The following is a 229,077-nucleotide window of genomic DNA, read 5'->3' on the forward strand; positions in this document are numbered from 1 at the left end:
GGAAAGTTAGGCGCCATGCTGTTGCCATCCGGGCCATGACAGGCGCCACATACTGCGGCTTTCGCCTGACCAGCTGTTGCATCACCTGCAGCATGGGCTACGCCGGAGATCCCCACGGTCAACAGCAGACTCACGATCAATTTGTTCATCAGCTAATCCAACTACGGCTAAGGGTTAAAGAGTTATGGACCGGGATTACTCGCTCATCCACTGGATGATGGCCTGGTAATCCTCGGCACTGCAGTCCATGCACAAACCACGCGGCGGCATCGCCTTGAAACCCTGGGTCACGTGTTGCACCAGCGTCTCCATACCTTTCGCCAACCTCGGCGTCCAAGCTTCCTGATCGCCCTTTCTGGGCGCCATGGGTAGTTGGCCGGAATGACAGGCACCACAAACACGGTTGTACACAGCTTCCGGATCCTGTGTAGCCTGAGCGCTGTAAAGCGGCATCAAGACACCGGCAGCTAGCAGCCATTTCGTCATAAAACGACCTTTTCAGGGTTGAGAGCGTTCTGCGTTCTAATGCGCAATCAAGGTCAATCGCTCTCGTGAACTTCATCCTACGCTGGGACAAAGCGCACACAAAATCTGCGGCATTATATACTGGCGTCACTGAAACGGAAACGACACCGCTTGCCGCGTCCATTCCCGGCGCCGCCCACATCGGAAATCCCATGCAACTCAAGAACCCCATCCTCGGCCTGTGCCAACAGTCCACCTTCATGCTCAGCGCTGCCAAAGTCGACCAATGCCCCGACGACGAAGGCTTTGAAGTGGCTTTTGCCGGGCGTTCCAACGCCGGTAAATCCAGTGCGCTGAACACTTTGACGCACGCCAGCCTGGCGCGGACCTCGAAAACTCCGGGTCGCACGCAGCTCTTGAACTTCTTCAAGCTAGACGATGATCGTCGTCTGGTCGACCTCCCGGGTTACGGTTACGCGAAAGTACCTATCCCGTTGAAGCTGCACTGGCAGCGTCACCTGGAAGCTTATCTGGGTGGTCGCGAGAGCCTGAAAGGTCTGATTTTGATGATGGACATCCGTCATCCAATGACCGATTTCGATCTGTTGATGCTCGATTGGGCTGTCGCCAGCGGCATGCCAATGCACATTTTGCTGACCAAAGCCGACAAGCTGACCTACGGCGCGGCGAAAAACGTCCTGCTCAAGGTTCAGACTGACATCCGCAAAGGATGGGGCGATGCGATCAGCATCCAGTTGTTCTCGGCGCCAAAACGCATGGGCCTGGAAGACGCCTACACTGTACTGGCAGGCTGGATGGAACTGGCGGACAAGGGCTCCGAGGTTGCCCAGCAATAAATCGCAGGCAAAAAAAACCCCGGACTTCTTATGGGGAGGGGGAAGTTCCGGGGTTCAAGTTCCGGACCGCTAGGGCGGGGTCCAGATATCTGCCAACACTTAACACAACATAGGAGCATCGAAGGGCTTCACCAGCCATTCAGTAACTCTGAGTGGCAGTTCACAGGTTTAGTTCCGGAGTTTCAGAAACCATTCGAAATAAGTTTGATTTCTTTCCGAGATAAGGGCCCTTCAGCCTTCTCCTGCGGCGTTATGCCGCAGCAGAAATCGCCTTTTCAGACGGCTCAGTGAGCCTCATCCCAATTGTTTCCTACGCCAACCTCGACCAGCAGCGGCACATCCAGTTTCACGGCGTCGCTCATGTGTGCGCGAATTTCATCGCGGACCTGATCGACCAGGTCTTCACGTACCTCAAGCACCAATTCATCGTGCACCTGCAGGATGACTTTTGCGTCGAGGCCCGAGGAAGTCAGCCAGTTATCCACCGCCACCATGGCTTTCTTGATGATGTCTGCCGCCGTGCCTTGCATCGGCGCGTTGATCGCCGTGCGTTCGGCACCTTTGCGCAGCGCCGGGTTTTTCGCGTTGATTTCCGGCAGGTACAGGCGACGTCCGAAGATCGTCTCGACAAAACCTTGCTCGGCCGCCTGGGTGCGGGTGCGTTCCATGTATTCCAGAACACCCGGGTAGCGGGCGAAATAACGATCGATGTAAGCCTGGGATTGCTTGCGATCAACGCCGATCTGCTTGGCCAGCCCAAACGCGCTCATGCCGTAGATCAAACCGAAGTTGATCGCCTTGGCGCTGCGCCGCTGATCGGTGGTGACGTCGGCCAGTTCCACGCCGAACACTTCGGCGGCGGTGGCTTTGTGCACGTCCAGGTCATTGCGGAATGCGTGCAGCAACCCTTCATCCTTGGCCAGGTGCGCCATGATCCGCAGTTCGATTTGCGAATAGTCCGCGGCCAGCAGTTTGTAGCCTTTAGGCGCGACGAACGCCTGACGAATCCGACGCCCTTCGGCAGTGCGGATCGGAATGTTCTGCAAGTTCGGATCGCTGGACGACAAACGCCCGGTCGCCGCGACCGCCTGATGATAAGACGTGTGAATCCGCCCGGTACGCGGGTTGATCTGCTCCGGCAGGCGATCGGTGTAAGTGCTTTTCAGCTTGCTCATCGAGCGGTACTGCATCAGCACCTTGGGCAGCGGGTAATCCTGCTCGGCCAGTTCCGCGAGGACGGCTTCGGCGGTGGACGCCTGGCCCTTGGCGGTTTTGCTGAGGATCGGCAGACCGAGTTTTTCGTACAGGATCACGCCCAATTGCTTCGGCGAGCCGAGGTTGAATTCCTCACCGGCGATCGCGAATGCCTCACGCTCCAGCGCGACCATTTTGTCGCCCAGCTCAACGCTTTGAATGCCCAGCAAGTTGGCATCGACCAACGCGCCCTGGCGTTCGATGCGGGCGAGTACCGGCACCAGCGGCATTTCGATTTCGCTCAGGACTTTGCTCAGGCTCGGGATGGCATTGAGCTTTTCTTGCAAGGTTTGGTGCAGGCGCAGCGTTACGTCGGCGTCTTCGGCGGCGTAAGGCCCGGCCAGTTCCAGCGAGATCTGGTCAAAGGTCAGCTGCTTGGCGCCCTTGCCGGCGATGTCCTGGAAGCTGGTGGTGGTGTGATTCAGGTACTTGAGCGCCAGGCTGTCCATGTCGTGGCGGGTCGCGGTGGAATCCAGCACGTAGGATTCGAGCATGGTGTCGAACGCGATGCCTTGCACGGTGATGCCGCAGCTTTGGTCGCCACCGATGGCGCAGTTGGCCAGGATGTTCATGTCGAATTTGGCGTGCTGGCCGACCTTGAGTTTGTTCGGGTCTTCCAGAATCGGTTTCAGCGCGCGCAGCACGGTGTCGCGATCGAGCTGATCCGGCACGCCCATGTAGGAATGGGTCAGCGGGATGTAGGCCGCTTCGTTGGCTTGTACAGCAAACGACAGACCGACCAATTGCGCCTGCTGCGCGTCGATACCGGTCGTCTCGGTATCGAAGGCAATCAGCTTGGCGTCGTTGAGCTTCTTCAGCCACAGGTCGAAATCGGCCTGGGTCAGGATCGTGGTGTACTTGAGTTCGGTCTCGACAGCGGCTTCTTCAGCCACCGGCGCTGTGACTTCCTGGCCGGAACGCTTGGCATCGCGCTGGTTCTCGTCGAACCAGCTCTTGAATTCCAGCAGGGTGTAGAGCTCGGCGAGTTTGTCGTGATCCGGCCGGCCCATTTGCAGGTCGTCGAGCCCGATGTCCAGCGGCACGTCGATCTTGATGGTCGCCAACTGATAGGAGAGGAACGCCATCTCCTTGTGCTCTTCGAGCTTGGCCGGCAGGGTCTTGGCGCCACGAATCGGCAAGGTCGGGACGATGTCGAGCTGTGCATACAGCTCGGTCAGGCCACCGTTCACGCCGACCAGCAGACCGGAAGCGGTCTTCGGACCAATACCCGGAACGCCCGGAATGTTGTCGGAAGAATCGCCCATCAGTGCCAGGTAATCGATGATCTGCTCGGGAGCGACGCCGAATTTCTCCTTCACGCCGTCCACGTCCAGCGCGCTACCGGTCATGGTATTGACCAAGGTAATGTGGCCGTCGACCAGTTGCGCCATGTCTTTGTCGCCGGTGGAGATCACCACCGGGCGGTCAGCCGCGGCGCTGCTGCGGGCCAAAGTGCCGATCACGTCATCGGCCTCGACGCCTTCGACGCACAGCAGCGGGAAGCCGAGGGCGATCACGCTCTGGTGCAGGGGTTCGATCTGCACGCGCATGTCATCCGGCATGCTCGGACGGTTGGCCTTGTATTCGGCGTACATGTCATCGCGAAAAGTCCCACCCTTGGCGTCGAACACCACGGCGAACGGACTGTCCGGGTACTGCTTGCGCAGACTCTTGAGCATGTTCAGCACGCCTTTGACCGCTCCGGTCGGCAGACCCTTGGAAGTGGTCAGCGGCGGCAGGGCGTGAAAGGCGCGGTACAGGTAAGAAGAACCGTCCACCAGGACGAGGGGGGCTTGGCTCATGAGCAGGATCAACCTTTTCGGCGGGTCCGGCGCTAGAATAGCGGGACCGTTGACGACAAAGGGACAAGGTTATCATGCGCACACTAAATCGCCTGTTGCTGGCTGGCTTGTTTGCAACCGTTCCACTGTCCGTCATGGCGGCGGATGATGCGCCGACACCGGAGCCGGAAGTCACGATTCGCACGGAAGGCGATAAAACCATCCAGGAATACCGCCAAAACGGTTTCCTGTATGCGATCAAGGTCACACCGAAAGGCGCACCGCCTTATTTTCTGGTGCGCGCGGACGGGACCGATGCAAACTTCATCCGCTCGGATCAGCCGGATATGCTGATTCCGTCGTGGAAGATCTTTGAGTGGAAGTAGTTTCTTAATTTCAATCGGCGCTGGCTCAAGCAGCGGCGCCCGTACTGGCAGTTCAAACATGTCTGTGTTCACCCCGCTGGCTCGGCCCGAGCTGGAAACCTTTCTCGCCCCATACGGGCTCGGCCGCCTGCTTGATTTCCAGGGGATTGCCGCCGGAAGTGAAAACACCAATTTCTTCATCAGCCTGGAGCAGGGCGAATTTGTCCTGACACTGGTTGAGCGCGGTCCGGTTCAAGAGATGCCGTTCTTCATCGAACTGCTCGACGTGCTGCATGACGCCGACCTGCCAGTGCCGTACGCGCTGCGCACCACCGACGGCGTTGCCTTACGTGAGCTGGCCGGCAAACCGGCGCTGTTGCAACCACGCCTGGCCGGCAAGCACATCAAGGAAGCCAACGCGCAGCATTGCGCCCAGGTCGGCGAGTTGCTGGGCCATCTGCACCTGGCGACCCAGGCCAATATGATCAAGCGCAAAACTGATCGCGGCCTGGACTGGATGCTGGAGGAGGGCACGCAGTTGTTGTCGCACCTGAATGCCGAGCAAAGCGATCTGCTGCAACGGGCACTGGACGAAATCACGCAGCAGAAGACAAAAATTCTGGCGTTGCCACGGGCCAACATCCACGCGGATCTGTTCCGCGACAACGCGATGTTCGAAGGCACGCACCTGACCGGGTTGATCGATTTCTACAACGCGTGCTCGGGGCCGATGCTCTATGACGTGGCGATTGCCCTGAATGACTGGTGTTCGGATGACGACGGACTGATCGACGGACCGCGAGCACGAGCGTTGCTTGGGGCTTATGCGGCGTTGCGGCCGTTCACGGCAGCCGAAGCCGAGTTGTGGCCGACCATGCTGCGCGTGGCGTGTGTGCGATTCTGGTTGTCACGGTTGATCGCCGCGGAGTCGTTCGCCGGGCAGGACGTGTTGATTCACGATCCGATGGAATTCCAGCAGCGGTTGGCGCAGCGGCAGAAGGTCAACACTCCGCTACCGTTCGCCCTTTAAATTGTGGTGAGGGGGGCAAGCCCCCTCGCCACAAGTGTTGTGTCGGTTACAACGACTCCAGACACCCCGCCAAATCATTTCCCAATTTCTCCAGCACCTGCTCATACCCCTGGGCAGTCGCCGGTGTGTACCCGCCCAACGCATCCAGTTCCGCCAATTTCACCGGCAAACCCGCCACCAGCGTTTCCGCCAGGCGTGGACGCAACGGCGGCTCACTGAACACACAGGTCTTGCCGACTTCCTGCAAGCGCGTGCGCATCGCTGCGACATGTTGAGCACCGGGCTGGACTTCGGCGGCGACGCTGAATACGCCGGCGTGTTTCAGGCCGTAGGCATCTTCGAAGTAGTCGAAAGCCTCGTGGAACACGAAGTAAGGTTTGCCCGCGATGCCGGCCAATCGCGCTTTCAAGCGCAGATCCAATGCATCCAGGCGCTCATCAAAGGCTTTGAGATTGCTCTGATAACGCGCCGCATTGGCTGGATCGGCGGCACTCAGATCAGAAGCCATTTTGCTGGCAATTACACGGGCGTTCACCGGCGTTAACCACAAATGCGCGTCAAGACTGCCCGGGCGATGATCGTGATCATGTTCATCGGCTTCTTCCGCGTGAGAATGGCTGTCTTCGGCAAACCGGCGCAGTTTCAGCCCCGGCAGATCCTGAATCGCGACGCTCGGCAGCGTACGACCGTTCAGCACGCGAGGCAGGAAACCTTCCATGCCCGGACCGATCCAGTAAACCAGGTCCACCGATTGCACCTTCCGTACGTCGGAAGGGCGCAAGGCATAGTTATGCGGCGAAGCACCCGGTGGCAGCAGCACTTCCGGAATCGCCACGCCGTCCTGCACCGCAGCGGCTATCAGCTGAAGCGGCTTGATGCTGGTAAGGACTTTGACGTCGGCTTGAGCTGAGCCAATGAACAGAAAACTTGCGGCAAATGCGACAAAGATAGAAAAAAGTCGGGACACGATGACCACTCGAAGAGGCGAGAACGGGTAACATAATAACGTCTCTCACAAAACTCGTCGCCGCTCATGCCTAAAACACCGATTGCCAGCCGTCCCCACGACCACTCTCATTGCGTGCACAGCGCTCTGTCGGAGGCCGATGCCTTGTGCGCACGTCAAGGCCTGCGCCTGACCGCCTTGCGTCGGCGGGTGCTGGAACTGGTGTGGCAAAGTCACAAGCCGCTGGGTGCCTACGACATTCTCGCGGTACTCAGCGAGCAGGACGGCCGCCGCGCCGCGCCGCCAACCGTGTACCGCGCACTGGATTTCCTGCTGGAAAACGGCCTCGTCCACCGCATCTCCTCGCTGAACGCCTTCGTCGGCTGTAATCACCCGGAGCATGCCCACCAGGGCCAGTTCCTGATTTGCCGCGAATGCCACGCCGCCATCGAACTCGAACAGAAGTCCATCAGCGACGCGATCATCAGCAGCGCCAAGGAAGTCGGTTTCGTCGTCGAAAGCCAGACGGTTGAAGTGGTCGGCATCTGTTCGGGTTGCCAGGGGGCTTGATGAGCAATGCGCTGATCCGCCTCGAGCAGGTTGCCGTCACCTTTGCCGGGCAAAACGTGCTGGATAACATCGAGCTGAGTGTCGAGCCGGGGCAGATCGTCACCCTGATCGGCCCGAACGGCGCGGGCAAAACCACGCTGGTGCGCGCCGTGCTCGGTCTGTTGAAGCCGGACAGCGGCAGCGTCTGGCGCAAGCCGAAACTGCGGGTCGGCTACATGCCGCAGAAACTTCACGTCGATCCGACGCTGCCGCTTTCAGTGCTGCGCTTCTTGCGCCTGGTTCCGGGTGTGGACCGCGCCAGGGCCTTGGCGGCACTCAAGGAAGTCGGCGCCGAACAGGTGATCGACAGCCCGGTGCAAAGTGTTTCCGGTGGCGAAATGCAGCGCGTGCTGCTGGCTCGGGCCTTGTTGCGCGAGCCGGAACTGCTGGTGCTCGACGAACCGGTGCAAGGCGTCGATGTGGCCGGCCAGGCCGAGCTCTACAGTCTGATCACGCGACTGCGCGACCGTCACGGCTGCGGCGTATTGATGGTTTCCCACGATTTGCATCTGGTCATGAGCACCACCGACCAGGTGGTTTGCCTGAATCGTCATGTCTGCTGCTCCGGGCACCCGGAACAGGTCAGCGGCGATCCGGCTTTCGTCGAGCTGTTCGGAAAGAACGCACAAAGCCTGGCGATTTATCACCACCACCACGACCACGCCCATGACCTGCATGGTTCGGTGGTCAGCGCGGCCCCGACGGCCCAACCCCATGTCCATGGAGATAGCTGCAAGCATGGCTGATTTTCTGCTCTACGCCCTGCTTGCAGGTCTGGCTTTGGCACTGGTCGCAGGACCGCTGGGTTCGTTTGTGGTCTGGCGGCGCATGGCTTATTTCGGCGACACCTTGTCCCACGCGGCCTTGCTTGGCGTCGCGTTGGGCTTTCTGCTGGATGTCAGCCCGACCGTGGCCGTCACCGTCGGCTGCTTGCTGTTGGCAGTACTGCTGGTGACCTTGCAACAGCGTCAGCCGCTGGCGTCCGACACGCTTTTGGGAATTCTCGCACCGAGCACGCTCTCTCTGGGCCTGGTCGTACTAAGCTTCATGCACGAAGTACGGATCGACCTGATGGCGTATCTGTTCGGCGACTTGCTGGCGATCAGCCCGACCGACCTGGCCTGGATCCTCGGCGGCAGCGCTGCCGTTCTGGCCTTGCTGGTGACGTTGTGGCGGCCATTGCTGGCGATCACGGTGCATGAAGAACTGGCCAGGGTGGAAGGTTTGCCCGTGCCGGCACTGCGCCTGACCCTGATGTTGCTGATCGCTGTGGTGATCGCTGTGGCGATGAAAATCGTCGGTGTGTTGCTGATTACTTCGCTGTTGATCATTCCGGCGGCTGCGGCACAACGTCACGCCCGCTCGCCGGAGCAGATGGCGCTGGGCGCGAGCCTGCTGGGCATGCTCGCGGTCTGTGGCGGGCTGGCGCTTTCATGGTTCAAGGACACCCCGGCGGGACCCTCGATTGTTGTGACGGCCGCCGCACTGTTTCTGCTGAGTTTTGTCCTGCCCCGTCGAGGGGTGTAGACTTGCTCGTTTTTTGCGCAAATAGAGAGTCGCAGGAATGAAGCTGTCAGCCTCCCGTTATCTGCTCCTTGTCGCATTTTCGCTGCTACTGGGCGCTTGCCAAAGCACGCCATCGGCCACCACTGAGGCGACCGATGCACGGGCCACGGCCATCGCGCAGCTGGAACAAAACCTGGCCAGCAGCGAGCTGGCCACCGCCGAGGATCAATTGGCAACCTTGCAGGCCCAGTCGCCCGACGATCCATCCCTTGTGCAATATCAGCGGCAATTGGCCGAAGCCTATCTGCGCCGCAGCCAGATCGTGCTGCAAAAGGGCGATGTGAATGCGGCCGCCACGGCGCTGGCCCGGGCTCGGGCGTTGATGCCAAAGGCCCCGGCGCTGACGGGTGGGCTCAACAACGCTATCGTCGATGCCCGCAAAGCCGAGCTGGACAGGGCCGAAGCGGCGCTCTTGGCTGCCGAGGCCAAACCGCAGGCGAAAGTGATCGATCCAACCGCCGAAAGCACCACGGTTGCGTTGAACCTCACCGATATGACCAAGCTTCGCCGTCAACTGGATGCGATCGCCGCTGATGTGGTGAATTATCAATGTGACGTGAGCATTCAGGCGCCACGCACGCAGGATTACCCTTGGTTGGCCACATTGCTGACCAAGCGGGTGAAGAAGCTGGATTCGGATTTTGATCTGAATCTGCAGAAGCAGATCCTGCGCAATGTTCCGGCGCAGATCGTCTTGAGTCCTCGCAAACCCTAAAAGCTTCGCGGGCAAGCCCGCTCCCACAGGTCCTGTGTCGTTCACATAACGAGCGAACGACACAAATCCTGTGGGAGCGGGCTTGCCCGCGAAGGCGTCCTCCCTATCGATACAAAGCTTTAAGCGGGAATCGCCTTGGCCTTCGGCTCCCGATCCCAAACCCGATGCTGCCCGATCGCCGCAAAGAACGGTTTGATCAACTTGGCATCTGCTCCGATGATCAACCCCGCATCCACCTCAAGCTTCAACACATCCAGCAACTGCTTCGCCTCGCCATGCAGCGCAATCGCCTTCAAGTGCTTGTATGCCTCCAACAGGTAATGCAGCGCCACGCCATCGCCGCTCAACGCCTTGATCGATGCCGCGCCACCGGGCACAAACACCGCATCGAATGCCACCGAAGGCAAGCCTTCCATCGAAGCGTCCACCGGCAGAGTTTTGCCATCGGCGGTGGTCACAGGCGCGGAAGTCGGGCCGAGCAACTTGGCGTGCGCGCCCTCGGCCTTCAGCGCCTTCTTCATTGCATCAATCGCAGCACCATCGACTCCGTTGGCCGCCAGAATCGCCACTTTCCGGGTTTTGATATCCGCCGGAAGCAGGTTGGCCTGGCTCAATGCCGGCGAGCGGTCCAGGGAAGTTTTACGCACGTCGACGGTGCCAGCCTTCGGCGCCGGCAAGCCGAGGTTCTGCGCTACGCGTTTGGCCAGTTCCAGGTCGATATTGGCCAGGATCTCATTCACCTGACGCGCACGGATGAACTCACGCTCAACCTTGCCCAGCTCAAAGCTGTAGGCTGAGATGATGTGTTCCTGCTCGTGCTTGCTCATGCTGTGGAAAAACAGCCGTGCCTGGGAGAAATGATCGCTGAACGACTCGCTGCGCTGGCGAATTTTGTTGGCGTCGATACGCTCAGGGTAGCTCTCGAATCCACCGTCCTGCGCAGCGGGCGGCGTTTCTTTCGGCCAGCCGCCATCGATGGAATTCGGTTCGTAGGACGCGCGCCCCTTGTCGATGGTGGTGCGATGCAACGCATCCCGTTGGCCGTTATGGAACGGTGCTACGGGACGGTTGATCGGGATCTCGTGAAAGTTCGGCCCGCCCAGTCGGCTGATCTGCGTATCGGTGTAGGAAAACAGTCGACCCTGCAGCAAAGGATCGTTGGAGAAGTCGATGCCCGGCACGATATGGCCCGGGCAGAACGCTACCTGCTCGGTTTCGGCGAAGAAGTTGTCGGGGTTGCGGTTGAGGGTCATTTTGCCCAACGGGGTGATCGGTACCAGCTCTTCCGGGATCAGTTTGGTCGGGTCGAGGATATCGAAGTCGAAATTATGTTCGTTTTCTTCCTCGATGACCTGTACGCCCAACTCCCATTCCGGGTAGTCGCCCATCTCGATCGACTCCCAAAGATCGCGACGGTGAAAGTCGGTATCTTTGCCAGCGAGCTTCTGCGCTTCATCCCACACCAGCGAGCACGTGCCGGCAGTAGGGCGCCAATGGAATTTGACGAAGCGCGACTTACCTTCGGCGTTGATTAAGCGAAAGGTGTGCACGCCGAAGCCTTGCATGCTGCGCAGGCTTTTCGGGATCGCCCGGTCGGACATGGCCCAGATCACCATGTGCGCGGATTCCGGCACCAACGAAACGAAGTCCCAAAAGGTGTCGTGAGCCGAGCCGCCGGTAGGGATTTCGTTATGTGGCTCCGGTTTTACCGCATGCACAAAGTCAGGGAACTTGATCGCGTCTTGAATGAAAAACACCGGCATGTTGTTGCCCACCAGGTCGAAGTTGCCTTCGTCGGTGAAGAACTTCACAGCGAAACCGCGTACGTCCCGCACGGTATCGCCCGACCCACGCGGGCCCTGTACCGTGGAAAATCGCACGAACACCGGGGTTTTCTTGCCCGGATCCTGTAGGAAACCGGCCTTGGTCAGTACCGAATGATTCTCGTAGGCCTGGAAGAATCCATGGGCGCCGGTACCGCGGGCGTGAACGATGCGCTCCGGGATTCGCTCATGGTCAAAGTGCGTGATTTTTTCACGCATGATGAAGTCTTCCAGCAGCGACGGCCCGCGAGCGCCCACCTTCAAGGTGTTCTGGTTGTCCGAAACCTTCACGCCCTGATTGGTGCGCAGGGCTTGCTCGGTGGCGTCGGAGCGGAATTTTTCCAGGCTTTCCAGCTTGGTATTGGTGTTGCCGCGGTCCAGGGTATCGGTCCCGGCCAGTGCGCTTTTGGGTGCGGCAGGCTTTTTAGTGCTCATCAGTCGTAAACTCCTCGTTGCGATCCCGTAGCCAGGACTTATATGCATTCCCCAGGCACGGCACCGGGGGCGTTTTCGAGTTGCCTTATTAGTGACTGGCGAGCTTTTTAGCCGTTCCTTTTTTCTAACCTTCTATCGCGTTATTGCCAAATGGAAGGTTGAATGCGGAATAAATGCTAATAACCTCTATACGGACAGGCTAAAATGCGCGCCCGGCTAACCGCTGATCCTTTTCCAACGCGCCCCACAAGGTTCGCTACGTGATCGAGTTTCAAAACGTCCACAAAACCTACCGCGTCGCCGGTAAGGATATCCCCGCCCTGCACCCGACCAGTCTGACGATTGAGAACGGTCAGGTCTTCGGCCTGATCGGCCATTCCGGTGCGGGAAAAAGTACCCTGTTGCGTCTGATCAATCGCCTGGAAGAGTCCAGCGGCGGCAAGATCATCGTCGACGGCGAAGAAGTCACCGCGCTCGACGCCAACAGCCTGCGACGCTTCCGCCAACAGGTCGGGATGATTTTCCAGCACTTCAACCTGCTGGCGTCCAAGACCGTGGCCGACAACGTCGCGCTGCCGCTGACCCTGGCCGGTGAGCTGTCGCGCAGTGAAATCGACCAGCGTGTCGCCGAGTTGTTGGCGCGGGTCGGCCTGTCCGACCACGCCAAAAAGTACCCGGCGCAGTTGTCCGGCGGCCAGAAGCAACGCGTCGGCATTGCCCGCGCCCTGGCGACCAAGCCGAAAATCCTTCTGTGCGACGAAGCCACCAGCGCCCTCGACCCGCAGACCACGGCGTCGGTCCTGCAATTGCTGGCCGAGATCAACCGCGAGCTGAAACTGACCATCGTCCTGATTACCCACGAGATGGACGTGATCCGCCGGGTTTGCGACCAGGTGGCAGTGATGGACGCGGGTGTGATCGTCGAGCAAGGTTCGGTGGCCGAGGTGTTTCTGCATCCCAAGCACCCGACCACCAAACGTTTCGTACAAGAAGACGAACAGATCGACGAAAGCGAACAGCGTGACGACTTCTCTCACGTGCCGGGCCGCATCGTGCGTCTGACGTTTCAGGGCGAAGCGACCTACGCGCCGTTGTTGGGTACCGTCGCTCGGGAAACGGGTGTGGACTACAGCATCCTGGCCGGTCGTATCGACCGCATCAAAGACATCCCTTACGGGCAACTGACCCTTGCCGTCACCGGTGGCGACATGGAGGCGGCGTTTGCTCACTTCACCGCGGCTGACGTCCACATGGAGGTCCTGCGCTGATGGAAATCCTGACAAGTTTCTTCGTCAACATCGACTGGTACGAAATCTGGCTGGCCACCGGCGATACCTTGCTGATGCTTTTCGGTTCGTTGCTGTTCACCGTGTTGCTTGGCCTGCCGTTGGGCGTGCTGTTGTTCCTGTGCAGCCCGCGTCAGTTGCTGGAAGCCAAAGGCGTCTACGCGATGCTGTCGCTGATGGTGAACATCCTGCGTTCGCTGCCGTTCATCATCCTGCTGATCGTGATGATCCCGTTCACCGTGCTGATCACCGGCACGTCCCTTGGGGTTGCCGGTGCGATTCCGCCGCTGGTGATTGGCGCTACGCCTTTCTTCGCGCGACTGGTGGAAACCGCCTTGCGTGAAGTGGATCGCGGCATCATCGAGGCCACCCAGGCCATGGGCGCCACGACCCGGCAGATCATCACCAATGCCTTGCTGCCGGAAGCCCGCCCGGGCATCTTCGCGGCGATTACGGTGACAGCCATTACACTGGTGTCCTACACGGCAATGGCCGGTGTGGTTGGCGCGGGTGGTCTGGGCGACCTGGCGATCCGTTTCGGTTATCAGCGTTTCCAGCCTGACGTGATGGTCGTGACCGTGATGTTGCTGCTGGTGCTGGTGCAAGTGCTGCAAACCGTCGGCGACAAGCTGGTCGTACACTTCTCACGTAAATGATCAATGAGCCGGCCATTCGCTGGCAGGCGCCGCAGACAGGCGCCTCACATGGAGTTAGCTGAATGAAAAAACTACTCGTCGCGTTCGCAGCCGTTGCAGCGTTTTCCGCTCACGCGGACACCCTGACCGTTGCAGCCACCCCGGTCCCGCACGCAGAAATCCTCGAATTCGTGAAACCGGCCCTCGCCAAAGAAGGCGTGGACCTGAAGGTCAAAGTCTTCACCGACTACATCCAGCCGAATGTGCAGGTTGCCGAAAAACGCCTGGACGCCAACTTCTTCCAGCACCAGCCGTACCTTGATGAGTTCAACAAGGCGAAGGGCACCAACCTGGTCGCCGTTGCCGGCGTACACCTGGAACCGCTGGGCGCTTACTCCAGCAAGTACAAAGCACTGACCGAGCTGCCAGGCGGCGCCAACGTGGTGATCCCGAACGACGCCACCAACGGCGGCCGTGCGCTGTTGCTGCTGGCCAAGGCGGGTCTGATCAAGTTGAAGGATTCGAACAACATCCTCTCGACGGTCAAGGACATCACCGAGAACACCAAGGACCTGAAGTTCCGCGAACTGGAAGCCGCGACCATCCCGCGTGTGCTGACCCAGGTCGACCTGGCGCTGATCAACACCAACTACGCGCTGGAAGCCAAGCTTGATCCGTCCAAGGACGCGCTGGTCATCGAAGGCAACGACTCGCCTTACGTGAACATCCTCGTTGCCCGCCCGGACGACAAGGACAGCGAAGACATGAAGAAACTGATTGCTGCCCTGCACAGCCCGGAAGTGAAAGCTTTCATTCTCGAGAAGTACAAAGGCGCGGTATTGCCGGCGTTCTGATTTAACGCATTAACAAAAATGGGGCGCATTGAATGCGCCCCATTTTTTTATGCCCGAAACACCGCCCCTGTGGGAGCGAGCCTGCTCGCGATAGCGGTATAAGCCTTGACACAAATGTTGAATGTACCGGCCCCATCGCGAGCAGGCTCGCTCCCACAGGGTTTGTGGTGTTTATTTGCGGCTGAGCATCACCGGCAATTGTGCCACCAGTTTCTGGTTGTTCAACGGCGCGCGAATGAACCCGCGCTGTGTCCCGTCAGGCCCGATCACCGCGAGGTTGCCGCTGTGATCAACTGTGTAATTCGGCTTGCTGGTGTCCGCCGGAATGAACGGAATACTCACCGCGTTGGCCAGTTTCTGAATGTCTTCAACCGACGCCGCCGTCAGGCCTTGGAACTGCGGATCGAAGTAGCCCAGGTATTGCTTGAGCTGCTGGGGCGTATCGCGATTCGGGTCGACGCTGACCAGAATGATCTGCAACTTGGCCACAGCCTCTGGCGGCAGTTCGCTCTTGATCTGACGCAGTTGGGCGAGGGTGGTCGGGCAAATGTCCGGGCAGAAGGTGTAGCCGAAGAACAGCAGCGACCACTTGTCTTTCAGCTCGTTGACCGCCACTGGTTTGCCGTCCTGATCGGTCATCGTCACGTTTGGCAGGTTGCGGCTTTGCGGCAGCAAAATGATCCCGGCGTCGATCAACGCCGTCGGATCGCCCTCGCCTTTGCCCGACAGCACTTTGTTGATGGTCAGGCCCATAACCAGCGCGATCAGGGCGACGAGGATGAAGACGGTTTTCTGAGTTCGAGTCATAGGTTCAACAATAAGTAGTGGTCAACGAGCAGCGCGATAAACAGCAGGAACAAGTAGTAAATAGAGTACTTGAAGGTGTTGATCGCCGCGTGCGGCCGAGTGCCACGGTACAGCACCACGGCCCATTGTAGAAACCTTGCGCCCAGTCCCAGGGCGCAAATCAGGTAGAGCATGCCGCTCATGTGAATCACGTACGGCATCAGGCTCACGGCCAGCAGCGCAAAGGTATAAAGCAGGATGTGGACCTTGGTGTAGTGCTCGCCATGGGTCACCGGCAGCATCGGAATGTCGGCCTTGGCGTATTCCTCTTTGCGGTGAATGGCCAGCGCCCAGAAGTGCGGCGGGGTCCAGGCGAAGATGATCAGCACCAGCAGCAAGGGCTCGGCGCTGATATGACCGGTGGCAGCGGTCCAGCCGAGCAGCGGCGGAGCAGCACCGGCGAGGCCACCGATGACAATGTTCTGCGGCGTCGCACGTTTCAGGAAACCGGTATAGACCACCGCATAACCGAGCAAGGACGCGAGGGTCAGCCAGGCCGTCAGCGCGTTGGTGAAGGCCAGCAGCACGGCTTGCCCCAGCACCGCCAGGACCAGGGCAAACGTCAGCGCCGCCGCCGGAGACACCCGGCCTTCGGCCAAGGGACGTTTGTGGGTTCGGGCCATCACCGCATCGATGCGCCGGTCCACCACATGATTCACCGCCGCCGCACCCCCGGCACACAACGCAATCCCCAGGTTGCCGAACACCAGCACCGTCCACGGCACTCCGGCGCGGGTCGCGAGGAACATGCCGACCAGCGAAGTGATGAGCATCAGCACCACCACTTTTGGCTTGGTCAGCTCCAGATAGTCGCGCCAGATTGCCTGACTGTGACGTTCGCCGATCAGAGTCGCCATGGCATCTCTCCTTTTATTGTTATGGGCCCGGCTGAGTGTTTGCGCGGGCTGAACCGCCAGCGCGCAGGGGATTGCTGTTTGACCCGAACCAGGCTGGTTCGCGCGTGATAATTGACCAGTACCATCGTCAGCAACAGTGCTGCGCCGCCGGCGTTGTGAGCGACGGCGACGGGCAGCGGCAGGTGAAAAATCACGTTGCTGATGCCCAGGGTGATCTGAGCCGCGAGGGCGATCAGCACCAGCCCCGCCAGACGCGTCATACCGACTACTTTCAATTGCCAGGCCAGCCCCAGCAACGCCAGCGTCACCAGCATCGCGCCGATACGGTGAGTCAGATGAATCGCCGTGCGTGCATCACTGTCCAGTTGCCCGCCGAGGTAATTGGGGCCGATGTGTTGAGTCAGGTGAAAACCGTTGGCGAAATCAGCCGGCGGCAGCCATTGCCCGTGGCAGGTCGGAAAGTCGATGCAAGCCACCGCCGCATAGTTGGAACTGACCCAGCCACCGAGGGCAATTTGCAGGATCACCAGCAGCAACCCGGCCGTCGCCCAGTGCTGCAAACGTCGGGGCACGGTCAGCGCCGGCAGTACGCCGGACAGGCGCAACGTCAGCAAAAACAGCAGGCTCAAGGTCGCAAAACCGCCGAGCAGATGCCCGGTCACCACTTGCGGCCAGAGCTTGAGCGTCACCGTCCACATGCCGAACGCCGCTTGGGCGATCACCACCGCCAGCAGAAACAACGGCAACTTCACCGGTTGCCCCGGATGACGGCGATGCACCCAGGCACGACCGGCCAGCACCGAGATCAAAAGGCCGAGCGTGCCGGCGAAATAGCGGTGGACCATCTCGTTCCAGCCTTTGTGGGCTTCAACGGGCGCATCGGGAAAATGCAATTCGGCATGGGCCAATTGGGCTTCGCTTTTCGGCACGCTGATAAAGCCGTAGCAACCGGGCCAGTCCGGGCAACCGAGGCCGGCGTGGGTCAGGCGGGTATAGGCGCCGAGCAACACCACAATCAGTGCCAGCAAGGTGGCAAACAGCGCGAGGCGAAATCCAGGTTTGGCCATGACGATGCCCTTATCCGATGTTCGACAGTTTCAGCAGATGCCGAAGGTCGTTGAGCAAGTCCTTACCCTTCACCGTCGGGTCATAACGCAGCACCAGATTGCCGTGCGGGTCGATGATCCACAGTTGCGGCGCGGTCTTGTCTCCCGCTGTTTTGGTGAACGTGGTCAGGTCCATTGGGTAGCGTTGCAGTTGCGGGTATTCGCGGGTCAGCTTGGCGTCGTAATCACTGCTTAGCGGTTGCGCCGCAGCCAACGCGTGACTGGCGCGCCCGGCATCGCGGCCGAGGCCGATCTGGATCTGCCGAGCCAGATAAACCAGTTGCTGACAGTCCACCGAACACTCCTTGGGCGCCGTGACCAGCAATTGCCAACGCTCCTCCTGCGCCTGCACGCCAAGGTCGGCGCGGGTCTGGCCGTTGCCGATCAGCTCGCCGTGATAACTGCGGCCCTCCGGCACCCAGAACTGCAATTTGTACATGCCGGTGGCGAGGATCATCGGACCGATCACCCCAAGCAGGATCAGCAGCAACTGCAAGCGACCCTTGCGCCGACTCGCCGGCGTTTTCGCCTCAGACATGCTGGGTGGATTCATGGCCGCTCCCATGGTGTTTCTCCTTTGCGTTGTGCCAGCCGAGATAGAGATAAAGGCCGAACAGGGCGATCGACATGGCGAACCACTGCACGGCATAAGCGATATGTTTTTCCGGCCCCATGGCCACCACCGGCCAATCGGCCTGGTAGGACGCGGGGCCGGTTTCTGCGCGTAATTCGTAGGCAAAACCGTCACGATCGAGCGCTGTCCACAGCTTGGCCGGTTCGACGGCGGTGATCAGTTGTGGCCAGGTGGTGGTGCTCGGATCGGCGTGCAATTGGAAAGTGGCGCCGGGGGAGACGTAGACCCAGGCATCCAGGCTCAAGGCCTGAGTCGGGGTGGTGAATTGGGGCGGGGTGCGCCGGTCCGGCCACGGCAGCCAGCCGCGATTGACCAGCAGCCAGAGCCCGGTCGCCTGATCCTGAAACGGTTGCAGCAGTTCGACGCCAACCTTGCCGTCGCGCTGGCGGTTATCCAGCAGCAGGCTGTGCGCGGCATCGAACTGGCCGTGAATTCGAACCCGGCGAAAGGTTGGATCCTCGGTGTGTTGCAGCTCGGTACTGGCCATCGGATCCGCCGCGCGGCGCTCGGTGTAGCTTTGCAGCAGCGCGCTTTTCTCCGCGCCCCGGCTCAATTGCCAGAACCCCAGTGACACCAGCATGGGCAGCAGTAACGCGACCACGAGGGTCGGCACGATGCCCGGCCGGAAGCGCTTCATGGCGCCGCCAGAAAGTCGCTGGTTGCGATAGCTATACTCAAGTGCATCGCCTTTCCCCCGGAGTCTCACCATGCTCAAAGCAGCCATCGTCCTGATGCTGATTGCCACGGTTGTCAGCCTGTTCAGCGGCCTGTTTTTTCTGGTCAAGGACGACAGCAGCTCGAACCGCCTCGTCATTGCCTTGAGTGTTCGTGTTGCCCTGGCCGCTATAACCGTCGGCTTGATTGCCTGGGGTTTTTTCAGCGGCCAGCTGGTTTCTACTGCGCCTTGGTAAAGCCTCAGAGCACGTAGACGAAAACGAACAGCCCGATCCACACCACGTCCACGAAGTGCCAATACCAACTCGCCGCCTCGAAGCCGAACTGGTGCTCGTTATCGAAGTGCCCGCGCAGGACCCGCATCAGCATCACAAACAGAATGATGGTGCCCATGGTCACGTGGGCGCCGTGGAACCCGGTGAGCATGAAGAATGTTGCGCCGTAGATGCCGGAACCCAGGGTCAGGCCCAGTTCCTGATAGGCGTGGATGTATTCTTCGGCCTGAAAACCGAGGAATGCACAGCCGAGCAAGACAGTAATCGCCAGCCAGATTTTCAGTGCACCGCGATGGCCCTTTTTCAAGGCGTGGTGGGCGATGGTAATGGTGACGCTGGAACTCACCAGCAATACGGTATTGAGCAGCGGCAGGCCCCAGGGACTGATGACGTCCTTGGGTGCCGGGAAGAGTTTCGGGTCCGGGTTGTTCAGCAGCGGCCAGACGAACTCGAAGTTCGGCCACAGCATGTGGGCGAGGCCTTTGGCACCGTCACCGCCCAGCGATGGGCCAGTGATGTTGCGCACATAAAACAATGCACCGAAGAAGGCGATGAAGAACATCACCTCCGAGAAGATGAACCAGCTCATGCCCCAGCGGAACGAGCGATCCATCTGCGCGCTGTACAACCCCTGACGACTTTCCTTGATCACCGTCCCGAACCAGCCGAACAGCATGTAGGCCAGCAGCAGGCCGCCGACGAAAAAGATCAGCGGGCCGTGGGATTCGGGGCGCGCAGCTTTCAGGTCGTTGAACCAGGTAGCCAGGCCGAACACGGTGACGAACATACCGACGGTGGCGATGATCGGCCATTTGCTCTGGGCCGGTACGTAATAGTGTTCATGAGTTGCCATTTATTGTTCTCCTTATCGGGCACGCTCAGCCGCCAGTGTTTACAGCCACCGGGGGATGTCGGGCGGTGATATCGAACAGCGTGTAGGACAGCGTCAGGTGCTTCACTTCCTTGGGCATGTCTCGGTCAACGATGAAACGTACCGGCATCTCGATCCGTTGACCGGGCTGCAGCACTTGCTGGGTAAAGCAGAAACATTCGGTCTTGTGGAAGTACGCCGCAGCATTGCTCGGCGCGATGCTCGGCACCGCCTGGGCGCTCATCGGGCGATCGGTCGGGTTGTGCGCGATGAAAATCATCTCGTTCACCGCCCCCGGGTTGGCCGTCAGCTCGTCACTCTTGGGATAGAAATCCCAGGACATGTCGGCGGCATTGGTCGACAGGAACTGCACGCGCACCTGCCGCGACGTGTCGACCGTCTGCTCGCCTTCGTACTGCCCGGAGGTCTTGCCATTGATGCCGAACGCCTTGCACATCACGTCGTAGATCGGCACCAGGGCAAAACCGAAGACAAACATCGCCACCACCACCAACAGCAGGCGGGTGACCAGCTTCTTCATCGAAATCGAGTCAGCCATGATTTCCAGCCTCTACGCATAACCCGATAGGAGCGGGCCTTTGTGGCGAGGGAGCTTGCTCCCGCTGGGTCGCGAAGCGGCCCCAAAAGCTTGGCGTCTGCTTCGCAGCCGAGCGGGAGCAAGCTCCCTCGCCACACAAGCTCGCTTCCACAAAGGCAAGGCTGTTCATTTCACTTCCGGCGGTGTGGTGAAGGTGTGATACGGCGCCGGTGACGGGACGCTCCATTCCAGGCCTTCCGCGCCATCCCATGGTTTGGCCGGTGCTGGCTCGCCGCCGCGAATGGTCTTGATCACGATGAACAGGAAGAAGATCTGCGTGGCGCCGAACATGAATGCGCCGATCGACGACACCATGTTGAAGTCGGCGAATTGCAGGTTGTAGTCGGGAATCCGCCGCGGCATGCCCGCCAGCCCCACGAAGTGCATCGGGAAGAACGCCATGTTCATGCCGATGAACGAGAGCCAGAAGTGCAGCTTGCCGAGGGTTTCGTCGTACATGTGGCCGGTCCATTTCGGCAGCCAGTAGTAGGCCGAGGCGAAGATCCCGAAGATCGCCCCCGGCACCAGTACGTAGTGGAAGTGCGCTACCACAAAATACGTGTCCTGGTACTGGAAGTCCGCCGGTGCGATGGCCAGCATCAGTCCGGAGAAGCCGCCGATGGAGAACAGGATCACGAACGCCACCGCGAACAGCATCGGCGTCTCGAAGGTCAGCGAGCCCTGCCACATGGTGCTGGCCCAGTTGAACACCTTCACGCCCGTTGGCACCGCGATCAGCAGCGTGGCGTACATGAAGAACAGCTCGCCCACCAGCGGAATGCCGACCACGAACATGTGGTGCGCCCAGACGATGAATGACAGGAAGGCAATACTGGCCGTGGCATAGACCATCGAGGTGTAGCCAAACAGCGGCTTGCGCGAAAAGGCTGGAATGATCGAGCTGACGGCACCGAAGGCCGGCAGGATCATGATGTACACCTCGGGGTGACCGAAGAACCAGAACACGTGCTGGAACAACACCGGGTCACCGCCACCGGCGGCACTGAAGAAACTGGTGCCGAAGTGGATGTCCATCAGCATCATCGTCACGCAGCCGGCCAGTACCGGCATCACTGCGATCAGCAGGAACGCGGTAATCAGCCAGGTCCAGACGAACAGCGGCATTTTCATCAGCGTCATGCCGGGGGCACGCAGGTTGAGAATGGTGGCGATCACGTTGATCGCGCCCATGATCGAACTGATCCCCATCAAGTGGATGGCAAAGATGAAGAACGTCACGCTTTCCGGCGCGTAGGTCGTCGACAGCGGGGCGTAGAACGTCCAGCCGAAGTTCGGTCCGCCCCCGGGGGTGAACAGGGTCGACACTAGCAGGATGAACGCCGCCGGCAGCAGCCAGAAGCTGAAGTTGTTCATCCGTGGCAGTGCCATGTCCGGCGCGCCGATCATCAACGGGATCATCCAGTTGGCGAGGCCGACGAAAGCCGGCATCACCGCACCGAAGACCATGACCAGACCGTGCATGGTGGTCATCTGGTTGAAGAATTCCGGCTGGACGATCTGCAGGCCCGGCTGGAACAGTTCGGCGCGAATCACCATCGCGAACGAACCGCCGAGCAAGAACATGGAGAACGCAAACCACAGGTACAGCGTGCCGATGTCCTTGTGGTTGGTGGTCAGCACCCACCGCATCAGGCCTTTGGCGGGACCGTGGGCGTGGTCGGCATGACCATGGTCATCGATGACGGCGCTCATGGCTTGTCTCCTGCAAACAGATGGGCTGGGCAGGCCGGGGCGCGCTGCCCCGACCGGTTCCTTGGTTGCGCAATAGACCGGGTCATTTGCTTTCCGCCTGTTTCAGCTCCAGCACTTCTTTAGGAGTGACCATGTCGCCTTTGTTGTTGCCCCAGGCGTTACGTTCGTAGGTCACGACCGCTGCGATATCGACTTCCGAGAGCTGCTTGCCGAACGCCGCCATAGAGGTGCCAGGCTTGCCGTGGAAGACAATGCTCAGGTGATCCTTGATCGGGCCGGTAGCGATTTTCGAGCCCTTGAGTGCCGGGAACATCGGCGGCAAGCCTTGACCTTCGGCCTGGTGACAGGCTACGCACGTGGTGTGATAGACCTTGTCGCCGCGCTCCTTGAGCTCCTCGAGGGTCCATTCCTTGCTGGTCAGCTCTTTAAGCTGCAGGGCTTCGGCTTTGCGCTCGGCCAGCCATTTTTCGTAATCGGCCTTTTCCTTGACCTCGACCACGATTGGCATGAAGCCGTGGTCCTTGCCGCACAATTCGGCGCACTGGCCACGGTAGATGCCGGGCTTGTCGACGCGGGTCCAGGCTTCGTTGACGAACCCGGGAATCGCATCGCGCTTGACCGCAAAGGCCGGCACCCACCAGGAGTGGATAACGTCGGCGGACGTGACGAGGAAACGCACCTTGGCGCCAATCGGCAGCACTAAAGGCTTGTCGACCTCGAGCAAGTAATGCTCGCCCTTGGTTTCCTTGTTGTGGATCTGATCGGCGGGGGTCGTCAGGTTGCTGAAGAACTCGACGTCCTGGCCCAGGTATTTGTAGTGCCACTTCCACTGATAACCGGTGACCTGGATATCGATATCCGGCTCACTGGCGTCGTACATCTTGATCAGGGTTGCCGTCGCAGGAACCGCCATGGCCACCAGGATCAGGAAGGGCACGATGGTCCAGAGGATTTCAACGGTGGTGCTTTCATGAAATTTTGCGGCCACCTGCCCTGTGGAGCGGCGGTGGACCATCATCGACCAGAACATGGCGCCGAAGACGATGATGCCGATCACTACACAGATCCAGAAAATGGTCATGTGCAGGTCAAATACTGCGTGACTGATTTCAGTCGCTCCCGGCGCCATATTCACAGTCCAGGCGGCTTGCGCCTGACTGAAAATCGACCACAACAGGAGGCCCATCCAGACATGTGGATGTCGCATCATTGCGGGTTCCCCTTATCGTTCTTGTTATCCCGCCGGCTTTCACCTGCGGCAAGGGAGCGGCTTTTTCAGACTACGAAACTTGAATCGCCGAGCCTTGCTGCGTGTGCAGTCGGGCGTCATCAGCTAACTCCATTCCCACCCGAGTATAGACAGCGACTGCTACCTCGCAATGTGATGGCGTAAATGATCTGAAACAGCTGGGGCTTGTGTTCAAGGTCACGAATGGAGAAGGATGCAGACGAGTGGTGGCAAATCGATATAACGGAGGCGTCTCAAGGATGAAACAATTATGACAAATGCGTCTTAGCATTTTTCATAAGCCAGCTAAGTTATGTCTTCCCTATTTCATTGCCTTTGTTTCCTGGAGTTTTCATGAACACCGCCGCATTGCGCGAGCAGATCCAAAAAGCCCAACAACATGAGGCCGAGACCGGCCTGCTGACTCGTCAGCTTGAAACCCAATTGCCACACCTTCACTCCGCCATCCAATTGCCGGATGTCGACGCCAATGGCGTGATGACGCGTTTTGTGGCCGCGTATATAGAGCAAGTGCCAGACCTGCTGGACGCAGCCAATGAAGTCGCCAGGGAAGCGGGCATCGAATCACAGATCAAGCCGGTGCTGAACATCGCCGAGCAGTTCTTCCTCCAGCCGCCGGCAATCATGGCCGGTCATGTCGGCCTGGACAGCCTGCTGGACGAAGCCTATCTGGCGCATCGGTTGGTGGAAGAGGTCAATGACCTGTACATCAAGCATTTTGGCCAGCCACTGATCCCCTTGGACATGACTGTTGCCAACCTGATAGCCCACCAACTGATCGGCGAGGAATTTGCCAATCAACTGGATGAGGCGGTGCATCACGCGGTGGACGAGATGCTTAATGAAGACAGTTTCGCGCTGGAGTCCGTGGAGGCCTACCGCGAAAAACTCAACAGCCCGGACACCGGCGCTGCGTGGAAACGCTGGCCGTGCCTGTCGCGCCAGTTGGGTGTAGGGCTGGAGCTGGATCAGCCGGCTGCCTGATTCTTTGGAATCGACACCATCCCTGTGGGAGCGAGCCTGCTCGCGATAGCGGTGCATCAGTCGACATTAATGTTGAATGACACACCGCTATCGCGAGCAGGCTCGCTCCCACACTGTTTTCTACGCGGCTGAACCTACTCCGGTGGTCGTGCGCAACCGCCCTTCCAACCTGCGCTTCAACCCCCGCGCCTCAATCAGCAGCTTCGAACCCTTGGCTGCATTGGCCCGGCCCCATTCCTCGAACAATTCCAGACACGAATGATCGATGTAGCTCAGATTGTTGAGCGGCACATGCACCGTCGCGCCTGCGGGAATGGTCCCCAGCACCTGGGTCAGCGCCGGCACCTTGAGAAAGGTCGCGGCCCCCGTCAGTCGCAACTCCATCTCTCCTTCAGCTGGCAGGTCGATCAGGCTGATTTTCAGCCGTGAAGCCTTCCAGGCCAGTTTGGCCAACGTCAGTCCGAAGCCAATCAGCACGCCGGTCAGCAGATCGGTGAAGATGATAGCCAGCGCTGTCGCCGCGTAAGTGAACATCGGCATCCGGCCATAACGGCCCAGACCGCGGAAGGCCTTGAGGTCGACCAGTTTGAAACCGGTGTACACCAGCACGCCCGCCAGGCTCGCCACCGGAATGCTTTGCAGTACGCTGGACAGCAGCAACACGAACGCCAGCAGCCACAGACCGTGGAAGATCGCCGACATGCGCGTGGTGGCGCCAGCCTGGACGTTGGCCGAACTGCGCACGATCACGCCGGTCATGGGCAGCGCACCCAGCAGACCGCAGAGCATGTTGCCGACACCTTGGGCCGACAATTCCCGATCAAAGTCGGAACGCTGGCCACTGTGCATGCGGTCCACCGCTGCTGCCGAAAGCAAGGTTTCAGCGCTGGCGATGAAGGCTACGGCGAAAGCGGCGATCAATAACGTCGGGTCGGCCAGATTGAGCAAGTCGGCAGGCTTCAGCCAGTCGATGGCCTCCGCCAGGTTGGCTGGAACTTCCACGCGTTTGACCTGCAAGGCGAGCATCAGGCTCGCGACCGTCGCCAGGCCTACGCCAAGCAACGCGCCGGGAATGAAGCGCAGGGAATGGGGACGGAATTTCTCCCACAGCCACATCACCGCAATCGTCGACAGCCCCAGTAAACCGGCTTGCCAGCCAAGGGAAGGCAGGGCCTGGATGACGGCAGCCGGGAAGGCCGCCAGGTTATCCAGCCCGGAAGGCTTGGGCACGGCGTCGAGCATCACATGCACCTGTGAGAGCACGATCAACACGCCAATCCCGGCGAGCATGCCGTACACCACCGCTGGCGCCGTCACCCGAAACCAGCAACCCAGCTTGAAGCGCCCAGCCATCAGTTGCAGAAAACCCGCCAGCAGCAGGATGGGCCCGAGCATGGCGATGCCATGCTGGCGCACCAGTTCGAACACCAGAACCGCCAGGCCCGCCGCCGGGCCACTGACTTGCAGCGGTGACCCGGCAAGCCAGCCCACCACCAGACCACCGATGATCCCCGTGATCAAACCTTTGGCCGGTGGCAGACCCGAGGCGATGGCGATGCCCATGCACAAGGGCAGGGCGACCAGAAACACAACCACGGAAGCCAGCAGCTCCCGTGGCAGAACAGCTTTAAGTTGAGCAGCACGCATGGTGACTCTCCCGACGTTTTCTTCAGGCGTGGCAAAGCCAGGCTGCTTGATCAGCAGCCCCGGCTAAAACACACAAGGATTTAGGAGGATTTAGAAGCGCGCTTTAGGCGTCGCCACCGGAATCGGATGGCTGCCATCAAGCGGCAGGAAACACCCTTTGTCGGCGTCGTAAGCTCTGATTTCGCTGGTTTCGATGTTGTAGATCCAACCATGAATAAACAGCTGACCGTTGGCCATGCGCGAGGCCACGGAAGGGTGCGTGCGCAGATGCTGCAGCTGAGCGATCACATTCTCTTCGGTGAGGACGTGCATGCTTTCGCTTTCGTCAGCGCAATGGCAGTTTTCCTGGACCATGGTTTTTGCCACTTCCGCATGACGCAGCCAGGCTTTGACCGTGGGCATTTTTTCCAGGCTTTGCGGGTTGAGCACGGCGCGCATCGCGCCACAGTCGGAATGTCCGCAAATGATGATGTGCTGTACGCCGAGGGCCAGGACCGCGTATTCGATGGCCGTGGAAACACCGCCGTTCATCTGCCCATAAGGCGGCACAACGTTGCCGACGTTACGGGTCACGAACAGGTCGCCGGGGGCGCTTTGGGTAATCAGCTCAGGAACAATGCGCGAGTCGGCGCAGGCGATAAACATCGCTCGCGGGCTTTGGGCCGTGGCGAGTTTTTTGAAGAGTTCTTCCTGCTGGGGAAAAACCTCGTGATGAAAATGCAAAAAGCCGTCAACGATGTGCTTCAGCGCTGCATCGGCGGTTTCCGCCTCGGGTTGGGCTGAAGCCGACGCAGCCAACGGCTGTTTATCCTTGTCACTCATGATTCATCCTCTTTGGCGGAGTCAGGGAATTTTCCCGTTTTGTCCGGTGTGAAGCCAGTGGCTGTTTAAAAAACATCCAGGTCGATAATCTCGACCCGTCAGTCACTCGATGAACAAGGTATCTGCCGAAACTTAACTCAAACTGAATCAAGCGCTCTAGAACGTGTGTTCCAGGTCACAAAAAACGTGACCAGCCTAATGGCCAAGTGCTTTTCCCACTACTCAACCATAGGCCAATTGTCCTCAAATCAATGACATCTGGCGACCCGGCGGACAGAAGGCGTCGCAATCCAGATTAAAGCCTTCGCGATGATTGAGCCCCAAACGTTTGATGGTTTTGGCAAAGCGTTGCGCCAACAGATCGGCAAACGGCCCTTCACCACGCATCCGGGCGCCAAACCGACTGTCGTAGAGCTCTCCGCCACGGCTCTGGCGGATCAGGCTCAACACATGCGCGGCACGTTGCGGATAGTGGGCGGCCAGCCATTCTTCGAACAGCGGCGCCACTTCCAGCGGCAGACGCAACATCATATAGGCCGCGCTCTGGGCGCCGGCGGCATGCGCCTCGGCGAGCAGGCTTTCGAGTTCGCTGTCGTTGATCATCGGAATCATCGGCGAACACAGCACCCCCACCGGGATCCCGGCTTCACGCATCACCCGGATCGCCCGCAGCCGGGCCTTGGGCGCCGCCGCGCGCGGTTCGAGGATGCGTTTGAGTTCATCGTCCAAAGTGGTGAGGCTGATCATCACGGCCACGAGCCTCTGCTCGGCGAGTTCGGCCAGCAGGTCCAGATCCCGAAGAATGAGTGAGCCCTTGGTAATGATGGTCACCGGATGGCGATAACGCAGCAGCACTTCAAGGGTCTTGCGGGTGATTTTGTGTTCGCGCTCGATCGGCTGATAAGGATCGGTGTTGGAACCCAGGTTGATCGGCGCACATTGGTAACCGTGCTTGGACAGCTGTTCTTCCAGCACATCGGCGGCGTTGGTCTTCGCGATCAGTTTGGTTTCGAAGTCGAGCCCCGGTGACATGTCCCAATATGCATGGCTGGGTCGCGCATAGCAGTAGATGCAACCGTGCTCGCAGCCTCGGTAGGGATTGATTGAGCGATCGAAGGGCAAGTCCGGCGAGTTGTTGCGGGTGATGATGGTTTTCGCCGTTTCGATGCGCACTTCCGTGCCCTGGGTGATCGGCGCTTCCTGATACCAGCCGTCATCCTCGGCCACCGAGCGATTCGGTGCGAAGCGGTTGTGCGGGTTGGTTGCGGTGCCGCGGCCGCGAGGTGGCAGAGGAGTAGCCATCGACATGATCCTTTAGCTGTATGTTCATACAGTATAGGGCCTCAATCGAATAGGCCAGTGCCGTTCGGCGCCTGAAATTTTTCAAGTATTGACTATTTGTCTCTTACTAGTGAGTTCCTTGTAATTATGAGAAACAGATAGAAAGTAGATTAGTTATAAGCAATCGGTATTATTGCGCTTCGCACGAAGTTGTCGTGTTATCACTATTAAAAGGATTTAGTTTAATGTCGAATTACAATCAGCGTGGTGTTTTTCTTCAACTGTTAACCCCGTCCATTTCTAGTCCGAAAGAAGTTCGGGTGTCTATGCAGTTTGCTTTGAAAGAAGAAGGTTACGACCCGGAAAACCGTAGCGCCACATACTCCCTGCTGGATTCGACCTCCCGCGAGGCTGTGTCGAATGATGGCGGCGTGACCTTCACCATGGGAAACACACCTGATGTGGACGATGATGGTGATATCGACGCGCAGGACAAGGCTGTTCTGATTGCGCTGGCGAAAGCGTATTCGAAAATCATCAATCCTTGAATACTATCGGGTACCTGCAACTTATAAGTTGGGGTGTGAGTGTACGTTAATCAGCGTTGAATAAAGCGATACGGAAATCCGTATCGCTTTTTTGTTGCTCGTTACTTACCCTGACGAAGCCAGGTGCGAACGGTTAAATTCACGATTCTTTGACAACTGACTCACAGGACTTTGACTGCTCAGTGTTGAAACTATGTGGCATCTAACCACCTTTCCCCACACGGTCGTCCGATCATGTCCCGATTGCGCCTTTTACCTGTGACGTTCCTGTTGTCGCTGGCTTCCCTTTTCAATCTGACAGTGGCCTGCGCAGATGAAACCGCGCCACCCCGCCCGGCGGAATGGGCTCAATCGGTCGAGGTGCAATACAACCTCTATCAGATGTCCCCGACACTGTACCGCAGTGCGTTGCCCGACAGCGGTGCCGTACCGTTGTTGAAGAAACTCAACGTCGCGACCGTCATCACTTTTCTGCCCGAGACAGATTCAAGCTGGTTGTCCACACCGGGCATTGCTCAGGTGCAGCTGCCCTATCGCACCAATCACGTGGATGACGCGCAGGTGCTCAAAGCCCTTCGTGCCATCCAGACCGCCGAATCCAGGGGGCTGGTGCTCATGCACTGCAAACACGGTTCGGACCGCACCGGCCTGATGGCGGCGATGTATCGCGTGGTGGTGCAAGGCTGGAGCAAGGAAGACGCTCTGAACGAAATGACCGAGGGCGGCTTTGGTGACAGCCACCATTTCAAGGACAGTGTGCGTTACATGATGCAGGCCGATGCCGAGAAGCTTCGGACCGCTCTGGCCAACGGCGATTGCAGCACCAGCCCGTTTGCTGCCTGCTCGATGAAGAACTGGTTCCAATCGGCCCACGTCGAATGAGCCTCGGTTCAACGGCCAGCGGCAACTGGCGCAGGCGCGAAGAAATTCTCGGCAATCGGCCGTCCGAGAAATTCTTCCAGTGCTACCAGCAGTGAGCGCGAATCACCCGGTTAAAAAAAGGCTTCGCGAAAGGCCCTGCCGGTTCGAGGGTTGAACACCCAGTCCTGTTGAAACCGTTTGAACGCTTCGGTCGCCAGTACACCCGACCATTTATAGGCGTAAACCGACGCCGCGTATCCGGTCACCATGTAATCGAAGCTGTTGGCGAATCGACTGTGGGGCGGCAGTTGCAGATGAGGAATTTCGCGCTGCACATCGTCGAAAATTTGCTCAACGCTACGGCTGTCACCTTGGCTGCGGTGCAATTCGAAGTCGAACAATGCGGCCATTAGCAACTCTGCGGTTTGCCGACTGGTCTGGGCGTGAATGGCTGCCAGCGCTGCGTCGACGCGGGCTTCGGTCAGGCGCTCGCCGGTCTGGTAATGAGCGGCCAGCCACAGCAGGAACTCCCGAGACAGGCACCATTGTTCGAACAGTTGTCCCGAAAACTCCGCCGTATCGCGTCCCAGTTGGGTAATACCGGACAGGCGATGGTGAGGCGAGCGGGTCAGAACATGCTGCAGGCAATGGCCGAACTCATGGAACAAAACGCGCAGGTCCTGATGGGAGAGGAGGCAGGGATGCTCGGCATTGCCGGGCGTGAAGTTGCCATGAAGCACAGCGATCGGCAGCGTCAATTGACCTTCGGCATCCACCCGTCGATTACGTCGCGTGGCGGTCCAGGCATAGTCCGGCGCTTCATCCCGATGAAAAGGGTCGATGTAAATATGCCCGATCACCAGGCCATGCTCGCTGATTTCAAACAGGCGCACGCTGTCATGCCAGCGGTTGATTACCTGCTGTTCGACGATCTGGATGCCAAACATTCGCTCGCTGAACAGGCAGAGCCGCTGCAATGTCCCGTCCAGCGGAAAGTACGCTCTCAGGTCTTTCAACGCCCCTCCGAGACGTTGCTGGCGTAATTGTTCGGCGAGAAACTCGTGGTCCCAAGGGTGGACTTCAGTCATGCCGCGCTCAAGCGCAAACGCCTTCAGTTCCTGCGCATCCTTCTCGAAGCTCGGTGTCGCCTGGATGATTTGCTGGCGCAGGAAACCGGTGACTTGCTCGGTGGACTCCGCCATTTCCGTGACCAGGCTCAGTTGCGCGAAGTTCTCATACCCAAGCAATTTGGCTTTCTGGTGGCGCAGTGACAACAGCAGCTCCAGCACCGGACCATTATCGAATTGCCCGTCGTGCGGGCCTTGATCCGACGCTCGGGTGGAGTAGGCGACAAAGTATTCTTCGCGCAGGGAGCGGTCTTCGGCATAGGCCATGACGCGAGTGAAGGTGTCTTGGTCCAGACGCATCAGCCAGCCTTCATGCCCCGCCTGTTGAGCGTTGCGCGCCAGACGCTCCAGCGTCGCCGCGGACAAACCGTTCAATTGCGTGACGTCGTCGATGCGTTTGCTCCAGGCCGCGCTGCTGCGTTCCAGGTTGGTCAGGAACAAGCTTCGCAGCACACCGATGTCGCGATTCAGCCGGGCCAGCGTCTGCTGTTGTTCGATGGGCAAGTCGATGCCGGACAAGCGAAACCTGCGCAGAATTTTGTTCAAGACGGCCTGTCGCGGCTCGTCGTAATTCACTGCGGCCGGACTCTGCGCCAGCCGCTGAAACGCGCGGAACAGCGCCTGATTACTCATCATTTCGGACTTGTACTGCGCAATGGCCTCGCTGCACTTGGCGCTCGCCTTGTCCCAGGTCTTGCCCTCATGTTTCACCGTTGAAAGGGTTTCGATAATGCCCATGACCTCTTCGAGGCGCGCATCGGTTTCATCAACGGCCAGTACCAGATCGTCCCAGGTCGGGATCGCGGATTGGCTCGCGACAATCCCGGCAATGGCCAGGCGGTTGTCAGCAATGACGGTGTCGATGGCGGGGACCAGATGTTCGGCGCGGATGTCCGGCCAGGGTGGCAGGTTCCAGCGCTGTAACAGTGGATTGGTATCAGGCATGGCGTCTTCCTTGAATAGGACTGAAGGATTCAGCCTAAGGAGGAAGCGCGGGAGAAGGGCGGTAAATAGATACCACCTGCCACCCCGTCAAAGGGTGGAAGGTGGTGCTGACTCAGTGTTGCTCGTCAGGCTTTTTCTTCAGCTTCGGGTTCGGGAAGAACTGCACGGCCTGAACCTTGGCGTCCGGCACCTTCAGCGCCGAAGTATTGACCCGTGTGCCCAATTCCTTGGGCACCGACAGGCCTTGTTCATTGAGCGTGTCCGAATAACCGCAGGCCACGCATTCGCGATGCGGGACTTCGTCTTCGTTCCACATCATCAACTTGTCCGGCTCGCTGCATGCCGGACAGACCGCCCCGGCGATAAAGCGCTTTTTCGTGATCACAGGCCCCTCACTCATGCTGCTGCGTCCTCACTCAGGCCGCTATGGCGCAAGAGTGCGTCAATCGATGGCGCACGGCCACGGAAGTCGACGAACAGCACCATGGGTTCCTGAGAACCGCCGCGCGCCAGGATCGCTTCGCGGAACGCCCGACCTGTTTCGGCATTGAGTACGCCGTCTTCTTCAAACTTCGAGAAGGCGTCGGCCGACAGCACTTCAGCCCACTTGTAGCTGTAGTAACCCGCCGCGTAACCGCCGGCGAAGATGTGGGCGAAGCTGTTCGGGAAACGGTTGTAGGCCGGTGGACGCATCACGGACACCTCGTCGCGTACGCCTTCGAGCACTTGCAGCACGCTGCGGCCATCGCCGTGGGTGGCGTGCAATTCGAAGTCGAACAGCGAGAACTCCAGCTGACGCACCATCATCAGGCCGGACTGGAAGTTCTTCGCCGCGAGCATCTTTTCCAGCAGGTCTTGTGGCAGCGGCTCACCGGTTTCGTAGTGACCGGAGATCAGCGCCAGGCCTTCCGGCTCCCAGCACCAGTTTTCCATGAACTGGCTTGGCAGTTCGACCGCATCCCAGGCCACGCCGTTGATACCGGACACGCCAGCGTGTTCGACGCGAGTCAGCAGGTGATGCAAGCCGTGACCGAATTCGTGGAACAGGGTGGTGACTTCATCGTGGGTCAGCAGGGCGGGTTTGCCGCTGTCGGCCGGGGTGAAATTGCACACCAGATTGGCCACCGGGCTTTGCAGCACGCCGCTGATGGTGCGGCGACGGTCACGGGCGCCGTCCATCCAGGCACCGCCACGCTTGTTGGCGCGAGCATAGAGGTCAAAGAAGAAGCGACCGACGTGCTGACCGTTTTCCTTGATTTCGAACAGGCGAACATCCGGGTGCCAGGCGTCGAAGCCTTTCAGCTCTGCGATCTCGATGCCGTACAGGCGCTGGACGATAGCGAACAGGCCGCCCAGCACTTTGTCGATCGGGAAGTAAGCGCGCAGCGCTTCTTGAGCCACGCTGTAACGTTGTTCGCGAAGTTTTTCACCGTAGAAACCGCTGTCCCAGCTTTGTAGGTCCGGGCAGCCCTGTTCTGCGGCGTAAGCCTTGAGTTGTTCCAGATCCTGAGCGGCGAACGGTTTGCTGCGCTTGGCGAGGTCGCGCAGGAAACCCAGCACCTGATCGCTGGATTCAGCCATTTTGGTGGCCAGGCTCAGTTCCGAGAAACTGGCGAAGCCAAGCAGCTTGGCCAGTTCCTGACGCAGGTCGAGGATTTCTTCCATGACCGGGCCGTTATCGTTCTGGCCGGCGTTCGGGCCTTGGTCCGACGCACGGGTGCAGTAGGCGGCGTAGACTTCTTCGCGCAAGGCGCGGTCCTGGGCGTAGGTCATCACCGCGTAATAACTCGGGAATTCCAGGGTGATCAGGAAGCCGTCGAGGCCTTTGGCCTGGGCTGCGGCAGCCATTTGCGCCTTGGCTGAATCGGTGAGGCCGGCGAGGGCAGCTTCATCAGTAACGTGTTTGGTCCAGGCCTGCGTCGCGTCGAGCAGTTGGTTGGAGAAGCGGCTGCCCAGCTCCGACAATTTGCTCTGCACTTCGGCGTAGCGCTTCTGTTCGGCTTCTGGCAGGTCAATACCCGACAGACGGAAGTCTCGCAGGGCGTGTTCCAGGATGGTTTTCTGCGCGACGTCGAAACCGGCGGCTTCCGGGCTGTTCGCCAAGGCTTCGAAGGCCTCGAACAATTCGCGGTTCTGACCCAGCTCGGTGGAGTAGGCGCTCAAGGCCGGCAAGCAGGACTCGTAGGCTTCGCGCAATTCAGCGCTGTTGCACACGGCATTCAGGTGGCTGACCGGGCTCCAGGCTGCGCCCAGACGATCGTTCAGTTCGTCCATCGCCAGCACCAGGCCGGCCCAGGTTGGTTGTTTGCCCTGGCTGTCGAGGATCTCGATAATGGCGGCACGGTTGTCAGCCAGGATCTGTTCAATGGCCGGTTGCACGTGTTCGGCACGGATCGCCGAGAACGGCGGCAGGTCGTAGGACTGCAAAAGAGGGTTGTTCACGCTCACGGTTGGCACCTTGGCTGGAAGAAACATGCGGCCATCTTAATTACAATCGACGCTCACCGCAGCTATCAGCAAAAGAGAGAGAGCCTATCGTGACCCTTCGCAAGTATCAGAACCACACGCCGCTACTGGGCAAAGGCGCCTTTGTCGACGGCTCAGCGGTGGTGATCGGCGACGTCGAAATCGGCGAAGACAGCTCCGTCTGGCCGCTGACGGTGATTCGTGGCGACATGCACCGCATCCGTATCGGTGCGCGCACCAGTGTCCAGGATGGCTGCGTGCTGCACATCACCCACGCCGGACCGTTCAATCCCGATGGCTTTCCCTGCTTGATCGGGGACGACGTGACCATTGCGCATAAGGTCATGCTGCATGGCTGCAGTGTCGGCAACCGGATTCTGATCGGCATGGGCAGCATCGTCATGGACGGTGCAGTGATCGAGGACGATGTGATTGTCGGCGCCGGCAGCCTGGTGCCGCCCGGCAAGCGTCTGGAAAGCGGCTTCCTTTATGTCGGTAGCCCGGTGAAACAAATTCGTCCGCTGACGGACAAGGAAAATGCCTTTTTCACCTACAGCGCGGCGAATTACGTGAAGCTCAAGAATTTGCATCTGGCTGAAGGCTACGACCAGCTCTGAGCCTTCGCCCTTATTCAGGATTCAACATGCATTACCAAACCGTACTGTTCGACCTCGATGGCACCCTGACCGACCCGCGCGAGGGCATCACTCGTTCGATCCAGTTCGCCCTGAGCAAATTGGGGATCGATGAGCCCGACCTCACCAAACTCGAACACTTCATCGGCCCGCCGTTGTTGCAGGCGTTCATGCAGTTCTACGACTTCGACGAGCCCAAGGCCTGGGAAGCCGTGAACTTCTACCGCGAACGATTCAAGGTCACCGGCCTTTACGAAAACCGTGTGTTCGACGGCGTCGCACCGCTGCTGGAAACCCTCAGCGGGCAAGGACGACAGTTGTACATCGCAACCTCCAAGCCATGGGTATTCGCCCGGGAAATCGCCCGGCACTTCGACTTCGCCAGGCACTTCAAGGTGATCTACGGCAGCGAACTGGACGGGACACGCACCAATAAGGTCGAGTTGATTGCCCACCTGATGGCCGAAGAAGGCCTTGACCCGGCCAACACCCTGATGATCGGCGACCGCAAACACGACCTGATCGGCGCGCGTAGCAATGGGCTTGATGCGGCGGCGGTGGGTTATGGGTTTGGCAGCCGGGACGAATTGAGCGCAGAAGCGCCGGCCTATCACTTCGAAACGCTGGATGAGATGCATCAGGCGTTTTTGCAGCGTTAGTTGAATCGCCTTCGCTGGCAAGCCTCGCTCCTACAAATGCAACTTAGATCCCGTAGGAGCGAGGCTTGCCCGCGAAGAGGCTCGCCCAGACATATCCTGAGTAACAGTTAGCACCTAAGTCCCTTCTAATCGTCCTAGGCTCAAAGTCTGTGGCCACGATCAAGGAGGATCATCAATGTCAGAGCTAAAACATGCTCATCGATTGCGCACTGGACGATATTCGGAGTCCGGACAGATTTACTTGCTGACCTCGGTCGTTCTGAACCGAGAACCGTTATTCTGTGACTTCAAGAGTGGGCGATTGGTAGTAGATGCCCTGAGAACTGCTGAGCAAGAAGGTTTCGCAACGTCACTGGCCTGGGTCGTCATGCCCGATCATTTCCATTGGCTGATCGAATTACAGAATATTCAGCTACCCAAGTTGATGGCTCGAACCAAATCACGCATCACCGTAACGCTTAATCGCTCGGCAGGCCGCCAAGGTCCGGTTTGGCAACATGGCTATCACGATCGCGCCATTCGCAAGGAAGAGGATCTACAGGCGGTTGCTCGCTACATCGTCGCCAATCCATTGCGAGCTGGCTTGGTCGAGAGGGTCGGAGATTATCCGCTGTGGGATGCGATCTGGTTGTGAGGTTGAAAACGCCTTCGCGGGCAAGCCTCGCTCCTACAAAAGCTACATAGACCCTGTAGGAGCGAGGCTTGCCCGCGAAGAGGCCCGCTCAGCCACCGGCCCTTTATGATCCAGCCAGCGCTTTCAGCGCCGCCTTGCGTTCCCCGACCGGTAACGCACCAAGCTGCTCGACGGCCACATAAAACCTGTCCCAATCCCCCCCCACCTGCCTGAACAGCGCCGAAAACGCCGGCACCCATTGGTCGTACAACCCAAACGGCAACAACCGCGCATTGTTCATCGGCGCATTGATCCACGCGTCGTAGCGTTTGTCCCCAGCCCACCGGCTGTCTCGCAGTTGTCGATATTCACTTCGCAAGCGTTCGAACTCCGCGGCTTTACGTTGGCGCATCGGGTCGGCGGGCAGTGGCAGGGCGTAGAGCTTTTCAAGTCGCGTGCGAGTCTCCAGAACCAACTGAATGAATTGGTCGCGCCGCTGCGCCTGGGCCCCGTTTTCCGGCGCCAGACCGCGCGATGCGCGCCATTGCCGGGTGCCTTCCTGCTCGACGAAGGTGGCGAAAGACTCGTTGAACTCGGTGTCGTCCTTCACATAAAAGCGCTGATGGGCGAGCTCGTGGAAGATCAATGTCGCCAGCCGCTCGTCGCCCCAACCCATCATTGAACTGAGAATCGGATCGTTGAACCAGCCGAGCGTCGAATAGGCCTCGACGCCGCCAATGGACACGTCCATACCTTGCAAACGCTGCAAGGCCGCTTCGCCGCGAGCGGCACTCTGGCTGTAATAACCGCGGTAGGCGACGCAGCCAGCGATGGGGAAACAATGGTTTTGCGGTGTAAGGGAAAACTCCGGTGTGGCAAAAACGTTCCAGACCACGAACGGCCGGCCAATGTCGGCGTATAGACGGTAGCTCTGGTTATCCGGCAGATGCAGCTGTTGGCTGGCGAATGTCCGGGCCTTTTGCGACTGGGTCAGGTGCGCACGCAGCATCGGGTCGCGAGACGGATCGGCAAGCACGTCGGCCACTGGCTCCCTGGCCCGCAGCAATTGCAGCTGACCACTGGCCAATTGGCTGTAATAGCTGACACCCGCGCAACCACTGAGTAATAAAAGCAACACACCCGGAAACAAAATCCGTAAAACGCGATCAAGTAACCCAAGGCTTGGAAGCGGCCTGATCAAAATAAAATCATCCCTGGAGAGTCTGCCCGCAAGACTATCCCGCCTGACTGGAGCTCCGCTATGCGCAAATTGATGCTGACGGGAGGCTTGCTGATGCTGACCGGCTGTGCTGGTTTCGGATTACCTCACCATGATCCTTCGCAAGCGTGGATCGAGCTGGAGTCACAGCAAGAAGACACCGCCCTGCAAGCGCTGGAAGTCGATGACAAGGCTTCTACCGATAAGCGTTATTTCGAGGTGCATCCGGGCAGTCATGAGCTGACGGTTCGCTACCAATTCCCGGTTGCGCCCACCAACATCGGGCCCGATGCCGAACCGCTCTGGCGTGACTGCCAGTTGAATGTGAAATTCAACGACTTCAACGCCGGTCAGCGGTATCAGCTGCAAGCGGGAAATATCGGCTTCCGGCCGTGGGCAAAGCTCTATGACCAGCAACGAAAAGTGATCGGCCAAGGCACACCCGCGGGCTGTCAACGCAGCTAATCAGCGTTATGCTGAATAACCATCCTTTGGGACATTCATCATGCGCAGGTTGATGCTGTTGCTCGCTGCAAGTGTGGTTGCTGGCTGCCAGAGCCCGTTACCGGCGGTAAATCCACAGATGGCTTGGATCGATTTCTCGACGCCATTCCCCAACGATAAATTGCTGATGGCGGAGCGACTGGACAAGCAGCGAATGCGCGACGGGCGTTTTTTTCAGGTCACCCCCGGCAGCCATGAGCTGGTCGTCAGGTTTGACTTTGAAGTGCCCGGTGGTGGAGGCATAGGGATGATGAGCGCCCCCGTGGAACGGCTGTGCTACCTGACCATCAACTACGATCATTTCGAAGCCGGCCAGCGCTATGTGCTGGAGGGCCGTTCGATAGCGTTCACCCCTGGCGCCCGATTGTTCAACGCCAAGCGCGAGATCGTCGCTGAAGATCGGGAGGCCAATTGCGTCCCGTGAGGCGAATCAGCGGTCGTTTTTCTGGTAGATGATTTTCTTGGTGCCGTTTTCGCAGCTGCCGACGACCATGTTCTGGTCGTGAACTTCGTCATTGGTGACGATTTCGAGGGTGTAGGACGAGACGTTATTGGCCTGGATCTTGGCCTCGATCTCGGCCTTGAGTTCTTCGCAGGATTTCGGTGCTGCCAGGGCCGAAGTGGCCAGCGCACAACAGATAATCGCCAAGGCAAAACGTTTCATGGTTGAAGCTCCATTGAGGCAGCGCGCAAGAGGCTGCGTTTCAGCTGCTGTCATTTATTCGACCACAGTTTGGCAAAGCGAGTTCTGACATCGCTCACAAAGCTCAGGTTTAGCCGTTGGGAGGGTGTCGCTTACAAGATCGCTTCGCGAGCAGGGCCGCTCCCACATTTGGTACGCGTTTCAAAAGTGGGAGCGAGCCTGCTCGCGAAGGCGTCAGTACATTCAGCGCCTGATCATCAGCTGACCAGGGTCGCATCCAGGCTGATCTTCGCATTCAGCACTTTGGACACCGGGCAGCCTTCTTTGGCCTTGTTGCTCAGTTCTTCGAACTGCGCTTGAGTGGCCCCGGGGATTTTCGCCTTGAGGATCAATTTCACCGCAGTGATCGCAAAACCACCTTCGACTTGATCCAGGGTGACTTCAGCATTGGTATCGATGCTGTCGGCCTTGAGCCCGGCATCGCCCAGAATCATCGAAAACGCCATGGAGAAACAGCCCGCGTGGGCCGCGCCGATCAGCTCTTCCGGATTGGTGCCTTTGCCGCCTTCGAAACGCGCCTTGAAGCCGTAGGGCGCTTCTCTGAGCACACCGGTTTCAGTGGAGATCGAGCCGATGCCGGTTTTCAGATCACCTTCCCAATGAGCCGATGCTTTCTTCGTAATAGCCATGTCTGCCTCCTCAAGATCCGGCGCGAATGTCGCACCTTCGTGGTTTTCGGTTGCTAGGGTTCTGAGGATAGACGGTGGTGCAAAGTTCACCTGATCTCATAATTCCTACCGTTTTCGTAGGTTTTTTTCGCCTGGCTATTGAAACTCGGGTATATGCCCTCATTGCATGAAACACGCTTATAGATTCGGCAGGTTTTCGTTCGCAAGAAAAACCTGCGCTCACCATTGGAGAAGCAGGCTTATGAAACGACTGTCCGATATCAAGTTCTCGACCCTTGATCTGGTGCCCGTACGAGAGAACGGCAGCGCGGCCCAGTCGCTGCGTAATTCCCTGGACCTGGCGCAGCATGTCGAGAAATTCGGCTATAACCGCTTCTGGGTCGCCGAACACCACAACATGGACGGCATCGCTAGCTCCGCCACCTCGGTACTACTCGGCTACCTGGCGGGTGGCACGTCGACCATTCGTGTCGGTTCCGGCGGTGTGATGCTGCCCAACCACGCGCCGCTAGTTATCGCGGAGCAATTCGGCACCCTCGAAAGCCTGTATCCAGGCCGGATTGATCTGGGCCTGGGGCGCGCACCCGGTTCTGATCAAATGACTGCCCGCGCCTTGCGTCGCGAACGCTCCGGTAGCGCCGACGAGTTTCCGGAAGACGTCGCGGAGTTGATGCGTTACCTCGGCCCACGCACGCCAGATCAGCGGATTATCGCAATGCCCGGCACCGGCACCAACGTCCCGGTGTGGTTGCTGGGTTCCAGCCTGTTCAGTGCACAACTGGCCGGTGAGCGCGGTTTGCCCTACGCCTTCGCCTCGCATTTCGCACCGCGCTTCATGCACGAGGCAATTCGCGTCTATCGCAATCACTTCAAGCCTTCGGCGGTGCTGGATAAGCCGTATGTGATGCTCGGCGTGCCGCTGGTTGCCGCTGACACTGACGAACAGGCAGATTTCCTGGCGACATCGGTCTATCAACGCATCCTGGCGTTGATGCGTGGCCAAAGCCTGGTGCAGCGTCCACCGGTGAAAACCATGGATGGCCTGTGGTTGCCCCATGAGAAAGAAGCCGTGGGCGATTTCCTCGGTCTGGCGATGGTCGGCAGCCCGCAGAAAATCCGCGCCAAGCTTGAGGTGCTGATCGAGCAGACTCAGGCTGACGAGCTGATTTTCACCTGCGACCTGTACGAACATGCCGATCGCGTGCACTCCTATGAGCTGCTGGCGCAAGTCATGAAAGGCTGAGGCACAGGCGCCGCCACACAAAAAAAGCCGACGCTATTGCGTCGGCTTTTTCATTTGTAAGGGACGTCAGCCTTGCTTATATATGATTTTCTTGGCGCCCTTTTCACAGGTACCCACGACTTTCCCGCCGGCCTCAGTGCCCTTATCGACGATTTCCAGTGAATAGCCGGCAACGCCCTTGGCATCAAGTTTCGCTGCGATTTCGGCTTTCAGCTCTTCGCACGATTTGCCATCAGCAAAGGCTGTTCCCGCAAGGCTTAATAAACCTACCGCTAAAATAAAATGCTTCATCTGTCGCATTCCCTCGTCGGATCAAAGGGAGCATCCAGCCATCAGCCGGAGGCACTCATGTAACGCTTGCCATTTCCCTATGGCACTCGGCCGGCGCGCAAGTTCAGGAGACTAGCTCAAACTCAGCTGCTGGCAATCCGGAACCCGACTTTGAGCGTCACCTGAAAGTGGGCGGCCTTGCCGTCCTTGATGTGCCCGCGAGTTTCGGTCACTTCAAACCATTCCAGGTGCTTGATGCTTTTATTGGCTTCGGCCAGCGCGTTGTTGATCGCGTCTTCAATGCTGCTGGTGGACGAGCCGACAAGCTCGACTTTCTTGTAGGTGTGGTGATCAGTCATGGCGTTCTCCTCAGGGTGTGAAATACAGCCTAGCAGTGATTTTTCCTATTACTTCTGTCGGCTAATGCAACGCAGAAGTTCAGATTTACTGCACTTTCTCGAACCCCTGAAGTCCCAACCAACACACGCTACTCATCATCAATGAAGGAGAGCCACCATGGCCAACACCTCTTTACGTAAAGCCTCATTGCAAAGCATGGAAGCCGAGATCGAGAGTCTGCTGAAATCTTTGGAAAATCTGAAAGACGACGCCTCGGACGAGTCGCGTAAAACACTCAAAGTGTTGAAAGGCAACGCCGAGAACGCGCTGAAACATTCGCGCCATCTGCTCAGCGATGCGTATGAAGAAGTCAAAGTCAAAACCCGCGAAACCGGGATTGCCACTCGGGACTACGCCCAGGAACACCCTTGGACTACCGCGGGCGTCGCTGTGGGCGCACTGGGTCTGCTTGCGGCTTACCTGCTGTTCAAACGCGGCGAATAATCGGTCTGGCGCAGCTCGGCCTTTAGCCACTGCGCCAACTGCCGAGCGCGCCCGTCTGCGGCGCGCTTGGGTAGCCACAAGGCCAGTTGCGCCGGGGTTTCACTGAATCCCCAAGGTGCAACCAGACGACCGGCCTTCAAATCCTCGGCTACCAGCGGCTCCGGTGCAATCGCCACCCCGAGCCCCGCCACTGCGGCCTCCAGCAAATAATACAAATGCTCGAAACCCTGACCGTACTTCAACGCCTTGGCGTCGAGGCCGCTTTGCTGTGCCCAACTCGGCCAGGCTTGTGGGCGCGAGGTGGTGTGCAGCAAGGGTTCGTTCAATAACGCTGTGGCCGGCGCGCCTTGCAGCCTTTCATAACCCGCGAAGCGTGGGCTCAGCACCGGGCCGATTCGTTCGCTGGCCAGCTCATAGACCTGCATGTCCGCCGGCCATGGCGGCTCGGCAAACACCAGCAAGGCATCCAGCCCCGGTCGACGCGGATCGAGATCGCCTTCTCCGGCCGACAAGTGCAGGCGCAGGTCCGGCAAGTCCGCATTCAATCGTCCCAGGCGTGGAATAAACCAACGCGCCAACAAGCTGCCCGAGCAACCCAGTACGAACGGCGCGTCGGCGGTGCTTTGGGTCAGCTCCGCGCAAACCGTTCGCAGACGCTCAAAGGCTTCTCCGCTGGCATCACGCAGACGAACGCCGGCATCTGTGAGTTTCAGGCCGCGCCCCTCCTTGATGAACAAGCTCACGCCCAAGTGTTCTTCAAGCACCTTGAGTTGCCGGCTGACCGCGCCGTGAGTGACGTGCAGCTGTTCGGCTGCCTGACTGACGCTGTTCAGCCGTGCCGTGGCTTCGAAGGCGCGAAGGGCGTTCAGCGGGGGAAGGTCGTGGCTCATGGGATCTGTGAGTTTTCCTGACAGGTTGTGGCGATCTTATCGGTTTTCAGGCTGGGGCGTCAGGGGTAGAGTGACCGTCATTGTCATCTCACGAATCCCACTGGAGCGACCCATGACCCAGACTAATCTGCGCAACGGCCCCGACGCCAACGGCCTGTTTGGCTCGTTCGGCGGCCGTTACGTCGCCGAAACCCTGATGCCGTTGATCCTCGACCTGGCCCGTGAATACGAATTGGCCAAGGAAGATCCGGCGTTCAAAGAAGAATTGGCCTACTTCCAGCGCGACTACGTCGGACGTCCAAGCCCGCTGTATTACGCCGAACGCCTGACCGAATTCTGCGGTGGCGCAAAGATTTACCTGAAGCGCGAAGAGCTGAACCACACCGGCGCGCACAAGATCAACAACTGCATCGGCCAGATTCTGCTGGCGCGGCGCATGGGCAAGAAACGCATCATCGCTGAAACCGGCGCCGGCATGCACGGTGTGGCGACGGCGACCGTGGCTGCACGTTTCGGCCTGGACTGCGTGATCTATATGGGCACCACTGACATCGAACGTCAGCAAGCCAACGTATTCCGCATGAAATTGCTGGGCGCCGAAGTGATCCCGGTTGTCGCCGGCACCGGCACCTTGAAAGACGCGATGAACGAAGCGCTGCGTGACTGGGTGACCAATGTCGACAGCACCTTCTATCTGATTGGCACCGTGGCCGGCCCGCACCCTTATCCCGCCATGGTCCGCGACTTCCAGTCCGTGATCGGCAAGGAAACCCGTGATCAACTGCAAGCCCAGGAAGGTCGTCTGCCGGACAGCCTGGTGGCATGCATCGGTGGCGGTTCCAACGCCATGGGACTGTTCCACCCGTTCCTCGATGACAAAAGCGTCGAGATCATTGGTGTGGAAGCGGCCGGTTACGGCATCGAAACCGGCAAGCATGCTGCCAGCCTGAATGGAGGCGTTCCGGGCGTGCTGCACGGTAACCGTACTTTCTTGCTGCAGGACGACGATGGCCAGATCATCGACGCTCACTCGATTTCCGCCGGCCTCGATTATCCAGGCATCGGCCCTGAACACGCCTGGTTGCATGACATCGGCCGTGTCCAGTACACCTCGGTGACCGACGACGAAGCCCTCGATGCATTCCACAAATGCTGCCGTCTGGAAGGGATTATTCCGGCACTGGAAAGCGCCCATGCCCTGGCCGAAGTGTTCAAACGCGCACCGACCCTGCCGAAAGATCACCTGATGGTGGTCAACCTGTCCGGCCGCGGCGACAAAGACATGCAGACCGTGATGCACCATATGGAACAGTCCCAGCAGGAGAAACACTGATGAGCCGCCTGCAAACCCGTTTTGCCCAACTCAAGGAACAGAATCGCGCCGCCCTGGTGACCTTCGTCACCGCTGGCGACCCGAGCTATGACACTTCCCTGGCTATCCTCAAAGGCTTGCCCGGTGCTGGCGCCGATGTGATCGAGCTGGGCATGCCCTTCACCGATCCGATGGCGGACGGCCCGGCCATCCAGCTGGCGAACATCCGCGCCTTGGGCGCCAAGCAGAACCTGGCGAAAACCCTGCAAATGGTTCGCGAGTTCCGTGAAGGCAATGCCGAGACGCCGCTGGTGCTGATGGGGTATTTCAACCCGATCCACATGTACGGCGTGCCACGTTTCATCACCGACGCTAAAGAGGCCGGGGTTGATGGTTTGATCGTGGTCGACCTGCCGCCGGAACATAACGGTGAGCTGTGCGACCCGGCTCAGGCTGCGGGCCTGGACTTTATCCGTCTGACCACGCCGACCACCGATGATGTGCGCCTGCCGACTGTTCTGAATGGCAGCTCCGGTTTCGTCTACTACGTCTCTGTTGCCGGTGTGACCGGCGCTGGCGCGGCGACCCTGGAGCATGTTGAAGAGGCCGTTGCCCGTTTGCGTCGCCACACCGATCTGCCGATCAGCATCGGTTTCGGCATTCGTACACCGGAGCAAGCGGCGTCCATCGCGCGTCTGGCCGATGGTGTGGTCGTGGGTTCGGCATTGATCGATCACATCGCCAATGCCACCACGGCGGAACAGGCGGTTGATGACGTGCTGAGCCTTTGCTCGGCACTGGCTGACGGCGTGCGTAAGGCCCGCGTCAGCTGAAGGTAAAGTTCCTGATACAGAGGAATTAGAGCCTCACGGCACAGACTAAACAGCAAGACCGAGGGCTTCAGGACTACGTTCTGAAGCCCTTTTTGCTGTATGTGCAGTGAGGAAAGACCTGATGAAAATGCCGAAACGTCTGATTGCCAGCCTGGGCGTGCTGATGCTCAGTGCCACCCCGCTGCTGCACGCGAGCGCCGATCAGCGCGACGATCACGACCACGGCGGCCCGCAGCAGGGCCATTATGATAACCGTGGTGACAATCATGGAGATGACCACCGAGGCCCACAGGACAATCGTCGCGGCGGCCCACCGCCACGGGACTTCGGTCCGGTGCGTCAGACTATCCACGATAACCACGGCTATTTCGTACGCGGCGCACCGCCACCGCCTGGCATTCATCTGGTGCGTGGCCGGCCGTTGCCTCACGGTTATTACGGTGAGCGCCTGGACAATCGTGCCTTGGGACGGCTGCCGTATTACCCGGGATACGAATGGCGCCGTGCCGGGGGCGACATTGTGCTGATCGCCGTGGGCACCGGGATCGTCTATGAGATTCTGGAAGGCGTGCTTTGATTTAACGTGCGGGCAAAAAGAAGGCTTCGTGGGTGATCCACGAAGCCTTCTTTTTTATGGCAACTCCAGTCCGCCCGCGGCTTTATGCAATTTGCGCAAATGCTCGCCCACCTGTTTCAGGTTGGCTTCGTTGGCGGCCATCTCGGCTGCACGGCCCGGTTCGAGCAGCGCTCTGACTTCCTTGTCCAGATCGCCGGTCAGCACTTGAAGCTGCTTCTGCCGCAGGTTGCTTTCCGATTCCAGGCGCTGCCATTCATTCGGTTGGGGCAATCCATATCCGCCGGTGCCGAGCAGCTCCGCCGGACGACTCAGGAAGCCGCTATTGGCGAGAATCTGCTGCAAGGTCGCGTTCGCCTTGTCCATGCCGCCGTTCTTCAGTTCCCGAGCGCCCAGATAACGCTGTTTCACTTCATCCTGGGCCAACACCAACTGTTGACGGAAGCTTGCCTGCTCCAGCAACAGCAACGCTGCGCTGGTGCGTAGGTCAGCCTGCTCAAACCATTGCCGGCGCTCTTCTGCTTTCAGTGCCAGCCAGTCTTCGACTTTTTCCTGCTTGATCGGCAAGTGCTTCTTCAGCACTTCGAACATCGCCTGATAGCGGTCACGGAAGGAGTCGAAGCGATAGCCCAGGCGCAGCGCTTCGCGAGGGTCATCCAGCACGCTGGTATTCGCCAGTCCGCGGCCCTTCATCACTTCCAGCAAACCGTTTGGCATGATGCTGTCGAGCCCGACCAGTTTCGCGTTGTTGCTGCCGCTGCGCAGTAATTTCAGGCCTTCCACCGCGCAATTGTTGGAGAGGAAATAATAGTTGCCGTCGTAACTCCAATGCATCTCGGCGGCGTGTTCCACGACGTCTTCAATTTCTTTGCGCGACAGGTTCAGCGGGACCGAGGCCAGGCTGCGCAGTTCAGTCTTGGTGTATTCGTCGATCACTTGGGCTAGCGGCAGTACAAACAGTCGCGACGGGTATTTACCCACCAGTCCATCCCAGCTCGAGAGCTGTACGTCGCCGACGAAGGCGCGGTAGGACAACACCAGATGCTGGTCGAGATCGAGGCGGCAGTCCGGTCCCCGTGGCCGGCCCGGCGCGCAGATCACCAGACGCAACATGCTGTGGCCCCAGCGGCTGACCCAGTTCTGGTTGGCTTCGGCCAGCAGATAGTCGACGGCGTACACCCGTTCCGGATCGACCTGGCCCAGCGGTTGTTTAGCGAAGTCGTTGCCGGCATTGAGGAACGCGAAGGATTTGCCGCAAGCGTCTTTGGCGGCGGGAGCCCAGCCGAAATGTTCTTGGTAGTAGCGATATAGCGCGGGGCGACGGCAGGCGTAGCTCGGGTCGAGGAGGAAATACTCCATGTTGACCGCGACAAACTCTTTGGGGCTGCTCGTTTCGTAGATGTCCGGGCTGCGGGCGATTTGCCGGTTGTGCTGTTCGCGCTCGCCGCGGCGACCAACGTATTGCGGCCAGCCGGCCAGGTCGAGCAGGCGCGGGTCATCGCTCAAGGTAAAGCGGCGGTCGGATTGACCACGGCATTCATCCGGGATGCCAATCAGGCCTGAACTGCTGTTGCGCCGGGTGCAGCGCTGGATCAGCGTGCGCTCCGCATCTGGCCATAGGCGCGAGCGGTCGTAAATGTGGGTGAGTTCATGCAACACCGTGGCGAGCATCTCGCGGCGGACGGTGCCGTGGGGGCGATAGGTTTTCTTGGTGGCGGCACTGCCGTTCGTGAGGTTGACGAGCAAGTTGCGGTTCAGATCGAGCTCGGACACCAGCGACGCCTGGCCATAGGCATTGCTCGGCATGTCGTCGGTCCAGCCGACGTCAATGCGCCGGTCCAGTTGTTCGATGAAGCGTGGCGGCAAGGCCTGCATGGCTTCATCGAGCAACGCCTGACTGGCTTGCTGTTGTTCAGGACTCAGACCTTCGGTCTTGAGCCGTAATTGCAGACCAGCCTGGGCCGTGTTGCAGAGTAGCAACATCAGCCCGGCTAGCAGCCAGGCGCTTGTCGACCTCACAGTGCGAGGATGGCTTCGGCGAGCACCTGATCACTGGCGTCTCGTGCTTCCGGCACACGGGTGCGCAAGGTGTTGATGGCCGCTTCAAGGTGCGCGCCGCGTATGTCGCCATCGCTGGCAACGAAGCTGGCCGCATCGTCGTGGGCTTCACGGATGATCTTCGAATCCCGGATCGACGTGGTGGTATCGGACGTGAAATCAAGGGTGCGCTGGGTGGCATTGATGATGATGTTACTGGTGGCGACCAGGGTGTGCGCCTGGGTCACATCGGCCAATAAAAGCAGGCCAAGGGCAACAGCAATCAGAGGGCTACGCATGGAACGACTCCGCAAGGACAAAGGATAACTATTGGACGAGAATTGCCTGCGCCAGTTCAAGGTCGCTTGCATGAAGTTTTGGCTGGCTGCGGCGCAGGTAATCCAGCGCGGATTCCAGTTGTGCTCCGCGTAGTTGGCCGTCGCTGGCAATGAACGCCGCAGCGTCATCGTGTGCCGCGATCAGTAGCTTACGGTCGAAGGGGGCGGCGGTCACCATGCTGGTGGCGTAACCCGTGACGACGATGCCTTGGGTCGACAGGTTGAACGCGTCGTAGGCACAGGCCGAGGCCGACCAACAGGCCGCGAGAAATACCGAAGTAGAAAACCGCTTTGAAAGAAAACGCATGGGACTCGATTGCTGAAAGCGAGTCCAAAGGCTAGCGCAATGCCCAGGCTAGAGCCAGCGCCGAAACATTGGGACACGACAAGCGTGTCCCACGTAACTGTGTTGCTTAGATTGTCAGGATGGCTTGGGCCAGCTGTGCATCGGTAGCGTTCAGCTGAGGCGCCTGGTGACGGATGTGGTCGAGTGCGCTTTCCAGTTTCACACCACGAATGGCGCCTTCGCTGGCGACGAAGCTGGCGGCATCATCACGGGCAGCGCGCACAATCTTGTCATCGCGAAAGGAAGAAGTGACGTCGGAGGTTGCATCGGAACTGGACTTCAGCGCGCCGACGACGGCATCCGTGGTCACGATAAAGCTGGTCGCGTGGGAATTGGCAGCCACGGCAAGCAGGGCTGCAGCGCTGAGCAGACGAAGACGGGACATGGTGTAACTCCTTTGGATAACCGATTGAGAGGTGTTGAGGTAGCTGTTGGATCAGACGCCTGTCGTACAGCACTCGCCACGTTCTGCCTTGATATTAGGCCTGCTTTTATCGGTTCGAATAGTCCCTTCTTTTTAAAGCAGGACCCTAGCGCCAGAACGGCTTATCCAATTCATTGAGCCGATCGGCGTGGCTGATGCCCAGGTCCGAGAGTTGCCGATCATTGAACTGGCCCAGCAAACGCCGGGTGCGAGCTCTCTCAAGGGCGGCGGCAAGCGACTTCAGCAATCGTTTAAGTCTGTGGAGTAGAGGCTTCTTTAGAAGGGCGGGGCAGAAACATTCAGTAAGTTATCCATGGCGCGAAGTCCTTTTGCCGGAGAGTCAGGACTTCATGTTGAGCGTTGCGAGTCTGGAGCTACAGATACACTGCCGTGAAATTGTACTGGTTCAATATGATAAATATCTAAACTGTACTTGTTGTTGGCTATTCCTTTTGTTCAGCCGCCGATCAAGGCTGAAAACGACAAAGCCCGTCGTGGTTTCCCACGACGGGCTTTGTTTTTTCAATTTGGAGTGCTGGCGGTGGACCCGGTGGGTCAGAGCCAGCGACGCTAACTTAGCGCCAGAACGGCTTGCTCAGCTCTTCGTAGCGTTGTGCTTCGCTAATACCGGCATCAGCCAGCAGACGCGAATCCAGACGAGCCAGTTGATGGCGGCTGGAGATGCGGCGCTGCCACAGCATCAGGTTGGCAATAACGCGAAGAGGCATGGAAGCCTGGGTTTTTGCAGCGGTATCTTCGAAGAACAGTTCGGAACTGAGTGTACGTTCCATGGTTGACATCCTTCCGCTTGTGGCGGGATTAGGTAGTGGTTTAACTGATGCCAATGATCCTCTCGTTTGGCTAGTCTCTGTAGATACAGTTCACTTGTATTGTGAGGGACCAGTTAACTGTTAATAGGGGGTGTACTGGTCGAAATTGAGGCAACTGTACCTGTCGGCACTATGTTGGTGCAATTTTGACGTTTTGACTTGATTGTGTAGGCAAATACGGTAGGAAATGACCAGTACAGCAGTACAGTTTTAAATAGAATCTAAAGCGGTAAGCGCCAGCTGACGCAACTGTGTTTGCGTCAGCTGTTTTTTCTCTGAATCAGACCGCCAGCATTCGCCCGGTTTCTTCCAGGTTCATGTGCCAGCTCAGTGCGTCACGCAGGATATGCGGGGTGTGTCCGCCCAATGCACAAGCAGCCGTAAAGTAGTCATCCAGTGCCTGGCGGTAATCCGGGTGCACACAGTTGTCGATGATGACCCGAGCCCGCTCCCGTGGCGCCAGGCCGCGCAGGTCGGCCAGACCGATCTCCGTCACAAGGATGTCGACGTCATGTTCGGTATGGTCGACGTGGCTGACCATCGGCACCACGCTGGAGATCGCGCCACCCTTGGCAATCGATTTGGTCACGAAGATTGCCAGGTGCGCGTTGCGCGCAAAGTCCCCGGAACCGCCGATGCCGTTCATCATCCGTGTGCCGCAGACATGGGTGGAGTTGACGTTGCCGTACAGGTCGAATTCCAGCGCGGTGTTGATGCCAATGATGCCCAGGCGACGCACCACTTCCGGATGGTTCGAGATCTCCTGCGGCCGCAGAACCAGTTTGTCCTTATAGCGCTCCAGATTGCCGAAAACGTCGGCATTGCGCCGGCTCGACAGGGTGATCGAACTGCCCGAGGCAAAACTCAGCTTGCCGGCGTCGATCAGGTCGAAGGTCGAGTCCTGAAGCACTTCGGAGTACATGGTCAAGTCTTCGAACGGCGAATCGATCAAGCCGCACATCACCGAGTTGGCGATGGTGCCGATACCGGCCTGCAAGGGGCCGAGCTTGTTGGTCATGCGCCCTGCGGCCACCTCTTCCTTGAAGAAGTCGATCAGGTGATCGGCAATGGCCTGAGTGTCGACATCCGGCGGCAATACCGTGGAGGGCGAGTCGGGCTGATTGGTGATCACGATCGCGACGATCTTTTCCGGCGGAATCGGAATGGCGGTGCTGCCAATGCGGTCATCGACCTTGACCAGCGGAATAGGCGTACGGGTCGGACGGTAAGTCGGGATATAGATGTCGTGCAAACCCTCGAGGTTCGGGTTGTGCGCCAGGTTGATCTCGACGATCACGTGTTTGGCGAAAATCGCAAAGCTGGCCGAGTTGCCTACCGAAGTGGTCGGCACGATATGGCCCTGCTCGGTGATCGCCACGGCCTCGATCACGGCGATGTCCGGCAGTTTGAGCTGCTGGTTGCGCAGTTGCTCCACGGTTTCCGAGAGATGCTGGTCAATGAACATCACTTCGCCAGCGTTAATCGCCTTGCGCAGGGTGCTGTCGACCTGGAATGGCATGCGTCGTGACAATACGCCGGCTTCGGTGAGCTGTTTATCAAGGTCGTTGCCCAGACTGGCACCGGTCATCAAGGTGATTTTCAGCGGGGTGATTTTGGCGCGCTCGGCCAACGCGTGGGGCACGGCTTTGGCTTCGCCGGCGCGAGTGAAACCACTCATGCCGACGGTCATGCCGTCCTGAATCAGAGCGGCAGCGTCAGCGGCGCTCATCACCTTATCCAACAACGAAGGCAAGCGAATACGATCACGGTACATGGATGGTTATCTCGGGCAACGGAAGCAAGGTATGCAGTCTAGTGATTTGAAAAAAATCCGTCCCGCTACCATGGTCGAATGCAGAGGCTTGATTTAGAGCCTTTGGTCGGGTTTCACGGGGAATAAAAAAACCCCAGCCTACTAAAGGCTGAGGTTTTGGGTATTGCGTTGGAGCAGGTTTTACTCGACAGCTTTGACCATGTCTTCGATGACTTTCTTGGCGTCGCCGAAGACCATCATGGTTTTGTCGAGGTAGAACAGTTCGTTGTCCAGGCCTGCATAGCCGCTGGCCATCGAGCGCTTGTTGACGATGATGGTCTTGGCTTTGAACGCTTCGAGAATCGGCATGCCGGCAATCGGCGATTTCGGGTCGTTCTTCGCGGCCGGGTTGACCACGTCGTTGGCGCCGAGCACCAGCACCACGTCGGCCTGGCCGAACTCGGAGTTGATGTCTTCCATCTCGAACACCTGATCGTAAGGCACTTCGGCCTCGGCCAGCAGCACGTTCATGTGGCCAGGCATACGACCGGCAACCGGGTGGATCGCGTACTTCACGGTCACGCCGCGATGGGTCAGTTTCTCGGTCAGCTCTTTCAGCGCGTGTTGCGCCCGTGCGACCGCCAGGCCGTAGCCTGGAACGATGATCACGGTGTCGGCGTTGGTCAGCAGGAAGGTCGCGTCATCAGCTGAACCGGATTTCACCGGGCGAGCTTCTTTCGAACCCGCCGGGCCTGCCGCGTCCGCCGTGTTGCCGAAACCACCGAGCAGCACATTAAAGAAGGAGCGGTTCATCGCCTTGCACATGATGTACGAGAGGATCGCACCGGACGAACCCACCAGCGAACCGGCGATGATCAGCATCGAGTTGTTCAGCGAGAAGCCGATACCGGCCGCTGCCCAGCCGGAGTAGCTGTTGAGCATCGACACAACTACCGGCATGTCGGCGCCGCCAATCGGGATGATGATCAGCACGCCCAGCACGAAGGCCAGGGCCAGCATCAGTGCGAAGGCGCTGAGATTGCCGGTCAGCATGAAGGTGATGCCCAGCGCCAGTGTCGCCAGACCCAGCACCAGGTTCAGCTTGTGTTGGCCACTGAACTGTACCGGTGCACCCTGGAACAGGCGGAACTTGTACTTGCCCGACAGCTTGCCGAACGCGATCACCGAACCGGAGAAGGTGATTGCACCGATGGCAGCGCCGAGGAACAGCTCAAGACGGTTACCGGCAGGAATCGCATCGCCCAGCTGTTTAACGATACCCAGCGATTGCGGTTCAACAACGGCCGCGATCGCAATGAACACCGCGGCCATACCGATCATGCTGTGCATGAAGGCGACCAGTTCCGGCATCTTGGTCATTTCAACGCGCTTGGCCATGATGGAGCCAGCAGTGCCGCCGACCAGCAGACCGACGATAACGTAACCGATGCCGGCGGTGGCCAGCTCAGCGCCCAGCTTATAGATGAGGCCCACGGTGGTGAGGATCGCCAACGCCATGCCGAGCATGCCGTACACGTTGCCGCGTCGAGAGGTTGTCGGGTGCGACAGGCCTTTGAGGGCCTGGATGAAGCAGATCGACGCGATCAAGTAGAGCGTCGTGACAAGATTCATGCTCATTACTTAGGCGCCTCTTCTTTTACGGCTTTCGGGGCTTTTTTCTTGAACATCTCAAGCATCCTGCGGGTCACCAGGAACCCACCAAACACGTTCACGGCCGCCAGGGCTACCGCGAGGGTGCCCATGGTCTTGCCCAGTGGCGTCACGGTCAAAGCCGCGGCGAGCATGGCGCCGACGATGACGATCGCCGAGATCGCGTTGGTCACCGCCATCAAAGGCGTGTGCAGTGCAGGCGTAACGTTCCAGACCACGTGATAACCGACATAAATCGCCAGCACGAAGATGATCAGGTTGTAGATACCGGGGGAGATAAGCTCTTCCATCGTCTGAATCCCTGCTTAGGCGTTTTTGCGGATGACTTGGCCGTCGCGGCACATCAGGCACGCGGCGACGATGTCGTCTTCGAGGTTGATCTCGAACTGGCCTTCTTTGTTGAAGACCAGCTTCAGGAAGTCCAGCAGGTTGCGTGCGTACAGGGCCGAAGCATCTGCCGCGACCGCGCCGGCCAGGTTGGTCGGACCGCAAATGGTAACTCCATTCTCGACCACAACCTGATCGGCCACGGTCAGCGGGCAGTTGCCGCCCTGAGCCGCCGCGAGGTCGATGACCACCGAGCCTGGCTTCATCTGCGCCACGGTTTCCGCGCTCAACAGTGTCGGCGCCTTGCGGCCCGGGATCAGTGCGGTGGTGATGACGATGTCAGCCTGCTTGGCGCGTTCGTGCACGGCCAGGGCCTGACGTTGCATCCAGCTGGCAGGCATTGGCCGGGCGTAACCGCCGACACCGACAGCGCATTCACGCTCTTCATCGGTTTCGTACGGCACGTCGACGAACTTGGCGCCGAGGGATTCGATCTGCTCCTTCACCGCAGGACGCACGTCAGATGCTTCGATCACTGCACCCAGGCGTTTCGCCGTGGCGATCGCCTGCAACCCCGCAACGCCGGCGCCGAGAATCAGCACACGTGCCGCTTTCACGGTGCCCGCAGCCGTCATCAGCATTGGCATGAAGCGAGGGTAGTGGTGAGCGGCCAGCAACACGGCTTTATAGCCGGCGATGTTCGCTTGCGAAGACAGCACATCCAGGCTTTGAGCGCGGGAAGTACGCGGCGCAGCTTCCAGCGCAAACGCGGTAATGCCGCACTCAGCCAGCTTGGCAATGGTTTCATTGCTGAACGGGTTGAGCATTCCGACCACAACGGTGCCGCTTTTAATCAGCGTCAGCTCGCTGTCGCTGGGGGCGACCACCTTGAGAATCAGCTCGGCACCAAACGCATCGTTGGCGCTGCCAATGATTGCGCCTGCCGCTTCATAGGCACTGTCGACAACGCTGGCGTTAATGCCGGCGCCGCTTTGCACAGTGACCTTATGACCCTGGCCGATCAGCTTCTTGATGGTTTCCGGGGTTGCAGCAACCCGTGTTTCACCCGTCTGGGTTTCGAGAGGAACACCAATGTGCACGTCAAATCTCCTGCGTGATCTTATTGAGTAAACCCAGGCACTTCGGATGGTGCGGCTGGGGCGGCCGATCAGCACGATCCCGCCAAATCAGGGCGGGGCGCGGCATTTTGCAGGCGAACTTTGTGCCCTTCAAGGGATTATGACGGGTGACGGAAAATTAACTACAAGTCACCCCGTGACCGAATGTCGCAACCAGCTGACTCAACCCCTTGCAGGCCGTGCCTTTCAAGGATTCTGGCCGAATTTCAAGAATTTACACATCCGCACGGTGAATGAGGCGTCATTGCTGGTGAATAGAGGCTCAAAGCCATGTAGACAGGCACTTGTGGGACGTTTGTACTGCTTGTCGGTACAGTCTGCGAATATGCGACAAATACGTATATCTGTAGGGCTTTTTGTTTGCTGACTACGGGGTCAGTTAATTCGTGAAAGCCTTTATCCTTCTAGGCTGTAGCTTTGTGCCTGGGTGACTAGCCAATCGCGAAATGCCCGTAAAGAGGCCGATTCGACCTTTCGCTCCGGAATCATCAGGTAATAAGCCTTGATGCTCGACAGCGCTTGAGCGTTGGCTATTACCAAGCGTTTCTCCGTCAGTTCGCGTTGAATCAGGAATGGCGGAATCAGCGCGATCCCCATGTCGTGCATCGCCGCTTGGGCAAGCATGGAGAATAGCTCGTAGCGCGGGCCTGTCATGTCACGCGGGACATTTAGGTGCTGGGAGTTGAACCACTGGCGCCAGGCATAAGGGCGCGTGGTCTGTTGCAGCAAGGGCAATTCAGCGATTTCATCGGGCGTCAGATCGGTTTTTTTGCCCAGTAGCGTGGGGCTGCACACCGGCATCGGATTTTCGCCCATCAGCCTGTGGGATTCGGTACCCGACCAATCCGCATCGCCGAAATAGATCGCGGCATCGAAGTCGGTGTCGGCAAACAGGAAGGGGCGTGTGCGGTTGGTGAGGTTGACCGTCACTTCCGGGTGTTTGTGCTGGAAGTCCTTGAGCCGTGGCAGCAACCACTGAGTACCGAAGGTCGGGACCACGGCCAGTTCGATCACGTTGGCGCCTTGTTGACCCATCACTGACAAGGTGTCCCGTTCAACCGCATCGAGTTGGGTGGCGACGCGGCGGCTGTAGGAAAGCCCGGCTTCTGTCAGCTTCACTCCGCGTCGCGAGCGTCGGAAGAGTTCGACGCTGAGGAACTCCTCCAGGCTGGCGATCTGTCGGCAAATGGCGCCTTGGGTGAGCGAAAGCTCCTGCGCCGCTTTGGTAAAGCTCTCGTGTCGCGCTGCCGCTTCAAAGCTGATCAGGGCGGTGGTGCTAGGGATTTTCCGACGCATGTACTCCAACCTCACTAATACATCGCATAAAGGCTATCTCGCGACGTTACGGAGTGAGAAATTAGCACAACAGTATGCAAAATCCTCGTTTGCCGTAATGCCGAACCGGGCCTAGGATCAGTCCACGTTATTTGACCCGATTCGAGAGGACACACTCATGGGCGGTAAAGCTAGCTTCAACTGGATCGATCCCCTGCTGCTGGATCAACAGCTCACCGAAGAAGAACGCATGATCCGCGACACTGCCGAGCAATTCGCTCAGCAGAAGCTGGCGCCGCGTGTTCTTGAAGCTTTCCGCCATGAAAAGACCGATCCGGCGATCTTCCGCGAGATGGGCGAAGTGGGCCTGCTGGGCGCGACTATTCCTGAGCAGTACGGTGGCAGCGGCCTGAACTACGTCAGCTATGGTTTGATCGCTCGTGAAGTCGAGCGTGTCGACTCCGGCTACCGTTCGATGATGAGTGTGCAGTCCTCGCTGGTCATGGTGCCGATCAATGAATTCGGTACTGAGGCCCAGAAGCAGAAGTACCTGCCGAAACTGGCCTCGGGCGAGTGGATCGGCTGCTTCGGTCTGACCGAGCCTAATCACGGTTCCGACCCGGGCGCGATGATTACTCGTGCACGCAAAGTGGAAGGCGGTTACAGCCTGACCGGCAGCAAGATGTGGATCACCAACAGCCCGATCGCTGATGTGTTCGTGGTCTGGGGCAAGGATGATGCGGGTGACATCCGTGGCTTCGTTCTGGAGAAAGGCTGGAAAGGCCTGAGCGCTCCGGCGATTCACGGCAAGGTGGGCCTGCGTGCATCCATTACCGGTGAGATCGTCATGGACAACGTGTTTGTCCCTGAAGAGAACATCTTCCCTGACGTCCGTGGTTTGAAAGGCCCTTTTACTTGCCTCAACTCCGCACGCTACGGCATTTCCTGGGGCGCACTGGGTGCAGCAGAATTCTGCTGGCACACCGCTCGCCAATACACCCTGGATCGTCAGCAGTTCGGTCGCCCATTGGCTGCCACTCAACTGATTCAGAAGAAACTGGCTGACATGCAGACCGAAATCACCTTGGCTCTGCAAGGCTGCCTGCGTCTGGGTCGCATGAAAGATGAAGGCACTGCGGCAGTCGAGATCACCTCGATGATGAAGCGCAACTCCTGCGGCAAGTCCCTGGACATCGCGCGCATGGCGCGCGACATGTTGGGCGGTAACGGCATTTCCGATGAGTTCGGTGTTGCCCGCCACCTAGTCAACCTGGAAGTGGTGAATACCTATGAAGGTACGCATGACGTCCACGCACTGATCCTCGGTCGCGCGCAGACCGGCATCCAGGCGTTCTATTAATAGGAGAACGTCATGGGCGCGCTTTCGCATCTACGGGTACTGGATTTATCGCGGGTGCTGGCCGGACCTTGGGCCGGGCAGATCCTTGCGGACCTTGGCGCCGAAGTGATCAAGGTCGAGCGTCCGGGCAATGGCGACGATACACGCGCCTGGGGACCTCCCTTCCTGAAAGACACCTATGGCGAGAACACCAGCGAGGCCGCCTATTACTTGTCGGCCAATCGCAACAAGCAATCGGTGACCATCGACTTCACGCGTCCAGAGGGTCAAAAGCTGGTGCGTGATCTGGCGGCCAAGTCGGACATCCTGATCGAGAACTTCAAGGTTGGTGGCTTGGCGGCTTATGGGTTGGACTATGACTCGCTTAAGGCCATCAATCCGAATCTGATTTATTGCTCGATTACCGGGTTTGGTCAGACTGGGCCTTACGCCAAGCGTGCGGGTTATGACTTCATGATCCAGGGCTTGGGTGGGCTGATGAGCCTGACAGGTCGACCTGAGGGAGATGAGGGTGCAGGTCCGGTGAAAGTCGGTGTGGCGCTGACCGACATCCTGACCGGGCTCTATTCGACGGTGGCGATCCTTGCTGCGTTGGCTCATCGGAATCATGACGGTGGCGGTCAGCATATCGACATGGCGTTGCTGGATGTCCAGGTCGCGTGCCTGGCCAACCAGGCGATGAATTATCTGACGACGGGCAATGCGCCCAAGCGTCTGGGTAATGCTCATCCGAACATCGTGCCTTACCAGGATTTTCCTACGGCGGACGGTGACTTCATTCTCACCGTGGGTAACGACGGGCAGTTCCGCAAGTTTGCGGAAGTGGCTGGGCAGCCACAGTGGGCGGATGATCCACGCTTCGCGACCAACAAGTTGCGGGTGGCGAATCGCGCGGTGTTGATTCCGCTGATTCGTCAGGCGACGGTTTTCAAGACCACGGCTGAATGGGTGCTGCAGCTGGAGCAGGCGGGTGTACCGTGCGGTCCTATCAACGACTTGGCGCAGATGTTTGCTGATCCTCAGGTCAAGGCGCGTGGGTTGGCGATTGAGCTGCCCCATGTGCTGGCAGGGATGGTGCCCCAGGTCGCAAGCCCTATTCGTCTGTCGGAGACGCCGGTGGAATATCGCAATGCGCCACCCTTGTTAGGCGAGCACACGCTGGAGGTTCTGCAGCGGGTGTTGGGTCTGGACGCTGATGCGGTCGCCGCTTTCAAGGTGGCTGGGGTGCTCTGAAGATCTCTTCTATATAGAGGGAGTGGTTTTGCTCTTCTATATAGAAGGAAAATCAGCCTGTTTCCCGGCTTTCTCCAAGTTATTGATAGAAAAGCCAAATCAGGGGTTGACGGCAGATTCTGGAAGTCTATAATTCGCCCCACTTCCGGCGCAGTCGAAACGGAAAACTCCTTGGTAAACAAAGAGTTACGCAGTTTTCGACAGCGGGTTGCTTCAGGTCATCGAAGCCCAGAAGGAGTTGATCAAGCGGGTTTGTGTGGCTTGATTGACGGTTCGATCTTCTCGGTCGAAAGCGGAGAAAAAGAGGTGTTGACAGCAGCGAGTAACGCTGTAGAATTCGCCTCCCGCTAACGAGAGATCGGAAGCGCAAGTGGTTGAAGTTGCAAAGGAAACTTTGAAACTTCTGAAAATAACCGCTTGACAGCAACAGAGGCTGCTGTAGAATGCGCGCCTCGGTTGAGACGAAAGATCTTAACCAACCGCTCTTTAACAACTGAATCAAGCAATTCGTGTGGGTGCTTGTGGAGTCAGACTGATAGTCAACAAGATTATCAGCATCACAAGTTACTCCGCGAGAAATCAAAGATGTAACCAACGATTGCTGAGCCAAGTTTAGGGTTTCTTAAAAACCCAAAGATGTTTGAACTGAAGAGTTTGATCATGGCTCAGATTGAACGCTGGCGGCAGGCCTAACACATGCAAGTCGAGCGGCAGCACGGGTACTTGTACCTGGTGGCGAGCGGCGGACGGGTGAGTAATGCCTAGGAATCTGCCTGGTAGTGGGGGATAACGCTCGGAAACGGACGCTAATACCGCATACGTCCTACGGGAGAAAGCAGGGGACCTTCGGGCCTTGCGCTATCAGATGAGCCTAGGTCGGATTAGCTAGTTGGTGAGGTAATGGCTCACCAAGGCGACGATCCGTAACTGGTCTGAGAGGATGATCAGTCACACTGGAACTGAGACACGGTCCAGACTCCTACGGGAGGCAGCAGTGGGGAATATTGGACAATGGGCGAAAGCCTGATCCAGCCATGCCGCGTGTGTGAAGAAGGTCTTCGGATTGTAAAGCACTTTAAGTTGGGAGGAAGGGCATTTACCTAATACGTAAGTGTTTTGACGTTACCGACAGAATAAGCACCGGCTAACTCTGTGCCAGCAGCCGCGGTAATACAGAGGGTGCAAGCGTTAATCGGAATTACTGGGCGTAAAGCGCGCGTAGGTGGTTTGTTAAGTTGGATGTGAAATCCCCGGGCTCAACCTGGGAACTGCATTCAAAACTGACAAGCTAGAGTATGGTAGAGGGTGGTGGAATTTCCTGTGTAGCGGTGAAATGCGTAGATATAGGAAGGAACACCAGTGGCGAAGGCGACCACCTGGACTGATACTGACACTGAGGTGCGAAAGCGTGGGGAGCAAACAGGATTAGATACCCTGGTAGTCCACGCCGTAAACGATGTCAACTAGCCGTTGGGAGCCTTGAGCTCTTAGTGGCGCAGCTAACGCATTAAGTTGACCGCCTGGGGAGTACGGCCGCAAGGTTAAAACTCAAATGAATTGACGGGGGCCCGCACAAGCGGTGGAGCATGTGGTTTAATTCGAAGCAACGCGAAGAACCTTACCAGGCCTTGACATCCAATGAACTTTCCAGAGATGGATTGGTGCCTTCGGGAACATTGAGACAGGTGCTGCATGGCTGTCGTCAGCTCGTGTCGTGAGATGTTGGGTTAAGTCCCGTAACGAGCGCAACCCTTGTCCTTAGTTACCAGCACGTAATGGTGGGCACTCTAAGGAGACTGCCGGTGACAAACCGGAGGAAGGTGGGGATGACGTCAAGTCATCATGGCCCTTACGGCCTGGGCTACACACGTGCTACAATGGTCGGTACAGAGGGTTGCCAAGCCGCGAGGTGGAGCTAATCCCAGAAAACCGATCGTAGTCCGGATCGCAGTCTGCAACTCGACTGCGTGAAGTCGGAATCGCTAGTAATCGCGAATCAGAATGTCGCGGTGAATACGTTCCCGGGCCTTGTACACACCGCCCGTCACACCATGGGAGTGGGTTGCACCAGAAGTAGCTAGTCTAACCTTCGGGAGGACGGTTACCACGGTGTGATTCATGACTGGGGTGAAGTCGTAACAAGGTAGCCGTAGGGGAACCTGCGGCTGGATCACCTCCTTAATCGACGACATCAGCTGCTCCATAAGTTCCCACACGAATTGCTTGATTCATTGAAGAAGACGATAAAGAAGCAGCCCGAAATTGGGTCTGTAGCTCAGTTGGTTAGAGCGCACCCCTGATAAGGGTGAGGTCGGCAGTTCGAATCTGCCCAGACCCACCAATTTTGTGTGGGAACCTGTAGAAATACGGGGCCATAGCTCAGCTGGGAGAGCGCCTGCCTTGCACGCAGGAGGTCAACGGTTCGATCCCGTTTGGCTCCACCACTACTGCTTCTGTTTGTTGAAAGCTTAGAAATGAGCATTCCATTGTGATGATGGTGAATGTTGATTTCTAGTCTTTGGATTAGATCGTTCTTTAAAAATTTGGGTATGTGATAGAAAGATAGACTGAACGTTACTTTCACTGGTAACGGATCAGGCTAAGGTAAAATTTGTGAGTTGCTCTTAATTGAGTATTATCGAATTTTCGGCGAATGTCGTCTTCACAGTATAACCAGATTGCTTGGGGTTATATGGTCAAGTGAAGAAGCGCATACGGTGGATGCCTTGGCAGTCAGAGGCGATGAAAGACGTGGTAGCCTGCGAAAAGCTTCGGGGAGTCGGCAAACAGACTTTGATCCGGAGATGTCTGAATGGGGGAACCCAGCCATCATAAGATGGTTATCTTAAGCTGAATACATAGGCTTAAGAGGCGAACCAGGGGAACTGAAACATCTAAGTACCCTGAGGAAAAGAAATCAACCGAGATTCCCTTAGTAGTGGCGAGCGAACGGGGACTAGCCCTTAAGTGGCTTTGAGATTAGCGGAACGCTCTGGAAAGTGCGGCCATAGTGGGTGATAGCCCTGTACGCGAAAATCTCTTAGTCATGAAATCGAGTAGGACGGAGCACGAGAAACTTTGTCTGAATATGGGGGGACCATCCTCCAAGGCTAAATACTACTGACTGACCGATAGTGAACTAGTACCGTGAGGGAAAGGCGAAAAGAACCCCGGAGAGGGGAGTGAAATAGATCCTGAAACCGTATGCGTACAAGCAGTGGGAGCCCACTTTGTTGGGTGACTGCGTACCTTTTGTATAATGGGTCAGCGACTTATTTTCAGTGGCGAGCTTAACCGAATAGGGGAGGCGTAGCGAAAGCGAGTCTTAATAGGGCGTCTAGTCGCTGGGAATAGACCCGAAACCGGGCGATCTATCCATGGGCAGGTTGAAGGTTGGGTAACACTAACTGGAGGACCGAACCGACTACCGTTGAAAAGTTAGCGGATGACCTGTGGATCGGAGTGAAAGGCTAATCAAGCTCGGAGATAGCTGGTTCTCCTCGAAAGCTATTTAGGTAGCGCCTCATGTATCACTGTAGGGGGTAGAGCACTGTTTCGGCTAGGGGGTCATCCCGACTTACCAAACCGATGCAAACTCCGAATACCTACAAGTGCCGAGCATGGGAGACACACGGCGGGTGCTAACGTCCGTCGTGAAAAGGGAAACAACCCAGACCGTCAGCTAAGGTCCCAAAGTTATGGTTAAGTGGGAAACGATGTGGGAAGGCTTAGACAGCTAGGAGGTTGGCTTAGAAGCAGCCACCCTTTAAAGAAAGCGTAATAGCTCACTAGTCGAGTCGGCCTGCGCGGAAGATGTAACGGGGCTCAAACCATACACCGAAGCTACGGGTATCACTTAGGTGATGCGGTAGAGGAGCGTTCTGTAAGCCTGTGAAGGTGAGTTGAGAAGCTTGCTGGAGGTATCAGAAGTGCGAATGCTGACATGAGTAACGACAATGGGTGTGAAAAACACCCACGCCGAAAGACCAAGGTTTCCTGCGCAACGTTAATCGACGCAGGGTTAGTCGGTCCCTAAGGCGAGGCTGAAAAGCGTAGTCGATGGAAAACAGGTTAATATTCCTGTACTTCTGGTTATTGCGATGGAGGGACGGAGAAGGCTAGGCCAGCTTGGCGTTGGTTGTCCAAGTTTAAGGTGGTAGGCTGGAATCTTAGGTAAATCCGGGATTCTAAGGCCGAGAGCTGATGACGAGTGTTCTTTTAGAACACGAAGTGGTTGATGCCATGCTTCCAAGAAAAGCTTCTAAGCTTCAGGTAACCAGGAACCGTACCCCAAACCGACACAGGTGGTTGGGTAGAGAATACCAAGGCGCTTGAGAGAACTCGGGTGAAGGAACTAGGCAAAATGGCACCGTAACTTCGGGAGAAGGTGCGCCGGTGAGGGTGAAGCATTTACTGCGTAAGCCCATGCCGGTCGAAGATACCAGGCCGCTGCGACTGTTTATTAAAAACACAGCACTCTGCAAACACGAAAGTGGACGTATAGGGTGTGACGCCTGCCCGGTGCCGGAAGGTTAATTGATGGGGTTAGCTAACGCGAAGCTCTTGATCGAAGCCCCGGTAAACGGCGGCCGTAACTATAACGGTCCTAAGGTAGCGAAATTCCTTGTCGGGTAAGTTCCGACCTGCACGAATGGCGTAACGATGGCGGCGCTGTCTCCACCCGAGACTCAGTGAAATTGAAATCGCTGTGAAGATGCAGTGTATCCGCGGCTAGACGGAAAGACCCCGTGAACCTTTACTATAGCTTTGCACTGGACTTTGAATTTGCTTGTGTAGGATAGGTGGGAGGCTTTGAAGCGTGGACGCCAGTTCGCGTGGAGCCAACCTTGAAATACCACCCTGGCAACTTTGAGGTTCTAACTCAGGTCCGTTATCCGGATCGAGGACAGTGTATGGTGGGTAGTTTGACTGGGGCGGTCTCCTCCTAAAGAGTAACGGAGGAGTACGAAGGTGCGCTCAGACCGGTCGGAAATCGGTCGTAGAGTATAAAGGCAAAAGCGCGCTTGACTGCGAGACAGACACGTCGAGCAGGTACGAAAGTAGGTCTTAGTGATCCGGTGGTTCTGTATGGAAGGGCCATCGCTCAACGGATAAAAGGTACTCCGGGGATAACAGGCTGATACCGCCCAAGAGTTCATATCGACGGCGGTGTTTGGCACCTCGATGTCGGCTCATCACATCCTGGGGCTGAAGCCGGTCCCAAGGGTATGGCTGTTCGCCATTTAAAGTGGTACGCGAGCTGGGTTTAGAACGTCGTGAGACAGTTCGGTCCCTATCTGCCGTGGACGTTTGAGATTTGAGAGGGGCTGCTCCTAGTACGAGAGGACCGGAGTGGACGAACCTCTGGTGTTCCGGTTGTCACGCCAGTGGCATTGCCGGGTAGCTATGTTCGGAATAGATAACCGCTGAAAGCATCTAAGCGGGAAACTAGCCTCAAGATGAGATCTCACTGGGACCTTGAGTCCCCTGAAGGGCCGTCGAAGACTACGACGTTGATAGGTTGGGTGTGTAAGCGCTGTGAGGCGTTGAGCTAACCAATACTAATTGCCCGTGAGGCTTGACCATATAACACCCAAGCAATTTGCTTGCTTCGAGCCCAAAGGCGAAAGAGCACCAGATTGCGGTGTGTGAAGACGAAACGAACCGAAAGTTCGAGATACTCACAAAACACCAAGCTGTCACATACCCATTCGCTGGAGCGTGAACCCGCAAGGGCCCATGACCTGGCTACCGAATTTCTTGACGACCATAGAGCATTGGAACCACCTGATCCCATCCCGAACTCAGCAGTGAAACGATGCATCGCCGATGGTAGTGTGGGGTTTCCCCATGTGAGAGTAGGTCATCGTCAAGATTAAATTCCGAAACCCCTATCTGCGTATGCAGGTAGGGGTTTTGTTTTAGTAGAAGTCACCAATTTTGCTGGCACGTTACGACTGTAATGGGCTGGTCACAGAATTTCTTGACGACCATAGAGCATTGGAACCACCTGATCCCATCCCGAACTCAGCAGTGAAACGATGCATCGCCGATGGTAGTGTGGGGTTTCCCCATGTGAGAGTAGGTCATCGTCAAGATTGAATTCCGAAACCCCTGTCTGCTAACGCAGACAGGGGTTTTGTCTTTCTGGGAGCCCCAAAAGCTTTACCCCAGACTGGCTCACGGCCTCCAGGCCCGAAGCACTGAGCAAATGATTCAGCGCCTGATCGACCGAACAGTCGCCCTGCACACCCGGTGACTGACACCCGCTAGTTTGCGCCGGTTGGCAACAAGTCGACACCCAGCGTGGTAGAGAACAGCGCCGCGCGAACGGCGTGGCGTGAAATGCAGGTGTCCGGAGTGAGACAAGGAAGATTCTTACCGATGGCGCGCATATTGACTAAGCCGGGCTTGTACGAAAAACCCGCCACAAATAATTCAGACTTGCCGCTCCAGCGTCACCCACCAGCGAGTGCGATAGCGCAACTGCACGGGCAGGGTTTGCGGCAGAATGGCCATCTGCTTATCGGTGCTATCCAGGCGGAAGACTCCGGACAGTCGCAAGTCGGCAATGTCCGATGAGCACGTCAGATAACCGTGCCGGTAGCGTGCGACCTCATTGAGGAATTCCCTCAGGCGCATGTTGCGAGTGACGATCAAGCCATCGACCCACGCGCCGGCATCCATATCCAGCGGCGCCGCCACTTTCGCCTGGTGGTGGTCGGTTAAATAACTCTGCCCGGCCTGCCTCCGAATCGGCTCACCCTCAGCGACCCGTGGCGAATGAATCGCGACGATGCCGCTGGTGACACTGAGCCGTGTGCAGTCATCGTTCTGACGCAGGATGAACCGCGCGCCCACGCCTTCATACACCGCGTGACCACTTTACACACGCAACGGTGGATCAAATGGAGACGCTTCGTCGATCCCGCCGCAGGTCACGATGATTTTGCCGCGCGTCAGTTTGATTAGCCGTTGCTGCGCGGCGTAATCGAGATCCACCGCGCAGACGGTGTCGAGCTCCAGTCGGGTGCCGTCGGGCAATTGGAACCCCGTCGCTCCCCCTTGGCGGTGACTAGTCGGCGGTCCGCTGTTGCCAACCCACCGCATCCTTTCCCAGCCATGCCGCCGAACCTACCAGCAACGCACCTGACAACAGCTTCAGAGCCTGTCGTCGTCCCAATCCCTGGGCGCTGTTTTCCAGGGTGTTGAAGGGGATTTGAGCACCGGGTACGACGCGCGGATTGCTGCTCAGCTCGGCTTGCAGGGACTGCACGCGCTGCCACCCCAGTTCGTGTTCCAAATGCTACGCGCGCAAGACGGCACGCCGTTCGGCGGGAATGTCGGGCATTTCATACAAACCCCTAAGATTTCTCCGACTGGTGCCGACAGACTGGGGAGACATGCGTGCACCAAAGTAGCGCGGCCGAAGAATACCGCCTGCGCTGTTACATGGAATGTTGCACCTGGAACGCATCCCCACTTTTTGCATAAGAAGTCCCATGAAATGAATCTCAAATTCAGCCATAAAATCCTTCTGGCCGCCTCCGGCGTCGTGGTGCTGGCTTTTGCGTTGTTCACTTTGTACAACGACTATCTGCAGCGAAACACCATCCGGCAAAACCTCGAGTCCTCCGTCCAGCAGGCCGGCGACCTGACCGCCAGCAGCGTGCAGAACTGGATGAGCGGTCGTGTGCTGGTCCTGGAAAACCTCGCACAGAACGTCGCTCACCAAGGCGCCAACGCGGACCTTCCAGGCCTGGTTGATCAGCCGGCCTTCACCTCGAACTTCCAGTTCACCTACGTTGGCCAAGCCAATGGCGTGTTCACCCAACGCCCCGACGCGAAGATGCCGGACGGTTACGATCCGCGTCAGCGTCCCTGGTACAAACAAGCCGTGGCTGCCGACAAAACCATGCTGACGCCGCCGTACATGGCAGCGGTCGGTGGCTTGGTGGTGACTATCGCCATGCCGGTGAAAAAGAACGGTGAATTGCTCGGCGTAGTCGGCGGTGACCTGAGCCTGGAAACCCTGGTGAAGATCATCAACTCGGTGGACTTCGGTGGCATCGGCCACGCGTTCCTGGTCAGCGCCGACGGTCAGGTGATCGTCAGCCCGGACAAAGACCAGGTGATGAAAAACCTGAAAGACATTTACCCGAACGCTGGCGTGCGCATCGAGAAGGGCAATCAGGACGTCACCCTGAACAATCAGGACCGCATCCTCTCGTTCACCCCGGTGAGCGGTTTGCCAAATGCCGAGTGGTACATCGGTCTGTCAATCGATAAGGACAAGGCCTACGCACCACTGAGCCAATTCCGCACCTCCGCGCTGATCGCAATGTTCATCGCCGTGAGCGTTATTGCCGTGCTGCTGAGCCTGCTGATCAACGTGCTGATGCGTCCCCTGACCACCATGGGCCGCGCGATGCAGGACATCGCCCAAGGTGAAGGCGACCTGACCCGTCGTCTGGCCGTGGAAAGCAAAGACGAGTTCGGTGAGTTGGGCGGTTCGTTCAACCAGTTCGTGGAGCGGATTCACGCCTCCATTTCCGAAGTGTCCTCGGCGACCCGTCAGGTCCACGATTTGTCGCAACGAGTGATGGCATCGTCCAACGCCTCGATCGTCGGTTCCGACGAACAAAGCGCACGCACCAACAGCGTGGCGGCGGCGATCAACCAACTGGGTGCCGCCACTCAGGAAATCGCGCGCAATGCTGCCGATGCTTCGCAGCATGCCAGCGGCGCGAGCGAGCAGGCGGACGATGGTCGTCAGGTGGTGGAGAAAACTATCCTGGCCATGACCGAGCTGTCGCAGAAAATCAGCCTGTCCTGCACCCAGATCGAAACCCTGAACGCCAGCACTGACAACATCGGGCACATTCTTGATGTGATCAAAGGCATCTCCCAGCAGACCAACTTGCTCGCGCTCAACGCCGCCATCGAAGCGGCACGTGCCGGTGAAGCCGGCCGTGGTTTTGCGGTGGTGGCGGATGAGGTGCGCAATCTGGCGCATCGCACGCAAGAGTCGGCGGAAGAGATCCACAAGATGATCACCTCGCTGCAGATCGGTTCTCGCGAAGCGGTGACCACCATGAACGCGAGTCAGGTTTCCAGCGAAGAGAGCGTCGAAGTGGCGAACCAGGCTGGCCTGCGACTGGTCAGCGTGACCCAGCGCATCGGCGAAATCGACGGCATGAACCAGTCGGTGGCTGCGGCGACCGAAGAGCAGACGGCGGTGGTGGAAACCCTCAACGTCGACGTCAACCAAATCAACTTGCTGAACCAGCAGAGCGTGGCGAACCTCAATGAAACGTTGAAGGATTGCGATGCGTTGTCGTTGCAGGCGAACCGGTTGAAGCAGTTGGTGGATAGCTTCAAGATCTGATCAAGGCCCGTTCTACCACGTTATCGTTCTTCGCGAGCAAGCCCGCTCCCACATTCGACCGCATTCCTTCAGAAGGAAATCGGTCAACCTGTGGGAGCGGGCTTGCTCGCGAAAGCGGTACAACAATCACCGCTTAACCAAAGCCCTACACAAACAGCTTCAATACATTGTTCATCGCATCATCCGCAAACCCCTGCACAAAATCCTTGAACCCCGGCAGCGCCTCATCACCCCCCTGTGCCGGTTCGGCAATAATGGTCCAGGTCGCTCGCGACTTGCTCGCACCCAACGGTTCAACACTCATCGCCGCCCACAGATTGGCCACGCCCAGCGTGTTGTAAATCGTGGTCCACGTCATGTTCAATGCCTGGTCATCCCGCGAGTTGAGTTGCTCGACCACCAGGTTGCCATCCTTGAAGAATTTCTTGCGCAGCGACGACTCGCCTTCGCCTGTCATCTCGATGTGCGACAGCGCCGGAATGAATTGATCGAATCCGGCAAAGTTGCCGACCACCGCCCAGACCTGCATGGCATCCGCCGGCACTTCCACCGAAGACACGACGTGGCAGCCTTCAGGGTTTTTGATCAGGGTATCGGGTTGCAGGGTTTTCATGGTTTTGCTCCGGTTGAGTGAATCAGATGAAATTGATTTCTTTGAGGTAGTCGCAGCCGCGACGCAGCAGCGCCGGGGATTTTTCCGGGTAGTGCGCGCCCATCTGCCGCACGCCGGCCTGGGCGTTGGCGTGGCCGATCATCGAGATGTCGCCGATGTCTTCCTCGAAGCCGTTCAGGTAGAAACCGAGCACGCCGAACAGCGCGTTGTCGCTGTCGACCCGGCCCAGTTGTTGCTGCCAGTCGGCGACGCTGACCATTGAAAATTCCCGGCCGGCCTCACGGAATGACGCGACGTAATCGTCCCAACTCAGGGGCTCGGGGTTGTGCAGGTTGAACACCGCTTTTTCAGGCGAATAACGGCTGGCATGGAAGGCGATAAAGCGGGCGAGAAAGTCCACCGGCATCAAGTCGAAATTCAGCGCGAACTCCGGCACCTGGCCGAGCTGGATCGAGCCTTTGAGCATCAACATCAAACGATTTTTGTGCGGCTGACAAACGCCAGTCAGGCTGTTGAAACTGATGTTGCCGGGGCGATAGAGATTGACCCGCACCCCACGCTCGCGCGCCCGTTCAAGGATCCGTTCGCCGACCCATTTCGACAGGTTGTAGCCGTTCTTGATGTAGATCGGCGGCGTCTGCGCGGCGGGTAATTCCAGCACCCGGCCATCGTCTGCAATCGTGCTGGACGCCGAGAGCGTGGAGACGAAATTGAAGATCTTCTTGCTGCGCCCTTCGCACAGCCGAAGGCATTCGAAAATCGGCTCGACGTTGTCCCGCGCCAGCGACTCGTAATCGAGCACGTGATTGACGTTGGCGGCGTTGTGCACCAACGCGCCGAACTCTCGATCGAGGCGCTCGTAAACGTGCGCATCGAGCCCCAACGCCGGGCGCGTAATGTCCGCCGCGTAAACCTGCACCCGGCTCAAGTCCAGATGCTCCAGACGATTCTCGCGCAAGGCGTGGGCGAAGCGCTCGGCCGCCGATTGCCCGCCTCCATCGCGCACCAGGCAGGCGACTTCAGTGACGCCCCATGCCAGCAACGCCTCGACGATGTGCACACCGACAAAACTGTTGGCACCGGTGACAATCACCTTGTGCACATCGCCCATGCGGCTGATGGGCAGCGGCTGAATATCCAGTTCACGGAAGGCATCCGCCAGCGCCTGCACACTCAGGACTTCCTCGGTGCCAGAGCCACGCACCAACGTCGCCAGCTTCGCAATGGTCGGCAATTCAATGAAGCGGTTGATCGAGATGCTGCGACCGAATTCCTCCCGCAATCGCAGCAGCATCCGCGACAACAGAATCGAATGGCCGCCCAGATTGAAGAAGCTTTCATCGGTCGAAATATCGCTGGCCGGCAGCTCCAGCAGCTCGGCCCAGATCTCCAGCAACAACGCTTCGTCGGCGCTGGCGGGCAAGCGCCGCGCGGTGTTTTCGGCCACATTCACCGGCATCGCCAGCAGCGCTTGGCGGTCGACCTTGCCGTTGCTGGAGAACGGCATGCTCGGCAGTTCTGTCCAGGCAATGGGTTGCATGTAGTCCGGTAAAAACTGCAGCGCATGAGCCTTCAAGCTTTCGCGAGCGGCACTTGGTTGTTCCTCCTGAGGTTGCGCGAGGAAAGCCAGAATTCGTCGCTGACTGTCGATGACCACCGCCACTTGGCGGTACAACTGGCTGTCGCGCAGGCAGCGTTCGATCTCTTCCGGCTCGACACGAAAGCCGCGGATCTTCACCTGATTGTCCCGTCGTCCGCACAGCTCGACTCCGCCGCGGGTCCACTTCGCCATGTCGCCGGTACGGTAGGCACGCAGGCGCTGGCCGTCCGGCAAGTGCAAATCCAGGTAACGCTCGGCCGTCTGCTGCGGATTGTTCAGATAACCCAGGCACACGCCCGGCCCGACGATGTACAACTCACCGACGGTCTGCTCGGCCACCGGTTGAAACGCCTCGTCGAGAATCAGCACCTGGCTGTTGGCGATCGGCGTCCCGAGTGTGCGGTTGTTGTCGCTGGCGCGCAGTTGACGCGCGGTGATCAGCACCGTGGCTTCGGTCGGGCCATAGAGGTTGTAGAGGTTGCCCTGACGGGTGAGCTGTTCGATGACGTAGGGCTCGCAGACATCGCCGCCGGTCATCACATGGTCCAGGACCTGCAGCTGATCCAGCGGCAGAATGCTCAACAATGCCGGCGGCAAAAAGGCGTGGCTGAGGCGTTGATGGCGGATCAGCTCGACCAGTTGCAATGGATCACGGCGCTGGTCATCGCTGGGCACGATCAGTTCGGCGCCCTGAAGCAGGGTTGGGAAGATGTCGATCAGCGACGAGTCGAAACTCAACGACGAAAACTGCAAGGCTCGACTGTGCTCGGTGAGTTGCACATAGTCGGCGTACCACGCGGTGAAGTGCGCGAGGTTGGCCTGGCTGAGCAACACGCCTTTGGGATGCCCGGTGGTGCCCGAGGTGTAGAGCGCCATGCACGGCGCGTCGAGGTCGGGGCGCTGGCGCATCAGGGGTTGGCTGCGGTCCGCGTCATCAACGTCGATGCAACTGATGTCCAGCGCCGGCATTTCATCGGCGAGTGGATGTTGGCCGTCATGCAGCAACAACACCGCCCCGGCATTCGAAAGGATGTACTGCTGACGTTGCAGCGGATGGCTCGGCTCCAGCGGCAAATACACCGCGCCGCTGCCCAGAATCGCCAGGATCCCCGCATACAGCGCGCTGCATTTCGGCAGGCAAATCCCGACCACCAACGGTCCTTGATGCTGAGCGAGCAACGGCAGCAATCGCTGCTGGATCGCGCGGCTGTGAGCATGCATCTGCCGATAGCTCAGCGAGGTGCCGTCGATGTTCAGCGCGGGGCGTTCGGCGGACTTGATGAAACGCTGTTCGAGGCGCTCGATCATCGGGATCCGGGCGAGTTCTTGCAGCCACGGTTGAGCCGTGTTGTTGAGTTGATGGATGAACGCCAGGCGTTCTAAAAACAGCAGATTTTCCACTTGGTCAAAATGGGCTGTCGATGCCGGCTCGGCGTGAAGAAAGTACTCGGCATCCCGTGAGAATCGACTGACCAGCAGCGAGACATGGTCCACCAGTTCCGCCATCACTCGCAGGCGCAACGCCTGGCCGTTGCCAGAGGGCTCACCGGCAATCGGCACGCGCGTGAACAGCGTCGATCCAAGCATGCACAGCAGGTCCATCGACGGCAACCCAGTAATGTCTGGCGCGCCAACACCCAGTTGCAGCGTCAGATGCGGCGCATCACCCGGGACTGAAAACGCCTGGCTGGCGTCATCAATCAGCAGGTCGAACGACGGCGCCTCCTCGAACGCCTCGAGCCGCACCAGCGAATGACCTTGTTGTTCAAGTTCCAGCGCCAGGTCGGTCAAGGCCTGGCTTTGCCCAATGAGCAGAATGTCGAGACGTCTCATGATGTTCTCCTCGTTAAACCAGGTAGTCGCTGAGGGCGTCTTGCACGCACGGCGAATCCAGCAGCGAACTGCTGTGGAAAAACCGTACGATGTTGGCGACCAGCGGGTGATGACGATTGATCGGGAAGGCCATGCCCGAGATTTCGTTCTTGAGTGCCTGGCGTGTCGCGTCGCTGATCTGCAAGGATTCGATCAAGCGAAAGTCGAAGGACTTCTGGATGTCGTTGGTCAGGTAATGGCCGATGAACACCGGCAGGATTTTCGCGATGAGCTGGCGGTCGTCTTCGCTCGCGGTGTGCCAATAGATGCGCACCATGCGTGACCAGAACCCGGAGTGGCGGCCTTCGTCGAGCAAGTGGTCGGCCATCAGGCCCTTGATCGATTGTTTGACCGTGTCGTCCTTGGCAAACGCTGCTACATCGCCGGTTACAGTGTTCTCGGCGATGGCCACGCAGATCAGTTCCACGGCGCTGCGCAAATGCTCCGGTGCGAGGGCCACGGCCGCCGGAATCGCCCGGCTCAGCTCGATTTCATCCGGCAGCCGGATTGGGGTGATGCCGGTCATGGCGACGGTCTGCTGCATGAAATCCATGGCCACCAGCGCGTGGTAATCCTCGTCGACCACCACGGTCATCGCGTCATAGCGACAGGCGAACGGGAACGCCACGGCGAAGCGATTCTTGGCGATGCTGCGTGCGGTCTTGTCGACGATTTCGGTTTCAAAAATCACCACGTCGTTGATGAATTTGTAGAGCGTCTGCACCAGTGCGAAGTCCCGCTGTTCCGGGCATTCGCGCAGGAAGGTTTCACTCAGCACCAGTGGCTGGCGGCTCAACGGATAGATCAACTTGTCATCGTTCTCCAGCACCCGCCGGGGCCGTGTGCGGATGGTCGCTCGGCTTTCCCAGGCGTCGGCGAAGGATTGGTAGTCGGCGGCGTTCATGCGTTCACCTCTGCAACCGGTTCGCTCATGCTCAGGCGCAGGCCATCCCACAGGGCGATGCGGCTTTCCACGGCGGCGATGGCGCTGGCGTAGACGTCTTCTTCGCGTTGCGAATCGCCATTGACCAGCCGTGCCAGGAGCTTTTCTGCCGCCGGGCCGTGGTCCTCGGAATCGACTTCGATGTGCCGCTCCAGGTAGTAGCGGAAGGTAGGCGCTTGCTCGATGCCGATGCCCCAGTCGTCGAGAATCCGCTGGAACATCTGCGGAATGACACTCTCACGACCATGCAGAAACGCCGCGGCGACGCTGTGTCCTGGTGCATGCAGCGCGGTGTGCAAGGTGTGCCGCACGAATTGCGCGGCCGCCGGATCGACGTCAACGCTTTGCAACGCCACGTCATAACTCACGCCTTCTTGTTGCAATGCCACGAAGCGTTCCACGGCGACCGTGCTGGCCCCGACTTCGCGCATTGCATCGAGGTACAACTCGAAGTGACTGTAATGACCCTGGGCCGGACGATCATCAGACTCTTCACCCAGTACGATCTCATTGATAAGACGCGCGGCCTGCGGATCTCGCGGTGGCAGCCAAGGCAGTTGAACGCACGTCAGTTCCTGTTGCAGGCGTTTGGTTAGCGACATGAAATCCCAGACTGCAAAGACATGGGTTTCCATGAACCGTTGAAGTACCGAGAGTGAATGTATTTCAGAGAAAATCGGGTGCGCACTAAGTTCTGCTTTCTTCTGGTTGAGGCGGTCTTTATTCGTTTTCATGAGCGGGCCTATAAGTGATCTGAAGTGCCGTTAAGAATGTTGTGATCAATAAGTGACGGTCGTTTAACGTTTTTTATTGGCGAGCAAATGCCTCAATTAAATTGATCTCATTAAGTGCGATGCAGTCGTTTTGGTGCCGTGTTTACTGGTGGCGAAGAAAAACTAATACACGAATAAAGTGTCGGGCAAGTTATTTTTATATTATTTGCAAGTTCAGCTTTCTCGCGCGCGACAAGTTCCAATAAAACTATAACTGTCGGTTTTATTTGGGCGTAGTTGCTCCTTTCGGCGAAGTATCGTCAAAATTCAAATGAAGAGTGAATGCCTCACTCAAAGCAACTTTCAAAGTTGTTCCGTTGAATGCTTCAAGGGGGTGGAAGTTGGCTGGGATTGACGCCGGTGCTTCCTTTCCCGTGACAAGACTCCTTCCGTAGGTTCTTGGTGCGAGGACTGCACCGCCAATGCGGTGCGCCGCCCGTTCATTATTCGTTGGCAGCCCAAGAGTGAGCGTAAATCACGGCCGCCGCTATCGCCCGGACGTCATCTTTGCTGGCGTATTGATGGAGCTTGAGGAAGGTCAATCGATGGCAAGACGTTGGAGAGGGAAGTGCGGTCGCTGAATGCTTGGTGTGAACCGAGGGGATGGGTAAGGAGATTATCCACGGCAAGCGCGGCGCGCAGTTCGAACTGCGCGCCCAGGCTTGGCGCCGGGATTTACCGGGAAGTTTTCTTGCTCTGTGCTTCAGGGCTGTTGAGGTAGCGCGTGATGACCTCAACACCGCGATTGAGGTGGTGTTCGAGCATTTTCACCGCGCTTTCGATGTCGCGGTCTTCGGCGGCCAGTAACAGCGCCCGGTGATCATCCTGGGACAGTTTGCCCAGGCCCATGGCTTCCAGGTTGAAGCGCAGGAAGCGCTCCTCTTCGTTCAAGCCGTCTTCAATCAGTCTCAAGAGCCGACGGTTAGGTGCCTTGCTGTAAAGCGACATGTGGAAGAGGCGATTGAGCCGTCCGATCTCGGCGTAGTCTTGTTCTGTCTCCAGGCTATCGATATAGCGGGCTGCGTCTTCGAGATCCTTTGCATCAAGCAAGGGAATCGACAGGCGCAACGCCTCTGACTCCAACAGAATCCGTAACGCATAGGTTTCAACGGCATCGCCCTGTACCAGCGGTGCAACCACCGCGCCTTTATGGGCGATGACGTTCAACAGCGACTGAGCTTCAAGTTGGCGCAAGGCTTCTCGCACCGGCATGCGGCTGACACCGAACAGGTCGGCCAGATCTTGCTGGCGCAAAGCGGTGCCGCAGGGAATGCGTCCATCGAGAATGGCCGAACGCAGGGTTTCTTCGATCACCGAGCGTGCCAGGTGAGCAGGAATCGGGCCGTTGACCTTGATGCTGCTGAGGGGATTGGGCTTCTGTGTCACGACTACGCACCCTGTTTGGCTGAAATATTTGGATCCAAATGGACACTAGTGACTGCCATGCAGCTTGTCAAACGGACAAAAGACCGCAGCCTTCGACTCTTCATGTCATTCACCATTCAAAGTCTAGCGCGTCGCCGGTGATTGCACCGTGCCATTGTCTTTTAACGGGCTAACCTGCACCATCAACCGAATTCCACCTGCCTGACCTGGATGCCTCGCATTGGCGGTACGTTTCGCGATCCCTCGGACTTTGCGCTGGTTGTGCTGCGCGTTGCTGCTGGCTGGCGCCATGCTGGGCGGGCTGCATGCCGACTGGGATTTTTCGCTTATCAGCCGCAAGGCGCAGGCCTTGTACGGACCATTGGGCGACGGGAAGCCGCGCATCGACGCCTGGCAACAGTTGCTGGCCACGCAAAAACAGGTCAGCGAGCTTGAACAGCTCAATGTGGTCAACCGGTTTTTCAACAAGCAGGTGCGTTACGTTGAAGACATCGACCTGTGGCACGAGGTCGATTATTGGGAAACACCCATCGAAGCCCTGTGGAAGGGTGCCGGCGATTGCGAAGACTACGCGATCGCCAAATACTTCAGCCTGCGCCATCTCGGCGTTTCCAGTGACAAGCTGCGCATCACTTACGTCAAGGCTCTGCGGCTGAACCGGGCGCACATGGTGCTGACTTACTACTCGAGCCCCGAGGCTATGCCGCTGGTGCTCGACAGCCTGATCGATGCAATAAAGCCGGCCAGCCAACGAACCGATCTGCTACCGGTCTACTCTTTCAATGCCGAAGGGTTGTGGTTGCCGGGCGCCAAGGGCAACAAGAAGGTCGGTGATACCAAACGCCTGTCTCGCTGGCAGGACGTGTTGAAGAAAATGCAGGCCGAAGGTTTCCCGGTCGAGACGACTAATTAGGAGCACGCGCTCAGATGTCTTTGTTCAAACAGCTGTTGATCGCTATCTGTCTGTTCCTGGTGGTCGCCTTCACCGGCAGCTTCATGGTCAGCCTGGAAAGCTCGCGCACCCAGTACGTCAACCAGTTGCGCTCCCACGCCCAGGACGCCGCGACGGCATTGGCGCTGTCCCTGACACCGAATATCGACGATCCGGCGATGGTCGAGTTGCTAGTCAGTTCGATCTTCGACAGCGGGTATTACGCGAGCATCCGCGTGGTCGATCTCAAGACCGACCAGACCATCGTCGAGCGCAACGGCATTCCGGCGGTGAACAACGTGCCGGACTGGTTCATCAAAATGATCGGCCTGGAACCGGCCGGCGGCGATGCGCTGGTCAGCCGAGGCTGGGAGCAGGCGGCGCGGGTCGAGGTGGTCAGCCACCCGATGTTCGCCTTGGCCAAACTGTGGCAGAGCGCGCTCGGCAGCCTCGGCTGGTTGTTGATCTGCGGCGCAGTGAGCGCGGTGTTGGGTGCGCTGTTGTTGCGTCGACAACTGAAGCCGCTGGACTACATGGTCAAGCAATCCCACGCCATCGCTCGCCGCGAGTTCCTCAGCCTGCCGGAACTGCCCCGCACGCCTGAACTGCGCCGCGTGGTGCAGGCGATGAATCAGATGGTCGAGAAGCTCAAGGCGCTGTTTCAGGAACAGGCCGAGCGCAGTGAAAAACTGCGGGTCGAGTCCTACCAGGACAACCTGACGGGTCTGGCGAATCGTCGCTATTTCGAGATGCAACTGAATGCCCGGGTGAGCAATCCGGAGCAGGCGAGTTCGGGTTATCTGCTGTTGTTGCGGGTCAAGGACCTGGCCGGTTTGAACCAGCGTCTGGGTGGTCAGCGCACCGACCAATTGTTGCAAGCCGTGGGCGAGCAACTGTCCCGCGAGTGCGCCAAGTACCCGGAAACTCAGAACCTCGTCACGAGGATCCGTGGCGGTGAGTTTGCCGTGCTGGCGCCGGGGCTGGTGCGCGAAGAAGCGCTGCAACTGGCGCAGAACCTCGACAGTGCCTTGGCGAGCCTGCATGCGACCGGCGCCACTGACGTGGCCTCGGTCGCGTCAATCGGGCTGGCACCGTTTGTTCATGGCGATTCACCGCAAGCCGTACTCGGGCTGGGCGACCAGGCACTCGCCCAGGCTGAAGGGCAGGGAGAACAGAGCTGGGCGTGCCTCGATCACAGCGCTTCGGCCAGCGTCGGGGATGACCATCACGCCTGGAACAACTTGCTGGATCAGGCGCTGAATCAGCGGCGGTTCCAGTTGTATTTCCAACCGGTGGTGGCCACTCAGGACACGCAACTGGTGCTGCATTACAAGGTACTGTCGCGGTTGATCGACGACCAGGGCCAGACCATTCCCGCCGGACGCTTCCTGCCGTGGCTCGAGCGCTTTGGCTGGACCGCGCGCCTGGATCGGCTGATGTTGGAGCTGGTGCTTGAGCAGATGGCCGAGCATGAAGAGTCGCTGGCGCTGAACCTGTCTTCGGCAACGCTGGCCGATCCGCAGGCGCTGAATAAAGTCTTCGAGATTTTGCGTGCCCACTCCGACCTCGGGCCGCGGCTGACCCTGGAAATCGGCGAGGAGCAACTGCCCGAGCAAGCGATGCTGGAAGAACTGACGCGGCGTTTGCGTGAGCTTGGGTTCTCGTTGAGCCTGCAACGGTTTGGCGGGCGCTTCAGCATGATCGGCAACCTGGCGCGGCTGGGGTTGGCGTATCTGAAGATCGACGGCAGTTACATCCGCGCGATTGATCAGGAAAGCGACAAGCGCCTGTTTATCGAGGCGATCCAGCGGGCGGCACACAGCATTGATCTGCCGTTGATTGCCGAGCGGGTGGAAACCGAAGGGGAGTTGCTGGTGATTCGGGAGATGGGCTTGTATGGAGTTCAGGGGCAGTTGTTTGGTGAGCCGAAGCCCTGGCAATAAGGCGTTATAGCTGCATCGCCAATGAGTCCGCCTTCGCGAGCAAGCCCGCTCCCACAGTGGAGCTGTGTTGACCACTAAATCCGGGTCACCCCAAAACCCTGTGGGAGCGGGCTTGCCCGCGAAGGCGTCAGTGCAGACACCAATGAACTCGGGGCCTTAGATCAACCCCGTCTCATCATCATCGATCAAATGACTCAACCCACCCAACGCCTCACGGGCCTGGGTCCGGTCCATCAGCTTGGCCTGGGCGGCAGCCGGCAGGTCGGTGACGCGGATCACGCCTTTGCTGGTCAGGACCTGGATCAAGTCGTCGAGTACCCGGATCATTTCCAGGTCGCTCTGCTTGAGCTGCTTGAGGCTGGTTTCCATCACTTCATTGGCATACCAGGCCTGGATTTCATGGTGGTCGGCTGGCAGCGTTTCCGTGGCCTCGGCGTAGGCCGCGGCTTCCACGCGCACTAACTGACCTTGCGCATCGCGTTGCACGTAGAACATTGAGCATCCCTCAGAATTGAACCAGCGTCATGCTGTCAGCAGCATAGGCCAACTGGACGCGAGTATGCGGTGCGGCGACGAAATCGTCACCGGGGGATGGGCACAAATGCAACGGCCGCCCCATAAGGGCGGCCGTTTTTTGTTGGATCAGCTGTTGTTGTGATCGACTTTGATGGTCGGGTCACTGCCGGCAATCAACGTGTGAATGTTGGCGCTGGACCAGTTGTTGCCTTCCAGTTTGATCGTCACATCCGGCGTTGCGGCGGCCGCGTCGCCCGAGTTGAACTTGCCGCCGGAACTGACTTGCAACGACGACACGCCATCCACGGTGCTGATTTTCAGGAAGTTGTCGATGGTGCTGCCGGTTTCGCCTTGCAGCAGATCGCGCAGGTCGATGCGATCACCTTCGCTGGCCTTGAAGTCCTTGATCACGTCGCTGCCGGTGTCGCCAGCCTTCCAGACGAAGGTGTCGGCACCCGAGCCGCCAATCAGGATGTCGTTGCCCTGACCGCCCATCAGCGAGTCGTTACCCGAGCCGCCGAGCAGAATGTCATTGCCCTTGCCGCCGTCGAGCAGGTCATTGCCGCCCTGGCCGAAGATTATGTCATTGCCCGCAACGCCCAACAGCGTGTCGTTGCCGTCATGGGCACCGGACACGTCGAATGCGCTGTAGTGCTCGGTGATGAACTGGTGCACGTTGCTGGTCGTGACTTTGCTGACGTCCACGCCGGTTTCTTTGGCGACGAACGCCTGCATCGCCTGATAACCCTCGCCGGCGATACCGTTGAAGCTCACCAGGTCGCCGAACAGGATGTCGTTGCCGTTGCCGCCATTGACTGTGTCGGCACCCGGCAGGGTCGCTTCGGTGTGACCGATGATCGAGTTGGCCAGGTCTTTCGGATCGATGTTGGTTTGCGGCGTCTTGTCCGAGTCGTACGGCTTGAGGTCGCTGAGGGTGACGTCTTTGTTCAGGCCGATGGCTTCAACCGTCGACACCTTGTCCAGCAGCGCGAAACCGCTGGTGGAGTTGTCGATGGCGCTGGAGCCGGTGCTGCTGCCGTTGCCGTCGCGATAGGACAGCTCATACGTGCCGTTACCCTCAGCGCGAATGGTGCCCAGTTCGGAACTGCTCCAGTAACCGCCCCACGAGCTCTTATACGTCTGCAGCGTGACGGTGCCGGAGTTATCGATGGTCAGGTAGTGAGTGCTGTCCAGGTAGCCCGAGTAGGTCTGCCCCAACTTGTAATTGGTGGTGGTGATGACGTCATCGAGCTTCACGTTGCCGAACAGGGTCGGGTTGGTCTGCTCACCGCTCTGGTAGTAGGTCGGCTTGCCGTCGGTGATGAAGTACGTGAGGTTCTTCGCCCCGGTGTTGGCCATGGCGTCGGCGCTCTGGAACCAGTTCGCCGTGGTTTTGAACACGTCCTCATAGTTGGTGCCGCCGCCGGACGCCATGGAATCCAGTACTGCTTTGAGCAGGATCAGCGCATTCGGATCGTTCAGGTTCACCGAGACAGACTTGTTGACCTGATTATCGAAGTCCGCGAGGAAGATGTTCACGGTGCCGGAGTTGCCGCCCATGCTCTGCTTGAGCGTGTTGAACACGGCGGTCAGCGAGTCCTTGGCGGCGCTGATCGACGACGCACTCATGCTGCCCGAGCTGTCGACCATGAACGCGATGTTGTAGTTGGTGCCTGGCACCACGGTCAGCCCGCCAATGTCGGCGACCATGATGTCGTTGCCGTCGGTGCCAGTGATGGTGTCATCGGCCGCCGTGGCGGTAACGGCGTTGTAGACCGCCGGGTAAACCGTGACCGGGATTGTCGCGGTGCTGACCGCCGAGCCGCCGAGAACCTCGGTGGAGGTTGAGGTCACGGTCAGGTTGAACTGGCCGTTGTAGTACGGCGGCGGGGTCACGGTCAGGGAGCCGAGGTTCCAGCCGGTGACGTTGGCTTCACCCGACGAGGTGCTGGCGGTGAAGGTGTGGCCGGTGCCGTCGGTGAGCACGGAGCCCGCCGGGATGCCGCTGATCTTCACGACCAGGCTTTCGGAGCCGTCGGTGTCCGTGAGCGCAGTCTTGATCGCAGACAGGTGAACGCTGGTGCCTTCGGCCGCTTCGTTGAGCTTGTAGCCGTCGTAGTAGCCTTCGCCGTTGGTGCCGTGCAGGTCGGACACCGTCACGCCGGAAGCGGCCAGGTCTGCAATGCCGGTGTACAGCGGCACACCAGCGCTGCTCAGGTCGACCGCTGCAGCGCCGTTGACCGACAGGTTGACGTCATAGCTGCCCGGGCCGCTCTGGTTGTGGTGGTAGATGTCCAGGGTGTAGTAGCCGCTGGCGGTCGGGGTGAACGAACCGCTCAGGCTGCCGCCCGCGCCCCAGAGCGCGCTGGCCACGTTTTTGCCGCCGATGGTCACGAGCAGGCTGTCATCGCCGGTGCCGCTGAAGCTGTAAGTCTTGCCAGCTTCGAGGTAGATCAGGCCCGAGGTTTTCGACGCGGTGCCCGCGGTCACGCTGCCGTCGGACTGCACGTTGGTCACGGTAGTGCTGCTGTTCGGTTTCCCGGCTGCATCGATCACTGACTTAAGCGTGTTCGACGCCGCGCCGCTGCCGTCGGTGCCGAGGCCCGACAGGCCGGTCCAGACTTCCTTGATCAGCCCGGTGGATTTGACGCTGTTGTTCGCAACGCTCAGGGACGGCGCGTCGGCAACCGGCGTGATGTCGATTTTGATCGTGCCGGTGTTGCCCAGCAGCGAACCGTCGGTTGGCTGGAACTTGATCTGTGCGTAGTCCGCCAGATTGTTGCCCACGCCGGTGCCGCCGTAGCCGTTGGTGCCGGACTCGTTGGCATCTGGCAGGAAGCGCACTTTACCCGCGTCGATGTCAGCCTTGGACAGGGTCTGATTGGTCGCCACGTCGGTCCAGGTCGAACCGTTCAGGTACTGCAATTTGCCTTCGCCCGGCAGGCCGGTGATTTTTACGCCGAGGCTGGCGGCCGGACTGTCGACATCGCTGACGCCGAAGGTCGACCAGCCGAGGATCAGCGGGGTGTCTTCGGTGCCGGTGACATTAACCGGCGCGGCGGTCGGTGCATCGTTCACGGCCACGACGTTGACGGTGGTGGTCGCGGTGTTGGAGTAGTTGCTGCCATCGGTCACCGTCACGGTGATGATCCGCGGCACGGTGCTCGGGTCTTCACTGCTGTTGGTGAAGCTGATGTTCTTGATCTGTTGCATGTAGTCGGCCAGCGTCGCGTTGCCGGACAACGTCAGCGTGACGGTGCCGTCCTTGCTGTTGGCATTGATGGAGATGCCGTTGACGCTGTTGCCCAGGTTCAGCGCATCGCCCGGCTGACGGTTGGTCAGCACAATGGTCGCGCCGGTCAGCATCGTGCTGTCCGGGTCGGTGATTTTCAGGTCGGTGTCGCCGATCGATACGCCCTGGCCCGTGGTGCCTTCGGTGAAGGTCACGTTGTAGTTGGCACCGCTGGCGCCGCTGGAGTTGTTGGCATCCAGGTCGAGCACGGGCGGCGCGTCGTTGTCGACGATCGCGGTGCTGATGCTGCCGTTGGTCGCGCTGATCGCCAGGTTCTCGAAGTTGCCGCCGGTGGCCGAGTCGATCTTGACCACGAAGTTTTCAGTGCCTTCGGTGATCCGGTCGTCGAGGGTCGCGACGTTGAAATTCGCCGTGCTGGCGCCCGCCGGAATTTTCACGGTGTACACACCGGTGAAGTCCGAACCGTCGGCGGCGGTGCCGCTGTAGGTGATCTTCAGGGTGACTTCGGTCTGCGCCGGGCTCGTGAGGCTGACGGTGTAGCTGGCGGTCTGGCCTTCGGTCACCGAAGTACTGCCGGTGATGCTGACCTCAGTTCTGTCTTGAGTGTCGGTGACGCTGGTGACGGCTGCGGCCGGGCTCTTGACCAGGTTCTCGAAGTTGCCACCGGTGGCGTTGCTGATGGTCGCCTGGACCGTGCCCGCGTCTTTGTAAACGTCGTCTTTCGGCGCATCAACGCTCACGGTGCCGGTGGTTTTGCCGGCATCGATGGTGATGGTCGCGCCGTTGCTCAGGGTCACGGTCACCGGTGTGCCGGCGGCGTTGGTCAGGGTGGCGGTGTAGATGATCTGGCCACCTTCGGCCACCAAGTTGCTCGCACTCAGCGACAGCGTGGTCGTGTCGGTGGTGTCGGTCACGGTAGTGCTGACCGGGGTTTTATCGGCCACCAGATTTTCGTAGTTGCCGCCGCTGACGTTGGTGATCGAGTTGGTCAGTGGTGTATGGCCGGTCAACGCATCGTTGGGAGCGAGGGTGGTCACGAAGCCGGTGGTTTTGCCGATGTCGATGGTGATCGTCTGGCCGTTGGCCAACGACACAGTCACTGGCGAACCGGTGACTGGCGCACCGACGGTGGCGGTGTAAGTGACGGTGCCACCTTCAGCCGCGGTGCCGGTAGCGCTGAGTTTGACCGTCGACGTGTCAATGGTGTCGGTGACATTGGTCACGGCTGGAACCGTGCTCGGCACCAGGTTTTCGAAGTTGCCACCGGTCGCGGTGGTGATCGTGGTGCTGACCTTGCCAGCGTCAATGTAGACGTCGTCTTTTGGCGCATCAACGGTCACGGTGCCGGTGGTTTTACCGGCGTCGATGGTGATGGTCGCACCGTTGCTCAGGGTCACGGTCACAGGAGTGCCGGCCGCATGGGTCAGATTCGCGGTGTAGACGATCGAGCCGCCTTCAGCGACCGAGTTGGTAGCGCTCAGGCTGACGGTGGTGGTGTCTGCGGTATCCGTAACCGAGGTGTTTGCCGACTTGCCATCGACATCGAGCTTCTCGTAATTGCCGCCCTTGGCTTCGTCGATTTTGACGCTCAGGGAGCTGCCACCGGCCAGGGCATCGTTCGGTGCAACGAAGTTCACGCTGCCGCTGCTCGAACCGACCGGAATGGTGATGGTCTGGCCGTTGGACAAGCTCACGACAACCGGCGAGCCGGTGACTGGAGCGGTGACGGACGCGGTGTACACCACGGTGCCGCCTTCGGCCACGCTGCTATTGGCCGTCAAACTGACGGTCGAAGTGTCGACGGTGTCGGTCACATCGGTAACCGCAGCCGCCGGGTCTTTGACCAGGCTTTCGAAGTTGCCGCCAGTAGCATCCTTGATGGTCGCTTCGACTTTGCCTGCGTCTTTGTAGACGTCATCGGCTGGTGCTTTGACAGTCACGGAGCCGGCAGTCGCGCCAGCAGCGATGGTGATCACCGCGCCGTTGCTCAGAGTGACTGTGACCGGCGTGCCGGCTGCGTTGGTCAGGTTCGCGGTGTAGACAATCGAGCCGCCTTCAGCCACGGAATCCGTCGCAGTCAGGCTAATAGTCGTGGTGTCAGCCGAGTCGGTGACCGAGGTGTCCGCCGACTTGCCATCAACATCGAGCTTCTCGTAGTTACCACCCTTCGCATCATCAATCTTGACGCTCAGGGAACCGCCGCCGGCGAGGGCATCGTTCGGCGCAACGTAGTTCACGCTGGCGCTGCTCGAGCCGACCGGAATGGTGATGGTCTGGCCGTTCGAGAGGCTCACAACCACTGGCGAACCCGTAACCGGTGCGGTCACGGACGCGGTGTAAACCACGGTGCCGCCTTCGGCCACGCTGCTATTGGCCGTCAAACTGACGGTCGAAGTGTCGACGGTGTCGGTCACATCGGTAACCGCAGCCGCCGGGTCTTTCACCAGGTTCTCGAAATTGCCGCCAGTCGCGTCCTTGATGGTCGCTTCGACTTTGCCAGCATCTTTGTAGACGTCGTCGGCAGGTGCCTTGACGGTCACGGAGCCGCTGGTGGCGCCAGCCGCGATGGTGATCACCGCGCCGTTCGACAGGTTTACGGTGACCGGCGTGCTGGCAGCGTTGCTCAGGTTCGCCGTGTAAACAATCGACCCACCTTCAGCCACCGAATCAGTCGCGCTCAAGCTCAGCGTCGTGGTATCCGCACTGTCGGTCACTTTGGTGACGACAGCCGAGCGGTCGGTGTCGAGTTTTTCGAAGTTGCCGCCAGCGCTCTCTGCAATCGCTGCCCGGACGGGCGATGCGCCGGTGTAGACGTCATTCGGCACGGTGTACGGCGCCGAGCCGCTGGACTCGCCGGCCTTGATGTTGATCACCAGGCTGTTGTTCAGGGTCACGGTCATGGCTGTGTCGGCCGGGTGGCTCAGCGTGGCGGTGTAGGTGATCTGGCCACCTTCGCCGACGGAGCTCACATCAGCACTGAGTTTCAGTGTGGTGGTGTCGATGGTGTCGTTGACGGTGGTGGTGTGCGTGGTTTTGCTGACGTCGAGTTTTTCGAAGTTGCCGCCTTCGGTGCTGGCGATACCAACGGTGATCTTGCTGCCGTCCTTGTAGACGTCATCGGCCGGCGCCGGGATGGTGATGAAACCCGACTTGTCGCCGGCCTTGATCACGACGCTCTCGCCGTTGCTCAGTTTGACCGTCATGTCAGTGCCGGCGGCGTTGCTGAGGTTGACGGTGTAAGTGATGGTGCCGCCCTCGACCACGTAGTCGCTGGCGGTCATGGTCACTTTGGTGGTGTCCAGGGTGTCACTGATGGCGGTCGAGGTCGGAGTCTTGTCGGCGACCAGGTTCTCGTAATTGCCGCCTGTGACTTCCTTGATGGCATTGGTCAGCGGTTCGTGGCCGACCAAGGCATCGTTCGGTGCTTTGACGGTGATCGAGGCGTTGCTTTCGCCGACCGCGATGGTGATTTTTTCACCATTGGACAATGTCACGACGACCGGCGAACCCGTGACCGGCGCGGTGACGGAAGCGGTGTACACCACGTTGCCGCCTTCGGCCACGGACGAAGTCGCTGTGAGGCTGACGGTCGACGTGTCGATGGTGTCGGTGACGCTGGTCACGGCTGCTGCCGGGTCTTTGACCAGGTTCTCGAAGTTACCGCCAGTGGCGTCCTTGATGGTCGCTTCGATTGTACCTGCATCTTTGTAGACGTCATCGGCAGGTGCCTTGACGGTGACGGATCCGCTGGTGGCGCCGGCGGCGATGGTGATTACCGCGCCATTGCTCAGCGTCACGGTCACCGGAGTACCGGCCGCGTTGGTCAGGCTCGCCGTGTAAACAATCGAGCCACCTTCAGCCACGGAATCCGTCGCTGTCAGGCTAAGAGTGGTGGTGTCAGCCGAGTCGGTAACGGAGGTGTCCGCTGATTTTCCATCGACATCCAGCTTCTCGTAATTGCCACCCTTGGCGTCGTCGATTTTGACGCTCAAGGAGCCGCCGCCGGCGAGGGCATCGTTCGGCGCAACGAAGTTCACGCTGGCGCTGCTGGCGCCAACCGGAATGGTGATGGTCTGGCCGTTGGACAGCGTCACGACGACCGGCGAGCCGGTCACCGGAGCGGTAACGGACGCGGTGTAAACCACGGTGCCGCCTTCAGCCACGGACGAAGTCGCGGTCAGGCTGACGGTCGAGGTATCGAGAGTGTCGGTAACGTCAGTCACTGCCGGAACAGTGCTTGGCACCAGGTTTTCGAAGTTGCCGCCAGTCGCGTCCTTGATGGTCGCTTCGACCTTGCCGGCATCTTTATAGACGTCATCGGCCGGTGCCTTGACGGTCACGGAGCCAACCGTCGCGCCAGCCGCGATGGTGATCACCGCGCCGTTCGACAGGTTCACGGTGACCGGCGTTCCGGCAGCGTTGGTCAGGGTCGCGGTGTAGACAATCGAACCGCCTTCAGCCACCGAATCCGAAGCGCTCAGGCTCAGGGTGGTGGTGTCTTTGACGTCGGTCACCGAAGTGACCGCCGGGGTTTGATTCGCCACCAGGTTTTCGTAGTTGCCGCCGGTGGTGCCGTCGATTTTCACACTCAGCGAACCGCCGCCGGCCAAGGCATCGTTCGGTGCAACGAAGTTCACGCTGCCCGAACTCGCGCCGACCGGGATGGTGATGAACTGGCCGTTGGACAACGCCACCACCACTGGCGAACCGGTCACTGGCGCATTGACCGAAGCGGTGTAAACCACCGTGCCGCCTTCGACCGTGCTGGCCGTGGCAGTCAGGGACACGGTGCTGTTGTTGATGGTGTCAGTCACATCCGTGACCGCTGGCGTCTTGTCGGCCACCAGGTTTTCGAAGTTGCCACCCGTGGTTTTGGTGATGCTGGCGTCGACTTTGCCGGCGTCTTTGTAGACGTCATCCTTGGGCGCGGCGAAGTTCACCGAACCGGTGGTGGCGCCCTTGGCGATGTTGATCACCGCACCGTTGCTCAGCGTCACGGTCATGGCGGTGCCGGCGGCATTGGTCAGGGTCGCGGTGTAGACGATCGAACCGCCCTCGGCGACCGAGCCGGTGGCGCTCAGGTTCAGACCGGTGGTGTCGGCGGTATCGGTGACAGTGGTGACCGCCGGCGAATGGTCGGCGACGACTTTTTCGAAGTTGCCGCCGCTTTGGCTGGCGATCGTCGCCTGGACTTTGCCGCCGTCAATGTACGGCGTGTTGGCCGGTGCAGCGAAGTTGACCGAACCGCTGCTGGCGCCGGCGGCGATGTTGATCACTGCGCCGTTGCTCAACTTCACGGTCATCGCCGTGTCCGTCGGGTTGCTCAGAGTGGCGGTGTAGGTGATCTGGCCACCTTCGCTCACGGTATGGCTGGCCGACAGGGACAGGGACGTCGTGTCCACCGTGTCTTTGACGGTGGTGCTCACGGACGCCTTGCTGATGTCGAGTTTTTCGAAGTTGCCACCGCTGGCGTCAGTCATCTTGACGGTGAGCTTGCCGGCATCCTTATAGACGTCGTCGCTTGGTGCCGCGATGGTGACCGAACCGCTGGTCTTGCCGGCCGCGATGGTGATGGTCTCGCCGTTGCTCAGCTTGACGGTCACCGGGGTTTGCGCGGCGTTGCTCAGGGTCGCGGTGTAGGTGATGTTCGAACCTTCGAGTACAGACTTGTCAGCGCTGAGGGTCAGTTGAGTGGTGTTTGTGGTGTCGGCAACGTTGGTCACGGCCGGATTCGGGCTGGTGACCAGGCTTTCAAAGTTGCCGCCAGCGGCGTCCTTGATGGTGACTTCGACTTTGCCGGCGTCCTTGTAGACGTCGTCTTTCGGTGCGTCGACGGTCACGGTGCCGGTGGTTTTGCCGGCCGCAATGGTGATCACGGCACCGTTGCTCAGGGTCACAGTGACCGGCGTGCCGGCCGGGTTGGTCAGGGTCGCGGTATAAACGATCGAGCCACCCTCGTTGACGTTGCCAGTGGCGGTCAGCGACAGAGTGGTGGTGTCGACGGTGTCGGTCACGCTGGTGCTGACCGGGGTTTTATCGGCGACCAGGTTTTCGTAGTTGCCGCCGCTGACGTTGGTGATCGAATTGGTCACCGGCGCATGGCCGCTCAGCACATCGTTGGAGACCACGGCGTTGACGGTACCGCTGCTGGCGCCAACCGCGATGGTGATGGTCTGACCGTTGGCCAGCGTCACGATCACTGGCGAACCGGTGACAGGTGCGCCGACGGAGGCGGTGTAAACCACGGTGCCGCCTTCAGCCACAGTGCTTGTGGCGGTCAGCGTGACGGTCGACGTATCGAGGGTGTCGGTGACGCTGGTCACGGCGGCTGCCGGGTCTTTGACCAGGTTCTCGAAGTTGCCGCCCGTAGCGTCCTTGATGGTCGCTTCTACTTTGCCGGCGTCTTTGTAGACGTCGTCGGCTGGCGCCTTGACGGTGACGGAGCCGCTGGTGGCGCCGGCGGCGATGGTGATTACGGCGCCGTTGCTCAGTGTGACGGTGACCGGCGTACCGGCCGCGTTGGTCAGGGTCGCGGTATAAACGATCGAGCCACCCTCGTTGACGTTGCCAGTGGCGGTCAGCGACAGAGTGGTGGTGTCGACGGTGTCGGTCACGCTGGTGCTGACCGGGGTTTTATCGGCGACCAGGTTTTCGTAGTTGCCGCCGCTGACGTTGGTGATCGAATTGGTCACCGGCGCATGGCCGCTCAGCACATCGTTGGAGACCACGGCGTTGACGGTACCGCTGCTGGCGCCAACCGCGATGGTGATGGTCTGACCGTTGGCCAGCGTCACGATTACTGGCGAACCGGTGACAGGTGCGCCGACGGAGGCGGTGTAAACCACGGTGCCGCCTTCAGCCACAGTGCTTGTGGCGGTCAGCGTGACGGTCGACGTATCGAGGGTGTCGGTGACGCTGGTCACGGCGGCTGCCGGGTCTTTGACCAGGTTCTCGAAGTTGCCGCCCGTAGCGTCCTTGATGGTCGCTTCGACTTTACCGGCGTCTTTGTAGACGTCATCGGCAGGCGCCTTGACGGTCACGGAGCCGCTGGTGGCACCGGCGGCGATGGTGATTACGGCGCCGTTGCTCAATGTCACGGTGACCGGAGTGCCGGCCGCGTTGGTCAGGTTAGCGGTGTAGACGATGGAGCCGCCTTCAGCCACGGAATCCGTCGCACTCAGGCTCAGAGTGGTGGTGTCTGCGGAGTCGGTGACCGAGGTGTCAGCCGACTTGCCATCGACGTCCAGCTTCTCGTAGTTGCCGCCCTTGGCGTCGTCGATCTTGACGCTTAGGGAACCGCCGCCGGCCTGGGCATCGTTCGGCGCGACGAAGTTGACGCTGGCGCTGCTCGAACCGACCGGAATGGTGATGGTCTGGCCGTTGGACAAGGTCACAACGACTGGCGAACCGGTGACCGGAGCAGTGACGGACGCGGTGTACACCACGGTCCCACCTTCAGCCACGGACGAAGTCGCGGTCAGGCTGACCGTCGACGTGTCGACGGTGTCGGTCACGTCAGTTACAGCCGCTGCCGGGTCTTTCACCAGGTTTTCGAAGTTGCCGCCGGTAGCGTCCTTGATGGTCGCTTCGACTTTGCCGGCGTCTTTGTAGACGTCATCGGCAGGCGCCTTGACGGTCACGGAGCCGCTGGTGGCACCGGCGGCGATGGTGATTACGGCGCCGTTGCTCAATGTCACGGTGACCGGAGTGCCGGCCGCGTTGGTCAGGTTAGCGGTGTAGACGATGGAGCCGCCTTCAGCCACGGAATCCGTCGCGGCCAGGCTCAGAGTGGTGGTGTCTGCAGAATCAGTGACCGAGGTATCCGCCGACTTGCCGTCAACATCCAGCTTCTCGTAGTTACCGCCCTTCGCATCATCAATCTTGACGCTCAGCGAGCCGCCGCCAGCGAGGGTATCGTTCGGTGCGACGAAGTTCACGCTGGCGCTGCTGGCGCCAACAGGAATGGTGATGGTCTGGCCATTCGAGAGGCTCACAACCACTGGCGAACCGGTGACCGGAGCAGTCACGGACGCGGTGTACACCACGGTGCCACCTTCAACCACGGACGAAGTAGCGGTCAGGCTGACCGTCGACGTGTCGACGGTGTCGGTCACGTCAGTCACAGCCGCTGCCGGGTCTTTGACCAGGTTTTCGAAATTGCCGCCAGTCGCATCCTTGATGGTCGCTTCTACTTTGCCGGCGTCTTTGTAGACGTCATCGGCTGGTGCCTTGACGGTCACGGAGCCGCTGGTGGCGCCGGCTGCAATGGTGATCACCGCGCCGTTCGACAGGTTTACGGTGACTGGTGTGCCGGCCGCGTTGGTCAAGTTCGCGGTGTAGACGATCGAACCGCCTTCGGCGACCGAATCGGTTGCTGTCAGGCTAAGCGTGGTGGTGTCCGCCGAGTCGGTGACCGAGGTGTCGGCCGACTTGCCGTCGACGTCCAGCTTCTCGTAGTTGCCGCCCTTCGCATCATCAATCTTGACGCTCAGCGAGCCGCCGCCAGCGAGGGTATCGTTCGGTGCGACGAAGTTCACGCTGGCGCTGCTGGCGCCGACCGGAATGGTGATGGTCTGGCCGTTGGACAAGCTCACGACAACCGGCGCGCCGGTCACTGGCGCGGTCACGGACGCGGTGTAAACAACGGTCCCACCTTCAGCCACGGATGAAGTCGCGGTCAGGCTGACGGTCGAAGTGTCGACGGTGTCGGTCACGTCAGTCACAGCCGCAGTCGGGTCTTTGACCAGGTTTTCGAAGTTGCCGCCGGTAGCGTCCTTGATGGTCGCTTCGACTTTTCCGGCGTCTTTGTAGACGTCATCGGCAGGCGCCTTGACGGTGACGGAGCCGCTGGTGGCGCCGGCGGCGATGGTGATTACGGCGCCGTTGCTCAGGGTGACGGTGACCGGCGTACCGGCCGCGTTGGTCAGGCTAGCGGTGTAGACGATCGAACCGCCTTCAGCGACCGAATCAGTCGCGGCCAGGCTCAGAGTGGTGGTGTCTGCAGAATCAGTGACCGAGGTGTCCGCCGACTTGCCGTCAACATCCAGCTTCTCGTAGTTACCGCCCTTTGCATCATCAATCTTGACGCTCAGGGAACCACCGCCCGCGAGGGCATCGTTCGGTGCAACAAAATTCACGCTACCCGAACTGGCGCCGACCGGAATGGTGATGGTCTGGCCATTCGAAAGGGTCACCACAACTGGCGAGCCGGTCACCGGAGCGGTCACAGACGCGGTGTAAACCACGGTCCCACCTTCAGCCACAGACGAAGCCGCGGTCAGGCTGACGGTCGAGGTATCGAGGGTATCGGTAATGTCGGTGACTGCCGGAACAGTGCTCGGCACCAGGTTCTCGAAGTTACCGCCGCTGGCGTCCTTGATGGTCGCTTCGACTTTACCGGCATCTTTATAGACGTCATCGGCCGGAGCCGGGACGCTCACGCTGCCAGTGGTCGCCCCCGCCGCGATGGTGATCACCGCGCCGTTCGAAAGGGTGACGGTGACCGGCGTGCCAGCCGCATTGGTCAGGGTCGCGGTGTACAGAATCTGACCCCCCTCGGCCACTTCGGTGGACGCTGACAGGCTCAGGCCGGTGTCGTCCTTTGAGTCGGTAATGGTGGTCAGCGCCGGTTCGGTGCTCGGGGTCAGCTGCTCGAAATTGCCGCCGGTGGTCCCGGTGATGGTGGTGCTGACGGTGCTGCCGTTGTTGTAGACATCATTCGCCGCCGTATCGACGGTCACACTGCCGGTGGTTTTGCCCGCTTCGATGGTGATGACCGAGCCATTGCTCAAGGTCACGGTCATCGGCGTGCCGGCCGGGTTGGTCAACGTGGCGGTGTAGGTGATCTGGCCGCCTTCGACGACGGTGCCGGTGGCGCTGAGGCTCAGGCCGGTGTTGTCGACCGAGTCGGTAATGGTGGTGACCGCAGGCGTGGTGCTCGGGGTCAGTTGCTCGAAATTGCCGCCGGTGGTCCCGGTGATGGTGGTGCTGACGGTGCTGCCGTTGTTGTAGACGTCATTTGCCGCCGTCTCAACGGTCACGCTGCCGGTGGTCTTGCCCGCCTCGATGGTGATGACCGAGCCATTGCTCAAGGTCACGGTCATCGGCGTGCCGGCCGGGTTGGTCAACGTGGCGGTGTAGGTGATCTGGCCGCCTTCGACGACGGTGCCGGTGGCGCTGAGGCTCAGGTCGGTGTTGTCGACCGAGTCGGTAATGGTGGTGACCGCGGGCGTAGTACTCGGCACCAGGTTCTCGAAGTTGCCGCCGGTGGCACCAGTGATCGTTGTGCTGACGGTGCTGCCGTTCTGATAAACGTCGTTGGCCGCGGTGTCGACGTTCACGGAGCCGGTGGTTTGGCCGGCTCCGATGGTGATGGTCGAGCCGTTGGACAGGGTGACAGTGACCGGCGTTTGAGCCGGATTGGTCAGGGTGGCGGTGTAAGTGATCTGCCCGCCTTCGGTGACTGTCGAACCCGCCGTCAGTGTGAGGGTGGTGGTGTCCGGCGAGTCGGTAATGGTGGTCACGGCCGGAGCCGGGTTAGGCACCAGGTTCTCGAAATTGCCGCCGGTGGCACCGGTGATGGTGGTGGTGACCGTGCTGCCGTTGTTATAGACGTCGTTGGTCGGTGTTGACACGTCAACAGTGCCGGTGGTTTTGCCAGCCTCGATGGTGATGGTCGAACCGTTGGACAGGGTGACGGTGACCGGTGTCTGCGCCGGGTTGGTCAATGTTGCGGTGTAAGTAATCTGGCCGCCTTCGGTGACGTTGGCGCCGGCGGTCAGGGTGACCGTGGTGGTGTCGACGGTGTCGGTGATCTGGGTTACGGCCGGGGTCGTCGGCGGGGTGACGGTGATGCCGTTGCCACCCGTGGTGCCGGTGACGGTCACGTTGATCTGGGTCGAGTCGTTATAAACGGTGTCGTTTGGTGCGAGCGGGACGTTGACGGTGCCGGTCAACTGGCCGGCCTGGATCACGATCACCGAGCCGTTGGACAAGGTGATGGTCAGGTCGGTCAGCGGTGCCTGGGTCAGGGTCGCCGTGTAAACGAGTACGCCGCCTGCTTCGGTAATCGTCGGCGTAGCGCTGAGGCTCAGGTTCGATTCGCGCTGCACATTGGCACTGGTGTCAGCCGTCTGGCCGCCAGTGGTGAGTTGTGCAGCCTGTGCCGCAGAACTGAGGCCCGCGGTTGGGAAACCAATGGTCGGATCGACGCGGCCAGCGGTTGCGTCCAGCATCACGAAGCTGTGGCCGCCACCCGCCGCACCGCCCGTGCCCGCAGCAGTAGGGCCGGCTGCGGTGGCTTCGAGTTCAGTGGTCGGGTCGGCACCGGCAACGATGGCTTGTTGCAGTTCTTCAACCGATGGCGCGGCTTGTGCAGTGGCTTCTGACAGGTCAGCGCTGGAATCCGGGTCGCTGGCGCTCCATTGAGTGTCGCGGCCCAGGTCCAGGGTCCGGCCGTCAGCCAGTTCCAGCGTAACGGCGCCCGCCGCGCCCGTGTCTACCTGATCGCCGACAAACAACCGGTCGCCTTCAACGAGTACGCGGCGAATGCCCTCTGGGGACACCGCGAAAACCTGACCAACAATGCTTTTGACGATGGCAACAACACTGCTCATTGAAGACTCTCCGGGTGTCACGTTCAGTTGACTTCCATGAACCTGATGGCGTTTTCGCCAAATCAGTCTGGACGTACTTTCAAGATATAATCGGCACAACTTTGACGCGGTTAATCGTCAACAAATTGGCTATATTTTTTCGCTATAAACTATATGCCAAACTATTGACCTTAGTGCTGTCATCCTAAACACTCGCCTCCGTAATGTCACATTGATATTTAGGTAACTACCCGCCCCACAGAGTGTGACTCAGCTACAAATTCAAACTTTCCGACACACGGTCATTCCGATGGTCATCATCCGATGCAGCGGCACGTTCTGCAGTGATTCAAGACAAGTAATTCCGGGAAATTCCAACATGCGTTTGCACCTGTTCAAGGCTTTACCCTTCGCCCTTGCCGCCAGTTTTGTTCAGGCGCAGTCACTTCCGGAGGCCATGCAGCAGGCGTTGGATGTCCATCCGGAAATCCAGGCAGGGGTTAATAGTCGATTGGCCGCGGATTATCAGTTAAAGGCGGCAAAAGGTGGATACCTTCCACGGGTCGATCTGCTGGGCGGTTATGGTCGCGAGGGCACTGACAGCGTCACCACGCGGGCTGCCGGCAACGACAATCACTGGGAAACCCTGAACCGCAGCGAGTCGAGTTTGCGTCTGTCGCAAATGGTTTTTGACGGTTTCGCGACGTCCAGTGAAGTGGGGCGTCAACAAGCCACCGTTAATTCCCGCGCCTATTCCTTGCTGGGCACGTCCGAACGCACCGCGCTGACCGTGGCCCAGGTTTATCTGGAAGTGCTGACCCGCCGTGAATTCGTGCGCCTGGCCACAGACAACCTGAAGAGCCACGAAAGGATCTATGACCAGATCAAATTGCGCACCCAGCGCGGCGTCGGCAGCGGTGCCGACCTCGATCAGGCCGAAGCGCGTATGGCCCAGGCCCGCAACAACCTGATCACCGAACAGACCAACCTGGCAGACGCCGAGACCAACTTTCTCAGCGCCGTGGGCCAGATGCCCGATCAACTGGAGCGGCCTGCCGATTTCCTCGCGCTGTTGCCGGCCAACCTGAACGAAGCCCGCGCGCAGATGCTGGAGAACAGCCCGATCCTGCGTTCCGCCGAGTCCGACATCGCCGCGGCCGAGAAACAGTACGACGCGGCCAAATCGTCCTTCTACCCGCGCTTCGATGCCGAACTGGGTCGCTCCGCCGACAACGATCTCGACGGTCAGAACGGCCACAGCAACGAATGGCAGGCCATGCTGCGCATGCGCTTCAATCTGTATGCCGGCGGCAGCAACAAGGCTGATCTGGAATCCAAGTCCTACCTGTCGAGCCAGGCGCTGGATATCCGTAACAACGCCCTGCGCGTATTGAATGAAGAGTTGGGTCTGGCCTGGAATGCTTTGAACAACGCCAACGCCCAAGTGCCGATCGCCCAGCAATATGTCGATCACAGCACCAGCGTGCGCACCGCGTACCAGAAGCAGTTCAGCCTTGGCGAGCGCACTTTGCTCGACCTGCTCGACAGTGAAAACGAACTGTTCAGCGCTTCCCGTCGCCTGGCGGAGATCAAGAACATTCAGTTATTTACTCAATACCGAATCAAGGCGACCATGGGCGAGTTGCTCAAGAGCCAGGGAGTGGTCGCACCGTTGGCATCCGTTGTGCAGAACGACGTGAAGCCCAGGGTCCAGCTACCCGGGATGAATTGAGTCTTCCCTTTTTTACTGTTAGCCAAGAGTGCCGAGCGTGGAATCAGAAGTCAGTCGAGTTCAACTCATTCATGATCCACGCGCGCTGCACGACGATCCGTTACTGGATGGTCTGCTAGCCCTGTGCACCCTGCACCAGAAGCCGGCCAGCGCCGCGATGCTGACCACCGGCCTGCCATTGCCCAAGCAGCGACTGAGCGTTGAACTGCTGCCCCGCGCCGCTGCTCGCGCCGGCCTGCAAGGGCGAGTGCTGGTGCGCAAGCTGGAGCAGATTCCGGCGATTGCGATGCCAGCGCTGTTGCTGCTCAAGGACGGTCGCAGTGCCGTCCTCCTCGGCTGGCACGGTGAAGACCAGGCCCGCCTGCTGATCAGCGAAAGCGACGGTGGCGAAAGCCTTGTCAGTCGCGAACTGCTGGCCGACGACTACATCGGCAAAGTGTTCTTCGCTCAACCCCAGCACAAATTCGACGTCAATCACGGCACGCTGATCCCGCGCGCGCGCTCGTGGTTCCGCGACACCCTCAAGCGTTCGCGCTGGCTGTACGCCGATGCCATCGCCGCCAGTTTCCTGATCAACATCATCGCCATGGCGGCGCCGCTGTTCGTGATGAACGTCTATGACCGCGTGGTGCCGAACCAGGCTGAATCGACGTTGTGGGTGCTGGCTATCGGCATCACCGGCGCTTACTTGTTCGACCTGATTCTCAAAAGCCTGCGCAGTCTCTGCCTGGACTTGGCCGGGAAGAAAACCGACCTGATCATCTCGGCGACGCTGTTTGAACGCATCGTCGGCATGGCCATGAAATACCGCCCGGCCCGGGTCGGCAGCTTCGCCCAGAACATCCATGAGTTTCAGAGCCTGCGCGATTTCCTCGCGTCGCTGACCCTGACCAGCCTGATCGACCTGCCGTTTACGCTGCTGATCTTCATGGTCATCGCGATTCTCGGCGGGCATCTGGTGTGGATTCCGGTGCTGGCGTTCCCGATAGCGCTACTGATCGGCTATGCGCTGCAGAAGCCGTTGGTGGCGACCATGGAACGGACCATGGCCCTGGGCGCCGAGCGTCAGTCGAGCCTGATCGAAACCCTCGCCGGCCTCGATGCGGTGAAGGTCAACAACGCCGAAAGCGAACGCCAGTATCAGTGGGAACAGACCATCGGCACCCTCAGCCGCCTCGAGTTGCGGGTAAAAATGCTTTCCGGCCTGGCGATGAACATCACCTTGCTGATCCAGCAACTGGCCGGGGTGATCATGATCGTCTTCGGCGTGTACCAGATCATCGCCGGCAACCTGAGCATGGGCGGTCTGATTGCCTGCTACATGCTCAGTGGCCGCGCGCTCAGCCCGCTGGCTTCGTTGTCCGGCTTGCTGACCCGCTACCAGCAAGCGCGGGTGACCATGGTGTCGGTGGACCAGATGATGGAGCTGCCGCAAGAACGCAACTTCGAAGAGCGCCCGCTGAGCCGCAAAGTGCTGCAAGGCGCCATCGAATGCCGGCAGATGAACTTCACCTACCCGAACCAGCAGAACGCGGCGCTGAACAACATCAACCTGGTGATCAAACCGGGCGAGAAGATCGGCATCATCGGTCGCAGCGGCTCGGGCAAAAGCTCCCTGGCCAAACTGCTGGTCGGTCTCTATCAACCGGATGACGGCGCGCTGTTGGTGGACGGCGTCGACATCCGTCAGATCGATGTCAGCGAATTGCGCCACAACATCGGCTACGTCGCGCAGGACATCCAGCTGCTGGCCGGCACCCTGCGCGACAACCTGGTCTCGGGCGCGCGCTATGTAGAGGACGAAATGGTGCTGCAAGCTGCCGAACTGGCCGGCGTGCACGAGTTCGCTCGCCTGCACCCGCAAGGCTATGAACTGCAAGTCGGTGAGCGCGGGCAGAACCTGTCCGGCGGTCAGCGCCAGAACGTTGCCCTGGCCCGTGCGTTGCTGCTCAACCCGCCGATCCTGCTGCTCGACGAACCGACCAGCGCCATGGACAACACCGGCGAAGAACGCCTCAAGCAACGCCTCGCCGCAGTAGTCGAAAACAAGACCGTGGTGCTGGTGACGCACCGGGCATCGCTGTTGTCGCTGGTCGATCGCCTGATCGTCATCGATCGTGGACAAATTCTCGCTGATGGCCCGAAAGCCACCGTGATGGAAGCGTTGAAAAAGGGGCAGATCAGTGTTGCTTAAGTCGGGTTTCAAGGATTCGATCCGCCGTTACTTCAAAGGCTCCGAGTCGCTGCATGGCCAGCCACTTCCGGAGGTCAATAAAGCGCTCATCGAAGACGCCCCGCGTGTAGTGCGGCTGACGATCTGGGCGATCATCGGCTTCTTCGTGTTCCTGATGCTCTGGGCCAATTACGCGGTGATCGACGAAGTCACCAAGGGCGACGGCAAGGCGATTCCGTCGTCGAAGATCCAGAAAATCCAGAACCTTGAGGGCGGTATCGTCTCCGAGTTGTTCGTCACCGAAGGGCAGATCGTCGAAGCCGGTGCGCCGCTGATTCGCCTCGACGACACGCGGTTTGCCTCCAACGTCGGCGAAACCGAAGCCGATCGGCTGTCGATGTTGCTACGCGTGGAGCGCTTGAGCGCCGAGGTCGATGACCGTCCGCTGAATTTTCCCGCCGATGTGCTGAAGGCTGTTCCCGGCCAGGCGGCCAGCGAAGAGTCGCTGTACATCAGCCGCCGTCAGCAGCTGCACGATGAGATCGGCGGGTTGCAGGAGCAGTTGATCCAGCGTCAACAAGAGCTGCGCGAGTTCACCTCCAAACAGTCGCAGTACCGCAATGGCCTGTCGTTGCAGCGTCAGGAAATCAACATGTCCGAGCCGCTGGTGGCCCAGGGCGCGGTGTCGCCGGTCGAGGTGTTGCGACTCAAGCGTGCCGAGGTTGAAACCCGTGGACAACTCGATGCCACGACGCTGGCGATCCCGCGCGCCGAATCGGCGATCAAGGAAGTGCAGCGCAAGATCGACGAGACGCGCGGCAAGTTCCGCAGCGAAGCCCTGACCCAACTCAACGAAGCCCGCACCGACCTGAACAAGGCCCAGGCCACCGGCAAAGCGCTGGAAGACCGGGTCAGCCGGACGCTGGTGACATCGCCGGTACGCGGCATCGTTAACAAGTTGCTGGTGAACACCATCGGCGGCGTGATCCAACCGGGCAGCGACCTGGTGGAAATCGTGCCACTGGACGACACCTTGCTGGTGGAAGCAAAGATTCGCCCGCAAGACATTGCGTTCCTGCATCCCGGACAGGAAGCGACGGTGAAGTTCACCGCGTATGACTACACGATTTATGGTGGGCTGAAGGCCAGGCTTGAACAGATCGGTGCTGACACCATCACCGATGAAGACAAGAAGACCACGTACTACATCATCAAACTGCGCACGGATCGCAGTCACCTGGGGACGGATGAAAAGCCGTTGCTGATCATCCCGGGGATGGTGGCTTCGGTGGATATCATTACCGGCAAGAAGACTGTTCTCAGTTATCTGCTGAAACCGATTATCCGGGCTCGGGCAGAGGCGTTGCACGAGCGGTAGTTCTCCGCCGGGCCTTATCCTCATCGCGGGCAAGCCCGCTCCCACAGGGTTTTGTGATCGTCATAGAACCTGTGGGAGCGGGCTTGCCCGCGATGGCGGCCTCAAGAGCGATAAAAATCAAAAGCCATATCGTTATTCAATAACGATATTTAAATTTCAATTCTTATATCTATAAAGTCATCCTCCTGCGTACCTGCCGACCAATCGGCGCGCCGCACGACACGAACCAACACGGGACTTCCGTGAGTTTCTTGATCGACGCGCGCGCCCTTGAGCGTGCCGTGCGTGGGAGTGATTTTTATGTCAGCCGTCTCTGCGTCAACCGCAATCGCGCCACAAACCTTCGACATTCGCCCGTTCAGCGGCGCTGTCGGTGCCGAAATCATCGGCCTGGACCTGTCCCGCCCGATCAATGATCAGGATTTCGCCCGTATCCACCGCGCGCATCTGGATCATCACGTCGTGGTGTTCCGTGACCAGCGCATCACTCCCGAGCAGCACATCGCCTTCAGCCGTCGCTTCGGCGTGTTGCAGATCCATGTGCTCAAGCAATTCCTGCTGGCCGGTCACCCGGAAATCCTCATCGTTTCGAACATCATCGAAAACGGCCAATCCATCGGCCTCGGTGACGCCGGCAAGTTCTGGCATTCCGATCTGTCTTATAAAGAACTGCCCAGCCTGGGCTCGATGCTGCACGCCCAGGAACTGCCTTCCGAAGGTGGCGACACCTTGTTCGCCGACATGCACAAAGCTTGGGACAACCTGCCCGAAGCACTGCGCAAAGCCGTCGAAGGTCGTTCGGCCGCGCACTCCTACACGGCGCGCTACAGCGAGACCAAATTCGAAGGCAACTGGCGCCCGACCCTGACCCCGGAGCAACTGGCTCAAGTCGTCGAAGTGGTCCACCCGATCGTGCGCACGCACCCGGAAAACGGGCGCAAGGCGTTGTTCGTCAGTGAAGGCTTCAGCACGCGCATCGTCGGTTTGCCGGAAGACGAGAGCAAGCAACTGCTCGACGAGCTCTATGCCCACAGCGTCTTGCCGCAAAACATCTACCGCCATCAATGGCAGGCCCATGACCTGGTGTTCTGGGACAACCGTTCGCTGATCCACCTTGCCGCCGGATGCCCAAGCCATCTGCGCCGCAAGCTGTATCGCACCACCATCCAGGGCGACGCGCCTTTCTGATCTGTCGGAGAACTTCCATGTCCAAACGTCTTCCATTCGCGCCGCTGGCCGCTGCCATCGGTTTGGGATTCAGCCTGATCGCCGGCAGTCTGGTGGCGCCGACCGTGGCCCACGCCGAAGGTGAAATCCGCATCGCCGAGCAGTTCGGCATCGTCTACTTGTTGCTCAACGTGGTGCGCGATCAGAACCTGATCGAGAAGTACGGCAAGCAGGAAGGCATCGACATCAAAGTCGACTGGACCCAGTTGTCCGGTGGCGCGGCGGTCAACGATGCGCTGCTCTCGGGTTCGATTGATATCGCCGGGGCGGGCGTCGGTCCATTGCTGACCATCTGGGACCGCACCCACGGCAAGCAGAACGTCAAGGCCGTGGCCTCCCTCGGCAACTTCCCGTACTACCTGGTGAGCAACAACCCCAAGGTCAAAACCATCGCCGACTTCACCGAAAAAGACCGCATCGCGGTGCCGGCGGTCGGCGTTTCGGTGCAGTCGCGTTTCCTGCAATACGCGGCCGCCAAGCAGTGGGGTGACAAGGAATTCAATCGCCTCGACAAGTACACCATTGCCGTACCGCATCCGGATGCCACGGCTGCGCTTATCGCCGGAGGTACCGAGTTGAGCGGGCACTTCTCCAACCCGCCATTCCAGGATCAGGCGCTGGGCAATCCCAACGTTCATGTGGTGCTGAACACCTATGACCTGCTGGGTCCGAACTCGCCAACCGTGCTGTTCGCCACCGAGAAATTCCGCAACGAGAACCCGAAAACCTATAAAGCCTTCGTTGAAGCGCTGACCGAAGCCGCGCAGTTTGCCCAGAACGATAAAGGCGCCGCCGCCGACACCTACATCCGCGTCACCAAAGCCAAAATAGACCGCGCCGCGCTGCTGAAAATCATCGACAACCCGCAGTTCGAATTCAGCGTCACGCCGAAAAACACTTACCCATTGGCCGAGTTCCTGTACCGCGTCGGCGCGATCAAAAACAAACCGGATTCGTGGAAGGATTACTTCTTCCAGGACGCCAAGCCACTGCAAGGGAGCTGATCGACATGAACGCCCCTTTGCAAGGCCACACGGCCAGCAACCCGATCGCGGCAGCCCAGGCGCTGCTGTCCGTCGACCATGTCAGCCTCGAATACCGCACGCCGCAACGGGTGGTTCGGGCGACGCACCAAGTGAGTTTTGAAATCGATCCGGCGGACCGCTTTGTGCTGCTGGGTCCGTCGGGTTGCGGTAAATCGACACTGCTCAAAGCGGTCGCCGGGTTCATTCAACCGTGCGAGGGCGAAATTCGGCTGCAAGGCCAGACCGTCCATGCGCCGGGGCCGGACCGGATTGTGGTGTTTCAGGAGTTCGATCAGCTGCCGCCGTGGAAAACCGTCAAACAGAACGTGATGTTTCCGCTGCTGGCGTCGAAAACGCTGAAGCGAAAAGAGGCTGAAGAACGGGCGCTGCACTACCTGGACAAGGTCGGTCTGGCGGCGTTTGCCGATGCCTATCCGCACACCCTGTCTGGCGGCATGAAGGCGCGTGTGGCGATTGCCCGGGCGTTGGCGATGCAGCCGAAAATCCTCCTGATGGACGAACCTTTCGCCGCCCTCGATGCGCTGACTCGCCGCAAGATGCAGGAAGAGTTGCTGCTGCTCTGGGAGGAGGTGCGCTTCACGCTGCTGTTCGTCACGCACTCCATCGAAGAAGCGCTGGTGGTGGGCAACCGTATTCTGTTGCTGTCGCCGCATCCGGGGCGGGTGCGGGCCGAAGTTCACAGCCATCAATACGATTTGCACAGCCTCGGCGGCGTGGCGTTTCAGGAATCGGCGCGACGGATTCATCGGCTGTTGTTCGATGAAGGCCAGTCGCCGGAAACCGAGCGTGAGCTGGATTTTTCTGACATTCGCATCGCTTATTGAGCCATTGAGAGGAGTGTCCGATGAGCCATTTATCATCTGCGCGTGAAGAGTTTGAAACCGTTTTGCAGCCATTGACCAGCGTGCCGGTGGAGCGCGAATTACCGCTCGGCCAACGCCTGTGGCAACAGGGCTGGCTGCGTAAGAGCCTGATCCTTATTTTGCTCGCAGTGCTGTGGGAGGTGGTTGCGCGCATTCAGAACAACGACCTGTTGCTGCCAAGTTTTCTACAAACCGGCAGCGCGCTGTATGACGGTTTGCTCAGCGGCGAGTTGCTGGGAAAAGTCTGGATTTCGCTGGTCGTTCTGCTCAAGGGCTACTTGATCGGCATCGTCCTGGCGTTTGCCTTGACCACGTTGGCGGTGTCGACTCAGTTCGGTCGCGACCTGCTGAGCACTTTGACCTCGATGTTCAACCCGCTGCCGGCTATTGCGCTGTTGCCGCTGGCGCTGCTGTGGTTTGGCCTGGGGCAGAACAGCCTGATTTTCGTGCTGGTGCATTCGGTGCTTTGGGCGTTGGCGCTGAATACTTATGCCGGGTTTCTCGGCGTCTCGGAAACCCTGCGCATGGCAGGGCGCAATTACGGCCTCAAGGGTATGCGTTTTGTGTTGTTCATCCTGATCCCGGCGGCGCTGCCGTCGATCCTTGCCGGGCTGAAAATTGGTTGGGCGTTTGCGTGGCGAACCCTGATCGCAGCGGAATTGGTGTTTGGCGCGACCAGTGGCAAGGGTGGGTTGGGCTGGTACATTTTTCAGAATCGTAATGAGCTGTACACCGACAAGGTGTTTGCCGGGTTGGCGGTGGTGATTTTGATTGGGTTGCTGGTGGAGAACCTGGTGTTTGATTCGTTGGAGCGGGTGACCGTTAAGCGTTGGGGGATGCAGCGCTGAGTTTTGCGGTGTCTGAACCGGCCCCATCGCGGGCAAGCCCGCTCCCACAGGGTTATGTGTCGAACACAAAGTCTGCATCCATCGGAGATCACTGTGGGAGCGGGCTTGCCCGCGATGGGGCCGGTACGACCAACACATCACTTGAGGAATGTTTGCTAGCATTGCGTCTGAATCAATCCATCCCAGGCACGAGTGCTCAGCATGCAACTCCCGGACATGAACCTGTTGGTCGCCCTCGACGCCTTGCTCGATGAGGGCAGTGTGGTGGGCGCCGCGCGGCGGATGAACCTCAGCCCGGCGGCCATGAGCCGAACACTCACGCGTATCCGCGAGGCCATCGGCGACCCGATTCTGGTGCGTGCCGGTCGTGGACTGGTGCCTACGCCCAAGGCGCTGGAACTTCGCGAGCAAGTGCGCGACGTCGTGGAACAGGCCGCGCTGCTGTTTCGCTCGGCCGATGCGGTGGAGTTGGGTTCATTGCGCCGTCGGTTCAGCATCCGCGCCAATGATTTTTTCGTCGGCGTTTACGGCGGCAAGCTGTTCGACACCCTCGACCGCCAGGCGCCGCATTGCGAGCTGCGCTTCGTCCCTGAAGGCGATGGCGATGATGAAGCGCTGCGCGAAGGGCGGATCGACCTGAACATCAGCAACACCCGGCCGCTGACCCCGGAAGTGAAGGTGCAGAATCTGTTCTCCACTCATTTCGTTGGTCTGGTTCGCGAGGACCATCCGCTGTTCGATGAAGAGATCACGGCCGAACGTTTCGCCGGGTTTTCGCATATCAGCATGTCCCGGCGCGGCATTGCCCGTGGTCCTATCGATACGGCACTGAATGCCTTGGGGCTGGAGCGGCGGGTGGCTGTGATTGCGCCGAGCTTCCACGCGGCGATGTTTGCGCTGCCGGATTCCGACCTGATTTTGCCGGTGCCCAAGGAAGCGTTGTTGAGCGTGCGACGCCTGGGCTTGAAGCTGCGCTCGTTTACCCTGCCGATTCCCTTGCCCACCCTCATGCTGACCCAAGCCTGGCATCCGCGTTTCGACAAGGATCCGGCCCACCGCTGGCTGCGAGAAACGCTCAAGGCTTGCTGTGACGAAACGTGGCTGGCTGCGCAACCCACTTGAAGTTTCACCGCCAATCCTTGTGGGAGCGGGCTTGCCCGCGATAGCGGTGTATCAGTCACATTGATGTTGGATGGGCTGCCGTCTTCGCGAGCAAGCCCGCTCCCACAGGGATATGTATTGCTGCACCTGGCGCACTTATAACCTGCCGATAAGTCAATTTTCGTAACGTTCCACGCTTCTTAAAATGCTTCGGTATTCCACCCCCGGAGCTTGCAGCAAATGACTTCCCTCACGGTCACGGCACCTCTTGCCGCGACCAGTCCGGCCGCCGTTACGCCTCCCGTCTTCGGCCCGCGAATCATCATCGGTCTGGTGGGGGTCTTGCTGGCGGTGCTGGTGTCGGGCCTCAACGAGATGGTGACCAAGGTCGCCCTGGCCGACATTCGTGGCGCATTGGCCATCGGCTACGACGAAGGCACCTGGCTGGTCGCCAGCTACACGGCGACCTCGGTAGCCGCCATGGCCTTCGCGCCGTGGTGTGCAGTGACCTTCTCGCTGCGGCGCTTCACCCTCTGCGCCATCAGCGCCTTCACCCTGTTGGGCGTGTTGTGCCCGTTCGCCCCGAACTACGAAAGCCTGCTGCTGATGCGTACCTTGCAAGGCCTGGCCGGGGGTGCGCTTCCGCCGATGCTGATGACCGTCGCGCTGCGCTTTTTACCGGCCAACGTGAAGCTCTACGGTCTGGCGGGTTATGCGCTGACGGCCACTTTCGGCCCAGGTCTCGGCACTCCTCTGGCCGGTTTGTGGACCGAGTACGTCGGCTGGCAATGGACCTTCTGGCAAATCATCGCTCCGTGCCTGATTGCCATGGCGGCCGTGGCGTACGGTTTGCCGCAGGATCCGCTACGTCTGGAGCGCTTCAAGCAATTCAACTGGCGCGGCTTGCTTCTGGGTTTTCCGGCGATCTGCATGCTGGTGATCGGCATCCTGCAAGGCAATCGTCTGGACTGGTTCGAGTCGAGCCTGATCTGCGGATTGCTCGGCGGCGGGCTGTTGATGCTGGTGCTGTTCCTGATCAACGAATGGTCGCAGCCGATCCCGTTTTTCAAGATGCAGATGCTCGGCATCCGCAACCTGGCGTTCGCCTTGTTGACCCTGGCCGGGGTGCTGGTGGTGTTGCTGGCGGTGATCATCATTCCGTCCAGCTACCTGGCACAGGTGCAAGGTTATCGCCCGGTTCAGACCGCACCGATCATGTTGCTGGCGGCCCTGCCACAGTTGATCGCGCTGCCCCTGGTGGCGGCGCTGTGCAACCTGCGGTGGGTCGATTGTCGCTGGGTGTTGGGGCTCGGACTGAGCATGTTGGCGCTGTCGTGCATCGGTGGTTCACAGCTGACGTCGGTGTGGATTCGTGACGATTTCTACGCGCTGCAATGGCTGCAAATCTTCGGTCAACCCATGGCGGTGCTGCCGCTGCTGATGCTCTCCACCGGCAGCATAACGCCGATGGAAGGCCCTTACGCCTCGGCCTGGTTCAACACCGTGAAAGGCCTGTCAGCGGTGGTCGCTACCGGGGTGATCGAGGCGTTGACCACGGCAAGGCTGCATTTCCATTCGACCATGCTGGTGGACAACCTCGGCAATTCCCCTCTGACCGACAGCGACAGCGCCGGTCTTGCTCATCGGCTGCATGAACAGGCCGTGGTGTTGACCTCATCGGATCTTTATCTGTGCATGGCCGGCGTCGCGCTGGCGCTGATCCTGCTGATTTTCTGGCTGCCGACGCGGATTTATCCACCGCGCGCACCGACATGAACGCTTCACTGAAACAGAAGGTTTTTATGACGACTCAAACAAATCAAAAAGTGGTGGTCGGCGTCGCCGCAGTGGTGGCGGTCGGCGTGCTGATTTATTTGCTGGCGCCAGGCGTTTTTGGCAAGCGCACGCAGCAGAGCACCAACGACGCCTTCGTCTCGGCGGACTTCACCCTGGTGGTGCCTCGCGTCGCGGGCTTCATCAAGGAAGTGCTGGTGGAGGACAACCAGCAGGTCAAGGCCGGGCAATTGCTGGCGTTGATCGACGACCGCGACCTGCGTGCCGCCGCCCAGGCCGCCGACGCCGAAACGCTGGTGGCCAGGGCGCAACTGCAAAACGCTCGGGCAACCCTTGAGCGCCAGACGTCCGTGATCGCTCAGGCCCAGGCCACGGTGGTGTCGGCCAAGGCTGAAATGGCCTTCGCCGAGCACGAACTGAACCGCTACAACCACTTGGCCGGAGTCGGTGCCGGCACGGTGCAGAATGCGCAGCAAGCGCGCACGCGCATCGATCAGGCCACCGCGCGGTTGGCCAACGTCACGGCGGTGCTGGCGGCGGAGCGCAAGCAGGTAGAGATCCTTACCGCTCAGCGCGACGCGGCTGACGGTGGATTGAAACGGGCGCAAGCGGCGTTGGAAATGGCCAGCTACGAGCTGTCTTACACGCGCATCGTTGCTCCTCAGGACGGCATGGTGGGTGAGCGGGCGGTGCGGGTTGGCGCTTACGTGACGCCGGGCAGCAAGATTCTGGCAGTGGTGCCGCTGGCACAGGCTTACGTGGTGGCCAACTTTCAGGAAACCCAACTGACTGACGTGAAGCCGGGGCAGGACGTGCAAGTGCGTGTCGACAGCCTCGGCGGTGAGGTTTTAACGGGGCGCGTCGAGAGTATCGCGCCGGCCACCGGTGTGACCTTTGCGTCGATCAAACCGGACAATGCCACCGGTAACTTCACTAAAGTGGTGCAGCGGATTCCGGTGAAGATTGTGCTGGAACCGGGTCAGGCATTGGCCGAGCGGTTGCGGGTTGGGATGTCGGTTGAAGCGAGCATTGATACCGCCGATGGGGCGACTGCGTCTGAGGTGGTTCAGCGATGAAGAGCTTTGTTGACCGGGCTGACGCCTTCGCGAGCAAGCCCGCTCCCACATTGGGCCGGTTCAATGCACACAATCTTGGTACAAAAGGAGATCCCCTGTGGGAGCGAGCCTGCTCGCGAAGAGGCCGCCGGCCCCAACTCACCTTATGCGCCTTGCTGGTCATGAGCCTTTCAGCCTGCACCGTCGGCCCAGAGTTTAAAAAACCTCAACCCCAACAAATCACCGAATGGTCAAAACCGTCCAAAACCGCCGCCAGCGAAGCAGTCCCCACCGACATGAACGAACGCTGGTGGGAAGTCTTCAACGACCCGAAACTCGCCGCTCTGACCCAGCGCGCCCTGACGGATAACCTCGACCTGAAACTCGCCAGCAGCCGCTTGCAGCAAAGTCGCGCCGCCCGCCAGGTGATCACCGCTGACCGTTATCCCAACACCGCCGCCACCGGCAGTTACGGGCGCAAACGCAACAGCGGCGAAGGTCTGAACGACCCATCGGGCAACAACGGCAATTCGGCGTTCAACCTCTGGGACGCCGGTTTCTCCGCCTCTTGGGAGCTGGATTTCTGGGGCCGCGTACGTCGTGAAACCGAAGCCGCCGACGCGACCCTGGAAGTCGCGGAAAACGATCGCCGTGGCGTGCTGCTGTCGGTGCTCGCCGAAACGGCTCAGGACTACATTCAACTGCGCGGCGTGCAGAGCACCCGAGTCGTCACCGAGCAAAACCTCGACGTCGCCCGACACAGCCTGAAGCTCTCGCAACTGCGCCTGGCCGACGGCGTTGCCACCGACCTGGACGTCGCCGAAGCGGCCGCGCAAGTCGCCGCCATCGAATCGCGCCTGCCGGCACTGGAACAGCGCCAATCACAACTGATCAACGCGCTTAGCCTGTTGATGGGCGAACCGCCGCAAGCGCTGCACGCCGAGTTATCCACAGACGCCCCCGTGCCGCCTACCCCGCGTCAGGTCGCCATCGGGCTGCCGTCGCAACTGGCCGAACGCCGCCCGGACATCCGTCAGGCCGAAGCCCGCCTGCATGCCGCCACTGCGAGCATCGGCGTGGCCAAGGGTGACTTCTATCCGCGGATAACCCTGTCCGGCAACATCGGTTCACAAGCCATGCAGCTCAGCGATTTCGGCTCCTGGGGCTCGCGCGCGTTCGGCATCGGTCCGCAATTCAGCCTGCCGCTGTTCGACGGCGGCCGCCTGCGCGGGGTCCTGAATTTACGCGAGGCCCAGCAACAGGAAGCCGCCGTCGCCTACCAGCAAACCGTACTGCGCGCATGGCATGAAATCGACGATCAACTGAGCGCCTACAACGCCAGCCAACTGCGCCGCGACAGCCTCGCCGAAGCTGTCCGCCAAAACCAGATCGCCCTGCGCACCGCGCAGCAGCAATATGTGGAAGGGGTAGTGGATTTCGTCAACGTCCTCACGGTGCAAGGCGCGTTGTTGGCGACTCAGGAACAGTTTGTGGAGAGCTCGACCGGGGTGTCGCTGGCGATGGTGGGTTTGTATAAGGCGTTGGGTGGGGGATGGGAGTCGGTGTATCCGTTGGTTAGCGTCGTTACCAGTAATCCGGTCTGATGGCCGGGGCCTTACGGGTAGGTACCTTGTCCGGAAACTGGTGTGACTGCAACTCTTCTGCGGAGATGGCTTTTCGCATCCAGTGCGAGTGTTCTTTCAACGAACCGGGTGGGATTCGTTTGAACCCTTTCCTGTATGGAAGAACGATACCTACGTTTATTTGAGGAAAGTCTTCCCGGATGGCTTTCAGTGCGGGAGCCATGTCTGTATCCCCGGACAGGGCGCGCGTGCAGGTTCGAGTTGGTGGCGACCATAGTGAACGGCAACATTGTGAGCCTTAAGGGCGCGGACGTAAGTGTCTTGAGCCTCCTTGGAAACGATGCCGCGGGTAGCCAGTTCTAGTTTGACCGAAGACGTGAAGTAGTCAATTGAGGCCGTAGAGCTTTGAGGGTTTTCAATGTGAGCGATGTAAGTCAACAACTGCGGCAGGTTTAGCCATTTATAAGGCGTTAGTTGCCAAGTCATGCATTGACAGCACTGACGCCATCGCGGGCAAGCCCGCTCCCACAGGTGATTTTCGGTGAACACAAAGTTTGTGTACGACTGCGATCCCTGTGGGAGCGGGCTTGCCCGCGATATCGATCTACAACTCACCACAAATCTACCCGGCTAAACCTTTGCCTGAGCCTGCTGAATCTGCAACGCCTCCCAATGATCCATCGCCCGCTCAACCAGCAACTGCACACCATCGGCCATACGGCTGAGCGCCAGGGCGACCGAGCGCCGTGTCCCGTCCACGTCATCCGCGAGATCGGCCGCAATGGCGCTGATGGACAACAAGTCTTCGGAGGCATTGGCTAGCAGGGCTTCGGTGTCGATGTCGGGGGAGACGGTGAAAAGATGGCCTTTGCGGCGTTTGGCTGGTTTTCCGTCAGCCGGGGGGAAGTAGTGGGCGAAGGCGCGGTCAGCGGCTTCCTTGAGTTTTTCGGCTTCGAGAGAATCGTCGGAATCGGTGCCAGGGTTACCTGGCGGATTCGGAGTGTTCTTGTGCATATATAAAAATCCTAAACAGTAAGTGAGAGCCGTCACCGTTCGCTTGCACGCGAATGGGGTGGCGGCCGAGCGCAGGTGTGCAAGACCGGGACTGTTTAGGACACCCAGCAGATCCGAGGATCTCCTGCGCGCAGCCGCCATTAAGCAATGAGACATGGCAATTGCGACCCAAACAGTTTCGTCGGACTTGCACGTCCGTGTCACCGTTTATTCAGTGACAAACCCAGACTAGACCTGGGTTCAGGCCGGAACAAGTTCACCAACACCACTACAACTTGAAGGAAATCTCCGACGGAGTTACCAGACGTTGGTGTTTTCGCAGAGGGTCAGGATTTGGACGACAAATCCGCCATCCCCTTGAGCAATTCGATCGGCAGCGGAAAGACAATCGTCGCTGTCTTGTCCCCGGCAATCGAACTCAACGTCTGCATGTACCGCAACTGCATCGCCCCCGGCTGACGCCCCAGCATCTCGGCCGCTTGCATCAGTTTTTCCGAAGCCTGCAATTCACCTTCGGCGTGAATCACCTTGGCCCGGCGTTCCCGTTCGGCTTCGGCCTGTTTGGCGATGGCGCGGACCATCGATTCGTTGAGGTCCACGTGCTTGATCTCGACGTTCGCGACCTTGATGCCCCAGGCATCGGTCTGGGCGTCGAGCACTTGCTGGATGTCGATGTTCAGCCGCTCCCGTTCGGCCAGCAGTTCATCGAGTTCATGTTTACCGAGCACCGCCCGCAACGTGGTCTGGGCCAGTTGGCTGGTGGCCATGAGAAAATCTTCGACCTGGATGATGGCTTTCTGTGGGTCGAGCACGCGGAAATACAGCACCGCGTTGACCTTGACCGAGACGTTGTCGCGGGTGATCACGTCTTGCGGCGGCACGTCGAGCACCACCGTGCGCAGGTCGACGCGGACCATTTGCTGGACCACCGGAATCAGCAGGATCAGGCCAGGCCCCTTGACCTGCCAGAAGCGCCCGAGCTGGAACACCACCCCGCGTTCGTATTCGCGCAGGATGCGGAAGGTCGATCCCGCCAGCGCGATCAGCAGTAACAGCAGCGCGGCAAAACCCAGTTGCAGGCCCATGTCTATTCTCCCTTCGACGCCGCATCAGCCGCGGCCACTTTCAGCAGTAATCCCTTGCGCGCCACCACCCGGACCTTTTGCCCGGGTTGCAGCGGCGTAGTGCTGAGGACTTGCCACTTCTCTCCTTGCAGATGCACCCAGCCGTTGTAGTCATTGCCGGCCAGCGACATCACCGGGGTCACGCTGCCCACCAGTCCTGCATCGCCACTGACGTTTTCGCGTGGTCGGGTTTTCAGGGCGTGAATCAGCAGGGCAACCAGCAGCAGGGCGCTGATCAGACCGAGGCCGATCATCAATGGCACAGGCACTTCTGTGTTGGTCAGAACCACCGCGCCAATCACGAACATCACAATGCCGCCCAACCCGATCACGCCGTAATTGGGCAGCGCCGCTTCGGCGATCAGAAAGGCGATGCCGAATGTGATCAGCCAGATCCCGATAGGGTTGGGGGCCAGCAGGACGACGGTGTCCGCGGCGAAGACCGATCCGCTCACGACCAACAGCGACGCAACTGCACAGCAACGAATGTTCACGTGACCCTCCGGGAGAGTCATTGATGGTTCTTTATACAGTCTAGCTGAGCTCTCGATTGGACGAATTTTGATCAGTTGTTGACGTCCGCCGATGGGCAGATTTCCCTGCGCAATCCCCCAGCGGGCCTAGACTTTCAGTACGAAGAAAAGTGTTAACCATCGTCCGCCAAACAGTGTTTGCGGACACCGAGGTGCATCATGCGTATGGCAAAAACCCTGCAGAGCAGCCTGGAGAAGGCGCACTGCGAATATGACATCGTGTCCCACCCGCACTCGGCCAGCAGCCTTGAAACCGCGCGACTCGCGGGCATTCCTGCTGAACGGGTGGCCAAGTCAGTCATCCTCGACGACCAACACGGGCATTTCCTGATGGCCGTGCTGCCCGCCAGTCGCCATCTGGACCTGAGCAAAGTGCGCAGCAGTGGCGAATGGCAGGTCTCCCGGGAAAGCAACCTGCCGCACCTGTTCGATGATTGCGAACGCGGCGCCGTGCCCGCCCTTGGCGAGGCCTATGGGCTCGACGTGGTCATCGACCCTCTGCTGACCCGGCAGAAAGACATTTACCTTGAAGCCGGCAACCACATCAATCTGCTGCACATGAACGTGCCAGAGTTTCTGAAAATGGTGCCGCATGCGGAGGTGCGTGAGTTGAGCCAGTGAGTTTTGCGGCGTTAGTGATACCGTCTTCGCGGGCAAGCCACGCTCCCACAGGGCTATCGCAATCCTGTGGGCACGTGGCTTGCCCGCGATTGACTGCAAAGCAGTCACCCCATCATCTGCCATAAACAGGAGCCAGACATGGAATCCCCAACCCACACCCTCCCTTCCCTGTTCAAACAACTCGGCCTGCCGGACGACGCTGAAAGCATCGATAAATTCATCGCCACCCACTCACCGCTCAAGTCTGAATTGCATCTGGCCGATGCATTTTTCTGGAGCGAAAGCCAAGCGCAGTTATTGCGGGAGGAGATTCTGGATGATGCAGATTGGGCGGAGGTGGTGGATCAACTGGATGTGCTGATGAGGAAGGGGCGGGGGGTGTGAGAATTACCTTTCTGGGGCCACTGTCGGGATGTATGAACAAGCGCGAGAATCCAGACCGCGTCCGTTTCGACCTGATAAACCAAGCGATAGCTTTGATGGGGAATTGACTCGCGAGTACCTGTAATGATTCCGACGGGGCCGCTTTCAGGAAACTGGGAAATGCGAGATATCGCATCAATGAATCGGTTGTCCATTTCGAGGGCGGCTATTGGATTGACTGCATACAGGTAATCCCAGATGTCTGCACGATCCTGTGCTGCTGCGGGCGTCCATATTATCTTCATCCTTTCTTGGTTACCTGCGCACGCCTGGCAGCGAATTGTGCTTCAACTTCATCATTGGTCAGGCCTTCGCCAGCTCGCATCGAAATACGTGCAGTGTCGACTTTACGTTGCAAGAACGCTTCGTACTCGCGCGACTCTCGTTGTGTTTGAACGAACTGACGCATCATTTCCCTGACGATTTGCGATGCGGGGCGATGGGAGGCTTCAGCTTCTGCCATGAACTCTTCTCGCAGCTCTGGTTCAAGTTTCATCGTAAAAACAGCTTGTTTGGACATTTCCATTTCCTCGAAGTGGATACTGACGAAGTATATACGTCTTCAGTACCGATGTTGATTCAGGCAGCCAACTGGCGACGGATGGCAGCCAAATTGTTTCAAAACTTGACCAACTTTCCCCTCCAATGCCATATTGATAGTTAGCAAACTAACAGTGTGTGTTTCCCCTCGTGCCGAAAAACCTCGACGCTCTCCAGATGAACATCAGCAGCTCCATGGTGGTGGCCGCCAGGCATTGGCGGAAGATCTGCCAGACCACGCTGGTCAACTATGGAATCACTGAAGCCTGCGCCGTCCCGTTGTTGATGATCGGGCGTCTGGGCGAGGGTGTGCGGCAGGTGACGGTGGCGCATGCGGCGGGGATGGAGAGTCCGTCGCTGGTGCGTCTGCTCGATCAGTTGTGTCATGCCGGCTACGTTCGTCGCACCGAAGATGTTCATGATCGCCGCGCCAAATGCCTGAGCCTGACGGAAACCGGTCGGGAGTTGGTGCAGGCTGTCGAGATCGAGTTGGTGCGGTTGCGCCATGAAGTGCTCGAAGGGATCGACCGCAGTGATCTGGAAGCGACGCTGCGGGTGCTGAGAGCCTTTGAAGCGGCCAACCCGCCGTCGGTGGCCAACCCTTGAGCGGATTTTTTACCGGCGTTCCTCCGGCGCGGGACTGGTTTTACGGGGTACGCACGTTCGCGGCGTCGATGATTGCGCTGTACATCGCCATGCTCATGCAAATGCCGCGTCCGTATTGGGCGATGGCCACGGTGTACATCGTTTCCAGTCCTTTCGTCGGCCCTACCAGTTCCAAAGCTTTGTACCGCGCAGTCGGCACCTTGCTCGGTGCGGCGGCAGCGGTTTTTTTCGTGCCGATGTTTGTCCAGAGCCCCTATGTGCTGGTGGTGGTGATCGCGCTGTGGACCGGGACGTTGCTGTTCCTGTCGCTGCATCTGCGCACGGCCAACAGTTACGCGCTGATGCTCGCCGGTTACACCTTGCCGCTGATTGCCTTGCCGGTGGTGGATAACCCGTTGGCGGTGTGGGATGTCGCGGAAGCGCGGACCGAAGAAATTTTCCTGGGCATTGCGGTGGCGGCCGTGGTCGGTGCCATGTTCTGGCCACGGCGGCTGGCGCCGGTGTTCAACGATTCGGTGAACAAATGGTTCGCCGATGCTTCGACTTATAGCCTGCGTTTTCTCAGCCGCAACGTGCAGCCGGACGAAGTCAGCGCCTTGCGCTCGGCGATGGTGGCGACCTTCAACAGCCTGGAACTGATGATCGGCCAGTTGCCCCACGAGGGCGCGCGGCCGCAGACGGTGCGCAATACCAAGGAATTGCGCGGGCGGATGATTCACCTGTTGCCGGTGATCGACGCCCTCGACGACGCGCTCTACGCCCTCGAACGACGCACGCCCGAGCTTGTGGATAAGTTCGCACCGCTGCTGACCGCGACCACCGAATGGCTGGATCACAAGGATGCCGACCTCGCCCGCTGGCAAGCGCTGAAAGATCAACTTGAGGCCTTGCAACCGTCCGCCGAAGCGCTGGATGACCGTAAGCAGTTGCTGTTTTCCAACGCCCTGTATCGCCTCGGCGAGTGGATCGATGTGTGGCAAGACTGCCGCAGCCTGCAATACGCCATTCAGTGCGAAAGTCAGGACAGCTGGCGCGCGGTGTATCGGCACTGGCGACTGGGTCGCCTGTCGCCGTTTCTCGACCGTGGGCTGATGCTGTATTCGGCGGCGTCCACGGTGACCGCGATCATTGTCGCCTCGGTGCTGTGGATTCTGCTCGGCTGGACCGACGGTGGCGCCGCGGTGATTCTGGCGGCGGTGGCGTGCAGCTTCTTCGCCTCGATGGACGACCCGGCGCCGCAGATTTTCCGGTTCTTTTTCTGGACCGCGATGTCGGTGTTGTTTGCCAGTCTTTACCTGTTCTTGGTCCTGCCCAACCTGCATGACTTCCCGATGCTGGTACTGGCGTTTTCCGTGCCATTCATTTGCATCGGCACCCTGACGGTCAAGCCGCAGTTTTACCTGGGCATGCTGCTGACCCTGGTCAACACCTCGTCGTTCATCAGCATTCAAGGCGCTTACGACGCGGATTTCCTCAGTTTCGCCAACTCCAACCTGGCCGGCCCCGTCGGCTTGCTGTTCGCCTTTGTCTGGACCCTGATTGCCCGGCCATTCGGTGCGGAACTGGCGGCCAAGCGCCTGACCCGGTTCAGCTGGCGCGACATTGTCAGCCTGACCGAGCCGGCCACGCTGGCCGAACACCGGCACCTCGGCGTGCAGATGCTCGATCGCCTGATGCAGCATCTGCCGCGCCTGGCCATGACCGGACAAGACACCGGCATCGCGCTGCGGGAAGTGCGCGTAGCGCTGAATTTGCTCGACCTGCTGGCCTACACGCCCCGAGTGCACGGCACACCGCAAGCGCTGCTGCATCAAGTGGTGGCCGAGGTCGGCGAATACTTCAAGGCCTGCTTGATGGCGGGCGAGCGATTGCCGGCACCGAGCCCGCTGCTGATGACCCTCGACCGCACCCGTCGCGCCCTCAACACCGAGTGCGATGACGGCGCGCGTCTGCACCTGCTGCATGCCCTGAGCGGTCTGCGCCTGTCGCTGCTGCCGGGGGTGGAATTCGTCGCCTCGGGCGAACTCGAAGAACCGCTTCCCCATGGCATCGATGGAGCGCCTTTATGATCGGTGATCTGGATATCAGCGGAGTGTTCCTCCCCACGCTGCTGGTGCTGATGGGCATTACGTACGTGCTGTTCCTGTTGGTGCACGGGTTGCTGACGCGCCTGCACTTTTACCGTCTGGTCTGGCACCGGGCATTGTTTAACGTGGCTCTCTACGCCTTGCTGCTCGGCGCCGTGGACTCACTCAGTCGATACCTGATGACATGAAAAAGCCTTTTTTGACCCTCGGTCGCGTGGTCCTGACCCTGCTGATCGTGACCTTCGCCGTCGTCGTGGTCTGGCGCATGGTGATGTATTACATGTTCGCGCCCTGGACCCGGGACGGGCACATCCGTGCTGACATCGTGCAGATCGCCCCGGACGTGTCCGGGCTGATCCAGCAAGTGCAGGTGCGCGACAACCAGTTGGTGACGCGCGGCCAGGTGCTGTTCAGTATCGATCAGGACCGCTTCAAGCTAGCCCTGCGTCAAGCCAAGGCTGCGGTCGCCGATCGCCAGGAAACCCTGGCCCAGGCGCAACGCGAAGCCAAGCGTAACCGTGGCCTCGGCAATCTGGTGCCGGGCGAGCAACTGGAAGAAAGCCAGTCCCGCGTGGCCCGCGCCGAAGTGGCCTTGATGGAAGCCCAGGTGGCGGTGGACAGCGCCCAGCTTAACCTCGACCGCTCGACCATTCGCAGCCCGGTGGACGGTTACGTCAACGACCGCGCGCCGCGTGCGCAGGAATTCGTCACCGCCGGGCGCCCGGTGTTGTCGGTGGTGGACAGCAATTCATTCCACATCGACGGCTATTTCGAAGAAACCAAACTCGACGGTATTCATGTCGGCCAGAGTGTCGACATTCGGGTGGTCGGCGACCGCGCGCGTTTGCGCGGCCATGTGGAAAGCATCGTCGCCGGCATCGAGGACCGCGACCGCAGCAGCGGCAGCAACCTGTTGCCCAACGTCAATCCGGCGTTCAGCTGGGTGCGTCTGGCCCAGCGGATTCCGGTGCGGATTGCCTTTGACGACGTGCCGGCGGACTTCCGCATGATCGCCGGGCGCACCGCCACAGTGTCGATCATGGATGACCAACCGCAGGAGCCCGCGAAATGAGCAGGGCCTCGGGTTTGGCGGTTGTCGGCTTAGGTTTTTTGCTGTCGGCCTGTCAGGTGGTCGGGCCGGATTATCATCTGCCGGAAGAGGCCGCTATCCACCGCGAAGACTTGCAGGGCAACCTGACGGTAAACGGTAAAAATGTCGTGTCGGCCCCGGTGCCTGCCGATTGGTGGCGCCTGTATCAGGATCCGCGCCTTGACCAACTGGTGCAGCAGGCCATGGCCAGCAACACCGATTTGCGCGTGGCGGCGGCGAGCCTTGCCCGGGCCCGCGCTCAAGTCGACGAAGCGCAGGCGGCGGGCGGCTGGAGCGGCGGTGTGAAGATCGGCGCGCAGCGCTTGCAGGAATCCGGCGAAGCGTTCTTGCTGGCGGATAAAGTGCCGGTGGCCAACGTCGGCGACATTGGCATTACCACGTCGTATCAGTTCGACCTGTTCGGTACCTTGCAACGCGGGATCGAAGCGGCCAAGGCCAATGCCGACGCGACTCAAGCCGCCGCCGATACCGCACGCATCACGTTGGTGGCCGATGTAGTTCGGGCTTATACCCAAGTGTGCGCGGCCAATGAAGAGCAGGAAATCGCCCAGCATTCCCTCGACCTGCAGGCTCAAGGCACCACGTTGATCCAGCGTCTGCGCGATGCCGGGCGCGGCGACGAAACCCAGGTCACCCGTTCGCAAACTCAATTCAAATCCTTGCGCGCTGACATGCCGCGTTATGAAGCGGCGCGTCAGGCCGGATTGTTCCGTTTGTCGATGCTGTTGGCCAAACCGGTCGAGCAGTTGCCGGCCGGGACCGCCACCTGCAACGAACTGCCGACAATCACTCAATTGTTGCCAGTCGGTGACGGCGCTACCTTGCTCAAGCGCCGACCCGATGTGCGTCAGGCCGAACGCCGACTGGCGGCCGCGACCGCCGGCATCGGTATCGCCACGGGCGAGTTGTACCCGGACATCAGCATCGGCGCGACGGTCGGTACCGTCGGCATCCTGGAAAACCTCGGCAAACCGGCGACCAATCGCTGGGGCTTCGGCCCGTTGCTGACCTGGACCGTGCCGTCCAACGGTTCCCGGGCGCGAATCCGCGAGGCGGAAGCGGCCACCCAAGGCACGTTGGCGCATTTCGATGGCGTGGTGCTCAACGCCATCCGCGAGACCCAGACCGGCCTGGCGCAGTACTCGGCGCTGCTGCAACGTCGCGATGCGTTGGCCGACGCCGAACAATCGGCGCAATTGGCCGCTGACCAGACCCACCGCTTCTTCCAGGCCGGCCGCGCGTCGTTCCTGGCGGACCTGCAAGCCACCCGCACTTACACCGATGTACGGGCGCAACTGGCCGCCGCCAACACCCAGGTTGCCATGAGCCAGATCGATCTGTTCCTCGCCTTGGGCGGCGGCTGGGAAAGCGGACGAACGCAAGCGTCACAGCCCGGCAAACCCTGAGGCCGTTGCTATGCTTTGATTTGATGAGGTCGCGCGTTGGCTTCATCGATCAAGGCTCGCGTTGGTCATGGGGATCTAATAATGAAAAACCCTTATGCTCCCGGCTTCTGGTGCGCTATTACGGCATTGCTCCTGCTGTCGGCCACCTATTTCTACGGCATCATGCTGGCCCACCAGATCGACAAGGCTCTGGTGTTCCTCGACAGCGCTGCCGCGCTGATTGCCGTGATGGCAATCGTCGTGGTGGCCTGGGCTTCAGTCCAGGGCCAGCGCATCAAAAAAAGACAACTCGAACAAGGCAAGACCCTGGTGCTGATCTGGGACACCAAGGTGGCGTTGCGTCGGGTCGAAACAGTGTTTGACCGGTATTTCTGGGGCAGCTACTGGCAACCCGGGCGCACCTTTCAGGAAGTCATGGGCGAACTGACCGGCACGCCACTGGAAAAAAGCCTCGAGACCCTGAAAAAGCAGTGCCTGGAACTGGACAAGCAAGTCTCCGAAGACGACAGGCACTGGCTCAACAATGCCCGTGAACTCTCCGATGTTGCCGCCGCCATGGCCCGCGAACGCTATCAACTGGACTTCTGCGATCCGCGCGCGGAAGTGACGGGCGGGGCCGTCATCAATCGCGACTTTGAAGTGCTGGTGTATACGTGGACGGCGCGGCTGAAAAGCTTTGATCATCAGCTGGATGAGATGGAAGTCCAGTATTCCTGAATGTGTGTCGTCCGTACTGACGCCATCGCGGGCAAGCCCGCTCCCACAGGATTGCGATAAACCTGTGGGAGCGGGCTTGCCCGCGATGGCGATTTCATGCCCGCCGAAACTCTCAACCCTCATGTGCGGTCCATAGACACTCTTTAACCTTTAAACATTGGGCCGCCCGGTGCGCCTGATGCTAATCTGCATCGCACTTTTAGCGCAGTCGTGACCGCAACCCGTCATGGGTTCAGGGAAGACGACCACATTTTCAACAACGGACATTGATCGGGTAATTCATGAATAAATCAGCAGGCGTGCTTCTTGGAATCGTCGTTGCCATCGGTGCAATCAGTGCCGGTGGTGCCTGGTACACCGGCACCAAAATCGAAGGCGTGCTCAACACCTCGATCGCCGACGCCAACAAAGAGCTGAAAGCCGCGCTGGTGGGTTCCAACGGCACCGCGACGCTGGAACTGGTGTCGCTGGAGCGACACATTTTCAGCAGCACCGCGCACTACCGCCTCAAGGGCGAAGGCGAAATGTTCGGCGAAGCGCCGGTCGAGTTGCTGTTCGTCGACCGCCTCGAACACGGCCCGCTGCCGTTCTCGCGTCTGGTGTCGCTGAAATGGTTGCCGGTCATGGCCACCAGTCACTACGAACTGGAAAGAACCCCGACGACGGAAAAATGGTTCGCCGCTGCCAAGGACAAATCCCCACTCACGGGTGTGGTCAACATCGGTTACGACAATGCCACCAACGGCACCCTGCAATTGTTGCCGCTGGACGTAGCGCTGGATGACAAGTCCAACCTGAAATTCTCCGGTCTGAACCTCGACGTCGCCGCCAGCGCCCAAGCGCAGAAGGTCAAGGCCAACGGTTACATGGACAGCCTGACGTTGACCACGGTGGCTGAAGACCAGACGCCGGTGAAGGTCGAGCTGAACGGCCTGACCGTGGCCAGCAACCTGACCAAAAGCACCTACGGCTATTACGTCGGCGACAACACCCTGGAGCTGACCGACAGCAAAACTACCTTCGGCGCCAAGCAATCGATTCTGGGTTTCAAGAAATTTGAAATGAAGAACCAAACCGAAGAGTCGGGCACCAGCGCTTCGGGGCGTGCCGATTACAAGGTGGGTGAAGTGTCGCTGAACGGCAAGAACGTCGGCTCTGCGCAGATGGCCATGAGCCTGAAGAACCTCGACATCCCGGCGACCATGTCGCTGATGCAGGTCTACCAGACCAAATTGCAGCCGTACGAGAAAGCCGCTGCTGAAGCCGCTGCCGCCGGTGAACCGGCTCCAGAGCTGGTGCTGACCCCGGCCGAAGAGGCGCAGGTCAAAACCGGCCTGGAAAAACTGCTCGCGGCTGGCCCGCAGGTGGCCCTGGAGAATCTGTCGTTCAAATCCACCAACGGTGAAAGCCGTGCCAATCTGGTGCTCGACCTGACCAAGCCGCAATCCATGGACCTGCCGCCAGACCAGTTGACCCAACAGCTGATCGCGCTGCTGGATTTCAATCTGCAAGTGTCCAAGCCGATGCTCGTTGACCTGCTCACCGTGCAGTCGCAGATCGAAGGCCAGACCGACGCCAAGCTCATTGCCGATCAGGCAACGGCGACCGCGGACATGTTCAGCAGCATGGCGGTCGGCACGCAACTGGCCAAACTGGAAGGCAACGACATCGTCACCAAATTGCACTACGCCAACCATCAGGTGGAATTCAACGGCCAGAAAATGACCGTTGAGCAATTTGTCGGCTTCGTGATGAGCAAGCTCGGCGGCGCTCCACAGATTCAGTAATACCGCTCGCTTCAAGGCAACGCCCGGTCTCGGCCGGGCGTTTTGCTGTGCGCTGTTTAAGGCCTAATCCACGTCCCGAACCAGCCGCCACGCCTCATCTATCGGCAACGGCTGTTTCATCCGCTCAGCGAGCATCGCCATTGCCCGCTCTTTTTCGCAGGCAACTGCCGCTGCGACCACGCCGTTCTTGCTGAACAGGCCGATAAAGGGAGGATGGTCGGGGTCGCCCTTGAACTCGACTTCGTCCCAGCTTTCGGCGTGGCCGAGGTAGTCGTAATTTTTGCCGAAATGCCAGGTCCAGAAATACGGTACGTCGAGGTAGTGTTCGTCGCCGCCCAGCATGTTCGCCGCGGCGATCCGCGCCTGTTGCTGGGCCAGGCGCCAGTGCTCGATGCGCTGGGGGTGGCCGTTGAGCGGGAAGGTCGCGATATCACCCGCCGCCCACAACCCTTCGGCCACGCGCATGCCGCCGTCGGCCTGCAGTGAACGATCCTTCTCCTTGGGCAGGTCTGTGAACGGTTCCGTTGCCGGGCTGACGCCGATGCCGACCAGCACCAGGTCGGCGGGCAAACGTTGACCGTTTTCCAGTTTCACGGCTTCGACCTTATCCGTGCCTTCGATCGCTGCGGCGTCGCCATCGGTATGAAACACCACGCCATTGGCCTCGTGCAGGGCACGAATCGCCTTGCCGACCGCTTCGCCGAACTGCTTGGCGAATGGCACCGCGTGGCGTGCCAGTACGGTGACCTCCAGACCGTATTGGCGCAGGGCCGACGCGGACTCGAGGGCAATGAAGCTGTCGCCGATGATCACCGCCCGCTGGCCCGGTTTCGCAGCACTCAGGATGCGCGTCGCCTGATCCTTGGAACGCAGCAGGAAGACCTGCGGCAAGTCGGCGCCGGGCAGCGTGAGGGGGTTGGGTATGCCGCCGGTCGCGAGCAACGCCGCGTCATACGTCAGCGACTGACCGTCGGCCAGGCGCAGGGTTTTGTTGGGGGCATCCAGGCTCGCCACCTGGCCGGTTATTCGTTCGATCCGCTGTTCGCGGTAAAAGCTTTCCTCTCGTGGCGGCGGGACTTCTTCGGGCGGCATTTCCCCGGCGATCACGAATTTGCTCAGTACCGTCCTGTCGTAACCGGCATCGGCTTCGCGGTCGATCAACACGACGCGGCCGCCAAAGCCTTTCTCGCGCAATGCCGCCGCCCCCGCCGTGCCCGCGGCACCGGCACCGATGATCACAAACGTGCGCTCATCATCGGCAGGCGGCGTGTGGGGATCCGACAGCGGCTGATCGTCGACCCAGACCTCGTCATCGCGCATTTCCAGGGGGTAGCGCTTGAGGCTGTCCAGAGACGGCGGTTCACACAACCCGCCGTCCTCAATCCGGTACGCCGCCTTGTGCCACGGGCAGATCAGACGCCCGTGACAGAGCGCCCCCTCGGCCAGCGGCGCACCGGCGTGGGGGCATTCGCCTTGATAGGCGCGCAATTGATCGCCGACCCGCAGCAAGACGATTTTGGTGTCCGCGATCCGTACTTCCAGGCCTCGGTTTTCGGGCACATCGGCGAAACGGGCGACGCGGTGCAGGGCCATGGTCACTCTCCAGGCGGGCGTTTCACTTAAGAGTTTGGCGCGTAACCCGAGGTTCAGCCAATTCCCACTGCCACCGCACGAACGGTACAGCTATAGTTCGCAAGCCGACGAAGGCCCCATCCGCACAAGGTGCTCCGGAATGACCCGATTGACCTCTCTGAACCCTTGGCTGGCGGCCGTTGCAGTCGCCCTCTGCGTGCAGTTTCCAGCGCAGGCCCAGGAACGCTTCACCGTCAGCATTCCCGGTGTTTCGGATAACCGATTGTTCACCTCGGCAGCGGCCAGCGACGCCAGCGGCTGCGGCGGCAAGAACCAGTCTCCGGCCCTCAGCTGGAACGCCGGCCCACCTGGCACCTTGAGCTACGCCATCGTCATGCACGACCCGGACGGTCAGAAAGGCCTGGGCGTCGATCACTGGATTCACTACGGCATCAAAGCCACAACCCGCCAGATTCCGGCCGGCGTGGGTGCCAAATCCGCGCTCGAAGGTGTGGGCGGCAACAACAGCAAAGGCACCACCGGCTATATCGGTCCTTGCCCGCCCGTCGGCGACAGCTCGCACCACTACATCATCCAGCTCTATGCCCTCGATTTGGCGCCGGACGCGTTGCCTGCCGGCCTGACCCGAGCGCAGCTGATGGAAAAAATCAAAGGTCATGTGCTGCGCAACAGCAGCGTGGTGCGGCGTTATCACCGCTGAAATTTTTTTCAGCAGTGTTAACCCGAACCTGAACGGGGGCTCGTCTCAGAGGATGAATGGATCAATTTCCTCCTGAGGTCAGCCCCCATGTCCCTCCCTCTGCATTTCCTCCGCCCGGCCGCCCAGGGTTTCACCGTCGGGCTGCTGTTGGCCGTTGCCGGTTGCGGCGTTTCCTCTAAACCTGAGTCCGCTGTTGTGTCGCCACCGGCTCAAGGTGCAATGAAGACTGAGGCGCTGGTGCGCAACGAATCCGTGGCGGCGGATGCGTCGATGGCCAAACGCAGCGTTCGTCCGGCCCCCATTGCTGGCTATGCGCCGATGCCGGCGGGTGAGGCCTACCCGCAGGCTTATCGGGATGAGCAGCGCGAGCAATATCAGGTATTGGCGGATAACCCGATTCACAGCGTGGCCGAGACGCCGGTTTCGACCTTCAGCGCCGACGTCGATACCGGCGCTTACGCCAATGTCCGCCGCTTGCTGAACCAGGGACGCCTGCCGCCCGAAGGCGCGGTGCGACTGGAGGAAATGGTCAATTACTTTCCCTACGATTACGCGTTGCCCACCGATGGCTCGCCGTTTGGCGTGACCACCGAACTGGCGCCGTCACCGTGGAATCCGCATACCCGTTTGCTGCGCATCGGCATCAAGGCCTCGGACCGTGCGGTCGCTGAACTGGCCCCGGCGAACCTGGTGTTTCTGGTTGACGTCTCCGGCTCGATGGACCGTCGCGAAGGCCTGCCGCTGGTCAAAAGCACCCTGAAATTGCTGGTCGATCAACTGCGTGAGCAGGATCGCGTTTCGCTGGTGGTTTATGCCGGCGAATCGCGTGTCGTACTGGAGCCCACTTCCGGACGCGAGAAAGCGAAGATTCGTACCGCGATCGACCAATTGACCGCTGGGGGCTCGACGGCGGGGGCCTCGGGCATCGAACTGGCTTATCAGATGGCGCAACAGGCTTTCATCGCCAAAGGCATCAACCGCATCCTTCTGGCCACGGACGGCGACTTCAATGTCGGCATCAGCGACTTCGACAGCCTCAAGCAAATGGCTGTGGATAAACGCAAGACCGGCGTGTCCCTGACCACGTTGGGTTTTGGTGTGGATAACTACAATGAACACCTGATGGAACAACTGGCCGACGCTGGCGATGGCAACTACGCCTACATCGACAACCTGCGCGAGGCGCGTAAGGTGCTGGTGGATCAGCTCGGTTCGACCCTCGCGGTGGTGGCGAAGAACGTGAAGCTGCAAGTGGAGTTCAACCCGGCGCAGGTCAGCGAATACCGGCTGTTGGGGTATGAGAATCGAGCGTTGAAGCGTGAGGATTTCAGCAATGACAAAGTCGATGCCGGAGAAATCGGCGCAGGACACACGGTGACGGCTTTGTACGAAATTGTGCCGAAGGGCGAGAAGGGCTGGCTGGAACCGTTGCGGTACGGCAAGGCTGAGTCGGCGGCTTCCGGTACCACCGGGGAATTGGCGATGCTGCGTGTGCGTTATCAACTGCCGGAAGGTGGGAAAAGTCGCTTGATCGAGCGGCCGATCGCGGGTGATTCGGTCGGCAAGGCCAGTGATGACCTGCGCTTTGCGGCGGCTGTCGCAGCGTTTTCCCAGCAACTCAAGGACGGGCGATATACCGGTGATTTCAGCTTGAAGGACACCGAGGCCTTGGCGCGCGGTGCACGGGGCGAGGACCGATTCGGTCTGCGCGCAGAGTTCGTGCAGTTGGTGGAGTTGGCACAGAGCCTGCGAACCACCACCGCCTCCAACACAGACCCGAATAAAGGAGCTTATAACTGACATGTCCGCGCCTGAACCGAGCGACGAATCGCTGCTGGCCCGGTATCGCGCAGGCGACGGGCCAGCGTTCGAGATCTTGTACGCCCGTCATCGCCATGGCCTCTACCGATTCCTCTTCGGTTTGAGCGGCAAACCCGAACTGGCCGAAGAGGTTTACCAGGACACCTGGCTGAGCCTGATCCGCAGCACCAGTCAGCCACAAGGCCGGGCGAATTTTCGTACGTGGCTCTATCAGATTGCCCGCAACCGATTGATAGACCACTGGCGCAAACATGGCATTCACAACCCCTTGCACGACAGCTATGACGAACAAACCCACGCCGTGATTGATGAGGCGACCGATCCGGAGCAACTGCTGAGCCTGAGCCGCGACGGCCAGCGCCTCGAAGCCGCGTTGCAAAACCTGCCCGCCGACCAGCGCGAAGTCTTCCTGCTCCGCGCCCACGGCGATCTCGACCTGCCGCAGATCGCCCACCTCACCGAAACACCCCTGGAAACCGTCAAGAGTCGCTTGCGCTACGCCCAGCAAAAACTGCGTCGGCTGCTGGCCGAGGAGGTACTGACATGACTGACGCCCGAAAAACACCGGAAGACGATGTGGTGAAGCATTTTCGTGAACATGCGACTGGCGAGCCGCCGGCTCATCTGGATGCATTCATTCTGGCCACCGCACACCGTGAAGCGCCCGCGCCGAAACCGAACCTGTGGCAGCGCTGGGTCCTGGCTTGCCAGAAACCTCGTTGGCAGGTCGCATTCGCCAGTCTCGTTGGTGTGGCACTGATGTTGGCGCTGGTGCAGCGTGCGCCCGAGCAAGTGCCAACGTTCGATTCCACCCCGGCGCCCAAGACTTCGTCTTTTGTGGCTAAGAAAGAAGCTGCAGAAGCACCTGAATCGGTTGCCCGCTCAATGGCGGCCCCGGCCGGCGCGATGTCCGCGCCTGCGCCTGCAGCACCAATGGCCGAGTTGGCTGCGCCCGCGCAGAGTGAATCGATCAGCGCTGACATGGCTGAAGAAGCAAAGGTCAGCAAACGCCCGGCCGCGGCTCCGGCGAAGTTTATCGACGACCAGTTACGTGAAGTGATCCGCCTGCAAAATGCCGGTCAAACCAAAGCGGCTGATGAGCTGATGGCGACCTTGCACAAACGCTTTCCCAAGGAAAACCTCGCCGCCCGACTGAAGAATTTGCAGAAAAACTGAGGCGCAAAGCGGTCGGCCATTTGGCATCGACACCCGAAAGCGCGCACTATCGGCCTATAGCCGATGCGTTGGAGGATGCCGTGGCAAAAAAAATCGACCGCATCGCCCAAATGCTCAACTGCCCGGAAAAGGGCGAGGAATTGCGGCGAGCAGTGACGGAGAGTCGTAAGGAGTTTCTTCTGGCGAAGCAGGCAGAAGAGGCGCTGGAGGAAGACGTCCTTGATGATGAAGAGGTTGAGGACGAAGAGGATGATGAGTACGACGAGTTTGATTGGACGACTGAATGAAAAAACCGCTTAGGCGGTTTTTTGGTTCCCACAAAAAAGCCCCAGACCCTAAGGCCTGAGGCTTTCTCGTTTCTACTATTATGGTGCACCAGGCGGGATTCGAACCCACGACCCCTGCCTTCGGAGGGCAGTACTCTATCCAGCTGAGCTACTGGTGCAAGCGGGCGCCATGATACTCATATGCACTGCGGGCGTCCATGCTGCTGAATCGACTGCGGTTTTCGCAACCGTAACAACCGTTTGCTACGTTGATCAGAAAAATTAGACAAATGCGGCGTTTTCGTTCTTTTTTTCGAACAGGCTATTGTCCTTTACCCCCGTTGATCCTAGGATTCGTTTGAGATTTCAAACGCTCTTGTCTGGGTGCTGAACCGCACGAGTTTCGAACAGTGCGCTATTTATGTGCTTCAGCCCGGTGAATGATTTCCCTGACGGCAGCCTACAAGGCGCCTTTCTACAATCATAATTCGCTCCGCGCTGGCCGCGGTGCTGTTAAGGAAAGCCGACATGCAGCTTAAAGACACCCAGTTGTTCCGCCAGCAAGCCTTTATCGATGGCGCTTGGGTTGATGCGGACAATGGTCTGACGATCAAGGTCAACAACCCGGCAACGGGCGAAATTCTGGGCACTGTGCCGAAAATGGGCGCTGCCGAAACCCGCCGTGCGATCGAAGCCGCTGACAAAGCGCTGCCGGCGTGGCGTGCACTGACCGCCAAGGACCGTGCGAACAAGCTGCGTCGCTGGTTCGAACTGATCATCGAAAACCAGGACGACCTCGCTCGCCTGATGACCCTGGAACAGGGCAAGCCATTGGCCGAAGCCAAAGGCGAAATCGTTTACGCCGCTTCCTTTATCGAGTGGTTCGCCGAAGAAGCCAAGCGCATCTACGGTGACGTGATTCCGGGCCACCAGCCAGACAAGCGCTTGATCGTGATCAAGCAGCCTATCGGCGTGACCGCAGCCATCACCCCGTGGAACTTCCCGGCCGCGATGATCACCCGTAAAGCGGGCCCGGCCCTGGCCGCCGGTTGCACCATGGTGCTCAAGCCTGCTTCGCAAACCCCTTTCTCCGCATTCGCGTTGGCTGAACTGGCCCAGCGTGCCGGCATTCCTGCCGGCGTGTTCAGCGTTGTGACCGGCAGCGCCGGCGACATCGGCAGCGAGCTGACCAGCAACCCGATCGTGCGTAAATTGTCCTTCACTGGCTCGACCGAAATCGGTCGTCAGCTGATGGCTGAATGCGCCAAGGACATCAAGAAAGTGTCCCTGGAACTGGGAGGCAACGCGCCGTTCATCGTGTTCGACGACGCGGACCTGGATAAGGCCGTCGAAGGCGCGATCATTTCCAAGTACCGCAACAACGGCCAGACCTGCGTCTGCGCCAACCGTCTGTACATTCAGGATTCGGTCTACGACGCGTTCGCCGAGAAGCTGAAAGTGGCCGTGGCCAAACTCAAGATCGGCAACGGTCTGGAAGAAGGCACCACCACGGGTCCGCTGATCGACGAAAAAGCCGTGGCCAAGGTTCAAGAGCACATTGCTGACGCGATCAGCAAAGGCGCAACCGTGCTGGCGGGTGGCAAGGTCATGGAAGGCAACTTCTTCGAGCCGACCATTCTGACCAACGTGCCGAAAAACGCTGCCGTGGCCAAGGAAGAAACCTTTGGTCCATTGGCGCCGCTGTTCCGCTTCAAAGACGAAGCCGAAGTGATCGCGATGTCCAACGACACCGAGTTCGGTCTGGCTTCGTACTTCTATGCTCGCGACCTGGGTCGTGTGTTCCGTGTGGCGGAAGCCCTGGAATACGGCATGGTCGGCGTCAACACCGGGTTGATCTCCAACGAAGTCGCGCCGTTCGGCGGCATCAAGGCGTCGGGCCTGGGCCGTGAAGGCTCCAAGTACGGCATCGAAGATTACCTGGAAATCAAATACCTCTGCCTGGGCATCTAAGTTCGGCAGACGGGAATGCAACAAGCGGAAAGGGCACGAGAGCGCTGTCCCTTTCTGCGCTTCAAACGGAATTTTCTCTGTGGCCGGGAAAGCTGTGGCAGTCGATCATCGCATGCTGCCGTAGTTGCCTCCCCGCCGCATTTTCCTTGAACCACGCCGCCCGATGAGCGGTGAATGAGGACTTTATGAGCAAGACTAACGCATCCCTGATGAAACGCCGCGAAGCCGCTGTACCACGCGGTGTTGGCCAGATTCACCCGATCTTCGCCGAGTCCGCGAAGAACGCCACCGTGACCGACGTTGAAGGTCGCGAGTTCATCGACTTCGCCGGCGGTATCGCCGTACTGAACACCGGCCACGTGCACCCGAAAATCATCGCCGCCGTGACCGAGCAGCTGAACAAGCTGACCCACACCTGCTTCCAGGTGCTGGCCTACGAGCCGTACGTAGAAGTGTGCGAAAAAATCAACGCCAAGGTGCCGGGTGATTTCGCCAAGAAGACCCTGCTGGTGACCACCGGTTCCGAAGCGGTAGAAAACGCCGTGAAAATCGCCCGTGCCGCCACTGGCCGTGCCGGCGTGATCGCGTTCACCGGCGCTTACCACGGTCGCACCATGATGACTCTGGGCCTGACCGGTAAAGTCGTGCCGTACTCGGCCGGCATGGGCCTGATGCCAGGCGGCATCTTCCGCGCGCTGTACCCGAACGAACTGCACGGTGTGAGCGTCGACGATTCGATCGCCAGCATCGAACGTATCTTCAAGAACGACGCCGAGCCGCGTGACATCGCTGCAATCATCATCGAGCCGGTTCAGGGCGAAGGCGGTTTCTACGTCGCGCCGAAAGAGTTCATGAAGCGTTTGCGCGCGCTGTGCGACCAGCACGGCATTCTGTTGATTGCTGACGAAGTACAAACTGGCGCTGGCCGTACCGGTACTTTCTTTGCCATGGAACAGATGGGCGTTGCTGCCGACCTGACCACCTTCGCCAAATCCATCGCTGGCGGCTTCCCGTTGGCCGGTGTGTGCGGCAAGGCCGAATACATGGACGCCATTGCTCCAGGCGGCCTGGGCGGCACCTACGCCGGTAGCCCGATCGCTTGCGCCGCGGCCCTGGCCGTGATGGAAGTGTTCGAAGAAGAGCACCTGCTGGATCGCTGCAAGGCAGTCGGCGAGCGTCTGGTGACTGGCCTCAAGGCCATTCAGGCCAAGTACCCGGTGATCGGCGAAGTCCGTGCCCTGGGCGCGATGATCGCGGTCGAGCTGTTTGTCGACGGCGACAGCCACAAGCCGAACGCTGCCGCGGTGGCATCGGTAGTGGCCAAGGCTCGCGACAAGGGTCTGATCCTGCTGTCTTGCGGCACTTACGGCAACGTTCTGCGCGTCCTGGTACCGCTGACTTCGCCGGATGAGCAATTGGACAAAGGTCTGGCGATCATCGAAGAGTGCTTCTCGGAACTCTGATCTAAGATGCTCAGATGAATGTGTGAGCTGACCGACAAAAAACCCGCTTCGGCGGGTTTTTTTGTCCCCGAAACAATTCGCACCATTCCAAATGACCAGCATTGACTAAGGTACAAGCATCGCAAAGGGAGTGTGTAGATGACCGCTGTGGTTTTACCCGCTGTACCCCGTGTGCTGATTGCCGAGGCTGACCCTTGGTCTCGGGACCTGCTCAAGCAAGTGTTGTTGAGTGTGCGTTGCGACGCACGGCTGGATTTGTGTGCCGATGGCCCGCAGGCGCTGGAGCTGTTGGCGGAACATCCTTACGACCTGGTGATCGTGGACTGGGCGTTGCCTGGCATCGATGGCCTGAACGTCTTGCGCAACGTCCGTCAGCGCAAACGCAATCCGCCGCTGCCTTTCATTCTGATGAGCAGTCGCAACGACAGTGCCAGCGTGCGTGAAGCCTTGCCCCTGGCACCCACGGCGTACCTGACCAAACCCCTGAACATGGAAAGCCTGACCCAACGTCTGCAGGATCTGCTGCTGAACGCTGGTGAAGAGGTTTATTGTGAAATGCCGACGTTGGCGGCTGGCATGACCCTTTCGGTGTACCTGGAGCGCCGTCGTGAACTGGCGGAGGGTGCGCCGCTGATGGCCGATGTGCAGGTGGCGGTCAAAGCCAGCCTGAATACCCGTGGACTTGACCTGGTGCGGCTGGAAGAGGAAATCCGCACCGACCCGCACATCACTGCTGTGCTGATCGCGGCGTCTAACAGCGCGGCGCTGCATGTTGGCGATGCGGTCCAGACCTTGTCTCAGGCGCTGCACCGCTTGGGCTCCGCGCAAAGCATGAACCTGATCCTCGGGTTGGCACTCAAGCGAAGTGCCCGGCTCAGCGATCCGTTCCTGGCGGACTATGCCGAGCGTTTTTGGGACTTGTCACTGCACACCGCCGAATACGCTCGCAGGCTGGCGCGCTTGCTGGACCTGGACCAGGAGCGCTGTTATTGCGCGGGCATGTTGCATTGCCTTGGTGACCTTGCGTTGCTCCTGTGTTTGCAGGAATGGAAGCAGGCCGGTGGCGAGCTGGATGAATGGGAGGAGGTGGGCAATGCCTTGGCCGAGTTCGGCGCAGCCTACGGTTCTTCGCTGCGGACGCGCTGGCGGCTGCCGCTGGAGCTGCGAGAGCTGATTGCTGCGGCCTACCAGCTCGGTGGCGGGGTTTACTCCCGCGAAGCGCTGGTGATGAACATGGCCGCGCAACTGGCGCACCTGACCGAGCATGAGGGCGTTGAGGCATTGGCCAAGAGCCGGACTGCGCGGTTGCTCAAGATTGGCTTGCCGGAATTGATGCGCCTGCGCAAAAAATAAACACTACGCATAACCCAGTGGGAGCGGGCCTTTGTGGTGAGGGGATTTATCCCCGTTCGGCTGCGAAGCAGTCGCAGAACGAATGCACTCGGTGTATCTGATACTCCGTATCGCAGGTTTTGGGGCCGCTGCGCGACCCAACGGCGATAAATCCCCTCACCACAAAGGCTCGTCCCCACAGGGGTTTTGGGTTGGATCTGGGTTTTGGGTCAGCCCGAAATGATGCGGTTTTTGCCTTGGCGCTTGGCCTCATACATCGCGGCATCCGCGCGGGCGAACACGCTGTCGAGGGAATCATCCTCCTCCGTCAGGCTGGTCAAACCCTGGCTGACAGTGATGCCGAACGTCTGGTCATCATGGCTGAAGCTCAATTGCTGGATTTGCCGTTGCAGGCGCTCGGCGACTTGCATGGCCATGTCGGGTGCGCATCCCGGGAACACCGCAGCGAATTCCTCGCCACCGATCCTTCCGAACAAATCCCCCCGGCGTAACGCGGCACGACCGCTCTCGGCGATTCGTTGCAGCACGTTGTCGCCGGCTTGATGGCCGTAGGTGTCGTTAACCACTTTGAAGTCATCGATGTCCAGCAGCAGGAACGCCATGGGTGCGCCTTGCTTGCGCGCCAGGGCAAACTCGCGTTGGGCGCATTCGAAGAAGTGTCGGCGATTGCTGCTTTGCGTCAGCACGTCGGTGGTCGCCAGGCGTTGCAGCTCAGCCTCCATTCGTTTCTTTTCGGTGATGTCTTCGGCAATGCCGACGATGATCACCGGTTGGCCCGGCTCGGCCTGGCGATTGATGAAGCACTTGTCGCTGACCCAGCGTACCTGGCCGTTGGCCGCGAGGATGCGGTATTCGCGGTCTTCAACGGCGCCTTTGACCAGCACTTCGGCCAGGCTGCGCTCGGCATAGTCCAGATCATCGGGGTAAATGCAGTCGCGCCACTCGTTGTAGTCGGACAGCAACAGCCCGGCGGAACGGCCAAAAATCCGTTCATAGGCCGGGCTGACGTAGAGCACCTGACGGGTTTCCCAATTGAATGCCCAAAGCACCGCGTTGACGCTCACCAGCAGGGAGCTGAACAGCTGTTCGCGTTCGCTCAGACGTGCGACTTCGCCCTGGGCATGCATGAGTGCCATCAGGGTTTGAGCAGCGTCCGGCCACTGAGGAAGGGATGAGTCTTGTGGGTCTTTATGAACCATCGGGACGAATCTCAAAGGGCGTACGCCGCTCGAGTTTCGAAAGCGGCTACAGCAAAGCCCGCCGGGTGGCGAAGTGTCTTTGAGATAGGGTATTTGGCGTTTGGTTCCCGCCCTTGGTGGCGAGGGAGCTTGCTCCCGCCGGGCGGTATAGGCGACGCGTTCAGTCAGTTGAAACGCGTCGCCGGTTTTGCGGTTGCTTCGCAACCGAACGGGGATAAATCCCCTCACTACAGGCAAGCCCCCTTTCCAGAGGCAAGCTTGTGGCGCCGGGTCAGGCGGCGGCAGGGCGCAGGGAGTAGGTCTTCAACTGGTCGGCGAAGTCGCGCAGGGATTGAATCCCGCTGGCTTCGGCTTCGTGAACCCAATCCTTGATGGCGGCCAACATGTCGTGACCATTTGAGCTGGTCTTGACCCAGATCTGCTGCAAGGCCAGGCGTTTTTCGTAAATTACCTTCAGTGCCTGGCTGTGCTCGAGCATGGTCTGGATGCGCACGTGGTGTTTTTCGTCCAGCAGGCTGGTTTCCCGCGAAAGCAGACGTTTGGCCCGGTGAAACTGGTGACGGACCGAGTGATCGACCTTTTCTAGCTCTTGCTTGACCAGTGGCGCGATCACCAATTTGCGGTACTGGGCCATGATCTGGAAGCGGTTGTTGAGGATCGCCATGGCGGTGTCCATGTCCAGGCTGCCTTTGCCTTCGACGCGGTGGGCGATTGGCGCAACCCGCTGGACCTTGGCCAGACGGAAGAAACTGAAGACCTGAATCCAGGCCCAACCGAGGTCGAATTCCCACTTCTTCACCGACAATTTCGCCGAGTTCGGGTAGGTATGATGGTTGTTATGCAGTTCTTCGCCGCCGATCAGGATGCCCCAAGGCACCAGATTGGTCGCCGCGTCGCGGCATTCGAAATTGCGGTAACCGATGGCATGGCCCAGGCCATTGACCACGCCGGCGGCCCACACCGGAATCCACATCATCTGGATGGCCCAGATGGTGATGCCGATGGTGCCGAACAGCAGCAGGTCAATGACCGCCATGATCCCCACGCCCAGCATCGGGAAGCGGCTATACAGATTGCGCTCGATCCAGTCTTCCGGGCAGTTCTTGCCGTAGATGCGCAGGGTCTCCGGGTTTTCCGCTTCGGCGCGGTACAGCTCGGCACCTTTGCGCAGAACGGTGGACAGGCCCTTGATGACCGGGCTGTGCGGGTCATCGACGGTTTCGCACTTGGCGTGATGCTTGCGGTGGATAGCGGTCCACTCGCGGGTGTTCTGCGCCGTGGTCAGCCACAGCCAGAAGCGGAAGAAATGTTTCAGGCCAGCATTGAGCTCAAGCGAGCGATGGGCTGAATAACGATGCAGATAGACCGTGACGCCAACGATCGTGACGTGGGTCATCAGCAGGGTGACTGCCACCAGTGACCAGGGCGACAAGCCGAGAAAACCTTCGTACCACATAGGCTATAGGGCCCTCGATAAATAAAAAAACAGCCGTTGCATTATCACTAAGCCCACAGATAAAACCAGTCACCCTTTCAGATAAGAGTGGCTGGATGTTTCTTTATCCTATAATCCCAATCATTTTGTAGGGACATGGACGGTCGAATGTCTGCCACATATCGCGATGCCTTACGTGCAGCGCTGCTTTACTTGGTGCTTTCCGCGGTCTGGCTGCAGTTTAGCGGTTACTTATTGAACAGTTTCTTCGATGACTCTGCTGAGTTACTGCGATGGCAACTGATCAACGGTTACGTCTGGGTCGCGTTTAGTGCCGGGCTGATCTTCATCGCCCGAGCGCGATTGCTCCGGTGCCTTGGGATCGGCGCCACATTGCGTGAACGTCATGACGACCGCGAGCGTTTGCGTCAGGCGGCTGCGGTATTCGATTGCACCCGTGAAGGTGTGCTGGTCACCGATAGCAACGGGTTGATCGTCCACGTTAACCGGGCGTTCATGGAAATCACCGGTTACTCGCTTGAGGAAGTGTTGGGTCAGCGGCCAAATCTGTTCAAGTCGGGCCATCACCCAGCGGATTTTTACCAGGCGATGTTCGCGACACTCAATAGCATCGGTGAGTGGAGCGGGGAAATCTGGAACCGCCGCAAAAGCGGTGAGATCTACCCGCAATGGCAGACGATCCGCATCATTCACGACGATCATGGCCAGCTCAGTCACTACGTCGCCGTGTTTTCCGATATCAGCGCAATCAAGAACTCCGAACATGAACTCAAGCATCTGGCGCATCACGACCCGCTGACGGATTTGCCTAACCGCCTACTGTTCACCGACCGTACCGAACAGGCATTGACGTCGGCGCAACTCCACAAGCGTGGCTGTGCATTGCTGATGGTCGATCTGGATCATTTCAAGATGATCAACGACAGCCTCGGACACAGGGTCGGCGACGAACTGCTCAAAGCCGTGGCCGAGCGTTTGCAGGCCTTGCTTGGCCCGGAGATCACGTTGGCGCGACTGGGGGGTGATGAGTTCGCGGTGCTCGCCGAAAGCTGTCCGCAATTGATGCAGGCAGCGGCACTGGCGCAGCGGATCATTGATGGACTCAAAGAGCCGTTCCTGATTGGCGGGCATCAACTGTTCATCAATACCAGCATCGGTATCAGCCTGTTCCCCGGCGATGCCTTGAGCGCTGAACAACTATTGCGTAACGCTGACTCGGCGCTGTTCAAGGCCAAAAGCGCCGGCCGCGATGGCTACGCCCTGTATACCGAAGAGCTGACAGCCCATGCCCAGAACCGGGTCGAGACTGCCGTAGAGCTGCGCCGAGCGCTGGAGCAGCAGGAGCTGCGCGTTTATTACCAGCCGGTTCACGACCTCAGGAGCCGTTGCCTGGTTGGCGTCGAGGCGTTGGTGCGCTGGGAGCATCCGAAGCGCGGGCTGGTGCCGCCAGCAGAATTCATTCCCATCGCCGAACGCACCGGGTTGATCGCAGAAGTCGATAACTGGGTGATGCGCCAGGCTTGTCAGCAAATGTGTTTGTGGCAGCAGGCCGGTGTGGCGTTGTCGTTTGTCGCGGTGAACGTCTCTTCTCGATTGTTCGCTCGCCGTGAGCTCTTTCAGCAAGTGGCGAAAGTGCTGCACGAAACCGGGCTCGATCCAGCGTATCTGGAGCTGGAAGTTACAGAGAGCGCGGTGATGGAAGACCCGGAAGTGGCGTTGGAGCAGATGCATCGACTGCGCGAGCTGGGTGTGCGGCTGGCCATCGATGATTTCGGCACAGGCTATTCGTCGCTGCTGCGGCTCAAGCGGTTGCCGGTGCAGAAGCTCAAGATCGATCAGGGTTTTGTCGCCGGTTTGCCGTGGGATGAGGATGACGTGGCGATCGTGCGAGTGATCATCGCGCTGGCGCAAAGCATGGGGATGCAGGTGCATGCCGAGGGGATCGAGCAGGTCGAGCAGGCCCGCTTCCTGCTCGAACAGGATTGCGATCTGGGGCAGGGCTACTGGTTTGGGCGACCGGTTCCGGCCGAGCAGTTGCAGTGGTCGCACGAGCCGGAAATCCGCTAAACCCACGCCCCATCAAATAATTTTATTTGGTTATATAAACATTCTTAAATAGTCTTTTTAAGAATATCTGCGCGTCTCTACTATTGCTCTCACGCCGCAAGCAGTGCCGCCACTGCCAGGCAACCTCTCAGTTGAAGGAGCAGCACGATGAGCGCATCCCTACGTAGCGTTGACGGTCAAGACGAAGCCACCATCTTGCGTGAGATCCAGAGCGCACTGCGTGATCTGCGTTTTGGCGCTGTGGAAATCACCGTGCACAACGCCCAGGTGGTTCAGATCGAACGCAAAGAGAAATTCCGTTTGCAGAACCCGAGCAACAAACCGAGCTGACAAACCGGCAACCCGCTTCCAGCACACCATAAAAAAAGCCAACACACCAAGAATTCCAGGAGCTTTCACCATGTCGTCGATTCGTCATTTCGCTTTGGCCGCCTTGGCCAGTGCCCTTTTTGCGGGTTCCGCGGTTGCCAAGGATTACGAGTTGCTCAACGTGTCGTATGACCCGACTCGCGAGCTGTACCAGGATTACAACGCTGAGTTCGTCAACTTCTGGAAGAAGGACCACGCTGGCGATAACGTGAAAATCCAGCAATCCCACGGTGGTTCGGGCAAACAAGGTCGGGCCGTGATCGACGGTCTGCGCGCCGACGTGGTGACCCTGGCCCTGGCCGGTGACATCGACGAAATCGCCAAACTCGGCAAGACCCTGCCGGCCGACTGGCAGAAGCGTCTGCCGGAGGCGAGCACGCCTTACACCTCGACCATCGTGTTCCTGGTGCGCAAGGGCAACCCTAAGGGCATCAAGGACTGGGGCGATCTGGTCAAGAATGACGTGTCGGTGATCACCCCGAACCCGAAAACCTCCGGCGGTGCGCGCTGGAACTTCCTCGCGGCCTGGGCCTACGGCCTGAAAGCCAGCGGTGGTGACGAAGCCAAAGCCAAGGAATACGTTCAGACCTTGTTCAAACACGTTCCGGTTCTGGACACCGGCGCTCGCGGTTCGACCATCACCTTCGTCAACAACGGTCAGGGCGACGTGTTGCTGGCCTGGGAAAACGAAGCGTTCCTGGCGCTGAAAGAAGACGGTGGCGCTGACAAGTTCGAAATCGTCGTGCCTTCGCTGTCGATCCTGGCTGAACCGCCAGTGGCTGTGGTCGACAAGAACGCCGAGAAAAAGGGCAATGCCGAGATCGCCGAGGCGTACCTCAAGCACCTGTACAGCCCGGCGGGTCAGGAAATTGCGGCGAAAAACTTCTATCGTCCACGTGACAAGGATGTGGCCGCCAAGTACAGCAAGCAGTTCCCGACCCTGGAGTTGGTGACCATCGACAAGGACTTCGGCGGCTGGAAAAGCGCTCAGCCGAAATTCTTCAATGATGGCGGCGTGTTCGACCAGATCTACCAGGCGCAATAACCTGACTTAAGCCTCACCACGAGCCTTATGCTTGGGCGCGTACTTTGTGGGAGCGGGCTTGCTCGCGAAGGCGGTGTGTCAGACGACGACAATGTTGACTGATACCCCCTCTTCGCGAGCAAGCCCGCTCCCACATTGATGCGTTTAGCGGATAGCTTTTTAACCAAGGACTTTTATGTCGCGTCGTATCTCCCCCGTCATACCCGGCTTCGGGCTGACGCTGGGCTACACCTTGGTGTACCTCAGCCTGATTGTGCTCATTCCACTGGCGGCGATGTTCGTGCATGCCGCTCAACTCACCTGGGATCAGTTCTGGGCGATTATCTCGGCGCCACGGGTGCTCGCCGCGTTGAAGCTGAGCTTCGGCACCGCGCTCTATGCCGCGATCATCAACGGCATTATCGGCACGCTGCTGGCCTGGGTGCTGGTGCGCTATACCTTTCCGGGTCGAAAGATCATCGACGCGATGATCGACCTGCCCTTCGCATTGCCCACTGCCGTGGCCGGTATCGCGCTGACTGCGCTATACGCGCCCAATGGTTGGGTGGGTCAGTTTGCAGCGGACCTGGGTTTCAAGATCGCGTATACCCCCCTCGGCATCACCCTTGCCCTCACTTTTGTGACGCTTCCATTCGTAGTACGTACCGTACAGCCAGTATTGGCCGATATCCCCCGTGAAGTGGAAGAGGCGGCGGCTTGCCTGGGCGCAAAACCGTTGCAGGTTTTCCGCCATATTCTGGTGCCCGCGCTGCTGCCAGCCTGGCTCACCGGTTTCGCGCTAGCCTTTGCCCGTGGGGTCGGCGAGTACGGTTCGGTGATTTTCATCGCCGGCAACATGCCGATGAAAACCGAGATCCTGCCGCTGCTGATCATGGTCAAACTCGACCAGTACGATTACACCGGTGCCACGTCCATTGGTGTACTGATGCTGGTGGTTTCCTTCGTTCTGTTGCTGCTGATCAACTTGCTGCAACGACGCATCGAAACCCCATAAGGAGGCGCAGAAATGTCCCAATCGTCTATTGCTGCTGCTTCCTCGAACGCCGCCCGCCGTGGCAGCGCTTCATCGCGGCGAATCCTGATCGGCCTTGGCTGGCTGGTGTTCGCCCTGTTCCTGTTGCTGCCGCTGGTGATCGTGGTGTCTCAGGGCCTGAAGCTCGGAATCGGTGCGTTCTTCACCGCGATCTTCGAACCCGACGCTTTGTCGGCCCTGAAACTCACGGTCATCGCCGTGCTGATTTCGGTGCCGCTGAACGTGGTGTTCGGCGTCAGCGCGGCGTGGTGTGTGAGCAAATACTCGTTCCGTGGCAAAAGTATGCTGGTCACGCTGATCGACCTGCCGTTCTCGGTCTCGCCGGTCATCGCCGGTCTGGTCTACGTGCTGATGTTCGGCGCCCAGGGCCTGTTCGGGCCGTGGTTGCAGGATCACGACATCCAGATCGTCTTCGCCTTGCCAGGCATCGTGCTGGCGACGATCTTCGTCACCGTGCCGTTCGTGGCCCGTGAGCTGATCCCGCTGATGCAGGAACAGGGCACCCAGGAAGAAGAGGCCGCGCGCTTGCTTGGGGCCAATGGCTGGCAGATGTTCTGGCACGTCACCGTTCCCAATATCAAATGGGGCCTGATCTACGGCGTGGTGTTGTGTACCGCGCGGGCGATGGGTGAATTCGGTGCGGTGTCGGTGGTTTCCGGGCACATTCGCGGGGTGACCAACACCTTGCCGCTGCACGTCGAGATCCTCTACAACGAATACAACCACGTGGCCGCGTTCGCTGTGGCGAGCCTGTTGCTGATCATGGCGCTCTTCATCCTGCTGCTTAAGCAGTGGAGCGAAAACCGTATTAACCGCCTGCGCGCCAGCGCCGCGGAGGAATAATTCATGTCGATCGAAGTGCGTAACGTCAGCAAGAATTTCAATGCGTTCAAGGCGCTGGACAACATCAGCCTGGACATTCAAAGCGGTGAGCTCGTGGCGCTGCTCGGCCCGTCGGGTTGCGGTAAAACCACGCTGTTGCGGATCATCGCCGGCCTGGAAACTCCGGATCAGGGCAACATCGTGTTCCACGGTGAAGACGTTTCCGGCCACGATGTGCGTGATCGCAATGTCGGCTTCGTGTTCCAGCACTACGCGCTGTTCCGGCACATGACGGTGTTCGACAACGTCGCGTTCGGCCTGCGCATGAAACCGAAAAACCAGCGCCCGAGCGAAAGCCAGATTGCGGTGAAGGTTCATGAGCTGCTGAACATGGTGCAACTGGACTGGCTGTCGGATCGCTACCCGGAGCAACTTTCTGGCGGCCAGCGTCAGCGCATCGCGTTGGCCCGAGCCCTGGCAGTTGAGCCGAAAGTGCTGCTGCTTGATGAACCGTTCGGTGCACTCGACGCCAAGGTCCGTAAAGAACTGCGTCGCTGGCTGGCGCGGCTGCACGAAGACATCAACCTGACCTCGGTGTTCGTAACCCACGATCAGGAAGAGGCCATGGAAGTCGCCGACCGTATCGTGGTGATGAACAAAGGCGTGATCGAACAGATTGGCTCACCGGGCGACGTCTACGAAAACCCGGCCAGCGATTTCGTTTATCACTTCCTCGGCGATTCGAACCGTCTGCATCTGGGTGAAGACAACCACGTGCTGTTCCGTCCGCACGAAGTGTCACTGTCGCGGCATGAGCTGGAAGATCACCATGCGGCCGAGGTACGGGATATCCGTCCGCTGGGCGCGACGACTCGGGTCACGTTGAAGGTCGAAGGCCAGAGCGAGTTGATCGAAGCTGAAGTGGTGAAGGATCACGACAGCCTGATCGGTTTGGCGAAGGGCGAGACGTTGTTCTTCAAGCCCAAGGTCTGGCAGAAACTCGCCAACATCTAAAGCAAAAGCTTCGCGAGCAAGCCCGCTCCCACACGGGATCTATGGTGTATATAGATCCCCTGTGGGAGCGAGGCTGAACTGGCCTAATAATTCCGGACACCTCTTAAGGGCGATATGATTTCGCCAATTTGGAGGTTCCATGAAAGAAAGAAGAGTCTTTTCCCGCGAGTTCAAACACCGTGCGGCCAGCATGGTGATTGATGATCATTGTTCGGTACAGGAAGTCTGCGCCTCGCTGGACATCAGTGCCACCGCGTTACGGCGCTGGGTAGATCAGGTTCGCAAGGAACACAAGGGGGAGCCGATTCAAGGCACCAAGGCCATTACCGAGGATCAGCGCCAGATTCAGGACTTGAAAGCTAAGATCAAGCGCATGGAAATGGAAGCCGATATCTTAAAAAAGGCTACCGCTCTCTTGATGTCGGACCCCGATCGTTTTCGATGATCGCGGAGCTAAGAGAGTCATTTCCGACCGCCACCCTGTGTCGCGTTTTCGATGTGAAGCGCAGCAGCTTTTATGAATGGATGCAGCGGCGTGCCAGACCAAGGATCAGGCGCGAAGAGCTCAAAGGGAAAGTGGTTGAGTTGCACAGCGAAAGCCGCGAAGCCATGGGGTCCAGAACGATTAGCAAAAATCTGAAGGCCCAAAACATAGCGGTCGGCAGAAGCCTTGTTCAGGCGCTGATGAGAGAGGCCAACATTGTCAGTAAGCAACGCCAGCCTCACCCGTTCAGGTCCAAAGGAGTGGAAGCATTTGTCGCGCCCAATCTGCTTAAGCGCAATTTCAAGCCGGCGGCGGTCAATCAAGTCTGGTGTGGCGACGTTACAAGCTTGATGGTGGGTAAGCGCTGGGTTCATCTGGCCGTCGTGATCGACCTGTTTGCGCGCCGAGTGATCGGTTGGGCGTTTTCCCTGATCAATGATGCCAACCTGGTCAGCAAGGCGCTGCGCATGGCCACAGAGCTTCGAACGTGCTCACCTGGATTGATGTTTCATTCGGATCAAGGTTGTCAGTACACCAGTCGCAAGTTTCAAGAGGAGCTGATGCGCCATGGCATTTTGCAAAGCATGAGCCATCGTGGTCAGTGCTGGGACAATGCGCCAACAGAGCGGTTTTTCGGCACCCTGAAGTCAGAATGGGTGCCTCGCGGCGGCTATGGCACGAGCGAGGAAGCACAAACCGACATGGTCCGCTTCTTCATGTACTACAACCGCACCCGGCTACACAGCTACAACAACTACCTGTCGCCCATAGCTATGGAGCAAAAAGCGGCATAAGCACCGTAAACGGTGTCCGGATTTACTTGACCAGTTCAGGCTTGCCCGCGAAAGCGATCTACGCAGCAGCACGCTTCGGATTAATCCGAACACCCCCCACACGCGCCTCGATCTGCTCTTTCAAATCCCGCCGCAACCCGAGCAAAAACGCCAGCTCAACCGCCACAAACAACGGCCCGACAATCAACCCCGTCACATCATCGACAAACGCCGGTTTACGCCCTTCATAGTGATGGCCAACAAACTGAATCGCCCAGCCCACCACAAACATCCCGATCCCGCTCGCCAGCCACACCAGCGTACTGTGCTGCGCAAGAACCTGACCCGCCCAAACGCACAGCCCCAGCAACACGGTCATCAAAACCCCGAGGCGCACTTCCAGACGCAGGTAAAACCACGCCGAGGCCAGTGCCACCAGCATCGCCGGGGAAACCCAGCCTCCAACCCATTGCGGCCGCGACAGCAACACCGCCACGGCCACCACAATCAACGGAATCCCGATAAAGTGGCTGGCAATGTTGCGCGGGTCACGGTGGTACGCGGCGTATTGACTGAGATGGTCAACGAGGCTTTTCATTGATATTCCTCCTGTAGGGTGATTGATCATGCCTCGGGTTCACCTTTCGCTCTGTCAGGCAGGCGACAATCTCCAGGAGTTTTCATGGACATGCAGGTCTGGCGTTCGCGCCTGGAGTCGGGGCAGTGGTTCAGTCATTTACCTGTTCCCTTACAGGATAGTCTGCTGGCTGCGGCCCGGGTGCGACGGTTGTCGTCGGGGCAACTGCTGTTCAAGCGCGGTGATCCGCCCTGCGGGCTGTATGCGGTGCTCGAAGGTTCGGTGCGCATCGGCGCGGTCAGCGAGCAGGGCAAGGAAGCATTGCTGAGCCTGGTGGAGTCGCCCCATTGGTTCGGCGAAATCTGCCTGTTCGACGGCCAGCCGCGCACTCACGATGCCTTCGGCGTGGGCCAGTGCACGCTGTTGCACATCCCGCAGGCGGCGCTGCTGGGGTTGCTCGACGAACAACCGGTGTACTGGCGGCAAGTGGCGCTGCTGATGAGCCACAAACTGCGCCTGACCTTCGTCAGCCTCGAACAACTGAGCCTGATGCCAGCGCCGGCACGCCTGGCTCATCGCCTGCTGATGATTGCCGAGGGTTATGGCGAATTCGATCCACCGCGACGGGTGCTGCAACTGCCGCAGGAGCAATTGGCGTCGATGTTGTCGCTGTCGCGGCAGACGACCAATCAGATTCTGAAGGACTTGCAGGGGCAGGGGATTATTGGCCTGGGCTACGGCGAAATCGAAATTCTGGATGCCGTACGGTTGCGGACGTTGGCCGCTATCTAGCTGCAACACATAACCTCTGTGGGAGCGGGCTTGCTCGCGAAGAGGGCGTGTCAGTCGACTTTAATGCAGCTGACACATCGCCTTCGCGAGCAAGCCCGCTCCCACAGGGGGGATGAATTGAAGTTTGTGATGGGCAATCGGCCCGAACGCGCCTAGCCTGTGATGACGACAATCGAGGTGTGCCATGCGTGTGCTGTTAGTAGAAGACGAACCGGAGATCGCCAAACGCCTGGCCAACGGCCTGAACGAGGCGAGTTATACGGTCGACGTGGCGCTTAACGGCATGGACGGCCGGCGTTTTATCGAGTCCGGCGAATACCAACTGATCATCCTCGACGTGATGCTGCCGGGCCTCAACGGCTGGCAGTTGCAGCAGCAGATCCGCAAGCTGGGTGACACGCCGGTACTGTTCCTCACCACCAAGGATGGCATCGAAGATCGCCTGCGCGGGTTGGAGCTGCATGAGGATGATTACTTGCTCAAGCCGTTTGCCGTGAGTGAGCTGGTGGCGCGGGTGCGCAAGTTGTTGCGGCGGGATCGGGGGGCGGTAGATTCAAGGGCCTGGGATAAAAAATGAGCTGGACTTCGGTATAAAACTGCACTAAATACAATGCATATTCACAATTTGTGGAAAATTGCACGGTATACGATGCAGGTTGAACAATGGAAAACCTTGGCGAACTCATCCGATCTCTACGCAAAGAGCGAAAGCTTTCTCAGGATGCACTGGCAAAACAGTACGGCATGAGCCGTTCCACGATTTCAGGTATCGAGAACAACACCCTCTCGGAAATTGGTCTGCGTAAGGTTGAGGCGATCCTTAATGGATTCGGATACGTGCTTACCGCCGTGCCCCGTCAGTCGAAGCGCCCAACGTTGGACTCTCTGAAAAAGGCCAACTTCCATGGCTGAGCAGCAGGAAAAGGACAGGCTGCACATCAGTGTTTCCGGAGGGGCAATAGGCACCCTCGGTCGTGGTCAGTCTCGCGCAGATTCGGTTTTTACCTACGCCGAAAACGCGCAGGAGGAAAACGCAGTCTCGCTGACCATGCCGACGCGCCTTGAGAGTTACACGTGGGAGCAAGGTGTACTGCCCATTTTTGAAATGAACCTGCCCGAGGGCGCTCTGCGCGATGAATTGGTTCGTCGTTTCAGCAAAGCGGTGCGCGGGTTTGATGATTTCGCGATGCTGGCGATTGTCGGCCCGTATCAGCTTGGACGAGTGGGCATTGCGAACGCGCAAGATGCGAGTGACCGGCCCCCGGAAACCAGCCTTGCGGATCTTCTTGTACATGACGGCGCGCAAGGTTTGTTCGATGATCTGTTGCACACCTATGGCCAGTATTCGGGTGTTTCGGGCGTCCAGCCGAAAGTGCTTGTCCGGGACAGTGCGACAACGGTCGACCGACTGACCCATCGAGGCGCGACGCACCTGGTCAAATCCTTTCGTCCAGAGGAATACCCCGAGCTCGCGGCCAACGAGTATTTCTGCATGCGTGCCGCGCTGCATTGCGGACTTGAAGTGCCGACATTTGAACTCAGCGAGCACGGTAAATTTCTGGTCGTCAAACGTTTCGATCTCGATGATCGAGGGTATTTGGGGTTCGAGGATTTTTGTGTCCTCAATGCCTGGCCATCGAAGGCCAAATACGATGGCTCGTATGAAGGTGCCGCGAAGCAAATCAAAGAATTTGTCTCCCCGTCATTGCTCAACCAGGCGCTTGAATCTTTCTTCAAGATCGTCGCGCTCTCGTCCGGTTTGAAGAATGGCGACGCTCACCTCAAGAACTTCGGGGTGCTGTACGAACATTGCGCCACCGATGCTCAGATCAACCTCGCTCCGGCCTACGACATCGTCACGACGTCGGTCTACATCAAGTCCGACAGCATGGCGTTGCTGTTAGGTGGATCAAAGGCTTGGCCCAAGTACAAAATGTTGATGCGGTTTGGTCGTTCGGCCTGCAACCTGACGGAAGGGCGCTGCAATGAACTGCTGCAACAGGTTGCTCATGGGATGGATGTGGCGATGGGCGAGATGGCTCACTACATTCGGGCTAACCGCGGTTTTGCCGAGGTTGGCGACGCGATGATGGATCAGTGGAAATCAGGTGTTGCACGAAGTCTGGTCAAAAGCTGAGAACGATGTAGTGCATTGACGATCGCCTTCGCGAGCTTGCTCGCGATGAGCCCGGAACAGTCAATCCACCTTCCAGATTTGTCACCGCAACCCATCCCGAAACTGCCCCGGTGTCATCCCGGTCCAGCGTTTGAACGCGCGGCTGAAGCTGCTCGTATCGGCGAACCCCAACAAATAACTGATCTCACTCAATGAGCATTGCGGATCACGCAGGTGCAGCAGCGCCAGGTTTTCCCGACTTTCGTTGAGCAGCGTATCGAACCGACAGCCTTCGTCCGCCAGATGCCGTTGCAGGCTGCGCAAGCTCAAGTGCAGGGCCTTGGCGATGTGTTCGGCGCTGGGTTCGCCTTCGGGCAATTGCTCTTCAATGGCATCGCGGACCTTGCGTTCCCAGGTCAGCGGTTTGAGTTGTGCCAGGGTGCGCTTGAGCACCGCTTCGTTGTGTTCGGCCAGTTCCGGGTTGGCGTCGTCCAGGTGACTGTCGAAGTCCGCGAGGGCGAATTCCAGTCGGTCCTCGTCGGCGGCGAAATACACCGGCGAACGAAAGACTTTGTGCCATTGATGCGGGTCGGCCGGTTCCGGGCGGCGCAAGTACACCGCCATGGGAGCATATTCGCGGCCCAGGCGATTGCGGCAGGTGCGCACGTAGATCGCGGCAAATGCGTCGATGGCTTCGAGTGCCGGTGCGGGATTGCCTTCGGGAATTTTCAGGCGGAAACGGTAGCGATCCTCGGTGCGAGTCAGCTCCAGTTCCAAAGCATCGCTGACCACCTGGTGATAACGCACGATGCGCTCGAACACTTCACGCAGACTGCCACTGGCCACCAATGCATAACCGAGCGCATGAAACGTGGTCGGGCTGACAAAGCGCGACACCCGCAGGCCAATCGCCGGGTCGCCACTGACCTGCACCGCGATTTCCCACAGGCGCGTGGTGCCCGACAACGGGTAACGGGCGTTCGGGTCGTCCATCAACTGCGGGTCGAGCCCCGCCTGTTGGCACAGGGCGGTGCTGTCGAGGCCCAACGCATCGAGTTGCTTGCGCAGGGCGCGGGTCCAGCTGGCGAGGGAGGTCGGTTCAGTCATGCTGATTGGCGCTTCCGGTCAACAGGTTGGCGTTCACGGCTACCACCTTGCGAGGGTTCACAAGGCAGGATGCGAACATCAATAACCAGAGGATGGAAGCATGGACCGTACTTCTGCAAGTCCCCAACGACTGAATGCCGCCCAACGATCAGCGCATATTCGCGAAGTGGTGCTGGCCAAAGGGGTCGAGCTGCGCAAACGCTACCCGATTCTCAATCATCAGGACGCCTTGGGCGCGGGCATTCTGGCCTTCGCACTGGCTGGAATGATCGGTTCGGCGGCGCTCTACCTGACCGGGCACATGGCCTGGTGGGTGTGCCTGCTGCTCAATGCGTTCTTCGCCTCGTTGACCCACGAACTGGAACACGACCTGATCCATAGCATGTACTTTCGCAAGCAACGCGTGCCGCACAACCTGATGATGGGCCTGGTGTGGCTGGCGCGGCCGAGCACGATCAATCCGTGGATTCGTCGGCAGCTGCACCTCAATCACCACAAGGTGTCCGGTACGGAAGCCGACATGGAAGAGCGTGCGATCACCAATGGCGAGCCTTGGGGTTTTGCGCGGCTGCTGATGGTCGGCGATAACGTGATGTCGGCGTTCATTCGCATGCTGCGGGCGAAAACCTTGGCTCATAAAATCAGCATCATCAAACGCGCACTGAAGGTGTACGCGCCGCTGGCGCTGGTGCATTGGGGCGCGTGGTATGTGTTCCTCGGTTTTCATGCGGCTAATGGCATTGCCTATCTGCTGGGGACGCCAATCGAATGGTCGGCGACCACGCTGTCAGTGATGCAGGTGATCGACATCGCTGCCGTGGTGATCATCGGCCCGAACGTATTGCGTACGTTCTGCCTGCACTTTGTCAGCTCCAACATGCACTACTACGGAGACGTGGAGCCGGGCAATGTGATTCAGCAAACCCAGGTGCTGAACCCTTGGTGGATGTGGCCGATGCAGGCGTTCTGCTTCAACTTCGGCAGCAGCCACGGGATTCATCACTTTGTGGTGAAGGAACCGTTTTACATCCGCCAGATGACCGTGCCGGTGGCGCATAAGGTGATGCGTGAGATGGGTGTTCGGTTCAATGATTTCGGGACGTTTGCACGGGCGAACCGATTTGTGCGCCAGGGCGCGACAGAGCCACAGCAAGTGCGTGCTGCTCAGGTCTGAGCAATGTCTGCGGAAACTCAAAAGCGAAAACGTCCGTCATCAATTTGACCCAAAGGAACGGTAGGTTGTGACGCAAGCAGCGATGATTCGGCGGTTGTTCAGGGTGATTGGTATATGCAATTCGGGTCTAACAAAGGAATTAAATATTCCTTTATTGGATAACTGATTTCGCCAATCATCGGCTTCAGAATTGTTGATCAGCGCAAATAGATTTTGAGTTTCCGGGGCCGTCTCCTTGGCAGGGTGCGGTCCCTTTTTTTATCTATTCAAAACCACTGCATATTCCTTGTGGGTCTTAATAAATAGCTTCTTATTCCTTAACGAATATAACTCTCCTCCCTATACTCGACCGGGAACAGACACGCAGCAGGAGAGTTCCCCATGCGCAACGAATCAATTCGCTACCTGATTGTGCCGGGCTGGCAAGGATCGCCGGAAGATCATTGGCAAAGCCACTGGCAGAACAGTCTGCCGAACAGCGCGCGGGTGGAGCAGGCCGATTGGCTGACGCCACGTCGTGAAGACTGGGTAGCGGCGCTGGCCGAGGCGATTGCCGCTGACAGCACGCCGGTGATCTTGATTGCGCACAGTCTGGGTTGCATTACCGTTGCGCATTGGGCCGCCACTGCACCTCTGAATCTTTTGCGTCAGGTGCGCGGTGCCTTGCTGGTCGCGCCGGCGGACGTCGAGCGCCCCGCGTGCTCGCCGGCGCTGCGTAACTTCGCGCCGATCCCGAGCCACTTGTTGCCCTTCCCGAGTCAGGTCGTCAGCTCCGACAACGACAGCGCCGTCAGTGCGCCGCGAGCCCTTGAGCTGGCCCGTAACTGGGGCTCCGAGGCGGGGATTCTGGCGGGTGCCGGGCACATAAACGTGAAGTCCGGTCACCAGCGCTGGGAGCAGGGTTTTGCCTATCTCTATCGCCTGCAAAACCGTATGGAACATCACGCCCTGCGACGTGCGTAAACCTTTTTCTTGTTAAACGCCCCCCGTCTCCCCGGCGGTTTTGGGCGGGAGTCTGCCATGAGTTTTGAAGCCTTCGGCCAGCCACTGCTGACCTTCCCCGACGCCGAAAAAAGCCCGCTGAGCATTCGTGCCAAGGCGCTGGTGTTTGTCGATCCGCGCTCCCGTCAGTTGCGCCAGGAGCTGGAGCAACTGGCGCCGCGCTCGATCTCAGTGTTGATCCGTGGCGAGACCGGCAGCGGCAAGGAATTGCTCGCGCGGCATATTCATCGTGCGAGTGATCGCGGCGGGTTGTTCGTCTCGGTCAATTGCGGTGCCATCAGCCCGACCTATGCCGACGCTGAACTGTTCGGCTACGCCGCCGGCAGTTACAGCGGTTCGGCCAGCAGCCGTGCGGGGTGGTTCGGTTCGGCCAACGGGGGAACGCTTTATCTGGATGAGATCGGCGACTTGCCGCTGCCAATCCAGATCAAATTGCTCGTCGCGCTGGAAAACCACGAAGTCACCCGCGTTGGCGCTCATCAACCGAGCCCGGTGGACGTGCGCTTGGTGGCAGCCACCAGCATCGACCTGGCGCAAGCGGTGGCGGCCGGGAAATTTCATGAACGGCTTTATCACTACCTCGGCGAAGGCCAGCTCGAACTGCCCGCATTGCGCGAGCGAGTCGGCGATATCCTTTCGTTGTCCGAATATTTCCTCGGCATCTACAGCCAGCGCCTCGACCTGCCGGTGCCGCTGATCAGCGAAGCCGCGCAGCTTGTGCTGGAGCGGCACAGTTGGCCGGGCAACACCCGGGAGCTGGAAAACGTCATTCACTTTGCGCTGCTGGTCAGCACCGGCGACGAGATTCTGCCTGAGCATTTGAATCTGCCGGAGGTGCCTGTGTCGTTGGTGCAGATTGAGCAACAAGTAACTCACACGATCAAAAGCGGCACGGCTGCCGAGCGTTCGGCACTCAAGCGTTTGCTGGAAAGCCTGGCGCAGACGCTGTAGTTATCGGTATGAACAAAATGGAATATGAAAGTGAATAAAAGATATTGTTCGGGAATAAAAAATCCCGGTATTGTCCGCTTCACGCCAGCGATAGCACTTCAATGGCACTCGTACTAATAGCCGTCGTCGACGACGACCGTGATTTTCGATAAGGACACTGCATGAAAAAGGTTCTGTTGTTCACCGCACTGGCGGCTGCCCTGACTGCGGGTCTGGCCCAGGCTGGCGAGAAACTGGTGGTTGCGGCGACCCCCGTTCCACACGCCGAGATTCTTGAATTGATCAAGCCAACCCTCGCCAAAGAAGGCGTGGACCTGGAAATCAAAGTCTTCACCGACTACGTTCAGCCGAACGTACAGGTCGATCAGAAGCGTCTGGACGCCAACTACTTCCAGACCCTGCCGTACCTGAAAAGCTTCAACGAAGGCAAAGGCACCAACCTGGTGACCGTGATCGGTGTGCACGTCGAACCATTTGGCGGCTACTCGAAGAAAGTCAAATCCCTGGCTGAGCTGAAAGACGGCGCGACCATTGCCATCCCGAACGAAGGCAGCAACAGCGGCCGTGCCCTGATCCTGCTGCAGAAGGCTGGCCTGATCGAGTTGAAAGACCCGAAAAACGCCTTGGCCACCCCGAAAGACATCGCCAAGAATCCGCACAACTTCAAGTTCAAGGAACTGGAATCGGCCATGCTGCCGCGTGTGCTGGACCAGGTCGACCTGGACATGATCAACACCAACTACGCGCTGGAAGCAGGTCTGAACCCGGCTAAAGACGCGCTGGTCATCGAAGGTGCGGATTCGCCTTACGTGAACTTCCTGGTGGCCCGTCCGGACAACAAGGACAGCGTTGCCATCCAGAAACTGGCCAAAGCCCTGACCAGCCCGGAAGTGAAAGCATTCATCGAGAAGAAGTACAGCGGCGCGGTACTGCCGGCGTTCTGATTCGCGAGGTAAAACCCTTCAAGGTTTCGAACGCCGACGGCTGATAGAGCGTCGGCGTTTTTTTGTGTGTGCGAGAAACCTGTGGCGAGGGAGCTTGCTCCCGCTGGGTTGCGAAGCGACCCTAAAACCTGCACATGCGCTTCTTCAGGCACACCGTTTCGACTGATTTTGCGACTGCTGCGCAGTCGAGCGGGAGCAAGCTCCCTCGCCACAAAAGCGCCCGCGCATTCAGGCCACCCGGGCCTCCAATGCCCGGCGCAATGCCACCAATAACTTCACGATTTCCTGCGGATCCAACCGCTGCGGCACTTTCACGTCAGCCATTTTTCTCTTCCTTGTGAGGGTTCGGCCAGGGAGTCTGGCCAAAAGCTGTGCGTCCTTGGAGGGGTTTTTCGAAAAAAAGATCCCTCCTACAGCTGCAAGGAAAATAGTCGTGTTCCTTTGCCTCGGCAAATCCGCAGAATAGTTTTTTGCGTGATATCAATATGCTTTTAAAACAAAGGGCATCAAGACAGTTGCTCCCACAGTTGACCGAGTTGCCCAGACGGGACGCGGTCTGATGTGGGAGCGGGCTTGCTCGCGAAAGCGGTTATCAGACGCGGACTTAGTCTGGCCAATGCCAGGCAGGCTCATCCAGCACCCGCTGCCCGACAATCCCCGTCTGGCCCAATGTCTTCTCCAACACAATGCAATTGCACTCCGGATCCTCCTGCAACGCCGAAATCAATCGCCGCGCATGGGACACCACCCAAACCTGGCACTGCTCCGACGCCCGGATAATCAACCGCGCCAGCGCCGGCAACAGATCTGGGTGCAAACTGGTTTCCGGCTCGTTCAGCACCATCAACGTCGGCGGCCGAGGCGTCAGCAGCGCCGCCACCAGCAACAAATAACGCAAGGTCCCGTCCGACAACTCGGCCGCCGACAACGGCCGCAGCAACCCCTCCTGGAAAAACTCAATCGCAAACCGCCCGCCCTGCAACGGCGCGATGTTCAATCGCGCACCGGGGAACGCGTCGCTGATCGCAGTCTGCAGCGCCTCGGGGTCGCCGATTTCACGAATCGTCTGCAACGCGGCGGCGAGGTCGCGCCCGTCGTGGTGCAACACCGGCGTGCGGGTGCCCAATTGTGGTTGGCGCACCGGCGCATCGGCATCGCTGCGAAAGTGATCGTAGAAGCGCCAGCGGCGGATGAATTCCCGCAGTTGCATGACTTCCGGCGAGGTACGGAAGCTGCCGACCTGATCGAACAGGCTGTCGAAATTCGGTGTGTGCTGGGCGAGCACGTCCCAGTCGCGACCGACACGGGCGCGGATCATCGGGCCGTTACGTTCCACTAGAAGACTGGCCGGGCGATAAACCGGACCGTTCCAGATGCATTCCTTTTTGATTTCCGGGTCCAGGGAAAACTCAGACAGGCTCGGCTCCGGTAAACCCAGGGCGATCGAGTAGCTGAAATCCTCGCCAGCGAATCCCAGGCGCAGGCGTTTGGCGCCGTGGCGTACGGTCGCCTCGATCGGGACTTCACCATTGCGCATGCGCCGGGTGATGGTTTCCGGCCCGGCCCAGAACGTCGAATCCAGCCCGCCCTCGCGGGCCAAGGCGTTGACGACGCCACCCTGAGCGGTTTCCGCCAGCAACCGCAATGCGCGGTAGAGGTTGGATTTACCGCTGCCGTTGGGACCGGTGATCAGGTTCAACCGACCCAGCGGAATCACCAATTTATTGATCGAGCGGTAATTGGCCACCGCGAGGGTTTTGAGCATAAGAGCGTCCTGCTGCAGAGGCCGTCAGTTTGCCTTATTGTCGGGAACACTGTGATCTCACTAGCGAGCTTTTGTGGCGAGCGAGCTTGCTCGCGCTGGGCTGCGAAGCGGCCCCAAACCATCCAACGAGGTGTGTCAGGCAAAACGAGGCGCAGGTCTTGCGTCTGCTGCGCAGCCGAGCGGGAGCAAGCTCCCTCGCCACAGGCAAAGCCCCTTGGCAAAGGGGATAGTAGTAATCCTGTGCACCCGTGGAACCCTGTTCTAAGCTCACAGTCGTATCGCCATTGGCACGTCCGTACAACGCAAAGGAGGCTGCATGGCTGGTCCCGGATTGAAAACAGTGGTTGGCCTGAGCCTCCTTGCCCTGCTGAGCGCCTGTGGCGATAAACCCCAGGTCGAGAAGAACCGTCCGCGGGTGTTCGTCCAGGAGGTCAAACCCGCGGATTACGCTGCGTCGGTGACGCTCACCGGCGATGTTCAGGCCCGGGTCCAGACCGAATTGTCGTTCCGCGTGGGCGGCAAGATCATTCAACGCATGGTCGATGTCGGTGACCGGGTGTCGGCAAAGCAGGTACTGGCCAAACTCGATCCCAAGGACCTGCAGACCAGCGTCGATTCGGCACAGGCCCAGGTTGTCGCTGAGCAAGCCCGGGTCAAACAGACCGCCGCCGCGTTCGTTCGCCAGCAAAAACTCCTGCCCAAGGGCTACACCAGCCAAAGCGAATACGATTCCGCCCAAGCCGCCTTGCGCAGCAGTCAGAGCGCATTGGCCGCTGCCCAGGCGCAGTTCGCCAACGCTCGCGAACAACTCAGCTACACCGCGCTGATCGCCGATGCGCCGGGCGTGATTACGGCGCGTCAGGCCGAGGTCGGCCAAGTGGTGCAGGCGACGGTGCCGATTTTCAGCCTGGCCCGCGATGGCGAGCGCGACGCGGTGTTCAACGTCTACGAATCGCTGCTGGCCGAGGCCCCGGAAGATAAAACCATCGTGGTCAGCCTGCTCGACAACCCGGCGATCAAAACCACCGGCACCGTGCGGGAAATCACCCCGGCCGTGTCCGCGCAGACCGGCACCGTGCAAGTCAAAGTCACCCTCAATGGCCTGCCCGAGGGCATGCAATTGGGCTCGGTGGTGAGTGCCACGGCCAAGACGCCGGGGAAATCCGCCGTGGAATTGCCGTGGTCGGCGCTGACCAAAAACCTCAGCGATCCGGCGGTATGGCTGGTAGATGGCGAGGGCAAGGCGCAGCTGCACACCGTCACGGTCGGTCGTTACCTGACCGGCAAAGTGATCATCAGCGCCGGCCTGCAGGGGGGTGAAAAAGTCGTCATCGCCGGCGGTCAGTTGCTGCACCCCGGCGTGAAAGTCGAAATTGCCGAAAACACCTACAAGGATCTAGCAGTGGAAGCCCAGCCATGAAGCGTCTGTTACTGGTGTGCGGCGCTGTGATGCTGGCGGCCTGCTCGGAAAAAGAAGCGCCACCGGAGCCGGTACGCCCGGTGCTCTCGGTCAAGGTCCAGTCGCTGGACGAGGAAAACCTCGGCCGCTTCGCCGGCAGCATCCAGGCCCGTTATGAAAGCAACGTCGGGTTCCGTGTGCCGGGGCGCATCGCCAGCCGCAATGTCGATGTCGGTGCTGAAGTGGAAAAGGGCGCGCTGCTCGCCACCCTGGACCCCACCGATCAGCAGAACCAGTTGCGTTCCGCCCAGGGCGATCTGGCCAGCGTCCAGGCGCAATACATCAACGCCCAGGCCAACGCCCGGCGCCAACAGGAATTGTTCGATCGCGGCGTCGGCGCCCAGGCGCAACTCGACATCGCCCAGACCGATCTCAAAACCACCCAGGCCTCGCTCGACCAAGCGAAAGCCGCGGTCGATCAGGCCAAGGATCAGCTCAACTACGTCGAACTGCGCTCCGACCACAAAGCCATCGTCACCGCGTGGAATGCCGAAGCCGGGCAAGTCGTCACGGCCGGCCAGCAAGTGGTGACCCTGGCGCAACCGGACATCAAGGAAGCCGTGATCGACCTGCCGGACACCCTGGTCGATCAGTTGCCGGCCGATGTCGTGTTCCAGGTCGCAGCGCAACTGGACCCGAGCATTACCACCACCGCCATCGTTCGAGAAATCGAACCTCAGGCCCAAAGTGCGACGCGTACCCGTCGCGCCCGCCTGACCCTGACAGACACACCTGCCGGTTTTCGCCTGGGTACCGCGATCAGCGTCACCCTCAGCTCCGCGATCAAACCGCGCATCGAACTGCCGTTGAGTGCGCTCCAGGAGGTCGATGGCAAGACCCGCATCTGGGTCGTCGATACGCAGACCCAAACCGTTGCCCCACGAGACGTCAGCCTGGTCAGCCGCACGGATTCCACGATGATCCTGGCCAGTGGCGTGAAGTCCGGTGAGCGGGTGGTCAGCGCGGGTGTGAACAGCCTGAAACCCGGGCAGAAAGTGAAAATCGATGAGGACAGCCCACAATGAAAGGGAGTTTCAACTTATCCGAATGGGCCCTCAAGCATCAGTCGTTTGTCTGGTATTTGATGTTCGTCGCGCTGCTGATGGGCGTGTTCTCCTACATGAACCTGGGCCGCGAAGAAGACCCGTCGTTCACCATCAAGACCATGGTTATCCAGACCCGTTGGCCGGGCGCGACCCAGGAAGAAACCCTCAAGCAAGTCACTGACCGCATCGAGAAAAAACTCGAGGAACTCGACTCCCTCGACTACGTGAAAAGCTACACCCGGCCCGGCGAATCGACGGTGTTCGTCAACCTGCGCGACACCACCAGTGCCAAGGACATCCCGCAAATCTGGTACCAGGTGCGCAAGAAGATCAACGACATTCGCGGCGACTTCCCTCAAGGGCTTCAGGGCCCGGGTTTCAACGACGAATTCGGTGATGTGTTCGGTTCGGTGTATGCCTTTACCGCCGACGGCTTGTCGATGCGCCAGTTGCGCGATTACGTGGAACAGGTCCGCGCCGAAATTCGTGAAGTGCCGGGGCTGGGCAAGGTCGAGATGGTCGGTGAGCAGGACGAAGTTCTCTACCTGAATTTCTCTACCCGCAAACTGGCAGCGCTGGGCATCGATCAGCGCCAGGTGGTGCAGAGCCTGCAAACCCAGAACGCGGTGACTCCGGCCGGTGTGATCGAAGCTGGCCCGGAGCGCATCTCGGTGCGCACCTCGGGGCAGTTCGCTTCCGAGAAAGACCTGGCTAACGTCAACCTGCGGCTCAATGACCGCTTCTACCGCCTGGCCGACATCGCCGAGATCAGCCGTGGTTACGTTGACCCGGCGACCCCGGAATTCCGCTTCAACGGCCGCCCGGGCATCGGCCTCGCCATCGCCATGAAGAAGGGCGGCAACATCCAGGAGTTCGGCAAGGCGTTGCACCAGCGCATGACTGACCTGACCGCCGACTTGCCGGTGGGCGTCGGTGTGCACACGGTTTCCGACCAGGCCGAAGTGGTGGAAAAAGCCGTCGGCGGCTTCACCAGTGCCTTGTTCGAAGCGGTGGTGATCGTGCTGATCGTCAGCTTCGTCAGCCTCGGTGTGCGCGCCGGGCTGGTGGTGGCGTGCTCGATCCCGCTGGTGCTGGCGATGGTCTTTATCTTCATGGAATACAGCGGCATCACCATGCAGCGGATTTCACTCGGTGCGCTGATCATCGCCCTCGGCCTGCTGGTGGACGACGCAATGATCACGGTCGAGATGATGGTCACGCGCCTGGAAATGGGCGAGACCAAGGAGCAGGCGGCAACGTTTGCCTACACCTCCACGGCGTTCCCGATGCTCACCGGTACATTGGTGACGGTCGCCGGTTTCGTGCCCATCGGCTTGAACGCCAGCTCGGCGGGCGAGTACACCTTCACCCTGTTTGCGGTGATCGCCGTGGCGATGCTGGTGTCGTGGGTTGTCGCCGTGTTGTTCGCACCGGTGATCGGCGTGCACATCCTCAGCGCCAACGTGAAGCCCCATGACGCCGAGCCGGGTCGCATCGGCCGCGCATTCAATTACGGCATGCTCTGGTCGATGCGCAATCGCTGGTGGGCCATCGGCATCACGATCGCGCTGTTCGTGGCGTCGGTGTTTTCCATGCAGTTCGTGCAGAACCAGTTCTTCCCGTCCTCGGACCGCCCGGAAATCCTCGTCGACCTCAACCTGCCGCAAAACGCCTCGATCGCCGAAACCCGCAAGGCAGTGGACAGGCTCGAAGCGACGCTCAAGGATGACCCGGACATCGTGCGCTGGAGCACTTACATCGGCGAGGGGGCGATCCGTTTCTACCTGCCCCTCGACCAGCAATTGCAGAACCCGTACTACGCGCAATTGGTGATCGTCAGCAAAGGCCTGGAGTCGCGTAACGCCCTCAGCCAGCGCTTGAACGAGCGGCTGCGCAAAGATTTCGTCGGCATCGGCAGCTACGTCCAGGCGCTGGAAATGGGCCCGCCGGTGGGTCGCCCGATTCAGTACCGGGTCAGCGGCAAGGACATCGATCAGGTGCGCAAACACGCGATCGCCCTGGCTACCGAACTGGATAAAAACTCGCACATCGGCGAGATCATTTACGACTGGAACGAACCGGGCAAAGTCCTGCGCATCGACATCGCCCAGGACAAGGCGCGGCAACTGGGGCTGTCGTCGGAAGACGTGGCCAACCTGATGAACAGCATCGTCGTCGGTTCGCCGGTCACTCAGGTTGATGACGATATCTACCTGATCAACGTCGTGGGCCGCGCGGTGGACGCGGAACGCGGCACGCCGGAAACCCTGCAGAACTTGCAGATCGTCACCCCGGGCGGCACGTCGATTCCGCTGCTGGCCTTCGCCACGGTGCGCTATGAACTTGAGCAACCGCTGGTCTGGCGCCGCGACCGCAAGCCGACCATCACCATCAAGGCAGCGGTGCGCGACGAGATTCAGCCGACCGACCTGGTGAAACAGCTCAAGCCTGACATCGATAAATTCTCCGCCAGTTTGCCGGTGGGTTACTCGGTTGCCACGGGCGGCACGGTGGAGGAAAGCGGCAAGGCCCAAGGGCCGATTGCCAAGGTGGTGCCGTTGATGCTGTTCCTCATGGCGACCTTCCTCATGATCCAGCTGCACAGCGTGCAGAAACTGTTCCTGGTGGCCAGCGTCGCGCCGCTCGGCTTGATTGGCGTGGTGCTGGCGCTGATCCCGACAGGCACGCCGATGGGCTTTGTGGCGATCCTGGGGATTCTGGCGCTGATCGGCATCATCATCCGCAACTCGGTAATTTTGGTGACGCAGATCGATGCCCTGGAGAAAGAGGGCCTCGCGCCTTGGGATGCCGTGGCGCAGGCCACGGAGCATCGACGCCGGCCGATTCTGCTGACCGCTGCGGCAGCAAGTCTGGGGATGATCCCGATCGCCCGGGAAGTGTTCTGGGGACCGATGGCGTACGCGATGATTGGCGGGATCATTATTGCGACGTTGCTGACGTTGCTGTTTTTGCCGGCGCTTTACGTCGCCTGGTACAAAATCCGCGAGCCGAAGAAAGGTGATCGGCTTGAGACCCACCCCTCACCCTAACCCTCTCCCCAAGGGGTAGAGGGGACTGACCGAGGTGTTCCGGAGAAATTTTGCGATCGGGGAAATAGAGTTGAACTCAGGTTTTGAAAAGCTTGAAGATCTGCTCCCTTCCCCCTCGCCCCTTTGGGGCGGTCCGACGTTTCGGGAGGGTTGGGGTGAGGGGTGGATCTCATTGACACACCCCCCCAATCACGCCCGCCGCCAAACACTCGCCAACCAAGGCTGCTGCTCCCGCGGCAGCCCCGCCGGCCGGTAGTAATGCTCCAACTCCACAAACCCCGCCTCAGTCAGCAATTGCTGCCAAGCCGCCAGATCGTGATACGCCCCATACCGTGACCCATTCCACCCTTCCTGATTCTCGCCCCGCGGATTGGAACTGAACAACACGCCACCGGGCTTCAACGCCCCGCGCAATTCTTTCAGCACCCGAGGCAATTCCTGGCGGGGAATATGAAACAACACCGCATTGGCAAAAATCCCGTCGAAGCGTTCATTCGGTAGATCCAGCTTCAGAAAGTCTTGCTGCCACACCTCACACCCACTGTCCTCACGCGCCATCTGTGCAAACTTCTCCGACCCATCCAGCCCGACAGCCGTGTGGCCCATGCGCGTGAACGTCTGCAAATCACGCCCCGGCCCACAGCCAAAATCGAGAATGTCGAACGGCGCCTCGCCCTGAATATGCCGCAACAGGGCGTCGATGTTCTGGCTGACATCATGATCGCGAGTCCCCTCGCGAAAACCTTCGGCCACCGAGTTGTAATGGCCCAGGGTGGTGGCGGTGATCTGCTTGAGGTCAGTGGGGGTTTGTTTCATGGTCGGCTGCGCAGGCAATGGGGATTTGTCGAATATACGCCATGAGGCCGGTGGCTGCTGCGCAGCCAATCGCGAGCAGGCTCGCTCCCACAGTTGATCGCGTACACCTGTGGGAGCGGGCTTGCCCGCGATAGCGATGTCTCAGCCCTGCTTCATCCCCAGGCAATCAATGGAACGATCAACCATGGCTTTGGCAATTTCCAGCAGATGCCAGACAGAAAACACCATGGCCCGGTCCGCGCCTTTGAGGTGATCGCCACACTGATACGCCGTGACGGACGCGCAACGCAGCAGATCAGCGACATAGAGTTGGGTGTCTTCGAAACTCACGTCTTCGCTGACGTTGTAGAACCGCAGCTCATCGGGTGCTGAAGGCTGTTCACCGGTGAGGTAGAAATCGATTGCACGATAAAGGGCGGAGCGGTCTCTTGGCGGATCGTCGGTGGGATTGCCTTTGGTGGTTGTCTCGGGAGGTGGATCGGGGACAGATCTTTTCATTGGTAAAACTCCTGGTATTAGTTGGAGCCAACCGATATCGCGACTAAACGAACAGGGGTGGCGGCTGCACGCAGGTTAGTCGACCGGCCACCAGGAGACACCGGCGCACCCGAGGGTGCCCTGCGCACAGCCACCATAAACTGCAGGTGATAAATCACCTGCCGAGAGGTAGCGCTGTGCGCCTGGTAGGTTCCGGGCGACTAAACTGAACTGGCCTAATAATTCCGGACACCTCTTAAGGGCGATATGATTTCGCCAATTTGGAGGTTCCATGAAAGAAAGAAGAGTCTTTTCCCGCGAGTTCAAACACCGTGCGGCCAGCATGGTGATTGATGATCATTGTTCGGTACAGGAAGTCTGCGCCTCGCTGGACATCAGTGCCACCGCGTTACGGCGCTGGGTAGATCAGGTTCGCAAGGAACACAAGGGGGAGCCGATTCAAGGCACCAAGGCCATTACCGAGGATCAGCGCCAGATTCAGGACTTGAAAGCTAAGATCAAGCGCATGGAAATGGAAGCCGATATCTTAAAAAAGGCTACCGCTCTCTTGATGTCGGACCCCGATCGTTTTCGATGATCGCGGAGCTAAGAGAGTCATTTCCGACCGCCACCCTGTGTCGCGTTTTCGATGTGAAGCGCAGCAGCTTTTATGAATGGATGCAGCGGCGTGCCAGACCAAGGATCAGGCGCGAAGAGCTCAAAGGGAAAGTGGTTGAGTTGCACAGCGAAAGCCGCGAAGCCATGGGGTCCAGAACGATTAGCAAAAATCTGAAGGCCCAAAACATAGCGGTCGGCAGAAGCCTTGTTCAGGCGCTGATGAGAGAGGCCAACATTGTCAGTAAGCAACGCCAGCCTCACCCGTTCAGGTCCAAAGGAGTGGAAGCATTTGTCGCGCCCAATCTGCTTAAGCGCAATTTCAAGCCGGCGGCGGTCAATCAAGTCTGGTGTGGCGACGTTACAAGCTTGATGGTGGGTAAGCGCTGGGTTCATCTGGCCGTCGTGATCGACCTGTTTGCGCGCCGAGTGATCGGTTGGGCGTTTTCCCTGATCAATGATGCCAACCTGGTCAGCAAGGCGCTGCGCATGGCCACAGAGCTTCGAACGTGCTCACCTGGATTGATGTTTCATTCGGATCAAGGTTGTCAGTACACCAGTCGCAAGTTTCAAGAGGAGCTGATGCGCCATGGCATTTTGCAAAGCATGAGCCATCGTGGTCAGTGCTGGGACAATGCGCCAACAGAGCGGTTTTTCGGCACCCTGAAGTCAGAATGGGTGCCTCGCGGCGGCTATGGCACGAGCGAGGAAGCACAAACCGACATGGTCCGCTTCTTCATGTACTACAACCGCACCCGGCTACACAGCTACAACAACTACCTGTCGCCCATAGCTATGGAGCAAAAAGCGGCATAAGCACCGTAAACGGTGTCCGGATTTACTTGACCAGTTCAAACCCGATCACTGATGAGCAGTGACGGACCGAGACTAGCCACGAGAATCCACCGGCGCAAGCGAGCGGAATGATCTAGGAAATGTCCTGCAAATGAAAGGGAACAGGCCTGTAGGCGCACTGATTTTCCTGTGGGAAATGTTCCTCCTGTCACGAGGGAAATTGCCTGTGTCGAGAGTGCTTTTGTGGCGAGGGGGTTTACCCCCGTTGGGGTGCGCAGCAGCCCCCAAAGCCATTCAAAGAGGTGTGTCAGGCAAACCAGGTCAGCAGGTTTTGGGGCCGCTTCGCAGCCCAACGGGGGTAAACCCCCTCGCCACAAAAGCCCTTCAATCGCACCGTGTTCAGCGCTTGTTAAGACCCCGTGCCAACCGATCTCCACCGAGCTGGATCACCGCCACCAACACCACCAGTAACACAATCACCGTCAGCATGATCTGGCTGTCGAAGCGCTGATACCCGTATCGATAGGCGATATCGCCCAGTCCACCGGCACCAATCGCCCCGGCCATGGCCGACGAGTTGATCATGGTCACCAGCGTAATCGTGAAACCACCAACAATCCCCGGCAGCGCCTCAGGCAACAGCACATGCCAGACGATGTGCCAGCGCCGGCAACCCATCGCCTGCGCGGCTTCGATCAACCCGTGATCAACCTCTCGCAAACTAACTTCCGCGATACGCGCAAAAAACGGCGTGGCCGCAATCGTCAGCGGTACCACGGCGGCCCAGACACCATACGTCGTGCCGACGATCAAGCGGGTGAACGGGATCAGCGCCACCATCAGAATCAGAAACGGAATAGAGCGGAACAGGTTCACGAATGCACCCAGTGCGCGGTTCAGCGCCGCTGCTTCGTAGATGCCACCCTTGGAACTGGTGACCAGAATCACCGCCAGCGGAATGCCCGCCAGCAGCGCAATCAGCGATGACACGCCGACCATCAGGAACGTGTCGATGAAACCTTGCAGCAAGCGATCAAACCACATAGCCCAATACCTCCGCCTGTTGCGCCCAATTGCCGGCACGCTGACGCAATTCCTCTGCGCCAAGGGACGAGCCGGCCACCGCCAGCAGCAACTGCCCCAGCGCGTGGCCCTGAATCCGTTCCACGCCACCTTGCAACAAACGCACGCGGCCACCGAGAGCGCTGAACAAGGCCGCCAGATCCGGTTCATCTGTCGCGCTGCCAGTGAATTGCAAACGCAACACCACTGCCGCATCCGAAGACTGTGGTTGCGGGCGCAAGCGGCTTTGCAGTTCTTGCGGCAACGCGTGTTGCAACGGCGCGAGCAAGGTCTTGCTGACGTCATGCTGCGGGTTGCCGAACACTTCCCACACCGGCCCTTGCTCGACGATGTGCCCGTGTTCCAGCACCACCACCCGATCACAGATATCGCGGATCACCGCCATCTCGTGGGTGATCAGCACAATGGTTAAACCGAGGCGCTGATTGATCTCACGCAGCAGGCCGAGAATCGATTGCGTGGTCTCCGGGTCCAGCGCCGATGTGGCTTCGTCGCACAGCAGAATTTCCGGATCGTGCACCAGGGCGCGGGCGATGCCGACGCGTTGTTTCTGCCCACCCGACAGCTGCGCCGGATAGGCCTTGTGCTTGCCTTGCAGGCCCACCAGCTCCAGCAATTCACGGACTTTCTGTTCGCGTTTTTCCTTGGGCACACCGGCCACTTTCAGCGGCAACTCGACGTTCTGCCAAACGGTTTTGGCGGACATCAGGTTGAAGTGCTGGAAGATCATGCCGATCCGTCGGCGCAGCGCCACCAGGCGGTCTTCATCGAACTCGCCGATGTCCACTTGATCGATCAGCACCCGCCCGGTGCTCGGCTGCTCCAGACGATTGATGGTGCGGATCAGCGACGACTTGCCGGCGCCGCTACGACCGATGATGCCGAACACTTCACCGCGCTGGATCGCCAGGTCGATGCCGTGCAAAGCCGCCACCGGACCTTGCTGGCCAGTGTAGGTTTTACCCAGGCCGATGAAGCGCACGTGCGCCCGGTTCAGGTCCGGGTGCAGTTCGGTCTGTTCGGCTTTATGTGGCTCTGGAATATCCAGTCGCCGTTGGATCGCGGCCGTCATCCTCAGCTTTCCCAACCGGCTTGATAGAGCTTGCCGTGGGCTTTATCCAAGGCTGCGCGAACGGCTGGCGAGTGCTGGTAAATGTCGACGAATTTGATCAGGCGCGGGTCGGTTTTGCTTTTCGGCTGGATCACGAACTGGATCACGTATTCCTTGTGATCGAGGCCATCAAACAGCAGCGCAGAACCGGCATCGAAGGTCTTCGACAGACGGATGTAGGCCGGGTAGCCCTGCACCAGATCGGCGTCGTCATAGGCGCGCACCAGTTGCACAGCCTCAACCTGCAGGATTTTGATTTTCTTCGGGTTGGCAATGATGTCTTCTTCGGTGGCCTTGTAGCCGACACCCGGTTTGAGGGTGATCAAACCGGCCTTGGCCAACAGTTGCAGGCCGCGACCGCTGTTGATCGGGTCGTTGGCGATGGCGACGCTGGCGCCTTGTGGCAAGTCGTCGAAGCTTTTGTATTTCTTCGAGTAGAGGCCGACGTTGTTGATGATTCCCGGCGCGAACGGCACCAGGTCAAAACCGGCGGCGGCCTTGGCGTTTTCCAGGAACGGGACGTGCTGGAAGTAATTCACATCGATGTCGCCGGCCGCGAGGCTGACGTTGGGGGCGATCCAGTCGCTGAACTCCACCAGGTCGACTTGCAGGCCTTGTTTTTTCGCTTCTTCAACGGCGGCCTCCAGCGGAATGGCGAAGGCGGCGGTGGTACCGACTTTCAACGGCGCGTCGGCGGCGAAGCTGATGGAGCTGAAGAGGCCGAGGGCCAGGGCCAGTGCTTTGACTGGGTGGGAGAGAAGTTTCTTGGTCATGATGAGTTTTCCAGTCAATTATTCAATATGTGCACGCATTTTGTGGCGAGGGAGCTTGCTCCCGCTGGGCTGCGGAGCAGCCCCATAGCCATTCGATCAGGTGTGTCAGGTACAAATCGGTTTCGGGTTTTGCGACTGCTGCGCAGTCGAGCGGGAGCAAGCTCCCTCGCCACAGGGATCAGCGGCGAAACGCCGAGCCCGTGTGTTGCCCAGGCAAATGCGCTTCACCGTGAAACAGCTTTTCCCGCAGGCTGCCGCTGTCGTAAGCGGTTTTGTACGACCCTCTGCGTTGCAATTCGGGAATCACCGAATCGATGAAGTCCACATAGCTTTCCGGCGTGACAATCCGCGTCAGGTTGAAGCCATCCAGCCCGGTTTCGGCGATCCACGATTCCAGTTCGTCCGCCACTTGCTCAGGTGAACCCACCACCGTGATGTAGCGGCCACCCAGCGCGTGTTGCTCAAGCAATTTGCGTCGGGTCCAGTCGTTGTTTTGCAGGTTCCTGGTCGCCGACTGGATGGCGTTGCTCTTCACGTACTGGATCGGTTCGTCGATTTGGTATTCGGAGAAATCGATCCCGGTCGACGCCGAAAAATGCGCGACACCGGCCTCGGCGCTGGCGTAGCTGAGGTACTCGGCGTGCTTCTTCCAGGCAAGCTCTTCGGTGGCGCCGACAATCACGTTCAAGCCCATGAACACCTTGATGTCCTCGGGATTACGCCCGGCTTCAACCGCGCTGGCGCGAACCTTGTCCACTTGCACCTTGGTCGACGGTTTGTTCTGACCGCTGATGAACACGCATTCGGCATGGCGCCCGGCGAACAGCAAACCGCGATCCGAACTGCCGGCCTGGAACAGCACCGGCGTGCGCTGCGGCGACGGTTCGCAGAGGTGGTAACCCTCGACCTGATAGAACTCGCCCTTATGCTCGACCTTGTGCACTTTTTCCGGTTGGGCGTAGATCCGTTGCTGCGGGTCATTGAGCACCGCGCCGTTTTCCCAGCTGCCTTCCCAGAGTTTGTAGAGCACTTCCAGGTATTCATCGGCCTGGTCGTAGCGGCGGTCGTGTTCCACCTGTTCGCTCAGGCCCATGGCTTTGGCGGCGCTGTCGAGGTAGCCGGTGACGATGTTCCAGCCGACCCGGCCGCGACTCAGGTGATCGAGCGTCGACATGCGCCGAGCGAACAGATACGGCGGTTCGTAAGTCAGGTTGGCGGTCAGGCCGAAGCCGAGGTTTTTCGTCACCGCTGCCATGGCCGAAACCAGCAACAGCGGGTCGTTGACCGGCAGCTGGATCGACTCTTTCAGTGGCACGTCCACCGAGTTCTGGTAGACGTCGTACACGCCGACGATGTCGGCGATGAACAGGCCATCGAACAAACCGCGCTCCAGCAACTGCGCCAGTTCGGTCCAGTATTCAATGGTTTTGTACTGAGTGGAGGTGTCCCGTGGATGCGTCCACAGGCCATGGTTGATGTGCCCGATGCAGTTCATGTTGAACGCGTTGAGCAGGATCTTCTTTTTCGCCTCGGCCATCAGAGGGTCCCTCGCAACGGAGGGTTTTCATCGTTGAGGTAGTAGTTGCCGACGGCGTGATACTTCCAGCGCACCGGGTCGTGCAGCGTGTGCACCCGGGCGTTGCGCCAGTGGCGATCGAGGCCGTGTTCGATCAGCGTCGCCTGGCTGCCGGCCAACTCAAACAGCGTGCTGCCGGCGGCGAGGGAAATTTCGGTGCTGATGGCGCGAGCTTCGGCCACGGCAATCGAGGCAGCGGCTACGGTTTCGGCGTTGGTGTCGGCCTGAGCTTTATCGAGGAATTCGCCGGAGCGTTCCAGCAACGCTTCGGCAGCGTGCAGGCGAATGCTCAGGTGGCCGAAGCTCTTGAGGGTCAGCGGATCGTCAGTGGCCTTATCGTGGGTGGCGTCGATCCACGGACGGGTTTTCGTGCGCACGAAATGCAACGCGTCTTCATAAGCGGCGCGGGCGATGCCGGTGTCGATGGCGGCGTGGAGAATCTGCGCCAGCGGGCCGACAGGGGTCGGGCGCTCGAAGGCACTTTGAAACGGGATCACGTCTTCGGCGGCGACGTAGACGTCTTCGAACACCACCGAACCGCTGCCGGTGGTGCGCTGGCCGAAACCGCTCCAGTCGTCGATGACGGTCAGGCCTTTGCTGTTGTGGGGGACGAACGCCAGTTGCTGCACACCGTTTTCATCCACCACCGAAGTCGGAATGCGTTGCGCATAGATCGCGCCGGTTGCGTAGAACTTGCGGCCGTTGATGCGATAGCCGTCACCGTCGCGTGTCAGGTTCGTGACGCGGTCGTGGGCCGTTTTGGTGCCCAGTTCTGCGAGGGCATTGCCGAAGCGTTGTCCGGCAAGCACTTCGGCGTACAGGCGTTTTTTCTGCTCTTCGCTGCCGTTCACACGCAGCACTTCGAGGGCGTAGAAATGGTTCTGCGGGATCTGTCCGAGCGAGCCGTCCGCCTGGGCAATCAAAGCGATGACCTTGGCCAGGGTGACGTTGGAAACGCCAGCGCCTCCGTATTCTTTTGGCACGCTGATGCCCCAGAGGCCCGAGCAGGAAAACACTTCCAGCTCCGGGTGCGGCAGGCGACGTTCGCGGTCGCGCAGGGCGCTGTCACGCTTGAAATCTTCGGCCAGATCGGTAGCGACGATCACGGCTTGCTCATCGCTGGTTATGACCGCGACGTGGTGAGAAAGAGTCATGTGTTTCTCCAGAGATCTGGTCAAAAGTGTTCTGGTCGTTAGATCCAGGAGTGGCGAGCGGGCAAAGTGCCGTTCAAGTGATAAATACCGACTGCGTGGTATTTCCAGCGAACGGGATCGTGCAGCGTGTGCACGCGAGCGTTGCGCCAATGACGGTCGAGGTTGAATTCGGCGAGGGTCGCGCGGCTGCCGGCCAGTTCGAAAAGTTTTTCGCTGGCGAGCAGGGAGATCTCGGTGGTCAGCACTTTGGCTTCAGCCACGGCGATCGAGGCGCGCGCGGCAGACTCGGCAGTGAGTGGCGCGGCGCTGACCTGATCGAGCACTTGCCCGGCCTTGCGCAGCAGCGCTTCGGCCGCGTGCAGTTCGATTTTCAGTTTGCCGATATCGGCGATGACGTAGAGGTCATCGCTGGCCCGTTCGACCTTGGCGTCGATCCACGGCCGGGCGCGGGTTTTCACGAACTCGATGGCGTCGTCGATGGCACCGCGGGCGATGCCGGCGTCGATGGCCGCCTGGATCAATTGCGACACCGCGCCCTGAATATTCGGGCTGTCGTTGATCTTCCAGTTGTCCACCACCAGCTCGGCGTCGACCCGCACGTTGTTGAGCAAAATGGTGCCGCTGGCGGTTGTGCGCTGGCCGAAGCCCGACCAGTCATCAACGATGCGCAGACCTGGCGTACCGCGACGGACGAAGGCCAGCACTTGCTTGCCGTCGTCGTTCAGCGCCTTGACCGCCACCCAATGGGCGAACAGCGCGCCGGTGGAGTAAAACTTCTGCCCGCTGATGACAAAACCGTCGCCGTCGGCGGTGATTCGTGCCTTGAGTTCGAGGGTGTTTTTGGTGCCGCGTTCCGGCCCGGCATTGCCGATGCGCCAGCCTTCGAGCACGCTTTTGAACAGCTGTTTTTTCTGCGCCTCGGTGGCGCTGCCGAGCACCAGATTGAGGATGCCGAACTGGTTCTGCGGGATCTGTCCCAGTGCCGGGTCCGCCGCGGAAATGATCGCAAAGACCTCGGCCACTGTGACGAACGAAACCTGCGGGCCACCGTACTCGCGCGGGATGGCAATGCTGCCTAAACCGCTGCGGGTGAACTGTTCGATTTCCGACCATGGCAACTTGCGCTGCCGGTCACGTTTGGCTGCTTGCAGGCGGGCAACTTGCGCCAGCTCATGGGCGGCCTTGATGGCTTGTGCGTCGTTGCGCAAGACCTGCGCGGGCAACAACAACGGGGCGATGTCCAGATCACTCTGAACGATTGCATCTGCCAGACTGGACATCAGTGCCGCTCCTTGGCTGCACGCAATGCCCTGGCGATCTGCACTGGGGTGATTGTGTTCCGGACCATACCTACCTCACATCTCATGGAGTCGCCGCGATGGAGGCGGCGAACGAAAATCAAGAATGTCCGGTGGTCCGGTGTATATACCCTAAGCGTGTATAAAAATTAAATAAACTAACTTTTGGGAATATACATAGAAGGGCGTCTGTTCGTAGCGCAACACTTGCCTTGTAGCAGCTGCCGAGCCTGCGAGGCTGCGTTCGGCAGCGCAGCTGTCGCAAAACCAGCCAACTCGGTATTTCATAAGACCGCGTGCTCGGTTTTCACGACTGCTGCGCAGCCGAACGCAGCCTCGCAGGCTCGGCAGCTGCTACAGGGGATCTCAGGGTTTACGCGTTTCGGCGGCTTTCAATTCTTCTTTGAACGGCACTTTCAGATAGGGATTGTTGCAACCGATCTTGAGCCTGCGCGGCGGTGCCCAGCCGGAGTTGTTGCCCACGCGATCGAGGATGCAGTAAGTCACTTCCAGCCGAAGGTCTTCGCCCGCTTCGAGGATGATCGCCGGCGGCACCCAGACTTGAATCGGCTTATCCACCTCATCAGCCTTGAGCTGCGGCAAGTCCATGCGCACATCCCCCCAACGCAAGGTGATTTCATCGTCGACGGCCATGTTCAGGTATGGCTCGATGGTCAATGGCACGCCGCGCTTGATCTGGTTCGGATTGACCCCCTGGCGGCGAATGGTTTCGGGAATGCCCACCGGTGCCAGGTGCTCGTTGTCGTGACCGCACAGGGTGAGCGGCTGGCCGCCCGGGCAATCGAGCTTGATCTGTACCCGCGTGGCCAGCGACAGCGCCGGTCCTTGCCCGACCTGCATGACGCGGTAGTGAATGCAGGAGGCGCCATTGGCGATGAAGCTTTGCGGCACACGCAGGCTGACGGCTTCGCCGACCTCATCGGCCGTGATCACGCGGGAGGCGACGTAGCAGTTGTCCCAGAACAGTTCGATCAGGTCGCCTTCGTCCATGCCGGGGTAGGGCGCCACGTCGATCAGCAGATGGGCCGCCGACGTGACATTGATGCCGGTCTTGTGGGATTGCGCCAGGGTAGGGGCCGCAAGTCCGGATTTATTCGAGGTGCTTGTCATGGGTTTCTCCTTGAAGCCTTGCAGCGAAGTCCGTTTCTGAAAGATCGAAAGGCGTGTATTACCGAGCAACAAAGTTGTTCACTACTTGCAAGTTTAAATATGGGTTGGGAACGATGGTCGACGCCGGTTGGAGACTAGATAAGAGTGCGCTTGTATAGGTGTCAATAGAACTGGCTAGTTAAGTATGGGATCTAGTGTTATTCAGAAAAATCCTACGCTTTAAAGTTAATAAGCTGCACCGCTCTGTCGAATTTGGCCGCGTATTTATTAATTTTCAGGCGTGTGTGGCGGCGACCGCGTGCTTGGTGAGGGCGCTTGATTATGCGAATTGTAGGCGAGTTAAATCTGTTGCAGGACATATATATGTACCGCACGCAGCGTTGGAAACTTATCTATCGTTCGAGGGTTGGTAACGAGGGTGTTGCGAGATTTAGTGGCGGGGATAGTTGTCACTTCCGTCCATGGAAGTTAACAAATGATGAAGCGGTATTAGTGGTGGGCGTTATTCAGAAACTTGCTGAGAAACTGCTTCGTCCGCTCTTCTTTCGGATTGGCAAACAGCGCTTTGGCTTCGCCTTGTTCGACGATCACACCTTTGTCGAAAAACACCACGCGGTTCGCCACGTCCCGGGCAAAGCCCATTTCGTGGGTCACGATGACCATGGTGCGCTTCTCCTCGGCCAGGCTGCGGATGGTCGCCAGCACTTCACCCACCAGCTCCGGATCGAGTGCCGAAGTGGGTTCATCGAACAGAATCACTTCCGGCTCCATCGCCAGCGCACGGGCAATCGCCACGCGCTGTTGCTGGCCTCCTGAGAGGCGTCGCGGGTAAGCATCTTCCTTGCCCGCCAGGCCAACCCTGGCCAACAGCTTTTTACCCAGGGCAACGGCGTCGGCGTGCGGGATCTTCTTGACGATGATCGGGCCTTCGATGACGTTTTCCAGGGCGGTGCGATGAGGGAACAGGTTGAAGTTCTGAAACACGAAGCCGACGTGTTGACGCAAGCGTCGCACCAGGCTTTGCTGCTGGTTCAACGGGCGGCTGCCATCGATCTCGATGTCACCGACCTTGATCCGGCCGCTGGTGGGTTCTTCGAGAAAATTCAGGCAGCGCAAGAACGTGGTTTTTCCCGAACCGCTAGGCCCGATGATCGCGACGACCTCACCTTCCTTCACTTGCAGATCGATGCCGTTGAGCACGACTTGACCCTTGAACTGCTTTGTCAGTTTTTCCACGACAATCATGGGGTCAGGACTCCTGGTCGTGCCGATTGACCCGCTCTTCCAACTTGTTCTGCAGGTGCGAGAGCACCGTGGCCAGAATCCAGTAGATCAGCGCGGCGGCAAGGTACATGGTGAACACTTCGAAGGTGCGTGCTGTGATCAGCTGCGCCTGGCGGAACAGCTCCGGCACCTGGATGGTGGCGGCCAGCGCGGTGTCCTTGACCAGCGAAATGAAGCTGTTGCCCAGCGGCGGCAATGCGGTGCGCATCGCTTGCGGAATGATGGCCCGGCGCAGGGTCTGCGCACGGGTCATGCCGATGCTGGCGGCAGCTTCCCACTGACCGCGCTCGATGGAGCTGATCGCCGAACGCAGGATTTCACAGGCGTAAGCGGCCATGTTCAGCGAGAAGCCGATCAGGGCCGCCGGCAGCGGATCGAGTTCCATGCCCAATTGCGGCAAGCCGTAATAGATCACGAACAGTTGCACCAGCAACGGCGTGCCGCGAAAGAACGACACGTAGATGCGGGCGATCCAGCTCACCAGCTTGAAGCGCGACAGGCGCATCAGTGCCAGGCCGAAGCCCAGCATGAGGCCGAAGAACATCCCGCCCAGGCTCAAGATGACCGTGAAGTAGGCCCCCTTGAGCAGGAAGGGCAGGGAGTCCAGTGCGAGTTGGAAAGCTTCTTCCATTATTGAGTGACGTCAGCGCTGAAGTATTTTTCCGAAAGCTTTTTCAGCGTACCGTCGGCACGCAGCTTCTCGATGGCTTTGTTCACCGCAGCCAGCAACTCAGGCTCGCCTTTGCGCAGGGCAATACCGGCTTCCTGACGGGAGAACGCTTCGCCGGCGGCGGTAGTGTCCTTGGCCTTTTTAGCGTATTCGAGCGCGGCGAGGCGATCGATCAGAATGGCGTCGATGCGGCCGACACGCAGATCCTGGAACTTGGTCGGATCATCGTCATAGGTCTTGATGATGGCTTTTGGTTGATTGTCCTTGAGCCACTGCTCGTAGTTGGTGCCCAGGCCTACACCGACTTTTTTTCCGGCCAGATCGGCGGCAGACTTGATGTTCAGCTCCGCAGCCTTCTTGGTCAGAACCAGCGCCTGAATCCCGGAAACGGTGTACGGCTCGGAGAAGTCATACTTCTTCTTGCGCTCTTCGGAGATGGTCACCTGGTTGATCACCGCGTCCAGACGCTTGGATTCCAGTGCCGCGAGGATGCCGTCCCATTTGGTCGGTTGCAGTTTGACCTTCACGCCCAGCTCTTTGGCCAGGGCTTCGGAGAACTCGACTTCGAAACCGGCCAGTTTGCCGTCGGCGTCGACGAAGCTGAACGGCGGGTAGGTGCCTTCCAGACCGACGTTGATCACGCCTGCGTCTTTGATTTTTTGCAGCTGCTCACCGGCAACCGCTTGCCCCAGCAGGCCGGCGCTCAGCGCCAGGCCCAGCGAACCGACCAGCAGATTTCGACGTAGTGCGGAAAAATTCATGACAAGCCCCTGTGTTTTCTTATGAAGACGCTTTTAGGAATGTTGGCAAAATCGGGATTTGGACGACTGCAATATCCTGCCCTAAAGCAGCGTATGCGTCTCGCTGCAAATTCGCCTGCGGCGTGACTATATGATGGCGGATTTAGATAAGAAAATAATGAATATTGAGTTTGTTATTCATTTATTGCATATGAAACTCACGCAATCCCCTGTGGCGAGGGAGCTTGCTCCCGTTCGACTGCGCAGCAGTCGCAAACGCAGTCTCCGCGTACAACTGAGAAACCGTGGTGCAGGTCTTGGGGATGCTGCGCACCCCAACGGGAGCAAGCTCCCTCGCCACGGAATACTTCAACTGGTCAGCGAATCTTTGTAGGCGAACAACGCCGGCGCCCCGCCCGTGTGCAGGAAGATGATCGGGCCCTCGTTAAAGCGCTGACGACCGATGCCATCAAGCAACCCGGCCATGGCTTTCCCGGTGTAAACCGGATCCAGCAACAACCCTTCCTGACTCGCCAACAGCTTCACCGCCGCCAGTGTCCCGGCATTCGGCTCGCCATAACGCGGGCCGAAATATTCGTCCCACAACTCGACCTTGAAACTCGCCGGCAGGCTCACGCCCAGCAACTCGGCAGTGCGCTCGGCCAGGCCCTGGACTTTTGGGCGCTGATCTTCATCGCTGCGGGAAACCGTGACACCAATCACTGGCAAATCCGGCAGTGCTTCACTCAGTGCCAGCGCCAGACCACTGTGGGTCCCGGCACTGCCCGAGGCCAGGACCACGGCGGCGAATTCCAGGCCGGTGTCCTTGATCTGTTCCGCCAGTTCCAGCCCTGCGCGCACATAACCCAAAGCGCCCAGTGCGTTGGAGCCACCAATCGGCACCAGATACGGCTTCTTGCCGTTATTGCGCAGACGATCGGCCAGGGCCTGCAATTGCTCGTCGGCGTTGTCGAGGTTTTCCACCAGCTCGACCTTGGCATCGAACAGGTCCAGCAGCAGCCGATTGCCGTTGCCGAGATAGTTGGCGTCGTCGGTGCCCAACGGGTTTTCCAGCAGTGCGATGCAGCTCAGGCCAAGCTTGGCAGCAATGGCGGCGGTCTGGCGCACGTGGTTGGACTGAAGCGCGCCAGCGGTTATCAATGTGTCGGCGCCCTGGGCCAGGGCATCGGCCGCCAGGTATTCAAGTTTGCGTAGCTTGTTGCCGCCCATGGCCAGCGGTGTCAGGTCATCGCGTTTGACGTACAGATCGCGACCGAGCCAGGTCGACAGGCGTTCGAGTTTTTCCAGAGCGGTAGGGTGGCCGAGGAGGTCGAGGCGGTTAAAGCGGGCAAGCTGTTGTTTGATCATGGGTCCGTACTGGCCAAGGGAGATGTCAGGACTATAGGCACGCCTATATGCGTGGGCAACCGCCAATCTTATATATCCAAAAGTGCTGAACACAGCACTATTGGTTCTTAATTCGGCTTCCGGACCTTGCCGTAAAGTAACTGTCGATAGCGCGGCCAGACAGTCCGGCCGCCCGTGAGGAGTTTTTACCGTGAGCGAGCGTTCCAGCCATTGGCAATTGCAGACCATCGTCAGCCAACTGCGTACGGCGCGCGATCAGTGGCGTGCGCAAAACGGCCGTGCCAGCGGTGAGCAGGGCGGTCGCGAATTGCCTTCCCGGGCCGCCATGGCGGAGATTCTTGAAGCGCTGTGCGGTGCGCTGTTTCCGATGCGTCTGGGGCCGGTGGATTTGCGTGAGGAGAGTGAAGACTTCTACGTCGGCCACACGCTGGATGTCGCGTTGAACGCGTTGCTGGCGCAGGCGCGACTCGAACTGCGTTACGCCGCTCGCCACAGTGCCGCAGCCGACACCGAAGTCGAGGCCAAGACCATTGCGATCATTCAGGATTTCGCCCTCGCATTGCCGGGGCTGCGCAGTCTGCTGGACACCGATGTGCTGGCGGCCTATCACGGCGACCCGGCGGCCCGTAGCGTCGATGAAGTGCTGCTTTGCTATCCGGGGATTCTGGCGGTGATCCACCATCGTCTGGCGCACCATTTGTACCGCGCCGGGTTGCCGCTGCTGGCGCGGATCAGCGCAGAGATTGCCCACTCGGCCACCGGTATCGACATCCATCCGGGCGCGCAGATCGGTCGCAGCTTCTTCATCGATCACGGGACCGGTGTGGTCATCGGCGAGACGGCAATCATTGGTGAGCGCGTGCGGATTTACCAGGCCGTGACCTTGGGCGCCAAGCGTTTCCCGTCGGATGAGGACGGCCAGTTGCAGAAGGGCCATCCGCGGCATCCGATTGTCGAGGATGATGTGGTGATCTATGCCGGCGCGACGATTCTGGGGCGGATTACTATCGGCAAGGGTTCGACCATTGGCGGCAATGTCTGGCTGACCCGCAGCGTGCCGCCGGGTTGCAACCTGACGCAGGCGAATTTGCAACATGATGATGGGACGCAGAAGTAAGGGCCGGAATATTGGTTGACTGGACTGGCCTCTTCGCGGGCAAGCCTCGCTCCTACGGGTTTTGTGTCGAACGACAAATTTGTGAGCTACACAAAACCTGTGGGAGCGGGCTTGCTCGCGAATGGTGTCAAGCCGATCCGAAATACTGGCATTTAGCTAATTTCCCGCTGAACGAATCCTCCAAATCCCCCGTCATACCCATCCTTGAGCTAGCGTACAGAACGTACCGCCGAGCCCTGCGATTAGTCCTTAGCACCCTATTCATGTTTAACTTGAACGCTCATTCAAGTTAAACCGCCGGTTTGCTGCCCGTTCACAACAGGAGGCTTGCCTTGCCGAGTCCGTTACTGATTGCCCTGTTTCACCCCTTCGAGGTGCACCTTCCATGAGTGCATCGTCCCTCCCTCCAAGCGGCCAGGTCCGCATGAATCCGCCGGTGTTTTACTTCGCGGCGACTTTCATCCTGCTGTTCGGCATCGTTGTCATCGCCATGCCTGAACAGGCCGGCGCCTGGCTGCTGGAAGCGCAAAACTGGGCGGCCAACACGGTCGGCTGGTATTACATGCTCGCGATGACGCTGTATCTGGTCTTCGTGGTGGTCACCGCCTTGTCCGGCTACGGCAAGATCAAGCTCGGTGCCGACCACGACGAACCCGAATTCAGTTACCTGTCCTGGGCCGGCATGCTGTTCGCCGCCGGGATCAGCATCACGCTGTTCTTCTTCTGTGTGTCCGAACCGCTGACCCACTTGGCGCAACCGCCCCAAGGCGAGGCCGGCACGGCGGATGCGGCGCGGCAGGCGATGCAGATTCTGTTTCTGCACTGGGGCTTGCACGGCTGGGGCGTGTTCGCTTTTGTCGGCATGGCGCTGGCGTACTTTGCCTATCGACACAACCTGCCGCTGGCCCTGCGTTCGGCGCTCTATCCGCTGATCGGCAAGCGCATCAACGGCCCGATCGGATATGCGGTGGACGGCTTCGGCATCATCGCCACCGTGTTCGGCCTCGGCGCCGACATGGGCTTCGGGGTGTTGCACCTCAACTCGGGCCTGGACTATCTGTTCGGCATCGCTCACACCCAGTGGATTCAGGTCGGCCTGATCACGCTGATGATGGGCGCGGCGATCATCGTTGCGGTGTCCGGCGTCGACAAGGGCGTGCGGGTGATGTCCGACATCAACATGCTGCTGGCCTGTGCACTGCTGCTGTTCGTGTTGTTCGCTGGCCCGACTCAGCACCTGCTCAACACTCTGATTCAGAACATCGGCGACTACCTCGGCGCCTTGCCGATGAAGAGTTTCGACCTGTACGCCTACGACAAGCCTAGCGACTGGCTGGGCGGCTGGACCGTGTTCTATTGGGCCTGGTGGATTGCGTGGTCGCCGTTCGTGGGTCTGTTCATCGCGCGGATTTCCCGTGGCCGGACCATCCGCGAATTCGTCTTCGGCGTGCTGCTGATTCCGCTCGGTTTCACCCTGGCGTGGATGTCGATCTTCGGCAACAGCGCCATCGACCAGGTGCTCAACCACGGCATGACCGCGCTCGGCATGTCGGCCGTCGACAACCCGTCGATGACCCTCTACCTGCTGCTGGAAACCTATCCGTGGAGCAAAACCGTGATTGCGGTCACGGTGTTCATCAGCTTCGTGTTCTTCGTCACCTCGGCCGACTCCGGCACCGTGGTGCTGTCGACGCTGTCCGCCAAGGGCGGTAATCCGGATGAAGACGGGCCGAAATGGCTGCGGGTGTTCTGGGGCGCCATGACCGCGCTGGTAACCAGTGCGCTGCTGTTCTCCGGCAGCATCGATGCGCTGAAGTCAGCGGTGGTGCTGACCTCGTTGCCGTTCTCGATGATTTTGCTGCTGATGATGTGGGGGCTGCACAAGGCGTTCTACCTGGAGTCGCAGAAACAGATCGCACAGCTGCATTCCCTGGCACCGGTGTCCGGTTCGCGGCGTGGCGGTTGGCGTCAGCGCTTGACTCAGGCCGTGCATTTCCCGTCTCGCGATGAGGTTTATCGATTCCTCGATACGACGGTGCGCCCGGCGATTGAAGAGGTGAGTGCGGTGTTCGTCGAGAAGGGTTTGAACGTGGTCACTCAGCCGGACCCGGCCAACGACAACGTCAGCCTGGAAATCGGTCACGGCGAGGAGCATCCCTTTATCTATCAGGTGCAGATGCGTGGTTACTTCACGCCATCGTTTGCCCGTGGCGGCATGGGTTCCAAGGAACTCAACAACCGTCGTTATTACCGTGCTGAAGTGCATTTGAGCGAGGGCAGTCAGGACTACGATCTGGTGGGTTACACCAAGGAACAGATCATCAACGACATCCTTGATCAGTACGAACGGCACCTGCAGTTCTTGCATCTGGTGCGTTGATCGCCGGGGCGGTGGTGCTCATGTTTCAGTGCTCAGCACCATGAACAGCACCATCGCCGCTACCGGTACACCGAACACGGCGCTGCCGACCACCAGTTCCGTGCTCAACGGCTGACCGGCATGCACCATGCCGACCGCGCCGTTGATCAACGTCAGGGCCAGCCACAGCACCACAAAACTGTAGGCCAGGGTCTGGCGGCTGAAGCCGATTTTCTCGCCGATGAACAGCATCAGCGCCAGCAGGATCAGGCCGAAGGTGATGATGATCGCGGTGTGCATGATGCATTCCGTCCTTTAGATGTGTGCTGCCCTTTAGATCGCCTTCGCGGGCAAGCCCGCTCCCACAGGGATCGTCAGTGAACATAATGCTTGTGTTTACCGGCGTCCCCTGTGGGAGCGGGCTTGCCCGCGAAGGCGTCTGGCCTGCCTGCAAACCAGCTTAAACCAATCCACCATTAGCCCGCAGAATCTGTCCATTGACCCAAGCCGAATCCGATCACCGCGCCGATGCCGCGGGGGGCGCCGGTCACGAGGGCAACTTTCGAAGTTTGAGGGGTCATGGCGGTGATTCCTACTGTCCATCAGCGAGGCCGACCGCTTTGTCGACCTGATCGCAGAAGGCGTCGACTGCGTCCTGCGCGCCGGCACCTTGAGTGATTTGGCGCTGATCGGAAAACGCATCTCCAACCTGCGCAGGCAGTCACCATCAGTACAAGCATCCGGGCAAGCCCGGAAGGGTGACGATAAAACACCCTGACTCGGATCTTCCAAAAGGGACGATCAACAGCATATTGAAACAGGCGGGTCTGAAATGAGGCCCGAGATCGGAAACGAGAGCCTCGAAGAGGCCACATCACAGGAAGGGCTCACCGAAATGAAATTCCCGGTCGTTCTGCACAAGGATGCCGACTCAGACTACGGAGTGATTATCCCGGACGTACCGGGTTGCTTCTCCGCAGGCGCTACTGTGGCGCAGGCATTTGAAAACGTAAAAGAGGCGTTGTCATTGCACTATGAAGGCCTGGTCGCCGATGGCGATCCACTTCCTCAGATACGCGAGATCGATGCTCACCTTGATAATCCCGATTACGCTGGTGGCGTGTGGGGTGTGGTCGAGTTCGATATCACGCCGTACTTCGGTAAGTCAGTGCGTTTCAATGCCACATTGCCGGAGCAGTTGCTTGAGCGTATCGATCAGACGGTCAGGCGGGATCAGCGATATAGCTCAAGGTCTGGCTTTTTGGCGGCTGCCGCGCTACGTGAGTTGTCGGCTTAAACGTTGAAGGATTAAAAATCTGTGAAACGTTTCAGCATTTTCTCGAGTCCGAGGTTTATCGGCGTTTGTCTGGGCGTATGCTGGGCAACTTGCGAAGCAGTCGATACCAACTTCAAGACAGACAAGAGAGGATTCGATGACTTACACCGCTGCCGAAAACCGCTACGACTCTATCCCTTACCGCCGCGTGGGCCGCAGCGGTCTGGTGCTGCCGGCGCTGTCCCTGGGCTTGTGGCACAACTTCGGCGACAGCACGCCGATCGATACTCAACGTTCGTTGTTGCGCACCGCGTTCGACCTGGGCATCAACCACTTCGACCTGGCCAACAACTATGGCCCGCCGTACGGCAGCGCCGAGATCAACTTCGGTCGTTTGCTGCGTGAAGACTTCAAGCAGTACCGCGACGAGCTGATCATCTCGAGCAAGGCCGGTTGGGACATGTGGCCCGGTCCTTACGGTCAGGGCGGCGGTTCGCGCAAATACGTGCTGGCCAGCCTCGACCAGAGCCTGCAACGCCTGGGCCTGGACTACGTGGACATCTTCTACTCCCATCGCTTCGACCCGGACACGCCACTGGAAGAAACCGCCAGTGCGCTGGCTACTGCCGTGCAGCAGGGCAAGGCGTTGTACATCGGTATCTCGTCGTATTCCGGGGTGAAAACCCGTGAGATGGCGGCGCTGTTGAAAGAGTGGAAAGTGCCGTTGCTGATTCACCAACCGGCGTACAACCTGCTCAATCGCTGGGTGGAAAAGGACCTGCTGGATGTCACCGACGAACTTGGCACCGGTGTGATTGCATTCACGCCGCTGGCGCAGGGCTTGTTGACCGACAAATACCTCAATGGCATTCCGAAGGATGCTCGGGTCAACCGTCCGGGTGGTGGTTCGTTGCAGGAATCTCATCTGTCCGAAGCCAACATCGCCCATGTGCGTGGGCTCAACGAAATCGCCAAGCGTCGCGGTCAGAGCCTGGCGCAACTGGCGCTGGCGTGGACGCTGCGCGATCCGCGCGTGACTTCGGCGCTAATCGGCGCGAGCCGGCCGGAGCAGATTATCGAGAACGTCGGGGCGTTGAAGAATTTGAGCTTTAGTGCTGAGGAGCTGGCGGAGATTGATCGGTTTGCCCAAGAGGGTGGGATCAATCTTTGGGAGAAGCCTTCGACGGCTGAATAGTGTTCGGCGCCGGGTCTTCCGGCGCCTGTCATGTCGCCTTCGCGAGCAAGCCCGCTCCCACAGGGGAACGCATTCCAAATGTGGGGGCGGGCTTGCTCGCGAAGGGGCCAGACCAGTCAATAAAGAAATCAGGGTTCAGTTAAAAAACGGCACATCCCCCAACACCGTAGCCCGCTGCATCACCCGCCGTGCCGGCCGGTAATCATCCACGGCGTAATGCTGTGTCACGCGGTTATCCCAGAACGCCACATCGTCTTTCTGCCAACGCCAGCGAATCGTAAATTCTGGCCGCGTTGCGTGAGCAAACAGAAACTTCAGAATCGTTTCACTCTCGGTTTCCGACAGCTCATTGATCTTCGATGTGAAGCCTTCATTGACGAATAACGACCGACGCCCGCTCACCGGATGCGTGCGAATCACCGGGTGCGACAATGGCGGATTTTTGCGGCGCGCTTCTTCCCACTGAGCCAATGCTTCAGGCGTGTTGCCATAACGCTCCAGCGGGAACGAGCGAGTGAAATCGTGAGTGGCGGTCAGCCCTTCGAGCAAGCTTTTCAGCGGCGCCGACAACGCTTCATACGCCGCAATGCCGCTGGCCCACAACGTGTCGCCACCAAACTCCGGCAACAGCTTGGCACTCAGCACCGCGCCCATGGCCGGGGTCGGCAGGAAGGTCACGTCGGTGTGCCAGATCGCGTTGTCGCGCACGTCGGTGACGGCGGTGTCGAGGATCAACACTTCGGGCTGTTCCGGCACGTTCGGGTAGATAGGGTGGATGTGCAGATCGCCAAAGTTTGCGGCGAATCGTGCCTGCTGCTGAGGTGTGATCGGCTGGTCGCGGAAGAACAATACTTGATGCTTGAGCAGCGCTTGCTCGATGGCATCGCGCTGTTCCTGATTCAGCGGCTGGCTCACGTCGATGCCGCTGATTTGCGCGCCGAGGGCGTAGCTGAGGGGAACGATGGTCAGGTTACTCATGGTCTTTCTCTTCAATCCAGGGTGCCGAGCTGTCGGCATGGTCAATGACAAATCTTTAGTGAGCCTGGCCGTGCCACGGCACCAGTTTGCGCTGCAGGGCGCGCAGGCCCATTTCCATGGCGAAGGCGATCAGTGCAATGACCAGAATCCCCAACACCACCACATCGGTGACCAGGAACTGCGCGGCGGATTGCACCATGAAGCCCAAGCCGCTGGTGGCAGCAATCAGTTCGGCAGCAACCAGCGTCGACCAACCCACACCCAGACCGATGCGCACGCCGGTCAAAATATCCGGCAAGGCGCTCGGCAGAATCACATGGCGAATCAACTGCGCCCGGGTCGCGCCCAACGATTGCGCGGCGCGCAATTTGGCCGGGTCGACGGTACGCACGCCGGTCGCGGTAGCGATGGCAATCGGGGCGAAGATCGCGAGGTAGATCAGCAAGACTTTCGACAGCTCACCGATGCCGCACCAGATCACGATCAGCGGCAGATAAGCCAGCGGTGGAATAGGGCGGTAGAACTCGATCAGCGGATCGAGAATGCCGCGCGCGATGCGGTTGTGGCCGATGGCGATGCCGACCGGCACGGCGGTCAGCACGGCGAAGCCAAGGCCCAGACCGATGCGGCTGAGACTCGCGCCCAAGTGCTGCCACAACGTTGAATCCATGTAGCCGGTGGTCACCAGTAGCCAGCCTTTTTGCAGCACGGCGGCCGGTGGTGGCAAGAACAGAGGTTCGATCATGCCGGTGGCGGTGACGGCCCACCAAATGACAACGAGCGCCACTAGCGTCAGGACGCTGATCCAGCGCGTGCTCAAACTGCGACGGACGGGAATGACCGTGGAGCCCGGTTTCACCGCAACAGCGGGAATTTCATAACTGCTCATGCGCGCTCCTGCCGCTGGGCGGTGCTGCGTTGGGAGAACACTTTGGCGAGCACGTGTTCGCGGGTTTCGATGAAGCGCGGGTCGGACTTGATCGAGCGAGCCGACTCACCGGCCGCATAACGCTGGCCAAAATCCAGGCTCAGGCGTTCGACGATTTGCCCGGGATTCGGCGCCAACAGAATCAAATCCGTGGCGAGGAACACCGCTTCTTCGATGTCGTGGGTAATCAGGAATACCGGTTTGGCGGTGCGCTGCCAGACTTGTAGCAGCAGCTCCTGCATCTGTTCGCGGGTGAAGGCATCGAGGGCGCCGAAGGGTTCATCCATCAGCAACACGCGCGGGTCGGCGGCGAGGGCTCGAGCCAAACCGACACGCTGTTTCTGACCGCCCGAGAGCTGCCAGATGCGGCGATTTTCGAAGCCGGAAAGGTCCACCAGCGCGAGCATTTCCCGAGCGCGGATTTCGCGTTTATCTCGGGACACACCCGCCAGTTCCAGACCGAAACCGACGTTGGTCAATACGTCCTGCCAAGGCAGCAGGGCGTCATCCTGGAACACCACGCCGCGCTCGGCACTCGGGCCTTTGACCGGCACGCCATCGAGGGTGATGCGCCCGGCACTGGGCTCGACGAAACCGGCAATCAGGTTCAACAGCGAAGTCTTGCCACTGCCGGACGGGCCGAGGGCCACCAGCAATTGCTGGGGCCCCAGACTCAGGGAAATATCCGCCAGTACCGGTTCGGCGGCGCCGGGGTACTGTGCGCTGATGCGCTCCAGCTGTAGCAAAGCCATCGCGGTTAACTCCCGATTAGTTGGTGATGTACTTGGCGCTGACGTACGGCGCGTAGTCCGGCAGCACAGCCTCGACCTTGCCTTGTTCCTTGAGGAACACAGCGGTGTCGGTGATGGCCTTGGTAGTCGGCGCGCCGAGGGTGATCACTTGATCCGCCGCCAGCGGGAAGACGTTGCCCTGCAGCAGCAACGGAATGTCGCTGGCTTTGGCGCCGGAGAGTTTCACCAGTTTGTCTACGTTGGATTGATTGGCGAGCCAGGCTTTGGGGTCTTTGCGGTAATCGGCGTAGGCATCCAGGGTCACTTTGGCGAACGCGGTGACGATTTCCGGGTGCTTCTCGGCGAAGTCTTTACGCACGATCCAGGCATCGAAGGTCGGCGCGCCGAACTTGGCCAATTCGCCGGAGGTGATCAGCACCTTGCCGTTTTCCTTGGCGACGCCGAGTGCTGGGTCCCACACGTAAGTGGCGTCGATGTCACCGCGTTTCCATGCGGCGATGATGGCGGGCGGAGCGAGGTTGAGTACGGTGACTTTCGACGGGTCGATGTTCCAGTGCTTCAGCGCCGCCAGCAGGCTGTAGTGGCCGGTGGAAACGAATGGCACAGCGATTTTTTTGCCGATCAGGTCCTGCGGGGTTTTGATCCCGGAACCGTCGCGGGCGACCAGGGCTTCGGCGGCGCCGATCTGGGTGGCGATGAGGAAGGTTTCGACCGGGACTTTGCGGGTGATGGCCGCCGTCAGGGGGCTGGAACCGAGGTAGCCGATCTGCACATCGCCGGAAGCGATGGCGGCGATGATGTCGGCGCCATTGTCGAATTTGCGCCAGTCGATTTTGGCGTTGGTGGCTTTTTCGTAAGCGCCGTCGGCCTGGGCGACTTTCGCCGGGTCAACGGTGGTCTGGTAGGCGACGGTGACGTCAGCCGCCTGGGCAAAGAAACTCGCCGCAGCCAGAGACGCGGCCGCCAGGAGGCGAAGGGGGAAAGTCAGTTTCATTGAGAAGCTCCTTGTCAGGCGACCGAGAGTCGGCATGAAAAGGAGACTAAATGATATAAGAATCCTAAAATAAATAACTTTTTAGAATGAGCTTATGAGCGGAAAATTCTAAGGCCCGTTACTGTGGATTGCTTTTGTGGCGAGGGGATTTATCCCCGTTGGGCTGCGAAGCGGCCCCAAAACCTTCAATCGCGGTGCATCAGTAAAACCGAATCGAATAGCTTGCGACTGCTTCGCAGCCGAACGGGGATAAATCCCCTCGCCACAGAAAACCCTGTTACCAGAGAGATTGCAGATTAGTTGCTGATCGCCAGAATGCTCGCCTGGTACGACCCGACAAACACATCGAAATCGCCGACTTCGTTCTGCTCCAGCTCCACTTGCTCAGCCAGAGAGGAACGGGCGCGTTCTTCAAACTTCGCCTGGTCTTCGCTATTCAACGGCTCGCTGCGGAAAAACTCCGCATGCGCCTGGCTTTGGCGCAGGGAGAATTGAGCAAAGCTCTCCTTGTGCTCCGCCATCGCCGCCAGCACTTGGGCCGATGGCGTCAGGGACGAGTCCTTGACCTTGGCCAGTTGCGAATCCAATGCCTTGCTGTGGGCATCGCCACCATGGCTCTGATCCAGCAACGCTGCCAAAGGCGCAATCTTCTCCAGCAATTCGCCGGCCCATTCCTTCAGGTCGACCGGTTGACCATCGCGCTGCAATTGCAGGCCCGGACGACGACCTTCCTTGACCACGCTGAGGAAGTTCGAGGTCGCGTTGCCGCACGAAGTATTGGTCAGCAGCGGGCTGTCGTTCAGCGCGCAATACAGCAGGAACGCGTCGAGGAAGCGCGACTCGGTGAGGTCGATGCCCATCGGCAGGAACGGGTTGATGTCCAGGCAACGCACTTCGACGTACTGAATGCCACGGGCCACCAGTGCCTGGATCGGCCGCTCGCCGGTGTAGGTCACGCGTTTCGGGCGGATGTTGGAGTAGTACTCGTTTTCAATCTGCAGGATGTTGGTGTTGAGCTGAACCCACTCACCGTCCTGATGCGTGCCGATTTCGACGTAGGGCGCATACGGCGTGGCGACCGCTTTGCGCAGGCTGTCGGTGTAGCTGGCCAAATCGTTGTAGCACGGCGTCAGGCCGGCCTGGGCGTTGCTCTGGTAACCCAGGTCACTCATGCGCAGGCTGGTGGCGTACGGCAAATACAACGTGTCCGGGTCCAGTTGTTCCAACTGGTGCGAACGACCGCGCAGGAAACCGGCGTCCAGCGCCGGCGAAGCACCGAACAGGTACATCAGCAGCCAGCTGTAGCGGCGGAAGTTGCGGATCAGCGCGATGTAGGCCGACGACTGATAGTCGCGGTCGGTGCCGACAAAGCCTTCAGTCTCGCTCAGCAGCGGCCAGAGCTTCTCGGGCAGGGAAAAGTTGTAGTGAATCCCGGCAATGCACTGCATGGTCTTGCCGTACCGCAGGGCCAGGCCCTTGCGGTAGACGTACTTGAGCTGACCGATGTTGGACGTGCCGTAATAGGCGATCGGGATGTCTTCCTCGGCCGGCAACGGGCACGGCATCGATGGACTCCACAGAAACTCGTTGCCGAGCTTGCTGTAGGCAAAGCGGTGGATCTTGTCCAGGCTCGCCAGCGTATCGGCCGGGTCTGGCAGGGCCGGGGTAATGAATTCCAGCAGCGACTCGGAATAGTCGGTGGTGATTTGTTCATTGGTCAGCGCGGAACCCAATTCTTCCGGGTGCGGCGTTTGCGCCAGGCGACCTTCGCCGGTCACGCGCAGGCATTCACGTTCGATGCCGTGAAGGCACTGTTCGAGCAGAGAGAGGTTAGCGCGCTCGCCGAGCAGAGCCAGGCGGCGGTTGAGAAGTTCGCTCAAGTTGGATTCCTTCACGCGTCAGTCGCCCCAATATGGGGGTGGGCAAGACGGTCTACAAGGGTGAAGTTAAAACTGGCGTTTTCGCCTGGTTTTTGCAACCGCGCAAGCCATGCCGGTCAGTAAAGAACTGCACAATCCCTGTGGGAGCAAGCCTGCTCGCGATGAGGGAGTGTCAGTCAACATATGCGTCGTCTGACACACCGCCATCGCGAGCAGGCTCGCTCCCACAGGATTCGTTGCGCTGAAATTAACTCAAAATGATGGCATTCATCTACAGGACAGCGAACGTGCCTTGTGCTTTTGCGACGAGTTTGTCGCCTTGCATCACGTCAGCTTCGACCACCAGCGTGCGACGGCCCGGGTGAATCACCCGCGCCGTACACATCACTTCACCGTCCGAAACGGCGCGAATGTAGTTGATCTTGCATTCGATGGTCGCGCTCTGCTGGTCAAAGCCATGGGTGCTGGAACAAGCCAGCCCCATGGCAATGTCGACCAGACTGAACAAGGCCCCGCCGTGCAGCTTGCCGCCGCGATTGCGCAGTTCTGGCTCAAGCGCCAGGGCGACTTGCGCCACCCCGGTTTCCAGGCTGTGCAAGCGACACCCCAGCAGCTTGAAAAACGCGCTTTCGGTCAGGCCGGCGGGAACCTCCATCAACGCTTCTTCAACTGCTTGGCGTTGGCGAACAGCGAAGCCATGGCGTTGTTGGCCGGGGCCGCCGCCGTGGTTTCCTTGCGCGGTGCGTTGTTCTGGGACTGGCGTGGAGCCGACCCCGGACGTGCACCACGGGCACCGTCGATTTTCTCGCCCGGGGTGTCGCTCATGCGCATCGACAGACCCACGCGTTTACGCGGGATATCGACTTCCATGACCTTCACTTTCACCACGTCACCAGCCTTCACCGCTTCACGCGGATCCTTGATGAACTTCTCCGAAAGCGCGGAGATGTGCACCAAACCGTCCTGATGCACGCCAATATCAACAAACGCGCCGAAGTTGGTCACGTTAGTCACGACGCCTTCGAGGATCATGCCCAGTTGCAGATCCTTCAAGTCTTCGACGCCTTCCTGGAACTCGGCAGTCTTGAACTCGGGACGCGGGTCGCGACCGGGTTTTTCCAGCTCTTGCAGGATGTCGGTGACCGTTGGCAGACCGAAAGTCTCGTCGGTGTACTTCTTCGGATCGAGGCGCTTGAGGAAGCTCGCGTCGCCGATCAGCGAACGAATGTCTCGGTCGGTTTCAGCGGCGATGCGCTGCACCAGCGGATAGGCTTCCGGGTGAACCGCCGACGAATCCAGCGGGTTGTCGCCGTTCATGACGCGCAGGAAACCGGCGGCCTGTTCGAAGGTTTTTTCACCCAGGCGTGCGACTTTCTTCAACGCGACGCGAGTTTTGAACGCGCCGTGCTCGTCGCGGTGGCTGACGATGTTCTGCGCCAGGGTCGCGTTGAGGCCGGAGATGCGCGCCAGCAGCGCCACGGAGGCAGTGTTGACGTCGACGCCCACGGCGTTCACGCAGTCTTCGACCACAGCGTCCAGGCCGCGCGCCAGTTTCAGCTGCGACACGTCGTGCTGGTACTGACCGACGCCGATGGATTTCGGATCGATCTTCACCAGTTCGGCCAGCGGATCCTGCAGGCGACGGGCAATCGACACCGCGCCACGGATCGACACGTCGAGGTCCGGGAATTCCTTGGAAGCCAGTTCCGACGCCGAGTAAACCGATGCACCGGCCTCAGAGACCATGACCTTGGTCATCTTCATGGCCGGGTATTTTTTGATCAGCTCAGCGGCGAGCTTGTCGGTTTCACGGCTGGCGGTGCCGTTGCCGATGGCGATCAGGTCGACCGAGTGCTTGGCGCACAGGGCGGCGAGAATCGCGATGGTCTGGTCCCACTTGTTATGCGGCACGTGCGGGTAAACCGTGGCGTGATCCAGCAGTTTGCCGGTGGAATCGACCACGGCGACCTTGCAGCCGGTGCGCAGACCCGGGTCGAGGCCCAGGGTGGCGCGCGGACCGGCCGGGGCCGACAGCAGCAAGTCGTGCAGGTTGTGGGCGAACACGTTGATCGCTTCGGTTTCCGCGCCATCGCGCAGCTCGCCGAGCAGGTCGGTTTCCAAGTGGGTATAGAGCTTGACCTTCCAGGTCCAGCGCACCACTTCGCCCAGCCATTTGTCGGCAGCGCGGTTCTGGTTCTGGATGCCGAATTGCTGGCCGATCATGCCTTCGCACGGGTGCATGGTGCCCGGCAGCTCGTCGCCGACTTTCAGCGCCGAACTCAGAATGCCTTCGTTACGGCCACGGAAAATGGCGAGCGCGCGGTGCGACGGCATGCTTTTCAGCGGCTCGTCGTGTTCGAAGTAGTCGCGGAATTTGGCGCCTTCCTCTTCCTTGCCGGCGATGACGCGGGCACTGAGGGTGGCTTCCTGCTTGAGGTAGCTGCGCAGTTTGTCCAGCAAGCCGGCGTCTTCGGCGAAGCGTTCCATCAGGATGTATTTGGCGCCTTCGAGGGCGGCCTTCACATCGGCGACGCCTTTTTCGGCATCGACGAAGCGCGCGGCTTCGGCGTCTGGCGTCAGAGTCGGGTCGTTGAACAGGCCGTCGGCCAGCTCGCCGAGGCCGGCTTCCAGGGCGATCTGGCCCTTGGTGCGGCGCTTCTGCTTGTACGGCAGGTACAAGTCTTCGAGGCGGGTCTTGGTGTCGGCGAGCTTGATGTCGCGTTCGAGCTGCGGGGTCAGCTTGCCTTGCTCTTCGATGCTGGCGAGGATGCTGATGCGCCGTTCGTCGAGTTCTCGCAGGTAGCGCAGACGCTCTTCCAGATGACGCAACTGAATGTCATCGAGGCTGCCGGTCACTTCTTTCCGGTAACGGGCGATGAAGGGAACGGTAGAGCCCTCATCGAGTAGCGCGACGGCCGCTTCGACCTGTTGTGGGCGTACACCGAGTTCCTCGGCGATGCGGCTGTTGATGCTGTCCATAAAACCACCTGACAAATTGTGAAAGCAGGCTCGCAGGCGCAGAGATAAGGCCTCGGCGAGTCTGGTTGAGCGGCCTGGCCTGCGCCGCTACCTGGATCAACAGGTATCCCGTTGACCCGTGAAATCGAACAATGACTGCCGGCGCCATGAAAATAAAAAGCGGCCGCCTGCAGCCATGATCAGACGTTGCCTGACACAAAAGGCCGCGCATTATAACCAGCGTTCTATCATTCAGGGGCATCGCAGGCGGTAGCGCGAGGGCCGGATTTCTGGCGGTGAAGGAAAAATCTGCTAACAATGCACACGGTGCGTATAACGGCAGCTACGCCATAATGCGCGCCGAGATCAAAGGAGCATCTAATGAGCAGCACTGCAAACAATGCTGAAGGCGAAAAAATTCTTATTGTTGACGACGATCCAGGGCTGAGCAGCCTGCTGGAACGTTTTTTCGTCAGCAAGGGCTACCGAGCCCGCGCCGTACCGAACACTGAACAAATGGATCGCCTGCTGGCGCGTGAAGTGTTCAACCTGGTCGTCCTCGACCTGATGCTGCCCGGCGAAGACGGTCTGACCGCCTGCCGCCGGCTGCGCACGGCGAACAATCAGATCCCGATCATCATGCTGACCGCCAAGGGCGATGAGCTGAGCCGCATCAAGGGCCTGGAACTGGGCGCCGACGATTACCTGGCCAAGCCGTTCAACCCGGATGAGCTGATGGCCCGTGTCAAAGCGGTCCTGCGTCGCCAGTCGACGCCTGTGCCGGGCGCACCGGGCAGCGAAGACGAAAGCGTGACCTTCGGTGACTACGAGCTGTCCCTGGCCACCCGCGAACTCAAGCGCGGTGACGAAGTGCACATGCTGACCACCGGTGAATTCGCGGTGCTCAAGGCCTTGGTCATGAACGCGCGTCAGCCACTGACCCGCGACAAGCTGATGAACCTGGCCCGTGGCCGTGAATGGGATGCCCTGGAGCGTTCCATCGACGTGCAGATCTCCCGTCTGCGCCGGATGATCGAACCCGATCCATCCAAACCGCGTTACATCCAGACGGTCTGGGGCGTGGGTTACGTGTTCGTACCGGATGGCGCCGCCACCAAGTGATTGGCGATTTGTAGGAGCGGGTCTTGCGGACGATTGTCCGCAGACTCGCGATCCGCAATATGCGAGCATCGCTCGCTCCTGCAAGTGTGTAGCGGTTATCCATGAAAACCCCCGTTTGGTTCCCCCAGAGTTTCTTCTCCCGCACCCTGTGGCTGGTGCTGATCGTCGTCCTGTTCTCCAAGGCGCTGACCCTGGTTTATCTGTTGATGAACGAAGACGTGCTGGTGGATCGCCAATACAGCCACGGCGTCGCCCTTACGCTGCGCGCCTATTGGGCTGCCGATGAAAAAAATCGAGAGAAAATTGCTGATGCCGCCACGCTGATCCGGGTTGTGGGCGCGGGTGTGCCGGAAGGCGAGCAACACTGGCCTTACAGCGAGATCTATCAGCGGCAGATGCAGGCGGAGTTGGGTGCCGACACCGAAGTGCGATTACGCATGCACTCGCCGCCGGCCCTGTGGGTTCGGGCGCCTAGCCTGGGCGACGGCTGGCTGAAAGTGCCGCTCTATCCGCATCCGTTGCGCGGCCAGAAAATCTGGAACGTGCTTGGGTGGTTCCTTGCTATCGGCTTGCTGTCCACCGCCTCGGCGTGGATCTTCGTCAGCCAGCTCAATCAACCGTTGAAACGTCTGGTGTATGCCGCACGGCAACTCGGTCAGGGGCGCAGCGTGCGCCTGCCGATCAGCGACACGCCGAGCGAGATGACCGAGGTGTACCGTGCCTTCAACCAGATGGCTGAAGACGTCGAGCAGGCCGGTCGCGAGCGTGAGTTGATGCTGGCCGGGGTATCACACGACCTGCGTACGCCGCTGACCCGTTTGCGCTTGTCCCTGGAGTTGATGGGCGACCATAGCGACCTGTCGGACGATATGGTGCGTGACATCGAGGACATGGACGCGATTCTCGACCAGTTCCTGGCGTTTATCCGCGATGGTCGTGACGAGTCTGTCGAGGAAGTAGACCTGAGTGACCTGGTTCGTGAGGTTGCGGCACCGTACAACCAGAACGAAGAAAAAGTGCGGCTGCGCCTGGAGCCGATTCAGCCGTTTCCCCTGCGTCGGGTATCGATGAAGCGGTTGCTGAACAATTTGATCGGCAACGCTTTGCACCATGCTGGCAGCGGGGTTGAGGTGGCGGCTTATGTGTCTGGCGATACCAGCGCGCCTTATGTGGTGCTGAGCGTCATGGACCGTGGGGCGGGGATTGATCCGTCCGAGCTGGAAGCGATCTTCAACCCATTCACCCGGGGTGATCGTGCCCGGGGTGGGAAGGGGACAGGACTTGGACTGGCCATCGTGAAGCGGATTGCTTCGATGCATGGCGGGAATGTTGAGTTGCGCAATCGGGCCGGTGGTGGTCTCGAAGCTCGGGTGCGGTTGCCGCTGGGGTTGATGTTGCCTAGAGACGCGGTGTAGCCAAGAGCCACCCCTCACCCCAGCCCTCTCCCCACAGGGGAGAGGGGGAAAGGGAGCAGATCTCGGTTGTTTTCAAAACCTGAGCTCGACTCGATTTTTCAGGTCGATGTAGCTCGAAAGAACACCACTGTCAGTCCCCTCGCCCCTTTGGGGAGAGGGTTAGGGTGAGGGGGCTCTTAGCTTTAGCCCTTGCCTTTGGTCCGGGTCATATTCGGCCCGCCATTTTTCTCAAGATGCTCAATGATGATCCCCGCCACGTTCTTCCCGGTGGTGGTCTCAATCCCTTCCAATCCCGGCGACGAGTTCACTTCCATCACCAGCGGCCCGTGATTGGAACGCAGGATGTCCACCCCCGCCACCGCCAGACCCATGACCTTCGCCGCACGCAACGCCGTCATGCGTTCTTCCGGGGTGATCTTGATCAGGCTGGCGCTGCCGCCGCGATGCAGGTTGGAGCGAAATTCTCCAGGCTTGGCCTGGCGCTTCATTGCCGCGATCACCTTGTCGCCGACCACGAAGCAGCGAATGTCCGCGCCCCCGGCTTCCTTGATGTATTCCTGAACCATGATGTTCTGCTTCAGGCCCATGAAGGCTTCAATCACCGATTCTGCGGCGGTCGCCGTTTCACACAACACCACGCCGATGCCCTGAGTGCCTTCCAGCACCTTGATCACCAGCGGTGCGCCGTTGACCATGTCGATCAGGTCGGGAATGTCATCCGGGGAGTGCGCAAACCCGGTCACCGGCAAACCGATCCCGCGGCGCGAGAGCAATTGCAGCGACCGCAGTTTGTCCCGCGAACGGGCAATGGCCACCGATTCATTAAGCGGGAAAACCCCCATCATTTCGAACTGGCGCAACACCGCGCAGCCATAAAACGTCACAGACGCACCGATCCGCGGGATCACCGCGTCGAAACCTTCCAGCGGCTTGCCGCGGTAGTGGATCTGCGGCTTGTGGCTGGCAATGTTCATATAGGCGCGCAGGGTGTCGATCACCACCATTTCATGGCCACGCTCGGTACCGGCTTCGACCAGACGACGAGTGGAATACAGACGCGGGTTCCGCGACAGCACAGCGATCTTCATGCAACACCTGTGGAGGAGGTAGATACCGGGAACACCGGCTTGTCTTGTACATATTTAATCCCCGGATTGACCACCAGCTGGCCGTCGATCAGGGCTTTGGAACCGAGTAACAGGCGATAACGCATGGATTTGCGGCAGGCGAGGGTGAATTCGACCCGCCATACCCGATCACCCAGGGCCAGTGTGGTGCTGACCACATAACGCATCTGCGCGTGACCGTTGGAGCTTTTAATGGTTTTGCGCGTCACCAGTGGCGCCTCGCAGCGTCGATGACGCAACTGCACCACCGTGCCCAGGTGCGCGGTGAAGCGCACCCAGCTTTCACCGTCGCGCTCGAACGGCTCGATGTCGGTGGCGTGCAGGCTCGAGGTGCTGGCGCCGGTGTCGATTTTTGCGCGCAGGCCCGCGACTCCCAGATCCGGGAGCGCCACCCACTCGCGCAGACCGATAACGGTCAAATGGTCAAATGTCTTCAATAGGAAAAAACCGGCGATTAACGCGTCCACGCCTCAGGCGTTACCTGGGCCAACGCTTTGAATGCAGGCTTGGCGAACCAGTAACCCTGCATCAGAAATATTCCACAGTCCGCCAGGAAATCCCGTTCTCCGGCGCTTTCGATGCCTTCGGCGATGACTGTAACGTTCAACTCCGCACACATTGTGACAACCCCTCGAACGATAGCCTGACGAACACGATCGCGATCGACATCGCGGATCAGTGCCATGTCGAGTTTGATCAGGTCCGGTTGGAAATCAGCCAGCAGATTGAGCCCCGAGTAGCCCGCGCCGAAATCGTCGATGGCGGTCTTGAAGCCGAATTCGCGGTATTCACGCAGAATATTAGTCAAATGGCGATAGTTATCTACGTGCTGGCTTTCCAGCGTTTCGAAAATCAGACGGTTGATGGGGAAGTTGTGTTTTTTCGCGGCCTCCAGAGTGGTGCGGATGCACAGTTCCGGGCGGTACACGGCGTTGGGCATGAAGTTGATGGACAAGTGTGTCTGCATGTTTAGATTGGCCGCCCCTTCAATGGCGCGGGTCCGGCAGAGCTGGTCGAAGCGGTAGCGATTTTCCTCGTTGACCTGATCGAGCACCGACAGTGCGCCTTCCCCGGCAATGCCGCGGACCAACGCTTCATGAGCAAAAATCGACCGGTCGCGCAGATCGACGATCGGTTGGTAGGCAAAAGAAAAATCGAAGCCCAGCGGCTCGCTTTGCTGACAGCCTTGGCAACCGCCCTGGGGCGAAGTCAATGAAGACGGGAATATAGTCACTCGATCACTCCATGCCGGTGAGCCGGCCAAGATCACAGTTTATCTGGAGGGCCGAGTTCTTGCGCCCGACAGAAACGGTAGTACAGTTCCGACTATGGGCTGAAAGAGGAATTCAAGTGGCACAAAAAAACGAAGAGGACGACAAGGTCCGTCTCGATAAGTGGTTGTGGGCTGCGCGTTTTTACAAAACACGTGCCTTGGCCAAGGCGGCGATTGAAAGTGGCAAGGTGCATTGCCGGGGTGAGCGCTGCAAACCGGGCAAGGAACCGAGGGTCGGCGACGAGTTTCAGATTCGTGCAGGGTTCGAGGAACGTACGGTGGTGGTTCAGGCGCTATCGATTGTGCGTCGTGGCGCGCCTGAGGCTCAGACGTTGTATGCGGAAACCGATGCCAGCATCGCCAAGCGCGAAGCGGCTGCGGCCATGCGCAAGGCCGGCGCGTTGGGCGTGAGCACCGATGGCAAGCCGAGCAAGAAACAGCGGCGGGATTTGTTCAAGTTTCGCGGTAGTAGCAACGACGAGTAGTCATTGCTCACATGATTTGTGGCGAGGGAGCTTGCTCCCGCTGGAGGCCGAAGGACTCCCTATACCGACAACCGGGTTCTTTCAGATAGATCCCTGTCGCCTGGTTTTGCGGCTGCTGCGCAGCCGAGCGGGAGCAAGCTCCCTCGCCACAGAAATGGCATCAAGGCATTAGCCGGCCGCCCTTACCACACTCATCCGCGAAACCACCGGCAATTTCCCTAGCAACCCGAACACCGGTGCCGTCACCTTCAGGAAAAACGCCGAAGCGTGATAGGCAAACGGCGTGTAGTAACCCCAGCCCAACGCCCATACCGCCAGCAACACACCACCAATGTAATCGTCCTGGCCCCAATGGGCGCCCGCCACCAGGCGCGGCATCATGAACAGCAGCGCCAAGGACCAAATCACCAATGTCTGCCAGGAATTTCGGCTGAACACGGTCATGAACAGCGCCCAGATCAGCAACACCGAAGCGTGGTCACCCGGAAAGCTTTGCGTCGACCGATCCTTCAATTCCCAGGACTTCTCAAGGCCCGGGAAATAGTCACTCATACGAATCGCACCCTCGATCATCATCGACGGGCTGCTGTGTTGCCAGCTCATGTATACGGCAAGCTTTGAGAACAGCATGCGGATAAACAGCAGCACCAGCAGAACCGCGAGAAAACCGAAAAACGCCTGGCGCACCTCAGTCTTCTCGAACACCCAATCGCCCTTGATCAGCAGCGTCAGCAGAATCACTCCAACCACCACATCGAACGGGCGCAGACTTGCAATCGCCCAGATGCGTAGCCATATCGGGTTGCTGGCCAGCGGCGCATTCAGCAGATGAAATAGCCACTCGTCGAAAATCACACACAGCATCTGACCCGTAGGCCATAACCAGAAGGCCAGCAGTGCCAGAGGCACGAAATTGCATAGAGCCAACCGGCGGAGGTTCCACCTTGCTTGGAACAAACCCGGATTGTTCATAAAATGCCTCCCATGGCTGAACATCGCGCACCAAAGCGGTGCTGCAAAGGCGCAATCTTCACGATTTGTAACCATTTTGTCATTACTTCAGATACCCAGACCTATGACCGATCTACCGGATACCGACTACACCCAACGCTTCATCTTCGATGACAGCGACACCCGCGGCGAGCTGGTTTCGTTGGAACGGAGTTACGCCGAAGTGCTCGCCAAGCACCCGTATCCGGAGCCGGTCGCGCAACTGCTCGGCGAGTTGATGGCGGCCGCGTCGTTGCTGGTCGGCACCTTGAAGTTCGATGGCTTGCTGATTCTTCAGGCCCGTTCCGACGGCCCGATTCCGCTGCTGATGATCGAATGCTCCAGCGAGCGCGAAATCCGAGGCCTCGCCCGTTATGAAGCCGACCAGATTGCCCCCGACGCGACCCTCGCCGACTTGATGCCCAACGGCGTTCTGGCGCTGACCATCGACCCGACCCAGGGCCAGCGTTACCAGGGCATCGTTGATCTGGATGGCGAAACCCTGTCGGAGTGCTTCACTAATTACTTCGTGATGTCGCAACAGGTCGGCACCCGATTCTGGCTGTATGCCGATGGCCGTCGTGCCCGTGGCCTGTTGCTGCAGCAGCTGCCTGCCGACCGCTTGAAAGACCAGGAAGAGCGCGACGCCAGTTGGCAGCACATCACCGCGCTGGGCGGCACCCTGACCGCTGACGAATTGCTGAGCCTGGACAACGAAACCGTGCTTCACCGCCTCTACCACGAAGAACAGGTGCGCCTGTTTGATGTGCAGAGACTGCGTTTCCGTTGCAGCTGCTCGCGAGAACGTTCAGGCAATGCACTGGTCAGTTTGGGTATGGAAGACGCGCAGGCGTTGGTTATCGAGCACGGCGGCAACATCGAGATCGATTGCCAGTTCTGCAACCAGCGTTACCTGTTTGATGCGGCCGATATCTCCCAACTGTTCGCGGGCGCGGGTGTCGATACGCCGTCAGATACCCGGCACTAAAACGGTTCAGCGCAGGTAAATTCACTGGATAGCGCCGGAATAACGCCGTTCTGACGGGAGGGCCCTACTATTTTTGGGCGTTTCTGGCATAATCCGGCCCACTTTTTGTCGCGGTAGTAGTGCACGACTTTCTACTACAAAACGTTTGGAGCACACTCGGCCACTGGCCGACGGGGAATCTCATGACGCAAGCCAATAACGCCGTGTACACCGATCTGAGTGTTGATGATCTGGTAAAAGAAGCCTTGAATCGCGGTGAAGGCGAGCTTGCCGACACTGGCGCGCTGGTTGTTCGCACCGGTCACCGTACCGGTCGCTCGCCAGTCGACCGTTTCATCGTTGAAGAACCGTCCACTCAGGCCGCCATTGCCTGGGGCCCGATCAACCGCAAGTTCCCGGCCGACAAGTTCGATGCCCTGTGGGACCGCGTCGAGGCCTTCAACAACGCGCAAGAGCATTTCGTTTCCCACGTTCATGTAGGTTCGGCTGAAGAGCACTACCTGGCCGTGAAAATGACCACGCAGACTGCCTGGCAGAACCTGTTCGGTCGTTGCCTGTTCATCAACCCGGCTCAGTACAACCCGGCCGGTCGTGAAGAGTGGCAAGTTCTGAACGTCGCCAACTTCGAGTGCGTTCCAGAGCGTGACGGCACCAACTCCGACGGCTGCGTGATCATCAACTTCGCCCAGAAGAAAGTGCTGCTCGCCGGCATGCGTTACGCCGGTGAAATGAAGAAAGCCATGTTCTCGGTGCAGAACTTCCTGCTGCCGGCCGCCGACGTGCTGCCAATGCACTGCGCTGCCAACATCGGTGAAGCGGGCGACGTGACCCTGTTTTTCGGTCTGTCGGGCACTGGTAAAACCACCCTGTCCGCCGACGAAAGCCGTTACCTGATCGGTGACGACGAACACGGCTGGGGCGAAGGCGTTGTCTTCAACATCGAAGGCGGCTGCTACGCCAAGTGCATCGACTTGTCCGAGAAGAACGAGCCGGTCATCTGGAAAGCCATCAAGCACGGCGCAGTCCTGGAAAACGTCGTGATCGATGAGGCCAAGCACGCCGACTACGCCGACGTCAGCCTGACCCAGAACAGCCGCGCCGCTTACCCGCTGGAGCACGTTGCCAAGCGTTCCGAGAAGAACCTCGGTGGCGAGCCAAACGCTGTGATCTTCCTGACTTGCGACCTGACCGGCGTCCTGCCGCCAGTCTCGATCCTCAGCGAAGAACAAGCGGCCTACCACTTCCTGTCCGGCTACACCGCTCTGGTGGGCTCGACTGAAATGGGCTCCGGTAGCGGCATCAAGTCGACCTTCTCCACCTGCTTCGGCGCACCGTTCTTCCCGCGTCCGGCCGGCGAATACGCAGAACTGCTGATCAAGCGTATCCGCGGCTTCGGCTCCAAGGTCTACCTGGTCAACACCGGCTGGACCGGCGGTGGCTACGGCGTTGGCAAGCGCTTCAACATCCCGACCACGCGTGGCGTGATTGCAGCGATCCAGAGCGGCGCGTTGATCGGTGCTGAAACCGAGCACCTCGACACCATCAACCTCGACGTGCCATTGGCTGTGCCGGGCGTTGAGACTGGCCTGTTGAACCCACGTAATACCTGGGCTGACAAGGCTGCTTATGATGAAGCTGCGAAAGCACTGGCCGGGTTGTTTGTTGAGAACTTTAAGAAGTTTGAAGTGAGCGACGCGATCAAGGCTGCGGGTCCTAAGCTGTAAGGCTTGGATTTAGCGAATGAAAAAGCCGCCCTTTGAGGGCGGCTTTTTTGTGGGCGCTCGGTTCAGGTTTTCAGGTGCAGAACGAACGCTCCGACTAACACCAAGACCACGCCCAGCACCTGTATTTTCGCCAGCCTCTCCTTGAAGAATACGTAGCCCAGAATCGCCGCAATGCCTCCGGATAACGTGCTGATCACTGTCACCACCGATACCGACCCCGCCACCGCGCCCCAGGCGAATGATGAAAATCCACCAAGGTTCATGAGACTGGCACCGGTCAGCGTCACGCAGTTCTTCAGCGGTGGAATTTTCAGACCATCCTTCACCCTCAACACAATGACCACCAGCACGATCAACCCGATCAGATACGCGAGCCACAGCATCGTCACCGGACCCAGCACCGGAAGAACGAAGCGGCCTTGCAGCCAGAAACTGGTGCCATAAAAGACAGCCGCCAACAGTGCATAGGCAATCGAACTGCTGGCCTGAGTGGTGTGTGGAAGTTTCGAGTCAGAGTGGATGCTGGAAAGGATGACCCCGATCACGCACAGCGCGATGCACAGCAGTTGGATCAGGCTGATCTGTTCACCGCCCGCCCAGGACAGAAGCGTGGTGACCACGCCGTAAGAGGTCACCAGCGGCGCGACGATAGAGGCTTTTCCGAGGGCGAACGCCTTGGACAAGGCCAGCGCTCCTGACACGGTCAACACCGCGGCGACAATGCCGATCAGCCAGACATCGAGCGATGCCGACAGGGATTTGAGAATGAAGGCAGGAAAGGCGATCAGCAACAAGGTCATGATGCTGAAGCCCAGCGCCTGACCGAAATAGACAGCGCGTTTAACGCCGACCGCGCGGGCGTTCAATCCCACCAGAAAATCCGTGCCGCCCCAAAGCAAGGCGGCGAGCAAACCCATCAATACGTCCACGCTATGTCCTTATAGGTGTGTTTGGGGAACGCATCGTAACCTTTGGGTCGGAAGTGGCGATAGCTGCGGAAATCGAGGGGAGCGGTTTCTCAGTATTAAACCCTCGCACGCGCCCCAATCTACATGCCTCGTTATGTGTTGGATTCAGGCTTCTTTTTTTTCGTAAATAAAGCGGAGAAAGAGTGGGTATTCAGTGGGAAGTTGTCCGGGTCAAACCCGCTGTACTCTGACTCACGAATAACACTACCTGTCTGAGAGCCGAATGGTTTGCTTACCTTGGCGGTAGTGGTGCTTTGTTCGTGAAGTAGCGATAGGCGTCGTAGTCTACGAGTTCGATCCCGAACTGCTCTTCCAGTGCTTCCATCAGGTGTCGCGCATCGGCACCGTCGCAACTCAGGTCGAAGTTGATCGAGGTGGTGAGGCTGATGGTTTTGCGTTCGGGCAGGCCGAGTTCCTCGTGCAGCAGCTGCATGAGCAGATGCATGGTGTGGTCGTCGCGGAAGTTGGGGGCGAGGTTCATGATGGCGTCCAGTGGGAGGAAAGGATGGCGCTGATGCGTTCAGCGCCTCCTTTCAAATAACGGGCAGTTGCTTCGATCTGTCCGAGTCCTTGTTGGCCTCAAACATAGGGGGCTCTGCAGTTGACCTAGTCACGGCCAGTGTTGCCTCGCATGCAGTACCCGCATAATCACTACCGCTTGTGGCAGGACCGTATAGACCATGACGTAATTTGGTGTAGCGACTATTTCATGAGTGCCAAAAATTCTTCCCTTTCTATAAAGCTTTGGGTGCTCGCGAGCTTGCTCTGATTTGGACTCAAAGACTTAGTCTAAAGCGATGGCCGCGTAAGGGTTGTCCTCGCAAATGTAATTCATGATGTTGTCCCGGTCAGTCAGCGCCGTGGGGCGCCAAATTACCCGCATTAGCGTGCCCGTTGACGTATGGCATCACGTTTTGCCGCAAAGATTCGGCGCGCCTCTTCGTCGCTTACGCTTGGCCGTGGATCATCGATGCTGGCTTGAACCTGCTTCCTGAACCATTCGTCGTAAGCAGCTGCATCGTGAACTTGCTTCAATGCCTCGGAACGGTCAGGGCGAGAATAGGTTTTTACTTGTAGTGGGTCGTAACCAGAGCTATCGACATCAAAATGAGTGATGCCTATTCCTTGCAAATAGATCACTAGGGTTTCGAAACGCTTAAATAAGCGAATTTGCTGGCTGCGTTGGGCTGCCAGGGACTGTGTTTGTGATCCATGTTGAACTTGAACTGCCCACCCACCTTGCTTGGCCACAATGTGAGTGGCGTTAATAGCGCCGCTTTCAACCAGTTTGACGAGCACGGTGTGATCGATCGTTTCGGTAGTCATAAGAAGGAGCCCATGGCTGATCAGTGGCTCACATGCTACGCAATCAATAATAGTTTGCAATCTTCAATCTCCATTGAGGATGTAGGAATTAATATCCTTTTTCGTGGACAGCCAGCACACAGTCAGGCTGGCTTGCCCTTTGAACACGGCTTCTTAGGCGGGTGCTTTCCAGCCCATCATGCGTTGTTGGGCGACTTGCAGCAGGTCGCAGCCGTCTTGGGTCAGCAGGTAGACCGCGTGGGTGATGTGCGGGATGTCTTCGACATCGCCATGCTTGAAGCATTGGCAGTGCAGGGTTTGGAGGAGGTCGCTGGAGGCTCGGATGCGCTGGAGGGCGGCTTCGAGGATGTCCTGGGGGTTGGCCTCTGTGTCGATGATCAGGGGCGGGGAATCGGTGAGAATCGTTTTGAGTGGGCGGTAGCGATCAAAAAGAGGATTTAACGTTGTCACTGAGTTACACCTTTATTAGTTAGAAATGTGCGCTCTCTTTGTCGAGTGACCAAGCCCGAGTCGCTGAACCTTCAGCGACACTCGGAACTATAGATGTGAGCCAACGGGTAGCGATAGACGACAAGGAGTCGTTGTTTGTAGGAACGGGATGAGGCTTCTATAAGGCCGTTCCTACGAATCTGCTCGCTTGTTCAACGAATATGCTGATAAGCCGCCACATCCTGCAGGCCAGTGGTCAACCCGGTCGCCGGCGCGTAAATCGTGCCTCTCACCGCCGAGAACTTGACCCCGTTGCTGCCCAGCGAAACGTAGCGTTCGCCCTGGTCCAGTTCGGTGAAGTAGGTGTAGGAGAATTTTTCCATCGCTTTGTATTTGGCGGCGGCGCTGGCCATGGCGCTGTGGTGGTTTTGCAGGTCGGTCGGGGTCAGGTTGGAGGTTTTGATCAGCGGAACGCCCCAGCGTTTCAGGCACACTTCGGCGAAGTGGCGGACGATCAGGCCGGGTTCGGCCAGCGCTTTAGGGCCGCTGACACCATCGACTGCGGCGTTGCCAACCAGCGTGCCGTGGCGGCCGGGCATCGGGTAGATGTGGGTTCGGGTGCCGGTGGCCGTTTGCGGGATGACGCAGCTGAAGCCTTTGGAGCGTTCGTCCCGGGCGTAGAAGCCAACGTATTCTTTTACGTTGGCATTCAGTTTTACTTTGTCTTCCTGAAAGTTGCCGATGCCGGGGACCGGATCAATAGCGAAGATATTCACCGGGATGTTCTTCAGTGCGCTGTCCTTGAACATGGCATTGGCCAGCATGTGGCAACTAATGCCGCCGCGGCTCCAGCCAACCAAGTTGACGTAGGTTGGAATAATTCCGTCCTTGCGGAATGTCTTGATGATTTGCTCCTGTAACTTCTGTTGCGTCACGCTGCGGTCGCCGTAGTTGTACTTGCGCCACATCCAGGAGCCTTCGACGATCACATCTTCAATAGGAATGCCGGCAGCCTTGAGACGGTTGTATTCTGCCTCCGTCAGTTTTTCACGCTCCCAGTCACACTTACCTTTGATGATGTTGATGGCGTGCTTGACGTTCTCTTCCCAGCCCTTGCCGAACAGCGTGCCGCTCAGGCCGTAGTCCTTGGATTGGGTAAACAGTTCGTCAGCTTGCAGATTGCTGGTGCCAGGGCCGTCAATCACGATCCATTCGGCAAATTCGCGACCACCGTGATGGTAAGCCAGTGTCGAGACCAACTCTCCATTCCAGTAAGTTGGGTTCTGGCTGTCGAATTTGGTCGAGCCGGTGCCGCAAAAGAAAATAGTTAATGTAGTCATTGTAGTGCTCTTGATTGGTTTAAGAGCTTGCAGACTAATGTTTGTTGTTTGTGAGTTGAAGAAGTTAGTTGTTTCTATGTTTGTGTTTTTAAAGTTCTATTCTTTGTCTTCCAATGTCGAGAAGTTCACAGCCATCCTGCGTTAATAAATAAAGTGCATTCACTATATGGGGGATGTCTTTTACATCAGCTTGTTTGAAGCACAGGCAATAAAGTGTTTCGAGCAGGTCGCTGGCGGCACTCAGGCGTTGGTGAGCGGCGTCGAGGACGGCGCGGGTGCTGGCGGCGGTATCAATGACCAACACGGGCGTTTCGCTGTAGCTGGTTTTGAGCGGGCGATAGCGGTCTTGCATGAGGTCAGTCCTGTATTCAGGGGCGCGGCAAACTATAGAGGCGCGGATACAGGCGTCGCAATACAGCGCAAATGGACAGTGTTTGTAGGGGATTTACCTGCGTTGTGGCCTTTTGCCTACGTGTAACCCGAGGCTTTTTTCAGCAATTCCCCTAGAGGTCGAATTTCCTACGGGTTTGTCAGGCGCAACGCACCAATCCTCTGTATCGTGCGCGCCAGAATCTGTAGGACGTTAAAAAACGTCTGTCTAACGCTTAAAGGGAATTAAGTATGCAATGGCTACGTATGGCCTCGATTTTGTTGCTGTGGGCGGGTGTTTGTCGTTTGGCGGGTGCAGCTGACACGGATAACTCTTTGATCCTCGCCAATATGGATCGCACCGGTTGGCCGGATGCGCTGACAAGCCAGGCGAACGTGGACACTGCGTCCCGCGCCGAGGTGTTGATGTTCGGCAAGGCACTGCTGGCCAGCGAAAGGCTCGACGAACAAAGTCTGAAACAGCGACTGGGCGTGCAGGATGTGAAGCTCAAGTCGGTCAGGCAAGTGCGTGACGGTCTGTGGGATCGGTTACTGACCACCTACCGCAGCGCCAGTCAGAACTGCGACGGTGAACCCTTCTGCCCCCGCGTGCGAAGCGTTGCGGATTTGCGTCAATTGGCGGCCGCGTTCACAGGCGAAATCAGCCCGGCTCATGCGGTTTGGGCGAGCAAGAGCCGGGTGTATCAGGAGCAGATATTGAACGAGCAACTGCGGGTGGCGGTGATGGTGCCGTAGCCACCTATGGCGTAGTCGTCAGGACGTTCGCCAGGCTTGTTGGGCTGCGCATTCCAGGGTGTCGCACGTAGCGAGCAATGGGGGTTCTTCGGGAATCCTGTCGCAGCCGTTCAGCAGCAGGGATGTCAGGATCAGGGCGATCGCGAAAAGCGATTTTTGAGACATGGTCGTTCCTTGTTCAAATGCCGCGCTCATCAGGCGTCCTGCCATGATGTGAAGTGCACGGGCGGTGGTTGTGCGAGAAGACCTTAGCGTCAGATCCAAGGGCTGCGCGAGGAACAAAGTGTTTCGATTGTTTCATCCTGTGGCAAAGGACCCTGGAGCGAGGCTGTATCATCCCGTATCGTTTTGGTCCCCGACCTTTTCTCGACTCGCTGCGTTTGCCGGCTAGGCTTTGGGCTTCGCAGCGGTCAACGGAGTGACAGCTTATGCACAACACCCTGGAACAGGTTTTCGGTTATCCACAGTTTCGGCCCGGCCAGGAGGCGGCAGTCAGCGCGGTGTTGGCCGGGCGCTCGGCGGCGGCGATTTTCCCCACCGGCTCAGGCAAATCCCTTTGCTATCAATTATCGGCCTTGTTGCTGCCGCACCTGACGCTGGTGGTCTCGCCGCTGCTGGCGTTGATGCAAGATCAATTGGCCTTCTTGCAGCGCCACGGTATTGCGGCGGGCAGCATCGATTCGGCCCAGAGCCGCGATGACGCCAGCGAAGTGATGGCCCGGGCCAAGTCCGGCGAACTGAAGATTTTGATGATCTCTGTGGAGCGCCTGAAGAACGAGCGCTTCCGCAATTTCCTGCAGCAGGTGCCGATTTCGCTGCTGGTGGTGGACGAGGCGCACTGCATCTCGGAGTGGGGCCACAACTTCCGCCCCGATTACCTCAAGCTTCCCGATTACCAACGGCAGTTCAACATTCCGCAGGCGCTGCTGCTGACCGCCACCGCAACGCCCAAAGTAATCGCGGACATGGAGGCCAAATTCGGCATTGCGCCGGAAGATGTGGTGACCACGGGTTTCTACAGGCCGAACCTGAATCTGCTGGTCGAGCCGGTACGCGGTCAGGACAAGCGCCGACGTCTGGTCGAGTGGATGAGCGAACGACCCGGCCAGCCGAGCATTGTCTACGTCACCCTGCAAAAAACGGCTGAGCACATCGCCGAACATCTTGAGCGTAATGGCATTCAGGCCGAGGCCTATCACGCTGGTTTGCCTCACGAACAACGCGAAGCCATCCAAAAGCGTTTCATGAGCGGGCAGTCCAATTGCATTGTCGCGACCATTGCCTTCGGCATGGGCATCGACAAGAGCGATATCCGCAACGTGGTGCATTTCGACCTGCCCAAATCCATCGAAAACTACAGCCAGGAAATCGGCCGTGCCGGGCGTGACGGGCAGCCATCCGATTGCCTGGTGCTGGCGAATCGCGACAGCCTTAACGTGCTGGAAAACTTCGTCTACGGCGACACGCCAGAGCTGGATGGCATTCGCTGTGTGCTCGATGAGATGCAAGCTGCTGCGCCAGAGGGGCAATGGGAGTTTCTGTTGGGACCCTTGTCGGACCAGAGCAACATTCGGCAGCTTCCGCTCAAGACCTTGCTCGTGCAACTTGAATTGCGCGGTTTGATCGCACCGCGTTACGCCTACTACGCGGAATACCGCTTCAAGTATTTGCAAGAGCCGGAAGCCTTGCTGGCCCGTTTCGAGGGCGAGCGCAAAGACTTTGTCGCGGCAATCATCCAGACCTCCAGTCGCGCGCGGACTTGGGCCACGGTGAATTTCGGCGCGCTGTACGAACAGCATCAAGCCGAGCGCAACCGGGTGGTCAAGGCGCTGGATTATTTCCAGGAGAAGGGCTGGGTCGAGCTGGAAAGCAAGCAGATGACTGAGGTCTACAGTCTGCTGCAAATCGACTTTGATGCTCAGGCCCTGAGTGAAGAATTGCATGCCTATTTCACTCGCCACGAACAAACCGAGATCGCGCGGATTCACGCGATGCTGGATCTGTTCGCCACCGATCATTGCCTGGGCTATCGCCTGGCCGAGTACTTTGGCGACGAAAACGCGCCTCGTCAGTGCGGGCATTGTTCGGTGTGTCATGGGCACGTGGCGCGGCTGCCATCGCCGCCGGAATTGCCGGCGCTTATGGATAAAAACTTTGAAGCGCTGTGCGGTGACTTTATCCACAGGCATGAACAGCACACGGGCAACGTACCGTCGGCCGAACGGATAACGCGGTTTTTGTGCGGGATCAGCGTGCCGCTGTTTACCAAGCTCAAGGCGCGTTCGATTCCGGGATTCGCAGCATTGGAAAATTATCCGTACGCCGAGGTGCGGGAGTGGGCAGAAGCGCATCTGCCCAGTTGAAACGCGGACTATTGTGGGAGCGGCGGTGCGACGATTCGACTTGCTCGCTCCCACAGGGATCTTTGGTGTATTCGCGGGTAGATCCATCCGCTGAATGTCCCTCATCACAGGAATAAATTTCAAAAATACCCAGCGGCTGACTATGGTGAGGGCTGTCTTTGGATCGCCAACAAGAGAACAACCATGAGCCAGACACCGTTCAACATTCAGCGCGCCGCCGTGATCGGCGCGGGCACCATGGGCCGTGGCATTGTCATGTGCCTGGCCAACGCCGGCGTTCCGGTGCAATGGGTGGATAACAATCCGCAGATGCTGGAACAGGCGCTGGCCACCGTGGCGGACACTTACGCACACAATGTGCGACAGGGCCGCATCGATCCGGCTGAGGCGGACGCGCGGATCGCTCGGGTCACGGCGGCGGCTGATTATGCGGCGATCCGCGATGTTGATCTGGTGATCGAAGCGGTTTACGAAAACCTGGAGCTCAAGCAAAAGATTTTCCGCGAACTGGACGGACTGCTCAAACCCGAAGCGATTCTGGCCAGCAACACTTCAGCGCTGGATATCGACGCCATCGCCGCGGCGACTCGCCGTCCGGCTCAGGTCCTGGGACTGCACTTCTTCAGCCCGGCTCACATCATGAAACTGCTGGAAATCGTCCGCGGCGCGCAGACTTCTTCGGCAGTGCTTGATGCGGCGCTGGAGCTGGGCAAGCGCATGGGCAAGGTCAGCGTAGTGGCGGGCAACTGCGACGGTTTCATCGGCAATCGCATGCTCAATACCTACGTGCTTGAAGCGCGCAAGATGCTGCTGGAAGGCGCTTATCCCTATCAGGTGGATGCGGCGCTGCAAGGCTTCGGTTTTGCCATGGGGCCGTTTCGCATGTACGACGTGGTTGGCGTCGACCTGGGATGGCGCGCTCGGGAGTTGGCGGGTACAGGGCAGGATGCGCCCGAGGTTCAGGTGGATAACCGTCTGTGCGAATTGGGGCGTTTTGGTCAAAAGAGCGGCAACGGCTATTACCACTACGAGCCAGGTAGCCGACAGGCTGAGCACGATCCGGAAGTCGATGCGCTGGTGTTACAGGTCAGCGAAGGGTTGGGCTTCCAGCGTCGCGAGATCAGCCCTGAAGAGATTCTCGAGCGCTGCCTGCTGGCACTGGTCAATGAAGGGGCGAAGATCCTTCAGGAAGGTATTGCGGGGTCGGCGCACGACATCGATCTGGTGTACCTCAACGGCTACGGTTTCCCGGCGGATAAGGGCGGGCCGATGGCGTGGGCGGACCAGCAAGGGCTGGCGGATATTCATCAGCGGTTGATGGCGCTGGAGACCCGCCAGGGTGATCACTGGAAGCCGGCGCGGTTGATTGGTGAGTTGGAGGCGGCAGGTAAGGGCTTTTCTGGCAGGTGATTGATACAGCGCTTTTGAAGGCCTCTCCGCGAGCAAGCCCGCTCCCACAAGGAACGCGGTCGTGCACGAACGCTGTGTCCATTGCAGATGAACTGTGGGAGCGGGCTTGCTCGCGAAGAACGATAACGCGGTATTCGCCTTAGACTGGCAATCCAACTCCAGGAATCGACACTGATGTCCAACCCGATGCCCCAACGCACCGACTACCCGCACTTCCAGCCCATCACCACCCGCTGGCACGACAACGACGCCTATGGCCACGTCAACAACGTCACCTACTACAGCTTTTTCGACACAGCGGTGAACACTTACCTGATCGACGTCGGTGGCCTGGATATCCATGACGGCGAGGTGGTGGGTTTTGTGGTGAGTTCGTCTTGCGATTACTTCGCCTCCATCGCCTTTCCGGACCGGATCGAGATCGGTTTGCGGGTGGGCAAGTTGGGCAACAGCTCGGTGCAATACGAGCTGGCGGTGTTCAAGGCTGGGGAAGATGAGGCCTGCGCAGCCGGGCGCTTCGTGCATGTTTTTGTGGATCGCGCGTCGAATCAGCCAGTGGCGATTCCTGCCGGGTTGCGCGGTGCATTGGAGCGGTTGGTCGTTTGATGGACAAAAAAATCGCAGCCCTTGGGCTGCGATTTTTTATCTAGCTGTCAGTGATGCCGTTCAGGCCTCAATGATGACGATTGTGCTTGTGATGTTTGCGATGACCATAGGCATGACCACGGCCCGGGTGGCCGTCACGGTAGTAACGACGATCATCGCGGCCGCCGCGATAGGAGCGACGATCATCGTCCTCATCGCTTTTGTTGCCCATGTAGTTACCCAGCGCGCCACCGGCGCCGCCGCCTGCTGCGGAGCCGATCAGGCTGCCGGTGGTGCCGCCCATGCTGCGGCCGACCACGTTACCGCCCGCTGCGCCCAAGGCACCACCGATGGCGGCTTCGCCACGGCTGCGTTTGTCTGCGCCGACTGCGCTACCACCCGCGCCGCCTAGGGCCGCGCCAATGGTGGAACCTGTATTGCCGCCTAACGATTGACCGACGACCGAGCCAAGAACCCCGCCCAATGCGCCGCCCACACCTGCTTCGGTGGTGCCTCCGGCAGAAGCGAAGCCACTGACCAGGCCAAGGGACAACAAGAGAATCGAGGAGAACTTCATAGAGGAACCTCAAGGGGATGACGGCGCGATCCTGAGGCTGTGTCAGGGTCGTGACAATCGAAATCCGACGAGTAACACGACTTGAGCACATTTCTATAAGTTGCTGTTTTTTGGGCGGAACTTAACGGTTTTTCGCCGGTCTTTAGTTACTTCGGACAGGCCGTTTTTGTGAAAAAGCGGCCTTTTTTGTGGGTGATTGGAAAGTTGCCGAAAGTCCCGATCATGTTTTGCCATGTCGGACGCCTTCGCGGGCAAGCCACGCTCCCACAGGAACTGTGTTGTACGCATTTTTCGAATACGACACGGATCCTGTGGGAGCGTGGCTTGCCCGCGAAGAGGCCAGACCTGCAGTCGCGTTAAGCCGACTTGGCCAAAATCAACCCGGTCTCACTCGCCATTTCCAGACGGATCGCCACAAACTTCGACGTCGGCGTATGGCTGCCATCCCCGGTGCTTTCCAGCGGCACCAGCGGATTCACTTCCGGGTAATACGCAGCGGCCTGCCCCGCAGGAATATCAAACGCCAGCAGGGTAAAGCCCTTCACCCGCCGCTCACGCCCGTCATCCCAGATCGAAACGATGTCAGCCTTCTGCCCCGGCTTGAAGCCCAGGCGAATGATGTCAGCTTCGTTCACAAACAACACATCCCGCTGCCCCTTCACGCCACGATAACGGTCATCCAGCCCATAAATCGTGGTGTTGTACTGATCGTGGGAACGCATCGACTGCATAATCAAGTCTGGCAACACGCCGGTGGCGCGGGTGCGTTCGTGCACCAGGTCTTTGGGCAGCGTGTTCGGGCGGAAATTGGCGCGCCCGGACGGAGTGTTCCACTTGCGTGAACCGGCACTGTTGCCAAGGTAGAAACCGCCCGGATTTTTGATCTTCTCGTTAAAGTCGCGAAAGCCCGGAATGGTATCGGCGATCAGATCGCGAATGCGGCTGTAATCGGCCACCAGCCAGTTCCAGTCCACCGGTTTGCTGCCCAGGGTCGCGGCAGCTATGCCGGCGATGATCCACGGCTCCGAGCGCATCTGATTCGACAGTGCCTGCAACTGGCCGTTGGAGGCGTGGACCATGCTGAACGAGTCTTCGACGGTCACCGCTTGCGCGCCTTCGGTCTGGATGTCGATGTCGGTACGGCCCAGGCACGGCAGGATCAGCGCGTCTTTACCGTGCGCCAAGTGGCTGCGGTTGAGCTTGGTGCTGATCTGCACGGTCAGGTCGCAATTGCTCAAGGCCTGGAAGGTGCGCGAGCTGTCCGGGGTTGCCTGGGCGAAGTTGCCGCCCAAACCGATGAAGACTTTTGCGCGACCGTCGGCCATGGCGTGGATCGCCTCGACCACGTTATGCCCGTTTTCACGCGGCACCTTGAACTGGAAGCGCCGCTCCAGGGAATCGAGGAACGCCACCGGTGGACGTTCGTTGATGCCCATCGTCCGGTCGCCCTGCACGTTACTGTGGCCGCGCACCGGGCACAGACCGGCGCCCGGCCGGCCGATGTTGCCGCGCAGCAGCATCAGATTGGCGATTTCCTGGATGGTCGCCACCGAGTGGCGGTGCTGGGTGATGCCCATGGCCCAGCACATGATGACGTTCTTGCCTTTGGCGTACATCCGCGCCGCTTGCTCGATTTCTACCAGGGGCAGGCCGGACTGCTCGACGATCTGCTCCCACGAGGTGTCGTCGACGATGCCCAGGTATTCCAGCACGTTGACGCTGTGTTCATTAAGGAAGTCGTGGTCGAACACCGCAGGCTCACCTGCTTTCTGCGCGTCGCGTTCCCATTGCAGCAGGAATTTCGCCATGCCACGCATGATCGCCATGTCGCCGCCCAGTGCCGGACGGAAGTACGCGGTGTTGGTCGGCTTGTCGCCGTTGGTGAGCATTTCGATCGGGTGTTGCGGGTGCTGGAAGCGTTCCAGGCCGCGCTCTTTCAGCGGGTTGATGCACACCACCTGAGCGCCGCGTTTAACCGCTTCACGCAGGGGTTCGAGCATCCGTGGATGGTTGGTGCCCGGGTTCTGGCCCCAGACAAAAATGGCATCCGCATGTTCGAAGTCGTCGAAGGTCACGGTGCCTTTGCCGACGCCGACACTTTGCGCCAACGCCACACCGCTGGCCTCGTGGCACATGTTCGAGCAGTCGGGGAAGTTGTTGGTGCCGTAGGTGCGCACGAACAATTGATAGAGGTAGGCCGCTTCGTTGCTGGCTCGGCCCGAGGTATAGAACTCGGCCTGATTCGGGCTCGACAGGCCCTGCAAATGTTTGGCGATCAAGGCGAACGCCGCTTCCCAGCTGATCGGCTTGTAGCGATCGGTTTCGGCGTCATAGCTCAATGGCTCGGTCAGACGACCCTGATATTCCAGCCAATAGTCACTTTGTTCCAGCAACGAACTGACGCTGTGTTTAGCAAAGAAAGCGCCGTCGACACGCCGTTTGGTCGCTTCCCAGTTCACCGCTTTGGCGCCGTTCTCGCAGAACGCCACCATGCCGGCTTCGTTGGAATCGCCCCAGGCGCAACCAGGGCAATCGAACCCGCCGTTCTTGTTGGTTTTGAGCATCATGCGCAGGTTTTTCAGCGCGTTGTCACTGGTCAACCAGGCCCGGGCAACGCTGGCCAGTGCGCCCCAGCCACCGGCCGGGCCTTTGTAGGGCTTGTAGCGAGGGACGGGTTTCTGGTCGGCTTGACGGTGTTGACTCACGCTTGATTCTCCAATGCCGGGCTGTAGACCCGCGGTGCATTTTTCTGGGGCAGATGGATGAGATTGAGGTTGTGACGACGGGCCCATTGCACGGCAAGGCCCGTGGGCGACGACAGGCTGACGAGGGTCTGGATGCCTGCGCGCAACACTTTCTGGATCAATTCGAGGCTGCAACGGCTGGTGACAATCGCCAGGCCGCCTTCAGTCGGGATCTTCTGGCGAATCAACCCACCGATCAATTTGTCGAGGGCGTTATGCCGGCCGATGTCTTCACGGCCCAGCAGCAATTCGCCCTGGCCGTTCATGAACACCGCCGCATGCACCGCGCCGGAGTACTGGCCAAGTGGCTGGAACGCACCGATGCGCTGACGCAGGCCATCGAGCCACTCGGCGGGTGGCAAGGGCGCGCCGGGCAAGACCTTGAGGTCTGGCAACGCCTGTTCAACCGCTTCCACGCCGCAGAGCCCGCAACCGCTGGTGCCGGCCATTTGCCGACGCTGCTGTTTGAGGTTCCAGAACGCGCGGTTGGCGATGGTCACTTGCGCGTACTGCGCCGAGCCCGAGCCGCTGAGTTGCAAGTCATAGATGTCGGAGGCGTCTTCGATGATGCCGCTGCCGAGACTGAAGCCGACGATGAAGTCTTCAAGGTCCGTCGGCGTGACCAACATCACCGCCTGGCTGATGCCGTTATAAGCGATCGCCAACGCAACTTCTTCGGCGAGCGCGGTGCTGGCTGATTCGGTGTATTGAAGGTCGCTGTAACTGTAGGTCTGGCTGGCGGCGGGCGCGGGCGCTTCAAAGGCTGGCGCCGCGCAGGCAGGGCGCTTGGCTTTCATGGGCATCCACCGACGGTTTGGTCAGCTTTAAGCCTAGGCGCGTCAACATGTCGCGTCTAATCGCTATTACTGATCTGCCGATAGATGACGTCGATCAAGAAGCTGTCAGCGATTTCTGATAGATCGCAAAACAGGCTTCGGCCAGCGCAGAGCGCGGAGCACTGCGGCGCATGATCAGCCCAAGCCGGGCAAGGGTCTTGGCGTTTTCGATAGGTTGCAGGCGCAAATGGTCAGTCAGGTTTTCCAGGCCGCCGTCCAGCGGCATCACCGCGCAGCAGAGGCCGCCGTGCACCGCTTGTAACAATTGGTGGACGGCGTCGGTTTGCAAAAGCGGTTGTGGTGTCAGGCCACGGCTGTGGAAGTTGTGGTCGATGGACTGGCGAAAGTGCATGCCGCTGGTGAGCATGCCCAGGGGCAACTCGATCAAGGACTCCCAACTCAGCGGTGCTTCGCCGAAGCTGAAAAAACGTTGATCGTAGAGCAGGCCCATGTGGGTTTCGCTGAAAGCCAGGGAATCGAAGCGCTCGTTGTCCAGACGCTCCAGATACGACACGCCGAGGTCCAGGCGATTGTTCGCCAGTTGCTCGAGGATTTGTTCGGAACTCAGGGCCGAGAGTTCGAAGCGCAGGTTCGGGTGTTCGGCGTGCAGGCGTTGCATCAACGGCAGCGGATCGAAGCTCGACAGCGGCACCACGCCCAGGCGCAGCGTACCGACCAGATTGCCGCGGCAGGCGGCGGCCTCGGCCTGCAAGCCGTCATAAGCCGCCATCACCGTACGCGCCCACGCCAACACGCGCTCGCCGGGCGCGGTAAAGCCTTCGAAGCGCTGGCCGCGATTCACCAGCGGCAGGTCGAGTTCTTCTTCGAGGCTGCGCAGGCGCATGGACAGGGTCGGCTGGGTGATATGACAGCGCGCCGCGGCCTGACCAAAGTGGCGGGTTTCGTCGAGGGCGATGAGGAATTTGAGCTGCTTGATGTCCATCTTCGCTCCAGGGCGCGTGAAGACGCGGATTCTAGCGCTTGGGGGAGGCGGCGTCATTGGTCGGCTAGTAACCTTGAGTGGCCGGCGTGGTCTAGGCTTTTGCGTCTGGAACCTAAAACCCAAGGAGAGTGCACCATGAGTATTTTTAGCTTTGTGAAAGAAGCAGGCGAAAAACTTATCGATCTACTGACACCGGGCAACGCCAATGCCAGTGAGCAGTTGAAGGAACACATCAACAAGGTCGGCCTGGGTAACCCGAATGTGCAGGCCACGGTGGATGGCGACAAGGTCACCGTGACGGGTGAAGTCAGCAGTCAGGAAGAGAAGGAAAAGATCCTGCTGGCCGTAGGCAATATCGCCGGTGTCGGTAGTGTGGATGACCAGATTACAGTGACTGGGCCGGTTGCGAAGGCTGCGGTGTTTGTGACGGTCGTGAAGGGCGACACCCTCAGCGCGATTTCCCTGCGCGTGTATGGCGATGCCAACAAGTACAACAAAATCTTTGAGGCCAACAAACCGATGCTCAAGCATCCGGACAAGATCTATCCGGGGCAGTCGTTGCGGATTCCTGAGTAAGCCTCAAGACCGCCATCGCGAGCAGGCTCGCTCCCACAGTAGATCTTCAGTGAGCACAGTATTTGTGTACGAAGGAGATCCCGTGTGGGAGCGAGCCTGCTCGCGATGGAAGCGACTCGGTCTCAGAGCCCGGCGATCAACTCTCGATAATCCCCCGCCGCCGCAAACTCCGCCGTATCCTTCGGCCCTTTGCGACTGTCCGGTTCACTCACCGCCAGCAAATGCGCCACTCCAAAACTGCGCGCACTGCGCAGGATCGGCAACGTATCGTCGATAAACAGACTGCGCGCCGGATCAAAACCTATGTCCGCCTGCAACGCCTCCCAGAACTGCGGATTCTCCTTGGGAAAACCGTAGTCATGCGAGCTGATCAACCGCTCGAAGTACGGCGCCAGTTCAATCCGTTCCAGTTTCAATGACAGCGAATCCCGGTGTGCATTGGTGATCATCATCACGCGCTTGCCGGCCTGTTTGATCGCCGCCAGGAACGTATCCGCATCCGGGCGCAGGGCGATCAAGTGTGCGGTTTCAAGCTTCAGTTCACGCACCGGCAGTTTCAGCTCGGCGCTCCAGAAATCCAGGCAATACCATTGCAACTGACCGGCGTTGCGTTCGAACAGTGGCTGCAATTCCATCTCGGCCATGGCCCGGCTGACCCCGTGCAACTCAGCGTAACGCTGAGGCAGGTGCTCCATCCAGAAATGGTTGTCGTAGTGCAGGTCCAGCAGCGTGCCGTCCATATCCAGCAGAACGGTGTCGATGTCGCGCCAGGGCAGCAGGGACATAAAAAACTTCTCCAGCGGTAATAAAGATATCCGAGGTCAACAATCAGGATAGGCCGGGTATAGTAACCCGCTTACGCCAAGGAGCCTTTCATGCGCCAGAAACCCACCGTACTCGCCCGCGAGATCGTCGCCACCAGCCGCTTGTTCTGCGTCGAAGAGCTGAAACTGCGCTTTTCCAACGGCGTGGAGCGCACCTACGAGCGCCTGGTCGGCAAGGGCGCCGGGTATGGCGCGGTGATGATCGTGGCGATGCTCGATGCGGATCACGCCGTGCTGGTCGAGGAATATTGCGGCGGCACCGATGCCTATGAGCTGTCGTTGCCCAAAGGCTTGATCGAGCCGGGCGAAGACGTGCTGGCGGCGGCCGAGCGCGAGCTCAAGGAAGAGGCCGGGTATGGTGCGCGGCAGCTGGAGCATCTGACCGAGTTGTCGTTGTCGCCCGGTTACATGAGCCAGAAAATCCAGGTGGTGCTGGCCACCGACCTGTACGAAGAAAGCCTGGAAGGCGACGAGCCCGAGCCGATGGGCGTGGACAAGATCAACTTGCGCGAACTCTCGGCCCTTGCGCAGAATCCGCGATTCACGGAGGGCCGTGCCTTGGCGGCGCTGTACCTGGCCCGTGATCTGCTGACTCAGCGTGGGGTGTTTCTGCCATGAATTTTCCGCATCCATTGATGGCGCCGGTGGTTGAGCTGGCGTTGAAGGCTGGCGAAGCGATTCTGCCGTTCTGGCGCATCGGCACGGCGGTGACCGCCAAGGCTGACGATTCACCGGTGACGGCGGCGGACCTCGCCGCTCACCATTTGATTCTGGACGGGCTGACGGCGCTGGACCCGAGTATTCCGGTGCTGTCGGAAGAGGACGCTAACATTCCCCAGAGCGTGCGTGCCGGCTGGCAGCGATGGTGGCTGGTCGATCCGTTGGACGGGACCAAGGAGTTCATCTCCGGCAGCGAAGAGTTCACCGTCAATATCGCGCTGATCGAGCAGGGACGGGTGGTGTTTGGCGTGGTGTCGATGCCGACCAACGGGCGCTTTTATGTCGGTGGCGCCGGTCTGGGCGCGTGGCGTGGTGATAAAGACGCCGAGGCGTTGCCGATTCAGGTTCGCGAGGTTCCTGCTGCGGGCGAGGCGTTTACCGTGGTCGCCAGCCGCCGGCATTCAAGCCCCGAGCAGGAACGCTTGCTGGCCGGGTTGAGCGCCAGTCTGGGTGAGCTGCAACTGGCGAATATCGGCAGTTCGTTGAAATTTTGTTTGCTGGCGGAAGGGGCGGCGGATTGTTATCCGCGGTTGGCGCCGACGTCGCAGTGGGACACGGCGGCGGCTCAAGGTGTGCTGGAAGGGGCAGGCGGTGAAGTGCTGGATTTGAGCGGGAAGCCGTTTTGTTATCCGGCGCGGGAATCGTTGTTGAATGAGTTCTTTTTGGCGCTGCCGGCGAAGGCTGCGTGGCGAGAAAAGTTACTGGAACTGGCTCGATCCTGAGTTCACCCAAGCCTGTGGCGAGGGAGCTTGCTCCCGCTGGGCTGCGAAGCGGCCCCAAAACCTGCAACTCAATTACACCAGGAAAACAGTGGTGACAGGAATGGGAGTGCTGCGCACTCCAACGGGAGCAAGCTCCCTCGCCACAGGTTTTGTGTCTTTACCGGTGGAGGACGTACTGCCCGGTAAACCTCACCGCATCGTCATTGCTATCGGCATTGACGATCCGCGAATGCAACGCCAACCGCGCACGTCCGTATCGCTGATACGTCGCCAGAAACTTCTTCCACACCGCCGCGCTCGGTGCCTGACAGATCGCAATCGCATCCATGGTCACCGGCAGCGGATAAGTGATGTGCCCTTCGTGAATCACGATGTGCCCGCCTTCAATCCCCTCTTCATGCAAGCGCAAATGCAGCCAGCCCCAACCGGCCAGCACCGCGCCGCAATACAGGCTGCCGCCGAACATGGTGCTTTTGTGATTGACGTTGGCGTCCAGCGGCATGTGCAGGCGCAGTTGCTGGTCGTGCCAGTCGAGCACTTTGAGGCCCATGTCCCGGGTCAACGGGATATCGCGATGGAGGACTGATTCCAGGTGACGACTGTCGCGGCTCATTCAGGGGCCTCTTGTTTGGAGATGATGGTTTGACGGTAGCTCAATCGAGTTCGTCGGTGTGGCTGCTGGCGCCACCGTCGGCGAAGTTCAGCCCGTGCTTGCGCAATTTGTCGTGCAGGGTCTTGCGCGGAATGCCGAGGGCTTCGGCGAGGCTACGTACCGAGCTGTGAGAGCGCGCCAGTTCGGCGGCAATCAAGGATTTTTCGAAGTTTTCCACCTGCTCGCTCAGACCGCCGCCGACCACTTCGACCGTCATGCCTGCAGCCCCCTCGGGCGTATTGTTATCCAACGCGAGTTCCAGACCCAGGGCGAAACGTTCGGCGGCGTTTTGCAGTTCGCGCACGTTACCCGGCCAATTGTGGCGCAGCAGCAGGGCTCGTTGCCCCGGTTGCAATTCATGGGGCGGCAAGCCGTGACGGGCGCTGGCTTCGTCGGCGAAATGCTGGAACAGCATCAGCGCATCTTCGCCGCGTTCACGCAACGGCGGAATGCGCAGCGGCGCGACGTTCAGGCGGTAATACAAGTCGGCACGGAAGCGCCCTTGATCGGCTGACTGGCGCAGGTCTTCCTTGGTCGCGGCGATGATACGGATGTCGAGCGGGATCAGCTGATTGCCACCCAAGCGCTCGACCACGCGCTCCTGCAGCAATCGCAGCAACTTCACTTGCACGTCCAGGCTCATGCTTTCGATTTCATCGAGGAACAGCGTGCCGCCATTGGCGAATTCGAACTTGCCGATGCGGCGCTTTTGCGCGCCGGTGAAGGCGCCCGGCTCGTGACCGAACAGTTCGCTTTCCACCACCGACTCAGCCAAAGCCCCAGCGTTGATCGCCACGAAAGGACCGTTACGGCGGCTCGACAAATCGTGCAGCGCCCTGGCCACGACTTCTTTACCGGCACCGGTTTCGCCGAGGATCAGCACGTCAGCCTTGGTCGCCGCCAACGCGCCAATTTGCTCGCGCAAGCGCAGCATCGGCGCCGATCGCCCGACCAGTCGGGTGCTCAGTTCATTGCGATCGCTCAGGGCCAGGCGCAGGCTGCGGTTATCCAGCACCAGTCGGCGCAGAGCCAATGCGCGGCGCACGCTGTCGAGCAGCGCGTCGCTGGCGAAAGGTTTTTCCAGGAAGTCATAAGCACCGGCGCGCATGGCCTGCACCGCCAGCGGCACATCGCCGTGGCCGGTGATCAGCAGCACTGGCAGCTCCGGGTCCTGGGCATGCAGTTCGGTCAGCAGTTCGAGGCCGTCCATGCCCGGCATGCGAATGTCGCTGACCACCACGCCCGGCCAGTCGCGCTCCAGTTGCCCGGCCAAGCCTTTGGCTTCGGCCAGTGGCAGGATTTTCAGGCCCGCCAGGTCCAGCGTCTGGCTCAGGGCCTGACGCAGGTGGGGATCGTCGTCGATCAGCACGACCTGGACACGGTTATCGATGGTCATGCACTTCGGTCCTCGGACGGTTGCAGGCTCACACCCGGTGCGCCGGCGCGCAGCTTCAGGGTAATCAGGGCGCCGCCTTCCTTGTGGTTGGCGAACGACAGTTCACCGCCGAAGGCGCGCATCAGGGTTTCGCAAATCGCCAGCCCCAGGCCAAGCCCCTGGGTGCGGGTCTTGGTGGTGTAGAAGGGCTCGCTGGCGCGACCAAGGGCTTCCATGCAAAAGCCGGGGCCGTTGTCGCGAATGTACAGAGTGACGCCGTCTGCGGTGGATTGGGCACTCAACCAGAGTTTACGCGGCGGACCTTTCTCGGTCAGCGCGTCCAGCGCGTTCGCCAACAAGTTGCCGAGCACCTGGCGCAGACGGGTTTCCCCGGCCTCGACCCACAATGTGGCCGCCGGCAAATCGCGGATCAGTTCGACTTCCATGCTGCGCCGGCGCTTGGCCAGCAACGCCAGCGCGTCATCCAGCGCCGGTTGCAGGGCGACGCTTTCCGGCGCATGGCGATCGCGCCGGGCGAAGGCGCGCAAGTGGGCGATGATCGATGCCATGCGCCCGGTCAGTTCGCTGATCAGCTTGAGGTTGCCGCGGGCATCGTCGGTGCGCTGATGATCGAGCAGCACCTCGGCGTTTTCCGCGTAGCTGCGAATGGCCGCGAGCGGTTGATTCAATTCGTGGCTGATGCTCGCCGACATGGTCCCCAGCGCCGACAACTTGCCGGCCTGCACCAGATCGTCCTGGGCGCGCACCAGTTCCTGCTGAGCGTGTTCGCGCTCCAGCACTTCCTGTTTCAGTCGACGGTTTAGGCCTTCGAGGTCGCTGGTCCGCTCGGCGACCCGGCCTTCCAGTTCGTGCCGGGCCTTGGCTTCGAAGGCAATGCGTTCGAGGTAATGGCGGCGACGCTGCATCATCAGACCGAGCAGCAGCATCAACACCAGCAACGTCGCGCCGCCAATGGCGACGACCGTACGCACCGGTCGATCAATCAGCGTGCGCGGGGCGAGGATGCTGACGTTCCAGCCGGTTTCTGCGATCTGCTGGGTTTGAGTCAGCCAGGCGTTGGGGTTGAGCCTCAACGGTTTCGGATCGCGGGTCGGGTACGGTTGAATCGCGGTGATCGCTTTGCGTTCTTCTTCGCTCAAGGGTCGGGTCGAGCGGAATCGCCACTCTGGCCGCGACGTGAGGATGACCACGCCGTTATGGTCGGTCAGCAGCAGTTGTTCCGGGGTTTTGCCCCACAGGCTTTCGGTGTGGTCCAGGTCGACCTTGACCACCAGCACGCCGATGATTTTCTCGCCGTTGCGCACAGCGGCGGCGAAGAAATAGCCGCGTTTGGCCGACGTGGTGCCTAAACCGAAAAAGCGCCCGAGCCGCCCGGCCATGGCTTCGCTGAAATACGGACGGAAGGAAAAATTGCGGCCGACGAAACTGTCGTGTTTGTCCCAGTTGGAGGCGGCGAGGGTCTTGCCCGTGGTGTCCATCAGGTACATGACTTCGGCGCCGGTCTGGGCGCTGATGTTTTTCAACAGGCGATTGGCATTGCCTTGGGTGACGCTGTCGTCCGGTGCCCCGAGCACCGCGCGCAGGGCTGGCAGGTCGCCGAGAATCTGCGGCAACACTTCATAACGGTGCAGCGTGCCCAGCAGGTTGGCGACGTACAGGTCGAGGGTCTGGCGGTTCTGCCCGGCCAGCTCGCTGCGGTAATAACGCTCGGCCAGATGCTCCAGCGGCCACAGCAACGGCGCCAGGCAAAGTGCAAGCAGTGCGAGGCTGCGCCAGCGGGGTCTGGGAGGGAGGGTCGGAGTCATGAGCATCGGGCGCCTGTGAGTACAGGCGCATTATGCCTAGGCTTGAAGGCGCAGTCTGCGCACCTTGGGTCAAGTCGTTCCCGCAAACGAAGTTTCAGACAGACATTCAGGAAAAGACGTCAGCGTCCTTGAAGAACGCAGCGGCCTGATCCTTGCCGGACAATTGCGGAGCTTCCTCCAGCTGCCAGTCAATGGCCAGGTCCGGGTCATCCCAACGAATGCTGCGCTCCGCCGACGGGGTGTAATAGTCGGTGGTTTTGTAAAGAAACTCGGCAAAATCACTCAGCACCACAAACCCGTGAGCGAACCCTTCAGGGATCCAGAGTTGGCGATGGTTGTCGGCGGACAGGCGCACGGCGACCCATTTGCCGAAATGCGGCGAGCTGCGACGAATGTCCACCGCCACATCAAGCACTTCACCGGCGGTGACGCGCACCAATTTGCCCTGGGTTTTTTCCAGTTGGTAATGCAGGCCACGCAGTACACCTTTTCGTGAGCGGGAATGGTTGTCCTGAACAAACTGTGTGGCTAGGCCCGTCGCTTCTTCGAAAGCCCTGGCATTGAAGCTTTCATAGAAAAAGCCGCGCTCGTCACCAAATACCTTGGGTTCGATGATCAGAACACCGGGCAGGTCGGTGGTGACTACATTCATGTCTTTTTCTCCAGCAATTAGCGTTGATGGCCGACATTCTTGCGCAAAGTGCCGGCCGGTGCGAGTGGGGACGTTTAATTATCAATTCGCCGAATTTTCGGCGCTCGGACTTAAAGGGCGAAAGCCTTCATCATCTTTAGCCGATGTGGTCGACCCCTTCCAATCCATTCGGTCGGGAAAGACCCCATGGAGCAGCAAGGTATTGATCGGCTGGTTTGAAGGGGGGTTGCGTATCGCCTCAAGCAGTGGCGATATAAGCGCCTAATAAAACTTCAGGGGTCGTTGTATGCCGCTCGCCACGTTGATTCACCGCGCCAGTTTGCCCAGCCCGCAAGTGTCTGCGGAGCAAGCGCTAGAGCTGCTGGAGGGGCATTACGGGTTGAGCGGCAGGTTGCACGCCCTGGGCAGCCAGCAGGACCTGAACTTCCGGGTCGACAGTGATGAGGGGCGTTTTGTCCTGAAAATCTGCCGGGGCGACTATTCGGCGCTGGAACTGCAAGCCCAGCATGCCGGGCTCAAGCATCTGGGTGAAAAATCCAGTGTGCATGTGCCGCGAGTGATCCCTGCCAAAAACGGCGCTGACCTGCTCACTCTGGAAGTTGCCGGTCAGGCCGTGCATGTGCGCCTGCTCGATTACATTGAGGGCCAGTCGCTGACCCACCTCGATCATCTGCCCGGTTCGGTGGTGGCCGGTTTCGGTCGACTTTGTGGCGAAATGGACCTGGCGCTGGCCGCTTTCGAGCATCCGGGCCTTGAGCGCACTCTCCAATGGGACGCCCGCCACGCCAATACGCTGATCGGTCATTTGCTGCCGGTGATCAAGGATGATGCGCAACGCCAATTGATCGCCGAAGCCGCAGAACGTGCTGAGCGCCATTTGCAGCCGCTGGTGGAAAAGCTGCCGGTGCAGGCGATTCACATGGACATCACTGACGACAACGTGGTCTGGCAGCGCGACTCGCAACGCCAGTGGCAGTTGCAGGGCGTGATTGATTTCGGCGACCTGATCCGCACCTGGCGCATTACCGATCTGTCGGTTACCTGCGCGGCATTGCTGCACCACGCCGCTGGCGATCCGTTTTGTATCTTGCCGGCGGTTCAGGCGTATCACGCCGTCAATCCGCTCACCCATGAAGAATTGTTGGCGTTATGGCCGCTGATCGTCGCGCGCGCGGCGGTGCTGGTGCTGAGCGGCGAACAGCAGGTCAGCATTGATCCGGGCAATGATTACAGCCGCGACAACCTGACCCACGAGTGGGAGATCTTCCGCGTGGCCACGTCGTTGCCGCTGGTATTGATGGAAGCGGCGATTCTGACGTCAGTCGGCCAGACGCTGCCGAGCATTGGCAGCGAAGGTTTCGCGCCATTGCTGCCGAGCCTGGTCGGGCGTGAATTTGCCTTGATCGATCTGGGCGTGCTGAGCCCGCATTTTGAAGCCGGTAACTGGGAGCAGGAGGGCGTTGATCAGCGTTTGCTGACTGAAGCGGCTGCGGCGCACGGCCTGGCGGCCAGCCGTTATGGTCAATATCGTTTGTCTCGCACTCAACCGGACAGTGCCGCTGAACCCGACACTTGCCCGTTGCACGTGGAGTTGCGAGTGCCCAACGGCACGGCGGTCGAGTCGCCATTTGCTGGCGTGGTTCATCAGCCGGCGGCGGGTGTGCTGCAACTGGACGGTCCGCAACTGAGTGTGCGGTTGTGGGGCGTGACGCCGTCGCTGCACGTCGGTGCGGCGCTGGTCAAAGGCCAAGTGTTGGGCGCGGTCAGCGGGCCATTGATCGTGCAGTTGAGCCGCGGCGCTTCGTTCGATGCACCGTTGTTTTGCACACCGTCTCGCGCTGCGGCCTGGCAAGCGTTGTGTCCGTCACCAGCGGCACTGCTGGGACTGGCTTGCGATGCTGAAGCAGAGCTCGATTCGCAGACGTTGCTGGCGCGTCGCGACGCCAGTTTCGCGCGCACGCAGAAGCACTATTACGTCGACCCGCCACGCATCGAACGCGGCTGGCGCAATCACCTGATCGACATGCAGGGCCGCTCCTACCTCGACATGCTCAACAACGTCGCGGTGCTCGGCCACGGTCATCCGCGCATGGCGGCTGTGGCCAGTCGTCAGTGGTCGTTGCTCAACACCAACTCACGCTTCAACTACGCCGCGGTGGCCGAGTTTTCCGAGCGTTTGCTGAAGTTATCGCCGGAGGGCATGGACCGGGTGTTTCTGGTCAACAGCGGCAGCGAGGCCAACGACTTGGCGATCCGCCTGGCATGGGCCTACAGCGGCGGTCGCGACATGCTCAGCGTGCTGGAGGCCTATCACGGCTGGACGGTGGGCGCGGACGCGGTCTCGACCTCGATTGCCGACAACCCGAAAGCCTTGAGCAGCCGTCCCGATTGGGTGCATCCGGTGACCGCGCCGAATATCTATCGCGGCGAATTCCGTGGCCCGGGCAGCGCACCGGACTACGTGCGCAGCGTCGAACACAACCTGGCAAAAATCGCCGAGCAGAAACGCCAGTTGGCCGGTTTTATCTGTGAGCCGGTGTACGGCAATGCCGGCGGGATCTCGCTGCCACCGGGTTATCTGAAACAGGTCTATGCGCTGGTTCGCGCGCAGGGTGGTGTGTGTATCGCCGATGAAGTGCAGGTCGGTTACGGCCGCATGGGTCACTTCTTCTGGGGCTTCGAAGAGCAGGGCGTGGTGCCGGACATCATCACCATGGCCAAGGGCATGGGCAACGGCCAGCCGCTGGGCGCGGTGATCACTCGCCGGGAAATCGCCGAGGCGCTGGAGGCTGAGGGGTATTTCTTCTCGTCGGCGGGCGGCAGTCCGGTCAGTTGCCAGATCGGCATGGCGGTGCTGGATGTGATGGAAGAAGAAAAGCTCTGGGAAAATGCTCAGGTGGTAGGCGGGTATTTCAAGGAGCGGCTTGAAGCGTTGATCGATATTCATCCGTTGGTGGGCGCGGTGCATGGTTCCGGGTTCTATCTGGGCGTGGAGCTGATCCGCAATCGCGAGACTCTGGAGCCGGCGACTGAAGAAACTGCGGCGTTGTGTGATCGCTTGCGGGAGTTGGGGATTTTCATTCAGCCGACGGGGGATTACCTGAACGTGCTCAAGATCAAACCACCGATGGTGACTTCGCGGCGGAGTGTGGATTTCTTTGTCGACATGCTCTCGAAAGTCCTCGCGGAAGGCCTGTAAACACCTATCCCTGTGGGAGCGAGCCTGCTCGCGATAGCGGCGGATCAGTCGATTCACATGTTAAATGTTCAACCGCCATCGCGAGCAGGCTCGCTCCCACAGGGGTGATGTGGTAGTTCGATTGTTATCGGGCTTAAGTGCGTAAAAATAGACGGGTGGAAGATTGTTTGCTTTTAAAGTCGATATTTATCGGCTATAAAGTCGACACTGCCAACGTTAAGCACTTGCCCGGAGATGATTCATGAGCCGTATCGTTACCGTCGCCGCCACCCAGATGGCCTGTTCCTGGGACCTTGAAGCCAACATCGAGACCGCTGAGAAACTGGTCCGTGAGGCTGCAGCCAAAGGCGCGCAGATCATCCTGATCCAGGAACTGTTCGAGGCGCCGTACTTCTGCCAGAAGCCGAACCCGGATTACCTGCAACTGGCCACGACGGTTGAAGACAACGTCGCCATCAAGCATTTCCAGAAAGTCGCCAAGGAACTGCAAGTGGTGCTGCCGATCAGCTTCTACGAACTGGCCGGCCGCGCGCGTTTCAACAGCATCGCGATCATTGATGCCGACGGCAGCAACCTCGGGATTTATCGTAAAAGCCACATCCCGGACGGCCCGGGCTACCACGAAAAGTATTACTTCAACCCGGGCGATACCGGTTTCAAAGTCTGGAACACCCGTTACGCGAAAATCGGCGTGGGCATCTGCTGGGATCAGTGGTTCCCGGAATGCGCCCGCAGCATGGCGTTGCTCGGCGCGGAGATCCTGTTCTACCCGACCGCGATCGGCAGCGAGCCGCATGACAAGACCATTTCCTCCCGTGACCATTGGCAGCGCGTGCAACAGGGCCATGCCGGCGCCAACCTGATGCCAGTGATCGCCAGCAACCGCATCGGCAATGAAGAACAGGACGGCTACGACATCACGTTCTACGGCTCGTCGTTCATCGCCAACCAGTTTGGCGAGAAGGTCCAGGAGCTCGACAAGACCGAGGAAGGCGTGCTGGTCCACAGCTTCGACCTCGACGAACTGGAGCACATTCGCAGTGCGTGGGGTTCGTTCCGTGATCGTCGTCCGAACCTATACAATGCGATCAAAACCCTCGACGGTTCCCTGGAGTCCTGATCGCATGACCACTTTAAACAGCACCCCGCGCGCCGACGGCTTCTACATGCCCGCCGAGTGGGCGCCACAAACCCAGACCTGGATGATCTGGCCGGAGCGCCCGGACAACTGGCGCCTGGGCGGCAAACCCGCACAAGCCGCGCACGTGGCCGTGGCCAAAGCCATCGCCCGCTTCGAACCGGTGACCGTGGCGGTATCCGCCGGCCAATACGAAAACGCCCGTGCCCGTCTCGACGTGCCGAATATTCGTGTGGTTGAGATGTCCAGCGATGACGCCTGGGTTCGCGACACCGGCCCGACATTCGTCATCAATAACAGCGGCGAAGTCCGTGGCGTGAATTGGGACTTCAACTCGTGGGGCGGTTTCGATGGCGGCTTGTACTCGCCATGGAACCGTGACTCGCAGGTGGGCGGCAAGATCCTTGAGATCGAGCGCAGCCAGCGCTACCGCACCGAAGGCTTCGTGCTCGAAGGTGGTTCGATCCACGTCGATGGCGAAGGCACTCTGATCACCACCGAAGAATGCCTGCTCAACCGCAATCGCAATCCTCACCTGAACCGTGCAGACATCGAAGCGGTGCTCAGCGCCAACCTGGCTGTGGATAAAATCATCTGGCTGCCGGACGGTTTGTTCAACGACGAAACCGACGGCCATGTGGATAACTTCTGCTGCTACGTGCGTCCGGGCGAAGTATTGCTGGCCTGGACCGATGACCCGCAGGACCCGAACTACCCGCGCTGCCAGGCGGCGATGAAAGTGCTGGAAAGCAGCACCGATGCCAAGGGTCGCCCATTCACGGTGCACAAGATGCCGATCCCGGGGCCGCTGTACGCGACCGAGGAAGAGTGCGCCGGTGTGGACCCGGTGGACGGAACTCAGGAACGTAATCCGAGCGTGCGTCTGGCCGGTTCTTACGTGAACTTTCTGATCGTCAACGGCGGGATTATCGCGCCGAGCTTCGACGACCCATTGGACGGTCCTGCGAAAGAGATTCTGCAGACGCTGTTCCCGCAGCATGAAGTGGTGATGGTGCCGGGCCGCGAACTGTTACTGGGGGGCGGTAACATCCACTGCCTTACCCAACAACAGCCGGCGCCGCACAAGGAGTGAGTGGGGTTGTAACAGCCTGAACCGGTTGAAAAACCACCCAGGCACAGGTTTATCCCCGCCGTTCATCAAGAAGCCCGCAGCCCGAAAGGACTGCGGGCTTCTTTGTATCCGCTTGTCGACACTTGAGAAACATTGGCACAGCTCTTGTATCTGGCATGGGGTGAAACAGGGAGGGGGAGGACTTCGATGTTCTGTCATAAACCTTGGATAAGTTAGCCGCTCACAAACCGGGAGAGAGCGCCGAAATGAACGCCGAAATGAACGTAGTGAGCGAGCGGGCATTGCATCCCCTGGCAGTCAATAGCGAATCGCTCCAGGTTCTTGCGCACTGGTTGAAGTCCAATGGAACGCGTCAGATCAGAGAACCTGATCCGCGCCGGATGATGATCGAGCGTTACCCCGCTGGTTTATTCAGCGAGGCGGAACTGGAAGCGTTGTGGGATGTGATGGAAGGATAAGAAGAATAAACAAAGGATTGATAAAAGCGCTGCCGGGAGGGCGGCGCTTTTTTATGGGCGATGGTTTTTTGAAATACAGACTTTTGGTCACCACCAACCCCCTGTGGGAGCGGGCTTGCTCGCGAATTGCGGTAGATCATTCAGCATCTATGTTGACTGAACCACCGTATTCGCGAGCAAGCCCGCTCCCACAGGGGGTTGGTGTGGACATCCTGTGGTGTTTAGAAGCTATAGGTGCCAGTCACCACCAGGCTACGCGGTTCGCCTGGTTGTATCTGTGCGGCGCTGGTGGCCGACGAGTAATAGGTCTTGTCGCTGATGTTGTTCAGCGCCGCGCGCAAGTCCCAGTCCTTCTGCCGGAACCCGGCCAGTGCATCCCAACGGCCATAACCCGGCAGCACGACGGTGTTGAGGTTATCGGCATAACGCTGGCCGACCAGGGTCAACCCGGTTTCCGCATACCAGCCCATTTCCGGTTTCCAGGTCAGGAACAGGCTGCCGTTGTGCTTGGCCACGTTGCTGATGCGTTTGCCTTCAAAGCCGTTGTTGTCCTTCTCGACCGTCGCGTCTTGCACGCCGACGCCACCGCGCACGTACCAGTTGCCGGCGATTTTGCCGGTGCCGGTCAGCTCGATCCCGCGGGAACGTTGCAGGCCCGAGAGCAACGTGATGGTCGGGTTGAGCGGATCGCTGGTGCGACGGTTGTAGAGTTCCAGTTCGTAGATCGCGAGGGTGGTGCTCAGGCGGTCGTCGAGCCAGTCGCTCTTCACGCCGATTTCCTTCTGCTTGGTCAGCTCGGGGCTCAAGTCGTTGCTATTACCGGCAACACCCGGGGTGATGCCGATCAAGCCGCCGCCCACTGGCGAGAATGTCTTGGTCCAGGACGCATAGAACGAGTGATTCTGCAGCGGCGTCCAGACCAAGCCTACACGCGGGCTGGTGCTGTGACTGTCACGGTCTTCGGAAATGTTGCGCAGCTTGTTGGTCGATTCGATGTCGAAGGTGTCGTAGCGCAGACCGGCCAGCAATTGCCATTGGTCGTTCAGGCGCAATTGATCCTGTACGTACACCGCACGGCTTTCGACTTCCGTGTGGTTGTCGCTGGACACCTGCATGCGCCCGGTATGACGCAGATCGCGATTCGGGTTGTACAGGTCCAGCGCCGGCACCGGCGAGCTGCCCGGCCCGGAAGTGGCCGCGTTGTACAAGGTCGGATCGCGGCGCTGGCTGCCGATCTCGATACCGGTCAGCAAACGATGCTCCAGGCCGAAGGTGTCGAAACCTCCTTCCAGTTCGACGTTGTTATAGACGTTGCGGGTTGTCAGGTCCTGCTGCCAATGCTGACGCGTGACCTTGTTGGTGGCCGGGGAGTAACCAGTCAAATACGTGTTGTCGAAATCGCTGTCGAGCTTGAACACGCCCAGTGTGTGGCGCAGCTGCCAGTTGTCGCTGAGTTCATAGCTGAGTTTGGAACGCAGGGATTGCGATTTGTCGTCGATGAAATCGTGCTCGCTGCCATAGGTCGTATCGCGTCCTACGTCTGCCGGGCGTCCGTTGACGCCGGGGATGCCGCGATCCGGCGTTCGGTTGTAGCGGCTGTATTCGTACTGCACCAGCCAGTTCAGGTCCGGCGTCAGTTGCCAGCTCATCGACGGCGCGAACAGTTGGCGATTGCCGCTGACACCATCGCGGAAGCTGTTCTGATCCATGTTGCCCATATTCAGGCGCAGACTGATGTTCTCGGACGGATCGGTGCTGAGGTCAGCATAAAGGCTGCGCAAGTCATCGCTGCCGCCTTGGGCTTCGAGGGTCGAACGACGGCCGAACTCGGGCAGTTTGCTGACCCGGTTGACGATCCCGCCCTGGCTGCCACGACCGTACAGAACGGCCGCCGGGCCCTTGAGTACTTCGATGCGCTCGATGTTGTGCAAGTCGCGCACGTATTGGCTGTCGTCACGAATGCCATCGAGGTAGAAGTCGTTGCTGGCGTCGAAACCGCGGATGCGCAGGCTGTCGAAACGGGTGTCGGCGCCGCTGCTGACGTTGGGGATGCCACTCAACGCGGTGCCCAGGTCATTGGTGCCGTAATCCGAGACATTCGAAGTTTTCATCGAATCGATGGCCTGTGGCACGTAGCGTACCGGTGTCGCGGTGCGGGTTGCGGTGCTGGTTTCCTTCACTCGCGGATCGTCGACTTCTGCTTCGGCACTGATCGAGGTTTCGGGTAAAACGGTGGTCGCGGCGCAGGTGAAACCGGCAGACAGAAAAGCAGAAAGCCCAAGGGTGACGGGCGTAAGGCGGAAGGGGGCAGGCATCTGAAGCGCATCCGAAAGGGTTGAAGAATTCAAGGGTGCGAATGGTAATGCTTGCTATTTACTTTCGTTAATTATTCTTGAAAAGCACCGTTGTTTGATTGTTTCGAGTTGTGTCGAGATTGCTGCGGGGTCTCGGTGAGGGAATTCGCCCGATTCCTGAAACAGACTGAAAGTCATTCCAGCGTTTTTCCGCAACGGTCCGAGGATTAGTCTGCCGGCATCGAATTTTCCTGATGGCCCCCCTATGATCCTTCACTATATTTACGACCCTTTATGCGGCTGGTGCTACGGCGCCAAACCGCTGGTGCAAGCCGCCCAGGACGTGTTGCCGGTGATCGCCCACGGTGGCGGAATGATGAGCGGCGCCAACCGTCAAACCGTTTCACCACAGTTGCGCAACTACGTGATGCCCCACGACCGCCGCATCGCCGAGTACACCGGCCAGCCATTTGGCGAAGCGTATTTCGATGGGCTGTTGCGCGATGACACCGCTGTGTTCGATTCCACACCGCCGATTGCGGCAGTGTTGGCCGCCGAAGAGGTGGCGGGGCGCGGGCTTGAATTGCTGGGGCGTTTGCAGACGGCTCATTACGTGGAAGGTCGGCGCATCGCCGATCACGCGGTTTTGTTTGAACTGGCAAAGGACATAGGCCTGAAACATCAACCTTTTGAGGCCGCTTTCAACAGTGCCGATACCGATCAGCACATCAAGAGCAGTCGCGCCTTGTTGGCCAGAATCGGCGGACAGGGTTTTCCAACGCTGGCCCTTGAGCAAAATGGCCAATTCACGCTGGTCGATGTCAGCCCATGGCTCGGCAATCCGCAGGCCTTTGCAACCTGGCTTGCTCAGTTCGCTTAGACGTTTTCAGCCTATCGTTAGACGATTCATCAAATTGACACGGTGTTCTGGGCGCGGCTAGCATTCGTTCAACGCCTGTGGCTAACCGCCATGACTCATAAAACAATAAAAAGGCCCGCCACGTTTTTCTCGTGGGCGGGCCTTTTTGTTTTGGGGTGAAAAAAGAGTGCGATAGCGCCGTTTCAGCCGTTCGACACAGCGCGTATCAACCGGTAATAAGGAAAAGAACAAAATGTTGAATAAGCGAATCAGCCTGATCGCTCTGGGGATGTTGAGCGCTACACAGGCCATGGCTAACGACCAGGCCGAATCCAAGGGATTTGTTGAAGACAGCAGCCTCAAAGTGCTGCTGCGCAACGCCTACATCAATCGTGATTACAAAGACGGTCGTGCGGACAAAGCCGAATGGGGCCAAGCGGCCATCGGCACGTTCTCGTCCGGCTTCACCCAAGGCACGGTCGGTGTCGGTGTGGATGCTTTCGGTCTGTACGCATTGCGCCTGGATGGCGGCAAGGGTCGCACCGGCGCACAAGGCATCGACTTCTTTAAAAAGGGCGACAGCGGCAACGCGGCTGACGACCTGTCGAAGGGCGGCGCAGCGGTCAAATTCCGTCTCTCCAGCACCACGCTGACCTACGGCGACCAGATGCCGGCTCTGCCGGTGCTGAGCTACGACAACGTGCGCCTGCTGCCAGAAAGCTACACCGGCACTTTGATCACCTCCCGGGAGATCAAAGGCCTGGAGCTGAACGCCGGTCGCTTCACCGCCGAATCGCGCAAAAGCGCTGAAGGCCGTGACAGTGGCGGCCTGAAGTCGATCAACGTGTTGGGCGGTAGCTACCAGTTCACCGAACAATTCAAGGCTGCGGTGTACGCCTCCGACGTCGAAGACGTGTTGAAGAAGCAATACGTGAACGCCAACTACGTGTTCCCGATCGACAAGGATCAGTCCCTGACCCTGGACTTCAACGGCTACCGCACCAAGCTGGATGATGCCTACGTCCGCGAAAGCGGCGCTACCGGCGACGACAACAAAATCTGGAGCCTGGCTGCGACTTTCGCCACCGGCCCGCACTCGTTCACCCTCGCTCACCAGCGCAGCACTGGCGACAGCAACCTGGGCTACGCCTACGGCGGTTACCAGAAGGGTCAAGGTCGTGTTGGTGACGGCGGCAACACCATCTACCTGGCGAACTCCTACTGGTCCGACTTCAACGCCGAAGACGAGCGCAGCTGGCAGTTGGGCTACGGTCTGGACTTCAGCACCTTCGGTATTCCGGGGCTGAGCTACAACTTCGCTTATGTGCGCGGTGACAACATCACCACGTCCACCAGCGAAGGCGGCACCGAGCGCGAAATCTTCAACCAGTTCAAGTACGTCGTGCAAAGCGGCCCGGCCAAAGACCTGAGCGTGAAACTGCGCAGCTCGATCCTGCGTGTCTCGCAGAAATCCAGCGAGTACAACGTCAGCGGTAACGAAGTGCGTGTGTTTGTGGATTACCCGATCAACATCTTCTGATGATCGATTGAGTGTTCAACACTCGCTGAAAAACCCCGAATGGCTCGGGGTTTTTTTTGCCTGACAACCATCGAAAAACGCATAAAACGGCCATTTTCGATCGTAAAAAGTCGAATTAAAGCAACGTCATCCTCCGTTTCAAACAGCGCTTGATATGCCTCAAATTCTTTCTCATGGACGTAAATCCTGTGCTCTCTAGATTAGGCAGCTAAATGCACGGAGATTTTTAAAATGATCGTTTTGAACAAAGAAGTGGGCGAATTTCTACGGCGTGACAAATATGCCAACGTCCGGGGTGCTGACTTCAATCTCTTCGGTCATTTCAACGATTTCGTCAGATTGACCAGAAGTTGGGAAAACATGGAGCCGGACAGTTACTACGGTCAGGCCGAAGCGGGCATGCGTTATCGCCGCTACAGCGATTTCGAATACAACCCGGTCACGCGCGACCTCAAGCAACTGGAACACCGCGCCTATGTTCAGTCCAAGGCGAACAACAGCTACGTGGGCGGGATGGTTCGGCACTTCCAGGATTTCTCCGATGAAATCATCAGTTCGCCGGTGATGCGCAGCCTGATCGACACCGACTTCGAAGTGTACAAAAACGTTTTGCCACCTGAGTTGCACGACGAAATCTGGCAATGCCAGATTCATCAGATCCGCATCGAGATCAAGCCGGGCAAACAACTGGAAATCACCCCGGAAGGGATTCACTGCGACGGTTATCCGTTCAGCGGCGTGCACTTCTGGGGACGCAATAACGTTGAAGGGGCAGAGAGCCGTTTGTACGACACCGAAAACCAGGAACACCTGGCCTCGACGACGTATCAGGAAATCCTCGACACCACCTACTTTCTCGATCGCGACATGCGTCACTACGTGACACCGGCACGCAATACCCATTCTCACGACATGGCGTACCGGCAGATTCTGGCGATCTCTTTCTCGCGGCCCGGGACCGCTTTTGACATTGTTCGCTGAACAGTACAACGCCGTAAGCAGCCTCGCCGAGTGCCCCGCACCGGTGATGCTGCGGCGTACGACAGCCAAGGATGCACAGCGCCTGGAACGCTTCTTTCGACAATTCGAAGAGGTGTCTTTCTGTGAATGGCAGGACGCCAAATGCCTGCGCGGTGTGCTGGTGCAGAAAACCACCACCGCGTTTATCGCACTGGATGTCAGCGGCGAAATCGTCGGTGCAGTGTTGGGCGGAATGCTCGGTAGTCGCGGCACGATCAACCACCTCGCCGTGAGCCCGGATTACCGCAGCCAGGGCGTCGGTCAACGCCTGGTTGAAGCGGCATCCTCGGACATGAAACGCGTGGGTGTGCTGCGCATGTTCCTGTTTGTCGACGATGCTAACCTTGCCGGCCAGCGCTTCTGGAGTGCCCAGGGTTTTTGCGAACCGCGCGGTGAAAGAACATTTGAGAGGGACCTATGAATGAGACGTCCAGCAGCCAGCCGCTGATGGTCGAGCCGCATGCTTCGCGCACCTTCGCCGAAGCCAGCCCGGTGGTTGCGGGTTACTTCACGGTGTCGTTTGTGTTCGGTTTGATGGCGGTGAATGCCGGGTTGCCCGTGTGGCTGCCGGTCGCCATGTGCCTGTTCGTGTATGCCGGCGCTTCGCAGTTTGCCGCCCTGGCGTTGATTTCCAGCGGTGCTTCGCTCACCACTATCATCCTCACCACGTTTCTGATCAACGCGCGGCACATGCTGATGTCGGTCTATATGGCCAAGGCGTTGCAAGCGATGGGGCTCAGTCGAATGGAGCGCTGGTGTTACGCGGGCGGGCTGACCGATGAGTCGTTTGCCTTCCACAGCGTCAAGTTGGGCAAGGGCACGCCCGTCAACGTGCGCTACCTGATCGGTTTCAATCTGTATTGCCACACTTCGTGGGTGCTCGGCGGTTTGCTGGGGGCGATTTGCGCGCAGTACGCGGCGCACTTGATCCAGTATCAGCTCGACTACGCGCTGACCGCGATGATGCTCTACGTGCTGGTGTCGCTGTGCAACACGCGTAATAAACTCATCGCCGCACTGGCCGCTGTCGCCTGCATGGGCGTACTGAGCCTGGTCGGCAGTTCGCCTTTCAACGT

The 229,077-nt window shown here is 59.3% G+C and carries 198 protein-coding genes, 3 tRNA genes, 4 rRNA genes and 7 pseudogenes (2 of these 212 only partly in view); 111 read left to right on the forward strand and 101 right to left on the reverse strand.

Annotated features, from left to right (window positions below; genetic code table 11):
* A protein-coding gene (locus tag ACA060_RS00260; RefSeq protein ID WP_497314751.1) for a c-type cytochrome crosses the window boundary here: on the reverse strand, nt 1–149 show its 5' portion. The gene continues 463 nt to the left of window position 1, outside the view; the window shows 149 of its 612 coding nt (coding positions 1–149); its start codon is at nt 147–149; its stop codon lies beyond the left edge, outside the window.
* Between the two features lie 46 nt (nt 150–195).
* Nucleotides 196–486, reverse strand: coding sequence for a c-type cytochrome (locus tag ACA060_RS00265; RefSeq protein WP_017341757.1), 291 nt, complete (start codon nt 484–486; stop codon nt 196–198).
* 191 nt (nt 487–677) lie between these two features.
* On the opposite strand from ACA060_RS00265, the gene yihA reads away from it, so the two are divergent.
* Nucleotides 678–1,322, forward strand: a complete 645-nt coding sequence (yihA, locus tag ACA060_RS00270) for a ribosome biogenesis GTP-binding protein YihA/YsxC (RefSeq protein WP_109627074.1) — start codon at nt 678–680, stop codon at nt 1,320–1,322.
* 284 nt (nt 1,323–1,606) lie between these two features.
* Here the strand turns inward: yihA and polA are convergent, their stop codons facing one another.
* Nucleotides 1,607–4,378, reverse strand: coding sequence for a DNA polymerase I (polA, locus tag ACA060_RS00275; RefSeq protein ID WP_497314754.1), 2,772 nt, complete (start codon nt 4,376–4,378; stop codon nt 1,607–1,609).
* A 74-nt stretch (nt 4,379–4,452) separates the two neighbouring features.
* On the opposite strand from polA, the gene ACA060_RS00280 reads away from it, so the two are divergent.
* Together ACA060_RS00280 and ACA060_RS00285 are read left to right on the forward strand one after the other, a co-directional pair.
* On the forward strand, nt 4,453–4,743 hold the full coding sequence (locus tag ACA060_RS00280; RefSeq protein WP_109627077.1) for a DUF2782 domain-containing protein: 291 nt from the start codon (nt 4,453–4,455) through the stop codon (nt 4,741–4,743).
* A 58-nt stretch (nt 4,744–4,801) separates the two neighbouring features.
* Complete coding sequence (locus tag ACA060_RS00285; RefSeq protein WP_497314756.1) at nt 4,802–5,752, forward strand: homoserine kinase; 951 nt, start codon at nt 4,802–4,804, stop codon at nt 5,750–5,752.
* Between the two features lie 46 nt (nt 5,753–5,798).
* On the opposite strand, the gene ACA060_RS00290 is transcribed toward ACA060_RS00285, so the two are convergent.
* Nucleotides 5,799–6,719: a zinc ABC transporter substrate-binding protein gene (locus ACA060_RS00290; RefSeq protein WP_497314758.1), complete on the reverse strand. Its 921-nt coding sequence runs from the start codon at nt 6,717–6,719 to the stop codon at nt 5,799–5,801.
* 66 nt (nt 6,720–6,785) lie between these two features.
* On the opposite strand from ACA060_RS00290, the gene zur reads away from it, so the two are divergent.
* From zur to ACA060_RS00310, 4 genes are read left to right on the forward strand one after another with little or no spacing between them, the layout of a single operon-like run.
* Nucleotides 6,786–7,268, forward strand: coding sequence for a zinc uptake transcriptional repressor Zur (gene zur, locus ACA060_RS00295; protein WP_497314760.1), 483 nt, complete (start codon nt 6,786–6,788; stop codon nt 7,266–7,268).
* Nucleotides 7,268–8,053, forward strand: a complete 786-nt coding sequence (znuC, locus tag ACA060_RS00300; protein ID WP_497314762.1) for a zinc ABC transporter ATP-binding protein ZnuC — start codon at nt 7,268–7,270, stop codon at nt 8,051–8,053. Before zur ends, znuC begins: the two co-directional genes overlap by 1 nt.
* On the forward strand, nt 8,046–8,834 hold the full coding sequence (gene znuB / locus ACA060_RS00305; RefSeq protein WP_017341765.1) for a zinc ABC transporter permease subunit ZnuB: 789 nt from the start codon (nt 8,046–8,048) through the stop codon (nt 8,832–8,834). Before znuC ends, znuB begins: the two co-directional genes overlap by 8 nt.
* 37 nt (nt 8,835–8,871) lie before the next feature.
* Nucleotides 8,872–9,588 carry a PA5502 family lipoprotein gene (locus tag ACA060_RS00310; protein WP_497314764.1) on the forward strand — a complete coding sequence of 239 codons (717 nt, stop codon included), beginning with the start codon at nt 8,872–8,874 and terminating at the stop codon, nt 9,586–9,588.
* Between the two features lie 119 nt (nt 9,589–9,707).
* Here the strand turns inward: ACA060_RS00310 and katE are convergent, their stop codons facing one another.
* On the reverse strand, nt 9,708–11,846 hold the full coding sequence (gene katE / locus ACA060_RS00315) for a catalase HPII (RefSeq protein WP_497314766.1): 2,139 nt from the start codon (nt 11,844–11,846) through the stop codon (nt 9,708–9,710).
* A gap of 260 nt (nt 11,847–12,106) precedes the next feature.
* On the opposite strand from katE, the gene ACA060_RS00320 reads away from it, so the two are divergent.
* From ACA060_RS00320 to ACA060_RS00330, 3 genes are all read left to right on the forward strand, one after another.
* Complete coding sequence (locus tag ACA060_RS00320) at nt 12,107–13,114, forward strand: methionine ABC transporter ATP-binding protein (RefSeq protein WP_109627091.1); 1,008 nt, start codon at nt 12,107–12,109, stop codon at nt 13,112–13,114.
* Entirely contained in the window at nt 13,114–13,788 is a 675-nt protein-coding gene (locus tag ACA060_RS00325; RefSeq protein ID WP_109627093.1) for a methionine ABC transporter permease, read from the forward strand. Before ACA060_RS00320 ends, ACA060_RS00325 begins: the two co-directional genes overlap by 1 nt.
* Before the next feature lie 62 nt (nt 13,789–13,850).
* Nucleotides 13,851–14,621, forward strand: coding sequence for a MetQ/NlpA family ABC transporter substrate-binding protein (locus ACA060_RS00330; protein WP_109627094.1), 771 nt, complete (start codon nt 13,851–13,853; stop codon nt 14,619–14,621).
* 171 nt (nt 14,622–14,792) lie between these two features.
* Here ACA060_RS00330 and ACA060_RS00335 read toward each other — a convergent pair whose 3' ends face one another.
* Genes ACA060_RS00335 through ACA060_RS00355 form a run of 5 tightly spaced genes read right to left on the reverse strand, consistent with a single transcriptional unit; the run spans nt 14,793 to nt 18,701 of the window.
* Nucleotides 14,793–15,428: an SCO family protein gene (locus ACA060_RS00335; RefSeq protein WP_497314769.1), complete on the reverse strand. Its 636-nt coding sequence runs from the start codon at nt 15,426–15,428 to the stop codon at nt 14,793–14,795.
* Nucleotides 15,425–16,324, reverse strand: a complete 900-nt coding sequence (cyoE, locus tag ACA060_RS00340) for a heme o synthase (RefSeq protein WP_461956479.1) — start codon at nt 16,322–16,324, stop codon at nt 15,425–15,427. The genes ACA060_RS00335 and cyoE overlap by 4 nt, the downstream gene beginning before the upstream one ends.
* Nucleotides 16,312–17,391, reverse strand: coding sequence for a COX15/CtaA family protein (locus tag ACA060_RS00345; RefSeq protein ID WP_109627100.1), 1,080 nt, complete (start codon nt 17,389–17,391; stop codon nt 16,312–16,314). Before ACA060_RS00345 ends, cyoE begins: the two co-directional genes overlap by 13 nt.
* A 10-nt stretch (nt 17,392–17,401) precedes the next feature.
* Nucleotides 17,402–17,995 (reverse strand): PA_0111/PP_0108 family redox-active disulfide protein, encoded by a 594-nt coding sequence (locus tag ACA060_RS00350; protein WP_109627102.1) that lies wholly within the window; start codon nt 17,993–17,995, stop codon nt 17,402–17,404.
* Entirely contained in the window at nt 17,961–18,701 is a 741-nt protein-coding gene (locus ACA060_RS00355; protein ID WP_497314771.1) for an SURF1 family protein, read from the reverse strand. The genes ACA060_RS00350 and ACA060_RS00355 overlap by 35 nt, the downstream gene beginning before the upstream one ends.
* 70 nt (nt 18,702–18,771) lie before the next feature.
* Between ACA060_RS00355 and ACA060_RS00360 the strand changes: the two genes are divergently transcribed.
* Nucleotides 18,772–18,975: a twin transmembrane helix small protein gene (locus ACA060_RS00360; protein ID WP_094469789.1), complete on the forward strand. Its 204-nt coding sequence runs from the start codon at nt 18,772–18,774 to the stop codon at nt 18,973–18,975.
* Between the two features lie 4 nt (nt 18,976–18,979).
* Here the strand turns inward: ACA060_RS00360 and ACA060_RS00365 are convergent, their stop codons facing one another.
* The 4 genes from ACA060_RS00365 to coxB form a co-directional block, all read right to left on the reverse strand.
* A complete protein-coding gene (locus tag ACA060_RS00365) occupies nt 18,980–19,867 on the reverse strand; it encodes a cytochrome c oxidase subunit 3 (RefSeq protein ID WP_109627106.1) in 888 nt (295 codons plus the stop codon).
* Between the two features lie 25 nt (nt 19,868–19,892).
* The gene (locus ACA060_RS00370; RefSeq protein WP_403105306.1) at nt 19,893–20,444 is read right to left on the reverse strand and encodes a cytochrome c oxidase assembly protein; all 552 of its coding nucleotides are present in this window, start codon (nt 20,442–20,444) and stop codon (nt 19,893–19,895) included.
* A gap of 165 nt (nt 20,445–20,609) precedes the next feature.
* Nucleotides 20,610–22,196: a cytochrome c oxidase subunit I gene (ctaD, locus tag ACA060_RS00375; RefSeq protein ID WP_497314773.1), complete on the reverse strand. Its 1,587-nt coding sequence runs from the start codon at nt 22,194–22,196 to the stop codon at nt 20,610–20,612.
* A gap of 82 nt (nt 22,197–22,278) precedes the next feature.
* Nucleotides 22,279–23,406 carry a cytochrome c oxidase subunit II gene (coxB, locus tag ACA060_RS00380; RefSeq protein WP_109627112.1) on the reverse strand — a complete coding sequence of 376 codons (1,128 nt, stop codon included), beginning with the start codon at nt 23,404–23,406 and terminating at the stop codon, nt 22,279–22,281.
* Between the two features lie 372 nt (nt 23,407–23,778).
* On the opposite strand from coxB, the gene ACA060_RS00385 reads away from it, so the two are divergent.
* Entirely contained in the window at nt 23,779–24,429 is a 651-nt protein-coding gene (locus tag ACA060_RS00385; RefSeq protein ID WP_109627114.1) for a hypothetical protein, read from the forward strand.
* A gap of 120 nt (nt 24,430–24,549) precedes the next feature.
* Here ACA060_RS00385 and ACA060_RS00390 read toward each other — a convergent pair whose 3' ends face one another.
* From ACA060_RS00390 to ACA060_RS00400, 3 genes are all read right to left on the reverse strand, one after another.
* The gene (locus ACA060_RS00390; protein WP_497314776.1) at nt 24,550–26,076 is read right to left on the reverse strand and encodes a SulP family inorganic anion transporter; all 1,527 of its coding nucleotides are present in this window, start codon (nt 26,074–26,076) and stop codon (nt 24,550–24,552) included.
* Between the two features lie 90 nt (nt 26,077–26,166).
* Nucleotides 26,167–26,898: a carbonic anhydrase gene (locus ACA060_RS00395; RefSeq protein WP_109627117.1), complete on the reverse strand. Its 732-nt coding sequence runs from the start codon at nt 26,896–26,898 to the stop codon at nt 26,167–26,169.
* A gap of 243 nt (nt 26,899–27,141) precedes the next feature.
* Nucleotides 27,142–28,200, reverse strand: a complete 1,059-nt coding sequence (locus tag ACA060_RS00400; protein ID WP_497314778.1) for a PA0069 family radical SAM protein — start codon at nt 28,198–28,200, stop codon at nt 27,142–27,144.
* Between the two features lie 224 nt (nt 28,201–28,424).
* Between ACA060_RS00400 and ACA060_RS00405 the strand changes: the two genes are divergently transcribed.
* Both ACA060_RS00405 and ACA060_RS00410 read left to right on the forward strand, forming a co-directional pair.
* Entirely contained in the window at nt 28,425–28,727 is a 303-nt protein-coding gene (locus ACA060_RS00405; RefSeq protein ID WP_109627121.1) for a hypothetical protein, read from the forward strand.
* Nucleotides 28,728–28,961: 234 nt separating this feature from the next.
* Nucleotides 28,962–29,609 (forward strand): phosphatase domain-containing protein, encoded by a 648-nt coding sequence (locus ACA060_RS00410; protein ID WP_497314780.1) that lies wholly within the window; start codon nt 28,962–28,964, stop codon nt 29,607–29,609.
* Nucleotides 29,610–29,719: 110 nt separating this feature from the next.
* Here ACA060_RS00410 and ACA060_RS00415 read toward each other — a convergent pair whose 3' ends face one another.
* The 3 genes from ACA060_RS00415 to prlC form a co-directional block, all read right to left on the reverse strand.
* The gene (locus ACA060_RS00415) at nt 29,720–31,660 is read right to left on the reverse strand and encodes a M3 family metallopeptidase (RefSeq protein WP_497314782.1); all 1,941 of its coding nucleotides are present in this window, start codon (nt 31,658–31,660) and stop codon (nt 29,720–29,722) included.
* 112 nt (nt 31,661–31,772) lie between these two features.
* Nucleotides 31,773–32,060: a YheV family putative zinc ribbon protein gene (locus ACA060_RS00420; protein ID WP_008152496.1), complete on the reverse strand. Its 288-nt coding sequence runs from the start codon at nt 32,058–32,060 to the stop codon at nt 31,773–31,775.
* Complete coding sequence (prlC, locus tag ACA060_RS00425) at nt 32,057–34,108, reverse strand: oligopeptidase A (RefSeq protein WP_109635914.1); 2,052 nt, start codon at nt 34,106–34,108, stop codon at nt 32,057–32,059. The genes ACA060_RS00420 and prlC overlap by 4 nt, the downstream gene beginning before the upstream one ends.
* A gap of 89 nt (nt 34,109–34,197) precedes the next feature.
* Here prlC and ACA060_RS00430 point away from each other — a divergent pair, with 89 nt between their 5' ends.
* The 3 genes from ACA060_RS00430 (at nt 34,198) to ACA060_RS00440 (ending at nt 36,054) form a co-directional block, all read left to right on the forward strand.
* Nucleotides 34,198–34,743: a gamma carbonic anhydrase family protein gene (locus ACA060_RS00430; protein ID WP_010465689.1), complete on the forward strand. Its 546-nt coding sequence runs from the start codon at nt 34,198–34,200 to the stop codon at nt 34,741–34,743.
* A 26-nt stretch (nt 34,744–34,769) separates the two neighbouring features.
* Nucleotides 34,770–35,420 (forward strand): HAD family hydrolase, encoded by a 651-nt coding sequence (locus tag ACA060_RS00435; RefSeq protein ID WP_497314784.1) that lies wholly within the window; start codon nt 34,770–34,772, stop codon nt 35,418–35,420.
* 175 nt (nt 35,421–35,595) lie between these two features.
* Nucleotides 35,596–36,054: an REP-associated tyrosine transposase gene (locus tag ACA060_RS00440; protein ID WP_497314786.1), complete on the forward strand. Its 459-nt coding sequence runs from the start codon at nt 35,596–35,598 to the stop codon at nt 36,052–36,054.
* Nucleotides 36,055–36,157: 103 nt separating this feature from the next.
* On the opposite strand, the gene ACA060_RS00445 is transcribed toward ACA060_RS00440, so the two are convergent.
* Nucleotides 36,158–37,234, reverse strand: coding sequence for an aminopeptidase (locus tag ACA060_RS00445; protein WP_497314788.1), 1,077 nt, complete (start codon nt 37,232–37,234; stop codon nt 36,158–36,160).
* Nucleotides 37,235–37,294: 60 nt separating this feature from the next.
* Between ACA060_RS00445 and ACA060_RS00450 the strand changes: the two genes are divergently transcribed.
* Nucleotides 37,295–37,717, forward strand: coding sequence for a PA0061/PA0062 family lipoprotein (locus ACA060_RS00450; RefSeq protein WP_109627130.1), 423 nt, complete (start codon nt 37,295–37,297; stop codon nt 37,715–37,717).
* 40 nt (nt 37,718–37,757) lie between these two features.
* The gene (locus tag ACA060_RS00455) at nt 37,758–38,180 is read left to right on the forward strand and encodes a PA0061/PA0062 family lipoprotein (protein ID WP_109627132.1); all 423 of its coding nucleotides are present in this window, start codon (nt 37,758–37,760) and stop codon (nt 38,178–38,180) included.
* A gap of 6 nt (nt 38,181–38,186) precedes the next feature.
* Here the strand turns inward: ACA060_RS00455 and ACA060_RS00460 are convergent, their stop codons facing one another.
* Together ACA060_RS00460 and ACA060_RS00465 are read right to left on the reverse strand one after the other, a co-directional pair.
* Nucleotides 38,187–38,420, reverse strand: a complete 234-nt coding sequence (locus tag ACA060_RS00460) for a DUF1161 domain-containing protein (RefSeq protein WP_109627134.1) — start codon at nt 38,418–38,420, stop codon at nt 38,187–38,189.
* Nucleotides 38,421–38,656: 236 nt separating this feature from the next.
* The gene (locus ACA060_RS00465) at nt 38,657–39,088 is read right to left on the reverse strand and encodes an OsmC family protein (RefSeq protein ID WP_064675278.1); all 432 of its coding nucleotides are present in this window, start codon (nt 39,086–39,088) and stop codon (nt 38,657–38,659) included.
* A 241-nt stretch (nt 39,089–39,329) separates the two neighbouring features.
* Here ACA060_RS00465 and ACA060_RS00470 point away from each other — a divergent pair, with 241 nt between their 5' ends.
* Nucleotides 39,330–40,331 carry an LLM class flavin-dependent oxidoreductase gene (locus ACA060_RS00470; RefSeq protein WP_109627135.1) on the forward strand — a complete coding sequence of 334 codons (1,002 nt, stop codon included), beginning with the start codon at nt 39,330–39,332 and terminating at the stop codon, nt 40,329–40,331.
* Nucleotides 40,332–40,397: 66 nt separating this feature from the next.
* On the opposite strand, the gene ACA060_RS00475 is transcribed toward ACA060_RS00470, so the two are convergent.
* Both ACA060_RS00475 and ACA060_RS00480 read right to left on the reverse strand, forming a co-directional pair.
* On the reverse strand, nt 40,398–40,622 hold the full coding sequence (locus ACA060_RS00475) for a DUF1161 domain-containing protein (RefSeq protein WP_109627137.1): 225 nt from the start codon (nt 40,620–40,622) through the stop codon (nt 40,398–40,400).
* Nucleotides 40,623–40,744: 122 nt separating this feature from the next.
* The gene (locus ACA060_RS00480; RefSeq protein ID WP_010465710.1) at nt 40,745–40,960 is read right to left on the reverse strand and encodes a dodecin; all 216 of its coding nucleotides are present in this window, start codon (nt 40,958–40,960) and stop codon (nt 40,745–40,747) included.
* A gap of 157 nt (nt 40,961–41,117) precedes the next feature.
* Here ACA060_RS00480 and ACA060_RS00485 point away from each other — a divergent pair, with 157 nt between their 5' ends.
* Nucleotides 41,118–41,444, forward strand: coding sequence for an ElaB/YgaM/YqjD family protein (locus tag ACA060_RS00485; RefSeq protein WP_497314792.1), 327 nt, complete (start codon nt 41,118–41,120; stop codon nt 41,442–41,444).
* Here ACA060_RS00485 and ACA060_RS00490 read toward each other — a convergent pair.
* Nucleotides 41,417–42,334, reverse strand: coding sequence for a LysR family transcriptional regulator (locus tag ACA060_RS00490; protein WP_497314794.1), 918 nt, complete (start codon nt 42,332–42,334; stop codon nt 41,417–41,419). The two genes, ACA060_RS00485 and ACA060_RS00490, sit on opposite strands and share 28 nt — an antisense overlap.
* Before the next feature lie 112 nt (nt 42,335–42,446).
* Here ACA060_RS00490 and trpB point away from each other — a divergent pair, with 112 nt between their 5' ends.
* The 3 genes from trpB to ACA060_RS00505 all read left to right on the forward strand — a co-directional run bounded on the left by trpB (nt 42,447) and on the right by ACA060_RS00505 (nt 45,056).
* Nucleotides 42,447–43,667 (forward strand): tryptophan synthase subunit beta, encoded by a 1,221-nt coding sequence (gene trpB, locus ACA060_RS00495; protein WP_497314796.1) that lies wholly within the window; start codon nt 42,447–42,449, stop codon nt 43,665–43,667.
* Nucleotides 43,667–44,479 carry a tryptophan synthase subunit alpha gene (gene trpA, locus ACA060_RS00500; RefSeq protein ID WP_497314798.1) on the forward strand — a complete coding sequence of 271 codons (813 nt, stop codon included), beginning with the start codon at nt 43,667–43,669 and terminating at the stop codon, nt 44,477–44,479. The genes trpB and trpA overlap by 1 nt, the downstream gene beginning before the upstream one ends.
* Nucleotides 44,480–44,600: 121 nt before the next feature.
* Nucleotides 44,601–45,056, forward strand: coding sequence for an anti-virulence regulator CigR family protein (locus ACA060_RS00505; protein ID WP_497314800.1), 456 nt, complete (start codon nt 44,601–44,603; stop codon nt 45,054–45,056).
* A gap of 54 nt (nt 45,057–45,110) precedes the next feature.
* Here the strand turns inward: ACA060_RS00505 and ACA060_RS00510 are convergent, their stop codons facing one another.
* From ACA060_RS00510 to ACA060_RS00560, 11 genes and pseudogenes are all read right to left on the reverse strand, one after another.
* The gene (locus ACA060_RS00510; RefSeq protein ID WP_109627148.1) at nt 45,111–47,072 is read right to left on the reverse strand and encodes a DUF7844 domain-containing protein; all 1,962 of its coding nucleotides are present in this window, start codon (nt 47,070–47,072) and stop codon (nt 45,111–45,113) included.
* On the reverse strand, nt 47,069–47,389 hold the full coding sequence (locus ACA060_RS00515; protein ID WP_094469762.1) for a DUF2388 domain-containing protein: 321 nt from the start codon (nt 47,387–47,389) through the stop codon (nt 47,069–47,071). Before ACA060_RS00515 ends, ACA060_RS00510 begins: the two co-directional genes overlap by 4 nt.
* Before the next feature lie 28 nt (nt 47,390–47,417).
* Nucleotides 47,418–47,735, reverse strand: coding sequence for a DUF2388 domain-containing protein (locus ACA060_RS00520; RefSeq protein ID WP_109627150.1), 318 nt, complete (start codon nt 47,733–47,735; stop codon nt 47,418–47,420).
* Between the two features lie 106 nt (nt 47,736–47,841).
* Nucleotides 47,842–48,159, reverse strand: a complete 318-nt coding sequence (locus ACA060_RS00525; protein WP_010465729.1) for a DUF2388 domain-containing protein — start codon at nt 48,157–48,159, stop codon at nt 47,842–47,844.
* Between the two features lie 145 nt (nt 48,160–48,304).
* Nucleotides 48,305–48,424 (reverse strand): annotated as a pseudogene (locus tag ACA060_RS00530) (DUF1127 domain-containing protein); the annotation flags it as partial.
* A gap of 349 nt (nt 48,425–48,773) precedes the next feature.
* Complete coding sequence (locus tag ACA060_RS00535; protein WP_007902752.1) at nt 48,774–48,989, reverse strand: DUF1127 domain-containing protein; 216 nt, start codon at nt 48,987–48,989, stop codon at nt 48,774–48,776.
* 319 nt (nt 48,990–49,308) lie between these two features.
* Nucleotides 49,309–50,802, reverse strand: coding sequence for a succinyl-CoA:acetate CoA-transferase ScpC (scpC, locus tag ACA060_RS00540; protein WP_497314802.1), 1,494 nt, complete (start codon nt 50,800–50,802; stop codon nt 49,309–49,311).
* Nucleotides 50,803–50,982: 180 nt separating this feature from the next.
* On the reverse strand, nt 50,983–52,419 hold the full coding sequence (locus ACA060_RS00545; RefSeq protein ID WP_109627155.1) for an NAD(P)(+) transhydrogenase (Re/Si-specific) subunit beta: 1,437 nt from the start codon (nt 52,417–52,419) through the stop codon (nt 50,983–50,985).
* Entirely contained in the window at nt 52,419–52,742 is a 324-nt protein-coding gene (locus ACA060_RS00550; protein WP_003187010.1) for an NAD(P) transhydrogenase subunit alpha part 2, read from the reverse strand. The genes ACA060_RS00545 and ACA060_RS00550 overlap by 1 nt, the downstream gene beginning before the upstream one ends.
* A 15-nt stretch (nt 52,743–52,757) precedes the next feature.
* Nucleotides 52,758–53,879 (reverse strand): Re/Si-specific NAD(P)(+) transhydrogenase subunit alpha, encoded by a 1,122-nt coding sequence (locus ACA060_RS00555; RefSeq protein ID WP_046044834.1) that lies wholly within the window; start codon nt 53,877–53,879, stop codon nt 52,758–52,760.
* Nucleotides 53,880–54,314: 435 nt separating this feature from the next.
* Nucleotides 54,315–55,214 carry a LysR family transcriptional regulator gene (locus ACA060_RS00560; protein ID WP_497314805.1) on the reverse strand — a complete coding sequence of 300 codons (900 nt, stop codon included), beginning with the start codon at nt 55,212–55,214 and terminating at the stop codon, nt 54,315–54,317.
* Between the two features lie 157 nt (nt 55,215–55,371).
* On the opposite strand from ACA060_RS00560, the gene ACA060_RS00565 reads away from it, so the two are divergent.
* The 8 genes from ACA060_RS00565 to rrf (ACA060_RS00600) all read left to right on the forward strand — a co-directional run bounded on the left by ACA060_RS00565 (nt 55,372) and on the right by rrf (ACA060_RS00600) (nt 63,884).
* A complete protein-coding gene (locus ACA060_RS00565) occupies nt 55,372–56,553 on the forward strand; it encodes an acyl-CoA dehydrogenase (RefSeq protein ID WP_010465741.1) in 1,182 nt (393 codons plus the stop codon).
* 12 nt (nt 56,554–56,565) lie between these two features.
* The gene (locus ACA060_RS00570; RefSeq protein ID WP_497314807.1) at nt 56,566–57,786 is read left to right on the forward strand and encodes a CaiB/BaiF CoA transferase family protein; all 1,221 of its coding nucleotides are present in this window, start codon (nt 56,566–56,568) and stop codon (nt 57,784–57,786) included.
* 642 nt (nt 57,787–58,428) lie between these two features.
* A 16S ribosomal RNA gene (locus tag ACA060_RS00575) occupies nt 58,429–59,967 on the forward strand.
* A gap of 83 nt (nt 59,968–60,050) precedes the next feature.
* A tRNA-Ile gene (locus tag ACA060_RS00580) sits at nt 60,051–60,127 on the forward strand.
* 27 nt (nt 60,128–60,154) lie between these two features.
* A tRNA-Ala gene (locus ACA060_RS00585) sits at nt 60,155–60,230 on the forward strand.
* Between the two features lie 250 nt (nt 60,231–60,480).
* Nucleotides 60,481–63,372 (forward strand): 23S ribosomal RNA (locus ACA060_RS00590).
* Between the two features lie 173 nt (nt 63,373–63,545).
* A 5S ribosomal RNA gene (gene rrf, locus ACA060_RS00595) occupies nt 63,546–63,661 on the forward strand.
* Between the two features lie 107 nt (nt 63,662–63,768).
* Nucleotides 63,769–63,884 (forward strand): 5S ribosomal RNA (gene rrf, locus ACA060_RS00600).
* The 16S, 23S and 5S rRNA genes sit together here with 2 tRNA genes alongside, the layout of an rRNA operon.
* A gap of 340 nt (nt 63,885–64,224) precedes the next feature.
* Here rrf (ACA060_RS00600) and ACA060_RS00605 read toward each other — a convergent pair.
* Nucleotides 64,225–65,092 (reverse strand): annotated as a pseudogene (locus ACA060_RS00605) (FecR domain-containing protein); the annotation flags it as partial.
* Between the two features lie 201 nt (nt 65,093–65,293).
* On the opposite strand from ACA060_RS00605, the gene ACA060_RS00610 reads away from it, so the two are divergent.
* Entirely contained in the window at nt 65,294–67,174 is a 1,881-nt protein-coding gene (locus tag ACA060_RS00610; RefSeq protein ID WP_109627161.1) for a methyl-accepting chemotaxis protein, read from the forward strand.
* Between the two features lie 145 nt (nt 67,175–67,319).
* On the opposite strand, the gene ACA060_RS00615 is transcribed toward ACA060_RS00610, so the two are convergent.
* The 5 genes from ACA060_RS00615 to ACA060_RS00635 form a co-directional block, all read right to left on the reverse strand.
* Complete coding sequence (locus ACA060_RS00615; protein ID WP_497314809.1) at nt 67,320–67,787, reverse strand: SRPBCC family protein; 468 nt, start codon at nt 67,785–67,787, stop codon at nt 67,320–67,322.
* A 22-nt stretch (nt 67,788–67,809) separates the two neighbouring features.
* Complete coding sequence (locus tag ACA060_RS00620; RefSeq protein ID WP_497314811.1) at nt 67,810–71,220, reverse strand: amino acid adenylation domain-containing protein; 3,411 nt, start codon at nt 71,218–71,220, stop codon at nt 67,810–67,812.
* A 13-nt stretch (nt 71,221–71,233) separates the two neighbouring features.
* Nucleotides 71,234–72,163 carry a diiron oxygenase gene (locus ACA060_RS00625; RefSeq protein WP_109627166.1) on the reverse strand — a complete coding sequence of 310 codons (930 nt, stop codon included), beginning with the start codon at nt 72,161–72,163 and terminating at the stop codon, nt 71,234–71,236.
* Entirely contained in the window at nt 72,160–72,936 is a 777-nt protein-coding gene (locus ACA060_RS00630) for a DUF3050 domain-containing protein (RefSeq protein ID WP_109627168.1), read from the reverse strand. The genes ACA060_RS00625 and ACA060_RS00630 overlap by 4 nt, the downstream gene beginning before the upstream one ends.
* 714 nt (nt 72,937–73,650) lie before the next feature.
* Nucleotides 73,651–74,361, reverse strand: coding sequence for a GntR family transcriptional regulator (locus ACA060_RS00635; protein ID WP_109627170.1), 711 nt, complete (start codon nt 74,359–74,361; stop codon nt 73,651–73,653).
* Nucleotides 74,362–74,581: 220 nt separating this feature from the next.
* On the opposite strand from ACA060_RS00635, the gene lapG reads away from it, so the two are divergent.
* On the forward strand, nt 74,582–75,274 hold the full coding sequence (lapG, locus tag ACA060_RS00640; protein ID WP_497314814.1) for a cysteine protease LapG: 693 nt from the start codon (nt 74,582–74,584) through the stop codon (nt 75,272–75,274).
* Between the two features lie 14 nt (nt 75,275–75,288).
* A complete protein-coding gene (gene lapD / locus ACA060_RS00645) occupies nt 75,289–77,235 on the forward strand; it encodes a cyclic di-GMP receptor LapD (protein ID WP_109627174.1) in 1,947 nt (648 codons plus the stop codon).
* Nucleotides 77,236–77,391: 156 nt separating this feature from the next.
* On the opposite strand, the gene ACA060_RS00650 is transcribed toward lapD, so the two are convergent.
* On the reverse strand, nt 77,392–77,730 hold the full coding sequence (locus ACA060_RS00650) for a tryptophan synthase subunit beta (protein WP_109627175.1): 339 nt from the start codon (nt 77,728–77,730) through the stop codon (nt 77,392–77,394).
* Nucleotides 77,731–77,877: 147 nt separating this feature from the next.
* Nucleotides 77,878–92,619 (reverse strand): retention module-containing protein, encoded by a 14,742-nt coding sequence (locus ACA060_RS00655; protein ID WP_497314816.1) that lies wholly within the window; start codon nt 92,617–92,619, stop codon nt 77,878–77,880.
* Nucleotides 92,620–92,977: 358 nt separating this feature from the next.
* Between ACA060_RS00655 and ACA060_RS00660 the strand changes: the two genes are divergently transcribed.
* The 11 genes from ACA060_RS00660 (at nt 92,978) to ACA060_RS00710 (ending at nt 107,419) form a co-directional block, all read left to right on the forward strand.
* Nucleotides 92,978–94,330 carry a TolC family outer membrane protein gene (locus tag ACA060_RS00660; RefSeq protein ID WP_497314818.1) on the forward strand — a complete coding sequence of 451 codons (1,353 nt, stop codon included), beginning with the start codon at nt 92,978–92,980 and terminating at the stop codon, nt 94,328–94,330.
* A 37-nt stretch (nt 94,331–94,367) separates the two neighbouring features.
* Nucleotides 94,368–96,524, forward strand: a complete 2,157-nt coding sequence (locus tag ACA060_RS00665; RefSeq protein WP_109627180.1) for a type I secretion system permease/ATPase — start codon at nt 94,368–94,370, stop codon at nt 96,522–96,524.
* A complete protein-coding gene (locus ACA060_RS00670) occupies nt 96,514–97,881 on the forward strand; it encodes an HlyD family type I secretion periplasmic adaptor subunit (protein WP_497314820.1) in 1,368 nt (455 codons plus the stop codon). The genes ACA060_RS00665 and ACA060_RS00670 overlap by 11 nt, the downstream gene beginning before the upstream one ends.
* A 300-nt stretch (nt 97,882–98,181) precedes the next feature.
* On the forward strand, nt 98,182–99,069 hold the full coding sequence (locus ACA060_RS00675; RefSeq protein WP_109627184.1) for a TauD/TfdA dioxygenase family protein: 888 nt from the start codon (nt 98,182–98,184) through the stop codon (nt 99,067–99,069).
* A gap of 17 nt (nt 99,070–99,086) precedes the next feature.
* Nucleotides 99,087–100,112: an ABC transporter substrate-binding protein gene (locus tag ACA060_RS00680; protein WP_497314822.1), complete on the forward strand. Its 1,026-nt coding sequence runs from the start codon at nt 99,087–99,089 to the stop codon at nt 100,110–100,112.
* 5 nt (nt 100,113–100,117) lie between these two features.
* Nucleotides 100,118–100,978: an ABC transporter ATP-binding protein gene (locus ACA060_RS00685; RefSeq protein ID WP_497314824.1), complete on the forward strand. Its 861-nt coding sequence runs from the start codon at nt 100,118–100,120 to the stop codon at nt 100,976–100,978.
* 20 nt (nt 100,979–100,998) lie between these two features.
* On the forward strand, nt 100,999–101,865 hold the full coding sequence (locus tag ACA060_RS00690; protein WP_497314826.1) for an ABC transporter permease: 867 nt from the start codon (nt 100,999–101,001) through the stop codon (nt 101,863–101,865).
* A 201-nt stretch (nt 101,866–102,066) separates the two neighbouring features.
* Nucleotides 102,067–102,987, forward strand: a complete 921-nt coding sequence (locus ACA060_RS00695) for a LysR family transcriptional regulator (RefSeq protein ID WP_109627191.1) — start codon at nt 102,067–102,069, stop codon at nt 102,985–102,987.
* Nucleotides 102,988–103,206: 219 nt separating this feature from the next.
* Nucleotides 103,207–104,742 (forward strand): MFS transporter, encoded by a 1,536-nt coding sequence (locus ACA060_RS00700; RefSeq protein WP_497314828.1) that lies wholly within the window; start codon nt 103,207–103,209, stop codon nt 104,740–104,742.
* Nucleotides 104,743–104,768: 26 nt separating this feature from the next.
* Nucleotides 104,769–105,836, forward strand: a complete 1,068-nt coding sequence (locus ACA060_RS00705) for an HlyD family secretion protein (protein ID WP_109627194.1) — start codon at nt 104,769–104,771, stop codon at nt 105,834–105,836.
* Nucleotides 105,833–107,419 (forward strand): efflux transporter outer membrane subunit, encoded by a 1,587-nt coding sequence (locus ACA060_RS00710; RefSeq protein ID WP_497314830.1) that lies wholly within the window; start codon nt 105,833–105,835, stop codon nt 107,417–107,419. Before ACA060_RS00705 ends, ACA060_RS00710 begins: the two co-directional genes overlap by 4 nt.
* On the opposite strand, the pseudogene ACA060_RS00715 reads toward ACA060_RS00710, so the two are convergent.
* The 4 genes and pseudogenes from ACA060_RS00715 to ACA060_RS00730 all read right to left on the reverse strand — a co-directional run bounded on the left by ACA060_RS00715 (nt 107,400) and on the right by ACA060_RS00730 (nt 110,030).
* Nucleotides 107,400–107,884, reverse strand: a pseudogene (locus ACA060_RS00715) (PIN domain-containing protein). The gene ACA060_RS00710 and the pseudogene ACA060_RS00715 overlap by 20 nt on opposite strands.
* Before the next feature lie 144 nt (nt 107,885–108,028).
* Nucleotides 108,029–108,412 (reverse strand): DUF6124 family protein, encoded by a 384-nt coding sequence (locus ACA060_RS00720; protein ID WP_497314832.1) that lies wholly within the window; start codon nt 108,410–108,412, stop codon nt 108,029–108,031.
* 326 nt (nt 108,413–108,738) lie between these two features.
* On the reverse strand, nt 108,739–109,497 hold the full coding sequence (locus ACA060_RS00725) for a slipin family protein (RefSeq protein ID WP_094469722.1): 759 nt from the start codon (nt 109,495–109,497) through the stop codon (nt 108,739–108,741).
* 2 nt (nt 109,498–109,499) lie between these two features.
* Entirely contained in the window at nt 109,500–110,030 is a 531-nt protein-coding gene (locus tag ACA060_RS00730; protein WP_497318148.1) for an NfeD family protein, read from the reverse strand.
* A 198-nt stretch (nt 110,031–110,228) separates the two neighbouring features.
* Here ACA060_RS00730 and ACA060_RS00735 point away from each other — a divergent pair, with 198 nt between their 5' ends.
* Together ACA060_RS00735 and ACA060_RS00740 are read left to right on the forward strand one after the other, a co-directional pair.
* Complete coding sequence (locus ACA060_RS00735; RefSeq protein WP_497314834.1) at nt 110,229–110,690, forward strand: aminoacyl-tRNA deacylase; 462 nt, start codon at nt 110,229–110,231, stop codon at nt 110,688–110,690.
* A gap of 138 nt (nt 110,691–110,828) precedes the next feature.
* Nucleotides 110,829–111,074 (forward strand): DUF2789 domain-containing protein, encoded by a 246-nt coding sequence (locus ACA060_RS00740; protein ID WP_497314836.1) that lies wholly within the window; start codon nt 110,829–110,831, stop codon nt 111,072–111,074.
* Here ACA060_RS00740 and ACA060_RS00745 read toward each other — a convergent pair.
* Together ACA060_RS00745 and ACA060_RS00750 are read right to left on the reverse strand one after the other, a co-directional pair.
* Nucleotides 111,035–111,358, reverse strand: coding sequence for a type II toxin-antitoxin system RelE/ParE family toxin (locus tag ACA060_RS00745; protein ID WP_497314838.1), 324 nt, complete (start codon nt 111,356–111,358; stop codon nt 111,035–111,037). The two genes, ACA060_RS00740 and ACA060_RS00745, sit on opposite strands and share 40 nt — an antisense overlap.
* Nucleotides 111,355–111,633, reverse strand: coding sequence for an antitoxin of toxin-antitoxin stability system (locus ACA060_RS00750; protein ID WP_497314840.1), 279 nt, complete (start codon nt 111,631–111,633; stop codon nt 111,355–111,357). Before ACA060_RS00750 ends, ACA060_RS00745 begins: the two co-directional genes overlap by 4 nt.
* A gap of 197 nt (nt 111,634–111,830) precedes the next feature.
* Between ACA060_RS00750 and ACA060_RS00755 the strand changes: the two genes are divergently transcribed.
* The 7 genes from ACA060_RS00755 (at nt 111,831) to ACA060_RS00785 (ending at nt 119,367) form a co-directional block, all read left to right on the forward strand.
* Nucleotides 111,831–112,259 (forward strand): MarR family winged helix-turn-helix transcriptional regulator, encoded by a 429-nt coding sequence (locus ACA060_RS00755; protein ID WP_497314842.1) that lies wholly within the window; start codon nt 111,831–111,833, stop codon nt 112,257–112,259.
* The gene (locus ACA060_RS00760; protein ID WP_497314844.1) at nt 112,256–114,328 is read left to right on the forward strand and encodes an FUSC family protein; all 2,073 of its coding nucleotides are present in this window, start codon (nt 112,256–112,258) and stop codon (nt 114,326–114,328) included. The genes ACA060_RS00755 and ACA060_RS00760 overlap by 4 nt, the downstream gene beginning before the upstream one ends.
* On the forward strand, nt 114,325–114,534 hold the full coding sequence (locus ACA060_RS00765) for a DUF1656 domain-containing protein (protein WP_008148151.1): 210 nt from the start codon (nt 114,325–114,327) through the stop codon (nt 114,532–114,534). Before ACA060_RS00760 ends, ACA060_RS00765 begins: the two co-directional genes overlap by 4 nt.
* Nucleotides 114,531–115,418 (forward strand): efflux RND transporter periplasmic adaptor subunit, encoded by an 888-nt coding sequence (locus tag ACA060_RS00770; RefSeq protein WP_109627214.1) that lies wholly within the window; start codon nt 114,531–114,533, stop codon nt 115,416–115,418. The genes ACA060_RS00765 and ACA060_RS00770 overlap by 4 nt, the downstream gene beginning before the upstream one ends.
* Nucleotides 115,415–116,863, forward strand: a complete 1,449-nt coding sequence (locus ACA060_RS00775; RefSeq protein WP_497314846.1) for an efflux transporter outer membrane subunit — start codon at nt 115,415–115,417, stop codon at nt 116,861–116,863. Before ACA060_RS00770 ends, ACA060_RS00775 begins: the two co-directional genes overlap by 4 nt.
* 81 nt (nt 116,864–116,944) lie before the next feature.
* Entirely contained in the window at nt 116,945–117,580 is a 636-nt protein-coding gene (locus ACA060_RS00780; protein ID WP_497314848.1) for an NADH:ubiquinone oxidoreductase subunit N, read from the forward strand.
* Nucleotides 117,581–117,861: 281 nt separating this feature from the next.
* Nucleotides 117,862–119,367, forward strand: coding sequence for a YdgA family protein (locus ACA060_RS00785; RefSeq protein WP_497314850.1), 1,506 nt, complete (start codon nt 117,862–117,864; stop codon nt 119,365–119,367).
* A 63-nt stretch (nt 119,368–119,430) separates the two neighbouring features.
* Here the strand turns inward: ACA060_RS00785 and ACA060_RS00790 are convergent, their stop codons facing one another.
* Entirely contained in the window at nt 119,431–120,960 is a 1,530-nt protein-coding gene (locus ACA060_RS00790) for an FAD-dependent oxidoreductase (RefSeq protein ID WP_497314852.1), read from the reverse strand.
* 139 nt (nt 120,961–121,099) lie between these two features.
* On the opposite strand from ACA060_RS00790, the gene ACA060_RS00795 reads away from it, so the two are divergent.
* The 5 genes from ACA060_RS00795 to ACA060_RS00815 all read left to right on the forward strand — a co-directional run bounded on the left by ACA060_RS00795 (nt 121,100) and on the right by ACA060_RS00815 (nt 124,944).
* Nucleotides 121,100–121,660, forward strand: coding sequence for a YbhB/YbcL family Raf kinase inhibitor-like protein (locus ACA060_RS00795; protein ID WP_497314854.1), 561 nt, complete (start codon nt 121,100–121,102; stop codon nt 121,658–121,660).
* Nucleotides 121,661–121,747: 87 nt separating this feature from the next.
* A complete protein-coding gene (locus ACA060_RS00800) occupies nt 121,748–123,460 on the forward strand; it encodes a vWA domain-containing protein (RefSeq protein ID WP_497314856.1) in 1,713 nt (570 codons plus the stop codon).
* 1 nt (nt 123,461) lies between these two features.
* Complete coding sequence (locus tag ACA060_RS00805; RefSeq protein ID WP_497314858.1) at nt 123,462–124,028, forward strand: RNA polymerase sigma factor; 567 nt, start codon at nt 123,462–123,464, stop codon at nt 124,026–124,028.
* A complete protein-coding gene (locus tag ACA060_RS00810) occupies nt 124,025–124,657 on the forward strand; it encodes a hypothetical protein (protein WP_497314860.1) in 633 nt (210 codons plus the stop codon). The genes ACA060_RS00805 and ACA060_RS00810 overlap by 4 nt, the downstream gene beginning before the upstream one ends.
* Nucleotides 124,658–124,677: 20 nt before the next feature.
* Entirely contained in the window at nt 124,678–124,944 is a 267-nt protein-coding gene (locus tag ACA060_RS00815; protein WP_497314862.1) for a hypothetical protein, read from the forward strand.
* Nucleotides 124,945–125,025: 81 nt separating this feature from the next.
* Here the strand turns inward: ACA060_RS00815 and ACA060_RS00820 are convergent.
* Nucleotides 125,026–125,102: transfer RNA gene (locus ACA060_RS00820), tRNA-Arg, on the reverse strand.
* 349 nt (nt 125,103–125,451) lie between these two features.
* Here ACA060_RS00820 and gabD point away from each other — a divergent pair.
* The 3 genes from gabD (at nt 125,452) to ACA060_RS00835 (ending at nt 129,710) form a co-directional block, all read left to right on the forward strand.
* Entirely contained in the window at nt 125,452–126,894 is a 1,443-nt protein-coding gene (gabD, locus tag ACA060_RS00825; protein ID WP_010464868.1) for an NADP-dependent succinate-semialdehyde dehydrogenase, read from the forward strand.
* Nucleotides 126,895–127,079: 185 nt separating this feature from the next.
* Entirely contained in the window at nt 127,080–128,357 is a 1,278-nt protein-coding gene (gene gabT / locus ACA060_RS00830) for a 4-aminobutyrate--2-oxoglutarate transaminase (protein WP_497314864.1), read from the forward strand.
* Between the two features lie 138 nt (nt 128,358–128,495).
* Complete coding sequence (locus tag ACA060_RS00835) at nt 128,496–129,710, forward strand: HDOD domain-containing protein (RefSeq protein ID WP_497314866.1); 1,215 nt, start codon at nt 128,496–128,498, stop codon at nt 129,708–129,710.
* Nucleotides 129,711–129,919: 209 nt separating this feature from the next.
* On the opposite strand, the gene ACA060_RS00840 is transcribed toward ACA060_RS00835, so the two are convergent.
* Complete coding sequence (locus ACA060_RS00840; RefSeq protein ID WP_497314868.1) at nt 129,920–130,909, reverse strand: GGDEF domain-containing protein; 990 nt, start codon at nt 130,907–130,909, stop codon at nt 129,920–129,922.
* A gap of 271 nt (nt 130,910–131,180) precedes the next feature.
* Entirely contained in the window at nt 131,181–132,365 is a 1,185-nt protein-coding gene (gene desA, locus ACA060_RS00845; RefSeq protein ID WP_497314869.1) for a delta-9 fatty acid desaturase DesA, read from the reverse strand.
* A 147-nt stretch (nt 132,366–132,512) separates the two neighbouring features.
* Here desA and dibA point away from each other — a divergent pair, with 147 nt between their 5' ends.
* From dibA to ACA060_RS00885, 8 genes are all read left to right on the forward strand, one after another.
* Entirely contained in the window at nt 132,513–134,432 is a 1,920-nt protein-coding gene (dibA, locus tag ACA060_RS00850) for a phosphodiesterase DibA (protein WP_497314871.1), read from the forward strand.
* Nucleotides 134,433–134,579: 147 nt separating this feature from the next.
* Entirely contained in the window at nt 134,580–134,762 is a 183-nt protein-coding gene (oscA, locus tag ACA060_RS00855; protein ID WP_007945260.1) for a sulfur starvation response protein OscA, read from the forward strand.
* Between the two features lie 70 nt (nt 134,763–134,832).
* Entirely contained in the window at nt 134,833–135,846 is a 1,014-nt protein-coding gene (locus ACA060_RS00860; protein ID WP_497314873.1) for a sulfate ABC transporter substrate-binding protein, read from the forward strand.
* Nucleotides 135,847–136,021: 175 nt separating this feature from the next.
* Nucleotides 136,022–136,840: a sulfate ABC transporter permease subunit CysT gene (gene cysT, locus ACA060_RS00865; protein ID WP_109627246.1), complete on the forward strand. Its 819-nt coding sequence runs from the start codon at nt 136,022–136,024 to the stop codon at nt 136,838–136,840.
* A 12-nt stretch (nt 136,841–136,852) separates the two neighbouring features.
* The gene (cysW, locus tag ACA060_RS00870; RefSeq protein ID WP_109627248.1) at nt 136,853–137,722 is read left to right on the forward strand and encodes a sulfate ABC transporter permease subunit CysW; all 870 of its coding nucleotides are present in this window, start codon (nt 136,853–136,855) and stop codon (nt 137,720–137,722) included.
* 3 nt (nt 137,723–137,725) lie between these two features.
* Nucleotides 137,726–138,715, forward strand: a complete 990-nt coding sequence (locus ACA060_RS00875; protein WP_109627250.1) for a sulfate/molybdate ABC transporter ATP-binding protein — start codon at nt 137,726–137,728, stop codon at nt 138,713–138,715.
* Nucleotides 138,716–138,854: 139 nt separating this feature from the next.
* The gene (locus tag ACA060_RS00880; RefSeq protein WP_497313046.1) at nt 138,855–139,160 is read left to right on the forward strand and encodes a transposase; all 306 of its coding nucleotides are present in this window, start codon (nt 138,855–138,857) and stop codon (nt 139,158–139,160) included.
* Nucleotides 139,157–139,993 carry an IS3 family transposase gene (locus ACA060_RS00885; RefSeq protein ID WP_497313044.1) on the forward strand — a complete coding sequence of 279 codons (837 nt, stop codon included), beginning with the start codon at nt 139,157–139,159 and terminating at the stop codon, nt 139,991–139,993. The genes ACA060_RS00880 and ACA060_RS00885 overlap by 4 nt, the downstream gene beginning before the upstream one ends.
* Before the next feature lie 58 nt (nt 139,994–140,051).
* Here the strand turns inward: ACA060_RS00885 and ACA060_RS00890 are convergent, their stop codons facing one another.
* The gene (locus ACA060_RS00890) at nt 140,052–140,570 is read right to left on the reverse strand and encodes an Mpo1 family 2-hydroxy fatty acid dioxygenase (protein ID WP_497314876.1); all 519 of its coding nucleotides are present in this window, start codon (nt 140,568–140,570) and stop codon (nt 140,052–140,054) included.
* A gap of 84 nt (nt 140,571–140,654) precedes the next feature.
* Between ACA060_RS00890 and ACA060_RS00895 the strand changes: the two genes are divergently transcribed.
* From ACA060_RS00895 to ACA060_RS00910, 4 genes are all read left to right on the forward strand, one after another.
* Nucleotides 140,655–141,341, forward strand: a complete 687-nt coding sequence (locus tag ACA060_RS00895) for a Crp/Fnr family transcriptional regulator (RefSeq protein ID WP_497314878.1) — start codon at nt 140,655–140,657, stop codon at nt 141,339–141,341.
* A gap of 184 nt (nt 141,342–141,525) precedes the next feature.
* The gene (locus ACA060_RS00900; protein ID WP_497314879.1) at nt 141,526–141,918 is read left to right on the forward strand and encodes a response regulator; all 393 of its coding nucleotides are present in this window, start codon (nt 141,526–141,528) and stop codon (nt 141,916–141,918) included.
* Between the two features lie 86 nt (nt 141,919–142,004).
* Nucleotides 142,005–142,253, forward strand: coding sequence for a helix-turn-helix domain-containing protein (locus ACA060_RS00905; RefSeq protein WP_109627262.1), 249 nt, complete (start codon nt 142,005–142,007; stop codon nt 142,251–142,253).
* Nucleotides 142,246–143,478: a type II toxin-antitoxin system HipA family toxin gene (locus tag ACA060_RS00910; RefSeq protein WP_497314881.1), complete on the forward strand. Its 1,233-nt coding sequence runs from the start codon at nt 142,246–142,248 to the stop codon at nt 143,476–143,478. The genes ACA060_RS00905 and ACA060_RS00910 overlap by 8 nt, the downstream gene beginning before the upstream one ends.
* An 81-nt stretch (nt 143,479–143,559) precedes the next feature.
* Here the strand turns inward: ACA060_RS00910 and ACA060_RS00915 are convergent, their stop codons facing one another.
* Nucleotides 143,560–144,564, reverse strand: coding sequence for an AraC family transcriptional regulator (locus tag ACA060_RS00915; RefSeq protein ID WP_497314883.1), 1,005 nt, complete (start codon nt 144,562–144,564; stop codon nt 143,560–143,562).
* A gap of 100 nt (nt 144,565–144,664) precedes the next feature.
* Here ACA060_RS00915 and ACA060_RS00920 point away from each other — a divergent pair, with 100 nt between their 5' ends.
* The 4 genes from ACA060_RS00920 (at nt 144,665) to ACA060_RS00935 (ending at nt 148,635) form a co-directional block, all read left to right on the forward strand.
* Nucleotides 144,665–145,738 carry a fatty acid desaturase gene (locus tag ACA060_RS00920; RefSeq protein WP_497314885.1) on the forward strand — a complete coding sequence of 358 codons (1,074 nt, stop codon included), beginning with the start codon at nt 144,665–144,667 and terminating at the stop codon, nt 145,736–145,738.
* Nucleotides 145,739–146,119: 381 nt separating this feature from the next.
* Nucleotides 146,120–146,701 (forward strand): alpha/beta hydrolase, encoded by a 582-nt coding sequence (locus ACA060_RS00925; protein ID WP_497314887.1) that lies wholly within the window; start codon nt 146,120–146,122, stop codon nt 146,699–146,701.
* 57 nt (nt 146,702–146,758) lie between these two features.
* Nucleotides 146,759–147,691 carry a sigma 54-interacting transcriptional regulator gene (locus ACA060_RS00930; protein WP_497314889.1) on the forward strand — a complete coding sequence of 311 codons (933 nt, stop codon included), beginning with the start codon at nt 146,759–146,761 and terminating at the stop codon, nt 147,689–147,691.
* Nucleotides 147,692–147,852: 161 nt separating this feature from the next.
* A complete protein-coding gene (locus ACA060_RS00935; protein ID WP_064675356.1) occupies nt 147,853–148,635 on the forward strand; it encodes a MetQ/NlpA family ABC transporter substrate-binding protein in 783 nt (260 codons plus the stop codon).
* A gap of 604 nt (nt 148,636–149,239) precedes the next feature.
* Here ACA060_RS00935 and ACA060_RS00940 read toward each other — a convergent pair.
* On the reverse strand, nt 149,240–150,400 hold the full coding sequence (locus tag ACA060_RS00940; RefSeq protein ID WP_497314891.1) for an AAA family ATPase: 1,161 nt from the start codon (nt 150,398–150,400) through the stop codon (nt 149,240–149,242).
* 316 nt (nt 150,401–150,716) lie between these two features.
* Here ACA060_RS00940 and ACA060_RS00945 point away from each other — a divergent pair, with 316 nt between their 5' ends.
* Genes ACA060_RS00945 through ACA060_RS00955 form a run of 3 tightly spaced genes read left to right on the forward strand, consistent with a single transcriptional unit; the run spans nt 150,717 to nt 155,955 of the window.
* Nucleotides 150,717–151,820: an efflux RND transporter periplasmic adaptor subunit gene (locus ACA060_RS00945; protein ID WP_497314893.1), complete on the forward strand. Its 1,104-nt coding sequence runs from the start codon at nt 150,717–150,719 to the stop codon at nt 151,818–151,820.
* Nucleotides 151,817–152,884 carry an efflux RND transporter periplasmic adaptor subunit gene (locus ACA060_RS00950; protein WP_109627279.1) on the forward strand — a complete coding sequence of 356 codons (1,068 nt, stop codon included), beginning with the start codon at nt 151,817–151,819 and terminating at the stop codon, nt 152,882–152,884. The genes ACA060_RS00945 and ACA060_RS00950 overlap by 4 nt, the downstream gene beginning before the upstream one ends.
* Nucleotides 152,881–155,955, forward strand: a complete 3,075-nt coding sequence (locus tag ACA060_RS00955; protein ID WP_497314895.1) for an efflux RND transporter permease subunit — start codon at nt 152,881–152,883, stop codon at nt 155,953–155,955. Before ACA060_RS00950 ends, ACA060_RS00955 begins: the two co-directional genes overlap by 4 nt.
* Before the next feature lie 189 nt (nt 155,956–156,144).
* Here ACA060_RS00955 and ACA060_RS00960 read toward each other — a convergent pair whose 3' ends face one another.
* Both ACA060_RS00960 and ACA060_RS00965 read right to left on the reverse strand, forming a co-directional pair.
* Nucleotides 156,145–156,771 (reverse strand): class I SAM-dependent methyltransferase, encoded by a 627-nt coding sequence (locus ACA060_RS00960; protein ID WP_497314897.1) that lies wholly within the window; start codon nt 156,769–156,771, stop codon nt 156,145–156,147.
* Nucleotides 156,772–156,912: 141 nt separating this feature from the next.
* Nucleotides 156,913–157,269, reverse strand: coding sequence for a DUF6124 family protein (locus tag ACA060_RS00965; RefSeq protein WP_497314899.1), 357 nt, complete (start codon nt 157,267–157,269; stop codon nt 156,913–156,915).
* Nucleotides 157,270–157,540: 271 nt separating this feature from the next.
* Between ACA060_RS00965 and ACA060_RS00970 the strand changes: the two genes are divergently transcribed.
* A complete protein-coding gene (locus ACA060_RS00970) occupies nt 157,541–157,846 on the forward strand; it encodes a transposase (protein ID WP_497313046.1) in 306 nt (101 codons plus the stop codon).
* Nucleotides 157,843–158,679, forward strand: coding sequence for an IS3 family transposase (locus ACA060_RS00975; RefSeq protein WP_497313044.1), 837 nt, complete (start codon nt 157,843–157,845; stop codon nt 158,677–158,679). The genes ACA060_RS00970 and ACA060_RS00975 overlap by 4 nt, the downstream gene beginning before the upstream one ends.
* 378 nt (nt 158,680–159,057) lie before the next feature.
* Here the strand turns inward: ACA060_RS00975 and ACA060_RS00980 are convergent, their stop codons facing one another.
* The 11 genes from ACA060_RS00980 to ACA060_RS01030 all read right to left on the reverse strand — a co-directional run bounded on the left by ACA060_RS00980 (nt 159,058) and on the right by ACA060_RS01030 (nt 170,846).
* Nucleotides 159,058–159,702: a methionine ABC transporter permease gene (locus ACA060_RS00980; protein ID WP_497314901.1), complete on the reverse strand. Its 645-nt coding sequence runs from the start codon at nt 159,700–159,702 to the stop codon at nt 159,058–159,060.
* Nucleotides 159,692–160,813: a methionine ABC transporter ATP-binding protein gene (locus ACA060_RS00985; protein ID WP_497314903.1), complete on the reverse strand. Its 1,122-nt coding sequence runs from the start codon at nt 160,811–160,813 to the stop codon at nt 159,692–159,694. The genes ACA060_RS00980 and ACA060_RS00985 overlap by 11 nt, the downstream gene beginning before the upstream one ends.
* A gap of 2 nt (nt 160,814–160,815) precedes the next feature.
* Nucleotides 160,816–161,625, reverse strand: coding sequence for a MetQ/NlpA family ABC transporter substrate-binding protein (locus tag ACA060_RS00990; RefSeq protein ID WP_497314904.1), 810 nt, complete (start codon nt 161,623–161,625; stop codon nt 160,816–160,818).
* Between the two features lie 178 nt (nt 161,626–161,803).
* A complete protein-coding gene (locus ACA060_RS00995) occupies nt 161,804–163,162 on the reverse strand; it encodes an LLM class flavin-dependent oxidoreductase (protein WP_497314906.1) in 1,359 nt (452 codons plus the stop codon).
* Nucleotides 163,162–164,355 (reverse strand): SfnB family sulfur acquisition oxidoreductase, encoded by a 1,194-nt coding sequence (locus ACA060_RS01000; protein ID WP_497314908.1) that lies wholly within the window; start codon nt 164,353–164,355, stop codon nt 163,162–163,164. Before ACA060_RS01000 ends, ACA060_RS00995 begins: the two co-directional genes overlap by 1 nt.
* A 38-nt stretch (nt 164,356–164,393) precedes the next feature.
* Nucleotides 164,394–165,635: an SfnB family sulfur acquisition oxidoreductase gene (locus tag ACA060_RS01005; RefSeq protein ID WP_497314909.1), complete on the reverse strand. Its 1,242-nt coding sequence runs from the start codon at nt 165,633–165,635 to the stop codon at nt 164,394–164,396.
* Between the two features lie 384 nt (nt 165,636–166,019).
* Nucleotides 166,020–166,784 (reverse strand): hypothetical protein, encoded by a 765-nt coding sequence (locus ACA060_RS01010; RefSeq protein WP_497314911.1) that lies wholly within the window; start codon nt 166,782–166,784, stop codon nt 166,020–166,022.
* Nucleotides 166,785–167,273: 489 nt separating this feature from the next.
* Nucleotides 167,274–168,029 carry an L-cystine ABC transporter ATP-binding protein TcyN gene (gene tcyN / locus ACA060_RS01015; protein ID WP_497314913.1) on the reverse strand — a complete coding sequence of 252 codons (756 nt, stop codon included), beginning with the start codon at nt 168,027–168,029 and terminating at the stop codon, nt 167,274–167,276.
* Nucleotides 168,030–168,033: 4 nt separating this feature from the next.
* Entirely contained in the window at nt 168,034–168,699 is a 666-nt protein-coding gene (gene tcyL, locus ACA060_RS01020) for a cystine ABC transporter permease (RefSeq protein ID WP_084318303.1), read from the reverse strand.
* Nucleotides 168,699–169,499: a cystine ABC transporter substrate-binding protein gene (gene tcyJ / locus ACA060_RS01025; RefSeq protein WP_109627301.1), complete on the reverse strand. Its 801-nt coding sequence runs from the start codon at nt 169,497–169,499 to the stop codon at nt 168,699–168,701. Before tcyJ ends, tcyL begins: the two co-directional genes overlap by 1 nt.
* Nucleotides 169,500–169,847: 348 nt before the next feature.
* Nucleotides 169,848–170,846, reverse strand: a complete 999-nt coding sequence (locus ACA060_RS01030) for a D-cysteine desulfhydrase (protein ID WP_497314914.1) — start codon at nt 170,844–170,846, stop codon at nt 169,848–169,850.
* A 190-nt stretch (nt 170,847–171,036) separates the two neighbouring features.
* On the opposite strand from ACA060_RS01030, the gene epsC reads away from it, so the two are divergent.
* Together epsC and betT are read left to right on the forward strand one after the other, a co-directional pair.
* Nucleotides 171,037–171,963: a serine O-acetyltransferase EpsC gene (gene epsC, locus ACA060_RS01035; protein WP_109627305.1), complete on the forward strand. Its 927-nt coding sequence runs from the start codon at nt 171,037–171,039 to the stop codon at nt 171,961–171,963.
* Between the two features lie 424 nt (nt 171,964–172,387).
* Entirely contained in the window at nt 172,388–174,343 is a 1,956-nt protein-coding gene (betT, locus tag ACA060_RS01040; RefSeq protein ID WP_169857611.1) for a choline transporter BetT, read from the forward strand.
* Between the two features lie 18 nt (nt 174,344–174,361).
* On the opposite strand, the gene ACA060_RS01045 is transcribed toward betT, so the two are convergent.
* Nucleotides 174,362–174,622: a hypothetical protein gene (locus ACA060_RS01045; protein WP_497314915.1), complete on the reverse strand. Its 261-nt coding sequence runs from the start codon at nt 174,620–174,622 to the stop codon at nt 174,362–174,364.
* Nucleotides 174,623–174,917: 295 nt separating this feature from the next.
* Here ACA060_RS01045 and ACA060_RS01050 point away from each other — a divergent pair.
* The 4 genes and pseudogenes from ACA060_RS01050 to mgrA form a co-directional block, all read left to right on the forward strand.
* A pseudogene (locus ACA060_RS01050) lies at nt 174,918–175,040 on the forward strand (LysR family transcriptional regulator); the annotation flags it as partial.
* Nucleotides 175,039–175,158, forward strand: a pseudogene (locus ACA060_RS01055) (type II toxin-antitoxin system HicA family toxin); the annotation flags it as partial. The pseudogenes ACA060_RS01050 and ACA060_RS01055, both read left to right, overlap by 2 nt.
* Nucleotides 175,155–175,619, forward strand: a complete 465-nt coding sequence (locus ACA060_RS01060) for a type II toxin-antitoxin system HicB family antitoxin (protein ID WP_497314916.1) — start codon at nt 175,155–175,157, stop codon at nt 175,617–175,619. The pseudogene ACA060_RS01055 and the gene ACA060_RS01060, both read left to right, overlap by 4 nt.
* Before the next feature lie 136 nt (nt 175,620–175,755).
* Entirely contained in the window at nt 175,756–176,793 is a 1,038-nt protein-coding gene (mgrA, locus tag ACA060_RS01065; RefSeq protein WP_102593420.1) for an L-glyceraldehyde 3-phosphate reductase, read from the forward strand.
* Between the two features lie 135 nt (nt 176,794–176,928).
* Here mgrA and tauD read toward each other — a convergent pair whose 3' ends face one another.
* From tauD to ACA060_RS01100, 7 genes are all read right to left on the reverse strand, one after another.
* Nucleotides 176,929–177,771 carry a taurine dioxygenase gene (gene tauD, locus ACA060_RS01070; protein ID WP_497314917.1) on the reverse strand — a complete coding sequence of 281 codons (843 nt, stop codon included), beginning with the start codon at nt 177,769–177,771 and terminating at the stop codon, nt 176,929–176,931.
* Between the two features lie 55 nt (nt 177,772–177,826).
* Nucleotides 177,827–178,660, reverse strand: coding sequence for a taurine ABC transporter permease TauC (tauC, locus tag ACA060_RS01075; RefSeq protein WP_497314918.1), 834 nt, complete (start codon nt 178,658–178,660; stop codon nt 177,827–177,829).
* Nucleotides 178,657–179,451, reverse strand: coding sequence for a taurine ABC transporter ATP-binding subunit (tauB, locus tag ACA060_RS01080; RefSeq protein WP_497314919.1), 795 nt, complete (start codon nt 179,449–179,451; stop codon nt 178,657–178,659). Before tauB ends, tauC begins: the two co-directional genes overlap by 4 nt.
* Before the next feature lie 16 nt (nt 179,452–179,467).
* A complete protein-coding gene (gene tauA, locus ACA060_RS01085) occupies nt 179,468–180,445 on the reverse strand; it encodes a taurine ABC transporter substrate-binding protein (RefSeq protein ID WP_109627321.1) in 978 nt (325 codons plus the stop codon).
* Nucleotides 180,446–180,741: 296 nt separating this feature from the next.
* Complete coding sequence (gene gshA, locus ACA060_RS01090) at nt 180,742–182,325, reverse strand: glutamate--cysteine ligase (protein ID WP_109627323.1); 1,584 nt, start codon at nt 182,323–182,325, stop codon at nt 180,742–180,744.
* 271 nt (nt 182,326–182,596) lie between these two features.
* Entirely contained in the window at nt 182,597–182,980 is a 384-nt protein-coding gene (locus tag ACA060_RS01095) for a PaaI family thioesterase (protein WP_497314922.1), read from the reverse strand.
* The gene (locus ACA060_RS01100; RefSeq protein WP_497314924.1) at nt 182,980–185,304 is read right to left on the reverse strand and encodes a Tex family protein; all 2,325 of its coding nucleotides are present in this window, start codon (nt 185,302–185,304) and stop codon (nt 182,980–182,982) included. The genes ACA060_RS01095 and ACA060_RS01100 overlap by 1 nt, the downstream gene beginning before the upstream one ends.
* 360 nt (nt 185,305–185,664) lie before the next feature.
* Between ACA060_RS01100 and ompR the strand changes: the two genes are divergently transcribed.
* Complete coding sequence (gene ompR / locus ACA060_RS01105; RefSeq protein ID WP_010464774.1) at nt 185,665–186,405, forward strand: osmolarity response regulator transcription factor OmpR; 741 nt, start codon at nt 185,665–185,667, stop codon at nt 186,403–186,405.
* 101 nt (nt 186,406–186,506) lie between these two features.
* Nucleotides 186,507–187,820, forward strand: a complete 1,314-nt coding sequence (locus ACA060_RS01110) for an ATP-binding protein (protein ID WP_109627327.1) — start codon at nt 186,507–186,509, stop codon at nt 187,818–187,820.
* A 182-nt stretch (nt 187,821–188,002) separates the two neighbouring features.
* Here the strand turns inward: ACA060_RS01110 and rimK are convergent, their stop codons facing one another.
* The 3 genes from rimK to rimA are packed head-to-tail and all read right to left on the reverse strand — an operon-like array spanning nt 188,003 to nt 190,181.
* Nucleotides 188,003–188,908, reverse strand: coding sequence for a 30S ribosomal protein S6--L-glutamate ligase (rimK, locus tag ACA060_RS01115; RefSeq protein WP_007949201.1), 906 nt, complete (start codon nt 188,906–188,908; stop codon nt 188,003–188,005).
* A complete protein-coding gene (gene rimB / locus ACA060_RS01120; RefSeq protein WP_010464766.1) occupies nt 188,905–189,384 on the reverse strand; it encodes a retropepsin-like aspartic endopeptidase RimB in 480 nt (159 codons plus the stop codon). The genes rimK and rimB overlap by 4 nt, the downstream gene beginning before the upstream one ends.
* A gap of 17 nt (nt 189,385–189,401) precedes the next feature.
* Complete coding sequence (rimA, locus tag ACA060_RS01125) at nt 189,402–190,181, reverse strand: S6 modification regulatory phosphodiesterase RimA (protein WP_109627329.1); 780 nt, start codon at nt 190,179–190,181, stop codon at nt 189,402–189,404.
* 116 nt (nt 190,182–190,297) lie between these two features.
* On the opposite strand from rimA, the gene ACA060_RS01130 reads away from it, so the two are divergent.
* The gene (locus ACA060_RS01130; RefSeq protein ID WP_109627331.1) at nt 190,298–190,705 is read left to right on the forward strand and encodes an RNA-binding S4 domain-containing protein; all 408 of its coding nucleotides are present in this window, start codon (nt 190,298–190,300) and stop codon (nt 190,703–190,705) included.
* A 168-nt stretch (nt 190,706–190,873) separates the two neighbouring features.
* Here the strand turns inward: ACA060_RS01130 and ACA060_RS01135 are convergent, their stop codons facing one another.
* On the reverse strand, nt 190,874–191,677 hold the full coding sequence (locus ACA060_RS01135; protein ID WP_497314927.1) for a phosphatase PAP2 family protein: 804 nt from the start codon (nt 191,675–191,677) through the stop codon (nt 190,874–190,876).
* 103 nt (nt 191,678–191,780) lie between these two features.
* Between ACA060_RS01135 and hslO the strand changes: the two genes are divergently transcribed.
* Nucleotides 191,781–192,683: an Hsp33 family molecular chaperone HslO gene (hslO, locus tag ACA060_RS01140; protein WP_109627335.1), complete on the forward strand. Its 903-nt coding sequence runs from the start codon at nt 191,781–191,783 to the stop codon at nt 192,681–192,683.
* A 182-nt stretch (nt 192,684–192,865) separates the two neighbouring features.
* On the forward strand, nt 192,866–194,407 hold the full coding sequence (locus tag ACA060_RS01145; RefSeq protein WP_109627337.1) for a phosphoenolpyruvate carboxykinase: 1,542 nt from the start codon (nt 192,866–192,868) through the stop codon (nt 194,405–194,407).
* A 62-nt stretch (nt 194,408–194,469) separates the two neighbouring features.
* Here the strand turns inward: ACA060_RS01145 and ACA060_RS01150 are convergent, their stop codons facing one another.
* The 7 genes and pseudogenes from ACA060_RS01150 to ACA060_RS01180 form a co-directional block, all read right to left on the reverse strand.
* Entirely contained in the window at nt 194,470–195,324 is an 855-nt protein-coding gene (locus tag ACA060_RS01150) for an EamA family transporter (RefSeq protein WP_497318150.1), read from the reverse strand.
* Between the two features lie 313 nt (nt 195,325–195,637).
* Nucleotides 195,638–195,856, reverse strand: a pseudogene (locus tag ACA060_RS01155) (acyl carrier protein); the annotation flags it as partial.
* A 129-nt stretch (nt 195,857–195,985) separates the two neighbouring features.
* Nucleotides 195,986–196,138 (reverse strand): annotated as a pseudogene (locus ACA060_RS01160) (type II toxin-antitoxin system RelE/ParE family toxin); the annotation flags it as partial.
* Nucleotides 196,139–196,257: 119 nt separating this feature from the next.
* A complete protein-coding gene (locus tag ACA060_RS01165; protein WP_497314929.1) occupies nt 196,258–196,701 on the reverse strand; it encodes an antitoxin PaaA2 family protein in 444 nt (147 codons plus the stop codon).
* 153 nt (nt 196,702–196,854) lie between these two features.
* Nucleotides 196,855–197,151: a hypothetical protein gene (locus ACA060_RS01170; RefSeq protein ID WP_497314931.1), complete on the reverse strand. Its 297-nt coding sequence runs from the start codon at nt 197,149–197,151 to the stop codon at nt 196,855–196,857.
* Nucleotides 197,152–197,342: 191 nt separating this feature from the next.
* Entirely contained in the window at nt 197,343–198,470 is a 1,128-nt protein-coding gene (locus ACA060_RS01175; protein WP_497314933.1) for a hypothetical protein, read from the reverse strand.
* A gap of 88 nt (nt 198,471–198,558) precedes the next feature.
* Nucleotides 198,559–198,822 carry a hypothetical protein gene (locus ACA060_RS01180; protein WP_109627351.1) on the reverse strand — a complete coding sequence of 88 codons (264 nt, stop codon included), beginning with the start codon at nt 198,820–198,822 and terminating at the stop codon, nt 198,559–198,561.
* A 269-nt stretch (nt 198,823–199,091) separates the two neighbouring features.
* Between ACA060_RS01180 and ACA060_RS01185 the strand changes: the two genes are divergently transcribed.
* A complete protein-coding gene (locus ACA060_RS01185; RefSeq protein WP_109627353.1) occupies nt 199,092–199,595 on the forward strand; it encodes a polysaccharide deacetylase in 504 nt (167 codons plus the stop codon).
* Between the two features lie 18 nt (nt 199,596–199,613).
* Here ACA060_RS01185 and ACA060_RS01190 read toward each other — a convergent pair whose 3' ends face one another.
* Entirely contained in the window at nt 199,614–199,790 is a 177-nt protein-coding gene (locus ACA060_RS01190) for a hypothetical protein (RefSeq protein WP_497314935.1), read from the reverse strand.
* 233 nt (nt 199,791–200,023) lie between these two features.
* Between ACA060_RS01190 and ACA060_RS01195 the strand changes: the two genes are divergently transcribed.
* From ACA060_RS01195 to ACA060_RS01205, 3 genes are all read left to right on the forward strand, one after another.
* Nucleotides 200,024–201,958 (forward strand): RecQ family ATP-dependent DNA helicase, encoded by a 1,935-nt coding sequence (locus ACA060_RS01195; RefSeq protein ID WP_497314937.1) that lies wholly within the window; start codon nt 200,024–200,026, stop codon nt 201,956–201,958.
* Nucleotides 201,959–202,141: 183 nt separating this feature from the next.
* Entirely contained in the window at nt 202,142–203,368 is a 1,227-nt protein-coding gene (locus ACA060_RS01200) for a 3-hydroxyacyl-CoA dehydrogenase (protein ID WP_497314939.1), read from the forward strand.
* 174 nt (nt 203,369–203,542) lie between these two features.
* Entirely contained in the window at nt 203,543–203,974 is a 432-nt protein-coding gene (locus ACA060_RS01205; RefSeq protein WP_109627359.1) for an acyl-CoA thioesterase, read from the forward strand.
* A 67-nt stretch (nt 203,975–204,041) separates the two neighbouring features.
* Here ACA060_RS01205 and ACA060_RS01210 read toward each other — a convergent pair whose 3' ends face one another.
* The 4 genes from ACA060_RS01210 to ACA060_RS01225 all read right to left on the reverse strand — a co-directional run bounded on the left by ACA060_RS01210 (nt 204,042) and on the right by ACA060_RS01225 (nt 209,053).
* Nucleotides 204,042–204,530, reverse strand: a complete 489-nt coding sequence (locus tag ACA060_RS01210; RefSeq protein WP_109627361.1) for a glycine zipper domain-containing protein — start codon at nt 204,528–204,530, stop codon at nt 204,042–204,044.
* A 356-nt stretch (nt 204,531–204,886) separates the two neighbouring features.
* Complete coding sequence (locus ACA060_RS01215; RefSeq protein WP_497314941.1) at nt 204,887–207,235, reverse strand: FdhF/YdeP family oxidoreductase; 2,349 nt, start codon at nt 207,233–207,235, stop codon at nt 204,887–204,889.
* Nucleotides 207,232–208,071, reverse strand: coding sequence for a formate dehydrogenase accessory sulfurtransferase FdhD (gene fdhD, locus ACA060_RS01220; RefSeq protein ID WP_109627367.1), 840 nt, complete (start codon nt 208,069–208,071; stop codon nt 207,232–207,234). The genes ACA060_RS01215 and fdhD overlap by 4 nt, the downstream gene beginning before the upstream one ends.
* 94 nt (nt 208,072–208,165) lie before the next feature.
* The gene (locus ACA060_RS01225; protein WP_497314943.1) at nt 208,166–209,053 is read right to left on the reverse strand and encodes a LysR family transcriptional regulator; all 888 of its coding nucleotides are present in this window, start codon (nt 209,051–209,053) and stop codon (nt 208,166–208,168) included.
* Between the two features lie 135 nt (nt 209,054–209,188).
* On the opposite strand from ACA060_RS01225, the gene lysM reads away from it, so the two are divergent.
* Nucleotides 209,189–209,629 (forward strand): peptidoglycan-binding protein LysM, encoded by a 441-nt coding sequence (gene lysM, locus ACA060_RS01230; RefSeq protein ID WP_109627370.1) that lies wholly within the window; start codon nt 209,189–209,191, stop codon nt 209,627–209,629.
* 122 nt (nt 209,630–209,751) lie between these two features.
* On the opposite strand, the gene yrfG is transcribed toward lysM, so the two are convergent.
* Nucleotides 209,752–210,414: a GMP/IMP nucleotidase gene (gene yrfG / locus ACA060_RS01235; protein WP_497314945.1), complete on the reverse strand. Its 663-nt coding sequence runs from the start codon at nt 210,412–210,414 to the stop codon at nt 209,752–209,754.
* Nucleotides 210,415–210,504: 90 nt separating this feature from the next.
* Between yrfG and nudE the strand changes: the two genes are divergently transcribed.
* Together nudE and cysQ are read left to right on the forward strand one after the other, a co-directional pair.
* On the forward strand, nt 210,505–211,071 hold the full coding sequence (gene nudE, locus ACA060_RS01240; protein ID WP_109627374.1) for an ADP compounds hydrolase NudE: 567 nt from the start codon (nt 210,505–210,507) through the stop codon (nt 211,069–211,071).
* A complete protein-coding gene (cysQ, locus tag ACA060_RS01245) occupies nt 211,068–211,895 on the forward strand; it encodes a 3'(2'),5'-bisphosphate nucleotidase CysQ (RefSeq protein ID WP_497314947.1) in 828 nt (275 codons plus the stop codon). The genes nudE and cysQ overlap by 4 nt, the downstream gene beginning before the upstream one ends.
* 157 nt (nt 211,896–212,052) lie before the next feature.
* On the opposite strand, the gene ACA060_RS01250 is transcribed toward cysQ, so the two are convergent.
* The 4 genes from ACA060_RS01250 to rfbC form a co-directional block, all read right to left on the reverse strand.
* Nucleotides 212,053–212,508, reverse strand: a complete 456-nt coding sequence (locus tag ACA060_RS01250; RefSeq protein WP_497314949.1) for a YiiD C-terminal domain-containing protein — start codon at nt 212,506–212,508, stop codon at nt 212,053–212,055.
* Nucleotides 212,509–212,548: 40 nt separating this feature from the next.
* A complete protein-coding gene (locus tag ACA060_RS01255; protein ID WP_497314951.1) occupies nt 212,549–213,943 on the reverse strand; it encodes a sigma-54-dependent transcriptional regulator in 1,395 nt (464 codons plus the stop codon).
* Complete coding sequence (locus tag ACA060_RS01260) at nt 213,940–215,748, reverse strand: sensor histidine kinase (RefSeq protein WP_109635917.1); 1,809 nt, start codon at nt 215,746–215,748, stop codon at nt 213,940–213,942. Before ACA060_RS01260 ends, ACA060_RS01255 begins: the two co-directional genes overlap by 4 nt.
* A 106-nt stretch (nt 215,749–215,854) precedes the next feature.
* Nucleotides 215,855–216,400, reverse strand: a complete 546-nt coding sequence (rfbC, locus tag ACA060_RS01265; RefSeq protein ID WP_497314953.1) for a dTDP-4-dehydrorhamnose 3,5-epimerase — start codon at nt 216,398–216,400, stop codon at nt 215,855–215,857.
* A gap of 286 nt (nt 216,401–216,686) precedes the next feature.
* On the opposite strand from rfbC, the gene ACA060_RS01270 reads away from it, so the two are divergent.
* From ACA060_RS01270 to ACA060_RS01285, 4 genes are all read left to right on the forward strand, one after another.
* Nucleotides 216,687–219,599, forward strand: coding sequence for an aminotransferase (locus ACA060_RS01270; protein ID WP_497314955.1), 2,913 nt, complete (start codon nt 216,687–216,689; stop codon nt 219,597–219,599).
* Nucleotides 219,600–219,840: 241 nt separating this feature from the next.
* Complete coding sequence (gene aguB, locus ACA060_RS01275; protein WP_497314957.1) at nt 219,841–220,719, forward strand: N-carbamoylputrescine amidase; 879 nt, start codon at nt 219,841–219,843, stop codon at nt 220,717–220,719.
* A 4-nt stretch (nt 220,720–220,723) separates the two neighbouring features.
* On the forward strand, nt 220,724–221,830 hold the full coding sequence (aguA, locus tag ACA060_RS01280) for an agmatine deiminase (protein WP_497314959.1): 1,107 nt from the start codon (nt 220,724–220,726) through the stop codon (nt 221,828–221,830).
* A gap of 245 nt (nt 221,831–222,075) precedes the next feature.
* The gene (locus ACA060_RS01285) at nt 222,076–222,288 is read left to right on the forward strand and encodes a hypothetical protein (RefSeq protein ID WP_046045525.1); all 213 of its coding nucleotides are present in this window, start codon (nt 222,076–222,078) and stop codon (nt 222,286–222,288) included.
* Nucleotides 222,289–222,509: 221 nt separating this feature from the next.
* Here the strand turns inward: ACA060_RS01285 and ACA060_RS01290 are convergent, their stop codons facing one another.
* Nucleotides 222,510–224,603 carry a TonB-dependent receptor gene (locus ACA060_RS01290; protein ID WP_109627413.1) on the reverse strand — a complete coding sequence of 698 codons (2,094 nt, stop codon included), beginning with the start codon at nt 224,601–224,603 and terminating at the stop codon, nt 222,510–222,512.
* Between the two features lie 244 nt (nt 224,604–224,847).
* Between ACA060_RS01290 and ACA060_RS01295 the strand changes: the two genes are divergently transcribed.
* The 5 genes from ACA060_RS01295 to ACA060_RS01315 form a co-directional block, all read left to right on the forward strand.
* Nucleotides 224,848–225,462 carry a DsbA family protein gene (locus tag ACA060_RS01295; protein ID WP_497314961.1) on the forward strand — a complete coding sequence of 205 codons (615 nt, stop codon included), beginning with the start codon at nt 224,848–224,850 and terminating at the stop codon, nt 225,460–225,462.
* 232 nt (nt 225,463–225,694) lie between these two features.
* Nucleotides 225,695–226,981: an OprD family porin gene (locus ACA060_RS01300; RefSeq protein ID WP_497314963.1), complete on the forward strand. Its 1,287-nt coding sequence runs from the start codon at nt 225,695–225,697 to the stop codon at nt 226,979–226,981.
* Between the two features lie 231 nt (nt 226,982–227,212).
* Entirely contained in the window at nt 227,213–227,962 is a 750-nt protein-coding gene (locus ACA060_RS01305; protein ID WP_094469618.1) for a 2OG-Fe dioxygenase family protein, read from the forward strand.
* A 46-nt stretch (nt 227,963–228,008) separates the two neighbouring features.
* Nucleotides 228,009–228,422 (forward strand): GNAT family N-acetyltransferase, encoded by a 414-nt coding sequence (locus ACA060_RS01310; protein ID WP_178082335.1) that lies wholly within the window; start codon nt 228,009–228,011, stop codon nt 228,420–228,422.
* On the forward strand, nt 228,419–229,077 hold the 5' portion of the coding sequence (locus tag ACA060_RS01315) for an AzlC family ABC transporter permease (RefSeq protein ID WP_497314965.1). 58 nt of this gene lie beyond the right edge of the window; the window shows 659 of its 717 coding nt (coding positions 1–659); it begins with the start codon at nt 228,419–228,421; its stop codon lies beyond the right edge, outside the window. Before ACA060_RS01310 ends, ACA060_RS01315 begins: the two co-directional genes overlap by 4 nt.

It is taken from the genome of Pseudomonas sp. LBUM1671 (assembly GCF_059695685.1).

Bases quoted from the DNA above. Each gene is read 5' to 3' on its own strand.
- ACA060_RS00265 (WP_017341757.1), bottom strand. From the start codon at position 486: ATGACGAAATGGCTGCTAGCTGCCGGTGTCTTGATGCCGCTTTACAGC.
- yihA (WP_109627074.1), top strand. From the start codon at position 678: ATGCAACTCAAGAACCCCATCCTCGGCCTGTGCCAACAGTCCACCTTC.
- polA (WP_497314754.1), bottom strand. From the start codon at position 4,378: ATGAGCCAAGCCCCCCTCGTCCTGGTGGACGGTTCTTCTTACCTGTAC.
- ACA060_RS00280 (WP_109627077.1), top strand. From the start codon at position 4,453: ATGCGCACACTAAATCGCCTGTTGCTGGCTGGCTTGTTTGCAACCGTT.
- ACA060_RS00285 (WP_497314756.1), top strand. From the start codon at position 4,802: ATGTCTGTGTTCACCCCGCTGGCTCGGCCCGAGCTGGAAACCTTTCTC.
- zur (WP_497314760.1), top strand. From the start codon at position 6,786: ATGCCTAAAACACCGATTGCCAGCCGTCCCCACGACCACTCTCATTGC.
- znuC (WP_497314762.1), top strand. From the start codon at position 7,268: ATGAGCAATGCGCTGATCCGCCTCGAGCAGGTTGCCGTCACCTTTGCC.
- znuB (WP_017341765.1), top strand. From the start codon at position 8,046: ATGGCTGATTTTCTGCTCTACGCCCTGCTTGCAGGTCTGGCTTTGGCA.
- ACA060_RS00310 (WP_497314764.1), top strand. From the start codon at position 8,872: ATGAAGCTGTCAGCCTCCCGTTATCTGCTCCTTGTCGCATTTTCGCTG.
- katE (WP_497314766.1), bottom strand. From the start codon at position 11,846: ATGAGCACTAAAAAGCCTGCCGCACCCAAAAGCGCACTGGCCGGGACC.
- ACA060_RS00325 (WP_109627093.1), top strand. From the start codon at position 13,114: ATGGAAATCCTGACAAGTTTCTTCGTCAACATCGACTGGTACGAAATC.
- ACA060_RS00330 (WP_109627094.1), top strand. From the start codon at position 13,851: ATGAAAAAACTACTCGTCGCGTTCGCAGCCGTTGCAGCGTTTTCCGCT.
- ACA060_RS00335 (WP_497314769.1), bottom strand. From the start codon at position 15,428: ATGACTCGAACTCAGAAAACCGTCTTCATCCTCGTCGCCCTGATCGCG.
- cyoE (WP_461956479.1), bottom strand. From the start codon at position 16,324: ATGGCGACTCTGATCGGCGAACGTCACAGTCAGGCAATCTGGCGCGAC.
- ACA060_RS00345 (WP_109627100.1), bottom strand. From the start codon at position 17,391: ATGGCCAAACCTGGATTTCGCCTCGCGCTGTTTGCCACCTTGCTGGCA.
- ACA060_RS00350 (WP_109627102.1), bottom strand. From the start codon at position 17,995: ATGGGAGCGGCCATGAATCCACCCAGCATGTCTGAGGCGAAAACGCCG.
- ACA060_RS00355 (WP_497314771.1), bottom strand. From the start codon at position 18,701: ATGAAGCGCTTCCGGCCGGGCATCGTGCCGACCCTCGTGGTCGCGTTA.
- ACA060_RS00360 (WP_094469789.1), top strand. From the start codon at position 18,772: ATGCTCAAAGCAGCCATCGTCCTGATGCTGATTGCCACGGTTGTCAGC.
- ACA060_RS00365 (WP_109627106.1), bottom strand. From the start codon at position 19,867: ATGGCAACTCATGAACACTATTACGTACCGGCCCAGAGCAAATGGCCG.
- ACA060_RS00370 (WP_403105306.1), bottom strand. From the start codon at position 20,444: ATGGCTGACTCGATTTCGATGAAGAAGCTGGTCACCCGCCTGCTGTTG.
- ctaD (WP_497314773.1), bottom strand. From the start codon at position 22,196: ATGAGCGCCGTCATCGATGACCATGGTCATGCCGACCACGCCCACGGT.
- coxB (WP_109627112.1), bottom strand. From the start codon at position 23,406: ATGATGCGACATCCACATGTCTGGATGGGCCTCCTGTTGTGGTCGATT.
- ACA060_RS00385 (WP_109627114.1), top strand. From the start codon at position 23,779: ATGAACACCGCCGCATTGCGCGAGCAGATCCAAAAAGCCCAACAACAT.
- ACA060_RS00390 (WP_497314776.1), bottom strand. From the start codon at position 26,076: ATGCGTGCTGCTCAACTTAAAGCTGTTCTGCCACGGGAGCTGCTGGCT.
- ACA060_RS00395 (WP_109627117.1), bottom strand. From the start codon at position 26,898: ATGAGTGACAAGGATAAACAGCCGTTGGCTGCGTCGGCTTCAGCCCAA.
- ACA060_RS00400 (WP_497314778.1), bottom strand. From the start codon at position 28,200: ATGGCTACTCCTCTGCCACCTCGCGGCCGCGGCACCGCAACCAACCCG.
- ACA060_RS00405 (WP_109627121.1), top strand. From the start codon at position 28,425: ATGTCGAATTACAATCAGCGTGGTGTTTTTCTTCAACTGTTAACCCCG.
- ACA060_RS00410 (WP_497314780.1), top strand. From the start codon at position 28,962: ATGTCCCGATTGCGCCTTTTACCTGTGACGTTCCTGTTGTCGCTGGCT.
- ACA060_RS00415 (WP_497314782.1), bottom strand. From the start codon at position 31,660: ATGCCTGATACCAATCCACTGTTACAGCGCTGGAACCTGCCACCCTGG.
- ACA060_RS00420 (WP_008152496.1), bottom strand. From the start codon at position 32,060: ATGAGTGAGGGGCCTGTGATCACGAAAAAGCGCTTTATCGCCGGGGCG.
- ACA060_RS00435 (WP_497314784.1), top strand. From the start codon at position 34,770: ATGCATTACCAAACCGTACTGTTCGACCTCGATGGCACCCTGACCGAC.
- ACA060_RS00440 (WP_497314786.1), top strand. From the start codon at position 35,596: ATGTCAGAGCTAAAACATGCTCATCGATTGCGCACTGGACGATATTCG.
- ACA060_RS00450 (WP_109627130.1), top strand. From the start codon at position 37,295: ATGCGCAAATTGATGCTGACGGGAGGCTTGCTGATGCTGACCGGCTGT.
- ACA060_RS00455 (WP_109627132.1), top strand. From the start codon at position 37,758: ATGCGCAGGTTGATGCTGTTGCTCGCTGCAAGTGTGGTTGCTGGCTGC.
- ACA060_RS00460 (WP_109627134.1), bottom strand. From the start codon at position 38,420: ATGAAACGTTTTGCCTTGGCGATTATCTGTTGTGCGCTGGCCACTTCG.
- ACA060_RS00465 (WP_064675278.1), bottom strand. From the start codon at position 39,088: ATGGCTATTACGAAGAAAGCATCGGCTCATTGGGAAGGTGATCTGAAA.
- ACA060_RS00470 (WP_109627135.1), top strand. From the start codon at position 39,330: ATGAAACGACTGTCCGATATCAAGTTCTCGACCCTTGATCTGGTGCCC.
- ACA060_RS00475 (WP_109627137.1), bottom strand. From the start codon at position 40,622: ATGAAGCATTTTATTTTAGCGGTAGGTTTATTAAGCCTTGCGGGAACA.
- ACA060_RS00480 (WP_010465710.1), bottom strand. From the start codon at position 40,960: ATGACTGATCACCACACCTACAAGAAAGTCGAGCTTGTCGGCTCGTCC.
- ACA060_RS00485 (WP_497314792.1), top strand. From the start codon at position 41,118: ATGGCCAACACCTCTTTACGTAAAGCCTCATTGCAAAGCATGGAAGCC.
- ACA060_RS00490 (WP_497314794.1), bottom strand. From the start codon at position 42,334: ATGAGCCACGACCTTCCCCCGCTGAACGCCCTTCGCGCCTTCGAAGCC.
- trpB (WP_497314796.1), top strand. From the start codon at position 42,447: ATGACCCAGACTAATCTGCGCAACGGCCCCGACGCCAACGGCCTGTTT.
- trpA (WP_497314798.1), top strand. From the start codon at position 43,667: ATGAGCCGCCTGCAAACCCGTTTTGCCCAACTCAAGGAACAGAATCGC.
- ACA060_RS00505 (WP_497314800.1), top strand. From the start codon at position 44,601: ATGAAAATGCCGAAACGTCTGATTGCCAGCCTGGGCGTGCTGATGCTC.
- ACA060_RS00515 (WP_094469762.1), bottom strand. From the start codon at position 47,389: ATGCGTAGCCCTCTGATTGCTGTTGCCCTTGGCCTGCTTTTATTGGCC.
- ACA060_RS00520 (WP_109627150.1), bottom strand. From the start codon at position 47,735: ATGCGTTTTCTTTCAAAGCGGTTTTCTACTTCGGTATTTCTCGCGGCC.
- ACA060_RS00525 (WP_010465729.1), bottom strand. From the start codon at position 48,159: ATGTCCCGTCTTCGTCTGCTCAGCGCTGCAGCCCTGCTTGCCGTGGCT.
- ACA060_RS00535 (WP_007902752.1), bottom strand. From the start codon at position 48,989: ATGGAACGTACACTCAGTTCCGAACTGTTCTTCGAAGATACCGCTGCA.
- scpC (WP_497314802.1), bottom strand. From the start codon at position 50,802: ATGTACCGTGATCGTATTCGCTTGCCTTCGTTGTTGGATAAGGTGATG.
- ACA060_RS00545 (WP_109627155.1), bottom strand. From the start codon at position 52,419: ATGAGCATGAATCTTGTCACGACGCTCTACTTGATCGCGTCGATCTGC.
- ACA060_RS00550 (WP_003187010.1), bottom strand. From the start codon at position 52,742: ATGGAAGAGCTTATCTCCCCCGGTATCTACAACCTGATCATCTTCGTG.
- ACA060_RS00560 (WP_497314805.1), bottom strand. From the start codon at position 55,214: ATGCGTCGGAAAATCCCTAGCACCACCGCCCTGATCAGCTTTGAAGCG.
- ACA060_RS00565 (WP_010465741.1), top strand. From the start codon at position 55,372: ATGGGCGGTAAAGCTAGCTTCAACTGGATCGATCCCCTGCTGCTGGAT.
- ACA060_RS00570 (WP_497314807.1), top strand. From the start codon at position 56,566: ATGGGCGCGCTTTCGCATCTACGGGTACTGGATTTATCGCGGGTGCTG.
- ACA060_RS00610 (WP_109627161.1), top strand. From the start codon at position 65,294: ATGAATCTCAAATTCAGCCATAAAATCCTTCTGGCCGCCTCCGGCGTC.
- ACA060_RS00615 (WP_497314809.1), bottom strand. From the start codon at position 67,787: ATGAAAACCCTGCAACCCGATACCCTGATCAAAAACCCTGAAGGCTGC.
- ACA060_RS00620 (WP_497314811.1), bottom strand. From the start codon at position 71,220: ATGAGACGTCTCGACATTCTGCTCATTGGGCAAAGCCAGGCCTTGACC.
- ACA060_RS00625 (WP_109627166.1), bottom strand. From the start codon at position 72,163: ATGAACGCCGCCGACTACCAATCCTTCGCCGACGCCTGGGAAAGCCGA.
- ACA060_RS00630 (WP_109627168.1), bottom strand. From the start codon at position 72,936: ATGAAAACGAATAAAGACCGCCTCAACCAGAAGAAAGCAGAACTTAGT.
- lapD (WP_109627174.1), top strand. From the start codon at position 75,289: ATGTCTTTGTTCAAACAGCTGTTGATCGCTATCTGTCTGTTCCTGGTG.
- ACA060_RS00650 (WP_109627175.1), bottom strand. From the start codon at position 77,730: ATGTTCTACGTGCAACGCGATGCGCAAGGTCAGTTAGTGCGCGTGGAA.
- ACA060_RS00655 (WP_497314816.1), bottom strand. From the start codon at position 92,619: ATGAGCAGTGTTGTTGCCATCGTCAAAAGCATTGTTGGTCAGGTTTTC.
- ACA060_RS00660 (WP_497314818.1), top strand. From the start codon at position 92,978: ATGCGTTTGCACCTGTTCAAGGCTTTACCCTTCGCCCTTGCCGCCAGT.
- ACA060_RS00675 (WP_109627184.1), top strand. From the start codon at position 98,182: ATGTCAGCCGTCTCTGCGTCAACCGCAATCGCGCCACAAACCTTCGAC.
- ACA060_RS00680 (WP_497314822.1), top strand. From the start codon at position 99,087: ATGTCCAAACGTCTTCCATTCGCGCCGCTGGCCGCTGCCATCGGTTTG.
- ACA060_RS00685 (WP_497314824.1), top strand. From the start codon at position 100,118: ATGAACGCCCCTTTGCAAGGCCACACGGCCAGCAACCCGATCGCGGCA.
- ACA060_RS00690 (WP_497314826.1), top strand. From the start codon at position 100,999: ATGAGCCATTTATCATCTGCGCGTGAAGAGTTTGAAACCGTTTTGCAG.
- ACA060_RS00695 (WP_109627191.1), top strand. From the start codon at position 102,067: ATGCAACTCCCGGACATGAACCTGTTGGTCGCCCTCGACGCCTTGCTC.
- ACA060_RS00700 (WP_497314828.1), top strand. From the start codon at position 103,207: ATGACTTCCCTCACGGTCACGGCACCTCTTGCCGCGACCAGTCCGGCC.
- ACA060_RS00705 (WP_109627194.1), top strand. From the start codon at position 104,769: ATGACGACTCAAACAAATCAAAAAGTGGTGGTCGGCGTCGCCGCAGTG.
- ACA060_RS00710 (WP_497314830.1), top strand. From the start codon at position 105,833: ATGAAGAGCTTTGTTGACCGGGCTGACGCCTTCGCGAGCAAGCCCGCT.
- ACA060_RS00720 (WP_497314832.1), bottom strand. From the start codon at position 108,412: ATGCACAAGAACACTCCGAATCCGCCAGGTAACCCTGGCACCGATTCC.
- ACA060_RS00725 (WP_094469722.1), bottom strand. From the start codon at position 109,497: ATGGGCCTGCAACTGGGTTTTGCCGCGCTGCTGTTACTGCTGATCGCG.
- ACA060_RS00735 (WP_497314834.1), top strand. From the start codon at position 110,229: ATGCGTATGGCAAAAACCCTGCAGAGCAGCCTGGAGAAGGCGCACTGC.
- ACA060_RS00740 (WP_497314836.1), top strand. From the start codon at position 110,829: ATGGAATCCCCAACCCACACCCTCCCTTCCCTGTTCAAACAACTCGGC.
- ACA060_RS00745 (WP_497314838.1), bottom strand. From the start codon at position 111,358: ATGAAGATAATATGGACGCCCGCAGCAGCACAGGATCGTGCAGACATC.
- ACA060_RS00750 (WP_497314840.1), bottom strand. From the start codon at position 111,633: ATGTCCAAACAAGCTGTTTTTACGATGAAACTTGAACCAGAGCTGCGA.
- ACA060_RS00755 (WP_497314842.1), top strand. From the start codon at position 111,831: ATGAACATCAGCAGCTCCATGGTGGTGGCCGCCAGGCATTGGCGGAAG.
- ACA060_RS00765 (WP_008148151.1), top strand. From the start codon at position 114,325: ATGATCGGTGATCTGGATATCAGCGGAGTGTTCCTCCCCACGCTGCTG.
- ACA060_RS00770 (WP_109627214.1), top strand. From the start codon at position 114,531: ATGAAAAAGCCTTTTTTGACCCTCGGTCGCGTGGTCCTGACCCTGCTG.
- ACA060_RS00775 (WP_497314846.1), top strand. From the start codon at position 115,415: ATGAGCAGGGCCTCGGGTTTGGCGGTTGTCGGCTTAGGTTTTTTGCTG.
- ACA060_RS00780 (WP_497314848.1), top strand. From the start codon at position 116,945: ATGAAAAACCCTTATGCTCCCGGCTTCTGGTGCGCTATTACGGCATTG.
- ACA060_RS00785 (WP_497314850.1), top strand. From the start codon at position 117,862: ATGAATAAATCAGCAGGCGTGCTTCTTGGAATCGTCGTTGCCATCGGT.
- ACA060_RS00790 (WP_497314852.1), bottom strand. From the start codon at position 120,960: ATGGCCCTGCACCGCGTCGCCCGTTTCGCCGATGTGCCCGAAAACCGA.
- ACA060_RS00795 (WP_497314854.1), top strand. From the start codon at position 121,100: ATGACCCGATTGACCTCTCTGAACCCTTGGCTGGCGGCCGTTGCAGTC.
- ACA060_RS00800 (WP_497314856.1), top strand. From the start codon at position 121,748: ATGTCCCTCCCTCTGCATTTCCTCCGCCCGGCCGCCCAGGGTTTCACC.
- ACA060_RS00805 (WP_497314858.1), top strand. From the start codon at position 123,462: ATGTCCGCGCCTGAACCGAGCGACGAATCGCTGCTGGCCCGGTATCGC.
- ACA060_RS00810 (WP_497314860.1), top strand. From the start codon at position 124,025: ATGACTGACGCCCGAAAAACACCGGAAGACGATGTGGTGAAGCATTTT.
- gabD (WP_010464868.1), top strand. From the start codon at position 125,452: ATGCAGCTTAAAGACACCCAGTTGTTCCGCCAGCAAGCCTTTATCGAT.
- gabT (WP_497314864.1), top strand. From the start codon at position 127,080: ATGAGCAAGACTAACGCATCCCTGATGAAACGCCGCGAAGCCGCTGTA.
- ACA060_RS00835 (WP_497314866.1), top strand. From the start codon at position 128,496: ATGACCGCTGTGGTTTTACCCGCTGTACCCCGTGTGCTGATTGCCGAG.
- ACA060_RS00840 (WP_497314868.1), bottom strand. From the start codon at position 130,909: ATGGTTCATAAAGACCCACAAGACTCATCCCTTCCTCAGTGGCCGGAC.
- desA (WP_497314869.1), bottom strand. From the start codon at position 132,365: ATGTGGTACGAAGGTTTTCTCGGCTTGTCGCCCTGGTCACTGGTGGCA.
- dibA (WP_497314871.1), top strand. From the start codon at position 132,513: ATGTCTGCCACATATCGCGATGCCTTACGTGCAGCGCTGCTTTACTTG.
- oscA (WP_007945260.1), top strand. From the start codon at position 134,580: ATGAGCGCATCCCTACGTAGCGTTGACGGTCAAGACGAAGCCACCATC.
- ACA060_RS00860 (WP_497314873.1), top strand. From the start codon at position 134,833: ATGTCGTCGATTCGTCATTTCGCTTTGGCCGCCTTGGCCAGTGCCCTT.
- cysT (WP_109627246.1), top strand. From the start codon at position 136,022: ATGTCGCGTCGTATCTCCCCCGTCATACCCGGCTTCGGGCTGACGCTG.
- cysW (WP_109627248.1), top strand. From the start codon at position 136,853: ATGTCCCAATCGTCTATTGCTGCTGCTTCCTCGAACGCCGCCCGCCGT.
- ACA060_RS00875 (WP_109627250.1), top strand. From the start codon at position 137,726: ATGTCGATCGAAGTGCGTAACGTCAGCAAGAATTTCAATGCGTTCAAG.
- ACA060_RS00880 (WP_497313046.1), top strand. From the start codon at position 138,855: ATGAAAGAAAGAAGAGTCTTTTCCCGCGAGTTCAAACACCGTGCGGCC.
- ACA060_RS00885 (WP_497313044.1), top strand. From the start codon at position 139,157: ATGATCGCGGAGCTAAGAGAGTCATTTCCGACCGCCACCCTGTGTCGC.
- ACA060_RS00890 (WP_497314876.1), bottom strand. From the start codon at position 140,570: ATGAAAAGCCTCGTTGACCATCTCAGTCAATACGCCGCGTACCACCGT.
- ACA060_RS00895 (WP_497314878.1), top strand. From the start codon at position 140,655: ATGGACATGCAGGTCTGGCGTTCGCGCCTGGAGTCGGGGCAGTGGTTC.
- ACA060_RS00900 (WP_497314879.1), top strand. From the start codon at position 141,526: ATGCGTGTGCTGTTAGTAGAAGACGAACCGGAGATCGCCAAACGCCTG.
- ACA060_RS00905 (WP_109627262.1), top strand. From the start codon at position 142,005: ATGGAAAACCTTGGCGAACTCATCCGATCTCTACGCAAAGAGCGAAAG.
- ACA060_RS00910 (WP_497314881.1), top strand. From the start codon at position 142,246: ATGGCTGAGCAGCAGGAAAAGGACAGGCTGCACATCAGTGTTTCCGGA.
- ACA060_RS00915 (WP_497314883.1), bottom strand. From the start codon at position 144,564: ATGACTGAACCGACCTCCCTCGCCAGCTGGACCCGCGCCCTGCGCAAG.
- ACA060_RS00920 (WP_497314885.1), top strand. From the start codon at position 144,665: ATGGACCGTACTTCTGCAAGTCCCCAACGACTGAATGCCGCCCAACGA.
- ACA060_RS00925 (WP_497314887.1), top strand. From the start codon at position 146,120: ATGCGCAACGAATCAATTCGCTACCTGATTGTGCCGGGCTGGCAAGGA.
- ACA060_RS00930 (WP_497314889.1), top strand. From the start codon at position 146,759: ATGAGTTTTGAAGCCTTCGGCCAGCCACTGCTGACCTTCCCCGACGCC.
- ACA060_RS00935 (WP_064675356.1), top strand. From the start codon at position 147,853: ATGAAAAAGGTTCTGTTGTTCACCGCACTGGCGGCTGCCCTGACTGCG.
- ACA060_RS00940 (WP_497314891.1), bottom strand. From the start codon at position 150,400: ATGCTCAAAACCCTCGCGGTGGCCAATTACCGCTCGATCAATAAATTG.
- ACA060_RS00945 (WP_497314893.1), top strand. From the start codon at position 150,717: ATGGCTGGTCCCGGATTGAAAACAGTGGTTGGCCTGAGCCTCCTTGCC.
- ACA060_RS00950 (WP_109627279.1), top strand. From the start codon at position 151,817: ATGAAGCGTCTGTTACTGGTGTGCGGCGCTGTGATGCTGGCGGCCTGC.
- ACA060_RS00955 (WP_497314895.1), top strand. From the start codon at position 152,881: ATGAAAGGGAGTTTCAACTTATCCGAATGGGCCCTCAAGCATCAGTCG.
- ACA060_RS00960 (WP_497314897.1), bottom strand. From the start codon at position 156,771: ATGAAACAAACCCCCACTGACCTCAAGCAGATCACCGCCACCACCCTG.
- ACA060_RS00965 (WP_497314899.1), bottom strand. From the start codon at position 157,269: ATGAAAAGATCTGTCCCCGATCCACCTCCCGAGACAACCACCAAAGGC.
- ACA060_RS00970 (WP_497313046.1), top strand. From the start codon at position 157,541: ATGAAAGAAAGAAGAGTCTTTTCCCGCGAGTTCAAACACCGTGCGGCC.
- ACA060_RS00975 (WP_497313044.1), top strand. From the start codon at position 157,843: ATGATCGCGGAGCTAAGAGAGTCATTTCCGACCGCCACCCTGTGTCGC.
- ACA060_RS00980 (WP_497314901.1), bottom strand. From the start codon at position 159,702: ATGTGGTTTGATCGCTTGCTGCAAGGTTTCATCGACACGTTCCTGATG.
- ACA060_RS00985 (WP_497314903.1), bottom strand. From the start codon at position 160,813: ATGACGGCCGCGATCCAACGGCGACTGGATATTCCAGAGCCACATAAA.
- ACA060_RS00990 (WP_497314904.1), bottom strand. From the start codon at position 161,625: ATGACCAAGAAACTTCTCTCCCACCCAGTCAAAGCACTGGCCCTGGCC.
- ACA060_RS00995 (WP_497314906.1), bottom strand. From the start codon at position 163,162: ATGGCCGAGGCGAAAAAGAAGATCCTGCTCAACGCGTTCAACATGAAC.
- ACA060_RS01000 (WP_497314908.1), bottom strand. From the start codon at position 164,355: ATGACTCTTTCTCACCACGTCGCGGTCATAACCAGCGATGAGCAAGCC.
- ACA060_RS01005 (WP_497314909.1), bottom strand. From the start codon at position 165,635: ATGTCCAGTCTGGCAGATGCAATCGTTCAGAGTGATCTGGACATCGCC.
- ACA060_RS01010 (WP_497314911.1), bottom strand. From the start codon at position 166,784: ATGACAAGCACCTCGAATAAATCCGGACTTGCGGCCCCTACCCTGGCG.
- tcyN (WP_497314913.1), bottom strand. From the start codon at position 168,029: ATGATTGTCGTGGAAAAACTGACAAAGCAGTTCAAGGGTCAAGTCGTG.
- tcyL (WP_084318303.1), bottom strand. From the start codon at position 168,699: ATGGAAGAAGCTTTCCAACTCGCACTGGACTCCCTGCCCTTCCTGCTC.
- tcyJ (WP_109627301.1), bottom strand. From the start codon at position 169,499: ATGAATTTTTCCGCACTACGTCGAAATCTGCTGGTCGGTTCGCTGGGC.
- ACA060_RS01030 (WP_497314914.1), bottom strand. From the start codon at position 170,846: ATGATCAAACAACAGCTTGCCCGCTTTAACCGCCTCGACCTCCTCGGC.
- betT (WP_169857611.1), top strand. From the start codon at position 172,388: ATGAATCCGCCGGTGTTTTACTTCGCGGCGACTTTCATCCTGCTGTTC.
- ACA060_RS01045 (WP_497314915.1), bottom strand. From the start codon at position 174,622: ATGCACACCGCGATCATCATCACCTTCGGCCTGATCCTGCTGGCGCTG.
- ACA060_RS01060 (WP_497314916.1), top strand. From the start codon at position 175,155: ATGAGGCCCGAGATCGGAAACGAGAGCCTCGAAGAGGCCACATCACAG.
- mgrA (WP_102593420.1), top strand. From the start codon at position 175,756: ATGACTTACACCGCTGCCGAAAACCGCTACGACTCTATCCCTTACCGC.
- tauD (WP_497314917.1), bottom strand. From the start codon at position 177,771: ATGAGTAACCTGACCATCGTTCCCCTCAGCTACGCCCTCGGCGCGCAA.
- tauC (WP_497314918.1), bottom strand. From the start codon at position 178,660: ATGAGCAGTTATGAAATTCCCGCTGTTGCGGTGAAACCGGGCTCCACG.
- tauB (WP_497314919.1), bottom strand. From the start codon at position 179,451: ATGGCTTTGCTACAGCTGGAGCGCATCAGCGCACAGTACCCCGGCGCC.
- tauA (WP_109627321.1), bottom strand. From the start codon at position 180,445: ATGAAACTGACTTTCCCCCTTCGCCTCCTGGCGGCCGCGTCTCTGGCT.
- ACA060_RS01095 (WP_497314922.1), bottom strand. From the start codon at position 182,980: ATGGAGGTTCCCGCCGGCCTGACCGAAAGCGCGTTTTTCAAGCTGCTG.
- ACA060_RS01100 (WP_497314924.1), bottom strand. From the start codon at position 185,304: ATGGACAGCATCAACAGCCGCATCGCCGAGGAACTCGGTGTACGCCCA.
- ompR (WP_010464774.1), top strand. From the start codon at position 185,665: ATGAGCAGCACTGCAAACAATGCTGAAGGCGAAAAAATTCTTATTGTT.
- ACA060_RS01110 (WP_109627327.1), top strand. From the start codon at position 186,507: ATGAAAACCCCCGTTTGGTTCCCCCAGAGTTTCTTCTCCCGCACCCTG.
- rimK (WP_007949201.1), bottom strand. From the start codon at position 188,908: ATGAAGATCGCTGTGCTGTCGCGGAACCCGCGTCTGTATTCCACTCGT.
- ACA060_RS01135 (WP_497314927.1), bottom strand. From the start codon at position 191,677: ATGAACAATCCGGGTTTGTTCCAAGCAAGGTGGAACCTCCGCCGGTTG.
- hslO (WP_109627335.1), top strand. From the start codon at position 191,781: ATGACCGATCTACCGGATACCGACTACACCCAACGCTTCATCTTCGAT.
- ACA060_RS01145 (WP_109627337.1), top strand. From the start codon at position 192,866: ATGACGCAAGCCAATAACGCCGTGTACACCGATCTGAGTGTTGATGAT.
- ACA060_RS01150 (WP_497318150.1), bottom strand. From the start codon at position 195,324: ATGGGTTTGCTCGCCGCCTTGCTTTGGGGCGGCACGGATTTTCTGGTG.
- ACA060_RS01165 (WP_497314929.1), bottom strand. From the start codon at position 196,701: ATGACTACCGAAACGATCGATCACACCGTGCTCGTCAAACTGGTTGAA.
- ACA060_RS01175 (WP_497314933.1), bottom strand. From the start codon at position 198,470: ATGACTACATTAACTATTTTCTTTTGCGGCACCGGCTCGACCAAATTC.
- ACA060_RS01180 (WP_109627351.1), bottom strand. From the start codon at position 198,822: ATGCAAGACCGCTATCGCCCGCTCAAAACCAGCTACAGCGAAACGCCC.
- ACA060_RS01185 (WP_109627353.1), top strand. From the start codon at position 199,092: ATGCAATGGCTACGTATGGCCTCGATTTTGTTGCTGTGGGCGGGTGTT.
- ACA060_RS01190 (WP_497314935.1), bottom strand. From the start codon at position 199,790: ATGAGCGCGGCATTTGAACAAGGAACGACCATGTCTCAAAAATCGCTT.
- ACA060_RS01195 (WP_497314937.1), top strand. From the start codon at position 200,024: ATGCACAACACCCTGGAACAGGTTTTCGGTTATCCACAGTTTCGGCCC.
- ACA060_RS01200 (WP_497314939.1), top strand. From the start codon at position 202,142: ATGAGCCAGACACCGTTCAACATTCAGCGCGCCGCCGTGATCGGCGCG.
- ACA060_RS01205 (WP_109627359.1), top strand. From the start codon at position 203,543: ATGTCCAACCCGATGCCCCAACGCACCGACTACCCGCACTTCCAGCCC.
- ACA060_RS01210 (WP_109627361.1), bottom strand. From the start codon at position 204,530: ATGAAGTTCTCCTCGATTCTCTTGTTGTCCCTTGGCCTGGTCAGTGGC.
- fdhD (WP_109627367.1), bottom strand. From the start codon at position 208,071: ATGAAAGCCAAGCGCCCTGCCTGCGCGGCGCCAGCCTTTGAAGCGCCC.
- ACA060_RS01225 (WP_497314943.1), bottom strand. From the start codon at position 209,053: ATGGACATCAAGCAGCTCAAATTCCTCATCGCCCTCGACGAAACCCGC.
- lysM (WP_109627370.1), top strand. From the start codon at position 209,189: ATGAGTATTTTTAGCTTTGTGAAAGAAGCAGGCGAAAAACTTATCGAT.
- yrfG (WP_497314945.1), bottom strand. From the start codon at position 210,414: ATGTCCCTGCTGCCCTGGCGCGACATCGACACCGTTCTGCTGGATATG.
- nudE (WP_109627374.1), top strand. From the start codon at position 210,505: ATGCGCCAGAAACCCACCGTACTCGCCCGCGAGATCGTCGCCACCAGC.
- cysQ (WP_497314947.1), top strand. From the start codon at position 211,068: ATGAATTTTCCGCATCCATTGATGGCGCCGGTGGTTGAGCTGGCGTTG.
- ACA060_RS01250 (WP_497314949.1), bottom strand. From the start codon at position 212,508: ATGAGCCGCGACAGTCGTCACCTGGAATCAGTCCTCCATCGCGATATC.
- ACA060_RS01255 (WP_497314951.1), bottom strand. From the start codon at position 213,943: ATGACCATCGATAACCGTGTCCAGGTCGTGCTGATCGACGACGATCCC.
- ACA060_RS01260 (WP_109635917.1), bottom strand. From the start codon at position 215,748: ATGACTCCGACCCTCCCTCCCAGACCCCGCTGGCGCAGCCTCGCACTG.
- rfbC (WP_497314953.1), bottom strand. From the start codon at position 216,400: ATGAATGTAGTCACCACCGACCTGCCCGGTGTTCTGATCATCGAACCC.
- ACA060_RS01270 (WP_497314955.1), top strand. From the start codon at position 216,687: ATGCCGCTCGCCACGTTGATTCACCGCGCCAGTTTGCCCAGCCCGCAA.
- aguB (WP_497314957.1), top strand. From the start codon at position 219,841: ATGAGCCGTATCGTTACCGTCGCCGCCACCCAGATGGCCTGTTCCTGG.
- aguA (WP_497314959.1), top strand. From the start codon at position 220,724: ATGACCACTTTAAACAGCACCCCGCGCGCCGACGGCTTCTACATGCCC.
- ACA060_RS01285 (WP_046045525.1), top strand. From the start codon at position 222,076: ATGAACGCCGAAATGAACGTAGTGAGCGAGCGGGCATTGCATCCCCTG.
- ACA060_RS01290 (WP_109627413.1), bottom strand. From the start codon at position 224,603: ATGCCTGCCCCCTTCCGCCTTACGCCCGTCACCCTTGGGCTTTCTGCT.
- ACA060_RS01295 (WP_497314961.1), top strand. From the start codon at position 224,848: ATGATCCTTCACTATATTTACGACCCTTTATGCGGCTGGTGCTACGGC.
- ACA060_RS01300 (WP_497314963.1), top strand. From the start codon at position 225,695: ATGTTGAATAAGCGAATCAGCCTGATCGCTCTGGGGATGTTGAGCGCT.
- ACA060_RS01305 (WP_094469618.1), top strand. From the start codon at position 227,213: ATGATCGTTTTGAACAAAGAAGTGGGCGAATTTCTACGGCGTGACAAA.
- ACA060_RS01310 (WP_178082335.1), top strand. From the start codon at position 228,009: ATGCTGCGGCGTACGACAGCCAAGGATGCACAGCGCCTGGAACGCTTC.